This window comes from Streptomyces sp. NPDC001393 (assembly GCF_053597455.1).
This window is the reverse complement of the sequence record NZ_JBSFIH010000003.1, coordinates 56,588-280,094: the sequence shown is the minus strand read 5'-3', so window position 1 is coordinate 280,094 and position 223,507 is coordinate 56,588. Positions and strand designations below refer to the sequence as shown.

Sequence of the window (223,507 nt, the reverse complement as noted above, 5' to 3'; positions counted from 1 at the left end):
AAGGGCCCAGGTCCTCGCTGATGTAGGGGGTCGCCAGTCCGAGGACGGTGGCGTCGACGGCCACCAGCAGCACGGCCAGGACGAGAACGGAGAGCGCGAGCCAGCGGCCCGGGCGCGTCACCGCCTGCGTCGTCGCGGCCGGCTGCAGGGTGCTGGTCATGATTCCTCTCTTCGTAGCGCGCCGCCGAGCAGCAGTTCGGCGACCATCGTCGGAAAGTCCCGGGCGGCCACGCGGCCGTCCAGGGCGGCCCAGGCACAGGAGGCGGTCAGGCCGTACAGCGCCTCGGTGAGCCAGACCGGGGTGAGGTCGATACGGAACTCCCCCGCCTGCTGTCCGCGCTGGAACACCGCTCCGATGCGGGCGTCCAGGCGGAGCCAGCCCTCGTTCTGCCGGTCGCCCTCCCACAGCTGGCTCTCGCCGTACAGGAAGGCGAGCAGTCCGGCGGCGGGCTGGATCTCGCGCACCAGCCTGCGTACGGCCTCGCTCGCGGGTCCCTCGTCCAGCCGGGCCCGGTCCACCGCCGCCTCGCACTCCTCGATGCCGAGCGCCTCCAGCGCCCGGACGAGGGCGTCGCGCCCGGCGAAGTGACGGTGCAGGGTCGCCCGGCTGATCCCGGCGGCCTTGGCGACCTCGTCCATGGTCGCGGTGGATTTGCGGGTCAGCAGCGCGGCCGCACTGCGCAGCACCTGGTCACGATCAAGAGCCATGAGACAAGGGTAAACCATATGAGACAGATTTGTCTCACACTGGGCACATGTGACTCATAGTCGCTGGTCGGAAAGGGTGACCGTCAGTGCCAGGGCAGCTGGCCGCGCCGCTCCCAGTAGGCGGGCGGGTCCTCGGCGAGCGTGGCGAGGCGGGTCAACTGGTCCGCGTCGAGGTCGACGGCGGGCGCGTGGAGGTTGGAGACGAGCTGGGTGACCGTCGCGGCGCCGGAGAGCACGACGCCCGCCCAGGGCCGGCGCAGGATCCAGGCGAGCGCCACCGCGTCGCAGCCGAGGCCGGTCTCCCCGGCGACGGCCCTGAGCAGCTCAGGGGCGTTCGGCGCGGCCAGCCGGCCGTTGGCCATGCCCTCCTTGACGATCACGGTGAGGCCGGCGTCGTGCGCCTCGGCGAGCGCGGGCGCCGCCGAGGTCTCGAGCACGTTGTACGTCGACTGGACGGTACGGAAGAGGGGTTCGCCGTCGGTGGTCACCTGGAGGGCGGCGCGGATCGCGTCCGCCTGGGCGGGGCCGCTGGTGGAGAAGCCGATGGTCAGGCCCTGGGCGGCGGCCTCGGCGAGCCGGGCGTGCAGGTCCTTGTCGGTGAGGGCCGGGCTGTCCGGGGTCACCGAGTGGATCTGGTAGAGGTCGAGCCGGTCGCCGAGCACGGCGTCGGTCTCGGCGCGCTGCCGCTCGTACGCCGCGAGGCTGTGGTCCTTGACCTCGTGCGTCTCGGCGTCCGCCGACCAGCCGGCGGTGTAGGTGTAGCCCCACTTGCTGCCGATGACCACGTCGTCGATGTCGGGGCGGGTGTTCAGCCAGTCGGCCAGGAACTCCTCGGAGCGGCCGTAGGAGCGGGCCACGTCGAAGTAGCGGACGCCCTGGGCGTAGGCGGCGTCGAGGAGTTCGTGGGTGCGGGTGCGCAGCGCGTCAGCGCTGCGGTTCTCCCCGAGGTCTTCTTCGCGGCCGAGGTTGATGTAGCCGGGGCGACCTACTGCGGCCAGGCCGAGGCCGATGTGACAGGTGGGGGTGGTGGCGGTGGCGAGGCGGGAGAAGGGCATCGCGGGTTCCGTTCGGTCGGCTCCGGTACGGCTTCCGACCAACGTAACCCGCGATGACGCTCCGCTTGGGGAGCCGGGGCGCCTGAGAGCTCGGGACTTGCGGTGCGTCGGCGAGTGCGGGTGCTCTGTGGTTGCTCGCGCAGTTCCCCGCGCCCCTCAGGGGCGCGGGGATGAGGGGCGCTGGATCAGCTCCGCTTCTCCACGTCCGCCCAAACGTGCTGGGCCGCCACGTCCGCCTTCACCTCGGACAGCTGGATCGCGACCGCGCTCGGTGCCGTGCCGCCGCGGCCGTTGCGGGAGGCGAGGGCGCCCGGCACGTTGAGGACCGTACGCACCTCCGGGGTGAGATGCGCGGAGATCTTCGCGAACTGCTCGTCCGTGAGGTCGTCCAGCTCCTTGCCCTCGGCCTCGGCGACCTTGACGCACTCGCCCGCGACCTCGTGGGCCACGCGGAACGGCACACCCTGCCTGACCAGCCACTCGGCGATGTCGGTGGCGAGCGAGAAGCCGGCCGGGGCCAGCTCCTCCATGCGCTCGCGGTTGACCGTGAGGGTGGCGATCATGCCGGTGAAGGCGGGGAGCAGGACCTCCAGCTGGTCGCAGGAGTCGAAGACCGGCTCCTTGTCCTCCTGCAGGTCGCGGTTGTAGGCCAGCGGGAGGGCCTTGAGGGTCGCCAGCAGGCCGGTCAGGTTGCCGATCAGGCGGCCGGACTTGCCGCGCGCCAGCTCGGCGATGTCCGGGTTCTTCTTCTGCGGCATGATCGACGAGCCCGTGGAGAACGCGTCGTGCAGGGTCACGAAGGAGAACTCCTTCGTGTTCCAGATGATGATCTCCTCCGCGATCCGGGACAGGTTGACCCCGATCATCGCCGTGATGAAGGCGAACTCCGCCACGAAGTCACGGGACGCCGTGCCGTCGATGGAGTTGCCGACGCTGCCGTGCTCGAAGCCGAGGTCCTGCGCGACCGCCTCCGGGTCCAGGCCCAGGGAGGAGCCGGCGAGGGCGCCGGAGCCGTACGGGGAGACCGCCGTACGGTCGTCCCACTGGCGCAGCCGCTCGGCGTCCCGGGACAGGGCCTGGACATGGGCGAGGACGTGGTGGGCGAAGAGCACCGGCTGGGCGTGCTGGAGGTGGGTGCGGCCGGGCATCGCGACGTCCGGGTGGGCCTCGGCCAGGCCGATCAGGGCGTCCTGGAGGTCGGCGATCAGGCCGCCGATCGTCCGGGCGTGATCCCGCAGGTACATCCGGAAGAGGGTCGCGACCTGGTCGTTGCGGGAGCGGCCGGCGCGGAGTTTGCCGCCGAGGTCCGGGCCGAGGCGCTCCAGGAGGCCGCGCTCCAGGGCCGTGTGGACGTCCTCGTCGGCGATGGTGCCCACGAACGCGCCGGAGGCGACGTCGGCCTCCAGCTGGTCCAGCCCGGCGATCATGCGCTGCAGCTCGTCCTCGGTGAGGAGGCCGGCCTTGTGCAGCACGCGCGCGTGGGCACGTGAACCGGCGATGTCGTACGGCGCGAGCCGCCAGTCGAAGTGGACGGACGCGGACAGCTTCGCCAGGGCCTCGGCGGGACCGTCGGCGAAACGGCCGCCCCAGAGCCGTACGTCACCGCTGTTGCTGCTCACTTGCGCTGCTCCTAGAGAGAGGGTGGATGGACGAACCGTACTCAGGCCAGGTCCCGCCGGGCGGCGATCTTCGACGACAGGCCGTAGATGTCGATGAAGCCCCTGGCCGCGGACTGGTCGAACGTGTCGCCCGTGTCGTAGGTCGCGAGGTTGAAGTCGTACAGCGACTCCTGGGACCGGCGCCCGGTGACGACCGCCCGGCCGCCGTGCAGGGTCATGCGGATGTCGCCGGTCACGTGCCGGCTGGCCTCGTCGACGAAGCCGTCCAGGGCGCGCTTGAGCGGGGAGAACCACTGGCCGTCGTAGACGAGTTCGCCCCAGCGCTGCTCGACCTGCCGCTTGTAGCGGGCGAGTTCGCGCTCGACGGTGACGTTCTCCAGCTCCTGGTGGGCGGTGATCAGGGCGATCGCGCCCGGAGCCTCGTACACCTCGCGGGACTTGATGCCGACGAGGCGGTCCTCGACCATGTCGATCCGGCCGACGCCCTGGGCGCCGGCGCGCTCGTTGAGCTGCTGGATGGCCTGCAGGACGGTGACCGGCTTGCCGTCGATCGCGACCGGGACGCCCTCCTCGAAGGTGATGATCACCTCGTCGGCCTCGCGGGGCTGCGCCGGGTCGGCGGTGTACTCGTAGATGTCCTCGATCGGGGCGTTCCAGATGTCCTCCAGGAAGCCCGTCTCGACCGCGCGCCCGAAGACGTTCTGGTCGATGGAGTACGGGGACTTCCTGGTGGTGGCGATCGGGAGCTGCTTGGCCTCGCAGAAGGCGATCGCCTTGTCCCGGGTCATCGCGTAGTCGCGGACCGGGGCGATGCACTTCAGGTCGGGGGCGAGGGCGACGATGCCGGCCTCGAAGCGGACCTGGTCGTTGCCCTTGCCGGTGCAGCCGTGGGCGACCGTGGTGGCGCCGTGCTTCTGGGCGGCGGCGACGAGGTGCTTGACGATCGCCGGCCGGGAGAGGGCGGAGACCAGCGGGTAGCGGTCCATGTAGAGGGCGTTGGCCTTGATCGCGGGGAGGCAGTACTCCTCGGCGAACTCGTCCCTGGCATCGGCCACTTCGGCCTCGACGGCGCCGCAGGCGAGGGCGCGCTTGCGGATGACGTCCAGGTCCTCGCCGCCCTGGCCGACGTCCACCGCGACGGCGATGACCTCGGCGCCTGTCTCCTCGGCGATCCAGCCGATGGCGACGGAGGTGTCCAGACCGCCCGAATAGGCGAGTACGACGCGCTCGGTCACGGGTTTCTCCTCACACTGCGCACGCTGTCATGCATGAGTATGCAGAGCTCTGCATGATTCGTCAATCGCGGGGACCTTTGAACAGGGGAAACCGCTTTCCCGTATTCCTCGGTGAACGCAGGCGCCGCGTTGCAACCCACGACTTCCCGACCGAGTGAGGCATCCGTATGTCCAGGGCTCTTCCGAAGTACAACAAGCGTCGCGTGGCGGTCATCGGCGGCGCCGCCGCCGTGGCACTGTCCGGCGCGTTGATCGCGGGCTCGGCCCTCGCCGGAACCCCTGCCAGGAGCGGCGGCGCGGCACAGGCCCGCACCCTTTCCGGCCCCGGCACCATCACCTGCCCGGACGTCGCCTCCAGGCTCCCCGCCGTCCCCGCCTCCGCCAAGGCCGAGGTCGACCGCAACCTCACCCTCCTGCAGACCCAGATCCAGGAAGCCAACAAGCGCCTGCAGACCACCGTCGGCCAAGGCGGACCCAACTTCGTCAACAACGCCATCCTCGGACCCCTCAAGGACAAACGCGTCTCCACCATCGACCGCATCGCCATCGCCATCGGCCGCACCACCACCAAGCCCACCGGACTCGACACCCTGGCCGCCTGCACCCTGAACGCCGGCGGCACCGGCGCAGCGGGCGGCGGGGCGGCGGGCGGCGGGGCGGCGGGCGGCGGGGCCGCCGCACCGAGCACGGCCGCGACCCAGCAGTCCGGTGCCGGTACGACGGCCGCAGGCGCCGCCGGAGCCGGCACCATCACCTGCCCCGACGTCGCCTCCAGGCTCCCCGCCGTCCCCGCCACCGCCAAGGCCGAGGTCGACCGCAACCTCACCCTCCTGCAGACCCAGATCCAGGAAGCCAACAAGCGCCTCCAGACCACCGTCGGCCAAGGCGGACCCAACTTCGTCAACAACGCCATCCTCGGACCCCTCAAGGACAAACGCGTCTCCACCATCGACCGCATCGCCATCGCCATCGGCCGCACCACCACCAAGCCCACCGGACTCGACACCCTGGCCGCCTGCACGCTCACCAAGTGACGTAGCAGGCAGCCGTGGCCGCCCCGACGAGCGCCGGCCGGGGCGGCCACGGTGAGATCGGTGCGCGGGTCCGGATGGCGGACTCTTCCGCAATTTCCTTAGACAGCCGAAGGAATCGCGTCGATACTCGTCAGACATGGGAAAGACCTATGAGCGCATCGACGGCAGGCTCCGGACCTTCATCGAGGAGCAACCCCTCTTCTTCACCGCGACCGCCCCGCTGTCCGGCAACGGCACGGTCAACCTCTCACCCAAGGGCCTCAAGGGCTCGTTCGCGGTGCTCGACGAACTGACCGTGGCCTACCTGGACTTCGCCGGGTCCACCGCCGAGACCGTCGCGCACCTCAGGGAGAACGGCCGGATCACCCTGATGTGGTGCGCCTTCCAGGGCCCGCCGAACATCGTGCGCGTGCACGGCCGGGGCGAGCCGGTCTTCCGGGACGACCCGCGCTTCATGGAGCTGCTCGCTCACTTCCCGGACATCGACCCGAGCCGACACGGGCTGCGCGCGGTCATCGTCGTCCACGCGGAGCTGGTCCGGGACAGCTGCGGGTACGCCGTCCCCTACATGGCCTACGAGAGCGATCGCGAGCTGCACGGGAAGCGGTTCGCGCGCGAGGACGACGCCTCGCTGAGCGCCTACTTCGAGAAGAAGGAGCACATCGCGACGAGCCTGGACGGACTACCCGGGCTGCCGCTGCCGCTGCCCCCGTCTACCGTCTGAGCCATGCGCCCCGGTGTCGTACTCGCTCTCGTCTCCGCCTCCTCGCTCGCCGTGCTCGGTTTCGCACCGGGTCCCGGATCCGAGCCCCTGCCCACGCGGATGGCCGACACCGGCGGCGGCAGCCAGCTGATCACCGCCCAGGCACCGGACACCGGCTCGACCTCGGGGACCGTCGCCTGGTGGGACCTGCGGGACGGACAGTGGGTGCAGGCCGGTTCCGCGCCGGCCCGGTTCGGGGCGAAGGGACTCACCGAGGGCGGCTCGCGCCAGCAGGGCACGGACACCACGCCGACCGGGCTGTACGACCTTCCGTTCGCCTTCGGGATCAAGGCGGCGCCGGAGGGGACGAAGGTCGTGTACCGCCCCGTGCGGGAGAGCTCCTGGTGGTGCCAGGACAACGACTCCGCGGCCTACAACCGCTGGGTGGATCCGCTGCCCGCCGACTGCCGGGCCTCGGAGTCCGAGCACCTGATCACCTACAGCACCCAGTACGCGTACGGTCTCGTCATCGGCTTCAACTACGACCAGCCGGTGCGGGGGCGCGGGGCCGGGATCTTCCTCCATGTGAACGGGCAGGCGGCGACGGCCGGTTGTGTCTCGGTGCCGGAGGACGCGATGCGGCAGATCCTTCAGTGGGCGGAGCCGGACCGGAAGCCGCACATCGCCATCGGGACGGTGGACGGAGCCACGGCCCTGACCCGGTACTGAAGGGGTCAGCTCGCCGGAAGCCGCACCGTGAACGTCGTGGAACCCGGGCTGCTCTCCAGCTCCACACTTCCCCCGTGCGCCGCCGCCACCGCCGCCACGATCGACAGGCCGAGGCCCGCGCCGGAGCCCGAGGCGCCGGTGGGTCGGCGGTGTTCGGCTCGGGTGAAGCGTTCGAAGACGCCGGGCTGGACCTCCTCGGGGACACCGGGGCCGTCGTCGTGGACGGAGAGGAGGGCCGCGTCGGCGTCGGCCTCCAGGGTGACAGTCACCTTGGTGCCGACGGGCGTGTGCAAACGCGCGTTGGCCAACAGGTTGGCCAACACCTGTTGGAGACGGTGGGCGTCGCCCGGGACCGTGACCGGGTCCTCGGGCAGGTCCAGGGTCCAGCGGTGGCCGGGACCCGCGGCGCGGGCGTCGGTGACCGCGTCCAGGACCAGGTGGGTCAGGTCGACGGGCCGGCGTTCCAGAGGGCGGCCCGCGTCGAGGCGGGCGAGCAGGAGAAGGTCGTCGACCATCAGGCCCATCCGGGCGGACTCGGCCGTGATGCGCTGCAGGGCGCGGGTGACCTCCGGCGGTACCGGGCCGGGATGCAGCAGGGCCAGCTCGGCGTGGCCGCGCACCGAGGCGACCGGGGTGCGCAGCTCGTGGCTGGCGTCGGCGGCGAAGCGGCGCAGCCGCTCCTCGCTCGCGTGCCGCTTGGTCAGCGCGTCCTCGACGTGGCCGAGCATGCGGTTGAAGGCCGCGGCGACCCGGCCGACCTCGGTGCCCTGGTCGGCGTCCGGGGCGCGTGGCGGCAGCGCGACCTCGCCGCTGGCCAGCGGGAGCTCGCTGACCCGGGCGGCGGTGGCGGCGACCCGGCTGAGGGGCCGCAGCGACCAGCGGACCCAGAGGGCGCCGGCCACGCCGGTGGCGGTCAGGGCCAGGCCGAAGACGATCACGGAGACCAGTTCGAGGCGCTGCACGGCGGACCGTACCGGCTCGGTCGGCAGCCCGGTGATCAGCACGTCTCCGTCGCGGCCCGGCCAGGCCATCAGCCGGTAGTGGTGCAGATGGGACAGGCACACGGTGTGGCCAGTGCCGTCCACCGGGACCGCGGCCAGGGCCGCGCGATCGGAGGCGGTCAGGTCGACCCCGAGGTCGGAGTTCTCCCCCGAGGGCACGACCGCGGCGCTGGTGACCTGGCCCTTCACCAGGCGGGCGCCAAACGTCTCGGCGGCCTGCCGGCGGGTGTCACCGTGCTCGTCGCCGTCACCGTCGGAGGGCTTGTAGGTGCCGTGCTCCAGGCTCTGCGGGAAGGCCGGCCCGGTCTGTGCCAGTTGCTGGTCGAGCCGGCGGGTGAGGAAGCCGTTCAGTTCCACGACGGCGGCCACGCCGACCGCGGCGCAGCTGACGGCGAGCAGGACGACCAGGCCCGCGCTGAGCCGGGCGCGCAGGGTGCGGGGGCGGGGCAGCCGGCGCAGGCGGCTCGAGAGGGACCGGCGGCTCACCTGGTCACCGGTTTCAGGACGTAGCCCGCCCCGCGCACGGTGTGGATCATGGGCTCGCGCCCCGCGTCGACCTTCTTGCGCAGGTAGGAGATGTACAGCTCGACCACATGGGCCCGGCCGCCGAAGTCGTAGGACCAGACCCGGTCGAGGATCTGCGCCTTGCTGAGCACGCGGCGCGGGTTGCGCATGAGGAAGCGCAGGAGCTCGAACTCGGTGGGCGAGAGTTCGATCAGTTCGCCGCCCCGGGTGACCTCGCGGGCCTCCTCGTCCATCACCAGGTCGCCCACGACCAGCCGCGGCCCGTCCTCCTGCTGCCGGGCCATGCCCGCCCGGCGCAGCAGGCCGCGCAGCCGGGCCACGACCTCCTCCAGGCTGAAGGGCTTGGTGACGTAGTCGTCGCCGCCCGCCGTGATGCCCGCGATCCGGTCCTCGACCGCGTCCCGTGCCGTGAGGAAGAGCACACAGACGTCCGGCTTCACCTCGTGCAGCCGGCGCAGCACGGCGAAGCCGTCGGTGTCCGGGAGCATCACGTCCAGGACGACGGCGTCGGGCAGCAGCTCGCGTGCCGTGCTGAGCGCCGCGGCGCCGTCGCCGGCGGCCCGCACCTCCCAGCCCTCGTAGCGCAGGGCGCCGGTGAGGACCTCGGCGAGGTCGGGGTCGTCGTCGACGACGAGGACGCGCAGCGGGGTGCCGTCGGGGCGGGTGAGGGCCGGGCGGCCGGAACGGGTGGTGTTCATCGCGCCTCCCAGCATCACCCATCTGGCGGGATGCGCGGCACCGCCTCCGCTCTGAGTTTTCTCTGAGGGCTCTCAGGTCCGCTGAACCCAGTCTGAGAACCAGCTCTGAGTCTGCTCTCAAAAGGCCTGGTCAGGGTCTCGCTCAGAGGTCCCTCAGAGCTTTGCGCCGCACAGTGGCCCGGTACGACGGACGAAGGGACAGCGACTGATGACCACCGTGGATGTGCGGCGGGCGGCCCCGCCCCTGACCGCACGGCGCTCCCCCGCGGGACCTGTGCTGGCCGCGCTGTGGGCCGGGGCGGCGGCCGTGGTCGCGCTCTGGTGGGCGGACACCGGGTCCGTGGTCGGCACGGCCGGGTGGCTGACCGGCGCCGGGCGGATCGCCGGACTGCTGTGCGGGTACGCCTGCGCGGTGCTGGTCGGCCTGATGGCGCGGGTGCCGCTGCTGGAGCGGCGGATCGGCTCGGACCGGGTGGCGCGCTGGCACGCGATGGCCGGCCGGTACACGGTGTGCCTGCTCGTGGCGCACATCGCGCTGATCCTCACCGGGTACGCCGCCCAGGACCGGGCCTCGCTCTGGCACGAGGCGGTGACCGTCGTGCTGGACTACCCGGACATGCTCAAGGCCACCGCCGGCACGCTGATCCTCTTCGCGGTCGGCATCACCTCGGCCCGCGCGGTGCGCCGCCGGACCAGCCACGAGTTCTGGTACTACGTCCACCTGCTGACGTACGCGGCCGTCTTCCTGGCCTTCTTCCACCAGCTGACCCTCGGGAACGAGTTCAACGGCAAGCCGGTGGCGACCGCCGCCTGGTACGTGCTGTACGGCGGGGTGGCGGCCCTGGTGCTGTGGTACCGGATCCTCGCTCCGGTCCGGCTCAACCGCCGTCACCGGCTGCGGGTGGACTCGGTCAGCAAGGAGGCGCCGGGCGTGTACTCGGTCGTCGTGCGCGGGCGGCACCTGGACGAGCTGGGGGCGCGGCCGGGGCAGTTCTTCCGCTGGCGGTTCCTCGGCGAGGGCCTGGGCTGGACGTCGACGCCGTACTCGCTGTCGGCGCCACCGCGCCCGGATCTGATGCGCATCACGGTCAAGGCGCTCGGCGACCACAGCGCCGCCGTCGCCCTGCTGCGGCCCGGCACCCGGGTGTGGGCGGAGGGCCCGTACGGCGCCATGACCGCCGACCGCGCCACCAGCCACCACTCCCTGCTGATCGCGGCCGGTGTCGGCATCACCCCGCTGCGCGCCCTGTTCGAGACGCTGCCCGGCGAGGTCACCCTGCTGTACCGGGCGCGCAGTGCCGAGGACCTGGCGCTCGGCGGCGAGCTGGAGGCGATCGCCCGGTGGCGCGGCGCCCAGGTGCTGTACGCGCTGAACGGTCCCCGGGGCGAGCGTCCGGCCATCACCGCGGACTCCCTGCGCGCGACCTTCCCGGGCCTCGCCGGCCACGACGTCTACATCTGCGGGCCGCACGGCTTCGCGCAGGACGTGTACCAGGCGCTGCGGGCGGCCGGGGTGCCGGACCGCCGTATCCACCACGAGTCGTTCGAGCTGTGAGGTTGTCCACGTGCACGCGTTGAAGAAGAGCCGTCCCCTGCGCCGTATCGTGCTCGCGAGCGCCGCCACCGTCTCCGGCATGGTGCTGCTGCTCTCGCTGAAGCCGCACACGAGCCCCGCGCTGGCCACGGCCGGCACCAAGTCGCCCACGGTGGCGAGCAGTTCGGCCCCCTCAAGTGGATCGAGCGGATCAAGTGGATCCAGCGGGTCGTCGGGCGGATCGGGCGGCTCCGCCTCGGGCACGAAGGGCGGCGTCTCCAGGACCGCCACCGGCGACACCGTGCAGACCCGCTGGGGTCCGGTCCAGGTGCGGGTGACGATCAAGAGCGGCAGGCTGACGGACGTGACGGCCGTGCAGTACCCGTCGGACAACCCGCGTGACCAGGAGATCAACAGCTACGCACTGCCCCAGCTGCGGCGTGAGGCGCTGGCCGCGCAGAGCGCGAACATCGACATGGTGTCCGGCGCCACGTACACCAGCACCGGCTACAAGCAGTCCCTGCAGTCCGCGCTGGACTCGGCCGGACTGTGACGCCCGGACTCTGAACACGCGGCGCATGCGGCACGTATCTGTGGGCCAAGGGTCAAGTCCCCACGGAGGAACCGTGTCCACCACGCTCGCAGGCGGACGTGCCGCCCGCCGACAGACGATGCGCCGCATCCGCCCGCGCCGCTCCCCGGCCGTACCGCTGCTGCTCGCCGTCTGGGCGGGCGCGGCGGCCGTGCTGTGGCTCTGGTGGCACAACACGCCGTCCATCGCCGACGACACCGGCAGGATCCTCAACGCGGGCCGGATCACGGGCCTGTTGGCCGGCTATCTGATGGCGCTGGTCGTGCTCCAGATGGCGCGTGTGCCGGCGCTGGAGCGGCGGGTCGGCTCCGACCGGGTCGCCCGCTGGCACGCGATGAGCGGCCGCTACACGCTCTGCCTGATCGTGGCGCACGTCTTCCTCACCATGTGGGGGTACGCGCGCCAGGCGGGCAAGTCGCTCGGCGACATCGTCCAGCAGACCATCGACTCCATCAACCAGCTGCCCGACGTGGGCAAGGCCGCCATCGGCACGGGCCTGTTCGTGCTGATCGGCCTGACGTCGATCGGCCCGGTCCGCCGCCGGTTGCCGTACGACACCTGGTACCACGTGCACCTGATGACGTACGCGGCGGTGTTCCTGACGTTCTGGCACCAGATCACCACCGGCAACGACTTCGCGGTCGAGCCGGCCGCCAAGACCTTCTGGTACGCCCTGTACGGCACCGTCACCGCGCTGGTGATCTGGTACCGGATCCTCACCCCGATCCGGCTGAACCTCCGGCACCGGATGCGGGTGGAGGCGGTCATCGAGGAGACGCCGGGCATCGTGTCGGTGCTGATCGGCGGGCGCAGGCTGCACCGGATGGGCGCGGAGGCGGGCCAGTTCTTCCGCTGGCGGTTCCTCGCGCCGGGCATGCGCTTCAGCTCGCACCCGTACTCGCTGTCGGCGGCGCCCCGCCCGGACATGCTGCGGATCACGGTGAAGGCGATCGGCGACCACAGCGCGCGGCTGCGCGAGCTGACGCCCGGCACCCGGGTGTGGGCCGAGGGCCCGTACGGCGCGCTCACCGCGCAGCGCCGCAGCCGGGGCAAGGTGCTGCTGGTCGCGGGCGGGGTCGGCATCACGCCGATGCGGGCGCTGTTCGAGACGCTGCCCGGCGCGGCCGGTGACATCACGCTGCTGTACCGGGCCAACAGCACTCAGGACCTGGCGCTGTGGGACGAGCTGGCGAAGATCGCCGACGAGCGGGGCGCCCGGCTGATGTACGCGGTGAACAGCCCCGACGGGGAGCGGCCGGACATCTCCGCGGAGAACCTCGAGCGGAAGATCCCGGACATCGACCGGCACGACGTCTTCCTGTGCGGCCCGCCCGGGTTCGCGCAGTCGGTGTACGAGGCACTGCGCGGCGCGGGGGTCCCCGCCCGCCGCATCCATCACGAGTCGTTCGAGATGTGAGCGGGAGCTAGGAAAGCGATGAGGAAGAGCCACCCCCTTCGACGGGTCGTCCTGGCCACCGCCGCGACCGTGTCCGGTGTCGTGCTGCTGCTGTCGCTGAAGCCGGCGTCCGACCCGGCCGCGGCGTCGGCGGCGGGCGCGGCCCCGCAGGCGACGGCAGGGCAGCAGTCACCGCAGGGCGGCACGCAGCCGGTCGGCGCGGCCGGTTCGAGCGCCGGCACGGTGACCGGTGACGCGACGCAGACGCAGTACGGGACGGTGCAGGTACGGCTGACCGTCGCGGGCGGCAGGATCACCAGGGCGGAGGCCGTCCAGGCGCCCAAGGGCGGACTCAGCGACCAGAAGACGGCCATGGCCGTCCCCAAGCTCAACCAGGAGGCCGTCGCGGCGCAGAGCGCGCAGATCGACGCGGTCTCCGGGGCGACGTACACGAGCAACGGCTACAAGAAGTCGCTGCAGTCGGCGCTGGACAGGATGAAGACGTCCGCCGGATCCTCGAAGGGGACCTCGGCCGGGTCCGCTTCGTCCGGTACGGCACAGGCCCGCACGGTCACCGGCAAGGTCGCGCAGACGCAGTACGGCCCGGTCCAGGTGCGGATCACGGTCAGCGGTGGCAAGATCACGAAGGCGGACGCCGTCCAGGCACCCAAGGGCGGACTCAGCGACCAGAAGACGGCCATGGCCGTCCCCAGGCTCAACCAGGAGGCCGTCACGGCCGGCAACGCGAACATCGACGCCGTCTCCGGCGCGACCTACACCAGCACCGGCTACAAGCAGTCGCTGCAGTCGGCGCTGGACCAGGCCGGTGGCTGACACGGTGGCCGAGTCGGCCGATGCTCCCGCCGCGGTGCGTCATGCGGAGGAGGTCATGGGGACCGTCTTCTCCTTCGACGTCCGCGGCGGGGAACCCGCCGCGGTGCGTGCCGTGCTGGCCGAGGCCGTCGCCGGTCTGCACCGCGCGGACGCGGTGTTCAGCACCTACCGCGAGGACAGCGAGGTCTCCCGGCTGGCCCGGGGTGAGCTGACCGTGGCTCAGTGCGCGCCGGAGGTGGCCGAGGTGCTGGACCTCGCGGCCGAGGCGGAGCGGGTGAGCGAGGGCTGGTTCAGCACGCGCTACCAGGGCTCCCTCGACCCCACCGGCATCGTCAAGGGCTGGGCCGCCGAGCGGGCCGCGCGGCTGCTGGCGGGGGTGGCCGGGGTGCGCGGCGTGAGCGTCAACGGCGGCGGTGACGTCCAGCTCCTCGGCACACCGGAGCCGCACCGGCCGTGGCGGGTGGGGGTGGCGGATCCGCTCCGGCCGGGTGGTCTGGCGGCGGTCGTCTCGTCGGCCGGCGTGGCCGAACTGTCGGTGGCGACCTCGGGTACGGCCGAGCGGGGCGCGCACATCGTGGATCCGCGCACGGGGAAGTCCGCGGTGTCGGACCTGGTGGCCGTGACGGTGGTCGGTCCTCGGCTGACCTGGGTCGACTGCTGGGCCACGGCGGCCTTCGCGATGGGCTCCCGGGCGGGCCTGGCGTGGCTGGAGTCGCTGCCCGGCGTGGAGGCCCTGCTGATCACGGCCGGGGACGAGGTGCGCTGCACCGGGGGGCTGGCCGAGCGATTGGGCTGACGCTCGGATTCCTCCGGAAATTTCCGCGGGAACGCCATCCAACTCCGGTCCTGGGACGTATCTCAGGTACCGGATGTTTAAGGAGAAACCAGATGGCCATCTTCAGCAGTCTCATGCCCGCCCAGCGCCGTGACCACGGCCGCGACGAGACGTCACGCCACTTCACCTCGCGGCATGGGCACCGGCACGACCACGGCGACCGCCACGGCGACTTCGGCCGTCACGACCACGGCGACCGCCACGACCACGGCGACCACGGCGACCACGGATACTGATCGCCCGAGAAGGCCGAGCGGATCGGAGACCTCAGCACCCGGTCCGCTCCGCCGATCCGCGAGGGACCCCTCCCATGGCGCATGTCCTGCGGCGTCTGCTGTCGGTTGCCGAGGCGTCCGACGCCGTGGTGGCGGCCGCGCCCCCGGTGTCGCCGCGCGCGGTGTTCCGGCGGTTCTGGCCCTACACCCGCGGCGGTCGGCGCTGGCTGCTCCCCGTCCTCCTCTTCAGCCTGGTCGGCCCGGCCGTCGACGCCGCCGAACTGTGGCTCTTCAAGATCGTGGTGGACGAGGTTCTCGTTCCCCGGGACCTGCGGCCCTTCGCGTGGATCGCACCGGCCTATCTGGGCCTCATCCTGTGCTCCGGCATCCTGCGCTTCGCGGACGACATGACCTCGACCTGGGTCGGCGAGCGCTTCCTGCTCTCTCTTCGCTGCGATGTCTTCCGGCACGTCCAGGGGCTGTCGCTCGGCTTCTTCGAACGCCGGCGGCTCGGTGATGTGCTCTCCCGCGTCACGGGCGACGTCGACGCGGTCGAGACCTTCCTGCTCTCCGGCGTGGCGGACGCCCTGTACTACGTCGTCCGCCTGGCCCTCTTCCTCGGCCTGCTCCTCTACCTGCGCTGGGACCTGACCCTGCTCGCGCTGGCCATCGTGCCGCTGTTCTGGGGCGCCGCCCGGCACTTCGCGCGGCTGACCAAGGCGGCGTCCCGGGAGCGCAGGCGCCGCAGCGGCTCGCTCAGCGCGATCGCCGAGGAGGTGCTGGGCAACGTCGCCCTGGTGCAGGCGTACAACCGGCAGGGGTGGGAGGAGCGGCGGTTCGAGCGGGAGAGCGTCGGCAGGTTCCGGGCCGTGATGGCCTCCGCGCGGATCCGGGCCGTCTACTCTCCCGTCGTCGAGATCATCGAGGTGACCGGTGGCCTCGCCGTGATGGGCCTCGGCACCTGGAAGCTGGCCCAGGGACAGCTCACGCTGGGCGGACTGCTGGTCTTCCTGGCCCTGATCGGCAAGCTCTACGGTCCGGTCCACGGCCTGTTCCGGCTCGGCACCACCTTCTACGCGGCCTCCGCCTCGGCCGAGCGGATCATCGAGCTGCTCGACCAGCGGCCGCAGGTCACCGAGCGGGCCGACGCCCGGCGGACCGGCCGCGCGCGGGGTGCGGTGGAGTTCGACGGCGTCTGGTTCCGTTACCCCGGCACCGCCTGCTGGGCACTGTCGGACGTGTCCTTCCAGGTGGCTCCGGGCGAGACCGTCGCACTGGTCGGTGCCAGCGGGGCCGGCAAGTCGACCGTCGCCAAGCTCCAGTTGCGGTTCTACGACCCCGAGCGGGGAGCGGTCCGGCTCGACGGGACCGATCTGCGGGAGCTGCGGCTGGCCGACGTACGGGAGAGCGTCGCGGTGGTGCTCCAGGAGACGCTCGTCTTCCACGGCACCGTACGGGAGAACATCGCCTACGGGCGGCCCGGGGCGAGCGAGGCGGACATCGTCGCGGCGGCGCGCGCGGCCGACGCCCACGAGTTCGTCGAGCGGCTCCCCGAGGGCTACGACACCCTGGTCGGACAGCGCGGCCGGACCCTGTCCGGCGGGCAGTGCCAGCGTCTGGCGATCGCCCGCGCGATGCTCAGGGACGCGCCCGTGCTCCTGCTGGACGAGCCGACCACCGGGCTCGATGTGCGGTCGGCCCGGCGGATCATGGATCCGCTGCGCCGGCTCATGGCCGGGCGGACGACCGTGGTCATCTCCCACAACCTGCTGACCGTCCGCGACGCCTCGCGGATCGTGGTGCTCGACCACGGCCGGGTCGTGGAACACGGCGCCCACGAGGACCTGCTGCGCGGCCGGGGACCGTACGCCCGGCTGCACCGGCTGAGCGCGGGCCCGGTGCTGTCATGAACGGCCCTGTGGCGCACGGCCGTTGCCCCGCGCCCATGGTACCGGGGACGAAACCGGCGCCGGGCTACGAGATCCTGGCGCATCTGACCCGCACCGGCTGGCTCGACGTGTACGACGCGTGGAGCGAGGACCGGGCCTGCCGGTGTGTGGTCAAGGTGGTACGACCGGACCGGCGGGGCGAAGAGGGGCTGGGCGAGCGGCTGCTGCGGGAGGGCCGGTGGCTGCGGGAGTTCAGCCATCCGCATCTGGTCCGGGGCTACGAGACCGTCGAGTCGCCCCAGCCGCTCGTCGTCCTGGAGACGCTGACCGGCGAGACCCTGTCCCACCTCGTGCACCGGTTGCGGCGCCGGCCGGCCGCCGCCGATGTGGCGCTGCTCGGCGTGCAGTTGTGCTCCGCCGTCCACTACCTGAACGGCCGGGGTCTGCTGCACCTGGACCTCAAGCCGTCCAACGTGGTGGTGGACCGCGGCCATGCCAAGGTGCTGGACCTGAGCGTCGCCCGGCCGCCCGGACCGGCGCCCGCCGGTGTGGGCACGTTCTGCTACCTCGCTCCGGAGCAGGCCCGGGGCGGTCCGCTCACGGCCGCGGCCGACGTGTGGGGCATCGGTGTCACGTTGTACGAGGTCGCGTCCGGCGGCCTCCCCTTCGACCACAGGGCGCGCGAGGTCGAGCCCGAGGACGGCAGCGAGGGCACGGAGGACCGGTACCCGCAGCTCGAGGAGGCGGCCGCGCCGATCGCGTTCCGGAGGCGGCTGCCGCCCGCGCTCGCCGCCGCCGTCGACGCCTGTCTGCGGGCCGACCCGGCGCGGCGGCCCACGGTCGACGAGCTGGCCGCGGCCCTGGAGGCGACACTGCGCCCGCACCCCTGATTCAGCCGGGCCCCGGTTCACACCTGCGGTTGCACGACGTGCCCCATCTCCAGGCGAGCCGTGGCGAGGACGGTCCCCCCGGGGGTCGTCAGCCGGGCGCCGGAGAGGGTCGACAGGTCACCGGGAGCGGCCACGCCCCACTCGCCGCGTCCGGCGGTCAGGGGGAAGTCGCCGACCCGGACGGTCGTGCCGTCGGAGTGCTCCAGGAGACAGGTGACCTTGCCGGTGTACGAGCCGCGCGGGCCGGCGGCGTCGACGGACACGAAGATCCAGCCGGGGACCCCGGGATGGGCGTAGACCTCGCCGATCTTCCCGCCGCCGAGGGCCGAGTTCATGTCGCCGACCAGCATGGGCTCGGACTCGGTGGCGGGCGCGGTCGAGGCGACGACCTCCTCGACGGCGGTGCCGATCCCCCAGCCGGCGAACCCGACAGCGACGGTGAGTGCGGTGGCGACGGCCGCGAGCCGCAGCCGGGCCCGGCGGGCCCGCACGCGCAGGTCCCGCGACGCACGGCCGGAGGCGTGCGCGGCGGCCTCGGGCGCCGCGGCCTGCTCCGCCAGCCTGCGCGCCACCCGGGTCTCGAACCCCGCCGGGGGCTCGCTGTCCGGCAGCAGGCCGATCAGCCGGTCGCCGACCAGGGTGAGTTGTCGGACGTACTCCCGGCAGTCGGCGCACCGGTCCAGATGGGCGACCGCCTCGGCGCGCTCCCGGCCGGGCAGCACGCCCAGCGCCAGCTCGGCGCCGATCTCCCGCAGCTTGTCGCAGGTCGCGTCACTGGACATGGTCGCCTCGCTTCGAAGGCGCGAGTGTGGTGCGCAGTTTCGCCATGGCGGCCCTGATCCGCGTCTTGGCGGTGCCCAGCGGGATGCGCTCCGCGTCGGCGATCTGCTGGGCCGTCATTCCGTAGATGCCGGCCATCACCAGGGCCCTGGCCTGTTCCCGGGGCAGCCGGGCCACGGCGGCCCGCAGCTGGGCGGAGGCCTCGTCGGCCAGCGCCCACTGCTCGGGGGTCTCGGTGACGACGCCGATGACACCGTCCAGGTCCTCCGGTGCCATCGGCTCGGTCCGCCGGGCCCGGACGGCGTCCACGGCGAGGTTGTGCGCGATGGTGGTCAGCCAGGTGGTGACCGAGCCGCGGCGCGAGTCGTAGATCTGGGCATGCCGCCACGCGCGCTCGAACGTCAACTGAGCGACGTCCTCGGCGAGTTGCTCATCCCCGGTGACGGCCATGGCGACCCCGAAGACCCGGTGCTGGAATCTGCGTACGAAGACCACCGCGAGTTCCGGATCACCGGTGGCCAGCCCGGACAGCAGGGCCTCGTCCGGGAGCCGGCCCACGGGGAACCGGAAACCCGACACACCCCTGTATACGGCCGACGGCCGCCAGGGGATTGCCCGCCCACCTGCCCGCCCGCCGCGGAAGATCACACTGTCATTCTCCGCCGGCGGACGGGGCCCCGCATGCGGGCTCAGTGGCCGTTCTGGGCCAGCCGCAGAAGATGATCCGCCAGGGCCTGCCCGCCGCTCGGGTCCCGGCTGATCAGCAGCAACGTGTCGTCACCGGCGATCGTGCCCAGGATGTCGTGCAGCTCCGCCTGGTCGATGGCCGAGGCGAGGAACTGGGCGGCCCCCGGCGGGGTGCGCAGGACGACCAGGTTGGCGGAGGCTTCCGCGGAGATCAGCAGCTCCTGGGAGAGCCGCCGCATCCGCTCCTCCTTGGCCGACTCCCCCAGCGGCGCACGCGGGGTACGGAAACCGCCCTCGCTCGGCACCGCGTAGATCAGCTCGCCGTCGGTGTTGCGGATCTTCACCGCGTTCAGCTCGTCGAGGTCCCGGGAGAGCGTCGCCTGGGTGACGTTCAGCCCGTCGTCGGCGAGCAGCTTGGCCAGCTGGCTCTGCGACCGCACCGGCTGCCGGTTGAGGATGTCCACGATCCGGCGGTGCCGCGCGGTCCGGGTCTGCGGCACGGCCGGTCCGGCACCCGCCGCCTGCTCGTGGTCCTGCGCCTGGCTCATCGTCGTCCTATTCTCCGGATCGTCCGTCCCCGTCCACCGGGTTGTCCCCTGGGCAAGCTGCGTCGAGGATGCCGGGCAGCGCCTGGAGGAAGGCACCCGCCTCGGCGTCGGAGATGTTCAGCGGCGGCATGAGCCGTACGACGTCGGGGGCGGGCGCGTTCACCAGGAACCCGGCCTCCTGGGCCGCCTGCTGCACCTGTGGCGCGTGCGGCCCGGTGAGCACGATACCCAGGAGCAGGCCGGCACCCCGCACATAATCGATCAACGGGTGGCCCAGGCCCTCGATTCCCTCGCGCAGCTTCTCGCTCTGCCGCTTGACGTTCTCCAGCAGCCCGTCGTTCGCGATGGTGTCCAGTACGGCGAGTCCGGCGGCGCAGGCGACCGGGTTGCCACCGAAGGTGGTGCCGTGCTGGCCGGGCCGGAGCAGTTCGGCGGCCCGGCCGAAGGCCACGGTGGCGCCGAGCGGCAGCCCGCCGCCGAGCTGCTTGGCGAGGGTGACGACATCGGGCAGGACGCCCTCGTGGGCCTGGTACTCGAACCAGGTCCCGGTGCGGCCGATGCCGGTCTGCACCTCGTCCAGCACCAGCAGGGCGCCGGTGGCGGCGGTGATCGCGCGGGCGGCCTTCAGATAGCCGGCCGGGGGCACGACGACACCGTTCTCGCCCTGGACCGGCTCGATGATCACCAGAGCCGTCTCCTCGGTGACCGCCGCCGCGAGGGCCTGCGCGTCGCCGTAGGGCACGTGCGTGACCTCGCCGGGCAGCGGCAGGAAGGGGTCCTGCTTGGCGGGCTGGCCGGTGAGCGCGAGGGCGCCCATCGTCCGGCCGTGGAAGCCGCCGGTGGTGGCGACCATGTGGGTGCGCCCGGTCAGCCGGCCGATCTTGAAGGCGGCCTCGTTGGCCTCGGCGCCGGAGTTGCAGAAGAAGACGCGGCCCTCCCGGCCGAAGAGCTGCAGCAGCCGTTCGGCGAGGGCGACGGTGGGCTCGGCCATGAAGAAGTTGGAGATGTGGCCGAGCTGCCCGATCTGCCTGCTGACGGCCTCGACGATCGCCGGGTGGGCGTGACCGAGGGCGTTGGTGGCGATGCCGCCGACGAAGTCGTGGTACTCCCGGCCCTCGGCGTCCCACACCTTGACGCCCTCGCCGCGTACGAGGGGCAGGCGGGGGGTGCCGTAGTTGTTCATGAGCGCGCCCTGCCACCGCTCGGTCAGTTCCTGGTTGCTCATGACTCCCCCTGTTCGCCCGGAATCCCATCGGGCACGACCATCGTGCCGATGCCTTCGTCCGTGAAGATCTCCAGCAGGATCGAGTGCTGGACCCGGCCGTCGATGACGCGGGCGGTGTGCACCCCGTTGCGCACGGCGTGCAGACAGCCCTCCATCTTCGGCACCATGCCGGAGCTCAACTCCGGCAGCAGCTTCTCCAGTTGGGAAGCGGTGAGGCGGCTGATCACCTCGTCGGAGTTCGGCCAGTCCTCGTAGAGGCCCTCGACGTCGGTGAGCACCATGAGGGTCTCGGCGCCAAGAGCAGCAGCGAGTGCCGCAGCCGCCGTATCAGCATTGACGTTGTAGACATGTCCGTCGTCCTGGCTCCGGGCGATTGACGAGACCACCGGGATACGGCCGTCCGCCAGCAGCGCCTCGATCGCGCCCGTGTCGATCGCGGTGATCTCGCCGACCCGCCCGATGTCGACCAGTTCCCCGTCGATCTCGGGCTGGTGCCGGGTGGCGGTGATGGTGTGCGCGTCCTCGCCGGTCAGGCCGACGGCGAGCGGGCCGTGCTGGTTGAGCAGACCGACCAGCTCCCGCTGCACCTGTCCGGCCAGCACCATCCGTACGACGTCCATGGCGTCCTCGGTGGTGACGCGCAGGCCCGCCTTGAACTCGCTGACGATGCCGTGCCGGTCGAGGGCGGCGCTGATCTGCGGGCCGCCGCCGTGGACGACGACCGGCTTGAGGCCGGCGTGGTGCAGGAACACGACGTCCTGCGCGAAGGCGGCCTTCAGCTCCTCGTCGATCATGGCGTTGCCGCCGAACTTGATGACGACGGTCTTGCCGTTGTGCTTGACCAGCCAGGGCAGCGCCTCGATGAGGATCTGGGCCTTGGGCAGTGCGGTGTGTTTACGCGTGGTGCTCATGACGAGTAGGCGCTGTTCTCGTGGACGTAGTCGGCGGTGAGGTCGTTGGTCCAGATGGTCGCGGTCTCGGTGCCCGCGGCCAGGTCGGCGACGATGTGCACCTCGCGGTAGCGCATGTCGACCTTCTCGCGGTCCTCGCCGACGGAGCCGTTCTTGCACACCCACACGCCGTTGATGGCGACGCCCAGCCGGTCCGGCTCGAAGGCGGCCCTGGTCGTGCCGATCGCGGAGAGCACGCGGCCCCAGTTGGGGTCCTCGCCGTGGATCGCGCACTTGAGCAGGTTGTTGCGGGCGATGGAGCGGCCCACCTCCACGGCGTCCTCCTCGCTCGCCGCGTTGACCACCTCGACCTTGATGTCCTTGCTCGCGCCCTCGGCGTCGCCGATGAGCTGCCGGCCGAGGTCGTCGCACACCTGCCGTACGGCGTCGGCGAACTCCGCGTACTCCGGGGTGATGCCGGAGGCGCCGGAGGCGAGCAGCAGCACGGTGTCGTTGGTGGACATGCAGCCGTCGGAGTCGACCCGGTCGAAGGTGACCCTGGTGGCGGCGCGCAGGGCCCGGTCCAGGGTCTCGTTGTCGAGGTCGGCGTCGGTGGTGAGGACGACCAGCATGGTGGCGAGGCCGGGCGCGAGCATGCCCGCGCCCTTGGCCATGCCGCCGACGGTCCAGCCGTCCTTCGACACGACGGAGGTCTTGTGGACGGTGTCGGTGGTCTTGATGGCGATGGCGGCCTTCTCACCGCCGTGCTCGGACAGCTGCGCGGCGGCCGTCTCCACACCGGGGAGCAGCTTGTCCATGGGCAGCAGGACGCCGATGAGGCCGGTGGAGCAGACGGCGACCTCGATGGCGCCGCGGCCGAGGACCTCGGCGACCTTCTCGGCGGTGGCGTGCGTGTCCTGGAAGCCCTTGGGGCCGGTGCAGGCGTTGGCGCCGCCGGAGTTGAGGACGACCGCGGAGACCTGGCCGCTCTTGAGGACCTGCTCGGACCACAGCACCGGCGCGGCCTTCACCCGGTTGGCGGTGAAGACGCCCGCGGCGGCACGGCGGGGCCCGTTGTTGACCACGAGGGCCAGGTCGGGATTGCCGTTCTCCTTGATCCCGGCGGCGATCCCCGCCGCCGTGAATCCCTTGGCTGCCGTGACACTCACGGTGCGACTCCGATCATGGAAAGCCCGGTGGTCTCGTCGAACCCCAGGGCGATGTTCATGCTCTGCACGGCACCGCCCGCGGTGCCCTTGGTCAGGTTGTCGATGGCGCTGATCGCGATGATGCGGCCCACGGACTCGTCGTACGCGACCTGCACCTGAACAGCGTTGGAACCGTAGACGGACGCCGTCGCGGGCCACTGGCCCTCGGGGAGCAGATGGACGAAGGGCTCGTCGGCGTAGGCCTTCTCGTAGGCGGCGCGGACGGAGTCCGCCGTCACGCCCGCGACGGCGGAGGCGCTGCACGTGGCGAGGATTCCGCGCGGCATCGGTGCCAGGGTCGGCGTGAACGAGACCCGCACGGACTCCCCGGCGGCCCCGCTGAGGTTCTGGATCATCTCGGGGGTGTGCCGGTGGCCGCCGCCGACGCCGTACGGCGACATGGAGCCCATGACCTCGCTGCCGAGCAGGTGCGGCTTGGATGCCTTGCCGGCGCCGGAGGTGCCGGACGCGGCGACGATCACCGCCTCGGGCTCGGCGATCCCGGCCGCGTAGGCCGGGAACAGGGCGAGGGTGACGGCGGTGGGGTAGCAGCCGGGCACCGCGATGCGCTTGGACCCCGTAAGCGCGGCGCGGGCGCCCGGAAGTTCGGGGAGGCCGTACGGCCAGGTGCCGGCGTGTGCGGAGCCGTAGAACCTCTCCCAGTCGGCCGGGTCCTTCAGCCGGAAGTCGGCGCCCATGTCGACCACGAGGACATCGGGCCCGAGCTGCTCTGCGACGGCGGCGGACTGGCCGTGCGGCAGCGCGAGGAAGACCACGTCGTGCCCGGCGAGGGCCTCGGCCGTGGTCTCGGTGAGCACGCGGTCGGCCAGCGGCAGCAGATGCGGCTGCAGCGCGCCGAGCCGCTGCCCGGCGTTGGAGTTCCCGGTCAGGGCACCGATCTCGACCTCGGGGTGCGCGAGGAGCAGGCGCAGGACCTCGCCGCCCGCGTATCCGCTCGCTCCGGCCACCGCCGCACGTACCGCCATGTCCATCCTCCTCTTGATGGCATGACTATACGTATCGCTGCACGTTTATGCAATCGCCTTTCACGGCGAGCCGGACTTCCGGGCGGCGTAGGCGCGGGCGGCCCGGACCCGGTTGCCGCACTTGGTGGTGCACCAGCGGCGGGCACCGTGGGAGCGCAGGAACCAGCGGGCGCAGCCCTGGGCGGCGCACTCCGTGAGCTGGCCGGCGTCGGCACCGGTGAGCAGGTCGGTGGCGTCCTCGGCGAGCAGGGAGAGCGCGGCGGCAGCCGGGTTTCCGGCGTCGGGGAGGTCGGCGCGGTGGGGGCCGTCCGCGGTCCAGGCGAGCCGGGGGGTGGCGGGCGCGGCGGCGAGCGCACTGTTGAGGGTCTCAAGGGCGTCGGCGGGCGGGTGTGCCGCGGTCACGCGGGCCGCGAAGAGCGCGCGCAGCGCCTCGCGCAGGGTGCGCAGCCGGCCGGACAGCCTGCCGTTGATCACCACCCGGTCGGGCAGCAGCTCGTGCCGGACGAGCCAGAGCCGTGCGGCCTCGGTGTCGTCGAGCAGGTCGACCAGGCCATGGCTGACGGTGAAGCGCATGTTGACCAGCGCCAGCGAGACATACCGGTCCTCGCCCGGGACCGGGAGCTGGTGCAGGTGGACGCGGGACTCGTGATCCACGGCTCTCATGGTAATCCTTGCGGTTCTCCGTGAGGAGGGCTTAGCGTTCCTCACGGAGAACCACCGCCAAACCCGTGAGACGAAACCTTGAGAGGTGAGCCGCCGTGACCTTCGACGTGGACCTGCTGCGCAAGGACTTCCCGATCCTGGAGCGGACCCTGGAGAGCGGCGCCCCGCTCGTCTACCTGGACTCCGGCGCCACCACCCAGAAACCGCTCCAGGTCCTCGACGCCGAACGGGACTTCTACCTGCACCGCAACGCGGCCGTGCACCGCGGCGCGCACCAGCTGGCGGGCGAGGCGACGGAGGCGTACGAGCAGGCCCGGCACACGGTCGCCCGGTTTATCGGCGCCGCCGACGACGAGGTGGTCTTCACCCGGAACACCACCGAGGGCATCAACCTCGTCGCCTACGCGCTGGGCAACGCCGGCCGGCTCGGCCCGGGCGACCGGATCGTGGTGACGGAGATGGAGCACCACGCGAACCTGGTCCCCTGGCAGCAGCTCGCCGAGCGGACCGGGGCCCGGCTCGACTGGTTCGGGCTCACCGACGACGGCCGGCTCGACCTGTCCCGGACGGAGGAGCTGCTGGACGAGCGCACGAAGGTGCTCGCCCTCTGCCACCAGTCCAACGTGCTCGGCACGCTCAACCCGGTGCGCGAACTCGCCGACCGCGCGCACGCGTTCGGCACCCTGGTGGTCGTGGACGGCGCCCAGTCCGTGCCGCACCGTCCGGTCGACGTGACGGAGCTGGGTGCGGACTTCGTCGCCTTCTCCGGGCACAAGATGCTCGGCCCGAACGGCGTCGGCGTGCTGTGGGGCCGCGCGGACCTGCTCGCCGGGCTGCCGCCGTTCCTCACCGGGGGCTCGATGATCGAGATCGTGGAGATGGACCGCACCACCTTCCTGCCGCCGCCGCAGCGCTTCGAGGCGGGCGTGCCGATGACCTCGCAGGCGGTGGGGCTCGCCGCGGCGGTGGAGTACCTGGAGCGGCTCGGGATGGCGGAGGTGGCGGCGTACGAGGAGGAGCTCACCGGCCGTGCGCTGGGTCTGCTCGCCGAGGTCCCGGGCGTCCGGATCGTCGGGCCCACCGAGCTCACCGACCGGGGCTCGGCGGTCTCCTTCACGGTCGACGGCCTCCATCCGCACGACGTGGGCCAGGTGCTGGACGAGCGGGGCGTGGCCGTCCGCGTGGGCCACCACTGCGCCCGGCCGATCGTGAAGCGGTACGGCATCCCGGCGACGACCCGGGCGAGCTTCTACGTCTACAACACACCGGCCGAGGTGGACGCGCTGGTGGAGGGGGTCCGGGCGGCGCAGCGGTACTTCGGGGTCTGAAGCGAACGATGAGAACAACGCCGAAAATGGGGAAGAGGTCCGCGCTCGTCGGCGGGGCGGGCGGTTCCGGGAAGGGGTGATCGATGGGCGGGTTCTGGCCGGTCGCCGATGTGCTGGCCCATCTCGCCGGCCACTGGCGCGTCGAGCGCGGTGTGCGGGACCTGGCGAGCGGGGACGAGGGGCGGTTCTCCGGGACGACGGCCTTCACCGCGCTGGAGACCGGAGGCCTGCTGCACGAGGAGTCCGGCACCTTCACCTGGCAGGGCGTGGCGCGACCCGCCACCCGCACGCTGCGCTTCCTGCCGGGGCCCACGCCGGGTACGGCGGACGTGCGGTTCGCGGACGGGCGGCCGTTCCATGAGCTGGACCTGAGCTCGGGGCGGTGGGTCGCCGAGCACCCGTGCGCGGCCGATCTCTACCGTGGCGAGTTCACCGTCCAGGACGCCGACCGCTGGCGCTCGGTGTGGCGGGTCGGCGGCCCGGCGAAGGCTCTGGTGCTGACCACGGACTATGTGCGCGAGGGCTGAACCGAAACGGCGTCGAGGCGGAGGTTCCAGCGGCCCGCGCGGCCGGTGACGCTGGACGTGGACAGCGGGCGCACGTCGATGTTCCAGTAGGTCGACGGCGGCGCCTTCAGGGCGTAGACCAGGGCCGCGCGGATCACGGCGGGCTCGGCGACGGCGACGATCCGGCCGCCGTCCTCCACCGGCCGGGTGTCCAGCCAGCCGCCCACCCGGGAGATGAACGCCAGCAGGGACTCGCCGCCGTGCGGGGTGGCGCGCGGGTCGGCGAGCCAGGCGTCCACCGCGTCCGGCTCGCGGGCCATCGCCTCGCCCAGGGTCATGCCACGCCAGCGGCCCATGTCGCAGTCCCGCAGCGCCAGTTGGACCAGCGGGGCGTACCCCAGGGCGTCACCGGTGGCCCGGCTGCGCGCGGTCGGCGAGCAGTACCGCAGTTCGGCGGCCGCCAGCGGCAGCAGATCCCCGGCGGCGCGCTGCACCTCGTCCCAGCCGGCCCGGTCCAGCGGCCGGTCGTCCTCGAAGCGCTCCGCGAGCAGCGGGGCGCTGCGCGCGGCGGCGACGAACGTCACCCTCAGTGGCATGCGGTGATGGTGGGCCGCCGGTGAGTGCAGGTCAAGGGGTGTCGCCTGTGAGCTACGAGGTGTGTGCGGTCGGTCACTCGTCACAGGCCGCCCGCAGCCGCCGTACGCCCTCGGTGATCTCCCCGGTGCCGGCGACCGCGGCGAAGCTCAGGCGGAGGTGGGCCGCGGGGGGTTCGGCGCTGAAGTAGGGGCGGCCGGGGGTGAGGGCGACACCCGCGCGGAGGCCGGCCGCGGTGACGGCCGTCTCGTCGGCACCTTCGGGCAGCCGGAGCCAGAGGTGGTAGCCGCCGGAGGGGATGTGCGGCAGGGCGAGTTCGGGCAGGTGCAGGGCGAGCGCGGCCGTCATGGCGTCGCGGCGGGTCTTCAACTCGGCCGACAGCGCCCGCAGATGGCGGGGCCAGGCCGGGGAGCCGACCAGTTCCAGGGCCGCCTCCTGCAGCGGCCGGGGGACGAAGAAGCTGTCCACGACCTGGATGGCGCGCAGGCGTTCCAGCACCGGGCCGCGCGCGGCCAGGGCGCTCACCCGGAAGCTGGGCGAGGTGGCCTTGGTCAGCGAGCCGACGTGCACCACCACGCCGTCCGGGTCGTCTGCGGCCAGCGGCCGGGGCAGCGGGCCCGCGTCGGCGTGCGCCAGGCGCCGTACGAAATCGTCCTCGATGACGAAGGCGCCGGACTCGCGGGCGATGCGCAGCACCTCGGCGCGCCGGCCGGGGGCCAGCACGGCGCCGGTGGGGTTCTGGAACAGCGGCTGGCAGACGAACACCCGGGCGCCGCTGGCCCGGAAGGCGTCGGCGAGCAGCTCGGGGCGTACGCCGTCGGAGTCCACAGGCACCGGGACGGGCCGGAGGCCGGCCGCGCGGGCGATCGCCAGCATGCCCGGGTAGGTGGGCGACTCCACGAGGACCGGGGCGCCCGGCGGGGCGAGGGCGCGCAGGGCGGTGGCCAGGGCGGACTGGCCGCCGGCCGCGATCAGCACCTCGGCCGCGGTGACGGCCCCGCCGATCTCGCGCGCGAACCACTCCCGCAGCTCCGGCAGGCCCTCCAGCGGCGGCCTCCCCCAGGCGCCCGGTCGCCGCCCGGCCCGGGCGAGCGCCGCCGCCATGGCTCGCTCGGGCTGGAGGGAGGGATGGAGATAGCCGCCGTTGAACTCCAGCACTCCGGGCGGCGGCGCGGCCAGGGAGACCGTGACCCCGGAGGCGTCCACCGTGCGCGGTACGAGCTCGGCGGCGCCGTCGGCGCTCAGCGCGACCTCCTGCCAGGAGGTGTCCCCGGCCGGGGTTTGTGCGTGGTGCGACCGGGCCCGGAAGGCGCCGGCGCCGGGCCGGGTGACGACCAGTCCCTCGGCAGCCAGCTGGGCGAGCGCGCGCGAGACGGTCACCGGGCTCACGCGGAACCGTTCGACCAGCGCCCGGCTCGACGGGAGCTTTCCACCGGGAGAGTAGCGGTCCAGTTCCCGTCGGAGCTGTTCCGCCAGTCCGCCCACACTGCTACTCTGCTGCATGAGAGCACAGAGTAGCGCTACTACGGCGACACCGATAGCAGTCACCGCTCCGCACGAGCGCCGCGGCCTCGGCACCGGTCTCGCCGCCCTCGGCGTCGCCTCCTTCTCCCTGACCTTCCCGGCCACCGCCTGGGGCCTGCAGGGCTTCGGCCCCTGGTCGCTGGTGGCCGTGCGCAGCGCGCTCGCCGCGCTCGTCGCGGGCGGCTGCCTCCTCGTGCTGCGGGTGCCGCTGCCCGAGCGCCGGCATCTGCCCTCTCTCGCCGTCGTCGCGGCCGGTGTCGTGCTGGGCTTCCCGCTGCTGACCACGCTCGCCCTGCAGACCTCCACCACCGCGCACGCCGCCGTCGTGGTGGGGCTGCTGCCGCTGACCACCGCCGTGTTCTCGGCGCTGCGCACCGGCAGCCGCCCCTCGCGCCGGTTCTGGCTGGCCGCGCTGGCGGGCGCCGCGGCCGTGGCCGCCTTCACCGCCGGGCAGAGCGGCGGCGCGCTCACGGCCGCCGACGGCTTCCTGTTCGCGGCCCTGCTGGTGTGTGCGGCCGGCTACACCGAGGGCGGCCGGCTGGCCCGGATCATGCCGGGCTGGCAGGTGATCGGCTGGGCGCTGGTGCTGTGCCTGCCGCTGAGCGCGCCGGCCGCCGTGGTGGCGCTGACGTACGAACCCGTCCACCTCGGCTGGCACGGCATCGCGGGTCTGCTGTGGGTGGCGCTGGGCTCGCAGTTCCTCGGCCTGGTCGTCTGGTACCGGGGGATGGCGGTCATCGGCATCCCCCGGGCCAGCCAGTTGCAGTTGGCCCAGCCCCTGCTCACACTGGTGTGGTCGGCGCTGCTGCTGGGCGAGCACTTCACGGCGGCCGCTCCGGTGACCGCCGTCGCCGTGCTCGTGTGCATCGCCGTCACCCAGCGGTCGTGATCATGAGGAGGGCCTGCGAGATGCGTGCATCCAAGGGCGACCATCTTGTCCAGCACGGCAGGGTGGTCGGCCAACACGACCAGGAATCGGAAGTAGTCGAAGTACTGGGTGCCGAGGGCAGCCCGCCCTACCGCGTGAAGTTCAAGGACGGACACGAGGCGATCATGTCCCCCGGACCCGACTGCCAGGTCAAGCATCCGGACGACAGGAATCAGCGGGGTGGCTTCGCCGACCGCCCGTAGTGGTCGGTGATCACGCGTGACATCGCCCCGATGGGATCGGCCGCCACGTCCGCGGCGGCGAAGAACACATGCCCGCGCACCTGCGGGTGGCCGGCGGCGAGGGTGAGGTGCCGGGACAGCTCGACCGGGTCCTGCCAGGCCGAGGGCTGCCCGGCGGCCCCTGCCTTGTAGAGGGCCTCGCCGATGTACAGGTGTGTCTTCGTACCTTTCGCGACCCCCGCCCACCAGTCGACCAGCTTCGCGTAGTCGGCGGCGGCGAAGCCGATGTTCCAGTACAGCTGCGGGACGATGTAGTCGATCCAGTGGCTGCGCACCCAGGTGCGGGTGTCCGCGTACAGGTCGTCGTACGTCTGCACGCCCGCGCGTGTGTCCGAGCCGCGCGGGTCGGTCGAGGCGTTGCGCCAGATGCCGAAGGGGCTGATCCCGAACCGGGTGCCGGGACGGACCTTCCGGATGCCGGCGGCCATCTCCTTCACCAGCCGGTTGATGTTGTCCCGCCGCCAGGCGGCCCGGCTGGAGAAGCCGCCGCCGTAGCGGTCGTAGGCGTCATCGTCGTCGAAGGTCTGCCCGGCGACCGGATACGGGTAGAAGTAGTCGTCGAAGTGGACGGCGTCGACCGGGTACCGGGCGACCGCGTCGAGCATCGCCCGCTGGACGAAGGCGCGGACCTCGGGCAGGCCGGGGTTGTAGTAGAGCTTCCCGCCGTAGGACACCGTCCAGTCGGGGTGCCTGCGGGCCGGGTGCGAGGCGGCGAGCCTGCTGAGGTCGGTGTGGTTGGCGATCCGGTACGGATTGAACCAGGCGTGCAGCTCCAGACCCCGGCGGTGGGCCTCCCGCACCGCGGTGCCCAGCGGGTCCCAGCCGGGGCTGCGGCCCTGGGTGCCGGTCAGGTACTCGGACCAGGGCTCGTACGGTGACGGCCACAGGGCGTCGGCGGTGGGCCGCACCTGGAAGATCACCGTGTTGAGCCGGTCCCGGGCCGCCCGGTCGAGGTGGGCGATCAGCTCCGCCCGCTGTACGTCGGCCGTCAGACCGGGGCGGGACGGCCAGTCCCGGTTGGACACGGTCGCGAGCCACACGCCCCGCATCTCGGCGGCCGCACGCGGCCGATGCCCCGTGGCCGCGGCCGCACCCTGCGCCGTGGCCAGCGTCGACAGCGCCGCCAGCGTGAAGGCCCGCCGTGACAGATGCCCCATGTGCACAACCCCCATACGCTCCGGATCCGCTCCCTCACGGATCGTTCCGCGCCACAGGATGCACCCACCCGGCCGATCGATCATCGATACTTGGCGGTAACGTGCTCGATCGGAGCAGGCGCCGAAACCCGGAGGTCCTGCCAGCGAGCCGGAGAACCAGCGAAGGGGACGATGTGACGGGCATCCCAGCGGGAGACATTGCGCGCGTCGGAGTCGTGGGCTGCGGCCAGATGGGCGCGGGCATCGCCGAGGTGTGCGCCCGCGCAGGCCTGGACGTGAAGGTCGCCGAGACCACCGGCGAGGCCCTGGAGATCGGCCGTACCCGGCTGTTCAACTCCCTGGCCAAGGCCGCCGAGCGCGGCAAGATCACCGAGGAGGAGCTGGACGCCACGCAGGCGCGGCTCACCTTCACCACCGACCTCGGCGAGTTCGCGGACCGCGACCTCGTGATCGAGGCCGTCGTGGAGAGCGAGCCGGTGAAGACGGAGATCTTCCAGGTCCTTGACCAGGTGGTGACCCGCCCGGACGCGATCCTCGCCTCCAACACCTCCTCGATCCCGCTGGTGAAGCTGGCGGTCGCCACCTCCCGCCCGGACCACGTGGTCGGCATCCACTTCTTCAACCCGGCCCCGGTGCAGAAGCTGGTCGAGCTGATCCCGGCGCTCACCACCTCCGAGGGCACCCTCAGCCGCGCCCAGGTCTTCGCCGAGAAGGTGCTCGGCAAGCACGCCATCCGTGCCCAGGACCGCTCCGGCTTCGTGGTGAACGCGCTGCTCGTGCCCTATCTGCTCTCCGCGATCCGGATGTTCGAGTCGGGCATCGCGAGCCGCGAGGACATCGACAACGGCATGGAGATGGGCTGCGCCCACCCGATGGGTCCGCTGAAGCTGTCCGACCTGATCGGCCTGGACACCATCGTCTCCATCGCCAACAGCATGTACGCCGAGTACAAGGAGCCCCTGTACGCCGCTCCCCCGCTGCTGCAGCGCATGGTCGAGGCGGGCCGGCTGGGCCGGAAGACCGGCTCGGGCTTCTACACCTACGGCTGATCGCAGAAAACCAGTTCACACTCCGTGTGTGCGACGGGCACGCATATGCCCGTCGCACACGCTCCCCTCCTGTCCGCCGGGCGAGTTGACTCCTCATGCGTTGCAAGGGATGCAACAACGTCCGACGACGGAAAGGAGTGGACACGTGACCGCCCATCCGGAGCATCCCGTGGTCCAGGGAGAACTCGCAGAGTTACGGCGCCGCCTCGACGTGGCCTACGCACGCGTCGAGGGAGGACTGGCGCTGCTGCGGCACCGGACCGAGGAGACCGCCAAGGAACTGGACGAGCTGGACACCCGCCTGAACTCGCTGGAACACGCTCGCTGGCCACTGCCCTCGCTCGCCGCGCTCACCTCCCTGGCCGCGCTCTGCGTGACGGTCTGGCAGGCGCTGGCCGGCCGCTAGGCGCCGGGGCCCTCGGCGAGCCTGAGGTGGTGCAGCAGGAGTAACGCGGCCGCCATGTTGGCGGCCGGGACCTCCCCACGGGCGATCAGGTCGGGAACGAGTTTGAGGGGGACCCATTCCCGGCGGTCCGACTCGAAGTCGTCCACGGGATGCCCGATGTACTCGCCCCGGTCGGACCAGTAGATGTGGTGCCGGGCGTCGGTGAGGCCGTTGGACGGCTCCACGCTCATCAGGTGGTGCAGGGGCCCCGGCCGCCAGCCGGTCTCCTCCTCCAGTTCCCGGGCGGCCGCGCTCGCCATGTCCTCGCCGTCCTCGACGACGCCCGCGGCCAGTTCCCAGCCCCAGCTGTCGGTGATGAAGCGGTGCCGCCACAGCAGCAGCACCTCGTTCGCCTCGTTGACCACGGTGGCCACGGCCACCGGCCGCAGCCGGATCAGGAAGTGGTCCAGGTGCCGGCCGTCCGGCAGCTCGACATCTGCGAGATTGACGCTGAACCAGCGGTTTGCATACACAGTTTGTTCGTTCTGTTTCGTCCACTGCACGGTTCTGCCACCTTCCGCCGAGTAAGTGGCAATATCGCAGCAGGGACTGTGCACCTACAGGGGGCCTACAGCGGTACGCGCAGTGCCCCGTCGATGAGTTCGGCGGCCTCGGCGGTGCCGGCCGAGCCACAGCGCACCAGGTGTTCGCGTACCGCGCGGAGTCTGTCGCGCAGCCGCTGGGACTCCATTCCGCGTGCCTGCTCGGCCATCTGCACGGCGGTGGCCACCGCCTTGTCGGCGTTGCCCTGGCGCAGCTCGATGGTGCTGAGCATGGCCAGCCGGTGCACCCGCCCCCGGTCGTGGGCCGGGTTGTCGACCGCCGCCGCCGCGTGCTCCCGGGCGGCGGCCAGCTCGCCGAGGCTCAGCAGCGCCTCGGCCACCTGCACATTGACCAGGCCCGGCTGGACATAGCCGGTCTCGTCGGGCTCGTGACCGCGCCGGATCCGCTCGGCCGCCGCCTCCGCACGCCGGATGCAGGACAGGGCTCCCGCGGAGTCGCCGAGATGGGCGTAGGCCTTGGCCTGCATCGCGTACAGGTCGGAGGCGAGCGCCGGGGTGATGTGCTTTCCGGCGGCCCGCAGCGCGGCCTCGGCGAACGCCACGGCCTGCCGGTACTCCCGCATGAACAGGGACTGGTTGACCAGCAGCGCTATGACATACGCGCCGAGTCCCCGGTCGCCGCTGGCCTTCGCGAGCCGCAGCGCCTGGTGGAAGTAGCGCTGGGCGAGACCGTGGGCGTCGGAGTCGTAGGCACAGATACCCGCGATGGCCACCAACCCGCCGGTGGCGCGGTGCAGTTGACGTCCGGTGGCGTCCGTGTAGCTGCCGCGCAGCAGCGGCGCCGCCTCGGCGTTGAGGAAGCCGACGATGCGGCTGCGGGTCGCGATGCCGCCGGCCTTGCGGTACATCTGCTCGTAGTGGGTGCGCGCGGCGCGCAGCATCTCGATGTCGGCCGCGGTGACCCGGTGCCGGCCACCGCGGGAGACATCGACGTCCTCGGGCGGGTTCTCCCACTCCCAGACCGGCATGACGGCCGGGGTCCCGGTGACGGCCGGGGCGCCCAGCACATGCGGCCGCTGCTGTTCGTCGGAGCGCCACAGGGCGGTCGCCCGCTCCACGAAGCCGTTCAGCGAGCCGGCGTGCGGGGTGCTCGGCTCGCCGGGCACGCCCAGGCCGATGTCGTCCAGGGTGACCGGCCGGTGCAGGCGTGCGGCCAGCACCTCGCAGATCAGGTCGGGGACCTGCCCGCGCGGTCGCTGGCCCTTCAACCACCGTGCCACGGCGGTGTGTTCGTACCGGAGCGCGAGGCCCCGTCGCCGGCCCGCCTGGTTGACGTGGGCGGCGAGACCGGCGTGCGAGATCCCCGCCTCGTCCAGGATCGCGTCGAGCAGAGTGTTGGGCTGCATGGGATGCCCCCCGAATGGCCTGGTGCGGTTCAGCGTAGTGCGCTCGCCTTCACACGGGGTGTGAACGGAACACGTGCATCCGCGCTGTGCACGCGGTGTCGCTCAGCGTGCTGTACCGATTGACTTAGGTGCCGGCCAAGCCGCCGGCTCCCCCTCGAAAAGCGGTGGCTTGGCCGGGCCGACCACTGGGGTGCCGCCAGAGGTCTTCCCGGTCGTTCCGCAGGACCAGGAGCGCTATGTCGTCCGTGGGACGGCCGGTGGTGTGCTGCAGGAGCGCCGTGACGACCGTGCGCAGGATCCGCTGGGGCGACACCGGCTGGTCGCGTACGGCCTTGCGCAGGGCATCCGGCAGCGAGAAGAAGCGGCCGCGGGCATCCCGGGCGTCCTCCACACCGTCGGTGAAGAGAACCAGACAGTCGCCGGGCGACAGCTGTCCGCAGGCGTGGGCTTCCAGGGCCGTCGGCAGGGGGAACGGGCCCAGTGGCGGCAGCGGGTCGACGCGCGTCAACGGTTCGACTGTCGTGCCGCTGAGCAGATACGGCCATGGGTGACCGCAGTTGAGGGCGCGCAGCCGGCCGTCCCGGTCGATCTCCAGCAGCAGGACGGTGACGAACTCCTCGGCGACCGGATGGTCGGGGTCCTGGCCGCCGTTCGCGGGGTGCTCGGCGCGGGCGCGCTCGCGCAGGTGCCGGGCGAGGGCGCGGTCCAACCGGCCCAGCACGCCGTCGAGTCCGGGTTCGTCGTGGGCGGCCTCGCGGAAGCTGCCGAGGACGGCGGCGACCGTGCCGAGGGCGGCGAGACCGTGCCCGCGCACGTCGCCCATCACCACCCGCACCCCGTGCTCGGTGGCGATCGCCTCGTACAGGTCGCCGCCCACGCTCGCGCCCCGGTCCGCGGACAGCTGGGCGGCGGCGACGTTCAGCCCGTCGAGGCGTGGCGGCAGGGGACGCAGTACGACGCTCTGCGCGGCCCGCGCCACCCGGCGGACCTGACGCAGCTCGCGCAGCAGCGCGCGGCGGACATGGGCTATCACCCCCGTGCCGACGGCGAGGAAGACGGCGCTGGTGACGATGCGCGCGCCGAGGCCGTTCTGCTGGGCGAGCGGGCAGCCGAACTTGTAGGCGACCGCCACGGCTCCCCAGACCGTGGGCAGTACGGCTCCCCGCGCGGTGGGCGCCCGTGCCTTGATGCGGATCATGCCTCTGGTCCCCCATGTGGGCCCTGAAAGAGCAGACGGACCGACCCCGAAAGGCCGGTCCGATTCTGTCGAGGGCATGGCCCGGGAGGACCGGATCACCTGAAGTTCCCACCCGAACGAGTGAGCCCGCGCCGGTCAACCCGCATTTATGCAGCTCGCCGTGGGGGTGACCGGCTTCCTGGGCCCTCAGCCGACGGCCTTCCGCACGAGCTCGCCGATCCTCGCCTCGCCGGCGGCGGTCAGCTCCCTCAGGGCGTAGGAAGCCGGCCACATGGTGCCCTCGTCGAGGTTCGCCCGGTCGCTGAAGCCGAGGGTCGCATAGCGTGTCTTGAACTTCTGCGCGCTCTGGAAGAAGCAGACGACCTTGCCGTCCAGGGCGTAGGCCGGCATCCCGTACCAGAGCTTCGGGGCGAGCTCGGGCGCCGCGGCCCTGACGACGGCGTGGATCCGTTCGGCCATGGCCCGGTCCGCCTCCTGCATCTCGGCGATCCTGGCGAGCACGGCGGCCTCGTCCTTGGCCGCCTTGGCGGCGCGCGACGCACCGCGCGCGGACGCCTTGAGCTCCTTGGCCCGTTCCTTCATCGCCGCTCGTTCCTCGTCCGTGAATCCCTCGGACGTGGCGGCGGTGCTCCTGGCGGTCTTCTGCGTGGCTGTCACAGCGGGTCTCCTCCGGTTGCAGGGGTGGGGCGGGGGCGGTGGGCGTCAGCCCCACGCGCCGGCGATCTGGCGGGTGGTGGCGTTGAGCCGGTTGAACAGGTTGGTGACGCCGATCATCAGGATGATCGCGGCCAACTGCTTCTCGTCGTAGTAGGTGGCGGCGGTGTCCCAGACCTCGTCGCTCACCGCGTCGGGCCGGTCGGCGAGCCGCGTGGCGGCCTCGGCCAGCGTGAGGGCCGCCCGCTCCTCGTCGGTGAAGTACGGGGCCTCCCGCCAGGCGGCGACTGTGGCCAGCCGCTCGTCGCTCACTCCCGCCTTGCGGGCCGTCTTGGCGCCGGCGTCCACGCAGGCGCTGCACCCGTTGATCTGACTGACCCGCAGATGCACCAGCTCCAGCGTCTGCGGGTTCACTCCGCCGGAGTGAACCGCCTTGAACAGCTGCTGGATGGGCTGCATCGCCTCGGGCAGGACGACGGCGGGGTTCTGCACACGGGACTGCATCGCGGTCCGCTCCTTCCGTGGTCGGTGCCCCGCTGTCGTCGGGGCGTGACTCCATGACAGCGCCGAACGGGTCGCCCGGACCACGGCGATGGGACACCGTGGGACACCTCAAACGGCCTTGACCAGCGGCGACTTGGCCCGGAAGACTTCCGTCGGCGCGGGACATGACAACGGGGGACAGTGCAGGCGCACGAACGGACGGCGAAGAACGACCCTCAGGAGGAACTGGCGGCCCGGCTGCGCCTGCTGCAGGAGCTGTCCGGGCTCGGTGTACGGGCCCTCGCGCGGGACGCCGGTCTCAGCTCCTCCTCGCTCTCGCGCTACCTCACCGGGCAGACGGTGCCGCCCTGGCCCGCGGTGGTGGCCCTGTGCCGGCTCGTCAAGCGCGACCCCCGCCCGCTGCGCCCGGTGTGGGAACGGGCCTCGAACCCGCTGCCGGCGCCCCCGAAGAGCACCCGCCAGGGCCGCCCGCCGGCCCGCAACGACCTGCCGCGCGACGTGCCCGACTTCACCGGGCGCGAGCAGCAGCTCGCCGCCGTGCTGGCCGCCGTCGAGAGCCACCGGGCGGTCTCCGTCGACGGCATGGCGGGCGTCGGCAAGAGAGGCCGAACTCGCCGTCCGCCGCGGCTACTTGAGCTGGGACGCGGGACAGGTCGAGGAGCCGCTGGAGCTCTTCCGGCTGGCGGGGAAGCTGTACGAACAGGCCGGCTGCCCGACGGGAGCGGCCCACGCGGCCGCGTCGGAGGCCTGGACGATGCTCCAGCTCGGGCACCGTGCGGAGGCGGCCCAGCGGGCCCGGGAGGTGCTGGATCTGCAGTCCACCGACCCCGCCTGGCCGCCCGGCCTGACGGCCCGGATCACGCTCGGCCTGGCCGTCGCGCAGGACGACCCGGAGGAGTCGGCGGAGCACCTGCGCCGGGCCCTGGCACTGGCCCGCGAGGACGGCCACCTCAACAACCAGGCCTGGTGCCTCAACTGCATGGGCGTGGCGCTGCGGCAGATGGGCCGCTACGAGGAGGCGCTGGCCAGCCACCGGGAGGCGTTCGCGCTGCTGTACGAGCTGTTCGAGGAACACTGGAAGATCCACTTCCTCAACGGCTACGCCGAGACGTACCGCCTCGCGGGCCACCCGGACGAGGCGCTACGACTGCACCGCGAGGCCCTTGAACTGGCCCGGAGGCTCGGCAACCGGCCCGCGGAGGCACTGGCGCTCGAGGGTATCCGGGAGCTCACGGCCGGCTGACTGCCCCGGGGGGCGTTTGCCCGCGCGTGCGGGGTGCCTCCCCCACTCTCGGCTTCTCCCCCACTCTCGGCTTCGCTCGAGCGGGGGGACCCCCACCGCCCACCCGTGCCTCCCGTGCCGCCCCAGCGGCACGACTGCCCACAGCGGCGGCGGCACTATGAAGTCCACGGCACTGCAGCTCCCTAAGGGGCGCGGGGCTCTGTCTGATATGCGGCTCCGCCGCGTGGGCGCGACCGGCCACGACGAAACCCGCAGCCGGCCGACAACAGAAACCCCAACGGCGACTAGCCCCGAAGCACCGCCGCGGTCCGCTCGCCCGCGAGGGCAACCGCCGCATCCCGAGCCGCCGACGCCTCGTCCACGGTCAGCGTGCGATCCGCCGCGCGGAACCGCAGAGCGTACGCCAGCGACTTCTTCCCCTCGCCCAGCTGCTCCGCGTTCTCGTACACGTCGAACAGCCGGATGGACTCGAGGAGTTCGCCCGCACCCTCACGCAGCGCCGCCTCGACCTCCTCGGAGGGGACGGGCTTGTCGACCACGAGGGCGACATCCTGCGTGGCGACCGGGAACGTGGAGATGCTCGGTGCCTGCGGGGCGCCGTCGCCCACCGCCTCCAGGGCGTCCAGGTTCAGCTCCATCGCACAGGTGCGCTCGGGCAGCCCCAGGGCCTTCAGCACGCGCGGGTGCAGCTCGCCCGCGTGGCCGACGACCTGCTCGGCGCCGTCGGCGACGATCACCAGCTCGGCACAGCGGCCGGGGTGCCAGGGGCCGTACTGGCCCTTGCGGACGATCAGCTCGGCACCGGCCTCCCGCGCCACGGCGCGCCCGGCCTCCACCGCGTCGGCCCAGTCCGCCGGACGGCCCTTGCCCCACCAGCCGGCCTGCTCACGGGCGCCGGTGAGGACGACGGCCACGTGCCGCGGCTGCTCGGGCAGCGCCGCGTTCAGCGCGGCGATCTCCTCGTCGGTGGGACGCCGGTCGACGGGCAGGTGCGTGGCGACACGCTGTTCCTCGCGGGGGTGGAACACCAGCCCGGTCTCGAACAGCGCCAGGTCGTGCGAGCCCCGGCCGTCGTTGCGCCGCAGGGCGCCGAGGAGGCCCGGCAGCAGCGTCGTACGCAGCGCGGGCTCCTCGTCGCTGAGCGGGTTGGCCAGCTTGACGACACGGCGGGCCGGGTCGTCGGCCGCCAGACCGAGCTGGTCGAAGACCTGCTCGCCGACGAAGGGGTAGTTCGGCGCCTCGACGTAGCCCGCGCCGGCCAGCGCGCGGCCGACCCGGCGGTGCAGCCGCTGGCGGTGGGTCAGGCCACGGCCCGAGGGCAGCTTGGGCAGCGTGGAGGGCAGGTTCTCGTAGCCCTCGAGGCGGATGACCTCCTCGGCCAGGTCGTTCGGGTCGACCAGGTCGGGCCGCCAGGACGGGACGGTGACGATCAGCTCGTCCTGCCCGTAGACGTCGCAGCCGACCTGCTGGAGGCGGCGGACGGCCGTCTCACGGCCGTAGACGACACCCGCGACCTTGTCGGGGTGGTCGGCCGGGATGGTGATGGTGTGCGGGGCCGAGGGCGCGACGATCTCGGTGACGCCCGCCTCGGCCGTGCCGCCCGCGAGCAGTACCAGCAGATCCACCGTGCGCTGCGCGGCGGCAGCGGCGGCCTGCGGGTCGACGCCGCGCTCGAAGCGGCGGGAGGCCTCGGACAGCAGCTTCTGGCGGCGGGACGTACGGGCGATCGCGACGGCGTCGAAGTGGGCCGCCTCGATGACCACGTCGGTGGTCCCGTTGACGCCGTCCTCGGTGACCTCGTGGTCGGCGATCTCGGTGTTGGCGCCGCCCATCACACCGGCGAGGCCGATCGGGCCGCGGTCGTCGGTGATGACCAGGTCCTCGGCGTGCAGCTTGCGCTCGACGCCGTCGAGGGTGACGAGCTTCTCGCCCTCCTGGGCCCGGCGCACGCCGATGGTGCCCTGGATCTGGGACCGGTCGTAGGCGTGCAGGGGCTGGCCGAGTTCCATCATCACGTAGTTCGTGACGTCGACGGCGAGCGAGATCGGGCGCATGCCGACCTTCTGCAGCCGGCGCTGCAGCCAGATCGGGGAGCGAGCCTCGGGGCGCAGACCGGTGACCGTGCGGGCGACGAACCGGTCGCAGCCGAAGGGGTCGGCGACCTGGACGGGGTAGCCGTAGGCGTTCGGGGCCGGTACGTCGATCAGGGCCGGGTCGCGCAGCGGCAGACCGTAGGCGATGGCGGTCTCGCGGGCGACACCGCGGATGGACAGGCAGTCGCCGCGGTTGGCGGTGACGGCGATGTCCAGGACCTCGTCGACCAGCTCCAGCAGCTCGATGGCGTCCTTGCCGACCTCGGTCTCCGGCGGCAGCACGATGATGCCGTGGGTGCCATCGTCGCCCATGCCCAGCTCGTCGGTGGAGCAGATCATGCCGTGCGACGTCTTGCCGTAGGTCTTGCGCGCGGAGATCGAGAAGCCGCCCGGCAGCGTGGCGCCGGGAAGGACGACCACGACCTTGTCGCCGACGGCGAAGTTGCGGGCGCCGCAGACGATCTCCTGCGGCTCACCGGTGCCGTTGGCCTGGCCGACGTCGACGGTGCAGAACCGGATCGGCTTCTTGAAGCCCTCCAGCTCCTCGATGGTCAGGACCTGGCCGACGACCAGCGGGCCCTTGAGGTCGGCGCCGAGCTGTTCGACGGTCTCGACCTCCAAGCCGGCCGAAATGAGCTTGGCCTGGACGTCGCGGCCGGTCTCGGTGGCCGGCAGGTCGACGTACTCCCGCAGCCAAGAAAGCGGGACCCGCATCAGATCTCCATCCCGAACGGCCGGGTGAACCGGACGTCACCCTCGACCATGTCTCGCATGTCTTCGACGTTGTGGCGGAACATCAGCATCCGCTCGATGCCGAACCCGAAGGCGAAGCCGCTGTACTTCTCCGGGTCGACGCCGCAGGCGGTGAGCACCCGCGGGTTGACCATGCCGCAGCCGCCGAGCTCGATCCAGCCCTCGGACGAGCAGGTGCGGCAGGGCCGGTCGGGGTTGCCGACGGACTCGCCCTTGCAGACGTAGCAGAGCATGTCCATCTCGGCGCTCGGCTCGGTGAAGGGGAAGAAGTTCGGCCGCAGCCGGGTCTTCATGCCCTCGCCGAACAGGGACTGGACCATGTGGTCCAGGGTGCCCTTGAGGTCGGCCATGGTCAGGCCCTCGTCCACGGCGAGCAGCTCGACCTGGTGGAAGACGGGCGTGTGCGTGGCGTCCAGCTCGTCGGTGCGGTACACGCGGCCGGGGCAGATCACGTAGACCGGCAGCTCGCGGTCGAGCAGCGAGCGGATCTGCACGGGCGAGGTGTGGGTGCGCAGCACCACGCCGGACTCGGTGCCGCCGGACCCCGCGGCGGAGCCGCTGCCGGATGCGGTCTGCACGAAGAAGGTGTCGGCCTCGCCGCGCGCGGGGTGGTCCGGACCGATGTTCAGGGCGTCGAAGTTGAACCACTCCGCCTCGACCTGCGGGCCCTCGGCCACCTCGTAGCCCATGGCCACGAAGATGTCCTCGATGCGCTCCGACAGCGTGGTCAGCGGGTGGCGGGCGCCGGCCGGGACGCGGTCGTACGGCAGCGTGACGTCGACGTCCTCCTCGACCAGCACGCGGGCGTCCCGCTCGGCCTCCAGTTCGGCCTGGCGGGCGGCGAGGGCCTTGTTGACGGCGCCGCGGGCCATGCCGACGCGCTTGCCGGCCTCGGCCTTGGCGTGCGGGGGCAGGGCGCCGATCTCGCGGTTGGCGAGGGCCAGCGGGGAGGCGGGGCCGGTGTGGGCGACCTTGGCCTCGTGGAGCGCGTCGAGGGAGTCCGCGGCGGCGAAGGCGGCGAGCGCCCCGTCCCGCATGCGCTCGATCTCTTCCGGTTTCAACGCCTCGACCTCTACAGGGTCGTACGACTTATTCGGTGCCGACATCTCTTCCCGTGCTTCCGATTGGCTGGCGGATGGTCCCCGTCACCGACTCGCGAGGGCCGCGTGAAGGACACAAAGGTGCCAAAGGCCGAGTCTAACGGGGTGGAGGTATGCGAATGCGCCCGTGGGCCACTACGCGAGATACGCGGGTGCCGCCACGGGCAGCGTAAATCGGAACTCGGCGCCGCCACCGGGGGCGCGGCCGACCGTGATGGTGCCGCCGTGGGCCTCGACGATGCCCTTGACGATGTACAGCCCGAGGCCCGTGCCACCGCGCTTGCTGCCCCGCCAGAAGCGGGTGAAGACGCGGTTCATGGACTCCTCCGGGATGCCGGGCCCTTCGTCGCTCACCGTGACCGACGTGCCGTTCTCCTCGCCCTCCCTCGGGGACGCGGTGGGCGTGACGTCAATGGTGACGGTTCCCTCGCCGTGCCGCACGGCATTTTCGATGAGGTTGCTGAGCACCTGGTCGATCTTGTCGGGGTCGGCCCACAGGCCCGGCAGCGGCTGTTCGATGCGCAGCAGGAAGCGGTCGGCTCGCTGGCCGGCGGCGACGTAGGCCTGGATGTGCCGGGAGACGGCGGCCCCGATGTCGACGGGCTGCCGGTGCACCTCCAGGCGTCCGGAGTCGATCCGCGAGATGTCCAGCAGCTCGGCGATGAGCCGGGTGACCCGGTCGGCGTCGGCGTCGACGGTCTCCAGCATCAGCCGCTTCTGGTCGTCGGTGAACCGTTCCCACTTGGCGAGGAGCGTGGCCGTGAAGCCCTTGACGGAGGTGAGGGGCGAGCGCAGCTCATGGGCGACCGTCGCTATCAGCTCGGCGTGGCTGCGCTCGGTACGGCGGCGGGCCTCGGTGTCCCGCAGGGAGACGACGACCCGCCGTACGGCTCCCAGGGGCCGCTCCCGTACATACCGGGCGGAGACCAGCACCTCCCGCCCGCCGGGCAGCAGCAGATTGCGCTCCGGCTGGCGCACCCGGATCGCAAGGCCCCCGTAGGGGTCGGTGAGCTGCCACCAGCGGCGGCCCTCCAGGTCCTCCAACGGCAGGGCCTTCTCCAGGGGCTGCCCGAGGGCGTCGGCTGGCCGGACGGCGGTGATCCGTGCGGCGGCGGCGTTGAAGCAGGCGACGCGGCCGTGCTCGTCGGCGATGACGAGCCCGTCGGGCAGCTGGTCGGGGTCGAGCCCACAGCCGTGGTCACCCTGCCGGGGCGCGGGTGCGCGCCGCGGGTCCCGCCCCTCCGGCGCGGTGCTCGTGCCGGCCACACTCATCCCCGTACCCCACCTCTCAGACCGCGCAGGGCCCCGAGCTGGTCACCCTACTAGCTCTGGGTGACGGAGCGGCACCCTCCGGAGGCGCGCTGTGCACGAGCCGACGCGTAGAGACATACGGCGGCGGCGGTGGCGAGGTTCAGGCTCTCGGCCTTCCCGTGGATGGGCACGCGCACGACGGCGTCGGCGAGGGCGCGGGTCTCCTCCGGCAGCCCCCAGGCCTCGTTGCCGAACACCCACGCGGTCGGGCCGCCCATGGTGCCCTTGTCGAGCTCCTCGTCGAGGTCGCGGTCCCCCGCCCCGTCGGCGGCGAGAATGCGCACCCCGGCGTCCCCCAGCCCCTCGACGGCGCGCTCGACGGGCACGCCGACGGCGACGGGCAGATGGAAGTGGGAGCCCACGGAGGCCCGTACAGCCTTGGGGTTGTACAGGTCCACGGAGGCGTCGGTGAGGATCACCGCCTCGGCACCGGCGGCGTCGGCGCAGCGCAGCACGGTCCCGGCATTTCCGGGATCGCGCACATGGGCGAGCACGGCGACCAGTTTCGGCCGGGCGGCGAGGATCTCCTCGAAGGGCGTGTCGAGGAACCGGCACACCCCGACGAGCCCCTGCGGGGTCACGGTCGTGGAAATGTCGGCGATGACGTCCTCGGAGGCGAGATGCACCCGGGCGCCCGCGTCCCGCGCGGCCCCGATGATGTCGGCGTACCGCTCCGCGGCCTCGACGGTGGCGAACAGCTCGACGAGGGTGGGGCTGCCGTCCGCACCCCGGTGCCCGGCGGCCTCCCTCACGGCCTGCGGCCCCTCCGCGAGAAACAGCCGGTCCTTGCCCCGGAAGTTCCGCTTGGCAAGCCGCCGGGCGGCGGCGACGCGTGCGGACCGGGGGGAGATCGGCTCGGGGCTGGGCATCCTGTTCTTCACCTTCAAGAAAGTCTTCACTTTGTGGCGCCGGTGGGGTGCAGCGCCCCGTCAGGGGCGCGGGGCTGCATGGATATGCGGCTCCGCCGCGTGGGCGCGATCAGCCCCCACCGGCCCGCGGCCGCACGAATCGCACCACAACCCCCCAACAACAGGACCCGCAAGCCATAAAGCCTGCGGGTCCAGTGAACGTCGGCCTAAAGCCAGCGCAGCGTCACGCGGCCTTGGGCGCGTTGACGTCCGACGGCAGCGCCTTCTGCGCGACCTCGACGAGCGCGGCGAACGCGTTCGCGTCGTTGACGGCCAGCTCGGCCAGGATCTTGCGGTCGACCTCGATGTTCGCGGCCTTCAGCCCCTGGATGAAGCGGTTGTAGGTGATGCCGTTGGCGCGGGCAGCGGCGTTGATGCGCTGGATCCACAGCTGACGGAAGTCGCCCTTGCGCTTCTTGCGGTCGTTGTAGTTGTAGACCAGCGAGTGGGTGACCTGCTCCTTGGCCTTGCGGTACAGGCGCGAACGCTGACCGCGGTAGCCGGAGGCCTGCTCGAGGATCGCCCGGCGCTTCTTGTGGGCGTTGACTGCCCGCTTGACGCGTGCCACTTGTTAACTCCTTGTAGCGGGGTCGTGGGGGTCCTCACACGACCCGGAAACGATTCGGTCCCGGTCCAGACGCACGGCGCTCAGACGGCGCCGCCGCATCACTTGCCGAGAAGCTTCTTGATCTTCGCGGCGTCGCCCGGGGCCATCTCGGCGTTGCCGGTGAGGCGACGCGTGACGCGGGACGACTTGTGCTCGAGCAGGTGGCGCTTGCCGGCGCGCTCGCGGAGCACCTTGCCGGAGCCGGTGATCTTGAAGCGCTTGCTGGCACCGCTGTGCGACTTGTTCTTCGGCATAGCGCCGTTATCTCCTCGTCGGGTGGCGCTCCGGTGCCCGGTCGCGAAAACCGGGCACGGTAGAGCGTCGCTCTCTTCTATCGGTTACATCCTCGGGGAGGTGCTGCGACGCACATCCCCCGGGATCACGCCTCGGCGGGCTCCTCGGCGGAAGCCTCAGCCTCGGCAGGGTTCTGCGACCGACCGGGGTTCGCCTTCGCGGACGCCTTGCGGGCCTCCTGCGCCTGACGGGCCTCGGCCATGGCCTCGGTCTTCTTCTTGTGCGGACCGAGGACCATGATCATGTTGCGGCCGTCCTGCTTCGGGTTCGACTCGACGAAACCGAGGTCCTGGACGTCCTCCGCGAGGCGCTGCAGCAGTCGGTAGCCCAGCTCGGGACGGGACTGCTCGCGACCACGGAACATGATCGTGATCTTGACCTTGTCGCCCTGCTTGAGGAACCGGACGACGTGACCCTTCTTGGTGTCATAGTCGTGCGGGTCGATCTTCGGCCGGAGCTTCATCTCCTTGATGACCGTGTGCGCCTGGTTCTTGCGCGCCTCACGGGCCTTCATGGCCGACTCGTACTTGAACTTCCCGTAGTCCATGAGCTTGCACACGGGCGGACGGGCGTTCGCCGCGACCTCGACCAGGTCCAGGTCGTACTCCTGCGCAAGCTCCAGTGCCTTCGCGAGCGGCACGATGCCGACCTGCTCGCCACTGGGACCGACAAGTCGCACCTCGGGAACGCGAATCCGGTCGTTGATGCGGGGCTCGGCGCTGATGGATCCTCCTCGGTAGCACCACACGGCGGTCTGGCGGACAGCCGCGTATGTCTCTTTTCGTAAGACCTAACCGCGCCGAAGCACAAAAAATGCCCCGGACGATCACAGGCGGGGCTCCACAACACTACCGGAGCACCGCCGCGATGCCGCGGGGCGCACTTTCGGGCGACTCCATCGTCCGTACGGAACGATGGTGGCCGCCTGACCGGGTGACCCGCCGTCCCGGAGGACGGTCAGGTGGGAGTTCGGAGCCTCCACTTGTGGGCTGGCACTCTGTTGTTCGCAGGGTTGTCCAGCCGGTCGTCACACAAGGCTAGCAGCACCGACGGGGAAGGGCTAATCGAAGGGCTCCCCGGGCTCTCCCGGGGCTCTCCCGGCGCTCTTTCTCGCACCGCTTATGGTGTGGGGCATGAGTGAGACCCCTCCTGAGAACCCCGACTTCGACGCGATGACCCGGGACATCGCCGAGGTCCCCGCCGTCGAGGTGATCGTGACGGTCGCCGTCAACCTGATGAGCGCCGCCGCCGTGAAGCTCGGGCTGAGCGAGGAGGGCGAGAAGTACAAGGACCTGGACGAGGCCCGCAAGCTGATCACCGCGCTCGCCGGCCTGCTGGACGCGAGCGCGACCGAGATCAGCTCCTTCCACGCGGCGCCGCTGCGCGACGGTCTGAAGTCGCTGCAGCTGGCGTTCCGCGAGGCGTCGGTCGTCCCGGACGAGCCGGGCCAGGGGCCGGGCGAGAAGTACACCGGTCCCGTCTACAGCTGACCTACTCCTTCACGTACAGGGGCTCGCCCGGAGGCGTGGTCCCGGCCGGCAGCAGTGCCAGGTCGAGGCCGCGCACCAGGCGGGCCCTCAGTGTTTCGTCGGCGGCGAGCCGCTCGGCGACCGCGCGGGCGGCCTCGGCGGGCGCCGCGGCCGGGTCGAGGACCAGGGCGAGGGTGCCGTCGGACCGCCCGGGCCCGAGGTGGGCGCGCAGCACGGCGGGCTCCGCCGCCACGGCCGTACGCACCGCCTCGGTCACGGCCGGGTCGGCGAGCGGATCGGCGCTGGTGCGACCCTCGGCGAGCGCGAGCAGCGCCGGGCCGGTCAGTTCGAAGGGCACCGGTCCGGCGAGATCCAGCACGACCGTGTCGGCCTTCTCGTGCGCGGCGGCCTGCAGCGCCTGGTGCAGGGGTACGGCGACCGGGCGGGCCGCGGGGTCCCAGCGGGCGAGCGAGTCGGTGGAGGTGAAGGCGGGCAGGGCGGTGCGGTGGCCGGCCTTCAGGGTGGGTACGGCCATGTCGCTGGTCTTCTCGCGGCGCAGCCCCCTGTCGTCCTCCTCGATCTCGCCGAGCACGGCGACGACCGGGACCAGCAGGCGGGCCCCCTTGAGCGCCTCGAGGACGGGCTCGAGGGCGCTCCTGTCCTCGGCCCAGGCGGCGAGCGCGGCGCTCAGCCGGGGGTCGGCGGAGCCGTCGTCGTCGGAGAAGCCGGGGTCGGGAATGTTCATGTTCGCCACGGTCACCGACCCTAATCCAGGGTGTGAGCAGCTCCTACCGGGCCCCCACAAGGAGCCTGCGGGCGGCCGGGGCACGGTGTAGGGGAGGGCGCGGGCGCACTCGGGGACCGCGGCCGTATCGTCGGCGGCGACGCCCTCGGCCTCTTCCTCGGCCGGGGCGGGCGAGGAGGCCTCGGTGGAACCCGTGACGGAGCCGGCGGTGGACCGGACGGCGCTGCTGGGCAGGGCGATGACGGCGGTGGAGGTGCCGTCGGGCGCGCAGGTGTCGGCGGCGGTGCTGGCGGTGGACTCCGGGGAGAGCGCCGTGTACGGGGACGCGGCGTTCGACACGGCGAGCATCGTGAAGGTCGACATCCTGGCCACGCTGCTGCTCCAGGCACAGGACGCGGGCCGGCACCTGACGGCGGCCGAGAAGGCGTACGCCACGAAGATGATCGAGAACAGCGACAACGCGTCGGCGACGGCGCTGTGGCACACCATCGGGCGGGCCGAGGGTCTGGACGCGGCGAACAAGCGCTTCGGACTGACCTCGACCTCCGGCGGCGAGGGCGAGCTGTGGGGGCTGACGCAGACCACGGCCGCCGACCAACTCGTCCTGCTCCAGCAGGTGTTCGGGGAGGATTCCCGGCTGAGCGCGGCCTCCCGGACCTATGTGCAGGGGCTGATGAGATCGGTCGAGGCGGACCAGCAGTGGGGGGTGTCGGCCGCCGCGGAGGGCAACTCCTGGGCGCTGAAGAACGGTTGGCTGCCGCGCAGTACGACGGGACTGTGGGACGTGAACAGCATCGGGCGGGTGACGGTGCACGGCACCCACTGTCTGGTGGCGGTGCTGTCGAAGGGCACTCAGACACAGGCGAAGGGCATCGAGCTGGTCGAGGCGGCGGCGAGGGCGGCGGTGTCGGCGTTCGCCGGTGGGTGATCCGGCTCCAGGCGCCCCCTCAGGCCCGCTGCCTGCGGCCTCGCCACAGCACCACGCCGGCCACCAGCAGGACCCCTCCGGTGCTGCCGGCCAGGGGGCCCGCCCAGTCGGCGGTCGAGGACGTGTCCGTGGGGGCGTCCGGACCGCCACCGAAGTACTTCTTCCCGTACGACGCCGCGCGCAGGCGCTGCGGGCTGAGCCGCTCCGCCGCCCGCAGCGCCGCCGCCGGGTCGATCATGCCGAAGCCGCGGGAGTCGTCCCGGCCGCCGACCGGGGCGTCCCGCGCGGTGTCCTCCAGGAGTTTCTTGATCTGGGCCGGGCGCAGCTCGGGGTGGGCCGCCTTGACCAGGGCCGCGGCGCCGGAGACGAAGGCGGAGGCGGCCGAGGTGCCCCAGCCCTCGTAGTACTTGTGGTCGGGGTCGGCGATGACCACGTCGACGCCGGGCGCGCTGACCGCCGCGTACCAGCGGCGGGTGGAGAAGGAGGCGCGGGTGCCGTAGCGGTCGACGGCGGTCGCGGCGATGACGCCGGGGTAGGCGGCCGGGTAGGAGACATGGTCGCCCTTGTCCCCGCCGTTGCCCGCGGAGGCGACGACCACCACGCCCTTGTTCAGGGCGTACTGCACGGCCTCGTCCTCGCTGGGCTCGGGGTGCGCGGAGTTCGAGTCGTCGCCGAGGGAGAGGTTGATGACGTCGGCGCCGTGGTCGGCGGCCCAGCGGATGCCCTCGGCGAGGGCGTCGCCACGGCTGGTGCGGGCCTGGGTGCGGGCGGGGTCGTCGTCCTCCAGGATCACCCGCACGGGCAGGATCTTCGCCTCCGGAGCGACGCCCATGACACCGGCGCTGTCGCCCGGGCCGTGGCCGTGCCCGGCGATGATGCCCGCCATGGCGGTGCCGTGCCGGGCCCAGTCGCGGTCTCCCTGGTGGGCGCCGAAGCCGATCATGTCCTTGGCGGGCAGGACGTTTCCGGCGAGGTCCGGGTGGTCGGCCTCGACGCCGGTGTCCAGGACGGCGACGGTGACGCCGCGGCCCTTGGTGGTCCGCCAGGCCTCGTCCAGGTGCAGCGCGGCCAGGCCCCACTGCTGGGCACGGATGCCGTCGGCGTGGGCCGTGGCGGCCGGTGCCAGGGTGAGAGCACCGGCGAGCAGCAGACTCAGCGCCGCGCCGGCGGGTTCTACTCGGTGGCGGCCGCGTATCGGCTGCCTCGATCGCCTCATGAAGGTTTCTCCGTGGCCGTGCCGATGCTCTGGCGCAGGCGCCGTTCGATGCCGTCGGCCAGGCCCTGGGCCTCGTTGCCGAGTCCGGCCTGGGCCGGTGCGGTGGTGGCACCGGCGCTGACGGCGTCGGCGGCGGGCTGCGGCACATCGACACTGCGGCCGTCGGCCCAGCCGGAGACGGCGTAGGCGACGACGGGGGCGTCGGTGAGGACGGAGACGGTCCAGGACGCGCGCTGCTGGTCACCGAAGCCGGCCGCCGCGGTGCCCTTGGCCGCGTAGGGCCGGGGCATGAGGTCGGCACGCCGGTCCAGGCGCTCGGTGCGGAAGAGGTGGGCGAGCGCGGACATGGCGGCGGGGTCGGCGTTGGTGAACAGCAGGCCGACGGTGGTGACGTAGCTCTGGGTGGCGTCGGTGTAGGTGGCGCGCAGGAGCCGCTGGCAGCCGACCGGGGCGAGCACCTTGGACAGCAGCGGGTCGAAGGCGTGCGCACAGCCGGTGTCCGGGGCCACGGCGATCCTGGTCCAGGTGCGGTCGGCGCCGCCGGGACCGGCGCCCGGTCCCTGGACGGTGGGCGGGAACAGCTGGTCGACGGGCGCGTTGTGCCAGAGCGCTCCGGCGGTGGCGAAGTGGTCGCCGGAGACGCCGTCCCCGCCGTCGTCGGTGAGCCAACTCCCGGTCACGGCACCGCCGATGAGACCGAGACCGAGCACGAGACAGGCGGCAGCGGCGGCGGTGCGGGGGCCCACCCGGTACCGGATCCGCCCACCGAGCGCCCACGGCTCCCCGCCACCCGTCACGGGCCGCGCGGCCGCCATGGCGCCCCAGGACAGCGCGGGGTCCGGCACGGCGGCGCCGCCCTGCGGCGGGCCGACGGGGTACGCCGGGGCCATGGGACTCCAGGCACCCGTAACCGGGCGCGGGGCGGACACCGCGGACGGGGCCGCAGAGACGGTACGCCACTCACCGCCCGGCCGACCGGACGCGCCAGGTTCGCCGGCAACCGGGTGCAGCCGGGCAGTGGTCTCCGGCGCGCTGACCGGACGAGCCGGGGCGGTCGCCTCCGGCGCGGTGACCGGACGGGGCGGAGCCGTCGTCTCCGACGTGCTGACCGGGCGCAGCCGAGCCGTCGTCTCCGAGGGGGTTTCCACCGGGGCTCCCGGCCGCCGGGACTCGCGTGTCGGGCGGTGCGTCTCACGCCCCGTGCTCGGCGGCGCGTCGGGGAACCGGGCCGAGGCCGGCGGCGGAGGCAGGCTCACGGGTGCGCCGGCGGCGGGTACCTCAGGGCGCGGCGCGCCGGGCCGAGCCCCCTGCCCGGCACGGGAAGCCTGACCATCACGCCCGCCGGCCTCACCGAAACCCGAGCCACCGCCCGCCGACCGACCGATCGAGTTCGAGGCGTCGCCCCCGGACGCCGTGGCAGAAGGCGAGCCCTTCTCCGGGAAGGCTCCGCTCACGACAGCACCGGCCGAAGGCGCGCCCCCACGGCCGATGCCCTCGACCGTGGCCGGGCCGCTCGAAGACCCGCCGCCGGCGGCGCAATCCCGAGCCGGCGTACGTCCCCCGGGCGCGATCGGCGCACCGGAAGGCTCGCCTCCACCGGCGGGCCCTCCGGTCGGCGCACGTCCCTCGCTCGCGGCTGTCTCGGGGGAGGCTCCCGCCTCGCCCGCCGTACCCCGGTTGGACACGCGGCCGGCGGGCGGTGTGAAGACCGACGGCTCGTCGTCGGGGTCGTGGGGCGGGGTGGACGGGCGGGGCGGGATGGGAGCGTGGCGCGCTTCCGTGGTCATGCACCCCCCGTTTCCTCGTGCCCGGGCCGTCCTCACGTACGCGGGCCGCTGCGCTGCTCGGCCGCGCCCGGTGCGGAAGCTCCGTCCGGGCACGCATACCCGTACGGCCGGACCGGCATCCCGGTTCAGGTGAAGCGGCCGGGCAGGTTCCGCCGTACGTGCGCGTCACTCTACGGGTTGTCCGGGGCAGGGACAGAACCAGTCCGCAGCGCCGGGGCATCTGCCCGGAACGTCCCCCTACCCTGCGGTAATCCTGTCTGGCAGGCTTCCGTCATGACTGCGCGCGCCGCCGACCGGGCCCGTTACGACCGGGCCACCGCCCATCTCGACGCCCCTCTCGCGATCGTGGACCTGGATGCCTTCGACGCCAACGCGGCCGATCTCGTCCGCCGTGCCGCCGGCAAGCCGGTCCGGGTCGCCAGCAAGTCCGTGCGCTGCCGGTCCCTGCTGGAGCGCGTCCTGGCAAAGGACGGTTTCCAGGGGATCATGTCGTTCACCCTGGCCGAGTCGCTGTGGCTCGCCCGCTCCGGGTTCGACGACGTCCTGCTGGCCTATCCGTCCGCCGACCGGGCCGCCTTCGCGGAGCTGGCCGCCGATCCCAAGCTCGCCGGTGCGGTGACCGTGATGGTGGACGATCCGGCGCACCTCGACCTCATCGACGCCGCCCGCGACGGCGGGCGCGAAGTCGTGCGTGTCTGCCTGGAGTTGGACACCTCGCTGAAGCTGCTCGGCGGCCGGGTCCGGGTCGGGGCGCGGCGCAGCCCCCTGCACTCCCCCGCCCAACTCGCCGAGCTGGCCCGGTCGGTGGCCCGGCGGCCCGGCTTCCGGCTGGTGGGGATCATGGCGTACGAGGGGCACATCGCGGGTGTCGGGGACGCGGTGGCCGGGCGGCCGCTGCGCTCCCGGGCGATCCGGCTGATGCAGGCGGCCGCGCGCCGGGAACTGGCCGAGCGGCGGGCCGCGGTGGTGCGCGCGGTACGGGCCGTCGTACCCGATCTGGAGTTCGTCAACGGCGGCGGCACGGGCAGTGTGCAGCACACCGCCGCCGAGGACGCAGTGACCGAGATAGCGGCCGGTTCGGGCCTGTACGTGCCCCGGCTCTTCGACAACTACACGTCGTTCACCGGCCGTCCGGCGGCTCTGTTCGCCCAGCCCGTGGTACGGCGGCCGGGGGTCGGGGTCGTCACCGTGCTCGGCGGCGGCTATCCGGCCTCCGGCGCCGCCGGCCCCGACCGGCTGCCGGTGCCGTACCTGCCTCAGGGCCTGGCGTACGACCCCCAGGAGGGCCCCGGCGAGGTGCAGACCCCGCTGCTCGGCTCGCCCGCCGACGACCTCCTCATCGGCGACAAGGTGTGGTTCCGGCACGCCAAGGCGGGCGAGCTGTGCGAGCGGTTCGACGCCCTCCACCTGATCGAGGGGGACACGGTCACCGCGACCGTGCCCACCTACCGGGGCGAGGGACACACGTTCCTCTGAGACTCCCTACAGCGGTGTGACGTACGCGCCCGCGATTCCGCCGTCCACCAGGAAGTCGGTGGCGTTGACGAAGGAGGAGTCGTCGCTGGCCAGGAAGGCGACGGCGGCGGCGATCTCCTCGGCCTCGGCGAACCGCCCGACCGGGATGTGGACGAGCCGGCGGGCGGCCCGCTCGGGGTCCTTGGCGAACAGCTCCTGCAGCAGCGGGGTGTTGACCGGCCCCGGGCAGAGCGCGTTGACGCGGATGCCCTCCCGGGCGAACTGCACGCCCAGTTCCCGGGACATGGCGAGGACGCCGCCCTTGGAGGCCGTGTACGAGATCTGGCTCGTCGCCGCGCCCATCCGAGCCACGAAGGACGCGGTGTTGATGATGGAGCCCTTGCCCTGGCGCCGCATGTAGGGAATCGCGGCCTTGCAGCACAGGTAGACGGAGGTGAGGTTGACCTCCTGGACGCGCTTCCAGGCCTCCAGTCCGGTCTCCAGGATGGAGTCGTCGTCGGGCGGGGAGATGCCGGCGTTGTTGAAGGCGACGTCGACGCTGCCGTAGGTGTCGTACGCCGTCCTGAACAGCGCCTCGACCTGCTCGGGGTCGGTGACGTCGACCTTCACGAAGAGCCCGCCGACCTCGTCGGCGACGGCCTTGCCGCGGGCCTCGTCGACGTCCGCGCAGACTACGTGGGCGCCTTCGGAGGCGAGCCGGCGGGCGGTGGCGAGTCCGATGCCGCTGCCGGCTCCGGTCACGACGGCGGTACGGCCGACCAGGCGGCGGCAAACACTGTTGTCGGTCACTGTGCGGGGCCCTCCGTGCTGGGGGAGACGTTGCTGATGAAGACGTTCTTGGTTTCGGTGAAGGCGGTCAGGGCGTCGGGGCCCAGCTCGCGGCCGAGGCCGGACTGCTTGTAGCCGCCGAACGGGGTCCAGTAGCGGACGCTGGAGTGGGAGTTGACGGACAGGTTGCCCGCGCGGACGGCCTGGGAGACGCGCAGGGCGCGGCCGAGGTCCCGGGTCCACAGGGAGCCGGAGAGGCCGTAGGGGGTGTCACCCGCGAGGCGGATCGCATCCTCCTCGTCGGTGAAGGGGAGCAGGACGGCGACCGGTCCGAAGATCTCCTCGCGGGCCGCCCGGCTGTCCGGCCGCTCCCCCGTCAGGACCGTCGGCGGGAACCAGAAGCCGGGGCCGTCGGGGGCGCTGCCACGCAGGGCGGGGGCGTCCTCGGGGACGTACGACCGTACGCGGTCGAGCTGCTGACGGGAGATCAGCGGCCCCATCTGGGTCTTCTCGTCGGCCGGATCGCCCACGACCACGGAGGCCAGGGCGTCGGCGAGGAACGCGCGGGCCTCCTCCAGTACCGGCTCCTGCACCAGGATGCGGGTGCGGGCGCAGCAGTCCTGGCCGGAGTTGTCCAGGAAGGAGAAGGGGTCGAGGGCGGCGGTGAGGTCGGCGTCGGCGAAGACGATGTTGGGGCTCTTGCCGCCGAGTTCGAGGGTGACCGGCTTGACGAGCCGCGCGCAGCGCTCCATGACCTCGCGGCCGGTGCGGGTGGAGCCGGTGAACACGATCTTGGCGACGTCCGGGTGGTCCACCAGGGCGCGTCCGGCGGTGCGGCCGTGGCCGGGCAGCACCTGGAAGACGTGCTCGGGCAGGCCCGCCTCCAGGGCGAGTTCGGCGAGGCGGAGTGCGGTGAGCGGGGTGGTCTCGGCGGGCTTGAGGACGACCGCGTTGCCTGCCGCGAGCGCCGGGAAGGAGCCCCAGGCGGCGATCGGCATCGGGAAGTTCCAGGGAGCGATCACGCCGACGACCCCGAGGGGTTCGAGGAAGGTGACGTTCCAGCCGCCAGGTACCGGGATCTGCTGGCCGAGGAGGCGTTCGGCGCCGCCGGCCGAGTACAGCAGCAGGTCACGGGCGTTGCCGGCCTCCCAGCGGGCATTGCCGACGGTGTGCCCGGCCTCGCGGACCTCCAGCTGGGCGAGTTCCTCGAGGTGCGCGTCGACCACGTCCGCGAAGCGGCGCAGCAGCCGGGCCCGGTCGGCGGGGGCGAGGGCGGCCCACTTCTGCTGGGCGCGTACGGCCCGTACGACGGCGGCGGCCACGTCCTCCTCGCTCGCGGCGGGGACGGTGGCGAGGACCTCTTCCGTGGCGGGGTTGAGGACCTTCAACTCGTCTGATTCGGACACGAATTGACCTTTCACAGGCGTTCGAAGGAGCGGCGCAGCTCCCAGTCGGTGACCGCGGCGTCGAAGGCCTCCAGTTCGACGCGCGCCATGTTGCGGTAGTGGGCCACGACCTCGTCGCCGAAGGCGGCCTTGGCGATCGGGCTGTTCTCCCAGAGTTCGGCGGCTTCACGGAGGGTGGTCGGGACGTGCGCGAAGTCGGCGGTGTAGGCGTTTCCCGGGCAGGGCTCGGGGAGTTCGAGCTTCTGCTCGATGCCGTACAGGCCGGCGGCGACCAGCCCCGCCACGGCGAGGTAGGGGTTGACGTCGCCGCCGGGGAGGCGGTTCTCGAAGCGCAGGGAGCGGCCGTGGCCGACCACGCGCAGGGCGCAGGTGCGGTTGTCGTGGCCCCAGGCGACAGCGGTCGGCGCGAAGGAACCGGGCTGGAACCGCTTGTAGGAGTTGATGTTCGGGGCGTACAGGAGCGAGAAGTCGCGCAGGGCGGCGAGCTGACCGGCGAGGAAGTGCCGCATGACGTCGGACATTCCGTCGCCGTCGGCCATCGCGTTGCTTCCGTCGGCGTCGGCGAGCGAGAGGTGGATGTGGCAGGAGTTGCCCTCGCGCTCGTTGTACTTGGCCATGAAGGTGATCGAGACGCCTTCCTGGGCGGCGATCTCCTTGGCGCCGGTCTTGTACAGCGCGTGCTGGTCGCAGGTGACCAGGGCCTCGTCGTAGCGGAAGGCGATCTCGTGCTGGCCGGGGTTGCACTCGCCCTTGGCGGACTCGACGGTCAGGCCCGCGCCGGCCATGTCGTTGCGCAGCCGGCGCAGCAGGGGCTCGATGCGGCCGGTGCCGAGGATGGAGTAGTCGATGTTGTACTGGTTGGCGGGCGTGAGCGCCCGGTAGCCCGCGTCCCACGCCTCCTCGTAGCTGTCCTTGAAGACGATGAACTCCAGCTCGGTGCCGACCTGGGCGGTGTAGCCGAGCTCGGCGAGCCGCTCCAGTTGCTTGCGCAGGATCTGGCGGGGCGCGGCGACGACCGGGGAGCCGTCGTTCCAGGCGAGGTCGGCGACGAGCAGGGCGGTGCCGGGGTGCCAGGGGATGCGGCGCAGGGTGGCGAGGTCGGGGCGCATGGCGAAGTCGCCGTAGCCCCGCTCCCAGGAGGACATCGCGTAGCCGTCGACGGTGTTCATCTCGGTGTCGACGGCGAGGAGGTAGTTGCACCCCTCGGTGCCGTGGTGCAGGACCTCGTCGAGGAAGAACCGGGCGGCGAACCGCTTGCCCTGCAGCCGCCCTTGCATATCGGGGAACGCCAGGACGACAGTGTCGATCTCACCGCTCGCGACGAGGGCGTGCAGTTCCTCGACGCTGAGCGGGGGTGTGCGGTCTGCCACGGGAGAGCCTCCTTCGGCGCCTTCGCGCTTTTTCGGCCGGGCCGGGAGCCATAAGGTATTGCTCAGAACCATTGCTTGGGAAGGGGGTACGGCCGGATGTCCTGGGAGAGTGACGCTCAGGGGGTGGGTGACCGGCTCGCTCCGGTGCTGCGGCCGGTGCGGGCGGGCAACGGCTTCGAGGAGGCGCTGGAGCAGATCCTCCAGGTCGTGCGGCTCGGCCTGGTGCCGGGCGGCGAGCGGCTGCCGGCCGAGCGGGAGCTGGCGGAGCGGCTCGGGATCAGCCGGGTGACGCTGCGCGAGGTACTGAAGGTGCTGCAGGACCAGGGTCTGGTGGAGGCGCGGCGCGGGCGCTACGGCGGAACGTTCGTGCTGCCGCGCACGGACGCGGGCGGCGAGGACGAGCTGCGGCGGCGGATCGCCGAGGTCGACATCGAGGACGTGCTGCGGTTCCGCGAGGTGCTGGAGGTGGGCGCGGCCGGGCTGTGCGCGGCGCACGGGCTGACCGACGAGCAGGCGGACCGGCTGCGCGAGGCGCTGGCCCGCACGCAGGACGCCCCGCTGACGGACTACCGGCGCCTGGACACCCTGCTCCACCTGACCCTCGCCGAGCTGTGCGGATCCCCGTCCCTGACCGCGCAGTACGCGGCGGTGCGGGCCACGGTGAACGACCTGCTCGACTGCATCCCGCTGCTGGTGCGCAACCTGGAGCACTCCCAGCGCCAGCACACCGCGCTGGTGGAGGCGGTGCTGGACGGGGACGCGGACGGCGCGCGGGAGATGATGCGCGAGCACTGCGGGGGCACGGCGGCGCTGCTGCGGGGCTTCCTGGCGTGAGGCGACTCTGGAAAGGTATAGGAGTGAACCTTTGGCTTCCGTGGAGGGCGGCATGACCGTACGACCGCTGATCGGGATCAGCACCTATCTGGAGTCCGGCGCGCGCTGGGGCGTGTGGGAGCTGGACGCCGCGCTGCTGCCGGCCGGCTATCCACGGCTGGTGCAGCGGGCCGGCGGGCTGGCCGCGATGCTGCCGCCGGACGCGCCGGAGCGCGCCGCGGAGACGGTGGCCCGGCTGGACGGGCTGGTGATCGCCGGCGGCCCGGACGTGGACCCGGCCCGGTACGGCGCCGAGCGCGAGCCCCGTACCGGTCCGCCCGCCCTGGCCCGCGACGCCTGGGAACTGGCCCTCATCGAGGCCGCGTTGGACGCCGGAACGCCGGTGCTGGGCATCTGCCGGGGCATGCAGCTGCTGAACGTGGCGCTCGGCGGGACGCTGGTCCAGCACCTGGAAGGGCACGCTGAGGTCGTCGGCGTGTTCGGCGGCCACCCGGTCAAGCCGGTTCCGGGGAGCCTGTACGCCGGGATCGTCCCGGAGGAGACCACCGTGCCCACCTACCACCACCAGGCGGTGGACCGGCTCGGCGCGGGACTGGTGCCGTCGGCCCACGCGGCGGACGGCACGGTGGAGGCGGTCGAACTGCCCGCGGACCGGGGCTGGGTGCTGGGCGTGCAGTGGCACCCCGAGATGGGCGAGGACCTGCGGGTGATGCGGGCGCTGGTCACAGCCGCTTCCTGAGCCATTCCAGAGCCGCGTCGCCCTGGGCGCGCTGGAAGGGGCGCAGGGTGGGCAGGCCCGGGGGTGCCGGGTTCAGGGAGCTGCGCAGGAAGTAGCCGGTGAGACCGGCCAGCGCGGCGGTCACGGCGTCCGGGTCGGCGTCCCGGCCGTGGGGGTGCACGGTGAAGACCTCCTCCGGATCGGGCCCGCCCTGCGCCCGCACGCACGGCAGCATGACGAGCAGGTCGAACCAGGGCGCGGCACACATCGCGTGCGGCCAGTCCACGAAGGTGACGCCTCCGTCGGCCGTGAGCAGCACATTGTCCGCGCGCAGGTCGGCATGGGTCAGGGTGTCGCCCGAGGCGCCCTCGGCCCAGCCGGCTTCCAGCGCGGCGAGGTCGGCCAGATGGCCGGCGGTCCAGGCGCCGAGCCGGTCGCGCACGTCCCCGGCCTCGCCGGCGAGCAGCCGGTGCCAGCCGTCGAAGGTGTCGGCCAGCTCCTCGGCGACGGGCGGGACGTCGATGGGGCACGGCGTGCCGGTGCGGCCGAGCACGGTCACGGCGTCGAGCACCCGGCGCAGCTCGGCCGGCCGCCAGGGCACGTGCGGCTGGCGCCCGGCCACCTCCTCGAAGACCAGCGCCACCCAGGTGCCGTCGTCGTACGTCCCGAGCAGCCGGGGCGCGGGTACGGCGGCCGGTAGCGCGGCGGCGATCCGGGCCTCCCGGCGGTGCAGGCCGGGGCTGTGCGGATTGGCCTCGCCGCTCACCGCCTTGACGAACCCGGTGCCGCCCGCCGCGGTGCGCACCCGCGCCGCCACGCCGGGCGAGAAGCCGCCGCGCTGTGTCTCGGACCGTACGACCGGCGCCCCGAGCACCTCGCCGACGGCGTCACGAACGGCGGCCGGGAGGTCTTCCCAGGGGGCGCGGACGCCTGCGGCGGGCGGGGCGGTGAGAGTCATGCGCAGCATGGTGCCGGGTCGCTGCGCGGCTGGGCCAAGGGTTTTTGCGGGGGTTGCCGGGGGCGGGTGCGGGTGTTGGCGGTGCAGCGCCGCCCGGCTGCGAGCCGGTTGCCGAGTGCGGGTGCGTGGTGGGCTGGTCGCGCAGTTCCCCGCGCCCCTTCGGGGCGCTCGCAGCCACAGCCGAGCCGCGGCCCCGTCACCCCCGCGTCAGCGACAGCAGTTCCCGCGCCGGCCCCGTCGGGCGGTGGCCCGTCGGCCAGACCGCGCGCAGGTCCCGGCGGAGCGACACGCCCTCCACCGGGATGCTGACCAGGCGCCGCATCGCCAGCTCCTCCCCCACCGCCAGTTCGCTGAGGACCGAGGGGCCCGCGCCGCTGACGGCGGATGCCTTGACCGCCGTGGTGGAGGACAGCTCGATCAGGGGTCGGGCGAGCCCGCCGAGCGCCGCGTCCAGGACCTGCCGGGTGCCGGAGCCGCGCTCGCGCAGGATCAGCGGGGTGCTCGCCAGCTCCTGCGCCGTCACGGGGCGCCGGCGGCGGGCCCAGGGGTGGCCGGGCGCGGTGACGACGATCAGGCGGTCGTGGGCGATGACTGCGGAGTCCAGACCCGTCGGGACCGACAGACCCTCCACGAACCCGAGGTCCGCCTCCCCGGCCAGCAACAGTTCCGCGACCTTCGCCGAGTTGCCGGCGAGCAGGGACACCGCCGTGTCGGGCCGCTCGGCGTGCAGCGCGAGGAGCCAGCCCGGGAGCAGGTACTCGGCGATGGTCATGCTCGCCGCGACCCTGAGGCGCGAGTCCCGCCGGTCCCGCAGCGCCCGCGCACCCGCGTCGAAGGCCGCCGCCGCCTCGACCACCCGGCGGGCCCAGTCCGTCACCAGGGCGCCCGCGTCCGTGAGCCGGGAGCCGCGGGGCGAGCGGTCGACGAGGGCCACCCCCAGTTGCCGCTCCATGGAACGGATCCGGCTGCTGGCGGCGGGCTGGGTGATGCCGACCTCGCGCGCCGCCGCGCCGAGACTGCCCAGCCGCGCCACCGCCAGCAGCAGCTCCAGCGCCGCCAGGTCGGGCACCCGGTGCGCCAGCGACGCCGGGCGCTCTGGTTCCATGCGGTCCGGTCCCGTGCGCTCTCGCTGCCCCTCCACCTCACTCATAAGGACAGCTTATGCCCTGATAGAAGGGAACTCCCTGGTCAGGCCCGGCCAGTGGCAGGACCGTGGGGACATGGTCACCGCAGCCCAGCCCTTGCCCACCGCTTCCGCCGCCCGCGCCGCCCGGGTCCGCCACCTGGGCCCCAACTGGTACGCCGCCGTCATGGGCACCGCCGTCCTCGGCTCGGCCGGCGTCGCGCTGCCCGCACACGCGGCGGCTCTGCGCGATGTCTTCGCCGGCGCCTGGGCGGTGTCCCTGCTCCTGCTGGTGACCCTGCTCGCGGCCCGGGTCCTGCACTGGGCCCATCACCGCGACCGGGCCCGCGCGGATCTGCTGGACCCGGCCATGGCTCCCTTCTACGGCTGCCTGTCGATGGCCCTGCTGGCGGTCGGCGGCGGTGCGATGACGGCGGGGAAGGACATGGTCGGCGCACAAACGGCCGTCGCCCTGGACGCCGTACTGTTCACCGCGGGCACGGCGGTCGGGCTCGCGGCCGCCGTGACCGTGCCGTACCTGATGGCCGTACGGCATCGCGTCGAGCCCGCGCAGGCGATCCCCGCCTGGCTGCTGCCGCTGGTCGCGCCGATGGTCTCGGCCGCGCTCGGCCCGCTGCTGGTGCCGCATCTGCCGGCCGGGCAGCCTCGCGAGACCCTGCTGCTGGCCTGCCTCGCCCTGTTCGGCCTGAGCCTGCTGGCGACGCTGCTGATGCTGCCGCTGGTCTTCGCCCGGCTCGTCTCGGGCCCGCTGCCGCTCGCGCTCACCCCGACCCTGTTCCTGGTCCTGGGCCCGCTCGGGCAGTCCACCACGGCGGTCGGCAAGATCGCGGACGCGGCCCCGGGGGTGGTACCGGCGCCGTACGGCCGTGGCCTCGATGTGTTCTCCGTCCTGTACGGGGTGCCGGTCATGGGGTTCGCGCTGCTGTGGCTGGCGCTGGCCCTCGCGCACGTGGTGCGGGCCCGCCGGCAGGGGATGGGATTCGCGCTGAGCTGGTGGGCGTTCACCTTCCCGGTGGGCACGTGTGTCACCGGCGCCATGGCGCTGGCCCGGCACACCGGTCTGGCGGCCTACGACGCGCTGGCCGTCGCGCTGTACGCCCTGCTCGCCGCCGCCTGGGCGGCGGCCGCCACCGGCACCGTACGCGGTCTGCTCAGCGGTGAGCTGCTCGCAGCGCCTCGGACAGCACCCGGGGCGCCTCGGCCAGCGACGGGCCGTACCAGGTCAGGTGCCGCCCGCTGACCAGGGCGCAGGGCAGGCCGGGGAAGGCCTCCGGGCCGTCGTCGGCGGCGAAGCGGTAGGGCTCGTCGGGCAGCACCACCAGGTCCGGGGCCGCCGCCCGCAGTTCGTCCAGGGGGACGCGGGGGTAGCGGTCGGGGTGCGCGGCGTACACGTGGTCGACGCCGAGCCGGGCCAGGACGTCACCGGCGAACGTGTCCCGGCCGAGGACCATCCAGGGCCGCCGCCAGACCGGTACGACCGCCATCCTGCGCTCGGCCGGCTCCGGCAGCGCGTCCCAGGCCGCCCGCGCCTCCTGAAGCCAGCGGGGCCGCCCCGGCGCACCGCACGCGCCGAGCACCCGCGCCAGCTCGGCGAAGGCCTGCGGCACGCTGCGCACCTCGGTGACCAGCACCTCCAGGCCCGCCGCGCGCAGGGTGTCCAGGTCCGGGGCGCGGTTCTCCTCCTCGTTGGCGATCACAAGATCGGGGGCGAGGGCGAGGATGCGGTCGAGCTTGGGGTTCTTCGTCCCACCGACCCGGATGGCGTCGAGGCCGGCCGGGTGGGTGCACCAGTCGGTGACGCCGACGAGGACTCCGGGCAGGGTGACGGCCACGGCCTCGGTGAGGGAGGGGACCAGGGAGACGACCCGCACTAACGGGACCGGTCCTGAACGGCCTCGATGTGCTCCGCCACGGCCACCACGATCACCCGCGTGTCCGGCACCGTTGCCCGCCACCGGTGCCGCACCCCGCCCGTCAGATACAGGGTGTCGCCGCGCCCGAGGCGGTACGCACGCCCCTCCGCCTCGATCTCCACCGCGCCGTCGGCGACGTACATCAGCTCGTCGTTGCGGTGCTGGAACTCCCGGCCGGCGTCGTGGTCGCCGGTGAACTCGGAGGCGTGCAGCTGGTGGTGGCCGCGCACCAGGGAGCGGGTCCGGGGCGCGAGGTCGCCCTCGGTGGCCGGGTCGGCGCGGACGACGTCCACGCTGGCCGCCGGGTCGGCGGCGGCGAGGAGTTCGACGGCCGTGGTGCGCAGGGCGTCGGCCAGCTTCTCCAGTGAGGTGCGGCTGGGGCGGGCCCGGTCGTTCTCGACCTGGCTGAGGAAGGGCACCGACAGACCGCTGCGCTCGGCCACGACGGCGAGGGTCAGCTCCAGGGCACGGCGGCGCCGCCGGACGGCCGCGCCGACCCGCACGGGCTGTTCTTTGTGGTCGCCCATCGCTCCGGCTCCCTCCCTGGCTCGTCGTGCCCCTGTACGGGTGCCCGGCTCGGGGCACACCTCTTCTGATGACTTCTCTGCACCCTACGCATGTTCGGCAAACCGTTTCACGCCGCAGTCACATACCCGACATGCTGCCGAGACCCCACCCTCATGGTTCGCGCCAGCGTGACGGGCCTCCGGCTGGTCGTGGGCGGGTTCGGGCCAGGGTGCATATGCCGACCAGCAGGGGCGGGAAACCAGGCCGGGGCCAAGGTTCGTCACCCGACGTGATTGGCCGGATCCTTGCCGTACCGGTGAAGTGCGCCTGGAGAACTCGAAGATACCGCGAGGGGCGGGCCGCGCCGGACGCTTTGTCGCATCCGGCGCCGCCCGCCCCTCGGGTGGCGGTCCGGGCCAGTCGTCAGGTCACCCGGCCGCCAGGCTCCCGGCGCACTCGGCCGCCATGCTCCGGCTCATCCGGTGGCCTGGCTCCTCGCGTCCTTCCTGGCGACCGGGGCCCACTTGTCGACCAGGCCGGGGTGCTCGCGCAGCCAGCCGCGGACGGCGTCCTGCTCCTTGCCCTTGCCGGCCTGCTGGATCCGCGCCTCCAGTCCGGTGAGCTGCTGCTCGGTCATGGAGAAGTCCTTCAGCCAGCGGCCCACCTGCGGGTTGTCCTGGGCGAAGCCCTTGCGGGCCAGGGTGTGCACGCCGTCTCCGCCGCCCCAGGCACCCTGGGGGTCCTTGAGCTTCTTCAGGTCGTAGTCGCTGTAGGCCCAGTGCGGGGACCACAGGGTGACGACGACCGGCTGCTTCCTGGCGTAGGCGCGCTTGAGCTCGGCGAGCATGGCCGGGGTGGAGCCGTCGATCACCTGGTACGTGCCGTCGAGGCCGTACTCCCTGAGGACCTTGCTCTTGAGCAGGCCCATCTCGCCGGCGCTGGGCTCGATGCCGACGATCTTCCCGCCGAACTCGGCGGCGTGGGCCTTCAGGTCCGCCAGGGAGTTCACGTCCTTCACATAGGACGGGACGGTCAGCTCCAGGGAGGTCGGGCCGTACCACTTGCCGAGGTCGTCGAGCTGCCTGCCGTACTTCTTCCAGTACTCGGCGTGGGTGGTGGGCAGCCAGGAGTCGGTCTCGAAGTCGAGCTGGCCGGTGGCGAGGCCGGTGTAGAGGGGGCCGGCGGCGTACTGGGTGGTGGTGACCTTGAAGCCGCGCTCCTCCAGCAGTTCCTTCCAGAGGAAGGTCGAGGCGATGCCCTCGTCCCAGGGGATGTAGCCGATCCTGATCTCCTTGCCCTTGCCGACGTCGGTGCCGGAGGCCTCGGAGGAGCTGCCGGCGGGCGAGCCGAAGACGCCCATGCCGCCCGCGACGAGTGCGAGGACGACCACGCCGACGACCGCGACCGCCGGGCGCGGCCGGTACGACCACGCGCGCGTGCGGGTCTTCGCGGCGGCCCTGCGGCCCAGCGGGGAGAGCTCGGTGCCGAGGGCGCCGGTGATGCGGTCCAGGTAGATGGCGAGGACGACGATGCCGACGCCCGCCTCGAAGCCGTAGCCGATGTCGAGCTGGCCGATGGCCTCGTTGACGGCGCCGCCGAGGCCGCCGGTGCCGACCATGCCGGCGATGACGACCATGGACAGGCCCAGCATGATCACCTGGTTGACGCCGGCCATGATGGTCGGCAGGGCGAGCGGCAGCTGGACGCGCCACAGGATGTCGCGCGGGGCGGTGCCGAACGCCTCGGCGGCCTCGACCAGTTCGGCGTCGACCTGGCGGATGCCGAGCTCGGTCATGCGGACGCCCGGGGCGAGCGCGAAGATCAGGGTGGCGACGACGCCCGCGGCGGTGCCCAGGCCGAAGAACAGCATGGCCGGGATCAGCAGGACCATCGACGGCATGGTCTGGAGCAGGTCCAGGACGGGCCGTACGGCCGCGCTGACCGCCTTGGAGCGGGCCGCCCAGATGCCCAGCGGGAGGGAGATCACCAGCGCGATCACGGTCGCCACCAGGACCAGGGCGAGCGTGGACATGGCCTGGTCCCACAGGGCGAGCGAGTCGACCAGGGCGAATCCGGCGAAGGCGAGGACGCCGGCGGTGAGGCCGCGCAGCCACCAGGCGATGACGGCGAGGATGCCGGCCATGAGCAGCGGCTGGGGCGCGCCGAGCACGGCGTCGATGCCGTTGTACATGCCCTCCATGACGGCCTTGACGGCGTCGAAGAGCCAGGAGAGGTGGTCGACCAGCCAGTTGACGCCGGAGTCGACCCAGTCGCCGAGGTGGATCCTAGGCACGGCCGATCACCTTCCCCTCCGGGCGGTCGCAGGGCGCGGGACCGGCCGTCTCGTCACCGAGAAAGCCGACCAGCCGCTGCCTCGGGACGACCCCGATGACCTTGTTCGCCTCGTCCACCACGCTGACGCGGTGCGACAACCGGGCGCTGATCGCGCACAGTTCGGCGAACGGCGTCTCGCGCCTCGCGGTCTCGCAGCCGCACAGGGGTGCGTCGGCCGTGACCGAGGTGTCCATGAGGGCGCCCGCCGTCAGCACGCGGGAGCGGTCGACGTCCTGGATGAAGGAGGCGACGTAGTCGTTGGCGGGGCGCAGCAGGATGTCCTCGGCGGTGCCGGTCTGCACGATGCGGCCGTCGCGCATCACGGCGATGCGGTCGCCGAGCCGCATGGCCTCGTTGAGGTCGTGGGTGATGAAGACGATGGTCTTCTTCAGGGTCTGCTGCAGTTCGAGCAGCTGGTCCTGCATGTCGCGGCGGATCAGCGGGTCCAGGGCGCTGAAGGACTCGTCCATCAGCAGCAGGTCGGCGTCGGTGGCGAGGGCGCGGGCGAGGCCGACGCGCTGCTGCATGCCGCCGGAGAGTTCGTCGGGCCAGGACTTCTCCCAGCCGGCCAGTCCGCACAGGGCGAGCGCCTCGTCGGCGCGGCGCTCGCGCTCGGCGCGGGGCACGCCCTGCACTTCCAGGCCGTAGGCGGCGTTGTCGCGGACGCTGCGGTGCGGGAACAGCGCGAAGTGCTGGAAGACCATGCTGATCTTCTTCGAGCGCAGCTCGCGCAGTGCGCGGGCGCTGAGCGCGGTCAGGTCCTGGCCGTCGAAGCGGACGCTGCCCGCGGTCGGCTCCAGCAGGCCGTTGAGCATGCGCAGCAGGGTGGACTTGCCGGAGCCCGACAGGCCCATGACGACGAAGATCTCGCCCGCCCCGACGCGGAAGGAGGCGTCGATCACGGCGGCGGTGGTGCCGTCGGCGCGCAGCTCCTTCCGGTCCGCGCCCTGCCGCAGGCGTTCCACCGCTCGGTCCGGTCGTCTGCCGAACACCTTGAACAGGTGCTCGGCCTCAAGCCTGGGTTGCACGCGTACCTCTCGTCTCGGGGACATGCCAGAGGCCGCGCCTCCCCGGGATCGACATGGTCAAACTTTTAAGTGGCTCACCTCACAGGCGGGGTCTACGATGCGCGCCTACCGCAGTTGAGGGGGGCAACCTGTGGAACGACCCGACGACCGAGTCCCGTCCGCGTTCCGTTTCGCCACGGAGCTCGTCGCGTGGGTGGCCACGCCCTGGGCCCTGGCCGGGTACTCCTGGCCGCTGGCCGTGCTGGCTCCGGTGGTGCTCATCGGCCTGCCGGCACTCTTCTCCACTCCGGGCGACAAGAACAAGGTGGTCCTGCCCGTCCCGGGCTGGGTCACCATCGCGTTCGTGCTCCTGCAGCTCGCGGCCGCGGTGGCCTCAGCGTGGTGGCTGTGGCCGGCCTGGGCCGCCGTGCCGGTGACCCTGCTGGCCGGCGCGGCGCTCGTCACGGAGCGACCCCGCTGGAGGTGGCTGCTGTCGCTGACCGGGTGACTGTCGGTGCGGTGCGGCATGATGCGAGCGTGACCGGACGACTCATGCTCCTCGACACCGCATCGCTGTACTTCCGCGCCTACTTCGGCGTCCCGGACTCCGTGAAGGCACCGGACGGCACGCCCGTGAACGCCGTGCGCGGGCTGCTGGACTTCATCGACCGGCTGGTCCGGGACCACCGGCCGCAGCAGCTGGTGGCCTGTATGGACGCCGACTGGCGGCCGCAGTGGCGGGTGGACCTCATCCCCACCTACAAGGCGCACCGGGTCGCCGAGGAACACGAGGGCGCGCCGGACGAGGAGGAGGTGCCGGAGACCCTCTCCCCGCAGGTGCCGGTCATCGAGGACGTGCTGGACGCGCTCGGCATCGCCCGGGTCGGCGTCGCGGGGTACGAGGCGGACGACGTGATCGGCACGTTCACCGCGCGCGCCGAGGGCCCGGTGGACATCGTCACCGGCGACCGAGATCTGTACCAGCTGGTGGACGACGCACGCGGCATCCGGGTGCTCTATCCGCTGAAGGGCGTCGGCACGCTGCAGCTGACCGACGAGGCGGTGCTGCGCGAGAAGTACGGGGTCGACGGGCGGGGGTACGCGGATCTGGCGCTGCTGCGCGGCGACCCGAGCGACGGCCTGCCGGGCGTGGCCGGGATCGGCGAGAAGACGGCCGCCAAGCTGCTCGCCGAGTTCGGCGACCTGGCCGGGATCCTGGCGGCGGTCGACGACCCGCGGGCCAGGCTCACGCCGTCGCAGCGCAAGCGGCTCACCGAGGCCGCCCCGTACCTCGCGGTGGCGCCGAAGGTGGTGCGGGTGGCGGACGACGTTCCGCTGCCGGACGTCAACACGGCGCTGCCGCGCGCCCCGCGGGACCCGGCGGCCCTGGAGCAACTGGCCGTGCGATGGGGGCTCGGCGGCTCCCTGCAGCGGCTGCTGACCACGCTCGCCGAGGGACCGGCGTGACCCCTTGACCGGAATATTCCGGCAAAGGGCCCTCCGCCGGTGTTCGAGAAAGGATCGACCGCAGAGCGGGATGCTAAGTTAGGTAAACCTAACCATCTTGCTGGAGGTCGTGATGGCAGAGCGTCCGGTGCGAAAGCCGCGCAAGACCCGCACCGCCCATGTGGTCCGCACCGAGCGGCTGACCCCGCACATGCAGCGCGTGGTGCTCTGCGGCGAGGGCCTGGCCGACTTCGCGGCGGACACCTGCACGGACCACTATGTGAAGCTGCTCTTCGGCCCCGAGGGCGTGACCTACCCGGAACCCTTCGACCTGGAGCGGATCCGCGCGCAGTTCCCGCGGGAGCAGTGGCCGGTGACCCGGACCTACACCGTGCGCGCCTGGCACGCCGAACAGCGCGAGCTGACCCTGGACTTCGTCGTGCACGGCGACGAGGGCCTGGCGGGCCCGTGGGCCACCCGGGTGCAGCCCGGTGAGACCGTGCGCTTCATGGGCCCGGGTGGCGCCTACGCCCCCGACCCCGCGGCCGACTGGCATCTGCTCGCCGGTGACGAGAGCGCGCTGCCCGCGATCGCCCGGTCCCTGGAGGCACTGCCCGCCGGCGCCCGCGCCCATGCCTTCGTGGAGGTGTCCGGCCCCGGCGAGGAGCAGAAGATCGACTCCGAGGTGGAGGTCGTCTGGCTGCACCGCGGGGACCGGCCGGTCGGCGAGGCACTGCTGGAGGCCGTACGCGCGTTTCAGTTCCCCGAGGGCCGGGTGCAGGCGTTCGTGCACGGCGAGGCGGGCTTCGTGAAGGAGCTGCGCCGGCTGCTGCGGGTCGAGCGGGACATCCCGCGCGAGGACCTGTCGATCTCCGGCTACTGGCGGCTGGGCCACAACGAGGACGGCTGGCAGGCCTCCAAGCGGGAGTGGAACGCCCGTATCGAGGCCGAGCAGGAGAGCGGCGCGGCGGCCGCCTGAGAGCGCCTCCCGCTCAGGTCTCGTTGATCCTGCCGAACGGGATGTGCACGCTCGGCGTGGTCCGGGACGTGCTCTGCAGGTGTGTCACCTGGTCGTCGAAGAAGATGTGGGGCCTGAGCACCTTCATGACGGCGCCCTTCTCGATGCCTCCGAGGAAGAAGGCGCCGTTGACCGTCACGCCCCACTGCTTCAGGCTCCGTACGGCCCGCTCGTGGGCCGGTGCGGCGCGCGCGGTCACGATGGAGACGTGCACCCGGCTCGGATGGTCCGGGTCGGTCCTGCGCCGCTCCTCCTCCCGGCGCTGTATCCGGTTCACCCCGGCGAGGAAGTCCCGCAGCGGTCCCGGGTCGTGCGGGGTCGCGGCGTTCCGGGTCTCGTGCGCGCGGAACTCCTCCAGACCGCCGGACTGGTAGACCTGCTCGGCGGCGTCACTGGCGAGCACCCCGTCGAAGTCGAACGCGATCCGCAGTTCCCGGTCGTCCGGGTCGTCCGCGTACGACGATCCGAGCACATGCCCGGCCGGCAGGCCGGCCGCGACCGCCTCGCGCACGTCGTCGCCGTTCGCGGACAGGAACAGCGACATGTTCAGCGCGGTCATGAACGCGTACGGCGCCCTGCCCTGCATGAACACCGCCCGGGTGACCGGCAGTTCATGGGCCGCGATCGACCGCATGACCCTCAGGCCCGTGTCCGGGTCGTTGCGGGAGAGGATGATGACCTCGACGAGCGGGTCTCCCGGCTCGCCGAGGTCGTTCAGCGACAGCAGCCTGCGGATGAACGCGAACGCGACCCCGGGCCGGAGCGTGTTGTCCACGTTCTCCTCCTGGTAGGCCCGGTAGGCCTCCTCGCCCTGCTCGCGGAAGACCGCGTCCGACTCCCGCAGGTCGAACAGGGCGCTGGAGGCGACACCGACGACGAGCCGGTTCGCGAGGTCGTAGGGCGGCATGTCCTACATCATCACACCGGCTGCCGCGTGCGCGTTCACACCGACCGCTGGTAGGAGCGGAAGGTGCGGATCGACAGCCACACCGCGGCGACCGCCAGCGCGAGCAGCGCGCCGCCGCGCGTGAGGACGCCACCCCAGTCGGGATGCTCGGACATCGCCGAACGGCCCGCCACCATGGCCCAGTTGAGCGGGTTGAAGTCGGCGATGTGCCGCATCCAGCCGGGCATCTGGGAGGGTGCCATGAAGGCGCTGGAGAGGAAGGTCAGCGGCAGCAGCAGGAAGGTGTTGATGCCGATGATCGACTCCCGTTCACGCACGAGCATGCCGAGCGCGTTGGACAGGGCCCCGAAGACCGTGCCGAGCAGGACGGAGGCGAGGACCAGGATCGCGATGCCGCCGGCGCCGCCGGGGTAGTCCGCGCCGCCCAGCAGGCCGAGTAGCACGATGACCACCGACTGGAACGCCGTGACCAGACCGTTGTTGACGACGTTGCCGTTCATCAGCGCGGCCCGGCTGACCGGGGTGGTCAGGAACCGGTCCAGGGTGCCGCGCTGGATCTCCTCCAGGGTGCCCATGCCGGCCCACATGTTGGAGCCGAGGGCGCTCATCACCACCACGCCCGGCACCAGGTAGTCCAGGTACGAGGTGGTGCCGAAGCCGCCCAGTTCGACGACCTTCTTGAACAGGCTGCCGAACAGGAACAGCCAGATCACCGGCTGGATCAGGGTGATGACCGCATAGGCGGGCTGCCGTGCGAACACCCGCAGCTGACGCTGGGTCATGTACCAGGTCTGGGTGAGGGCCGCGCTCATCGCACACCTCCGGCGGGCACGGCCGCCATCTCCGCCTCCGCCTCCGCGTACCGGCGGCCGGCGTGGCGCAGATAGACGTCGTCCAGCGAGGGCCGGGCGACGGTGGCCGAGGAGACGGTGACCCCGGCCCGGTCCAGCGCGGCGAGCAGGGCGGGCACCGCGGCCGCCCCGTCGTCGGCGCGGACGCTGATCCGGCGCCCCTCGCACAGCGCCTCGTGCACCCCGGGCAGCGCGGTCAGGGCGCCGGTGAGCAGGGTGCGGCCGGTCTCGCCGACCGGCTCGCCCAGCTCCAGGTGGACGGCGTCGCCGCGCAGTTCGCCCTTGAGGGCGTCCGGGGTGCCCTCGACCACGATCCGGCCGCGGTCGACGATCGCGATGCGCTCGGCGAGCCGGTCGGCCTCCTCCAGGTAGTGCGTCGTGAGCAGGATGGTCAGACCCTCCTCGCCGGCCAGCCGGCCGATCTCCTCCCACATCGCGGTGCGCGCCTCCGGGTCGAGGCCGGTGGTCGGCTCGTCCAGGAAGAGCACCTCGGGCCGGTGGACCAGCCCGAGGGCGACGTCCAGGCGGCGCCGCATGCCGCCCGAGTAGCCCTTGACCGGGCGGCGGGCGGCGTCGGCGAGGCTGAACCGCTCCAGCAGTTCCGCCACCCGGTGGTTCAGTGCGCTGCCGGTCAATCCGTAGAGGCGGCCCTGGAGTTGGAGGTTCTCCCGGCCGGTCGCGACCGGGTCGGCGCCGGACTGCTGGGCGACCACGCCGATCGCGCGGCGTACCCGGTCGGGGTGGCGCAGCACGTCGTGACCGGCGACGGTCGCGGTGCCGGAGTCGGGGCGGGCCAGGGTGGTGAGGATCTTGACGGTGGTGGACTTGCCTGCGCCGTTGGGGCCGAGGAGTCCGAAGACGGTGCCCGGTGCCACGGTGACGTCCATGCCGCTCAGGGCGGTGACGTCACCGGGGTAGGTCTTGACGAGCCGGCGCGCCTCCACTGCGGGCGCACGGGTGTTCATGACGACTGCTCTCCTGTGTGGGTGAGGGACGGAAGATCCACGTGAAGAGCGCCGGGCTATCCTGGGTGTGCCGCACCTCGATGGCCCGGAGCCGCCGCACGGCGGATCCGCTTCGGGGTTCGAGACCCCGGCGGAGCTGCTGCAACAGCCTGCCGGGGTCGTTCTTCTCAGCTGAAGTCGGCGGGCAGCTCCCCCGTTTCGTGGAAGTGCCGCCATGCCTCGACGCCCGGCAGGGAGCCCTTCCTGATCTCTTCCAGGAAGCCGCGGACCCACTCCGCCTGCGCGAGGATCATGTGCAGCTGGTACTCGGTCTCGACGAGGAAGAGCCGCGGCAGCGTCTCGTACAGCTTCTCCAGCCCTCCCCGCGCACTGGCGGCCTGGACTTCCAGGGCCCTGAGCCGCTCCTGAAGCAGCCGCACCACCTCGTCGGGGTGCAGCGCGCCCACGAGGGACAGGGCGGTCTCGAAGATCGGGTACTCCTTCGCGGGGGCGGCGATGAGGTCCGACAACCACTCGGTCATCTCCTCGCGGCCGGCCGCGGTGAGCCCGTACACCGTGCGCTCGGGGCGGTTGCCCTGCCGTTCCACGTCGGTCACCTCGACGAAGCCGTGCTTTTCGAGGTTCTGCACCACGGTGTAGAGGGAGCCGTAGTTGATCTTGGTGCTGGTGTCCTTGCCCTGACGGCGCAGGGTCTGGGCGATCTCGTACGGATGCATCGGCTTCTGCCACAGGGTCACCAGGACGGCAAGCGCCAGCGGATTGCTGAGCCTGCGGCGCTTTCCCGGCATGGCCACCACCTCGTTCTCGAATATCCGCAGCCGAACATATCGCGTGTGCTCGCGACGGTCAATATTCACGATGTATCGCGTTCAGATCGCTCAGTCGCCGCTCACACCAGTGGCACATCAAGGCCGCCGGCTCCGAGGAGGAGGTCGTCGGCTGGGTCACCCAGTGGCGCAGCGGTTTCCGGCTCGTACCCTTGACCCCGATGAGACGCCGTACGCCACCCCCGCCCGCCCCGCTCCCCCAGCGCGACGGGGTCGACCCCGTGCGGGTGCGGCTGCCGTACGGCGGGACGTGGGCCACCGTGCGGGACCATCTGGTGGAGCGGCTGACGGGTGCCCCGCCCGGCATGGTCGAGGCGATGTTCGACGCCGGGCTGATCGTCGGCTCCGACGGGCGCGCGGTGGCGGCGGACGCGCCGTACGAACCGGGGATGTTCGTGTGGTTCCATCGCGAGCTGCCCGTCGAGGTGCCCGTGCCGTTCCCGGTGGAGGTCGTGTACCGCGATGCGCACATCGTCGTCGCCGACAAGCCGCACTTCCTCGCCACGACCCCGCGCGGCAGCCATGTGGCCGAGACCGCGCTGGCCCGGCTGCGGCGCGAGCTGGACGTCCCGGCGCTGACCGCCGCCCACCGCCTGGACCGGCTCACGGCGGGGCTGGTGCTGTTCACCGTGCGGCCCGAGGAGCGCGGGGCGTACCAGACGCTGTTCCGGGACCGCCGGGTGCGCAAGGAGTACGAGGCGATCGCGCCGTACGACCCCTCGCTCGCCCTGCCACGGACCGTGCGCAGCCGGATCGTGAAGGAGCGCGGGGTGCAGGCGGCCCGGGAGGTCGAGGGCGAGCCGAACGCCGAGACATACGTCGAGCTCGCCGGGCACCGGGGCGGCCTGGCCCGCTACCGGCTCCTGCCGGCGACCGGGCAGACCCATCAGCTGCGGGTGCATCTGAACGCGCTCGGCGTGCCCATCCTCGGCGACCCGCTGTATCCGGAGGTGACCGCCCCGGTGCCGGCCGGTGACTTCCGGCGTCCGCTGCAACTGCTCGCGCGGAGGCTGGAGTTCACCGATCCGGTCACCGGAGCGGAGCACACGTTCGTCAGCGGACGCGTGCTGCGGGCCTGGGAGTCGTACGACGGCTGGGACACCGCCCCGCGCCCCGTGGGGCGGTGTCCCGACGGTTCGGCTACTCGCCCCGCCACCAGTTGAGCAGCCGCCGCCAGATGCCGCGCGGGCGCGCCGCCGGTACCGGAGCCGTGGGGGGTGCGGGGACGACGGGACGCGGGGCGGCGGGGCGGGGCGGGGCGGCCGCGGGCTGCCCGGCCGGCGGCGGGAGGGGCTGCCCGGTGCGCTGCGGCGGGACGGGCACGGGCCCCGGCATGACGTTGACGTCCTGCTGCGGCTTCGGTTCGAAGCGCACGGGCAGGGACACCAGGTGCCGGGAGGCGATGGACGAACGCCAGCGCAGGTTCTCTTCGGGGCAGTCGAGCTGGATGTCGGACAGGCGGATCAGCAGGGCGTCGACGCCGACGTCGGCGATGGCGCGGCCGATGTCCTGGCCGGGGCACTCGTGCGGGCCGCCGCCGAAGGCGAGATGGGAGCGGTTGCCCTGCATGCTCGCCGACAGGTCGGGGCGGATGCGCGGGTCGAGGTTGCCCGGCGCGGGCGCGAAGAGCAGGCCGTCGCCCTTGCGGATGCGCTGCCCGCCCAGCTCGGTGTCCTGCTTGGCGTAGTAGCCGAGGACGGTGCTGAACGGCGGCTCGTCCCACAGGGACTGCTCGATCGCCTCCGGCACGGTCATCTGGCCGCCGCTGAGCTGGGCGCGGAAGCCCGGCTCGGTGAGGACCATGCGCAGCGCGTTGGCGAGGAGGTTCGCGGTGGCCTCGTAGGCCGCGAAGAGGACGAGCCGCAGGTGTTCGCGGACCTCGTCGTCGCTGAGCCCGGCCGGGTGGGTGATGAGGTGACTGGTGAAGTCCTCCTCGGGCCGGGAGCGGCGCCGGGTGGTGAGCCGGCTGAGCGCGTCCATGACGTAGGCGTGGCTCTGGATGGCGGTCTCGGTGCCCTTCAGGGCGTCCCGGGCGGCCTGCACCATCCGGTCGTTGTACTCCTCGGGCATGCCGAGGATCTCGCACATGACGGCCATCGGCAGATGCTCGGCGAACTGGGAGACCAGGTCGGCGCGGCCGCGTTCGCAGAAGCTGTTGACCAGGCCCTGGGTGTGGCGCCCGATGTGGCGGCGCAGGGTGCGGTGGTCGATGGTGACCATGGCCGCGGTGACCGCCGCGCGCAGCCGCTCGTGCTCGTCGCCCTCGGCGTGCGAGCAGATCGGCTGCCAGGCGATGTGCGGCATGAGCGGGTGGTCGGGCTTGACCATGCCCTCCACGAGCGGGGTCCAGATCCGGCTGTCGCGGGTGAACAGGGAGGGGCTGCGCACCAGGTGCTGGTTCTCGGCGTGCCCGAGGACCACCCACATCGGTACGTCGTCGTGCAGCAGCACGGGTGCCACGGCGCCGTGCTGCTCCCGCAGGCGCTCGTAGAGGTCGTCCAGGTCCTCGGCGTCGGGGCCGTAGAGCCGGTGCAGTCCGCCGGGGCCCAGGCGGTGCGCGGGGCAGCCCGGCGGCGGTGCGGGGGTGGGGTCTGTGTCGGTCAGGGACGGGGATTCAGACGTCACGGTCTCGCTCCGGAACGAAAGGATGTGGGGGACGAAAGGGTGTGGGAGACGAATGGGTGTGCGGGGTCGGTCGGCGGGGGGTCAGACGAGGGCGCGGGACAGGGCGATCGAGTGCAGGAAGCGCATCAGGGTCATCAGCACGTCCTTGCTGGAGGCGCGGCGGCGTACGTCGCACTCGATGATCGGGATCTCCGGGGTCAGGTCGAGCGCGGTGCGCAGTTCCTCCAGCGGGTAACGGGGCGCGTCCGGGAAGGAGTTGACGGCGACGACGAAGGGCACGCCGCGCTCCTCCAGGCGGCCCATGACGTCGAAGCTGACCTCCAGGCGCCGGGTGTCGACGAGGACGACCGCGCCGAGCGCGCCCTCGAACAGCCCGTTCCACAGGAACCAGAAGCGCTCCTGGCCGGGGGTGCCGAAGAGGTAGAGCACCAGCTTGTCGGTGATGCTGATGCGGCCGAAGTCCATGGCCACGGTGGTGGCGGTCTTGGACTCGGAGCCGTAGTTGTCGTCCACGCCGATGCCGGCCTGGGTCATGGTCTCCTCGGTGGTCAGCGGTCTGATGTCGCTGACGGAACCGACCATGGTGGTCTTGCCGACGCCGAAGCCGCCCACGATCACGATCTTCACCGCGGTCTCGGCCGTGTGCGGCAGATGGTCCTCGGCGCGTGGTCCGGGGATGGTGTCAGAGCCGTTGAAGTCCATGCATCACCGCTTCGAGGAGTGACCGGTCGGGCACCGCCCGGCGGACGACCGGGGCGCGCACCTGGACCAGTTCGGCCGTGATCAGCTCGGTGAGCAGGACGGTCATCGCGCTGAACGGCAGGTTCAGATAGGCCGAGAGCTCGGCCACGGACAGGGGGTTGGCACACAGCCGCAGGACGGCGGCCTGCTCCGGGGAGGCGGCCATCTGGGGCGCGTCGCGCGCCACGATCAGCGTCACGAGGTCGAGTTCGGCGCGGGCGCCGTCCTCGGAACCGGCGACGGTGTAGAGCCGTTCGGGGTTCTTGGGCTCGGCCTCGCCGTCCGCTGCTTCGGGATCCGGCGTCCGTGGCGGCGGAGGCGGGGGTTCGGGCTTCGGCTCGCGCCGTTTGCGTCGTGGAGGAGTCATACGCCCTGCCCGTTCCGCCGGGGCGGACTGGTGAGATGGGCGCCGATCCGGACGACGAGGTCGCGCATCATGCCGCTCATCCGGCCCGGCTCGCAGGTCACGTCGGCGAGCACGGCGAGGTAGGCGTTGTCGCCGGCGTTCATGAGGTAGAAGTAGCCGCCGTCGATCTCGAAGACGACGACCTGCATGTCGCCGGCGCCGGGGAGTTCCTTGATGATGGCGCCGGCCAGGCTCTGCACGCCCGCGCAGGCGGCGGCCACCCGGTCGGCGGCGTCGGGGTCGCCGCCGTAGCGGGCGATGCGCAGTCCGTCCGCGGAGAGGACCACGATCATCTCGATGCCCGGCACGCCGTCGTTCAGCTGCTTGAGCATCCAGTCGATGTTGCCTCGCTGCTGGATCACTTGAGGTCCCCCTCGTCGTCGGCCGCGGTGGCGCCCTCGACGGGCTCGTCCGCATAGTCGTTGAGCAGGTGCACGTACTTTTCCGGGTGCCTGGTGAAGTCGGTCAGTTCGGGACCGGTGGCGCCCTCGGGCATGCCCTTGCGCAGGCCGTTCCAGAAGTCCTCGATCCCCTGGCCGATCGGCCGCTCCATGAGCTTCTTGCGCTCGGGGTCGATCTCGGGCTCCGGTTCGGGCCTGGGCTGCGACCAGATGCTGGGCCTGCCCTCGCGCTCGGCCTGCTCGACCTCGGCCGCCTCGGCGAAGCGCTGGCTGATCGGCGTCTTCATCCGGCTGCGGCGCTGCGGCAGGCCGCCCGCGGTCCACTCGGTGACCACGGGGACGTCGTCCTCCATGGAGATCCCGGCGGGGATCTTGGGGCTGGTGGGGCGGCGCCTCTTCGGCGGGCGCTTGGGGCCCTCGACCGCGCCGAGCGCGGGGATCGGGGTGCCGGTGGCGCCGATGCCGTGGGCGGCGCCGACACCGGGCTCGGTGGTCGTCATCACGCGCGGCACGACGAGGATCGCGCGGCAGCCGCCGTAGGCGGAGGCCCGCAGCGAGATCTCCATGTCGAACATCTTGCAGAGGCGGCCGACGACGGCGAGGCCGAGGCGCGGGTTCTCGCCGAGGTTGTGGGCGTCGTCGAGGTTCTTGGCGTCCTCGATCATCTTCTCGATGCGGGCCCGGGACTCCTCGGTGAGGCTGACGCCGGCGTCCTCGATCTCGATGGCGATGCCGGCCTGCACCTCGGTGGCGGTGACGTGCACCTTGGCCGTGGGCGGCGAGTAGCGGGTGGCGTTGTCGAAGAGCTCGGCGGCGGCGTGGATGACCGGCTCGACGGAGGTGCCCTTGATGTTGATGTTGACGATGGAGTTCAGCTGGATGCGGCGGTACTCCAGGATGCGCGACATGGCTCCGCGCAGCGTGCTGTAGAGGGAGACCGGCAGCGGCCACTGGCGGCCGGGGCGGCCGCCGCCGAGGACGGAGATGGTGTCGGCGAGACGGCCGATCAGCGAGGTGCCGTGGTCGATGCGCAGCAGGTCGTCGAAGACCTCGGGGTTGCGGCCGTGGTCCTCCTCCATCTCCCGCAGTTCGTTGGACTGCTGGTGGACGATGGCCTGGACGCGGCGGGCGATGCTCACGAAGGAGCGCTCGGTGGCGTCGCGCATGGTGATCTCGCGGTCGGCTCCGCGCATCGCGGCGCGGAACATCTCCCGGTAGTTGTCGGGCAGGCTGCGCAGTTCGGGGTCGACGTCGTAGCCGTTGACCATCACGTCCCGCAGCGGTTCTCCGGCCCGCAGCCGCAGATGGCCGTGGGGGATGATCTGGGTCGCGAAGCGCCCCATCAGATCGTCGTGGGCGGCGAGCCGGTGTTCCAGATACGCGGTGTGACGGGCGTGCTCGGCCCGTTCCTCGCGGAGAGCGCGGCCGCGGCGGACGGCCTCCGAACCGGTGGCGAGGATCAGCAGCAGGGCCACCGCCCCGACCACGCCGACGGCGATCCGGGCCGACGCCGGCCCCATTGCTTCGGCCGCACCGGTCGCGGCCGCCATCAATATGGCCGGCGGCAACAGGACGCGGGCATAAGGACGTTCACGGCCACCGGGAGGCTTCTGAACACTCACCATGGATGCCTTCTGAGATGAATCGGCTGGGTGTCGGGGGAGCTTTCGGGGGGAAGGTTCATGGAACTGTCGGGATCTATCGCATGTTTGGGAACAGGCGCACGAATTCACCTCAACTCGGTGCGCCGCGGGCGAGCTTAGTCCGACCGGATCATCGCCGTGTCATATTCGGCAAGCACCTGAAATGGCCCGTGCGACAGGAGTACGCTCGGCTCCATTTACACGCTCGGCTTCGATTCGAACACGTTCGGTCACGGTGTACAGGCATGCGAAAGTGACTCACCGTGATAAGTGAAAGGGGGGCCGGAACGGCCCCCCTGCCGGCACCAGGCAGGTGCAGGTCAGCCCACCGACGAGTAGGCGACAACCCCCCGCAGCAACTGATCGACCGCCTTGCGTGCAGCCTTCGCCACGGTCGAGTCCTGCGCGGGAGCCGCCGCGGAGATCTGGCCCAGCACGTCGATGACCTGCTTGCACCAGCGCACGAAGTCACCCGCGGGCATCTCCGCCTCGCGCAGCACCTCGTCGAGCCCCTTGCCCGAGGCCCACATGTACGCGGCCCAGGCGAAGCCGAGGTCCGGCTCGCGCTGCCCCACGCCCTCGGTCTGGTTGATCCGGAACTCCTCCTCCAGACCGTCCAGCCGGCCCCAGATCCGGACCATCTCGCCGAGCGCTGCCTTCGCCCTGCCCGAGGGCAGCTTGGGCGCCATCGCGTCGTCGCCGACCCGCGCCTCGTACACCAACGCCGAGGCGCAGGCGGCGAGTTCGGCGGGGCCGAGCCCCTCCCAGACCCGCTCGCGCAGGCATTCGCTGGCCAGCAGGTCGAGTTCGCCGTACAGCCGGGCCAGGCGCTTGCCGTGCTCGGTGACCTCGTTGCCACGCAGGTAGTCCAGCTCGGTCAGCAGGGCCACGATCCGGTCGAAGGTCCGCGCGATGGTGTTCGTACGGCCCTCGATGCGGCGCTCCAGCTGTGAGGTGTCGCGCAGCAGCCGGTGGTAGCGCTCGGCCCAACGGGCGTGGTCCTCACGGTCGTTGCAGCCGTGGCAGGGATGCGCGCGGATCGCGGTGCGCAGGCGGGCGATCTCGCGGTCGTCGGCGGCCTGCGAGCGCTTCTTGCGGGCCCGCTCCGGCGGGATGTGCCCGGCCTTGGTGCGCAGCGCGGAGGCGAGGTCCCTGCGGGACTGCGGCGAGCGCGGGTTGAAGGACTTCGGGATCCGCATCCGGTCCAGCGGCTCGACCGGTACCGGGAAGTCCATCGACGCCAGCCGCTTGACCTGGCGTTCGGCGGTCAGCACCAGCGGGCGGGGTCCGTCGTAGTGGTCGTAGCCGCGGTGGCCGTTGGAGCGGCCGGCCGGGAGACCCGGGTCCAGCACCAGCGCCAGACCGGCGTACTTGCCCGTGGGCACGTGGATGACGTCGCCCGGCTTGAGCTTCTCCAGGGCCACGGCCGCCTCGGCCCGGCGCTGGTTGGCGCCCTGCCGGGCCAGCTCGGTCTCGCGGTCCTTCAGCTCGCGGCGCAGCCGCGCGTACTCCTCGAAGTCGCCGAGGTGGCAGGTCATGGAGGCCTTGTAGCCGGCCAGGCCCTCCTCGTTGCGCTGCACCTGGCGGGAGATCCCGACGACCGACTTGTCGGCCTGGAACTGCGCGAAGGAGGTCTCCAGCAGCTCGCGGCTGCGATGCCGGCCGAACTGCTCGACCAGGTTGACCGCCATGTTGTACGACGGCTTGAAGCTGGAACGCAGCGGGTACGTGCGCGTGCCCGCGAGGCCGGCCAGGTGCTCGGGACTCATACCGCGCTGCCACAGCACGACCGCATGGCCCTCGATGTCGATGCCCCGGCGGCCGGCGCGGCCGGTGAGCTGGGTGTACTCGCCCGGTGTGATGTCGGCGTGCTGCTCGCCGTTCCACTTGACGAGCTTCTCCAGCACCACCGAGCGGGCGGGCATGTTGATGCCGAGCGCGAGGGTCTCGGTCGCGAACACCGCCTTGACCAGGCCGCGTACGAACAGCTCCTCGACGACCTCCTTGAAGGTCGGCAGCATGCCCGCGTGGTGGGCGGCGATACCGCGCTCCAGGCCCTCCAGCCACTCGTAGTACCCGAGGACGTGCAGGTCCTCCGGCGCGATGTGGGCGGTGCGCTCCTCGACCAGGGCACGGACCTGTTCCCGCGCCTCCTCGTCGTTCAGTCTCAGGCCCGCGTACAGGCACTGCTGGACGGCGGCCTCGCAGGCGGCGCGGCTGAAGATGAAGGTGATGGCCGGGAGCAGTCCCTCGGAGTCGAGGCGCTCGATGACCTCGGGCCGGCCAGGCGTCCACACGCGCGAGCGCTGTCTGCGCTCGCGCTCCCGGTCGGCCTCGCGCATCGCGCGGCCGCGTCTGCGGTCCTGGTACGACGGCCGGGTCGCCTCCATGCGGGCGAGGCGGGCCAGGTCGGGGTTGACGGCCTTCTTGTGGCCCTCGCCCTCCTCGAACAGGTCGTACATCCTGCGCCCGGCGAGGACGTGCTGGAACAGCGGCACGGGCCGGTGCTCGGAGACGATCACCTCGGTGTCGCCACGGACGGTGTCCAGCCAGTCACCGAACTCCTCGGCGTTGGAGACGGTCGCCGACAGTGACACCAGCGTCACCGACTCGGGGAGGTGGATGATCACCTCTTCCCAGACGGCGCCGCGGAAGCGGTCGGAGAGGTAGTGCACCTCGTCCATGACCACGTAGCCGAGGCCGAGGAGGGTCTGGGAGCCGGCGTAGAGCATGTTCCGCAGGACCTCGGTGGTCATCACGACCACCGGGGCATCGGAGTTCACGCTGTTGTCGCCGGTGAGCAGGCCGACCTTCTGGGTGCCGTAGCGGCGGCACAGGTCGGAGTACTTCTGGTTCGACAGCGCCTTGATGGGTGTCGTGTAGAAGCACTTCTTGCCCTGCTGAAGGGCGAGGTGGACGGCGAACTCGCCCACGATCGTCTTGCCCGAGCCGGTGGGGGCGGCCACCAGTACGCCCTTCCCCGCCTCGAGTGCCTCGCAGGCCTCGATCTGGAAGGGGTCGAGGCCGAAGTCGTACATCTCGCGGAAGGACGCGAGCGCGGTGGCCTGCTCGGCTGCCCGCCTGCGGGCTGCCGCGTACCGCTCGGCCGGTGAGAGGTCCTCTGTCATCGTGCTTTCGAGCGTACCGGGCCCCACTGACAACAGGACGATCATTATCCGGAACGTGGGTTGATCGGCAACGACCGATGCCCCCGTCCCTGGGGCGGGGGCATCCTGTGCGGTTCGTCGGGGTGCCGGGCTCAGGTCACGTCGTCGTAGCCGTTGATCCGGTCCGTGCCCGTCTGCTCGGGCAGGGCGGGGGCGGCCCCGACGGGCTCCACCTCGCCGATGTCCTCGGGGGTGAGGTCCAGCTCGGAGGCCTCGTCGTCGGCGGGGCCCGCGGCCTCGCGGCGGGCCCGGCGCCGGTCGTTGAGGAGCGAGACGGCCACGGCGATGAAGAACAGGGCCCAGATCGGCGCCGCCAGCGCCAGCATCGTGCCCGGGTCGGGGCTGGGTGTGGCCGCGGCCGCGAAGGCCGCGATGCCGACCACCATGCCGCGCCACCAGCCGAGCATCCGTCGGCCCGAGAGGACGCCGGTGAGGTTGAGCATGACCAGCAGCAGCGGCATCTCGAAGGCGAGGCCGAAGACGACGATCATGCGGGTGACCAGGTTGATCAGGTCGTCCGCCGGCAGCAGGTTCTCCGCACCGCTCGGCGTGAGGTCGATCATCACCTTCGCCGTCATGGGCAGCACGTGGTAGGCGAGATAGCCGCCGCCGAGGAAGAGAGGGAAGCCGCATCCGACGAACGCGTAGGCGTACTTCTTCTCGTGCCGGTGCAGGCCGGGCGCGACGAATGCCCACAGCTGGTAGAGCCAGACCGGCGACGCCAGCACGATGCCCGCCGTCAGCGCGACTTTCAGCGCCAGTGTGAACGGCGCCAGCAGGCCGCTGACCGTGATGTGCGCACAGTGGGCGTTCTTGGTCCTGGCCAGCTGCCCGAGGGTCTGTGAGCAGCCGACCGAGTCGAGCACCGGCTTGGTGACGAAGTTGATGATGTCCTGGTAGAAGAAGGCCGACACGATGGTGACGACCAGGATCGCCAGAACACCCTTGGCGAGCCGGTTACGCAGCTCACGCAGGTGATCCGCGAGCGGCATCCGCCCCTCGGGATCCCTCTCCTTCTTGCGGGCAGGCTTGAGCAACCCACATCCTCATCTCGTGCAACGGACCGGATGTCCCGGTCCTCGCGTCAGCGCTGGGTCGTGTCCGTCGGCTCGTTGACCGGCCGAGAGCTGGTCACGTCGCCGGGCGCGGCCTGAATGGTGCGCTGGGCCGGAGACTGCTCCTCGGCGGGCTCTGCGGAGGAGTAGGCCTGCTTGCCCTCCTCCTTCATCGCCTTGGCCTCGCTCTTGAGGATGCGCGCGGACTTGCCGAGCGAGCGCGCCATGTCCGGAAGCTTCTTGGAGCCGAACACGAGGACGATCACGAGAATCAGCAGCACCAGGTGCCACGGCTCAAGTGCGCCACGAAACATAAGTCTTCACCTTCTCACTGAGGCGGGGCGGCGGGGCTGTCCGACCGGTCGGACAAGTGTCCGAGCATCGTGCTGGCAGCGATCGTATCGCCCGGGGGTGAACGTAGGACAATCCCCGTGCGTACTCCCGCTCCCTCTGCGGACCGCGCCTCAACTCTCCGGGCCGCGATCAGCAGCGTACCTGGACGGGCCGGTCGGGTGACAGGGCGAAGCGGCCCAAAGCGCACGCTTCTGCGGGTGTCACAGCGCATCCACTGCCCGGGCCGCACCGGCCGCGGCCCGCTCCAGGTCCTCGGCCGCCCGGTTGATACGGCGCGCGGAGTCCGCGACCTGCAGCCCGAGACGCCGCGCCTCCAGGAAGACCCGGACGGCGAGCACCCCCAGCACCGCGAGACCGAGGAAACCCAAAGCTACCGCGCACATCGGCCAGAACATGATGTCGAGACTAGACGGTCGTGTGCAGGCGCAGCGTGCGGACCCCGCCGCCGGTGAGCAGCTCGACGATGCGCTCCCCGGCGGGCTTGCGGACGGCGGCACCGCACTCGGGGCAGGTGAACGAGTAGAACGTCGTCCGGCTGGTGGCGCCGATGGCCAGGCGCAGCGCGCTCGCGGCCAGCTCGAAGCGGCCCCGGCAGTCCGGGCAGCCCGCCTTGAACACCACGGGGACCGCTCTCCTCATCCCGGCGAAGGCGGCCGCCACCGTCATCTCACCCACACCGGACACCGGAGACTCGCTCACAGGCCTCGCTCCCTCTCGTGGTCGTTCACCGGCCGTCGATGCGCCGTTGTCAGCTGCGGCGCCGTCGTGGCTGGTCGCTCCCCCAAGTTCTCGGCTTCGCTCGAACCCGGGGGGACCCCCATCGCGGCGGAGCCGCATGTTCATCACCGCCCCGCGCCCCGTGGGGCGCTCGGCGCCCCGGCGGCTCAATCCGGCGGCGCCGTGTCGTACGCCGCCAGCGCCTCCGCCGCCGCCCTGCGGGCGCTGTCGGCCAGCTCCGGCGGGGAGACGATCCGGCCGTCGCGGCCGAGTCGCAGCGCCAGCCGGCGCAGGGAGGCCGGATCGGGGGTGCGCAGAGTGATACGCAGCCCGCCGTCGGGAAGCTCATCGGCGGCGTCGTGCGGGTAGTACTCGGCCACCCAGCGACCGCCCGGGCCGACCTCGACCACGACCTGAGGATCCTCGGCGGCCGGCTGCACCAGGGCCTCGGAGAGGTCGCGCAGCTCCATCTCGGGCGGCGCGGACGGCTCGTCCAGGATCCGGATCTCCGCGACCCGGTCGAGCCGGAAGGTGCGTCGCGCCTCGGAGCGCCGGCACCAGGCCTCCACATAGGTGTGGCCGACGCTGACCAGCCGGATCGGGTCGATCTCCCGCTCGGTGACCTCGTCGCGGGCCGGGGAGTAGTAGCGGATCCACAGCCGGCGGCGCTCGGAGATCGCCCGGTCGACGTCGGCGAAGACCCCGCCCTCGGACTCGAAGGTCACCGACAGCCGCGCGCTGGCGCCGGCGGCCTCACCGGCGGCGGCCTCCACCTTCGCCGTCGCCCGCAGCAGGGCCTGCCGGTCGCCCTCGCGCAGGCCCGGCAGCGTCGAGACCGCCCGGGCGGCCACCAGCAGCGCGGTGGCCTCGTCGGCGGCCAGCCGCAGCGGCTCGGCCGCCTCCTCGCCCAGCGCGGCCGGGTTGTGCCACCAGATCCGCTCGCCGTCGGTGTCGATGTCCAGCAGATCGCCGCCCCGGAAGCTGGTGCCGCACATCGGCAGCAGATCGAGGTCGGCGACCAGCTCGTCCTCGGTGATGCCGAAGGCACGCGCGACGTCCGCGATCCGGGCGCCGGGCCGCTCCCTGAGATAGGTCACCAGGGAGAGCATCCGCCGGGTCTGGTCGATGGCGTTCACGGGCCTGACCGGTTTACCTGCCACAGTCCTGCTCCCCCTGTCAGCCCTTGGCCACGGCACGCAGCCGGTCCACCACGTCCGCGCGCAGCTCGGCCGGCTCCAGCACCACCACGTCCGGCCCGAACTCCACCAGCCAGGCGTCCAGGCCGTGGCCGTACGGAATCTCCAACTCGTCCCAGCCGTCGCCGAGTTCCCGCACCCCGGTGGCCTTCGCCCGAAGGGGGTAACCGGCACCGGAACGCAGCCGGATCAGGGCCGTGCCCTCGGCGATCTCGCCCGCCCAGCTCGCCACGGTCTCGCGCACGGTGACGACGTCGGGCACGGCAGCGGTGAAGCCCGTACCGCGCGAACGGACCCGGCCGGTGATCCTGGAGAGCCGGAAGACGCGCTCGGCACCCCGGTCCCGGTCGAAACCCGCCAGATACCAGTGGCCGCGCCAGCACTCCAGCGCCCACGGCTCCACATGCCGGGGCTCGGGGCGGGCGGCGGAGGCCTTGCGATAGTCGAAGACGACCGGACGGCGGTCCCGGCAGGCCAGCATCAGCGGCTCGAAGGCGGCCTCGTGCACCGGGATACGGGGCTCCAGCGCGCCGTGCGCCTCGTACGGGTCGACGTCCTCGGGAAGCCCCGCGGCGCGCAGCTTCTGCAGGGCACCGCTGGCCGCGCCGGCGAGACGGGCCTGCTGCCACACCTTCGCGGCGAGACCGAGCGCCGCGGCCTCCTCCGCGTCCAGCGTGATGGGCGGCAGGCGGTTGCTGTCCCGGCGGGCCAGATAACCGACCTCGCCGTCCAGGTTCTCCACCGTCTCGATGACCAGGCCCAGCTCGCGCAGGTCGTCCTTGTCCCGCTCGAACATCCGGTTGAAGGAGTCGTCGGAGCCCGCCTCCAGGTAGGCCTCGATGCTCTCCCGCAGCTCGCGCTTGCTGAGCGGCCGCCGTGTGCCGAGCAGACACAGCGCCAGGTTCATCAGCCGCTCGGCCTTGGCAATGGCCATCGACGCCCTTCGCCTTCCCTATGGTGCTTCCGACCGATGACCGTACCGCTCCCGGGTGCGGTGGCAAAAGCCGAGGGCCCATGCCCGGACAGGCATGGGCCCCAGCTGATCGGAACCGGTCGGATACGACCGGTCAATCAGGTTGCATCAGGTTGGATCACGTGCGGATCAGAAGGGACCGGGCCGGGATCACACGCCCAGCAGGTCCACCACGAAGATCAGGGTCTCGCCCGGCTTGATCGCCGGGGTCGGGCTCTGGTTGCCGTAGGCGAGGTGGGCCGGAATGGTCAGCTGGCGGCGGCCACCGACCTTCATGCCCTGCACACCCCGGTCCCAGCCCGCGATGACACGGCCCGCACCCAGCGGGAAACGGAACGGAGTGCCACGGTTCCAGCTGGCGTCGAACTCCTCGCCGGTGCTGAAGGCGACACCCACGTAGTGGACGGTGACGGTCTGACCCGCCTGCGCCACCGGCCCGTCACCCTCCCAGATGTCCTTGATCTCGAGGTCCGCCGGGGGCTCGCCACCCGGGAAGTCGATCTCGGGCTTATCCATGCTCACGTCAAAAGCTCCTGCTTGTGTACGACACGAAACGCGGACAGTCTTTCATCTCCGCACCCCCGACACCGCCCCGGACACCAGCTCCCCCACCCGCCACGGACATCACCCGCTCACATCGCCGCGAGGATGTCCACCGTGTAGACGAGCGTGGAGTCCTTCTTGATGACCCCACCGGGCGGAACGGTGGCGTAGCCCAGCGCCGGCGGCACGACGACCAGCACGCGGCTGCCCACCTTCTTGCCGGTCAGACCCTGCGCCAGACCCTTGACCAGCTGCTCGATCTGCCCCACCGGGAACTGGCTCAGCCGCCCCGAGCCGTACGTCCGCTCGAAGGTCTTGCCGCTCTCCCAGACCAGCCCCTGGAACTGGCAAAGGACCGTCTGGTCCGCCCTGAGCTCGGGGCCGTCGCCCTCCAGGACGTAGGTGGACACGAGCTTCTTCGGCGGGGCGGCCTTCGGCACGGTGACCTTGGGCACCGTGCCGTCGGTGTTCGTGGCGACCTGCGGCAGCGCCGTGTCGGTCTGCGGGACCGGCTTGCCGTGGGAGGAGCTCTTGGAGTTGAAGACATCGATCAGGTCGACCACGAAGACCATCGTGTCGGTGCCCTTGATGCCCGCCTGCGGCTGCCCCGAGGTGCCGTAACCCCAGGTGGGCGGCACCGCCATCAGGACGCGGCTGCCGGTCTTCCTACCCGCGAGCCCATACCGCCAGCCGTCGATGCTGCTGCCCTGGGCGAGCTGAATGACCAGCGGGGTCTTGCGGTCGTAGGAGTTGTCGAAGACCTTGGCCGTGTCCCAGATCTGACCCAGGTAGTTCGCCTGGACGAAGTCGTTCTCCGCGACCGTCTGACCACCGCCCGCGATCACCGTCCGCACCGCCAGGTTCTTCGACGGCTCGCCCGGCCCCTTGGCCACGGTCGGCTTCTCACCGAACTTGGTGCCCGCCGTGATCGCCGGCAACGGCCCCTCCACGATCTTCGGCGGAGGCACCGTCGAGACCGTGGGCGACGGCGAGACACCGGCCTTGCTGGAACCGGACTTGCCGCACCCGGCGAGCGTGACCAGTCCTGCGGGAACGGCAGCGAGAAGAAGCGAACGTCGGCGCACGGAAGAGCCTCGTAATCGGTCGATCTTGCGGATGGCGTGCGCGCAACTCTACGACGCGACACGGGCGCCGTACCGGAAACGTACGACGCCCGTGTGGCGTTGCGGCATTTCACCCCCGAAACGCTTGACCCACCCGCTTTCGCCTACATTCCGGCGATCAGCTTCTCCACCCGGTCGTCCACCGAACGGAACGGATCCTTGCACAACACGGTCCGCTGCGCCTGGTCATTGAGCTTCAGATGCACCCAGTCGACCGTGAAGTCCCTGCGCTGCTCCTGCGCCCGCCGGATGAAGTCACCGCGCAGCCGCGCCCGAGTGGTCTGCGGCGGAACCGACTTGCCCTCGAAGATCTTCAAGTCGTTGCAGACCCGGGCCGCCTGACCCTTCTTCTCCAGCAGGTAGTACAGACCCCGGCGACGATGGATGTCGTGGTAGGCGAGGTCTATCTGCGCGACCCGCGGATGCGACATCGTCATGTTGTTCCTGGCCCGGTACCGCTCGATGAGCTTGTACTTCATCACCCAGTCGATCTCGGTGGCGATCCGGTCCAGTTCCTCGGTCTCGATCGCGTCCAGGGTGCGGCCCCACAGCTCCAGGACCTGCGCGACCGTACCCGTGCGGATCCCCCGGCGGTCACAGAAGTCCACCGCCTTGTCGAAGTACTCCCGCTGCACCTCCAGCGCCGACGCCTCCCGGCCGCTGGCCAGCCGCACCTTGCGCCGGCCCGTGATGTCATGACTGACCTCACGGATCGCCCGGATCGGGTTCTCCAGCGTCAGGTCACGCATCACCGTGCCCGCCTCGATCATGCGCAGCACCAGGTCCGTCGCACCGACCTTCAGCAGCATCGTCGTCTCGGACATGTTCGAGTCACCCACGATGACATGCAGCCGGCGATACCGCTCGGCGTCCGCATGCGGCTCGTCACGGGTGTTGATGATCGGCCTCGAACGGGTCGTCGCCGACGACACACCCTCCCAGATGTGCTCCGCACGCTGACTCACGCAGTACACGGCACCGCGCGGCGTCTGCAGCACCTTCCCCGCACCGCACAGCAGCTGCCGGGTCACCAGGAACGGGATCAGGATGTCCGCGAGCCGCGAGAACTCCCCGTGCCGGGCCACCAGATAGTTCTCATGGCAGCCGTAGGAGTTGCCCGCCGAGTCGGTGTTGTTCTTGAACAGGTAGACGTCGCCCGCGATCCCCTCCTCGTGCAGGCGTCGCTCCGCGTCCACCAGGAGTCCCTCGAGAATGCGCTCGCCGGCCTTGTCGTGGGTGACCAGTTCGATCACATTGTCACACTCGGGTGTCGCGTATTCCGGATGTGAGCCCACGTCGAGATAGAGCCGGGCGCCGTTCCGCAGAAAGACATTGCTGCTGCGGCCCCATGACACGACACGGCGGAAGAGGTACCGCGCCACCTCGTCAGGAGACAGGCGCCGCTGTCCCCTGAACGTGCACGTGACACCGTACTCGTTCTCCAGCCCGAAAATGCGGCGGTCCATGACTGAACATTACGCCCGATCCCCCGAGCTGAAACGGGGTTCGACAGCACGATTTGGATCATTTTCCGGTGAACACGCAACAACCCCGCCCCGTGCGGGAGCTGCGAGGACCCGCCCCGTCACAAGCAGCACCAGCAACGACACCGCCCCCGCCGCACCCGGAACCGCGAACCCCCACACCGTGCCACCGGCCTGGACCACCGGCCCCGCCACCCCCGTCCCCACCGACGCACCCACCGTGAACGTCGTCACAAGCCAGGAGAACGCCTCGGTCACCGTCCCACCCGGCGCATGCCGGTCCACGATGATGAACGCACAGGCGATACACGGCGCGAGGAACACCCCGGACAGCACCGAGAGCAGCACCATCGCCACCGCCCCCGGAGTCAGCAGCAACGGCAGATAACACACCGCCAGAAGAGCCACCAGCACCCGAAGTCGCCGCTCCGGCGAACCCGCCCACCGCCGGGCCCCGTACACCGTGCCACCGACCAACGCACCCAGACCCAGCCCCGCCATCATCCAGCCGTACACCGCGTCACCGCCATGACCATCGGCGTACGACACCGACGCCACCGTGATCGAACCCAGCGCGATCCCCACGAACAGGAAGGCACCCAGCAGGACCAGCAGACCCGGCGAGCGCAGCGCACCGAGCCAGTGCGCCTCGCGCGGAGCCGACCGCCACGCACGCGAAGGCGGCGAGACCACCACGGACAGCGCACCCAGCACGCCCAGCGCGTTCAGCACCAGCAGAGCCGCGCGCGCATCCCACAACGACACGCACAGCGTCACCAGCAGCGGCCCGACCGTGAACATGACCTCCTGCGCGATCGCATCCATGGCGTACGCCGTGTGCACCTGCTCCTCCCGGCCCAGCACCGACGGCCACAGCGCACGCAGGCCCCCCTCCAGCGGCGGCGTGAACAGACCGGCCGCCGCCACGGCCACATACGCCAGCGGCAGCGGATCGGTGCCCGAGAACGCGAAGACCGCCATGGACAGGGCCGCAAGAACCGCCGCCGGCAACTGGATGCGCGGCTGGCCGTGCAGATCCACCAGCCGACCCAGCACCGGCTGACCCACCGCGTTGGCGACGCCGTAGACCGCGGCGAGAGCTCCCGCGAGGCTGTAGGTACCGCCCTCGGCGCGGACGAACAGCACCAGGGCGATCGCGGCCGTCGCGTTCGGCAGCCGGCCCACCAGCGTGCCGGTCAGCAGCCGCAGCGCATGCCGCGCCCGGAGTATCTCCAGATAACCCGTGGCCATGAGCCGCCCTCCAGCCTCACGTTTTACGTATAACCTCGCTCCCCATACGTACCATGTGCGCTGTTCACACGTCCACACGAAGAGGCAGGCCCACGGTGGCACCCAGCAGCACGCGCCCGACCAGCCGGGACGTCGCCCAGGCAGCCGGCGTCTCCCAAGCCGCCGTCTCCCTCGTCCTCGGCGACAAATGGCGCGGCCGCGTCTCCGCCACCACCGCCGAACGGGTCCGCGACGCCGCACGCCAACTCGGCTACCGCCCCAACCTCGCCGCCCGCAACCTACGCCTCGGCCACACCCGCACCGTCCTGCTCGTCGTCCCCGCACTCACCACCGAGTTCTTCGCCGGCGTATACACAGGAGCAGCACGCATCGCAGCCGAGAACGGCTTCGGAGTCGTCCTCTATCCCTCCCCCGAAGGCATCGGCCCCGCCCGCGACCCCTTCGCCTCCGCACAAACCGCCCTCGACGGCGTCATCGCCTCCTCCATGGCCGCCGACGCACTCACCGCCATCCGCGGCGACCAACTCCCCCTCGTCATGCTCGACAGCGACCCCCAAGGCAGCCTCGGCGCCGCCACCGTCAACCTCGACATCACCGACGGCATCCGCCAGATCACCGAACACCTCCTGGCCCTCGGCCACCGCCGCATCCTGCACCTCGCCGCCGACGTACCCTCCTGGACCTTCGAGATCCGGGCACGCGAACTCGCAGCACGCATGGCCGCCGTACCGGGAACCGACGTGCGAACCGCCCGAGCCCCCATCTCCATCGAAGGAGCCCTCACCGCAACCCACACCGCACTCACCACACCCGGCCCCCGCCCCACCGCCGTCGTCTGCGACGACGACAAACTCGCCGTCGGCGCCTACAAAGCCCTCCGCCGCCTTGGCCTGCGCATCCCCGACGACATCTCCGTCACCGGCGTCGACGACCTCGGCCTCGCCACCGCCATCGACCCCGAACTCACCACCGTACGACTCGACGCCGAACTCTTCGGCGAACACGGCATGCGAGCCCTGCTCGCCGTCCTGGAAGGCCGGGAGCCCGAAAGCGGGGACATCCCCGTCCACCTCGTCGTCCGGGGCTCCACGGCCCCGCCACCGGCCGCACAGACGCCCCGCTGACCCACGGAAACGCCGTGTGCCCCGGCCACAACAACGGCCGGGGCACACGACAGCAGGCAAACAGGGCGCCAGGTCACTCCTCCTCGAAGCCCTCCTCGGAAGTCTCCGCCTCCGAAGCCGCACCGTCCGCCGCCAGCAGACGCGACAGCTGACGACCCACGATCCGCTTGAACTTGCGCTTCTGCGGCCGCGTACGATCCAGCACCGCCACCTCCAGACGCTCCGCCGGAATCTCCCGCTCACTGCCGTTGGTGTCACGCGACAACGCCTGCACGGCCAGCTTCAGCGCCTCCGCCAACGACATACCGTCACGGTGACGCTGATCCAGGAAACTGCTGATCTGCTCGGCATTGCCACCCACCGCCACCGAACCGTGCTCGTCCACGATCGACCCGTCATGCGGCAACCGATAGATCTGGTCACCCTCCGGGGTCTCCCCCACCTCCGCCACGACCAGCTCCACCTCGTACGGCTTCTCAGCCGCCGACGAGAAGATCGTGCCGAGCGTCTGGGCATAGACGTTGGCCAGACCACGAGCGGTCACATCATCACGGTCATAGGTGTAACCCCGCAGATCCGCGTACCGCACACCACCGATCCGCAGGTTCTCGTACTCGTTGTACTTACCGGCGGCCGCGAAACCGATCCGGTCATAGATCTCGCTGAACTTGTGCAGAGCACGGGACGGGTTCTCACCGACGAACACAATGCCGTCGGCAAACTGCATGACCACCAGGCTGCGGCCACGGGCGATGCCCTTCCGGGCGTACTCCGCCCGGTCGGCCATGGCCTGCTGGGGTGAGACATAGAACGGCGTCGACACCGGTTATCCGTCCCTTTCTGTCATGGTCACTGGATCACCTTGATAAAAACCGGGGCCCGCGCCTCAGAGCAGGGCGGCCTTCGGGCCGTCCGGCTCCTCCAGGCGCTTCTGCAGCACCGCACGAGCGAGCTCGGAGGACTCCTCCTCCGTCAGCCGACGGAAACCGTCCTCGGTGATCACGGTGATGATCGGGTAGATCCGGCGGGCGACATCAGGACCACCGGTCGCCGAGTCGTCGTCAGCCGCGTCATACAGAGCCTGCACCACCAACGTGGTCGCCTGCTCCTCGGACAGGTCCTCACGGAACAACTTCTTCATCGCACCACGCGCGAAGATCGAGCCCGAGCCCGTGGCCGCGAAGTTGTGCTCCTCGCTACGGCCACCCGTGACGTCGTACGAGAAGATCCGCCCCTTCTCACGGTCCAGGTCGTATCCGGCGAAGAGCGGGACGACCGCCAGCCCCTGCATGGCCATGCCGAGATTGGAGCGAATCATGGTGGACAGCCGGTTCGCCTTGCCCTCCAGCGACAGCTGCGCACCCTCGACCTTCTCGAAGTGCTCCAGCTCCAGCTGGAAGAGCTTGACCATCTCCACGGCCAGACCGGCGGTGCCGGCGATACCGACGGCCGAGTACTCGTCCGCCGGGAACACCTTCTCGATGTCCCGCTGAGCGATGATGTTGCCCATGGTGGCCCGACGGTCACCGGCGAGTACGACACCGCCGGGGAAGGTCGCCGCCACGATGGTCGTGCCGTGCGGCGCCTCGATCACCCCCTGCGTGGGCGGCAGCTGCCGGTTGCCGGGCAACAGCTCCGGCTGGTGCTCGGAGAGAAAGTCCATGAACGAGGAGGACCCTGGCGTCAGGAAGGCAGCTGGTAGACGCCCGGTGCTACGAGTGTTGGCTTCCACGCGTTTCCTTCCAGGTAATCGGCAGCTCGGTACATGGCGTCGGGGTCATCCCTCAACAGCCCGAGGCCGGAATTGCAGTTGAAGCACAGTACGCCACGGACCCTACCCGTCTTGTGGCAGTGATCCACATGCACAGCGGGGGCAACCAGCACATGCACAGCGGGGGCAACCAGGCAGATCACGCACAGGCCCCGCTGGGAGGCGATCAACGCGTCACGCTCGGCTTCCGTGAGGTCGTAGTTGCGCTTGAGGTGACGCGCTCGCCCTTCCGCTGCGCGGCACGCCTTGCAGCGCGAGGCCTTCCCTCGATGCCAGGCAGAACGCGGCTTGACCTCTCCGCAGCCCTGACAGTGCTTGTGACCGTCTGGGACAACTCCGCGCGGCGGAACCGTTCTGCCCATAGCCTGCTGGCGCTTCCGGTCGGCCTCAGCCGCACACTCGCGGCACCGGTGCTGCAAGCCGTCAAGATTGCTTCGTTTGGCCGCGAAGGCTGCGCGCGGCTTGACCTCTCCGCACCGCGCGCAGCGCTTCACTTCCGGCTCCCCCACCATTCCAGAACTCCGTCCGCCTTCGTTTCGAAGGGAAAATGGGCTTACTGCCCACCCTTCTGAACGAAGGACCGCACGAAGTCCTCAGCATTCTCCTCGAGGACATCATCAATTTCGTCCAGCACGGAGTCCACGTCGTCCGACAACTTCTCGTGCCGCTCCTTGAGGTCCTCCGAAGCCTGCGCGTCCTGCGCCTGCTCCTCGACCTCTTCGGTCGCGCGCGTGGCCTTCTGCTGGCCGCCGCCGGTGTCCTTGGTTGCCATAACCCTCACCCCGCTCAGTTCGCCTGCCGATCGGTGATGATCAGACCCTACAAGCCGGGTCCGACATCGGCCCCGCAGTTTCTCCAACGTACGGGGGCCACCCCGATGATTCCCGGCGGGCCGGGTTTCCACCCTGCCCGCCGGGGCCGCACCGAGTGCCCCCCTGGCCCGCTCAGCCGCCTGACAGGACCCTGACCAGGTCTTCTGCGGTGCGGCAGCGGTCCAGCAGTTCCTTGACGTGATTTCGCGTTCCGCGTAGTGGTTCCAGGGTTGGGACGCGCTGGAGGGAGTCCCGGCCGGGGAGGTCGAAGATGACCGAGTCCCAGCTGGCCGCGGCGACGTCGTCGGCGTACTGCTCCAGGCAGCGTCCGCGGAAGTAGGCGCGGGTGTCCTCCGGCGGCGCGGTGCGGGCCTTGTCGACCTCGGACTCGTCCAGGAGGCGCTTCATGCGGCCGCGGGCCGCGAGGCGGTTGTAGAGGCCTTTCTCGGCGCGTACGTCGGCGTACTGGAGGTCGACGAGGTGGAGGCGGGCGGAGTCCCAGTCGAGGTTGTCGCGGCGGCGGTAGCCCTCCATCAGTTCGCGCTTGGCGACCCAGTCCAGCTCACCGGCCAGACTCATGGGGTCGTTCTCGAGGCGTGTGAGGGTGTCTTCCCAGCGGGTCAGGATGTCCTTGGTCTGTTCGTCGGCGTCGGCGCCGTAGCGTTCCTCGACGTATTTGCGGGAGAGCTCGTAGTACTCCATCTGGAGTTGTACGGCGGTGAGGGTGCGGCCGCTGCGGAGGGTGATCAGTCGCTTCAGTTTGGGGTCGTGGGAGACCTGGTGCAGGGTCCGCACGGGCTGGTCGACGGCCAGGTCCACGGCAATGAAGCCGTCTTCGATCATGGACAGGACCAGGGAGGTGGTGCCGAGTTTGAGGTAGGTGGAGATCTCGGAGAGGTTGGCGTCGCCGATGATCACGTGCAGGCGGCGGTACTTCTCCGCGTCCGCGTGGGGTTCGTCCCTGGTGTTGATGATGGGGCGTTTCAGGGTCGTCTCGAGGCCGACTTCGACTTCGAAGTAGTCGGCGCGCTGGCTGATCTGGAAGCCGTGTTCGTGGCCGTCCTGGCCGATGCCGACGCGGCCGGCGCCGGCGAAGACCTGGCGGGAGACGAAGAAGGGGGTGAGGTGGCGGACGATGTCTGAGAAGGGGGTTTCCCGCTTCATCAGGTAGTTCTCGTGTGTGCCGTAGCTGGCGCCCTTGTTGTCGGTGTTGTTCTTGTAGAGGTGGATGGGCTGGGCGCCGGGGAGCTGGGCGGCTCGTTCGGCGGCCTCGGCCATGATGCGTTCGCCGGCCTTGTCCCAGAGGACGGCGTCGCGGGGGTTGGTGACTTCTGGGGCGCTGTATTCGGGGTGGGCGTGGTCGACGTAGAGTCGCGCACCGTTAGTGAGGATGACGTTGGCGAGGCCGATGTCCTCGTCGGTGAGCTGGCTGGCGTCGGCGGCCTCCCGGGCGAGGTCGAAGCCTCGCGCGTCGCGTAGCGGGTTCTCTTCCTCGAAGTCCCAGCGGGCCCGGCGGGCCCGGTGCATCGCGGCCGCGTAGGCGTTGACGATCTGGGATGAGGTGAGCATGGCATTGGCGTTGGGGTGGCCGGGGACGGAGATCCCGTACTCCGTCTCGATGCCCATTACTCGCCGTACGGTCATGCGGCCCTCCTTGCCCGGCGGCACCCTCGGTCGTGGGCGCCGCTCACGTACCGCTGGCGCTCCGGTGCGTGTGCGGTGCCCGTCCCCGCACTGCGCTTTTCGGCGGCAGGAACGAGCCTAGAACGCCTTTGCGCTGGTGGGGAGATCATTTGCGTCATTGGCTGCTCCGGTCGTGGCCTGAAAACGCGAGGGCTGCGGGTACCCGGTGAGGGCACCCGCAGCCGCCCTGGTGTTACAGGTACTGACCGGTGTTGGCCACCGTGTCGATGGAGCGTCCGGTGTCTGCGCCCTGCTTTCCGGTGATGAGGGTGCGGATGTAGACGATCCGTTCGCCCTTCTTTCCGGAGATGCGGGCCCAGTCGTCGGGGTTGGTGGTGTTGGGGAGGTCTTCGTTCTCCTTGAACTCGTCCACGCAGGCCTGGAGGAGGTGGGAGACGCGGAGGCCCTTCTGGTTCTTTTCGAGGAAGTCCTTGATCGCCATTTTCTTGGCGCGTCCGACGATGTTTTCGATCATGGCGCCGGAGTTGAAGTCCTTGAAGTAGAGGACTTCCTTGTCGCCGTTGGCGTAGGTGACTTCCAGGAAGCGGTTCTCCTCGGATTCGGCGTACATCTGCTCGACCGCCGTCTGGATCATGCTCTGGACGGTGGTGGCCTTGTCGCCGCCGTGTTCGCCGAGGTCGTCGGCGTGCAGCGGGAGGCGTTCGGTGAGGTACTTGCCGAAGATGTCCTTGGCGGCCTCGGCGTCGGGGCGCTCGATCTTGATCTTCACGTCGAGTCGGCCGGGGCGCAGGATGGCGGGGTCGATCATGTCCTCGCGGTTGGAGGCGCCGATGACGACCACGTTCTGCAGGCCTTCCACGCCGTCGATCTCGGCGAGCAGCTGGGGGACGATGGTGTTTTCCACGTCGGAGCTGACGCCGGAGCCTCGGGTGCGGAAGAGGGATTCCATCTCGTCGAAGAAGACGATCACGGGGGTGCCCTCGCTGGCCTTCTCACGGGCACGCTGGAAGACGAGGCGGATCTGCCGCTCGGTCTCGCCGACGTACTTGTTGAGGAGCTCGGGGCCCTTGATGTTGAGGAAGAAGCTCTTGCCGGCGGCTTGGCCGGTGACTTCGGCGACCTTCTTGGCGAGTGAGTTGGCGACGGCTTTGGCGATGAGTGTCTTGCCGCAGCCGGGGGGGCCGTAGAGCAGGACGCCCTTGGGTGGGCGCAGCTCGTGTTCCTTGAAGAGGTCGGGGTAGAGGTAGGGCAGCTCGACCGCGTCGCGGATGGCTTCGATCTGGTTGCCGAGTCCGCCGATCTGGTCGTAGCCGATGTCGGGGACTTCTTCGAGGACGAGTTCTTCGACCTCGCTCTTGGGGACGACCTCGTAGACGTAGCCGGAGCGGGGTTCGAGCAGGAGGGCGTCGCCGGCGCGGATGGTGACGTCCAGCAGCGGCTCGGCGAGCCGTACCACCCGTTCCTCGTCGGTGTGGCCCAGTACGAGGGCGCGCTCGCCGTCCTCGAGGATTTCCTTGAGGGTGACGATGTCGCCGACGCGCTCGAATTCCATGGCTTCGACCACGTTGAGCGCTTCGTTGAGCATGACTTCCTGGCCGCGCCTGAGGTCGTCGAGGTCGACGCTGGGGCTGACGTTCACGCGGAGTTTGCGGCCTCCGGTGAAGATGTCGGCGGTGCCGTCCTCGTTGGCCTGCAGGAAGACGCCGAAGCCGGCGGGCGGCTGGGCGAGCCGGTCGACCTCTTCTTTGAGGGCCACGATCTGGTCGCGGGCCTCGCGGAGGGTGTTGGCCAGCCGTTCGTTCTGGGCGGACACGCCGGCCAGGTTGGTCTGCAGCTCGACGATCCGCTCTTCGAGAATCCTCGTGTGTCGCGGAGAGTCGGCGAGCTTGCGTCGCAGGACGGCGATCTCCTGCTCAAGGTAGGCGATCTGCCCGGCCGGGTCGTCGGACCCTCGTCCCGGGCGGATGCCGCGGTTCATGTCGTCGTCGTGGGCTGCCACGGTCCTCACCTCCTCCAAGGGGAGCTGGACGCTTCCAGACCCTACCTGGGTGGGTGTCGATTGAAACCCCTAGATCACAGAGACTGTCAAGGTGTGTCGTCGGTCACCCGTTGCGCTCTCCCTCGCACGGAGGGGATACCCACTCAACGTGATGCGGAAGCAGCTTGTTCCGGGCATCGGGTGGTCAAAACCCTTCAGGAGTGGCCGGAGTTGTCTGTTGCGGGTGGGTGGGCCGGGGGGTGGGCAGCCCGCAGGGCGCTCGCGCGGTCATCACGCAGAGCGACGGTCCGGGCGGTGGGTGTCACGGCCGGAGTGGCTTGAAGTGGTGGGTGTCACCTCTGTGCTGGTCGGGCGCTGCTACCCGGGGTGGTGGGGGTGGAAACCCGGTGCCGGTGGAGGGTGGCTGGAATGCGGGCGGGGGTAGGGTCGGGGGTGTTCAACAGCCGCTGGTGCGGACCCGGCTGGCCCTGGGGGTGGCCGGTGCCGCTCGGCGTATTCGACGGCGGGAGAGGTGACCGTGCAGCAGGAGGCCCCGGGCGGGGAGGCGCTGGAGGTCTGGATCGACCAGGATCTGTGTACCGGTGACGGGATCTGCGCCCAGTACGCACCTGAGGTGTTCGAGCTGGACATCGACGGGCTGGCCTATGTGAAGGGCGCGGACGAGGAGCTGCTGCAGGCGGTGGGTGCGACGGCGCCGGTGCCGTTGCCGTTGCTGGCGGATGTGGTGGACTCGGCGCGGGAGTGTCCTGGGGAGTGCATTCATGTGCGCCGGGTTTCGGACAGGGTCGAGATGTACGGGCCCGACGCGGAGTGAGTCCGGGCCGGGCTCGGTGTCAGACGCTGTGGGTGTCGGTGTTGGTGGTGCGGATGAACGCGTTGCCGTTCCAGTGCCACTTGGTCGGGGTTTTCAGGTCGGGGCAGCAGTCGGGGACGGCGTCGGAGGAGTAGCCGAGCAGGGTGGCGTCGACGGTGCCGGCGTGCAGGGAGAAGTCGGTGACGGTGAGCCGGTCCTTGGGGTCGACGAGGGTGGCGACGACGCGTGGTGTGCTGCTGTCGGTGGAGCGGGTGAGGACGTAGACGCCGTCGGGGGGTGTGCCCATGGCGGAGTCGCAGTGCACGACGGCGACGGTTTCGGGCCGGCCGTCGCCGTCGAGGTCTCCGCTGGCTTTTTTGGCGACCACGGCTTTGACGGGTCCGCAGTGCAGGGGGAAGTCCACGCCGGTGGTGCTGGGCGGTGCGATGGCCGCGGGGGCGGATTTGCTACGGGTGTCGGTGTGGGTCTGGGCGGCCGTGGCCGATCCGGGCTGGACGACGGAGGAGAGGGCCACGACGCCGGCGACGGCTGTGGCGGTGGCGACCCAGTGGATGGGGCGGGTGTGGGTGTGGGCGAGCTCCGGAACGGCGGATTGCTGCACTAGGAGTGTCTCCTGTGAGGGCTGTGCCGGTGGGGGTGGCCAGCATGGTGCCACACGTCACAGTGCGGGGGAACGGCGGGGTCGGGATTCCTGCGGGCGGGGCTCGCGTGGGTGGCGGGCGTACGCGCCGTTACGGGGTGAGGGGTCCCGGTGCCGTGTCAACGCGCGGGCGCCGTGCCGGAGTTCCCGTGGGTGTGCGGGAACTGGGGCACGGCGCCGTTGCGTTGTGCTGTGTGGGGACCGGTCAGCGGGCGGTGCCGCCGTCGGCGTTGGGTCCGGCGTAGTCCTCGCCGTAGGCGCCCTTGGCGGGGCGGCGGCGGCGCATGGGCGGCTCGACGCCGTCGGCGAGGCGGCGGGCGGTGAGCAGGAAGCCGGTGTGGCCGATCATGCGGTGGTCGGGGCGGACGGCCAGGCCTTCGATGTGCCAGTTGCGGATCATGGTCTCCCAGGCGGTCGGCTCGTTGAAGCAGCCGATCTCCCGGATGGACTCCACGGTCCGGGCGAGCTGGGTGGTGGTGGCCACGTAGCAGCAGAGGATGCCGCCGGGGACGAGTGCCTTGGAGACGGCCTCGAGGCATTCCCAGGGGGCGAGCATGTCGAGGATGACGCGGTCGACGTCGGTGTCGGACAGGCTGTCCTGGAGGTCGCCGACGGTGAGCTGCCAGGCGGGGTGGGGGCCGCCGAAGTAGCGTTCCACGTTCTGCTTGGCGATGTCGGCGAAGTCCTCGCGGCGCTCGTAGGAGTGCAGCATGCCCTGGTCGCCGATGGCGCGCAGCAGGAAGCTGCTGAGCGAGCCGGAGCCGACGCCGGCCTCGACGACGCGGGCGCCGGGGAAGATGTCGGCGAAGGCGAGGATCTGCCCCGCGTCCTTGGGGTAGACGACGGCTGCCCCGCGGGGCATGGACAGGACGTAGTCGGGGAGCAGGGGGCGCAGCGCGAGGTAGGCGACGTTGCCGGTGGTGCGGACAACGCTGCCCTCGGGAGCGCCGATCAGTTCGTCGTGCGGGAAGGAGCCCTTGTGGGTGTGGAAGTTCTTCCCGGCTTCGAGCGTGAACGTGTAGTGGCGGCCCTTGGGGTCGGTCAGCTGTACCTGGTCCCCGACCTTGAAGGGCCCGCGCCTGCGGGCGGCACCGGTCGGTTCGGACATGTGACCAGGGTACCGGCAGCGGAGCGGGCCACCGACCACTAGCTGGGGCGGGCCATGGCTTTCACGAAGGCGCGTTCGACGTCTGCTGCGGACAGGACGCCGTAGATCTCGCCGGTTTCCTCGACCACCAGGTATTCGGTGGCGGGGGTGGCGCGCAGGACGTCGAGGAGTTGTTCTCCGGCTAGCTCGGCGGAGACGCGCATGCCGTCGGTGAGCTCCTGGGCGAGGCCGCTGACGGCGACCCAGGGGCGGCGGTGTTCGGGTACGCCGACGATGGCGGACTCGCGGACCAGGGAGAGGGGGGTGCCGTGGGCGTCGACGACGACGAGGGCGCGGGCGCCGGCGGCGTTGGCGCGGCGCAGTGCCTCCGACAGCGGGGTGTCGGTCTCGACGGGTACGGCGCGCCGGGTGAGGGTGCGGGCGCGCAGTTCGGGGAGGTGTTCGCGCAGGCGGGCCATGCGCAGGCTGTTGCCGGCGCCGGTCCAGATGATGGCGGCGAGGATGGCGGCGAGCAGGGCGTCGGTGACGGTGTCCATGCCGCCGGTGTCCTGGTTGCTGCCGCCGAGGGCGCCGGACTGGTTGAGCAGGGGCAGGCCGATCAGGACGGCGACGGCGAGGGCGCGGCCGACCCAGGCGGCGGCGATGGTGCCGCTCATGGGTTTGCCGGTGATGGCCCAGACGACGGCGCGGAGCATGCGGCCGCCGTCGAGGGGCAGGCCGGGGAGGAGGTTGAAGACGGCCACGATGAGGTTGGAGATCATCAGGCCGGCCAGCAGGACGCCGGGGACGGTGCCGGGTTCGACGGGTTTCATGGCGAGGTAGAACAGGCCGGCCAGGACGAGGGAGAGCAGGGGTCCGACGAAGGCGAGGACGAACTCGCGGCCGGGGGTCTCGGCCTCCTTCTCGATCTCGGAGACGCCGCCGAAGAACTGCAGCTGGATGCGGCGGACGGGGAGCTTGAAGCGGATCGCGGCGACGGTGTGGGCCAGTTCGTGGACCAGTACGGAGGCGTAGAAGGCGACGGCGAAGAACAGGGAGACGAGGTAGCGGGCGGCGCCCAGTTCGGGCAGTACGCGGTCGAGCTGGCCGCCGAAGACCCAGGTGATGAGGGCGGCGACGAGGAACCAGCTCGGTGCGACGTACACCGGTACGCCGAAGGGGCGGCCCATGAGGATGCCGCCGCCGGGCTCTTTGGGCCTCGGCTGGGGCGGCTCGCCCTTGGCGATTCCGGAGTGGGCGAGGGACCGGTGCTCGGGGCGGGTGTCGCGCGCGTGCCCGGTGCCGGGGGCGGGGGCGTTTTCGGGTCGGGCGGGGGCGTCGGGGGTGGGGGGCGGGACGGTCGTGTCGCGGTACGGGGCCTCCGGGTCACCGGTGTGGCCGGTCGTGGCGCTGGTCGGGCTGGTCTGCGAGCCGTCGGCGCGCCCCTCGGTGTCCGCGTCACTCGTGCCCGTGGCTTCGGGGTGGCCGTCGGTTGCGCCGGCGTCCGGGGCGCTGGTGCAGGTCTCGCCGGTGCCGGCCGGGCCGGCGCCGGTCCGCTCGGCGTTCGTGCTGTCGGCGCCGGTGCCGGTCGGATGCCCCGCAGGCTCGGGGGCATCCGGGCCGTCGCCGGGGGCGGTGGTGTCCGCTGCGGGCTGGGCAGGTCCTTGTGCGCTCGGGCGGTCGGGGGCGTGCACCTTGTCGTCGGGGGCATGCCCCTGGTCGTCGGTCTCGGTCCCGCGGTGGTCCGCGGCGGGCTGGGGCTGCGGGCCCGCAGGGTCGGTGGGGCCGGTCGTCGGGGCCGTTGGACCCGCGGGGTGCTCGGCCGGCTTGTCGTTGCCGGACCGCGGCTGCCCGTTCCCGCCGCTCACGTCCACGGTGTCCCCTCGTTCGAAGCGTCTTCCGCACCTGCCGGACGGAAGGGTCTGTGGTCGATGGTATGCGGCCGTGGTGGCGCGTTTCGCCCCGGCACCCCTTGAGTTTGCCGTGCGGTCGCGGGGCCGGACGCGGGCGGCGGCCGGGTCACTGTCAGTGGTGGGCCGTAAGGTCTGTGGACATGGACAGCAGCATCGAGGACGCGGGAGCCCTGTCGGGGGGCGCCGAGCAGACGGATCCGGCCGAGGCACCGCAGCCGGCGCCCATGACGGCTGCGCCGATCCCGGTGCAGGCACCGGTGCCGGGTGCCTCGGAGGCTGGGCCGGCGACCGGGACGTCCCCCGTGGCCGGGGCGCCTTCCGTCTCCGGCGCACCCACCGGGCCGGAAGCGACCGTGGCCGGCGCGCCGGAGGCCGGTGCCGAGCGTGTGGCCGTCCCTCCCACCTCGCTGTCACCGTCCCGGGCCGGTGATTTCATGCAGTGCCCGCTGCTGTACCGGTTCCGGGTGATCGACCGGCTGCCGGAGAAGCCGAGCCCGGCGGCGACCCGGGGCACGCTGGTGCACGCGGTGCTGGAGCGGCTGTTCGACGCGCCCGCGGCGGAGCGGACGGCACCCCGGGCGAAGGCGCTGATCCCGGGCCAGTGGGACCGGCTGCGGGAGAGCAGGCCGGAGCTGGGCGAGCTGTTCGCCGACGATCCGGAGGGGGAGCGGCTGGCCGGGTGGCTTCAGGAGGCCGAGCACCTGGTCGAGCGCTGGTTCACGCTGGAGGATCCGACGCGGCTGGAGCCGGCCGAGCGGGAGCTGTTCGTGGAGGCCGAGCTGGAGTCGGGGCTGCGGCTGCGCGGGATCATCGACCGGGTGGATGTGGCGCCGACCGGTGAGGTGCGGATCGTCGACTACAAGACGGGCAAGGCACCACGGCCGGAGTACTCCGAGGGCGCCCTGTTCCAGATGAAGTTCTACGCCCTGGTGGTGTGGCGGTTGAAGGGGGTCGTGCCGCGGCGGCTGCAGCTGGTCTATCTCGGCAGCGGCGATGTGCTGACCTACGACCCCGTCCTCGCCGATCTGGAGCGGGTGGAGCGCAAGCTGCATGCGCTGTGGGACGCCATCAGTCAGGCGACGGAGACCGGGGAGTGGCGGCCGCGTCCGACCAAGCTGTGCGGCTGGTGCGACCACCAGGCGCACTGCCCGGAGTTCGGGGGCACTCCCCCGCCGTATCCGTTGCCGGTGAGGGCACGCGAGTCCGGGAGTGTGTCGCAGGGCAGAATGGGCCCGGACTAGCGAAGGAGTGTCACGTGGCCATCCGTGTCCTACTGGTCGACGACCAGCCCCTGCTGCGTACGGGTTTCCGGATGATCCTGGAGGCCGAGCAGGACATCGCGGTCGTGGGCGAGGCCGGTGACGGTCTGCAGGCCCTCGATCAGGTGCGGGCCCTGCAGCCGGACGTGGTTCTGATGGACATCCGTATGCCGCGGATGGACGGGGTGGAGGCAACCCGGCAGATCACCGGTCCCGACCGGTCCGGTCCGGCGAAGGTGCTGGTGCTGACCACGTTCGACCTGGACGAGTATGTGGTGGAGGCGCTGCGGGCCGGGGCGAGCGGCTTTCTGCTGAAGGACGCGCCGGCGAACGAACTGGTGCAGGCGATCCGTGTGGTGGCGGCGGGTGAGGCGATGCTGGCGCCGAGCATCACGCGCCGGCTGCTGGACAAGTACGCCACGCATCTGCCGTCCGGTGAGGAGCCGGTGCCGGACACGCTGAACACCCTCACCGACCGTGAGGTGGAGGTGCTGAAGCTGGTGGCGCGCGGTCTGTCGAACGCGGAGATCGCGGCTGATCTGTTCGTCAGCGAGACGACGGTGAAGACGCATGTGGGTCATGTGCTGACCAAGCTGGGCCTGAGGGACCGGGTGCAGGCGGCGGTGTACGCGTACGAGAGCGGGCTGGTGCGCCCCGGCGCCCAGTAGGCCGTAGAGGCCGACGGGTCCGGCTCGTGCGGCGGTGCGTGTCCTACGACGGCGAAGGGCGCCCCTCCCGTGCGGAGATGGGCGCCCTCGGTGTCAACGGCCGTCAGCTCTTGCTGAGTTCCCAGAACCGGAAGACGGTGGAGGCGTCCAGGCAGTACTCCAGGCCGTAGACGCCGTCGCGGACGACCGCGTACTGCTTGGCCTGCCAGACGGGCAGGACGGGCAGGTCGGTGGCGACGATGTTCTGCAGCCGGCCGAAGTCCTTGTCGGTGGCAGCGCGGTCGCTCTGGGCGGCGGTGTCGGGGATGAGGGTGCCGGTGATGGTGCGGTTGGTGTAGTTGTTGTCCAGCACGTTGCCCTTGCCGAAGAAGGGTGCGGTGAAGTTGTCGGCGTCCGGGTAGTCCGGGATCCAGCCCTTGACGTAGACGCCGTACTTGCCGGCCGCGATGTCCTTCTCGTACTGGTCGAAGGCGACGGACTTCACATCGGCGTCGAACAGTCCGCTGGCGTTGAGCTGGCCGGCGATGGCCTTGAGCTCCTCGTCGGTGGCGGGGCCGTAGCGGGACGGCGTGGACCACAGGGTGAGCTTGACCTTGCCGGTGATGCCGTCGGCGCGCAGTGCGGCGGCGGCCTTGGCCTGGGAGGGGCGGGCGCCGTAGGTGTCGAAGAAGGCCGTGTTGTGGCCGACGATGCCCGCCGGGATGATCGAGTACAGCGGGGTGGCGGTGCCCTGGTAGACGTTCTTGATGAGGGCGTCGCGGTCGATGAGGTAGGCCATGGCCTTGCGGACGCCGGGCTTTCCGGCGACCGGGTCCTTCATGTTGAAGACCAGGTGCTGGACTTCGGCGCTGGTGCCGTCGATGACGTCGACGCCCTTGCCTTGCTGCTGGTCGAGGCCGGCGATGTCGGAGGCCGGCAGGCCTCGGTAGGCGATGTCGACGTTGCCGTCGAGAAGGGCCTTCTTCAGGGCGGTGCGGTCGCCGTGGAAGAACTTCAGGGTGACGCCGGAGTTCTTGACCTTGGCGGTGCCCTTGTAGTTGTCGTTGACGGAGAAGACGGCCTTGTCCTGGTCGAAGGAGTCCAGTTTGTAGGGGCCGGAGCCGACCGCCTTGTGGTCGGTGCGCAGGCCGTTCGCGTCGTACTGGAGGTGGTCGACGATGGAGCCGGCGCCGGAGGCGATCTTGCTGGGGAAGGTCGCGTCGGAGGACTTCAGACGGAAGACGACCGTCTTGGCGTCCGGGGTGTCGATGCTGCCGAGCATCGGGAACATGACCGCGGGCCCGGCGGGGTCGTTGATCTTCAGCATGCGGTCGAAGGAGAACTTGACGTCCTTCGAGGTGAGCGGGTCACCGTTGCTGAACTTCAGGCCGTCCTTGAGGGTGCACTGGTAGACGGTGGCCCGGGAGTCGGTGAAGGTGCATTGCTTCGCGAGTTCCGGCTGGGGTTCGGTCTGTCCCTTGGGGAAGCTGAGCAGTGACTGGAAGACGTTGTCGAACAACAGCCAGGAGCCGGGGTCGTAGCCGGAGGCCGGGTCCGTGGCGAGGACGTCGTCGGACATCCCCATCACCACGGAGGAGCCGGTACCCCCGGAATCACCGCTCCCCGAGCCGCAGCCGGTCAACAGGCCGGAGGCCAGCCCCGCCACGACGGGCAGGACTGGCCACTGGTTGCGCATGTTCACTTGATAGTGCCTTGTCGTCGGTTCGTCACCCCGGGGCCACGGTGCCCGGCCCCGGGTACCGGGGCGTCCGTCCATGTCCCGGTGAGAGAGCCGTCAGCCGCTCACTCCGCGGCCGAGCTCCCACAACTGGAGCGTAGACGAGGAGTTGAGGGCGTAGGCGACGCCGGTGATGTCGTCCCGTGCGGCGACGTACTGCTTGCCCTGCCACAGCGGCAGGACCGGGACGTCCTCGGCGACGATGTCCTGGATCGCCGTCAGGCTCTTGGCGGCGTTGAGCCGGTCGGCCTCGCGGCGGGACTCCGGGATCAGGGTGCGCTGGATGGTGCCGTTGGAGTACGGCGAGCCGAGGAAGTTGTCCTTGTCGAGGAAGGGCGCGAGGAAGTTGTCGGCGTCCGGGAAGTCGGGGAACCAGCCCATGCCGTAGACGTCGTACTGGCCCTTCTGCTCCGCCGGGCGGAAGGTGTCCCAGGTGTGGCCCTGAGTGGAGACGTCGAACAGGCCGCTGCCGTTGAGCTGCTGCTGCAGGACCTCGAACTCCTTCTGGGTGGCGGAGCCGTAGTGGTCGGTGGTGTAGTGCAGGGTCAGCTTGACCGGGGTGGTGATGCCGGCCTGGGTGAGCAGGGTCTTGGCCTTGGCGACGCTGGGGTTGCCGTACTTGTTGAAGAACGAGTTGGAGTGGCCGGTGACGGTGGCGGGGACGAGCGAGTACAGCGGCTCGGCCTGGGTGCCGTAGACCTTGGAGACCAGGGCCGCGCGGTCGATGATCTGGGCCATCGCCTGGCGTACGGCCTTGGACTTCACGCTGCTGGCGTTGGTGTTGAAGGCGAGGTAGCGGATCTCCAGGCCCGGCATGTCGACCAGGGTGACCTTGTTGCCGCTGCCGGCGTCCAGCTTCTGGATCTGGGCGGGCGACATGGTGCGGGTCATGACGTCGATGTCGCCCTTGTCGATGGCGGCGCCCATGGCGTCGGCGTCGCTGAAGGAGCGCAGGACGACCTTGTCGTTGTTCACCTTCACGGCACCCTTGTAGTTGGGGTTCTTGGTGAAGGTGGCGGCGCTCATGGTGTTGCCGCTGACGTCGGCCTGGAGGGTGTAGGGGCCCGAACCGTCGACCTCGAAGCCGTCGCGCAGCTTGCCGTTCTGGTAGTCCTTCGGGTTGATGATGCCCGCGACCGGGGTGGACAGCTTGTACGGGAAGGTGGCGTCGGCGGTCTTGAGGTGGAAGATGACCTCGCGGTCGCCCTGGGTCTCGACGGTGTCGATGGTGTTCAGCAGGGAGGAGACACCGCTGCTGGACTTGATGCGCAGGGCGCGCTCGATGGAGTACTTGACGTCCTGGGCGGTGACCGGGTCGCCGCTGGCGAACTTCAGGCCGTCGCGGAGCTTGCAGGCGTAGCGTTCGCTGCCGCTGTCGGTGAAGGAGCAGCTCTCGGCGGCGTCCGGGACGGGGTCGCCCTCGCCCTTGGGCTGGGCCATCAGGGTCTGCACGGTCTGGCGCAGGATGTTCCAGGTGCCGACGTCGTAGGCGTAGGCGGGGTCGAGGGGCGCCGGGGCGTCGCTGGTGGTGGTGAACCGGTCCGTGGTGCCGACGACGATGGCGTCACCGCTCTTGCTCCCGCTGCCGGATCCGCCACACGCGGCGAGAACCGGGGTGAGCAGGCCGGCCACCGCCGGCAGCACCAAAGTCTTGCGGTTCATGCGGGAGTTTCTCCAGAGCTGTTCGGGTCCGTGTATCCGACATGCATGGGTGGTGCGGCGGATCACGGGGGGTTGCGGCGATGTTCTCGCGATGAGATTAGTCCGCGCCCGCAGGAGGGTTCACGGCCCCGTGAGTTGATCCCCCATCACGCAGTGGAACCACATGCGGACACACCGAAAACCCGACAGCGGCAGGATTAGTGCAGCTTCCCATCAATCGGGACACAAAGACCCGTCACTGCGGGCCGAACGGGGTTGTTCAGCACAGTTGGCCCGGGTTGTCGAGGGCCGCAGAGGTGAGGAACGTCACACTTCCAACTGTGCGGCGAGTCAGTGGAATTCGGTCGGGCGGCCGGCCGTGAATTCCACTCCGGTGTACTTACCCGGAAATTTGTCCAGCCGGGCCAATGGACTTTGCACGCTGGGTGAACAGTTAGAGCATTTCCGTCATCAGGCCGCGCAGAAATGCCAGGTCGACCTCTTCCAGGGAGGTCACCACGGTGCGTCCGGCGGCCGGGCCGATGGGGGCGACGGAGGGTACGGCGACGACGCGGCAGCCCGCGGCCTCGGCAGCGGCGACACCGGTCGCGGTGTCCTCGACCACCGCGCATCTGTCCGGCCGGGCGCCGAGCCCCGCCGCGGCGAGCAGGTAGGGGTCGGGGAAGGGCTTGGTGCGCGAGACCTCGTCGCCGGCGACGGACAGGGCGAAGTGGTGGGGGCCGAGGATGCCCAGCACGCGATCGATGATGCGCCGGTGGGAGGCGGAGACCAGGGCCGTCGGGATGGCGTGCTCGTGGAGTTCGGCGAGCAGGCGGGCGGCGCCCGGCATCAGCGGCAGGGCACGGTCGATGCGGTCCTCGAAGCCCTCGTTGAGCAGCACGGTGAGTTCGGCGAGGGTGATGTCGGCTCCGGTGGCCTCGATGAGGAAGCCGGCGCTGCGGGTCATGGGCCCGCCGACCACGACATGCCGCCAGGACTCGTCCAGGGTGTGCCCGAGGCCGGCGAAGACCTCCACCTCGACGTCCCACCAGAAACCCTCGGTGTCCACCAGGGTGCCGTCCATGTCGAGGAGCACCGCCTGCAGGGCGGAGCCTTCGGCCGTAAGGGTTCCGAGCGCGGGGACCGTGCTGGTCATCCGGGCGCACCTCCTTGAGGGACGATCAGGCCGGTTCCCGGACAGGGAACCGGCCTGCAGTGGACCGACCAGTGTACGTCTCCGGCGCCGCAAGCGCCTCGTTTGACCGGCGTGTGACAGGGCACACCTCTACTACCGCCGGGGCTGGCTGTGACGTGCGCTTTCCACAGCTCGGCGCGCCGGGTTCACCGCGCGTTGAAGTACTTGGCCTCCGGGTGGTGGATCACGATCGCGTCCGTGGACTGCTCGGGGTGCAGCTGGAACTCCTCGGACAGGTGGACCCCGATGCGCTCCGGGCGGAGCAGGTCCGCGATCTTGGCGCGGTCCTCCAGGTCGGGGCAGGCGCCGTAGCCGAGGGAGAAGCGGGCACCCCGGTACTTCAGGGCGAACATGTCCTCCATGGCGGCCGGGTCCTCGCCGCCGAAGCCGAGTTCGGCGCGGACGCGTGCGTGCCAGTACTCGGCGAGCGCCTCGGCCAACTGGACGGACAGGCCGTGCAGTTCGAGGTAGTCGCGGTAGGAGTTGGCCTCGAAGAGCTTCGCGGTCTCCTCACCGATCCTCGAGCCGACGGTGACGACCTGGAGGCCGACGACGTCCGTCTCCCCCGACTCCTCCGGGCGGAAGAAGTCGGCCAGGCACAGCCGGCGGCCGCGGCGCTGGCGCGGGAAGGTGAAGCGGGTGCGCTCGTTGCCCTGCTCGTCCAGGATGATCAGGTCGTCGTCCTTGGACACGCAGGGGAAGTAGCCGTAGACGACGGCCGCTTCCAGCAGGTTCTCCGTCTGGAGCCGGTCCAGCAGGCCGCGCAGCCGGGGCCGGCCCTCGCTCTCCACGAGTTCCTCGTACGACGGCCCCTCGCCGGTGCGGGCCTGCTTCAGACCCCACTGGCCCTTGAACAGCGCGCCCTCGTCCAGCCAGGACGCGTACTCCTTCAGCTGGATGCCCTTGACGATCCGGGTGTCCCAGAACGGCGGGGTGGGCACCGGGTTGTCGGTGGCCACGTCGGAGCGGACGTGCCCCTCCTCGGGTCGCTCCTCGACCTCGACGGAGGCCGTGGCGCGAACCCGGCGCTGGCGCAGTTCGGGCAGCTTCGCCCCCGGCACCCCCCGCTTGACCCCAATGAGGGCGTCCATCAGGCGCAGGCCCTCGAAGGCGTCGCGGGCGTAGCGGACCTCGCCCTCGTAGATCTCGTGCAGGTCCTGCTCGACGTAGGCGCGGGTGAGGGCGGCGCCGCCGAGGATGACCGGGAAGCGGGCGGCCAGGCCGCGCTGGTTGAGCTCCTCCAGGTTCTCCTTCATGATCACCGTGGACTTCACCAGCAGCCCGGACATGCCGATGACATCGGCCCGGTGTTCCTCGGCGGCCTCCAGGATCGCGGAGACCGGCTGCTTGATGCCCAGGTTGACCACGTTGTAGCCGTTGTTGGACAGGATGATGTCGACGAGGTTCTTGCCGATGTCGTGGACGTCGCCGCGCACGGTCGCCAGCACGATGGTGCCCTTGCCCTCGGCGTCGGACTTCTCCATGTGCGGTTCGAGGTAGGCCACGGCGGCCTTCATGACCTCGGCGGACTGCAGCACGAACGGCAGCTGCATCTGCCCGGAGCCGAACAGGTCACCGACGACCTTCATGCCGTCCAGCAGGGTCTCGTTGACGATGTCCAGCGCCGGACGGTCCTTCAGCGCCTCGTCGAGGTCGGCCTCCAGGCCGTTGCGCTCGCCGTCGATGATGCGGCGCTTGAGGCGCTCTTCCAGCGGCAGCGCGGCCAGCTCCTCGGCCTTGCCCGCCTTCAGCGACTTCGCCGTGGCGCCCTCGAAGAGCTGCATGAGCTTCTGCAGCGGGTCGTAGCCCTCGCTGCGGCGGTCGTAGATCAGGTCGAGGGCGGTGGTGACCTCTTCCTCGCTGAAGCGGGCGATCGGCAGGATCTTGGAGGCGTGCACGATCGCCGAGTCCAGGCCCGCCTTCACGCACTCGTCCAGGAAGACGGAGTTCAGCAGGATCCGGGCCGCCGGATTCAGGCCGAAGGAGATGTTCGACAGGCCGAGGGTGGTCTGGACGGCCGGGTGGCGCTTCTTCAGTTCGCGGATCGCCTCGATGGTGGCGAGGCCGTCCCTGCGGGACTCCTCCTGACCGGTGCAGATGGTGAAGGTCAGGGTGTCGATGAGGATGTCGTCCTCGCGGATGCCCCAGTTCCCGGTGAGGTCGGCGATCAGCCGTTCGGCGATCTCGACCTTCTTCTCGGGGGTGCGGGCCTGGCCCTCCTCGTCGATGGTGAGCGCGATCAGGGCGGCGCCGTGCTCCTGGGCCAGCCGGGTGACCTTCGCGAACCGGGAGTCCGGGCCGGCGCCGTCCTCGTAGTTCACGGAGTTGATCACCGCACGGCCGCCCAGCTTCTCCAGGCCCGCCCGGAGGACGTCGACCTCGGTGGAGTCCAGCACGATCGGCAGGGTGGAGGCGGTGGCGAAGCGGCCGGCGAGTTCCTCCATGTCGGCGACGCCGTCGCGGCCGACGTAGTCCACGCACAGGTCCAGCATGTGCGCGCCCTCGCGGATCTGCTCCCGGGCCATCTCCACACAGTCGTCCCAGCGGCCCTGAAGCATGGCCTCACGGAACTTCTTCGACCCGTTGGCGTTGGTGCGCTCGCCGATGGCCAGGTAGGAGGTGTCCTGCCGGAACGGCACCGTCTGGTACAGCGAGGCCGCGCCCGGCTCGGGGCGCGGGTCGCGGGCGGGCGGGGTGAGGCCCTTCACGCGCTCGACGACCTGGCGCAGGTGCTCCGGCGTCGTACCGCAGCAGCCGCCGACCAGGGACAGGCCGTACTCGCGGACGAAGGTCTCCTGCGCGTCCGCGAGCTCCGGTGCCGTCAGCGGGTAGTGGGCGCCGTCCTTGCCGAGGACGGGCAGGCCCGCGTTCGGCATGCAGGACAGGGGGATGCGGGCGTTGCGGGCGAGGTAGCGCAGGTGCTCGCTCATCTCGGCCGGGCCGGTGGCGCAGTTCAGGCCGATCATGTCGATGCCGAGCGGCTCCAGCGCGGTGAGCGCGGCGCCGATCTCGGAGCCGAGGAGCATGGTGCCGGTGGTCTCGACGGTCACCGACACGATCACCGGCAGGTCCAGGCCGAGGGCGTCCAGGCCGCGGCGGGCGCCGAGGACGGCGGCCTTGGTCTGCAGCAGGTCCTGGGTGGTCTCCACGAGCAGGGCGTCGGCGCCGCCCGTGACCAGGCCTTCGGCGTTGCGCTGGTAGGCGTCGCGCAGGGTGGTGTAAGGGGCGTGGCCGAGGGTCGGCAGCTTGGTGCCGGGGCCGATGGAGCCGAGGACCCAGCGGGGGCGGCCGTCCCTGGCGGTGAAGACGTCGGCGGCCTCGCGGGCCACCCGGGCGCCGGCCTCGGACAGCTCGTACACGCGCTCGGAGATGTCGTACTCGCCGAGGGCGGAGTGGTTGGCCCCGAAGGTGTTGGTCTCGACGCAGTCGACGCCCACGGCGAAGTAGGCCTCGTGGACGGAGCGCACGATGTCGGGGCGGGTGAGGTTGAGGATCTCGTTGCAGCCCTCGAGCTGCTGGAAGTCCTCGAGCGTGGGTTCCTGGGCCTGGAGCATGGTGCCCATGGCTCCGTCGGCGACCACCACACGGGTGGCGAGCGCCTGGCGGAGCGCGGACGCGCGGGTCCGGCTGTCGGCGGAAGGGGACGGTGGCAACGAGGCCATGAAGGGGCTCCCTAGATGCGACGGCTGTCGGCTTTGCGGCGTCCCGGGCAGGCGGGGAGGCCGCACGGCGCCAGGGTAACCGGGAGTCGGCCTGGATGGGCACCGGCGTCCACGGGGCGGACGCCGGTGGCGGGTGTGCCACACGCAGGTCACGTGTGATGTAACAAGTGCCGACCGACCGTTAGCGGTAGGTCGGCATGGACCGGTAGTGTTCGACATTGCCGAACGGCATTGAATACCGGTCGGCAGTCGAAGGGGACGGAGGCAGGACGGCGATGGCACGGAACATCCAGTCGCTCGAACGGGCGGCCGCGATGCTGCGGTTGCTGGCGGGCGGCGAGCGGCGGCTGGGCCTGTCGGACATCGCCTCGTCACTGGGCCTCGCCAAGGGCACCGCGCACGGCATTCTGCGCACCCTCCAGCAGGAGGGCTTCGTGGAGCAGGACGACGCCTCAGGGCGCTACCAGCTGGGTGCGGAGCTGCTGCGCCTGGGCACCACGTATCTGGATGTGCACGAGCTGCGGGCCAGGGCCCTGGTGTGGACCGACGACCTGGCCCGTTCCAGCGGGGAGAGCGTGTACCTGGGGGTCCTGCACCAGCAGGGCGTGCTGATCGTGCACCACGTCTTCCGGCCGGACGACAGCCGGCAGGTGCTGGAGATCGGTGCCATGCAGCCGCTGCACTCCACCGCGCTCGGCAAGGTGCTCTCGGCCTACGACCCGGTGGCGCACAGCGAGGCACTGGAGGCCGACCGCAAGCCCTTCACCGACCGCACCGTGTGCGACATCGAGGACTTCGAGCACCTTCTCGACATGACACGCGCGCGCGGGTACGCGGCCGACGTCGAGGAGACCTGGGAGGGTGTGGCGTCCGTCGCCGCGCCCATCCACGACCGGCGCCGCATGCCCGTGGGGGCGGTCGGCATCACCGGGGCCGTGGAACGGCTGCGCCGGGACGGCGAGCTGCGTCCCGAGCTGATCGCGGCGGTGCGCGACTGCGCCCGCGCGGTGTCGAGGGACCTGGGCGCGGGACGGTTCTGACCGGTCGGCGCCCTCCTGCGGGGTGAACCGGAACGCCGGGCGGCGTTCCGGTTCTCGCCATACCCTAAAACCGACATACGGGCCCAATGCCTACGTGAGTGCGGCGAAGAGTGATAACTCGCAGCGATCAATAACGATCCTGTTTTCGATAACAGAACCCTTGACGCATGCGTAAGGCCGAAGCAAGACTCCCGTCCATCGGTCGGCATTGTCGAACACCTACCGGCAATACGCGCTAGAGTGTGACAACGCCAAGGGCCGGCATCGCTCTCACCCCCGAGGGCGCCAGAACCCCGGCGGGACCCGGGGTTCGGCCCCTGGACGAAGGACAAAGGAGTCGCGGGTGTCCAGCTCCGACATCTTCATCGGCGAGACCATCGGTACCGCCATACTCATCCTGCTCGGCGGCGGCGTCTGCGCGGCCGTCACGCTGAAGGCCTCCAAGGCCCGTAACGCCGGTTGGCTCGCCATCACCTTCGGGTGGGGCTTCGCCGTGCTGACGGCCGTGTACATCTCCGGACCGCTGTCCGGTGCCCACCTCAACCCGGCCGTCACGGTGGCTCTCGCCATCAAGAACAGCGACTGGAGCAACGTCCCGGTCTACCTCGCCGGCCAGCTGCTCGGTGCCATGATCGGCGCGACCCTGGTGTGGGTCGCCTACTACGGCCAGTTCCACGCCCACCTGACCGACAAGGAGATCGTCGGCGGACCGGGCGCGCAGGCCACCGCGGCCAAGGCGGTCGAGGCCCAGGACAAGGGCGCCGGCCCGGTCCTCGGCATCTTCTCCACCGGTCCGGAGATCCGCAACGCGGCGCAGAACCTCGCCACGGAGATCATCGGCACGGTCGTGCTGATCCTCGCGGTCCTCACCCAGGGCCTGAACGACAAGGGCAACGGGCTCGGCGTCCTCGGCGGTCTGATCACCGCGCTCGTGGTGGTGTCGATCGGTCTGTCCCTCGGCGGACCGACGGGCTACGCGATCAACCCGGCCCGTGACCTCGGCCCGCGCATCGTGCACGCCCTGCTGCCGCTGCCCAACAAGGGCGGTTCCGACTGGGCGTACGCCTGGATCCCGATCGTCGGTCCGCTGATCGGCGGCGCCATCGCCGCAGGCATATACAACGTCGCCTTCGCTTAAGCCAACGCCTCGAAGCACGCGCCGTACGGACAGCCTCTTTACCCAGGATTTCAGGAGCACACAGTGACCGACGCCCACACCGCAGGCCCCTTCATCGCCGCGATCGACCAGGGCACGACCTCCAGCCGCTGCATCGTCTTCGACCGGGACGGCCGTATCGTCGCCGTCGACCAGAAGGAGCACGAGCAGATCTTCCCCAAGCCGGGCTGGGTCGAGCACAACGCCAACGAGATCTGGACCAACGTCCAGGAAGTCGTCGCGGGGGCCATCGCCAAGGCCGGCATCACCCGTGACGACATCAAGGCCATCGGCATCACCAACCAGCGCGAGACCACCGTGCTGTGGGACAAGAACACCGGTGAGCCCGTCCACAACGCCCTTGTCTGGCAGGACACCCGCACCGACGCCCTCTGCAAGGAGCTGGGCCGCAACGTCGGCCAGGACCGCTTCCGCCGCGAGACGGGCCTGCCGCTGGCCTCGTACTTCTCCGGGCCCAAGGCCCGCTGGCTGCTCGACAACGTCGACGGCCTGAAGGAGCGCGCCGAGGCCGGCGACATCCTCTTCGGCACCATGGACACCTGGGTCATCTGGAACCTGACCGGCGGTGTCAACGGCGGCAAGCACGTCACCGACGTCACCAACGCCTCCCGCACCATGCTGATGAACCTGCACACCACGCAGTGGGACGAGAAGATCGCCGAGTCCATCGGCGTGCCGCTGCAGATCCTGCCGGAGATCCGCTCCTCCGCCGAGGTCTACGGCGAGGTCACCGGCGGCAAGCTGGGCGAGCTGCTCGGCGGCATCCCGGTGGCCTCCGCGCTCGGCGACCAGCAGGCGGCCCTGTTCGGCCAGACCTGCTTCTCCGAGGGCGAGACCAAGTCCACCTACGGCACCGGCACCTTCATGGTGATGAACACCGGTGACAAGATCATCAACTCCTACGCCGGTCTGCTGACCACGGTCGGTTACAAGATCGGCGACCAGCCGACGGTCTACGCCCTGGAGGGCTCGATCGCCGTCACCGGCTCGCTGGTGCAGTGGATGCGCGACCAGATGGGCCTGATCTCCACCGCCGCCGAGATCGAGACGCTCGCGCTCTCGGTCGAGGACAACGGCGGCGCGTACTTCGTACCGGCCTTCTCCGGTCTGTTCGCCCCGCACTGGCGCAGCGACGCCCGCGGTGTGATCGCCGGTCTGACCCGGTACGTCACCAAGGCGCACCTCGCGCGCGCCGTCCTGGAGGCCACCGCCTGGCAGACCCGGGAGATCGCCGACGCCATGGTCAAGGACTCCGGCGACGAGCTGGTGGCCCTGAAGGTGGACGGCGGCATGACCTCCAACAACCTGCTGATGCAGACCCTCGCCGACGTCCTGGACGCACCGGTGGTGCGCCCGATGGTCGCCGAGACCACCTGCCTCGGCGCCGCCTACGCCGCCGGTCTCGCCGTCGGCTTCTGGTCCAGCACCGACGAACTGCGCGCCAACTGGCGCCGGGCCGCCGAATGGACCCCCCAGATGGACGCGGACACCCGCGACCGTGAGTACAAGAACTGGCTCAAGGCCGTCGACCGGACCATGGGCTGGATCGAGGACGAGAGCTGAGCCGCCCGACACAGCTCAGACATCTCTGACGAGGAGTAAGTACCCGACATGACCAGTCAGTCCACCCTGAGTTCCGTGCCTGCCCTCGGGACGCACCCGGCCTCCGGCTCCAACCCGAGCCGGGCCGAGACCAGGGAGCAACTCTCCAAGGCGTCGTACGACCTTCTGGTGATCGGCGGCGGCATCCTGGGCATCTCCACCGCCTGGCACGCCGCGCAGTCCGGCCTGAGGGTGGCACTGGTCGACGCCGGCGACTTCGCCGGCGCCACCTCCTCCGCCTCCTCCAAGCTGCTCCACGGCGGCCTGCGCTACCTGCAGACCGGCGCGGTGAAGCTGGTGGCGGAGAACCACTTCGAGCGCCGTGCGGTCTCCCGCCAGGTGGCCCCCCACCTGGCGAACCCGCTCACCTTCTACCTCCCCGTGTACAAGGGCGGGCCGCACGGCGCGGCGAAGCTCGGCGCGGGCGTCTTCGCCTACTCCGCGCTCTCCGCGTTCGGTGACGGCGTCGGGCACCTGCTCTCCCCCGCCAAGGCGGCGCAGGACGTGCCCGAGCTGCGCACCGAGAACCTCAAGGCCGTGGCCGTGTACGGCGACGACCAGATGAACGACGCGCGCATGGCGCTGATGACGGTCCGTGCGGCCGTCGAGGCGGGCGCGGTCGTCCTCAACCACGCCGAGGTCACGGGCCTGCGCTTCACCAAGGGCCGGGTCACCGGTGCCGACCTCAGGGACCGCCTCTCGGGCGAGGAGTTCGGTGTCAACGCCCGCCTGGTGCTGAACGCGACCGGCCCCTGGGTCGACCACCTGCGCCGGATGGAGGACCCGAACGCGGCGCCGTCCATCCGTCTGTCCAAGGGCGCACACCTGGTCCTGAAGCGGACGTCACCGTGGAAGGCCGCGCTGGCCACCCCGATCGACAAGTACCGCATCACCTTCGCCCTCCCCTGGGAGGACATGCTGCTGCTCGGCACCACCGACGAGGAGTTCGAGGGCGACCCGGCGGACGTGTCCGTCACCGAGAAGGACATAGCCCAGATCCTGGACGAGGCCGCGTTCTCGGTCCGGGACCAGCAGCTCCAGCGCGACCTCATCACCTACGCCTTCGCCGGCCTGCGGGTGCTGCCGGGCGGCCCCGGTGACACCGCCAAGGCCAAGCGCGAGACCGTGGTGACCGAGGGCAAGGGCGGCATGCTGTCCGTCGCGGGCGGCAAGTGGACCACCTTCCGGCACATCGGCCGTACGGTCATGCAGAAGCTGGAGGCGCTGCCGGGCCACCCGCTCGGCGACGACTTCGAGCCCATCTCCTCCCTGCCGAAGAAGCTGCCGCTGCCCGGCGTCGCCAACCCGCGCGCCGTCGCCCACCGCCTGCTGGTGGACCGACCGGCTCCGGGCCCGCGCATGGCCGCCGACACCGCCAAGCACCTGGCCACCCACTACGGCTCCCTGGCCTTCGACATCGCCCGCATCGCGAACGACAACCCGGAGCTCGCCGAGCGCGTCCACCCCGACGCGCCGGAGATCTGGGCGCAGGTCGTGTGGGCCCGTGACCACGAGTGGGCGGAGACCGCGGACGACGTCCTGCGCCGCCGCACGACGCTGACGATCCGCGGCCTGGCCACGGACGAGGTACGGGCGAAGGTGCAGGACCTGCTCGACAAGAAGTAGACCCCGGTGACGGCCGGTCCGCTCCCCTGACCGGGACCGGCCGCCGCCGCAGCGCCGGACCGCCGCACCGGGTCCGGACGACCGAGAGGGGCGACCCCACGCCGATGGGGCCGCCCCTCTCGCCTTGCCCGGGGCGATTGTCCGTACCCGGGGTTACGGCGGACGGCAGGGAGTGGTTCGACGCGCCGCCCGCATAATGGCCGCTGAGACATCCGATGTCTGGCGACAGGGAGGCCGGATCATGGCAGTCACCGATGAGGCGATCGAGAAGATCAAGGGCATGATCGTCTCCGGTGCGCTGCGGCCCGGGGACCGGTTGCCCAAGGAGAGCGAGCTGGCCGCCGAGCTGGGGCTGTCGCGCAACTCGCTGCGGGAGGCCGTACGGGCGCTGTCGCTGATCCGGATCCTGGACGTGCGGCAGGGCGACGGCACGTACGTCACCAGCCTCGATCCGCAACTGCTGCTGGAGGCTCTGAGCTTCGTCGTGGACTTCCACCGCGACGACACCGTCCTGGAGTTCCTCGCGGTGCGCCGGATCCTGGAGCCGGCCGCGACCGCGATGGCCGCGTTCCGGATCAGCGAGCAGCAACTGGACGCGCTGTCGGCCCAGTTGGACGCCCTCGGTGACGAACCCTCGGTGGAGGAGCTGGTCGCCGCGGACCTGGAGTTCCATCGCGGCATCGTGCGCGGCGCCGGCAACTCGGTGCTGTGCTCGCTGCTGGACGGCCTGTCGGGGCCGACGACGCGGGCCCGGATCTGGCGGGGCCTGACCCAGGAGGACGCGGTCGGCCGCACCCTGCGCGAGCACCGGGCGATCCTGGCCGCGCTGCGCGACCGGGACGCGGAGGCGGCCCGCTCCTGGGCGACCGTGCACATCGCGAGCGTGGAGCAGTGGCTGCGCAGCACCCTGTGAGAGGCGGCAAACGCCTGTGTGGATCCGGTCGGGCTCCGGGTTGACGGCGGGTGTTCGACGGGGGCGATCGGGGCAGTGATCCGGTCACTGGCCCACGCAAGGGGGCTGCGGGCGCCCCCGCCGGACGCCGTAAGGTTGGTGAGTCAAGCGAGGGCACGTCGGAAGGAGGCACTGGGTGATCGAGCTGGAGGGGGTTCCCGAGCTGATCGACCCAGTCATGGTGGCCGCGTTCGAGGGCTGGAACGATGCCGGCGACGCCGCCTCCACGGCGGTCGCGCATCTGGAACGCGAATGGAAGGGCGAGGTGTTCGCGGCGCTGGACGCCGAGGACTACTACGACTTCCAGGTGAACCGGCCCACGGTGTTCATGGACGCCGGTGTGCGCAAGATCACCTGGCCGACGACAAGGTTGTCGGTGGTGCGGGTCGGCGGCGAGAAGCCGCGTGACCTGGTGCTGGTCCGCGGCATCGAACCGTCCATGCGCTGGCGCTCGTTCTGCAACGAGCTGCTCGGCTTCGCGCACGAGCTGGGCGTGGAGCTGGTGGTCATCCTGGGCGCCCTGCTCGGCGACACCCCGCACACGCGGCCGGTGCCGGTCAGCGGGGTGACGTCCGACCCGGACCTGGCCCAGCGGATGGACCTGGAGGAGACCAAGTACGAGGGCCCCACGGGCATCGTCGGCGTCCTGCAGGAGGCGTGCACGCACGCCGGCGTCCCCGCGGTGTCGCTGTGGGCGGCCGTACCGCACTACGTCTCCCAGCCGCCGAACCCGAAGGCCACGCTGGCGCTGCTCAACCGGCTGGAGGACCTGCTGGACCTGCGCATCCCGCAGGGCGAGCTGCCGGAGGACGCGCGTGCCTGGCAGGTGGGCGTGGACCAGCTGGCCGCCGAGGACAGCGAGGTCGCCGAGTACGTCCAGACGCTGGAGGAGGCCCGGGACACCGCCGAGCTGCCGGAGGCGTCGGGTGAGGCGATCGCCCGGGAGTTCGAGCGGTATCTGCGGCGCCGGGACGGGGGCCCTCCGGGCGGCAAGCCGCGGCCTGGCTCCGCCGGTTCCAAGGATGACGAGGACGACGCGGAGGAGTGAGGTATGAAGAAGGGGCGCTTCCCGTGCTGGGAAGCGCCCCTTCTTTTTTGTTGCCGTCGCGCCATGAGGTGCCACTACAGGCCGTCGGGCGTCCGACAGTCCGTAGTGGCTTGTCGCGCAGTTCCCCGCGCCCCTTCAGGGCGCTCCACTTCAGGGTGCTTAGAGGGCCACCCCGAGCAGCGCGTCCACCGCACGCGTGACCACGCCCGGGGCGCCGGTGTCCGTGCCGCCCTGCTCCTCCTGGCGCGCCGCCCAGCGGTCCACCGCCGCGAGGGCGGTGGGGGCGTCCAGGTCGTTCGACAGGGCCTCGCGGATCTCCTCCACCAGCGCGTCCGCGGGCGGGCCGTCGGGGCGGGAGACGGCCGCGCGCCAGCGGCCGAGGCGGGCCACGGCGTCCTGCAGGACCTGGTCGGTCCACTCCCAGTCGGCGCGGTAGTGGTGGGAGAGGAGGGCCAGGCGGATGGCGGCGGGGTCGACGCCGTCCCGACGGAGCTGGGAGACGAAGACGAGGTTGCCCTTGGACTTGGACATCTTCTCGCCGTGCAGGGCGACCATGCCGGCGTGGACGTAGGCCTTGGCCATGGGGAACTCGCCGGTGAGCACCTGGGCGTGCGAGGCGCCCATCTCGTGGTGCGGGAAGGCGAGGTCGGAGCCGCCGCCCTGGACGTCGAAGCCCATGCCGAGGTGGTCGAGGGCGATGGCCACGCACTCGATGTGCCAGCCGGGCCGGCCCCGGCCGAGGGAACTGCCGTCCCAGCTGGGCTCGCCCTCGCGGGCCGCCATCCACAGCATCGGGTCGACGGGGTTCTTCTTGCCCGGACGGTCCGGGTCGCCGCCGCGCTCGGCGGACAGCAGCCGCATGGCGGCCGCGTCGAGGTTCGAGACCTGCCCGAAGTGCGGGTCTGACTCGACGGAGAAGTAGATGTCGCCGTCCAGCTCGTAGGCGGCGCCGAGTTCGCGCAGCCGCTCCACGAGGGGGACGATGCCGGGTATCGCCTCGACGGCGCCTATGTAGTGCCGCGGCGGCAGAAGCCTGAGGGCGGTCATGTCCTCGCGGAAGAGGGCCGTCTCCTTCTCGGCGAGGGCGACCCAGTCGACGCCGTCCCGCTCCGCGCGCTCCAGCAGCGGATCGTCGACGTCGGTGACGTTCTGGACGTAGTGGACCTGCCGCTTGGTGTCGAGCCACACGCGCTGGACGAGGTCGAACGCGTTGTAGGTCGCCGCGTGCCCCATGTGGGTGGCGTCGTACGGGGTGATGCCGCAGACGTAGAGACGGGCGACGGGACCGGGGTCGAGGGTGACCAGACCGCCGGTCGCGGTGTCGTGGATCCTCAGGTCGCGGCCCTGACCAGGCAGGGCGGGGACCTCGGAAGCGGGCCAGGCATGCATGTACATGAGCCTAACCGGCCACGAGCTGCGTATACGAACGGGATCTCGTCGGATGGCCGGTTGTGCGCTCTTGTGGATCGGCGCCCGATGTGCTGATCGCGCTCACACCGGCGGCCAGGGGATGGCGGGCCACTCGCCGCCGGGCTCCGGGTGCACTCCCGTGGTGAGCAGTTCCTCGACACGCGCGCGTGTGGCGTCGATCTCGGCCGGGGTGATCAGTGCGGTCAGCCGTTCGCCCAGCGGCCCGCCCAGGCCCTCCAGCAGCCCCTGGAGGACATCGACGGCCTCGGTCGTCAGCGGCTCCCCGGCCCAGCCCCACAGCAGCGTGCGCAGCTTGTTCTCGACGTTGAAGGTGACGCCGTGGTCGATGCCGTAGAGCCGGCCGTCGGTGGTGGGCAGCAGATGGCCGCCCTTGCGGTCGGCGTTGTTGATCACCGCGTCGAGGACGGCGAGCCGGCGCAGCCGCTCGTCGTCGGCGTGCACGAGGAGCGCGGTGCGGCCCTCGCCGACCTCGGCCAGGCCGATCGCCTTCCAGCCCGGCTCCGGTTCCTCGGCGTCGACGAGGGCGAGCAGCTCCGCCTCGGCCTGGACATCGATCCACAGCTGGCACATGCCCTCGCCGTACGGCCCGTCGCGCAGCACGGTCGGCGGGACGAGCCCCCAGCCGGTGGCTTCGGAGACCTCGTAGGCGGCCACCTCGCGGCCGGCCAGGGTGCCGTCGGGGAAGTCCCACAGCGGGCGCTCCCCGGCCACCGGCTTGTAGATGCAGGTGGCTTCCCGGCCGTCGAGGGCGATGGTGCAGAACAGTGCGGCGTTGGACGCCTCGCGGATGCGTCCGCGCACGGTCAGCTCACCCCGCGCGAGCAGCTCGGCGGCGGCCGAGCCGGTCCCGGCGTCGGTGGGCGTCACGCTCCGCGGCGGTATCCGTTCTGGCGCGGACATACGTGTCCTTCCGGATCGAGCGGGAGGCTGCACAGCGGGCACGGCGGCCGCCCGGCGTTGACGACGTCGAGGGCGCGCTTGGCGAAGGCCCGGGCCTGCGCGCCGGTCAGCCGGACCCGCAGCATCGGGGGCCCGTTCTCCTCGTCCTGGAGCAGCCGCTCCTCGGCCTCGGCGAGGTCCTCCTCGGTGTCGGCGTCCAGCTCCACCAGGGCCTGCGCCTCGACGATCATGCGCTGTTCCTCGCCGTCCCAGGCCAGCGCCATGGTGCCGACCCGGAACTCCTCCTCGATGGGTGTCTCCAGCGGGGCGGTGTCGGCGATCTCGGTGGGCGCCATGGCGGGGACGGCGGCGCTGCCGCCACTGCGCCGTACTACCTCGTCGAGCAGTTCGTCCATGCGCTCGGCGAGCGCGGCCACCTGGGTCTTCTCCAGAGCCACGCTGGTCACCCGGGAGCCTGCGGTGGCCTGGAGGAAGAACGTACGGCGTCCGGGCAGTCCGACCGTGCCGGCCACGAAGCGGTCCGGCGGGTCGTAGAGGAACACCTGACGGGACACGTCCTGTCTCCATTGAGAGTGGGTTGCGGTGAGAGCGGAGGGTGGGTTTCTCAGCGGTGCGGGTCGTTGCGGACACGCGACGGTGTGGATCGCTTCACCCTACTGCGGCCGACGATCACGGTGCGCCCGCACCGCCCCCGACCGGTGCGTCGCCCTCACCAGGTTCCTCACGCGGGGCGAGCGAAGCGAAATCCCCGGTGTCGCCGAGGCGAACGAGAAACGGCCGCAGCCGGGTGTAGCGGATCGCGGTGACGGAACACGGTTCCACGGAGATCCGCTGGAACAGGTCGAGGTGGAGTCCGAGGGCGTCGGCGACCAGGGATTTGATGATGTCACCGTGGGAGCACATGAGGTAGACGGCGTCTGCCCCGTGCTCGCGCTCCACGCGCGCGTTCCACTCGCGTACGGCCTCGGCGGCGCGGGTCTGCATGGCCCGCAGGGACTCGCCGCCGGGGAAGGCGGCGGCCGACGGGTGGGCCTGGACGATCTCCATCAGCGGCTCGTCCTTGAGCTCGGCGAGCTTGCGGCCGGACCAGTCGCCGTAGTGGCACTCCCCGATCCGCTCCTCGGTGTGGGCGCGCAGGCCGGGGCGGGCCTGAAGCAGCGGCCGCACGGTCTCCTGGCAGCGCTGGAGGGGGCTGGTGACCACCTCGGAGATCGGCAGTGCGGCGAGCCGGCCGGGCAGCGCGGCGGCCTGGGCGGCACCGCGCTCGTCCAGGGCGACGCCCGGCGTCCAGCCGGCGAGCACACCGGAGGTGTTGGCGGTGGAGCGTCCGTGCCTGACGAGGATCAGCGTGGGCATGCGCCCCAGGGTAGGCGTACCAGCACATGCACCGGGGACCGGGCGAAGGGAGAATGCGCTCAGTGATCGTCGACTGCGCCATCTACCGGCACGGGCACCGCACCGAGGGCCCGGAGGACCTGTCCGACGCGCTCGCCGAGGCGCGGGCCGAGGGCGGGTTCGTCTGGATCGGCCTGTACGAGCCGTCCGAGCGGGAGTTCGACCTGGTCACCCAGGAGTTCGCGCTGCATCCTCCCCCATAGCCCTGAACGGGCATGGGAGGTGCCCCCAGCGGTCGAGGACGCCCTCAACGCGCATCAGCGGCCCAAGCTGGAGGTGTACGCCGACTCGCTGTTCATGGTGCTGAAACCGGTGGTGTACGACGCGGCGAGCGACACCGTCTCGGCCGGCGAGATCATGGTCTTCATCGGCGACTGCTTCGTGGTCACCGTCCGCCATGGCGAGCACTCGCCGCTGGCCGCCGTACGGCGGCGGCTGGAGGAGGAGCCGGAGATGCTCGACAAGGGCCCGACCGCCGTGCTGTACGCGATCTCCGACGCTGTCGTCGACCACTATCTGGAGGCGGCGACGGAGCTGGGGAACGATCTGGAGGAGCTGGAGGCGGAGGTGTTCCGGCCGGAGGGCGGCGGCTCGCGGGGCACCGCGTCCCGGATCTACGGCTTCAAACGGCAGATCCTGGAGTTCCGCCGGGCCACCGGCCGCTGGCGCTGCCGCTTTCGCGGCTGGGCGGCACCGGAGCGTTCGGCGGCACGGTGCCCTTCGTGCACGACAAGGCCCGGCCGTTCTTCCGGGACGTGGGCGACCACCTGATGCGCGTGAACGAGTCCGTGGAGGCCCTGGACCGGCTGGTGTCGGACGTCCTGTCGGCGCATCTGGCGCAGATGAGCGTGCGGCAGAACGACATGCGCAAGATCTCCGCGTGGGCGGCGATGGCCGCGGTTCCCACGATGATCGCGGGGATCTACGGCATGAACTTCGACCACATGCCGGAGCTGCACTGGCTGTGGTCGTATCCGGCGGTGATCCTTGCGATGGCCGCCCTGGAGGTCCTGCTGTACCGCCTGTTCAGGCATCGCGGCTGGTTGTGAGGCCTTTGGGTGGCCGCTCAGGCGAACTCGTGGGCGGGGGTGGCGGGGTCGCCGAGGGGGTCGCGGCGCTCGGGCATGCGGAGGGTGACCATGCGGCGCCAGCCGACGAGGCGTTCGTAGCCGTACGCCGCGTGGATGCCGGCCGCGAGCAGGGCGTGCCTGGCCCTGGACCAGCCCAGGATGCGGCCCATGCGGGCCATCACGGCGAGGCTGACGTCCCGGTGGACGCGGATCTCGGCCAGGGCGTACTCGCGCAGGGTGCGCTGGATCAGCCGGCCGTGTCCGGCGGCGGCGAACCGCAGCAGTTCCTCGTGGGTGTAGGCGAGGTGCTTGTCCTCGTCGTCGGAGATCATGCGTACGGCCCTGCCCACCTCGGGGTGGTCGGCGAAGAGCCTGAGCAGCAGTTCCATCTGCTCGGCGGCGCGCTGTTCGGTGACGCGGCTGTGGGCGAGGTAGACGATGAGGTCGCGCTCGGTGAGCGGCTCGTCCCGCCGGAGCCTGTCGTGGGCGAGGCCGATGCCGTGCCGCTCCAGCAGCATGGTGTAGTCGGTCTCGGGCGGTACGGCGACGGGGGTGAGCCCGCGCTTGTGCAGCAGGGCGGTGAAGATGCGTCCGTGCTTGTCCTCGTCGGCGCCGTGCCGGGCGATCTTCGGGGCCAGGGCGCGTTCGCCGTGCGGGACCAGCGCGGCGATCCGTCCGTTCTCCCAGCCGCCCTGGGACTCCCCGCCGGCGGCGATGGAGCAGAAGAGCCGGAACGACTCGTCGTGGTCGAGGATCTCCTGGAACAGACTCTTGGCCGAAAGCATGAAACGAGTCAAATGCGGGCAAATGGGGGCCGCAACAGCTGTGTGCGCCCGCTCGGCCGAAAGGATGACACCGGGGTCGTAACCACGCGGGGCCGGGCGCGTTGTTCCTCACGACGGCCGTGGCGGGGAAGACCCCCGAGCCCCCACCACGGCCGCTGAAGATTACTGGGCCAGCCCGGCGCGCTCCAGGGCCTCGGCGCCGGCTCGCAGGGAGGCCATCCGCTCCTCCAGTGTGAATCCGGCCGGAGACAGGCTCAGCGTGGTGACGCCGGCGGCGGCGTAGGCCTTCATCCGGTCGGCGATGCGCTCGACGGAACCCAGCAGGGTCGTCTTGTCGATGAGGTCCTGCGGGACCGCGGCCGCGGCGCCCTGCTTGTCGCCGGACAGGTACTTCTGCTGGACCTCGGCGGCTTCCTTGTCGTATCCCATGCGCTGGGCGAGCTGGTTGTAGAAGTTCTGCTTGGCGCTGCCCATGCCGCCGACGTACAGCGCGGTGTAGGGGCGGAAGGTGTCGGCGAGGCGGGCCAGGTCCTTGTCGTCACCGACGGCGATGGGCAGGGTCGGGCAGACGTCGAACCCGTCGAGGGTCCTGCCCGCCTTCTCGCGCCCGGCGCGCAGGTACTTCAGGGTGGTCTCCTCCAGGTGTTCGGCGGCGGGGAAGATCAGCAGGGCGCCGTCGGCGATCTCACCGGTCTGCTCCAGGTTCTTCGGGCCGATCGCGGCGATGTACAGCGGGATGTGCTCGCGCTGCGGGTGCACGGTCAGCTTGATCGGCTTGCCCGGGCCGCCGGGCAGCGGCAGCGTCCAGTGCTCGCCCTCGTACGTCAGCCGCTCCCGGGTCATGGCCTTGCGGACGATCTCCACGTACTCGCGGGTGCGCGCGAGCGGCTTGTCGAACTTGACGCCGTACCAGCCCTCGGAGACCTGCGGGCCGGACACCCCGAGCCCGAGGCGGAAGCGGCCGCCGGACAGCGAGTCGAGCGTCGCGGCCGTCATCGCGGTCATCGCGGGCTGGCGGGCCGGGATCTGGAAGATGGCCGAGCCGACGTCGATGCGCTCGGTCTGGGCGGCCACCCAGGACAGCACCGTCGCCGCGTCGGAGCCGTAGGCCTCGGCGGCCCAGCACACGGAGAAGCCCAGCCGGTCGGCCTCCTGGGCCACGGCCAGATTGTCCCCGTCCATTCCGGCACCCCAGTAGCCGAGGTTGATCCCGAGCTGCATCGCCGATTCCCCTTACCCATGAGTAACGTCCCTGTGGGGGCGACCTTAGCGCGGGGATGGACGTCGGGGCAGGCGCCGGGCACCCGAAAAAGACGGGTCCGCAGCCCGGCCAGGTTATCCACAGGCAACCCACCGCACCGGTTCTGGCCAGTAATCTCGCCCGCATGGAGCAGAGGCATCTCGGCCGTACCGGCCTGCGCGTGTCCCGGATCGGACTCGGCACCCTCACCTGGGGCCGGGACACCGACGAGCACAACGCCGCGGACATGCTGAAGGCGTTCTGGGAGGCCGGCGGAACCCTCGTCGACACCGCCGACGTGTACGGGGGCGGCGAGGCGGAGTATCTGCTCGGACAGCTGATGGACGGCCTGGTGCCGCGCCGGGATCTGGTGATCTCCACCAAGGCGGGCAGCGTCCCCGACCCGGACCGCCGTTTCGACGGCTCCCGCGGCCATCTGCTCGCCGCCCTCGACGCCTCCCTGGCCCGCCTCGGCACGGACTACGTCGACGTGTGGCACATCCACGCCTTCGACCCCGACACCCCGCTGGAGGAGACCCTCCAGGCCCTCGACATAGCGGTCAGCAGCGGCCGCGCCCGGTACGCGGGCGTCGCCGACTTCTGCGGCTGGCAGCTCGCCAAGGCCGCCACCTGGCAGCTCGCGGCGCCGGGCATGCGCACGCGCCTGGCCAGCACGCAGATGGAGTACTCCCTGCTGCAGCGGGGCGTGGAGCGGGAAGTGCTGCCCGCCGCGCTGGATCTCGGCGTCGGCCTGCTGCCCTCCTCGCCGCTCGGCCGAGGGGTGCTGACCGGCAAGTACCGGCACACCACTCCCCCGGACTCGCGCGGCGCCTCCGAGCATCTGGCGCCGTTCGTCGAGCCGTACCTGGACGACACGGCGACCCGCATCGTGGACGCGGTGACGACGGCCGCCGACGGGCTCGCCGTCACCCCGCTCCAGGTGGCCCTCGCCTGGGTACGGGACCGGCCCGGCGTGGCCGCGCCGATCGTCGGAGCGCGTACGGCCCAGCAGCTCACGGCGGCATTGTCAGTGGAGGCCCTTAGTCTTCCTGACGAGATCTGCCGGGCGCTGGACGATGTGTCGGCGCCCGTGCACCGCTATCCCGATCACGACTGGAGCACGCTGTGAGCACGGAGCCGGAGACCACGGAGGAAGCCGGGCCGGGGACGCCGGACACGCCCGAGGGCCCGGGCGGGGAGGCCACGCCCGGGGGGAGCCGTGCGGATGACACCGAGGCCGCCGACGCAAGCACGGCCGACCACCAGGACACCGGCGGGCGCAAGGCCGAGGGTGGTTCGAGCGCGGGCGGCGCCGAGGGAGTAAGGGCGGACTCCGCTCAGCGGTCCCAGCCCGAGGGCGAACATGCCGACGCCGCGCGGCAGCCCGAGGGCGACGGCGCCGGTGCCGCGCAGCTGTCCGAGGGCGACGGTGTCGGCTCCGCCCAGCCGTCCGAGGGCGAGGGCGGAGGCTCTGGCTCTGCCCAACTCTCCGAGGCCGAGGCCGAGTTGGCTGCGCAGCGGGTCGAGCGGGAGCGGATCGAGCGGCGCAAGGCCGAGAAGAAGCGCCGGGTCGAGAGCGGCGCCAAGCTCAGCGGCAAGGCGGCCGACCTGCTCGCGGCGGTGCGGGCGGTCGAAAGCGGCGAGAAGCCGGTGACCGCCGTGTTCGCCGAGCCCGCGCCGGCGCCGCGCCGCCCGGCCCCCGAGCCCGCACGCCGGCCGCAGCCCGCGCCCGCCCCAGCCTCCGTCACGGCCGCCGCACCGGCACCGGAGGCGGTGGAGAGTGTCCGCCGGGTGCTGGCCGAGGGCGGCGCGCCCGAGGCCCTGGCCCCCCAGGTGGCCGCGGCGCTCGGCGAGGGCGCGGACGCGGTGCTGCGCGAGGACCCCTGGCAGTTGCTGCGGATCGGCGGCGTACGGCCCGACCAGGCCGACGGCTTCGCCCGGGCCCTGCTCGGCGCCGTCTGCGGCCCCGGCGACGAGCGGCGGGCCCGTGCGATCACCGTCTGGCTGCTGGAGCAGGCGGCCCTGGCCGGACACACCGCGCTGGAACTGCCCACGCTCACCGCGGCGCTGGGCCGGCAGGGCGTCCCGGACCCGGACGCGGCGGTGCAGAGCGCGCTCGCGGAGGGCGAGGCCCTGGCCTTCCAGGACGCCCTGGAGGAAACGGCAGCCGCCGCGCCGCAGGCGGCGAAGGAGGGCGAGGACGAACAGGAGCGGCCGGTCCGGGTCCTCGTCGGCCTGGAGCGGTACGCACTGGCCGAGGAGAGCCTCGCCGACGGCCTGGCCCGGCTGGTCAACTCGCTGTCCAAGGAGACCGAGCAGGCCTGGCGGGCGGCGGTCGACACCGTCTCCGCCGGTGCGGCCGAGCTGGTCCGCGCGGTCGCCGGGCACGGCCTGGTGCTGCACTCCGGCGGGGAGGCGGCTCGCGCCGAACCGGCAGCGCTGCTCGGCGCCGCCCGCCGCGCGGGCCTGCGGGCCTTCGCCGTCTGCCACACGCCCGACGGACGCCACCGCCTCGCCGCCGCCCTGTCGGGCACGGACGGGCCGAGGCAGGGTGCGGGTACGGACCCGGCGGAGCTCGGCGTGTGCACGGTCGGCGGTCTGCTGTCCGGCGCCGAGGGGCCGGGCCGGGACGCGGACGGCGCGCTGGAACTCGATCTGCTGATCGTGCTGGACGCGCCGCAGCTCGACGTGGAGTGCGCCGCGATGCTGGTGGAGTCGCTGCCCGACGGGGCCCGGCTGGTGCTCAGCGGCGACCCGGCTCTGCTGTGGCCCGCCGGACCGGGGCGGGTCTTCGCCGATCTGCTCGCCGCCCGCGTCTGCCCGCAGCTCGCCTCGCGCCTGCCCGACCCGGGCCCGATCGGCGAGTTGGTCTCCGGCATCGGCATCGGCGAGCTGAACCAGGTCGCCGCTCCGGGCAAGGAGATCGTCATCGTCCCGGTGCGGGACGCGGGCGAGGCCGTGCACCGGACGGTCCAGCTGGTCGCCGACTCGGTGCCCCGGGCGATCGGCGTACCGGCCGAGCAGACGGTGGTGATCACCCCCGGGCACGGCGGCGCCGCGGGCACCCGCGCCCTCAACTCCGCGCTGAAGGAGCGCCTCAACCCCGGCCCGGGCCGCTTCGGCGGCTTCGACCCCGGCGACCGGATCGCCTACTCCCCCGCTCCGGGTCGTACGGTGCCTGGCGTGGTGGTGAAGGCCGACGCGGACGGGCTGCACCTGTCGTGCGCGGGCACCCCGGTGGTCGTACCGCGCGAGCGGGTGGAGGAGGCCGTACGGCACGGCTGGGCGCTGACCGCACACCAGGCGGTGGGCGCGCGCTGGCCGGCGGCGGTCGTCGTGCTGCCCGGCGACGCCGCGCAGGCGCTCAGCAGACCCTGGGTGTACACGGCCTTCGGCCGGGCGGAGCGGCATCTGTCCGTGGTCCACGGCGTGGAACAGGCCCTGCCGAAGGCGGTGGCGGAGACGCCGGCCAAGCCCCGCACGACCCGCTTGCAGACGCTGCTGCGCACACAGGTGCCGACGGGCTGACGTCTGTGGAGTCCGGCGGTGCCGTACCGGCCCCGGGCCGCACGGCACCGCCGGCCACCCTCACCTCTCGGCGGCCTCGACCTCGACCTCGTCGTCGTTCTGGACCGCGTCTTCGTCCTCGTCCTCGTCCTCGTCTTCGTCCTCGACGAAGACGAGATCGTCCTCCTCGTCGGAGTCGTCCTCGTCGTCGAAGACGGCGCTGACATCGAACCGGCACACCACCCCTTGCGGATCGATGTGCTCGAACGGCGCCTCCAGCCACTCCCCCGCCTCGGGTGCCTCGTCCGCCGCCGTGACCCAGAGCGTGGAGTCGCCCTCCTCCAGGCCGAACTCCTTGTGCCGGGAAGCGATCTCGTCCGGTTCGAACTCGCCGAACAGGATGCCCAGCGCGCCTGGCACCGTACCGGCGGCATCCTCGGCCAGGCCGCCCGCGGCCTCGTACTCCGCCGCCTCGACCCGCTGGGCCTGCGCCAGCAGGCGCTGGGGTTCCGCCACGGCGTAGTCGCGGCGGATCAGCACGCTGATCGCGTTCGGTTCCTCGGGGCCCGCGTACGGCGGCAGCTCCTCCGCACCGGGGATCTCGAAGGGCGTGACCTCGTCGTAGCGGTCGTAGAGCAGCTCGTCGTACGCCTCGGCGGCCGCGGCCAGCTGGTTGAACGCCTCCAGCACGGCCGGGTCGTCCTCACCCGACCTGCGTTCGACCGCGGCCAGGTGACGGTCGAGCGCGGTCTTGACCGCCTCGGCGGCGGCGCGTACCTCGGCAGCGGTGGGCTGCGCAGCATCAGACATAGTGCAGACGCTATCCGTACCGGGCCCCAGCCCGCACAATAGATGCGATGCCGGAATACGAATTTGTCGACGTGTACGTGCCTCGCGGGGTGTCCCGCAAGGAGGCCACACGTCTGCTCACGGACCATGCCGAGTACGGACACTGGGAGTTGGACCGACTGAGCCTGCTGCGCGATGGCAGCCGCAGGGTGCGGTTGCGCCGGCGGATCATCCGCCAGGTGCGTGCCACATGGTGAGCGTGGACGGCTGAACGGAGCGGGCCCCGCCATGTCGGTGGGGCCCGCTCCGTTCGGTGCGGCCGGCTACGCCGCGGCCCGCGCCTTGCGGTAGAGCACCGCGCCCGCGAGCAGCGCGCCCGCGCCGACCGGCAGCGCGAGACCCATCGGCAGGTCACTGCCGGTGTGCGCGAGCTGGCCGCGACCGCCCTGCTGGTCGACCTGCGTGGCTCCGTGGGAGCCGGGCGGCGTGTGACCGCTCTTGCCGGGCGGGGTCGCCGGGCTGCCCGGCCGGCCCGGGTGCCCCGGCTGACCGGGGTGGCCGGGGTGACCTGGGTGCCCGGGATGTCCCGGGTGACCAGGGTGGCCCGGCTGTCCGGGGTGGCCCGGCTGTCCGGGCGGGTTGCCCTGGCCGCCGCCCGGCGGCTGGCTGGGGTGGCCGCCGCCTCCGTTGGTGCAGTCGTTGCCCGTGACGGCGTTGCCCGCACCGATCACGTTCACGCTGTTGCCGCAGACGTTCACCGGGGCGTCGATCGGCACCTGGACGGTGTTGCCGGAGCCGACACCGGGCGAGCCGGTGCTGTGCCCGCCCGCGTGCGAGCCGCCAGAGCCGCCGGAGCCGCCGTGGTTGGTACAGCTGTTGCCCGCCGCCGGGTTGTGCAGCCCGACCACGTTCACGCTGTTGCCGCACACGTTCACCGGGGCGTCGATCGGCGCCTGCACCGTGTTGCCGGAGCCGACGCCGGGCGAGCCGGCGCTGTGCCCCCTCGTGTGCGAGCCGCCGGAGCCGCCGTGTCCCCCCGAAGCGCCGCCGTGGTTGGCGCATGAGTTGCCCGCGGCCGGGTTGAGCAGCCCGACCACGTTCACGGTGTTGCCGCAGACGTTCACCGGGACGTGCACCGGCGCCTGCACCGTGTTGCCGGACAGTACGCCGGGCGAGCCGGTGGCGGCCCCGAACGCGCCGGCGTCGGCGTGGGCGTAGCCGCTCGCGGCGGCGATCACACCCGTGGCCGCCGCCATGGTCATCAGGCCCTTACGGGTGCCCTGTCGCATTTCCGTTTTCCCCTGCCTTCGATCCTGCTGTGCGTGCCTCGCGGTTGCGTGGCGTCGCGACCCGCGCCGGATCGTGCGCCGCGCAAGAGGCCGGTCGGCCTCGGAGCGCATGGCACGCGCTCCGAGGCCGACGGCTCGAAAATGACGCCCCCCTCAGGAGGTCGTCGTCACTTGTTGACGCAGATGTTGCCGAAGGCGGGGTTCAGGAGCCCGATCACGTTGACCGTGTTGCCGCAGACGTTCACCGGGACGTGCACGGGCACCTGAACGACGTTGCCGGAGACGACACCCGGGGAGTGCACGGCGGCACCCTGGGCTCCGGCGTCGGCGACAGCGAGGCCCGCGCCCGCGAGAACCAGCCCACCGGTGGCAGCCGCAGCAGCGACGACCTTCTTGATCATTATTCCTCCTTGTTGGCAAAGCGACCCCAAGGTGCGGAGTCACATCACCTGTAACGAGGAGGAACTAATGAAGCTACGAACCGATCGTCGCATTCACCCGTTCCAGTCGATCTCGTACGAGCGCCCGAATATCCCGGCCCTGAACCTCACGACGCGTCGATGAACCGGTCGAGCACGCGCACGCCGAACCGCAGCCCGTCCACGGGCACCCGCTCGTCCACGCCGTGGAACATGCCCGCGAAGTCCAGCTCCGGCGGCAGCTTCAGCGGGGCGAAGCCGAAGCCGCGGATGCCGAGGTCGTCGAAGGACTTGGCGTCGGTGCCGCCGGAGAGCATGTAGGGGATCGCCTTGGCGGCGGGGTCCTCGGCGAGCAGCGCGGACTGCATGGCCTCGACCAGGGCGCCGTCGAAGGTGGTCTCGACGGCCTTGTCGGCGTGCACGTCCTCCCGGCGCACGTGCGGCCCGAGCAGCCGGTCGAGGTCGCCGAGGAACTCCTCCTCGTAGCCCGGCAGGAAGCGGCCGTCGATGTGTGCGGTGGCCTCGCCCGGGATGACGTTGACCTTGTAACCGGCGTTCAGCTGGGTGGGGTTGGCGGTGTTGCTCAGGGTCGCGCCGATCAGCTTGGCGATGCCGCCCAGCCTGGCGAGGGTGGACTCCATGTCCTCCGGGTCCAGCTCGGTGCCGAGCGCGTCGCCCAGTTCGTCGAGGAAGGCCCGGGTGGTCTTGGTGACCCGCACCGGGAACGTGTGCCGGCCGACCCGGGCGACGGCTTCGGACAGCTCGGTGATGGCGTTGTCCCGGTGGATCATCGAGCCGTGCCCGGCCGTGCCGGCCACGGTCAGCTTCATCCAGTGCATGCCCTTCTCGGCCGTCTGGATGAGATAGAGCCGGCGCTGCTCGTTCACGGTGAACGAGAAGCCGCCGACCTCGCTGATCGCCTCGGTGACGCCCTCGAACAGGTCCGGGTGGTGGTCGACCAGGTGGCGGGCGCCGTACGTACCCCCCGCCTCCTCGTCGGCGAGGAAGGCGACCACGATGTCCCGCGGCGGGCGCCGCCCGCTCCTGAGCCGGTCGCGCACGACCGCGAGGGTCATGGCGTCCATGTCCTTCATGTCGACGGCCCCGCGCCCCCACACGCACCCGTCGGCGATCTCGCCGGAGAACGGGTCGTGGGTCCAGTCGGCGGCGTTGGCCGGTACGACGTCCAGGTGGCCGTGGATCAGCAGCGCGGGCCGGGACGGGTCCTCGCCCTCGATGCGGGCCACCGTGGAAGCGCGGCCCGGGTGCGACTCGAAGATCTTCGGCTCGAGACCGACCTCGGCGAGCTTCTCCGCGACCCACTCGGCCGCCTTGCGCTCACCGGGGCCCGAGTGGTCGCCGTAGTTGCTGGTGTCGAACCGGATCAGCTCGCGGCAGAGGTCCACGACCTCGTCCTCGCCGGTGACGCTCCTGGCCGTGTCCGTCTCGCTCACGTGCTTCCTCCCGCGCTGTCGCTGCTGGTGGTCCTCCTCATCCTCCCTCTGCCCCGGCCGCGGCCCAAGACCGGTCCCGGCCCGTCACACACCGTTCACGCGCGACCGGCCCAGGGGGCGGGGGTGATCAGCCACCCTCGAAAGCCTGGTAATGTTTCCTTCGTCGCCGCGAGGGAAAGCCCGCCGAAAGGCAGTCCCGAGCACGACAGACACCTTGTCCGGGTGGCGGAATGGCAGACGCGCTAGCTTGAGGTGCTAGTGCCCTTTATCGGGCGTGGGGGTTCAAGTCCCCCCTCGGACACCAGTCAGTGAGGGCCCCTGTTCGTCAGGGGCCCTCTGCTTGTGCCGCGACGTGTGCCGCGCCCCCGACACCCCAACCCCAACCGCCCCGGTATGTCCGCTCCTTGACGGTGTGTGAGGCATGTCTCGTCCGGCGCGAAGGTCAGCAGGTCAGCGGCTGCGAACCGGGCCACCACGTCACCCGGACGGCCCTGCCCGGGCGGCCGTGGGAAGGAGTCGGCGCCTAACGTCGTACTAATATATCCGGCTTGTTACTCATTGTTACCGAGCCGGACCCGACGTGAGGACCCGATGGCAGCCATAGACGAGAGCAGCGCTCTCGGCCTGCTCGACGAAGAGATCCGCACGCAGTTCGGCGACCGGGCCCGCTTCTCCGCGGGGCCCGCCGCGCCGCCGCGCACGCTGGTCGACGTCCTCGACGCGACCGTGCGGTCCCACCCGGACGAGCCCGCGCTGGACGACGGTACGACGTGCCTCACCTACCGTGCGCTGGCCGGCGAGGTGGAGCGGCTGCGGCGGCGGCTCGCCGGTGCGGGGATCGGGCTCGGGGACCGGGTCGGGGTGCGGGTCCCCTCGGGGACCAACGAGCTCTACGTCGCGATCCTCGCCGTACTCGCCGTCGGTGCCGCCTATGTGCCCGTCGACGCCGAGGACCCGGACGAGCGGGCGCGGTTGGTGTTCGGGGAGGCCGGGGTGCGAGCCGTGATCGGGGCCGGGCACACCATCGGCGTCCAGGGCGCCGGCCCCGGCGATGTCATGGGCACCTCCGGCTCTCCCGCCGCACGGCCCGGCATCGAGCACGACGCGTGGATCATCTTCACCTCCGGGTCCACCGGGAAGCCCAAGGGCGTCGCCGTCACACACCGCAGCGCCGCCGCGTTCGTGGACGCCGAGGCCGCCCTGTTCCTCGCGGAGGAGCCGATCGGGCCCGGCGACCGGGTCATGGCCGGGCTCTCCGTCGCCTTCGACGCGTCCTGTGAGGAGATGTGGCTGGCCTGGCGGCACGGCGCCTGTCTGGTGCCCGTGCCCCGGTCGCAGGTCAGAAGCGGTGCCGATCTGGGGCCCTGGCTGGTCGAGCAGGAGATCACCGTGGTCTCGACCGTGCCCACGCTCGCCGCGCTGTGGGAGCCGGAGACGCTGGGCGACGTACGACTGCTGATCTTCGGCGGTGAGGCCTGTCCGCCCGAGCTGGCGCAGCGGCTGGTCACCGAGGGGCGCGAGGTGTGGAACACCTACGGGCCGACCGAGGCGACCGTCGTGGCCTGTGCGGCGCTGCTCACCGGTGAGGAGCCCGTCAGGATCGGCCTGCCGCTCAGCGGCTGGGAGCTCGCCGTCGTCGACGAGGCGGGCGAGCCGGTGCCCATGGGCGGCAGCGGGCAGCTCGTGATCGGCGGAGTGGGGCTCGCGCGGTATCTCGATCCCGAGAAGGACGCCGAGAAGTACGCGCCCCTGCACTCGCTGGGCTGGGACCGGGCCTATCGCAGCGGTGACCTGGTCCGGGCCGACCCCGAGGGGCTGGTCTTCCTGGGCCGGGCCGACGAGCAGATCAAGCTCGGCGGGCGGCGGATCGAGCTCGGTGAGGTGGATGCCGCGCTGCAAGCGCTGCCCGGGGTCGCCGGGGCGGCGGCCGCCGTGCGCACGGCCCGCAGCGGCAATCAGCTCCTGGTCGGGTACGTGGTCACCCAGGACGGCTGGGACCAGACGGCCGCTGTCGAGAAGCTGCGCGCCGAGCTGCCCGCCGCGCTGGTGCCGCTGCTCGCACCGGTCGCCGAGCTGCCGACCCGGACGTCCGGGAAGGTGGACCGGAACGCGCTGCCCTGGCCCCTGGAGGGGCTCCAGACGCCCGTCAAGGAGCAGCTCCACGGCACCGAGGCCTGGCTCGCCGAGCAGTGGGCCGAGGTGCTGGGCATCCCGGTGACCAGCGCGTCGGACGACTTCTTCGCGATCGGCGGTGGCTCGCTGGCCGCCGCCCAGCTCACCACCCGGCTGCGCACCCGCTACCCGAGCGCCGCCGTCCTCGACATCTACCAGCAGCCCGTCCTGCGCAAGCTGGCCCGGCGGCTGGAGGCCTCGGCGCAGGACGACGGCAGGGTCCGCACGATCGCGCCGGTTCCGGTGCGTGCCCGGGCGGCCCAGCTCCTGCTGCTGCTTCCGCTGGTGACCCTGCTCGGACTGCGCTGGACGGTGGTCCTGGCCGCCGCGGGGAACCTGCTGCCCGGCTACTCCTGGCTGCCGACCGCTCCCTGGTGGGCGGTCGCGGCCGGGGCACTGCTGTTCTTCACCCCGCCCGGCCGGATCGCGCTCGCCGCGGGCGGGGCGCGGCTGCTGCTGCGGGGCGTGGCGCCCGGGCGGTATCCGCGCGGCGGGAGCGTGCACCTGCGGCTGTGGACGGCCGAGCGGCTGGCCGAGTTCAGCGGGGCCACCGCGCTGACCGGGTCCTGGCTGGAGCGGTACGCCCGTGCGCTGGGGGCGAAGGTCGGTCCCGAGGTGGACCTGCACTCGCTGCCGCCGGTCACCGGCATGCTCAAGCTGGGCCGGGGCGCTGCCGTGGAGTCCGAGGTGGACCTGTCCGGGCACTGGCTGGACGGGGACCGTCTCGAGATCGGCCCGGTCAAGGTCGGTGCGCATGCCACGGTCGGCACCCGCAGCATGCTGTTCCCCGGAGCGCGCGTCGGCAAGCGTGCCGAGGTGGCGCCCGGCTCGGCGGTCGGCGGGCAGATCCCGACCGGCCAGCGCTGGGCGGGCGCGCCCGCGGTCAAGCTCGGCAAGGCCAAGCGCAACTGGCCGAAGGAGCGGCCGCAGCGGGGCACGTACTGGCGGGTGATGTACGGCGTGGCGGGCATCGCACTCGGCGCCCTGCCGCTGCTCGCGGGCGTGGCGGCACTGCTGGTCGCCCGTGTCTTCGTGGCGCCGGGAAGCTCGCTGCCCCGGGCCCTGCGCGAGGCCGCGCTCGCGCTGGTCCCGGCCACGCTCGCCTACGGGCTGGCGTACGCGCTGCTGATCCTGGTCGCCGTACGGCTGCTCAGCCTGGGGCTGCGCGAGGGCACGCATCCGACGCACAGCCGGGTCGGCTGGCAGGCGTGGACCGTGACGCAGCTGATGGACCGCTCGCGCGAGACGCTGTTCCCGCTGTACGCGGGGTTGGTGACGCCGGTGTGGCTACGGCTGCTGGGGATGCGGATCGGGCGTCGTGCCGAGGTGTCGACGGTGCTGGCGCTGCCGAGCCTGACCACGGTCGGCGACGGGGCGTTCCTGGCGGACGACACGCTGACCGCGCCGTACGAGCTGGGCGGCGGTTGGGTGCGGATCGGGCGCGCGGAGATCGGGCGGCGGGCGTTCCTCGGGAACTCCGGGATGACCGCGCCGGGCCGGAGCGTGCCGGACGGCGGTCTGGTCGGCGTGCTGTCGGCGACGCCGAAGAAGGCGAAGAAGGGCACCTCCTATCTGGGGCTGCCGCCGGTGAAGCTGCCGCGCAGTGCGGCCGGCGGGGATCAGAGCCGTACGTTCGAGCCGCCCACGCGGCTGCTGTGGGCGCGCGGGCTGGTGGAGCTGTGCCGGATCGTGCCGGTGCTGTGCTCGGCGGCGCTGGCCGCGGCGACGGTGGCGGCGCTGTGCGCGCTGGGTCCGTGGGCCTGGGCCCTGTCGGGTGCGGTGCTGCTGGCGGCGGGTGTGGTCGCGGCGGTCGTCTCCGTCGTGGCGAAGTGGCTGCTGGTGGGACGGCACCGGGCCGGGGAGCATCCGCTGTGGAGTTCCTTCGTGTGGCGGAACGAGCTGGCGGACACCTTCGTCGAGGTGCTGGCGGTGCCGTGGCTGGCCGGGGCCGTGCCGGGGACGCCGGTGCTGACGGCGTGGCTGCGCGGGCTCGGGGCGCGCATCGGCCGGGGCGTGTGGGTGGAGAGCTACTGGCTGCCGGAGGCGGACCTGGTGACCCTTCAGGACGGGGCGACCGTCAATCGTGGCTGTGTGCTGCAGACCCACCTCTTCCACGACCGGATCTTGCGGACGGATACTGTGGTCCTCCGTGAGGGCGCCACGCTGGGCCCTGGCGGGATCGTGCTGCCCGGCAGCACGGTCGGGGCCCGTACGACCCTGGGTCCCGCGTCGCTCGTCATGGCCGCGGAGTCCGTCCCGGACGACACCCGCTGGCTCGGCAATCCGATCGAGGCATGGCGTTCCTGAGCGCGGGCCACCCGGGTGCGGCCCCGGCACCCAGTGGTGGCACAGCGCAGGGAGCGGACACAGCAGTGGCAGTTCAGCAGTCGGCCGGCCGGGACCCGTACTTCCCGGACAACGGTGATGCCCGCTACCGGGTGCACCGCTACGAACTCGCGCTGGACTACCGCCCCGGCCCGAACCGGCTGTCCGGCACGGCCCGGATCAACGCCATAGCGGGACCGGCGGCGCTCACCGAATTCCAGCTCAACCTGGCCGACTTCAGGATCGGCCGGGTGCGGGTGGACGGGCGGCAGCCGCACTTCACGCACCGCGGCGGCCGGCTGCGGATCCGCCCGGCCAAGCCGGTCCGGGCCGGTGCCGCGTTCACGGTGGAGGTCCACTGGTCCGGCAACCCCAGGCCGGTGGCCAGCCCGTGGGGCGGGCTGGGCTGGGAGGAGCTGGCCGACGGGGCGCTGGTGGCGAGCCAGCCGGTCGGGGCGCCGTCCTGGTACCCGTGCAACGACCGGCCCGCCGACAAGGCGTCCTACCAGATCTCGGTCACCACGCCGTCGGCGTACGCGGTGGTCACGGGCGGCCGCCTGCTGACCCGTACGACGAAGGCCTCGACGACGACCTGGGTGTTCGAGCAGTCCGCGCCCACGTCCAGCTATCTCGTCGGCCTGGCGATCGGCAGGTTCCAGACGGTGCTGCTGGGCGATCCCGGACCGGGCGGCGTGCCGCAGCACGCGCACATCCCGGCCCGTCTCCTGCCCGAGTTCTCCCGGGACTTCGCGCGGCAGCCGGCGATGATGGAGTTGTTCCAGGAGCTGTTCGGGCCGTACCCGTTCGAGGAGTACGCGGTCGCGGTGACCGAGGAGGAGCTCGATGTGCCGGTCGAGGCACAGGGGTTGTCGCTGTTCGGCGCCAACCACGTGGACGGCGCCCGGGGTTCGGAGCGGCTGGTGGCGCACGAGCTGGCGCACCAGTGGTTCGGCAACTGCGTGACCATCGCCGACTGGCGGCACATCTGGCTGAACGAGGGCTTCGCCAAGTACGCGGAATGGCTGTGGTCCGAGCGCTCCGGCGGCCGCAGTGCCCAGCAACTGGCCGCCGCCGCACACCGGTTGCTGGCCACGCTGCCGCAGGACCTCAGGCTGGCCGATCCCGGCCGCAGGGCGATGTTCGACGACCGGCTCTACGAGCGGGGCGGCCTGACCCTGCACGCGGTGCGCTGCGCCCTGGGCGACGACGCGTTCTTCCGCATGCTGTGCGGCTGGGTGCGGCTGCACCGGAACGGGTCGGTGACGACGGAGGCGTTCACCGAGCACGTGGCCCGGTTCGCCGAGGAGCCGCCGGCCGGGCTGTTCGAGGAGTGGGTGTACGGGGCGAAGCTGCCGCCGCTGCCGGTGCTCGGGGAGTCTTCCTAGACCCGGTTCCCTAGACTTGAAGGGTGGCCCGGCCCAATGACGAGGTCGAGGCGCTCCTGCGGGAGTACGCGGACCTCATCGCGATCACGGGAGGCGACGCCTTCAAGGCGCGCGCCTACGAGAAGGCGGCGCGTGCCATCGGCGGGTATCCGGCCGACATCTCCAAGCTCGACGCGGCGGGCCTGAAGGAGATCCCGAACGTGGGGAAGTCGATCGCCGACAAGGTGGCCGAGTACCTGCGCACGGGGAAGATGGCGGTGGTCGAGGAGCGCCGGGCGAAGATCCCCGCCGGGGTGCGGGAGCTGATCACGATCCCCACCCTGGGCCCGAAGAAGGCGCTGCGGCTCTACGAGGACCTGCACATCTCCTCGGTGAACGAGCTGGCCGCGGCGATCGAGGCGGACGCGCTGGCCGATCTGAAGGGCTTCGGCGAGAAGACGCAGGACAACATCCGGCACGGCATCGAACTGCTGCAGCAGGCGGGCGCCCGGGTGCCGCTGTCGCTGGCTCTGGACACCGCCGAGGAGATCGTCGCGGAGCTGTCGGAGGTGACCGGGTGCAAGCGCTGCGCGTACGCCGGCTCGCTGCGCCGGATGCGGGAGACCGTCGGGGATCTGGACGTCCTGGTCGCGGCGAAGCGGTCGGATGCGTTCATGGCGGCGCTGTGCGAGCTGCCGGCCACCGCGGAGGTGATCGCGCGGGGGGCGAAGAAGACGTCGGTCCGCACGGGCAAGGGGCTCCAGGTCGATCTGCGGGTGCTGCCGCCGGAGTCCTGGGGCGCGGGGATGCAGTACTTCACCGGTTCCAAGGCGCACAACATCCGTACCCGCACCATCGCCGTGCACCAGGGGCTGAAGCTGTCCGAGTACGGCCTGTTCGACGCCGAGAGCGGGGACTCGCTGGCCTCCCGCACCGAGGAGGAGGTGTACGCCCGGCTCGGGCTGCCGTGGATCACACCGACGCTGCGGGAGGACCGCGGGGAGATCGAGGCGGCACTGCAGGGCGAGCTGCCCGAGGTGGTGACCGAGAAGAACATCCGGGGCGACCTGCACACCCACACCGATCTCACCGACGGCCTGGCCCCACTGGAGGAGATGGTGGAGGTCGCCGCGCAACGCGGGTACGCGTACTACGCGGTCACCGACCACGCGCCCAACCTGTACATGCAGCGCATGACCGACGAGAAGATCCTCGCCCAGCGGGAGCGGGTGCGGGAGCTGGACGGCAGCCACCACCGGATGCGGCTGCTGCACGGCACGGAGCTCAACATCGACCCGGACGGCGGGGTGGACTGGCCGCAGGATTTCCTGGCGGGCTTCGACCTGTGCGTGGCCTCGCTGCACTCGCACTTCGACCTGGGCCGCGGGGCCATGACCCGGCGGCTGGTGCGGGCCTGCGAGAACCCGTACGTCAACATCATCGGGCACCCGACGACCCGGCTGATCGGCAAGCGGGCGGGGGTCGACGCCGACTGGGACGAGGTGTTCGCGGCCTGCGCGCGCACCGGCACCGCGCTGGAGGTCAACGCCCAGCCGGACCGGCTCGACCTGTGCGACGAGGACATCCTGCGCGCCCGGGAGCACGGGGTGAAATTCGCCGTGAACACCGACGCGCACTCCGTACCGCACCTCGCGCAGCTGCGCTACGGCGTCGGCACCGCGCAGCGTGGCTGGCTCACCCGGGACGACGTGATCAACACCTGGCCGCTGACGCGGCTGCGGCGGTTCCTGCGCAAGGGCAGGTGAAGGGCGTCATACCCGGCCAGGATCACTCCCGCCCGGCGTCATACCCGGCCAAGGTCATTCCCGGTCCAGCCACAGGGGTGACAGGTCCTCCTCCGTGTCGGCCGCTCCCACCGCCTTCATCTCCCCGTCGGCGGCGCGCAGCAGGATGCGGCCCATGGCGATCAGGGCACGGCCGGCCGCGAGTTCGTCGCCTATCTCCGGTACATCGGGGTCGTACGGGTTGCGGCGGGCCTCCGCGTGGCTCTCCAGGACGTTGTCGCCGGTGTCCAGGACGATCCGGGCGGTGGTGTCCGGGTCGTGCTCGGACAGGTACAGGTTCAGCCGCCACTCCTTGACGGCCGGAGGCCGGCTGGTCACGGGTCGGGTCATCGTCCGCCTCCCAGGACTGCGTCGCCCTTCCACTGTGCACCCGGCCCGGCTCGGACGCCTCCCCCGGTACAGGCAGAATGTCGCCCATGACCTCGCCTGCCTGCCCCTGTGGACTCCCCCAGCCCTACGACGCCTGCTGCGGCCGTTTCCACGCGGGATCCGCGAGCGCGCCGACCGCCGAGCTGCTGATGCGGTCCCGGTACAGCGCGTTCGTGAAGGGGGACGCGGGGTACCTGCTGCGCACCTGGCATCCGCGGACCCGGCCCGCGCGGCTGGAGCTCGACCCGGGGATGCGGTGGACGGGGCTGGAGATCCTGGACACCACCGACGGGTCCGCCTTCCACAGCACGGGCACGGTGACCTTCCGCGCCTCCTACCGGGGCGGCTCGCTGCACGAGCGGAGTCGGTTCGAGCGGGTCGACGGGGCCTGGGCGTACGTGGACGGAGACTTCCTGGAATAGCGAACAGCTCGGGCTAGGGCGCCAGGATGTCCAGTTCCTGCAGGGCGCCCACGGTGATCTGCCGGGTCAGTTCCTCGGCGCGGGTCGCGTCGCCCTCGCGGACCGCCTCCGCCACCTGCACGTGCAGGGTGACCGCCGCCGGGTCGGGGTCCTCGAACATGACCTCGTGGTGGGTGCGGCCGGCCAGGACCTCCGCGACGACGTCGCCGAGCCGGGCGAACATCTCGTTGCCGGAGGCGGTGAGGATGACGCGGTGGAAGGCCACGTCGTGGACCAGGTACGCCTCCAGCCGGTGGCCGCGTGAGTTGGCGACCATGCCGAGCGCGCACTCGGTGAGTTCGGCGCACTGCTGTGCCGTGGCGTGCCGGGCGGCGAGGCCGGCCGCGACCGGTTCGACCGCGGAGCGCAGCACGGTGAGCGAGCGCAGCTGGTGCGGGCGGTCGGCGCCGGCCAGGCGCCAGCGGATGACCTGTGGGTCGTAGACGTTCCACTCGGACTTGGGGCGGACCGTCACGCCCACTCTGCGGCGGGACTCGACCAGGTGCATGGATTCGAGCACCCGGACCGCTTCCCGCATCACGGAGCGTGACACCTCGAAGTGCTGGGCCAGCTCGTCGGTGCGCAGCACGCTGCCCGGCGGGTACTCGCCCGCGGTGATCGCGGGGCCGAGGGTGTCCAGTACATGGCCGTGCAGCCCCCGGCCCGGTGTGGTCATGCACTCAGCGTACGGCGTGGATCACCGACGGAAAAAGTCAGACTTATATGTCACAGACTCTTGAATTCGTCGTACCTAATGGGTTTCAGTGTGGCGACGCCGCCGTGGCGTCGGATGTCGAGGAAGACAGCGAGGCAGTGATGCGAACCCCCCAGGTCGTCGTCGTGATGGGCGTCGCGGGGACGGGCAAGACCACGATCGGTCCCCTGCTCGCCGCGCGGCTGGGCGTCCCGTACGCCGAGGGCGACGACTTCCACCCGCAGGCCAACATCGACAAGATGTCGGCCGGGATCCCGCTCGACGACACCGACCGGTGGCCCTGGCTGGACGCCATCGGTCACTGGGCGCACGGGCGGGCCGGACTGGGCGGGGTGGTCAGCAGCTCGGCGCTGAAGCGGGCCTACCGCGACCGGCTTCGGGCCGCCGCTCCCGGCGTGGTGTTCGTGCACCTCACCGGTGACCGGAAGCTGATCGAGGACCGGATGACGCAGCGCCAGGGGCACTTCATGCCGACCGCGCTGCTGGACTCCCAGTTCGCCACGCTGCAGCCCCTGGAGCCGGACGAGGCGGGAGTCGCCGTGGACGTCAGCGGCAGCCCCCAGGAGATCACCGAGCGTGCCGTGAAGGCACTCGAGGCGCTTCCCGACACCACCGCGTAACACTCACCCCCGTCCCCCGTATCGCAAGGGAACCCCCGTGACCAGACTCAGCGTCGAGATGCTGGCAGCGGACGCACCTCCGCCGATCACCTCCGCCGGACACGCCCAGCTGGGCATCGCCGTCCTGGTGGGCATCGCCGTGATCGTCCTGCTCATCACCAAGTTCAAGCTCCATGCCTTCCTGGCGCTGACCATCGGGTCACTGACGCTCGGGGCGGTCGCCGGAGCGCCGCTCGACAAGGCCATGACCAGCTTCACCACCGGGCTCGGCACCACGGTGGCCGGCGTGGGCGTCCTGATCGCGCTCGGGGCGATCCTGGGCAAGCTCCTCGCCGACTCCGGTGGCGCCGACCAGATCGTCGACACGATCCTCGCCAAGGCCGGCGGGCGTGCGATGCCCTGGGCGATGGTGCTCATCGCCTCCGTGATCGGTCTGCCGCTGTTCTTCGAGGTCGGCATCGTGCTGCTGATCCCGGTCGTGCTCATGGTCGCCAAGCGCGGCCACTACTCCCTGATGCGCATCGGCATCCCGGCGCTCGCCGGTCTGTCCGTGATGCACGGCCTGATCCCGCCGCACCCCGGCCCGCTGGTCGCGATCGACGCGCTCCACGCCAACCTGGGCGTGACCCTGGCGTTCGGCATCCTGGTCGCCATACCGTCAGTGATCGTCGCGGGCCCCCTGTTCTCGAAGGTCGCGGCCCGCTGGGTGGACGTCCAGGCCCCCGACCGGATGCTGCCGCAGCGCCCCTCGGAGGAGCTTGAGCGCCGCCCCGGATTCGGCGCGACGCTCTCCACCGTGCTGCTGCCGGTGGTGCTGATGCTGGCCAAGGCGCTGGTGGACATCGTCGTCGACGACCCGGCGAACACGACCCAGCGCGTCTTCGACATCATCGGCTCCCCGATGATCGCCCTGCTCGCCGCCGTGATCGTCGGCTTCTTCACGCTGGGCCGGCCCGCCGGGTTCAGCAAGGAGCGCCTGCAGCAGACCGTGGACAAGGGCCTGATGCCCATCGCCGGCATCCTGTTGATCGTCGGCGCCGGCGGTGGTTTCAAGCAGACACTGATCGACTCCGGCGTGGGTCAGATGATCCTGGACATCTCCAAGCACTGGTCGATCCCGGCGGTGCTGCTGGCCTGGCTGATCGCGGTGGTGATCCGGCTGGCGACCGGCTCGGCGACGGTGGCTACGGTCTCCGCGGCCGGCCTGGTCGCGCCGCTCGCGGCCGGCACGTCGACCACCCACACCGCCCTGCTGGTCCTGGCCATCGGCGCCGGCTCGCTCTTCTTCAGCTTCGTCAACGACGCCGGCTTCTGGCTGGTGAAGGAGTACTTCGGGCTGAGCGTCGGGCAGACCGTGAAGACCTGGTCGATCATGGAGACGATCCTCTCGGTGGTCGCCGGCGGCCTGGTCCTGCTCCTTTCACTGGTCGTCTAGGGGTACGGCGATGAGTCACCCGCTCTTCGACATCGGCGGCCGCACCGCCCTGGTCACCGGGTCCAGCCGGGGCATCGGCCTCGCGCTGGCCCGGGGCCTGGCCGAGGCCGGCTGCACGGTGGTCCTCAACGGGCGCGACCCGGACCGCCTGGCCAAAGCTTCTGCGCAGTTGCCCGGTGTCACGCACACGGCCGTGTTCGACGTGACCGACGGCGCCTCGGTGGCCGCCGGGATCGCCGGCGTCGAGGAGCGGGTGGGCCCGCTCGACATCCTCGTCAACAACGCGGGCGTCCAACTGCGCGCTCCCCTGCTGGAGTTCACCGACGCCGACTGGCACCGGATCCTGGACACCAACCTCACCAGCGCGTTCCTCGTCGGCCGCGAGGCCGCCCGGCGGATGACGGAACGCGGCCACGGCAAGATCGTCAACATCTGCTCGCTGCAGAGCGAGGTCGTACGGCCCGGCATCGCGCCGTACGCGGCGGCCAAGGGCGCGCTGAAGATGCTCACCAAGGGCATGTGCGCCGACTGGGGACCATGCGGCGTCCAGGTCAACGGCATCGGGCCCGGCTACATCGAGACCGAGCTGACCCGGCCGCTGGTGGAGGACGAGGAGTTCAGCGCCTGGGTCCGCCGGCGCACCCCGGCCGGCCGCTGGGGCCGTACCGAGGACCTGGTGGGCGCGTTGCTCTTCCTCGCCTCGCCGGCTTCCGACTTCATGGGCGGGCAGATCCTGTACGTCGACGGCGGCATGACGAGCGTCCTGTGAAAGGGGCTGCGGCGATGCTGGGTTGTGTGATCCACGGCGCGGGCGACCTGCGGGTGGCGGAGCTGCCGGTGCCCGAACCCGGGCCCGGCCAGGCCCTGGTGGCCGTCCGGTACGGCGGGGTGTGCGGCTCCGATCTGCACTACTGGCGGCACGGCGGGGTCGGGGACTTCCGGCTCCGGGAGCCGATGGTGCTCGGGCACGAGGTGGTGGGCACGGTGGTGTCGTACGGTCCCGGGGCCACGGGTCCCGCGCCGGGTACGGCCGTCGCCGTGCACCCCGCCACCCCGTGCGGGCGCTGCCCGGAGTGCGCCGACGGGCGGGCGAACGTGTGCCGGGACACCCGGTATCTGGGCAGCGCGGCCCGCTTTCCGCATGTCCAGGGCGCCTTCGCCGAGCGGATCGCGGTGCCGGCCGGGCAGGTGCGGGCGCTGCCGGACGGGCTCGGGCTGCGGCGGGCCGCCCTCGCCGAGCCGCTGTCGGTCGCGCTGCACGCGGTGCGGCGGGCCGGAGACGTGTCCGGCGCGCGGGTGCTGGTCACCGGGGCGGGGCCGATCGGCTGCCTGGTCGTCGCGGCGGCGAAGGCGGCCGGCGCGGCCCGGGTGACCGTGACCGACCTGCTTCCTCAGGCTCTGGCGTACGCGGCCGTGGCCGGCGCCGACACGCTGGTACGGGCCGACGATCCGGGGGATGCCGGGTGGCCCGAGGAGGTGGACGTGGCCGTCGAGGCGTCGGGGGTCGCGGCCGGGCTGGACGCGTGTCTGCGACGGGTACGGCGGGGTGGTGTGGTCGTCCAGCTCGGGATGCTGCCGCCGGGACCGTCACCGTTCGCCGGGAACCTGCTGGTGAGCCGGGAGATCGAGCTGCGGGGGGCGTTCCGGTTCGACGCCGGGTTCGACGACGCGCTGGAACTGCTCGCCGCGCGGGGCGAGTTCGACGGGCTGGTCAGTGCGGTGGTTCCGGTGCGGGAGGCTGCCGCCGGGTTCGAGCTGGCTGCCGACCGGAGCCGGTCCTGCAAGGTGCTGCTGGAGTTCTGAGGCCGGGGTGCGGTGGGTTCGGCACCGCCGGACTGCGCCGCTGTGGCTGAGCGCCGCTGCGGCGGGAAAAGAACAGCGGCGGATCTCAGGAGCGGCCGACTTGAGCCGACGGCAACAGAGTTACGGCCGCCACAAAGGGTGTTCCCGCTTCGCCCACTCGCTGCTCACCGTCCCCGTGCGCAGGCCCCGTCGCGCCTCCGGGTCGCCCAGGGCCATGCCGATGTGGCCGGCCAGGACCACGCCGATGGTCAGGGCGAGCCAGTCGTGGACGAAGGTGGCCGAGGTGCGCCACATCAGCGGGGCGAGGTGGGTGAACCACATCAGCAGGCCGGTGCCGAGCATGACCAGGGTGGCGCCGGCGATCCAGGCGGCGTAGATCTTCTGGCCCGCGTTGAACTTGCCCGCCGGGCGCGAGGAGTGGCGCTTGTCACGGACGAGCGCGGCGCGCAGCCAGAGCCGGTCGTGCGGGCCGAAGCGGTTGAGGAAGCGCAGGTCGGCGCGGAAGGCGCGGGAGGCGAGGCCCAGCAGGACCGGCACCGGGAGGGCCACGCCCGCGCACTCGTGGATCCGGACGACCAGTTCCCGGCGGCCGACCATGACCGCCAGCTGGGGGATGTAGAGGACGGCCGCCGTCAGCACGCAGACGCCCATCAGCGCGGCCGTGGCGCGGTGCACCCAGCGTTCGGCCCGGCTGAAGCGGCGGACACGGGCGCCGGGCGGGGCCGGGGTGTCAGCTCGTAGGCTCATCGGTGCGTCCGTTCGAGCGGCCGACCCAGGCGTCGACGTCGTAGCCGAGCTTCTCCCAGTAGCCGGGCTCGACCCGGTCGGTGACCGTGATCCCGGAGAGCCACTTGGCCGACTTGTAGAAGTACATCGGGGCGACATAGAGGCGGACCGGACCGCCGTGGTCGTGGGAGATGTCCTTGTCCTGCATGCGCAGGGCGACCAGGACGTCCGGGCGGCGGGCCTGGGCGAGGGTGAGGCTCTCGGTGTAGGTGCCGTCGAAGCAGGTGAAGCGGATCGCCTTCGCGCCGGGGCCGACTCCGGCCGCGTCCAGGAGGTGGGCGAGGGGTACGCCCTCGAAGGGCGTGCCGGGGACCCGCCAGCCGGTGACGCACTGGACGTCCTTGACCAGCCGGGTCTGCGGCAGGGCCCGCAGCTCGGCGAGCGTGTAGGTGCGCGGGCGGTCGACCAGTCCACCGATCTTCAGGTGGTAGTCGGTGGCGTTCAGGTGCGGCACGGACGCGGCGACCGAGTAGTAGCGGAAGCCGCCGCCGTTGGGCAGCAGGCCGGTCAGGCCCGTCGGGTCCTTGCCGGCGACGGTGCCGAGGAAGCCCTCCAGGCCGCGTTGCAGCGTGGGCGCGGCGACGACGCCGAGCGCGCCCAGGCCGAGGGTGCCGAGGAAGATGCGACGGCCTACGGGACGGCCTTCGGGCTCCTCGGATCGTTCAGGGTTCACGTTCTCATTCGAGCACTCGGGGCTGTGCGGAGCCAGGGAAGGGGGTCAGGGGTCAGACTTCCGTAATCACTTCTTACGTACGTGCCGCTCTTACGTACGTGCCGCAGAGCTGTGTCGTTCAGTGCCCGAGCGCGCGGGCGCGGGCCGACCGGAAGGCCGCGTGCGCGTCGCGGTGGGCGTAGGCCCAGGGCGCCCGGGTGGCGTACCGGCCGATGCGCTGGAACAGGGCCGCCGCCTCGGCCGGGCGGCCGGCGCAGGACAGGGCGAAGGCGAGGTGGTTGAGGTCGATGTGGCGCCGGGGGTGTTCGTCGTGCTCCCACTCCAGCCACCAGTCGAAGCAGGCGCGCAGGATGCGGCGGGCCCGGGGGCCGGACCAGTGCCCGCAGGCGGCGGGGTCGGCCGGGGCGAGACCGGTGGCGGCGAGGACCCGGTAACGCTCGGCGTAGGCGACGACCGGCAGGAGGGCGAGCGGGGAGTCCGCGGGGGCTTCGGCGGCGGCCAGCTCGGCGAGGTCGTACACCTCGTGGTCCTCGGCCGCCCGGCCGCCGGAGGGCCGTTCGGCCAGGCGGGCGAGGAGCAGATGGTGGGCGTGGTGGTGCTCGGGATGGCGGCGGCGCAGCTCGGCGAAGGCGCCGAACACCTCGCGCTCGGGGCCGAGGGTGCGGGCCAGCAGCAGTGAGCCGAGCCAGGGGGTGGGGTCGGCGGGGGCGAGCGCGGCGGCGGTGGCGCAGGCCTCGCGGGCCCGGTCCGGGTGCTCCTTGCCGCGCAGGGCGCGCCGGACCAGGGCGAGGGCGTACAGCGCGGCGGCGTCGGCGGAGCCGGGTTCGGCGTGCAGCCAGTCGCGGGCCCAGGCCACGGCGTACGGTTCGCGGGCGAGCACGGTGAGGCGGTGGCCGCGGCGGTCCCAGTCGTCGCCGGTGTGCCGCAGCAGGGAGCGGGCGGCCTGCCGCCGGCCCTGCGTCAACGCGGCGCGTGCGGAGCGCAGTTCGGCGTCGTCGAAGGCGTCGTCGAAGGCATCGTCGAAGCCCCCGCCCGGGCCGCCGTCGGAGCCGCCGTCCGCGCCGGAGCCGTCCGGCGTGGTGCCGCCGGACGGGTCCGTCAGGGCCCGGCGAGCGCCGAGCAGGGGTGGGAGAGGGGGCACCGCGGGACTTCCTGTTTCTCGGGCTGCCATCGACCGATCACGCACAGCAAACCCTCAGCCAAGGTTTGCGTCAAGCGGAACGGGGCTGATATTGACTTCAACTACCGTGACGCCCAGGGAACTTGGGGACCTCCGCGCAGGTGGTCCGGGGTCCCGGCGGGGTACCCGACGGCCGGCTGTGGCGTACGCCATGGCGCCGGGCCGGCCGGACCCGCAGCATGGCGGGTCCACTGCCCTGTTCCGCGCACTTGCGGGTCAATGCCGTCCCGGGGGCGCTACAGTCGGCCACTACGCACCCGTGGTCCGGCCGGATGATCGAGGTACGCAGCGTGTCCGTTCTGGTTCTCCTTCTCGCCGTGAGTGCGGCCTGCTGTATCGGCTTCGGTTTCGTGCTCCAGCAGAACGCGGCGCAGAAGGCACCGCTGAGCGACTTCCTGTCCTTCCGGCTGCTGCTCGACCTGATGCGGGTGCCGCGCTGGCTGGGCGGGCTCGGGCTGATGGTGGCCGGCATGGTGCTCGGCGCGGTCGCCCTCGGCAAGGGCGAGATCTCCCTGGTCGAACCGCTGCTCGCGACCAATCTGCTGTTCGCGCTGGCCCTGTCCCGGTGCCAGACCGGGCAGCCCCTGGGCCGCCAGGGCTGGGCGGGGCTGCTGCTGCTCGCGGGCGGGGTGAGCGCGTTCATCCTGGCCGGCGAGCCCCGGGCCGGCCATGCCATCGCCGATCCGCTGCGGCACTGGCTGATCATCGGCGCGATGGTGGGCGGGGCCCTGGTGCTCACGACGTACGGCAAGCGCTCCCGGCTGAGCTGGGGCCCGGTGCTGCTGGCCACCGCCGCCGGGCTGCTGTACGGCGTGCAGGACGCGCTGACCCGGGTCAGCGGCACTCGCTTCTCCGAGGGCGGCCTCACCGAGCTGTTCACCGGCTGGCAGCCGTACGGCGTGCTGGCCTGCGGGGCCACCGGGCTGCTGCTGGTGCAGAGCGCCTTCGAGACGGCCCCGCTGCGCATGTCGCTGCCGGCGCTCACCGCGGCCGAACCGCTCGCCGGGATCCTGTGCGGCGTCGGCTTCCTCGGCGACCGGCTGCGCACCGACACCGGGGCGCTGGCCTGGGAGGCGTCCGGGCTCGCGGCGGTGGTCGCGGGCATCGTGCTGCTCGGGCTGCACCCGGCGATGCCGTGCGGCGCGGCGGAGGCCGAGCCCTCGGCCCGGGACCTGGAGCGGCGCTGAGCACACCCCTGCTTGGATGGGGCCATGAACCCCGCAGACGAGATCCTCGACATCGTCGACGAGAACGACCAGGTGATCGGCCAGTGCCCGCGCGGCGAGGCGTACGCGAACGGCCTGCGCCATCGCTGCGTGTTCATTCAGGCCCGGGACGCGGCCGGCCGGCTCTTCGTGCACCGGCGCACGGCCACCAAGCTGGTCTTCCCCGCGCTGTACGACATGTTCGTCGGCGGCGTGGTCGGAGCGGGCGAGTCCTACGACGAGGCCGCGCTGCGCGAGGCCGAGGAGGAGCTGGGCGTGACGGGGCTCCCCCGGCCGAGGTATCTCTTCAAGTTCCTGTACGACGACGGAGCCGGGAACAGCTGGTGGTCGGCGGTGTACGAGGTGCGCTGCGAGCTGCCCGTGCAGCCCCAGGCGGAGGAGGTCCAGTGGCATGACTTCCTGCCCGATCAGGAGGTCGAGCGGCGGCTCGGCGAGTGGGAGTGGGTGCCGGACGGGCTGGCGGCGTACGAGCGGCTGAGGGCGTTCCGGGCGGGCCGGTGACCGCCCGGTAGGGTCGGCCGCGTGAGCGAATTCGTACGGAACATCCGGCTGTGGTTCGCGCCGGAGCAGGTGCGGGACGAGGGCGGTACGCCCGACTACCGGTTCTCGCTGGCCAACGAGCGCACCTTTCTCGCCTGGCTGCGCACGGCGCTCGCACTGATCGGCGGCGGATTCGCGGTTGACCAGTTCCTGCCGGAGCTGCGCTGGGCGTGGCGGGTCGGCCTCGCGCTCGCCCTGCTGGGCGCCGGGGTGCTGTGCTCCCTGCGCGCGGTGAACCACTGGGTGCGCTGCGAGCGGGCGATCCGGCGCGGTGAGGACCTGCCCGCGTCCCGGTTCCCGGTGCTGCTGAGCCTGGTCGTGGCGGTGGTGGCGGTGGCGATGGTCGTGGTGGTGCTGGCCGGATGGGCGGGGTGAGCACGGCCGGGCGCGACCCGGGGCTGCAACCGGAGCGGACCCGGCTGGCCTGGCGGCGTACGACCCTCTCGGCCGCCGTGGCCGCCGTACTCGCCGTCAAGACCGCGCTGCACGGTGGTGCCTCGGTCACCTCAGTGACCGTCTGCAGTCTGTGCTGCGCGCTCTTCCTGGGCTTTCTGGCGGTGGCCCACCGCCGGATCCGGAAGCTCGCGACCGGTCACCGCCCGCCGGCGCTCGCTCCCCGGCACGCGACGACGGCGGCGCTGTGCGCGGTGGCCCTGGCGGTGTGCGCGGCCGCGCTGGTCGTCTAGGGAGTGCCCTCCTGGCTGGTCCGGAGACTGGCCTCCTGGCTGGTCTCTAGATAGTGCCCTCCTGGCTGGCGCTGTACAGGGTGCGTTCCTCGCCCCTGGTCCACACGGTGCCCTCTTCCTCCTGCCAGTCCACGGTGACCACGATCTTCCCGCGGGTGCGGCCCTGCTGGTTCAGCCGGTGCGCGTCCGCCGCCCGCTCCAGCGGGAACGTCTCCTGGACGTGCACGGAGACGACGCCCTGCTCGGCCAGCCGGGCGAGCGTGCCCAGGTCCTCGGCGTCCGGGCGGACGAAGCAGTAGCGGCCGCCGTGGCCGACCACCTCGGGGTCGGCGATCGACGCCAGCCGGCCTTCCGGCGCGAGCAGGTCGGCCGAGGTCCTCAGGGTGTCGCCGCCGACGGTGTCGAAGACCGCGTCCACGCCCTCCGGGACGAGCGCGCGCACCCGTCCGGCCAGGCCTTCGCCGTAGGTCACCGGCTCGCCGCCGAGGCCGCGCACAAAGTCGTGGTTGCGCTCGCTCGCCGTACCGATGACCCGGGCGCCGAGGTGGCGGGCGATCTGGACGGCGAGGGAGCCGACCCCGCCGGCCGCCGCGTGCACCAGGACGGTCTCGCCGCGCCCCACCTCCAGTGCCTTCACGAGCACCTGGTAGGCGGTGAGCCCGGCGAGCGGAAGGCCGGCGGCCTCCTCGAAGGACAGGTTGCGCGGCTTGCGGGCCAGGGTGCGCACGGGCGCGGCGATGTACTCGGCGAAGGTGCCGCGGGAGAGGAAGTCCTCGCGGCAGTAGCCGATGACCTCGTCGCCGACGGCGAACTCCGTGACCGAGGCCCCGGGCTGCACGACCACCCCGCTGACGTCCCAGCCGGGGATCACCGGGAAGACGGCGTCCAGGACCGCGTCGAGATACCCCTCGCGGCACTTCCAGTCGACCGGGTTGACGGCGGCGGCACGGACCTTGACCAGGACCTGGTCGGGGCCGAGCTTGGGGTCGCGCACGTCGCCGTACTCCAGCACCTCCGGTCCGCCGTAGTGGCGGTAGCTGATGCCCTTCATGTCCTCGACCCTCCGGGGTACTCGGACATCACGCAAGCGGTACGAAGGTGAGCACCATGACCGACCTTCACCACGAACACACCGAACGCGGCGCGCACCGCCACGGTCCGGGCTGCGGGCACAACGCCGTGCCGCACGGCGACCACCTGGACTACGCGCACGACGGGCATCTGGACCGCGAGCGCGAGGGCCACTGGGACCCGTGCGAGCCGGCCGGGCACACCGTCCACGAGGGCCACGAGCACGTGCACTACGACGAGTGCGGACACGCCCAGGTGCCACACGGCGACCACGTCGACTATCTGCACGGCGGCCACCGGCACGCCGAGCACGAGGGCCACTGGGACGACCACTGACCGCACGGGAAGCAGGGCCGACGACCCTCCGGGCAGCGCGCCGGGGTGCCGTCGGCCTATCGTGGCTCCGGTCACGTTTGGCCACCTGATCGCTCCGCGCACTGGACGGCATACCGACCGGTCGGCATCATGAGTCGAGTCCTGTTCATCCGTTCGTAGGAGTGATGCATGAGCGCCGACCACCCGCCCGGACTCGACCTGGACCGGCTGCGCGCCCACCTCGACCGCGAGCGCCCCGGTCTGGTGACCGGCCCCCTCACCGGCCGGCTGATCGAGGGCGGACGGTCGAACCTCACCTACGCGCTCTCCGACGGCACCTCGAAGTGGGTCGTACGCCGGCCCCCGCTCGGCCACGTCCTGGCCACCGCGCACGACATGAAGCGCGAGCACCGCGTGATCAGCGCCCTGCACCCGACCCAGGTGCCGGTCCCGCGCCCGGTGCTGCTGTGCGAGAGCCCCGAGGCCGACGCGGTGCTCGGGGCGCCGTTCTACGTCATGGAGTTCGTCGACGGCACCCCGTACCGCACGGCCCAGCAGCTCGCCCCGCTGGGCGCCGAGCGCACCCGGAACGCGGTGCTGTCCCTGGTGGACACGCTGGTCGACCTGCACGCGGTCGACCCCGCCGCGGTGGGCCTTCAGGACTTCGGCCGCCCCGAGGGCTTCCTGGACCGGCAGCTGCGCCGCTGGGGCAAACAGCTGGACGCCTCCCGCAACCGCGAACTGGCCGGCATCGACGAGCTGCACGCGGCCCTGGGCCGCTCCCTGCCCGTCTCCCCCGCCCCGGCCGTCGTCCACGGCGACTACCGGCTCGACAACGTCCTGATCGGTGACGACGACACGATCAAGGCGATCCTCGACTGGGAGATGTCCACGCTCGGCGACCCGCTCACCGACCTGGGCCTGCTGGTGATGTACAGCCAGCCGCTGGGCATGGCCGAATCCCCGGTCTCCACCACGGCCGAGGCCCCGGGACACCCGTCCCCGCGGGAGCTGATCGAGCGGTACGCCGAGCGCTCGGGACGCGACGTCTCCGGCGTCTCCTGGTACACGGCGTTCGCCTGGTTCAAGCTCGCCGTGATCCTGGAGGGCATCCACTACCGGTACACACTCGGCCAGACGGTCGGGCGCGGCTTCGACCGGATCGGCGACCTCGTACCCGTCTTCATCGACCACGGACTGACGACTCTTCAGGAAGGCTGATCCGGACATGGACTTCGCGTTCGACGCACGCACCGAGGAGCTGCGCGCCAAGCTGCTCGCCTTCATGGACGAGTACGTCCACCCGGCCGAAGCCATCGCCGAGGAGCAGCGGGCCGCGCTCGCCTCCCCGTGGGACACCCCGGCGGTGGTCGAGGAGCTGAAGGCCGAGGCCCGCAGGCAGGGCCTGTGGAACCTCTTCCTGCCCGACGCCGAGTACGGCGCGGGACTCACCAACCTGCAGTACGCGCCGCTCGCCGAGATCACCGGCCGCTCCCCGCACCTCGCGCCCACCGCGACCAACTGCGCCGCGCCCGACACCGGGAACATGGAGGTGCTGGCGCAGTTCGGCAACGAGCAGCAGAAGAAGCAGTGGCTTCAGCCGCTGCTGGCCGGTGAGATCCGCTCGGCGTTCGCGATGACCGAGCCGGAGGTGGCCTCGTCGGACGCCACCAACATCACCACTCGCATCGAACGGGACGGCGACGAGTACGTCATCACCGGCCGCAAGTGGTACATCTCCGGCGCGATGAACCCGGACTGCAAGATCTTCATCGTGATGGGCAAGACGGACCCGGACGGCGCCGACATCCGCCGCCAGCAGTCCATGGTCCTGGTCCCGCGCGACACCCCGGGCGTCACCGTCCAGCGCGCCATGCAGGTCTTCGGTTACGAGGACCACTCGCACGGCGGCCACGCAGAGGTGATCTTCGACCACGCGCGCGTGCCGGTGTCGAACCTCATCGGCGAGGAGGGCGGCGGCTTCGCCATCGCCCAGGCCCGGCTCGGCCCCGGCCGGATCCACCACTGCATGCGGCTGATCGGCATGGCCGAGCGCGCGATCGAGCTGATGTGCCGGCGGGCCGTGTCCCGTACCGCGTTCGGCAAGGCGCTGGCCCAGCAGGGCGTGGTCCAGAACTGGATCGCCGACGCCCGGGTGACGGTGGAGCAGCTGCGGCTGCTGGTGCTGAAGACGGCCTGGCTGATGGACACCGTCGGCAACAAGGGCGCGCACACCGAGATCCAGGCCATCAAGATCGCCACGCCGCGCGCGGTGGTCGGCATCCTGGACCGCGCGATCCAGCTGCACGGCGCGGGCGGGGTGAGCCAGGACTTCCCGCTGGCCGAGCTGTACGCGAGCGCCCGCACCCTGATGCTGGCCGACGGCCCGGACGAGGTGCACCAGCGGTCGCTGGCGCGGCGGGAGCTGAAGAAGTACCGGTAAGTGGGCATGTGCGAGGGGCGGTCGCCGTGGTCGACCGCCCCTTGCACGCGTCCCGCGCGGTTACGGCCGCAGCGCCCGCAGCAGCAGATCCGCGAGGTGGTCGGCGACCTGCTGCCCGGTGAGCGGGCCGTCCGGGCGGTACCAGGTGGACAGGTGGTGCACGGAGCCGAAGTGGTAGTCCACGACCAGGTCGGCCGGGGTCGCCGTGGAGAAGACGCCCGCCTTCTGGCCCTCCTCGATCAGCGCGCGGAAGCGTTCGTGGTAGCGCCGGCGCTCGGCGCGGACCTGCTTGTTCTTCTCCGGGCTGAGGTGGTGCATGGACCGGAAGAAGATCATCGCGTCGTCGAGGTTGTCGATCGTCGTGACGACCACGTCCGCCGCGGCGGCTCTGAGCCGTTCCTCGACCGGCGCGTCCATGCCGGCGAAGTGGTCCAGCCGCTCCTGCTGGATGCGCAGCACGCGCGCGTACACCTCGTGCAGGAGGTCGTCCTTGGAGCCGAAGTAGTGGTAGAGCGCCCCCTTGGTGACGCCTGCGGCCTCGACGATCTCCTGCACGGAGGTGCGGTCGTATCCCTGCTCGGCGAAGAGCCGGGTGGCGGCGGCCAGCAGCCGCTGCGGAACGGGCGTCCCGTCTCCGTCCGTCGTCCTGGGCACTGCCGCCACCTGCCTTTCCGTGATGCTTACCGAATGCCCTGCGTGCGGGAACGCAGTTCCCGCCGGAGGATCTTCCCACTCGCCGTCTTGGGCAGATCGGGCAGGATCTCCACCTGGCGCGGGTATTTGTAGGCGGCCAGTCTCTCCTTGCAGTACACCGCGAGTTCATCCGGGTCCGCCTCCGCGCCCGGACGCAGGGTGATGTACGCCTTCACGGTCTCGCCACGGTAGCCGTCGGGGACCCCGACGACGGCCGCCTCGCGTACGGCCGGGTGGGTGTACAGCACGTCCTCGACCTCGCGCGGCCACACCTTGAAGCCGGACGCGTTGATCATGTCCTTCTTGCGGTCGACGACGTAGAGCCAGCCCTGTTCGTCCATGAAGCCGATGTCGCCGGTGCGCAGCTCGCCGTCCGGGAAGGACTCGGCGGTGGCGTCGGGGCGCCGCCAGTAGCCGGGGATCACCTGGGGGCCTCGTACGACGATCTCGCCGTGCTCCCCGAAGGGCACCTCCGCACCCTGCTCGTCGAGGATCCGCACGACCGTGTCGGCGCCGGGCACCCCGACCGACAGCGTCCCGGAGACGGGGTCCACAGGTGCCTCCAGGCCGGGCGGGACGGCGGCACAGGGGCCCGAGCACTCGGTGAGCCCGTAGCCGACGCGGATGTACGGCCCGAAGCGCTCGCGGAACCCCTCCACCAGGGCCGGGGGCACGGGCGCGCCGCCGGAGGACAGGTTCACGAAGGAGGCGAAGTGCTCGCGGGTGACGTCCGGGTGGGCGGCGAGCGCCATGTAGGCGGTGGACGGGCCGACCGTGTAGTGCGGCTGGTGCTCGGCGAAGGCCTCCAGGACGAGGCCGGGCTCGAAGCGGTAGGCGAGCACCAGGGTGCCGGCGCTGTTCAGGCAGGCACCGAACTGGCAGACCATGCCGGTGATGTGGAACAGCGGCGCGAGCGCGTAGTAGACCGGCGCCTCGGGCAGCGCGAGCCCGGTCCGCTGCCGCTCGGCGTTGTGCATGATGTTGCCGTGCGTGTTGGTGGCGCCCTTGGGGGTGCCGCTGGTGCCGGAGGTGTAGCTGATCAGGGCGATGTCGTCCGGGCGCGGGTCGCGACCCTCGGGCGCCTTGCCGCCCTGCCGGGCGACGGCTACGAGGTCGTCGGCGTCCGCTGCCTGGGGCAGCCGCTCGAAACCGAGCACGCGCGCGTCGTTGCGGGTTTGGAAGTCCAACTCGCACCCGGTGAGCACGATCCGCACCGGCGACCCGGCCGCAGCCTCCCGCAGATACGACTCCCAGGCCCGGTCCGAGCAGACCAGCGCGGTCACCTCGCCGTCCCGCAGGATGTGCGCCATCTCGGCCGACTTGTACATCGGGTTGACCGGGACGACGGTCGCACCGGCCTTCCAGGCGCCGAGCACGGCGAGCACGAAGTGCGGGGAGTTCTGCAGCAGCACGGCCACCCGGTCGCCCCGCTCCAGCCCGCGCGCGGCGAGGTGGGCGGCGACCGAGTCGGTCAGCTCGTCCACCTCGCGGTAGCTCAGCCGGGCGTCGAAGTAGGCGAGGAAGGTGCGCTCGGGTGCCTCGGCGACGGCGGCCCGCAGGGCGTGCACCAGCGAGTCGGCGGGGTCGACCGGGCCGCGCTGGGCGTCGTCGAGCAGGGCCAGCCAGGGGCGTGCCGCGTACCGGGAGGTGCTCACCGGGCCTCCTCCCACTTGCGCTGGAGGTGGTTCATACCGCTCAGCCAGCGGTCCGGATCGGCGGCCCGCGCCTGGTAGTACCCGGCCACCTCGGGGTGCGGCAGGATCAGGAAGCGGTCCTCCTCGATGCCCCGGAAGAGGGCGTCGGCGACGGCATCCGGCTCGATCGCGGTCGGCTGCAGCACCAGGTCCCCGGCGCTGCCGGTCGCGGCCAGCATGTCCGTGCGCACGCCCTGGGGACAGATCGCGTGGACCTTCACGCCCCGGTGGCGGTACGTCAGCGACAGCCACTCGGCGAAGGCGTGGGCACCGTGCTTGGTGACGCTGTAGGAGGGCGCGCCGATCATGGTGAGCAGCCCGGCGGCCGACACGGTGGACACGAACCGGCCGGCGCCGCGCTCCAGCCAGCCCGGCAGCAGTTCGTGCGCCGCCCGGACGTGCGCCATGACGTTCACGTCCCAGGCGAGGGCCCAGGACCTCTCGTCGAGCGGCCCGTCCGTGCCGCCGTCCTCGAAGGCGACACCGGCGTTCGCGCAGTACACGTCGACGGTGCCGCCCAGCGCGTCGCGGGCGTCGCCGACGATCGCGGAGGCGTCACCGGGCACCGCGATCCCGCCGATCTCCTCGGCCACCGCCTTGGCCTTCTCACCGTCCAGGTCGTTCACGACGACCCGGGCGCCCTCGGCGGCGAACCGCCGGGCCAGTGCGGCACCGATCCCCCCGCCGGCCCCGGTGACGACCACTCCCGCATCCTGCACGGCTTCCACCATCGGTCTCCCTCGACACGACTTCGCGCGGCGCGCGTCGGCTCTGACCGCCCCAGACTAACCAGTCGGTATGTAGGAAGGAAGGGCCACCGCCCGAACGCCGTGCGGAACAGGTGAGGCGCCGTGTATGGCCAACCTCGCCCCGGCGCAGGACGATGCGTCCGCAGCACAGTGTTACGCATCGGTTGCGGCGGGACGAGGGAGCCTGGCATGGCGGATCCCGGGATGAGCGTGACTCCCTACTGGGAGCTGACCTTCGACGCGGACGGGGACGTGGACGGCCCCGAACGCGACCGTCTGACGGCCCAGGTCACGGAACACGGCGTCCGTGACCTGATCGTCTTCGCACACGGCTGGAACAACGACCGCTCGGGCGCGACCGCGCTGTACCGGCAGTTCTTCGCGCCGGTCCCGGCGCTCGCGCCAGCGGCCCGGCTCGGGTACGTCGGCGTGATCTGGCCGTCGATGCGGTTCAGCGACGAGCCGATCCCGGACTTCCCGAAGTCGGCGGCGGCCGTGGCGGCTGAGACGGCACCGGGTCCGGCGCTGGACAAGGACACCCGGCGTGCCCTGCTGGAGACCTTTCCCGGGCGGGCTCCGGTGATCGACCAACTGGCCCGGATGCTGGACGAACGGCCGGACGGCGAGGGCCGGTTGACCGAGTTCGGGCGGCTGGTGCGGCTGCTGGTGGACGGGGAGCGGCCCGGTGCGGCCGACACCGGCCAGGAGGGCGAGCCGCTGGTGTTCAGCGAGGACCCGGCGACCGCCTGCGACGAGTTCGCCGAGGCGCTGTCGGCCGTCCGGTCGCCCGGCGCACCGGCCGGGTTCAGCATCCCGAACCCCTGGGAGGGCGCCAAGGAACTGCTGCGGCAGGCGGCCTACTGGTCGATGAAGCGGCGGGCCGGGACCGTCGGCGAGCACGGGCTCGGGCCGGTGCTCGGGCAGTTGGCGCATGCGGCGCCCGGGGTGCGGGTGCATCTGGTGGGGCACAGCTTCGGCGGGCGGCTGGCGTCCTTCGCGCTGCGCGGGCTGCCGGACGGGGTCGGCACGGTGAAGTCCGTGACCCTACTCCAAGGTGCCTTCTCGCACTACGCGTTCGCGGACCGGCTGCCGCAGGACCCGGACAAGGCCGGGGCGCTCAAGGACCAACAGCGGCGGATCGACGGCCCGCTGGTGTGCTGCTACTCGCACTTCGACTCGGCGCTCGGCACGTTCTATCCGCTGGCCTCCCGGCTGTCGGGGGACGACCGCTCGTGTGTGGGCAGCGAGATCGCGGCCGTGCTGGGGCCGGAGTGGGGCGCCATGGGGCACGACGGGGTACAGGCGGTGCCGGGCACCGTCCGGCTGGACCTCTCGGCGGCCCTCGCCGGACCGCTGCCCACATCGGGGTGCGTGAACGTCGACGCGGCCGCGGTCGTCCGCCGGGGTGGCCCGCCGGCCGGGGCGCACAGCGACATCGTGCACCCCGAACTGGCCCGGCTGGTGCTGGCGGCGGGCCGCATCACGTGACCCGCCGCCCACCTCACGCCGATCGGTTCACCGGTGCGAGGTGTACTCCACCACCTGCTGGAAGGTCGGCCGGTTCTGCCAGCTGATCTTGCCGTGCTTGATGCCGCCCAGGGTGCGCTGGACGATCGAGTCGGCGCACCACTGGTCGCCGGCCGAGCACTGGTCGTCGCCCGGGTAGACCTGGGCGGCGGTCATGCCGGCCGCCTGGTCGAGGGTGCTGATCAAAGCGTCCCGGCAGGCGCTGAGACTGCCGCCGCCGCAGTACTTCTCGGCGAGCCCGCCCTGCACGTTCTCCCCCAGCACCGCCCGGATGTCCTTGTCGACATAGCTCCACCAACCGAACTGGAAGGAGCTTCCGGCGTGCGAACCGGTCGGACCGTGACCGGCGGACGGGGCCTCGTCCACCGGCAGGTTGCCGGTGAACGCCGTGTACAGGTCGCTGCCGAGGCCCGGTTCGAACTCCGCCTTGACCAGCAGCGGCCACCAGGCGTCCAGGATGCGGATCGCGTCGGCGTCGGCATAGGTCTTGGAACCGGCGGACGTCTCCGTGCGCCCCGCGCCCGCAGCCACCCACGCCTGCAGCTTGCTCACCGCCGCGGCGGCCGTGGGGTCGGTCACCGTCGAGGAGTCGATCACCTTGAGCAGCTTCGGCAGCACGTCCTCGGCGCGCAGGTCGGCGACGGCCGCGTCCGCCATGGCCTGCACCAGCTTGGTGCGGGTCACCCCGCCGGCCGCGACCAGCTTCTTCACCCGGTCGTCGAGCAGGTTGCCGCGGTGCACGGAGCCGTCGCCCCAGCCGGCGGCCGAGTAGTCCTGGGCCTGCTTGTTGTTCCAGGAGACGTAGTAGTCCTGGTCGATGGAGTTGGGGTGGGCCGAGGCCGGGGTGTAGTCGGCGGTGTTGGTGGCCGGGTCCCAGTTCTGCCACTCGTACGCCGGCTGGGCCCACACCGGGAACTCGGCGTCGACGCCGGACGCACGGACCGGGTTGTCACCGCTGTTGTAGTACGCGGTGTGCTGGGAGTCGGCGTAGAACCAGTTGAAGGTGTAGTTGATGTGCTGGGCCGCGCTCTGGAAGTCCTTCGGGCCCTTGACGAAGCCCGGGTCGTTCAGCATCTGGAAGCCGATGATCGAGTCGGCCTCGTGCAGATACGAGGAGCGCAGGGTGGTGTAGGCGACCTTCTTGCCGCCGACGGTCCCCCGGTACTCCACCGGGCCGTACTTCGTCCGCCACACCCGCATGGTGTACGACCCCGCCGGCGTGCTGTCGGCCGTGGTCGGCGACCAGGAGTCCTTCTGCTCGACCTTGTCCATCGCCGTACAGGTGCCGTGGTAGAGGTAGTGGTAGTCGTCCTGGCACAGCTCGACGGCGTAGGTGTCGATGATGTCCTGGCCGGAGGTGGTCGCGCTCCAGGAGTAGTCCTGGCCGCGGCCGAGTTCGACGTACATGCTCAGGCCCGCGAAGGAGGCGCCGCGCGCGCTGATGCCCGGGCCCTGGATCTCCTGGAGCATGAGCAGCTGCGGGGCGAAGTAGCCGGTCTGCGGTCCGAAGACGGCGATCGGGTGGCCGCTCGCGGTGTACTTGCCGCTGACCACGAGCGCGTTGGACATGCCGCGCCTGGCCGAGCTGAGCGTGGTCTTCGCCGCGGTGGCGGAGGTGTTCTTCGCGGCCGTGGTGGCCGCGCTGCCCGTACGGTCGTAGACCAGCGGTTCCTGGGTGACCGAGCCGGCGTCCGGCAGGGCCTCGCCCTTGGCGTCGGCGGGCTTGCCGCCGTACGGGAAGCTCTGGCCGTCGTGGACGGTCAGGACGGCCTCGGGGTCGTTGCGCTCGCGGAAGGACTCCCAGACCTTGGTGCCCTCCGCGACGCCGTACTTGGACTGGGCGGCGAGCAGGGAGAGGGCGTTGTTGACCTCGCCGCCCCCGCCGGAGCCGAACAGCGAGCCGATGACGGAGGCCAGCGCCACGAGGTCGGTGATCTTGAAGTGGTCGATGGTGCCGGCGTTGGTGATCGGGTCCTTGTGACCGGTCAGGTCGTACTCGCCGGGGAAGTAACGGCCGCTGTCCGAGGCGTCGATGTAGGCGTTGACGCCGTCGAGGTAGGCGTCTGCGTCGGCGAGGGCCTGCTGGCCGCGGGCGCCGTTCTTCGCGACGGCGTTGTCGATCTGCGCCTGCAGATCGGCCTCGGTGTAGGGCGCGTTGCGGTAGAACTCCTGCTCCAGGCCCTGGTTGGCGGCCGCGCCGCCGGCGAAGGAGGTCAGCTGGCCGCGGCCGACGTGCCGGAAGACGTCCATCAGCCACAGCCGGTCCTCGGCCGCCGCGTAGCCGGCTCCGTACTCGGTGCCGTACCGGGTGGTGCCTGTGATGTGCGGCACACCGGTCTTCTTGTCCCGGACGATCGTCACGTCGCCGCGCCCGCCCGGCTGCTCGCTGGAGGCAACCTGGTCGGACGGGACGCCGAAGGCGGCGTCGTTGAAGAAGTTGTTGATCGTGGCGTCCGTGAGGCCCTTGGAACCGGTCGCCAGATTCGCGTACGGGCCGAGCTGGTCCTCGGCGTGCGAGGGCTGGGTGCCGAAGGCCTGGTTGAGCAGGATCTGGGCGAGTGTGGCGTTGCCGTTCTCGCCGGGCGGCAGGATGTCCGAGCACTGTCCGCCGCAGTAGTCGTTCGAGGCGGTGGCGCCGGCGGCGGCCGCGGTCTGGCCGAGGGGGGAGAGAAGTCCGGCTACGAGGACGCATATGGACGCCGTCTTCAGGAACCCGGCGAAGCGGCGGGACGTTCTCAGTCTGTCAAGCGTGGTACGTGGGGTTCGCCGTGGCATGGCAGCTCCTAGCGACAGGGGTGGCCGAAGGTTACCGCCGGTATCCCCAGCTTTAAAGATGAACATGCGTCACTTTCCGGAGTCCGCAAGCAGAAAGCAGAAGACAGCACACGAAGAGATGGAGCCGAATCGCCTGTCGATACGTCTATTCGGCGACGTCCGTGCGACGACGCCGAAGTGACCGAAGTACAGGTGCAGGTGTGACGGAGGTGCAGGGCGATGGCAGGTTTCCGGAGTCTGGCGAGACAGGTACGCGATCCGGGCTGCGATCTGGCACTGCGCCGCTACTCACTGCGCAAGTGCCTTGAGAAATTCGCCCCTTACGGGCATCGGGCGACCTGGGACCATCTGTGCTCCCGGGCGGGCTTCGGCCCCGAGGACCGCTCCCCCGACCCGGTGCGGCTCGTGGCCGCACTGGAGGAGCTGGAGGAGGCCCGGTCCGTCTGGCTCGCCTACGAGACCGACTTCACCGAGCGGCGCAGGAAGGAGAAGCACGACGGGCTGCGCCGGCCGGGCAGCGTGGACGACTGGCACCGGCTGACCTGGGGAGGCTTCGGGGTCGCCTGGTGCGACGACCCACGGCTCCACCCCGAGGCGCCGCTGGCCGAGGTGCTGCGCCGGCTGATCGCCGCGCTGAACCGGGAACCGGGCTCGTCCTGCCCGGTGTGCGGCGGTGACCGCCTGGTCTGGCGCTACGGCCTGGACCACGAGCCGTCGTCCGGCCCGGTCTGCACGGACTGCGGCATCCTCGTACCGCGCCCGGTGCTCACGCCGCGGGCGCTGGAGTACGCCAGGCGGGGGCGGCTGCTGATGTCGGCCTGAACAGTGCCGTTGTGCTGTTCAGTTGGGGGGCCGTTGTTTTTCTGGTTCTGGGGGGTGCGAAGGGGATGCCGCGCCCCCTGCCGTGCGGTGACCGGGGCCGTTGTCGGTGGTGACTGGCACCATCGGAGCATGCTGCAGGTGTGTCTCAACGGAAGCCGTTCCGCCGCCGACGGCGCGGGGATTCCGATGTCGCCCGAGGAGATGGCCCGTTCCGCGGCACAGGCCGTTGCGGCCGGGGCCGACTCGGTCCATGTGCACCCCAAGACGCCGTGCGGACACGACAGCCTCTCCCCGCGCGTCCTCGCTCCGGCCCTGGAGGCGATACGCGCGCGGGTGCGGGTGCCGGTCGGGGTGACGACCGGCGCCTGGGCGGAGCCCGATCCGGAAGTCCGGCTCGCCCGGGTCCGCAGCTGGTCCGCGCTGCCCGACTTCGCCTCGGTCAACTGGCATGAGCCGGGCGCCGAAGCGGTCGCCGCACAGCTCGTCGCCATGGGCGTGGGTGTCGAGGCGGGCATCTGGTCCGGTACCGACGGCGCGGCCCGGTTCGCGGCCTCGCCCCTCGGACCGAGGGTGCTGCGTGTGCTGGCGGAGGTGACGGACCCGGACCCGGCGACCGCCGAGGAATCGGCGCGTGCCCTGCTGGCCGAGCTGGATGGCGCCCACGACCGGCCGGTGCTCCTGCACGGCGAGGAGGGCGGCGCCTGGCCGGTGCTGCGGCTGGCCGGACGGCTGGGCCTGGCCACCCGGATCGGACTGGAGGACACCCTGTTCCTGCCGGACGGTCAACGGGCGTCCGGCAACGCCCAGTTGGTCGCGGAAGGGCTGCTCCGGTACGGGTCGTTCCAGGGCTCTTCGTAAGGCAGGCCGACGAGCCGGGCGCGGGTCGCCAGATCCGGCTCGCCCTCGGCGCGCAGCCGCTCGGGGGCGCTGTACGGAGGCTCGGGCGATGCGCAGGTACGCGTCGCCGCCGGCCGAAGGGGACGACGGTACCAGCGCCAAATCCGCTCGCTCCAGCGGATTGACGTCCGGAGAGTGGGAGCCGATGAAACCGAACCGATGAACACGGGGAGTCCCATGTCCACGCTGCGGGTCACCGCCGAAGTGCTGACCGTCCACGAGCATCCGAACGCCGACGCTCTCGAGCTGGCCCAGGTGGGTCTGTACCGGGCCGTCGTCGCCAAGGGTGCGTACCGCACCGGTGAGGCCGCCGTCTACATTCCCGAGCAGTCCGTGCTCCCGACCGGCCTGATCGAGGAGTTGGGGCTGACCGGACGGCTGGCGGGCGGCGAGGCCAACCGGGTCAAGGCGGTGCGGCTGCGCGGCGAGCTGTCGCAGGGCATCGTGTGCCGGCCGAAGGCGCTGGCGGACGTCGACCTCGCGCGGGCGGCGGCCGAGGGCACGGACTTCGCGGAGCGGCTGGGCATCACCAAGTGGATGCCGCCGATCCCGCCGACCATGAACGGCGAGGTGGAGTCCGCTCCCGAGCTGTTGCCATGGGTCGACATCGAGAACATCCAGCGTTACCCGGACATCTTCACCCCGGGCGAGCCGGTCGTCCTGACGGAGAAGCTCCACGGCTCGGCCTGCCTGCTCACGTACATAGCCGACGAGGGCCGGGTGCATGTGTCGTCCAAGGGCTTCGGCGCCAAGTCGCTGGCCCTGAAGGAGGATCCACGCAACCTGTACTGGCGGGCGATCCGGGGACACGGCGTCGCCGAGGCGGCGGCCCGGCTGGCCGAGCGGCTCGGGGCACGCCGGATCGGCATCTTCGGGGAGGTGTACGGCGCCGGGGTGCAGGACCTGTCGTACGGCGCCGACGGGCGGCGGGACACGCTGGGGTACGCGGCGTTCGACGTCTCGGCGGACGTGGACGGCACGGTGCGCTGGCTGGACGCGGCGGAACTGTTGGAGGGGGAGCTGCCGGTGGTGCCCCGGCTGTACGCGGGGCCGTACGACATCGCGCGGGTGCTGGAGTTCGCGAGCGGACGGGAGACGGTGTCCGGGCGGGGACTGCATCTGCGGGAGGGCGTGGTGATACGGCCGGCGGTGGAGCGGTACAGCCCGGTGACGGGGGGTCGGGCCATCGCCAAGGCGGTCAGTCCGGCGTACCTGACGCGGAAGGGTGGCACCGAGTACGAGTGAGGCACCGTCCATCGGGGCGGGTCGGGGCGGGGCCCTCAACGCCTCTCGCCGAACAGGGACGAGCCCGTGAGCCGTTCGCCGTACACGTCGTCCGGGTTGGACAGCACACAGTTCTCCAGGGACAGGCACCCGCAGCCGATGCAGTCGGTGAGGTGATCGCGCAACCGGTTCAGCTGCTTGATGCGTTCGTCGAGTTCCGAGCGCCACTTCTCCGACAGCCGCGCCCAGTCCTCCCGGGTCGGTGTGCGTTCCTCGGGCAGCTCGGCCAGGGCGACCCGGATCGTGGCCAGCGGAATGCCGACCCGCTGCGCGGCCCGTACGAAGGCGACCCGGCGCAGGGTGTCGCGGCTGTACCGGCGCTGGTTACCGGGGGTGCGGCGGCTGCTGATCAGGCCCTTGGACTCGTAGAAGTGCAGCGCGGAGACGGCGGCGCCGCTGCGCGCGGACAACTGGCCGACGGTCAGCTCGTGGATCTTCTCGGGGATCTGGGGCACCCCTCAGAGCCTAGTGCCCCGGCGCCGGTGGCGATCCGTTGACAGGCGGCCCTCACCCGACCATGCTAAGCAGTTGCTTAGAGATATGAGCAAGAGGCGAGCGAGAGGCCGGGAACATGGCAGAACCGAGGACCTTCACCTCCCCCGACGAGCTGAAGGCGGCCGTCGGCGAGCAGCTGGGGCACACCGACTGGGTGGAGGTCGACCAGAAGCGCATCGACCTGTTCGCCGAGGCCACCGGCGACCACCAGTGGATCCACGTGGACCCGGAGAAGGCCGCCGCGGGCCCCTTCGGGACGACCATCGCCCACGGCTACCTCACCCTCTCCCTGCTGCCGCTCTTCGGCCCGCAGCTGATCCGGGTCGAGGGCGTGAAGATGGGCGTGAACTACGGCACCAACAAGGTCCGCTTCCCCTCCCCCGTCCCCGTCGGTTCCCGGCTGCGCGCCACCGCGAAGATCACCGGCGTCGAGGACGTCGCCGGCGGCGTCCAGGTGACCGTCGCCTTCACCGTGGAGCGCGAGGGCGGCGACAAGCCGGTGTGCGTCGCGGAGTCGGTGTCCCGGTACTACCTGTGAGCCCAGGGGCCCGCTACTTCGCCCCGACCATCCGGAGCACGAGGTCGGCGTAGAGCGCGCCGACCTCGTCGGGAGTGAAGGGGCCGTCCACGGTGAACCAGCGGGCCACGTCGATGCACAGGGACAGCACGGCGAGCGTGGTGCCCTTGACGTCCAGCACGTCGAACTCGCCCGAGGCCACGCCGTCCTCGATGATCCCGCGCACCTCGGCGTCGACCTGGCGGCGCAGTGCGACGATCTCGGCGCGGGCCTCGGGGCCGAGCGCGTCGAGTTCGTACTGCACGACCCGAGCGGTGGTGCGCCGCCCCGCGTGCCAGCGGACGAAGGAGCTGACCGCGTCGGCCAGCCGCTCGGTCGCGGTGCCCTCCCGCAGCGCGGCCGTGCGCAGGATGTCCAGGGCCTTGTCGTGGCCGATCCGGCTGATCCGGTGGAGCAGCTCCTCCTTGGTCTTGTAGTGGATGTAGAGCGCGGCCGGGCTCATGCCGGCGCGGCCCGCGATGTCACGGGTGGTCGTCGCGTGGTAGCCGCGCTCGGCGAAGGCCTCCACGGCGGCGACGAGCAGCCGCCGGGCCGCGTCCGGGGTGACCTCTTCCCACGGCTCCGCTTCGCCGCCGGTCGTCTCCTCCGCCGTACTCATCGCTCGCTCGCCCCTCTCGATGACAGGAGCACCACCATACCGCCGAAGGTGAGCGGGCGCTTAGTGCAGCCGGTCAGAGCTTCTCGAAGGGGTCGTGTTCGGCCAGCAGCTTCTCCAGGCGCGCCTGGTCGACGCGGCTGACGATCTGCCCGGCCTCCTGCCGGTCCCGGATCACCTTGGCGAGCGTGAAGGCGGAGGTGACGAGATAGAGGACGGCGATGGCCAGGAAGGCGCGCACCCATGCGTCGGCACTGAGCTGGTAGATGCCGACGGCGGTGGCCACCATGGCGACTGCGAAGGACGCGACGGCCTGACCGTAGAAGGCGGCCGTGCTCTGCTGTTTGACCGGTGTGTCACTCATGGGAAGAGCATCGGCGGATGTGGCCCGCGCCACATCCGCTCGCGTACTCAGATCGGTACTCAGAACGCCGAAACCCCGGTCAGGGAACGCCCGATGAGCAGCTTCTGGATCTGGCTGGTGCCCTCGTACAGGGTCATCACGCGGGCGTCGCGCAGGAGTTTGCCGGCCGGGTACTCGTCGATGTAGCCGTAGCCGCCGAAGACCTGGAGGGCGTTGTTCGCGGCGCGGACGGCGGCCTCGGAGGCGAACAGCTTGGCCTTGGAGGACTCGACGGCGAACGGCTGCCCGCGGTCGATCAGATCGGCGACGCGCCAGGTGAGCAGCCGGGCGGCGTCCACGTCGACAGCGATGTCGCTGATCAGCTCCTGCACCAGCTGGTGGTGGGCGATGGGCCTGCCGAACTGCTCGCGCTCACCGGCGTACCGCACGGCGGCGTCCAGCGCGGCCTGGGCGATGCCGACACAGCCCGCGGCCACCGACATCCGCCCCTTGGCCAGGGCCGACATGGCGACGGAGAAGCCCTTGCCCTCCTCTCCCAGCATCGCCGTGGCGGGCACCCGCACATCCTCCAGGACCAGCTCGGCGGTGGCCTGGCCGCGCAGGCCGAGCTTGCCGTGGATGGTGCGCCGGGTCAGGCCGGGGGCGCTGGTGGGCACGAGGAAGGCGGACACGCCCTTGTGGCCGGGGGCGTCGGTGGAGCGGGCGAAGAGCAGGACGACGTCCGCCCACGTCCCGTTGGTGATGAACATCTTGGCGCCGTTGATGACGTAGTCGTCGCCGTCGCGTACGGCACGGGTGGTGAGGTTGCCCGCGTCGGAGCCGGTGCCGGGCTCGGTGAGGCCGAAACAGCCGACGTACTCGCCCGCGGTCAGCCCCGGCAGCCAGCGCCGCTTCTGCTCCTCGTCGCCCCAGGCGGCGATCGTCTTGGCCACCAGGCCCAGCGAGACGGAGACGATGCCGCGCACCGAGGAGTCGCCGCGTCCCAGCTCCTCCGTGACCAGGCAGTACGCGAGGTGGTCGCCGCCCGAGCCGCCGAACTCCTCGTCGATGGTCAGACCAAGGAAACCCACCTCGCCGAGCTTCTTCACGATGCCCCGGTCGACCTCCTCGGCGCGGTCCCAGGTGACGACGTGCGGAGCGATCTCACCTGCCACGAACTCCCGGGCCAGCCGCCGGACCGCGGTCTGCTCCGCACTGAGCTCCAGGTTCACCACGAGATCACCCCATTTGAAATCCGTACATTTAAATTAGCACTGCTAGTTTCTGTTCGCAGCCCTACTATGTGCGCCATGGCCCGACCGCGCAAGCCCCTCCTCAGCACCGACCGGATCGTCGAGACGGCCCGGGAACTCGTGGACCGGGAGGGCCTGGCGGCCGCCTCCACCCGCCGGCTCGCCGCCGAGCTCGGGGTGAGCGGGCCCTCGCTCTACAACCACTTCCGCACCAAGGACGAGATTTTGGAGGCGGTCGCCGACTCGGTGAGCGCTCTGGTGGACCTGTCGATGTTCGAGGACGGCCGGGACTGGCGCACCGCGCTGCACGACTGGGCCGTCTCCTACCGGGCCGCCCTGCGCGACCACCCGAACATCGTCCCGGTCCTGGCGCGTGGGCCCGGGCGCCGCCCGGCGGCCCTGCGGCTGGCCGACGCCGTGTACGGCGCGATGGTCGACGCCGGCTGGCCGCCGGCCCAGGCCACCTCCATCGGCGCGCTGATGCGGTACTTCATCATGGGCTCCGCGCTCGGTTCGTTCGCCGGGGGGTTCGTGGACGACGCGAGCGCGTACGACCCCGCCGACTATCCCCACCTCGGCCAGGCCCATCTGCTCGCCGAGCAGCAGGAGAAGATCGACGAGCGGGCCTTCGAGGCGGGACTGAGCGCGCTGCTGGACGGGCTGGCGCAGCAGTACGAGCAGGTACGGCAGGGCGTGCAGCGATAGTTCGGTGGGCGCCGAAGTGTCCGTACCGCATGCTGGGTGGCATGACCACGAAGGATCCGCAGGCCGCCGGACTCGCGTCGCTCGCCGCGCTGATCGCCGACGAGACCCGGGCCGCGTGTCTGCTGGCGCTGCTGGACGGGCGGGCCTGGACCGCCGGTGAACTGGCCCGGCACGCCGGGGTCGCCGCGTCCACGCTCAGCGAGCACCTCGGCAAACTGGTGGCCGGGGGTCTCCTGGCGGAGGAACGGCAGGGGCGCCATCGGTATGTGCGGCTGGCCGACGCGCGTGCGGCGGGGCTGGTCGAGGAACTCGCGGCGCATGTGCCTGCGCCGGGTGAACGGCCACGTTCGCTGAGGGAGTCGAGCGCGAAGTCAGCGATGGCTCGGGGGCGTACCTGTTACGACCATCTCGCGGGGCGGCTCGGGATCGCGGTCACCGATGCGCTGACCGTCCGGGGGTTGCTGCGGCAGGACACGGGGTTCGCGCTCACGGATGCGGGAGTGGAGTGGTTCGGCGCGGCGGGTATTCCGCTGAACGTTTCGAGCCGGCGTCCGCTCGCCCGTGCGTGCCTCGACTGGACCGAGCGGCGGCCCCATCTCGCGGGGGCGGCGGGGGCCGCGTTGTGCCGGCATGCGCTGGACGCGGGGTGGTGTGTGCGGATCGGGTCGGAGCGGGCGGTGAAGGTGACTCCCTCGGGGGAGCGGGTGCTGTCGGACCTGTTGGGAATCACTTCGGAGGCGTTGCGCTGAATCCGGCCACCGGGGCGGGACGTTGTGTGGCCGTCCGATATCCGCCAGCCCAGTCAACGATCCGTACCTAACCTCAGGAGCATGATGAACGTCAACCGAAGCCGGGCCCGACTGCTCGCCACCGGCGCCGCCTGCGTGACCGTCGTCCTCTGGGCCTCCGCCTTCGTGGCGATCCGGAGTGCGGGCGAGGCCTACTCCCCCGGTGCGCTGGCCCTTGGGCGGTTGGCAGCCGGGGCCCTCGGACTCGGGGTCATCTGGGCGATACGGAGGGAAGGGCTGCCTCCCAGGGCCGCCTGGCGGGGGATCCTGCTGTCCGGGGTGCTGTGGTTCGGGCTCTACATGGTCGTGCTGAACTGGGGCGAACAGCAGGTGGACGCGGGGACGGCGGCGCTCGTCGTGAATGTCGGGCCGCTGCTGATCGCCCTGCTCGGGGCCCGGCTGCTGGGCGATCCGATGCCGCCGCGGCTGCTGGCGGGCATGGTCGTGTCGTTCGCCGGTGCGGTGACCGTCGGGCTGTCGATGTCCGGCGGCGGGGGCAACTCCGTGCTCGGGGTGGCGCTGTGTCTGCTCGCCGCGGTGGCGTACGCCGGCGGGGTCGTGGCGCAGAAGCCCGCGCTGGGGCACGGGAGCGCGTTGCAGGTGACGACGTTCGGGTGTCTGGTCGGTGCGGTGGGCTGTCTGCCGTTCGCCGGGCAGTTGGTGCACCAGGCGGCCCACGCGCCCCTGTCGGCCACCCTCAACATGCTCTACCTGGGCGTCTTTCCGACCGCGCTCGCGTTCACGACCTGGGCCTACGCCCTCGCCCGCAGCACGGCCAGCCGGATGGGCGCGACGACGTACGCCGTGCCCGCACTGGTGGTGCTGATGTCCTGGCTGGTGCTCGGTGAGGTGCCGGGCGTGCTCACGATGGCCGGTGGGGTGCTGTGTCTCGCGGGTGTGGCCGTGTCGCGGTCCCGGGCCCGCGGGGGCCGGGTGGTCCGGGTCGCGGCCGATGCGCGGCCGCGACCCGAGAACGTGCGCTGATCCGCCTCAGAACACCACCAGCGCCCGGCCGCCCTTGCCCGCGAGCATGTTCTCGAAGGCGGCCGGGATGCCCTCCAGGGCGATCCGCTCCGTCACCAGCGCGGAGAGGTCCAGGCGGCCCTCCCGCACGTGCTCGGCGAGCACCGGGATGTCGCGGGCGGGGTCGGTGTTGCCGTAGACGCAGCCGGACAGGGTGCGGCCCCAGTGGAAGATCTCCAGGGCGTTGAAGGTGACCTCCTGGTCCTTGCCGCCGATGCCGACGACCGTCGTACGGCCGCCGCGGCGGGTGGAGTCCCAGGCGGCGCGGATCGACACCGCGCGCCCCACGCACTCGACCGAGACGTCGACGCCCTGCTTGCCGGTGAGGGCGCGGATCTCCCGCGGGGTGTTCTCCGAGGCGAGGACGTAGTCCGTGGCGCCGGCCGCGCGGGCCAGTTCCTCCTTCTCCGGGGAGACGTCGACCGCGATGATCCTGGACGCGCCCGCGAGGCGGGCCGACTGGAGGGTGGCGAGGCCGACGCCGCCCGCGCCGAAGACGGCGACCGTCTCGCCGGGGCGGACCTTCGCCGAGTGGTGGACGGCGCCGTAGCCGGTGAGGACGGCGCAGCCGAGGAGGGCCGCGTCCACCAGCGGCACCCCCGCCGGGAGGGGCAGCACGCAGGACGCGGAGACGACGGTCTCCTCGGCGAACGCGGCCACGTTCAGGCCGGGGTGCAGCTCGGTGCCGTCGGTGGTGCGGGCGTAGACGTCGGCGGCGCCGTTCAGGGCGTTGGCGCACAGCCAGACTTCGCCGAGCGTGCAGGCATGGCAACTCCCGCAGGACGGGGCCCAGTTGAGGACGACGGGGTCACCCTCGGCGACATGAGTGACGCCCTCGCCGACGGCCACGACGGTGCCGGCGCCCTCATGGCCGAGGACGGCCGGGACGGGGACGCGCATGGTGCCGTTGGACAGGGACAGGTCGGAGTGGCAGACACCGGCGGCGGCGAGGCGGACCCGGACCTGTCCGGGACCCGGGTCGGGCAGGTCGATGCCGGTGATCTCCAGTGGTGCGCCGATGGCGGGCAGGACGGCGGCTCGTACGGCCATGGGTTCGCTTGCTTCCTTAGAACTGGAGGGACTTGGTCTGGAGGTACTCGGCGAGTCCGTGCGCGCCGAGTTCCCGGCCGACGCCGGACTGCTTGTAGCCGCCGAAGGGGGCGAGGGGGTTGAACCGGCCGCCGTTGATGTCCACCTGGCCGGTGTCCATGCGCCGGGCGAAGGCGACGGCCTCGGCCTCGTCACCGGCCCAGACGGCACCCGCGAGGCCGTAGACCGTGCCGTTGGCGATGCGCAGGGCGTCCTCCTCGTCGTCGTACGGCAGAATCGACAGGACCGGGCCGAAGATCTCCTCCTGGGCGATGGTCATCTCCGGGGTGACGTCCGCGAAGACCGTGGGGCTGACGAAGTAGCCCTTCTCGTGCGGGGATTCGGGGCCGCCGGCGACCAGGCGGGCGCCCTCGGCGAGGCCCTTCTCGATGTAGCCGCGCACCCGCGCCTGCTGCTTGGCGCTCACGACCGGGCCGATCCGGTCGCCGTACCTGGCGGCGGCCGCGGCTGCCAGTTCCACGGCCTCGCCGTACCGGTCGCGGTGGACCAGCATGCGGGTCCAGGCGCTGCAGGTCTGGCCGGAGTTGGACATCACGTTGGCCACGCCGACGTTCACCGCCTTGGCGAGGTCGGCGCTCGGCAGGATGACGTTGGCGGACTTGCCGCCGAGTTCGAGGGCGACCTTCTTGACGGCCGCGCCCGCCACCGCGCCGATCTGCCGGCCGACCGCCGTGGAGCCGGTGAAGGAGACCAGGTCCACGCCCGGGTGCTCGGCGAGCGCCTGACCGGCCACCGGGCCCAGGCCGGTGACCAGGTTGAACACGCCCGCCGGTACGCCCGCCTCGTGGACGGCCTCGGCGAACAGCTGGGCGGTCAGCGGGGTGTCCTCGGCGGGCTTGAGGACGATCGTGCAGCCGGCGGCGAGCGCGGGGGCGACCTTGGCGACGATCTGGTGGAGGGGGTAGTTCCAGGGGGTGATCGCGCCGACCACACCGACCGGCTCGTGCAGGACGGTGGAGTTGCCGACCTTCTCCTCGAAGGGGTGGCTCGCCGCCAGCTCGGCGTAGGAGCCGGCGACGGCGATCGGCACGGCCGTGTGCACCGCCTGGGAGAACGGCAGCGGGGCGCCCAGTTCGGCCGTGACCGTCTCGGCGATCTCGTCCTTGCGGGCCACGAGGATGTCGCGGAGGGCGGTCAGGCGCGCGGCGCGCTCGGCCGGCGGCGTGGCGGCCCAGGCGGGCAGGGCGGCGCGGGCCGCGCGTACGGCGGTGTCGACGTCCAGGGCGCCGCCCGCCGGGACCCGGGCGATGACCTGCTCGTCGGCCGGGTTCACGACCTCGATGACATCGGTGCTCTCGGCGGGGCGCCAGGCGCCGTCGATGTACAGGCCGTCGTGTGCCTTCATGGTGCGTTCCTCCCGGCGGGTCTGCGTCGTCCGGCACACAAACTAGCGACGTTAGTTTTTTGGCGCCAGACGCACTCCGGCGCCGGACGCGGTGCGACGCCGGACGTACCAGGACATCATCGCCGGGGCGGCCCGTGCTCACTCTCGCGGGTGTCGGAGCTCACTCGTCCAGGTCGGGCAGCCGGTCGGGGGACGGGCAGATGCGGTCGCCCTGCTGGTCGAAGACGAAGAGATGGGCGAGGTCGACGAGGAGCGGGACCTGCATGCCGTGGTGCAGCCGCAGGTCCGGGGTGGTACGCACCACCAGGTCGCCGGGGAGCCGGCCCTCCGGCGGCGCGGGCTCGGGTGCGCCGTCCTCGGGGTGTTCGAGCACCACCACCGGTCCGGCGCGCCGTGACCCCGCCCGTTCGCGCAGCCGGTCCAGCACGGTCGGGCCCTGACTGCGGCGCCGCCGCGTCGGCCGGGCGGCCGGGCGCGGGGCCTCCAGATCGGGTACGACGGCGGGGCGGGAGCCGGTGTTGAAGTGGACGAGGATCTCGTGTCCCTGGAACTCCACGTGCTCCACCAGCCCGGTGATCGCCACCTCCCCCGGCCGGGCGGAACTGTGCCTGGCGATGCGCACCGCCTCCGAGCGCAGTCCCACGATCACCTCGCGGCCCTGCTGCACGCGCAGCAACTGGTGGTCCAGACAGAGCGGTTCGGGCAGCCGCAGGGCCTGCTTGCCGAGGCTGATGGTCATGGCGCCGTCCAGCGGGGCGCGGACCAGGCCGCGCAGCAGGTTGATGCGCGGGGTGCCGATGAAGGCGGCGGTGAAGACGTTGCGGGGCAGTGCGTAGACCTGGCGCGGGGTGCCGACCTGCTGCAGCACCCCGCCGCGCAGCACGGCGACCCGGTCGCCGAGGGACATCGCCTCGGCCTGGTCATGGGTGACGTACACGGTGGTGACGCCCAACTCGCGGGTCAGCTGGGATATTTCGGCCCGCAGCCGGTTGCGCAGCTTGGCGTCGAGGTTGGACAGCGGCTCGTCCATCAGGAAGGCGGAGGGGTGGCGGGCGATGGCTCGGCCCATGGCGACGCGCTGCCGCTCGCCGCCGGAGAGCTGGCTCGGGAAGCGGTCGAGCAGGTCCTCGATGCCGAGCATGCGGGCGGTGGCCGCCACGCGCGGGGCAGGGTCGGCGCCGGGGTCCTCGATGCGCAGCGGGAAGCCGATGTTGTCGGCGCTGGTCATGTTGGGATAGAGGGCGAAGTTCTGGAAGACCATGGCCATGCCACGCTCGGAGGGCTGCCAGTGGTTGGCGCGCTCGCCGTCGAGCAGCAGCTCGCCGGCGTCGATGTCCTCCAGGCCGGCGATCATCCGCAGCACGGTGGACTTGCCGCAGCCGGAGGGGCCGAGCAGGACCAGGAACTCGCCGGGCGCGATGTGCAGGGAGAGCCCGTCGACCACGCGCGTGCCGCGGGTGTAGGACTTGCTCACGTCGTGCAGTTCGATGGCGCGTGTCATGCCTGCCGCCCCCGGGGGCTGTCCGGAGCGCCGCTGCTCCGTGGTCCGAAGGCCCCGCGGGTCGAACGGGGCCTGTGCGTCACGGAAGTTAACGGAATGTGGCGGGCCGGGGGAAGGCTGCGCGCGGCCCGTCCCACTACTTGGTCCTACTTGGTCGCGGTCAGGTGCGCGAAGACCACGACGTTGCTGGTGTAGCCCGTCCGGCGGTTGTAGAAGCCGCCGCAGGTCAGCACGCGCAGTTCCGGTCGCCCGGCCGGGGCGTAGACCTCCTTGTCCGGGAAGCCGGCCTTGTCGAAGACCTTCATCCGGTCCACGGTGTAGACGGCGGTACGGCCGTCGGCGCGCCCCACCTCGATGAGCTTGCAGGGTTTGATCTGGGCGAGCGCGGCGAAGACGGCCGGCCCGGTCATGGTGTCCCGGTGGCCGACGGCGATCGCGGTGCCGTACTCGCCCGGCGTGGGGCCGCCCTCGTACCAGCCGACCAGCTTGGGCTTGTCCACGGGCGGGGTCTGAAGCTGCCGGTCCTTGTCGAGCCGGAGGGCCGTGATCGGCGCGTCGACGCCCAGGAAGGGGATGCGCAAGGACGTGGGCCGGGAACGGGGCAGCGGGTCCGGCGGGGGCTCGGCAGGGGGCGGACAGGACTCCTCCCCGCTCGCGCCCGCTCCGCCCGCGGCCACCGCGTCCGGGTCACCCGCCCGGCCGGGCCCGGGGTGCCCGCCCCCGCACCGGCTCCCGACCGTCACCAGGACGGTCACCAGCAGGGCCGTCCTGGCGAGGCGGTAGGCGCGGGTCCGGTACCAGGGCCTGCGCCTACGCGGCGCCATCGAGCCGCCGGCGGTTCCGCCGGAAGTACACGGCACCGCCGACCGCCGTCAGGCCCACGGCACCCGCCGCGGCCACCGGCGAGTACGCCGCGGCGGTGTCGATGAGGCCGCCGCCGCCCGCGTGCACACCGCCCCGCGGCGGATCGTCCTCCTTCCCGCCCCAGCCCGGGCCGTCGTGCTCCCTGTGGTCGTGGTCGCCGCGGTGGTCCTCGATCTGCCCGTTCGGACCGTGTTCGTCGTGATGGTCGTGGCAGTTGACGCGGAAGAGTTTCTCCTTGACGGCACCCGCCGCAACCCAGGTGAGCTTGTACTGCCCGTCGGTCAGGCCGATCACATCGGTGTGCCCGGCGCCGCCGGCGAGCGTGATGACGCCGGTGACGGTGGCCGCACTGGGCAGCGGGGGCTGCGCCTGGATGATGTAGGGGATGTTGGGCAGGATGTCGAAGTTGACGGCGTCCAGGTAGAACTTGCAGACCACTGGCTCATCCTTCGTGACACCGTAGGGCACGCCCACGCTGTGCACTCTGATGTCGCCGTTCTCCCCTTGGGCAACCGCGTTCGGTGCCGCCACCCACGACGAACCCACCGCGGCGAGGGCGGCGAGGACGACAGTGGCGCCCGCACGGGGACCGAAGGCACGTGGTGAGGTCTGAGTGGGCATGCACATTCCTCCGAGTCAGACGATTTTCATACAAATCGCTCTTTCGCCTGAACTCTGCGCGATGAACGTCTCGACCCGCGGCACCGACGCACGACGCGCCGTCAGAGATCGCTCGTGCGGCGCAATCCCGAGCGCCTCGCCCGCTCCCCCGCCACCACGAGGGCGAGCGCGCTGCTGCGGGCCATGTCGGGGCCGATCAGGGCGCCCGCGGCGACGGGGCCGATGAGCTGGCCGAGCGAGGCGCCGATGGTGAAGTGCCCGAAGTTGCGGTCCTGTTCGTGCGGCGCGGACCGGCGGGCGACGAGCGACTGGGCGCCGATGACGAAGCAGAGGTGGCCGAGGCCCATCACCCCGCTCCACAGGGCCATCGCCCGCAGGGAGCCGGCCAGTCCGCTCAGCGCACAGCCGCCGGAGATCAGGACCACGCCCGCCGGGAGCAGGGGCGCGCAGCGGCCGTGGTCGGTGCGCCGGCCGAGCGGTACGGCGGCGAAGAGCGGGAGCAGCGCGTAGACGCCTGCGATGACGCCGACGGCGCGTTCGTCGGCGCCCAGCGCGAGGGCCCGGTAGGAGACGGCGGGCCGGGCCATCGACACCGCCCCCTGCGCGAAGCCGAAGGCGAGGACGAGGCGGAGCAGCCAGCCGCGGTTCCCACCGGACGCCATGGGTCGATCCCTCCCTGGAGATGTCAGACGATGCCGAAGAGGATCCCCGCCCCGAGCACCACCAGGGATGTCAGGGCGGCCCACTTGACCACGAACCGGGTGTGGTCGCCGAACTCCACCTTGGCCATGCCGACCAGGACGTAGACCGCGGGGACGAGCGGGCTGGACATGTGCAGGGGCTGGCCGACGATCGAGGCGCGGGCGATCTCGAGGGAGGAGACGCCGTGCGCGTGACCCGCCTCGGCGAGCACCGGCAGGATGCCGAAGTAGAAGCCGTCGTTGGACATGAAGTACGTCAGCGGGATGCTCAGCACACCGGTGACCAGGGCCATGTGCGGGCCCATGCCGTCGGGGACGTGGTGCACCAGCCACTTCGCCATGTGGTCGACCATGCCGGTGCCCTGCAGGACGCCGGTGAAGACGGCGGCGGCGAAGACCATGCCGGAGACGTTCAGGACGTTCTCGGCGTGGGCGGCGATCCGGGCCCTCTGGTCCGGCATGTGCGGGAAGTTGACGGTCAGCGCGAGCGCCGCGCCGAGCAGGAACAGCACCGGGATCGGCAACCACTCCATGACCATGGCGGTGAGCAGGGCGAGGGTGAGCAGCGCGTTGAACCAGTAGAGCTTGGGGCGCAGGGTGGCGCGGTGCGGGTCGAGGCCCTGGAAGCCCTCGCCGTCGTCCGGCTCCTCGGGCAGGCCGTGCCCCGAACCGCCGGTACGTGCAGGGAAGTTGCCGGAGCCCGCACCGACGAGGGCGGTCTCCTTCTCCTCCACCAGCACCTCGTCCAGCGTGAGCACGCCGAGCCGCCTGCGCTCGCGTCGGCCGAGGATGCAGGCGAGGGCGAACACGAACAGCAGGCCGACGGCCAGCGCCGGGATCATCGGTACGAAGACATCGCTCGCGTCGACCTTCAGCGCGGTGGCGGCGCGGGCGGTCGGGCCGCCCCACGGCAGCGTGTTCATCACGCCGTTGGCCATGGCGGCCACGCCGGTCATCACGACCAGGGACATCTTCAGGCGCTTGTACAGCGGGTACATCGCCGAGACGGTGATCATGAAGGTGGTGGAGCCGTCGCCGTCGAGGGAGACGATCGCGGCGAGGACCGCCGTACCGAGGACGATGCGCAGCGGGTCGGCCTTGCAGAACCTGAGGATGCCCCGCACGATCGGGTCGAAGAGGCCGACGTCGATCATCACACCGAAGTAGACGATCGCGAACATGAGCATCGCCGCGGTGGGCGCGAGGCCGGTGACGCCGTCGATGACATAGTCGCCGAGCTCGGCGCCCTTGCCCACGAACACGCAGAACAGCGCGGGTATGAGCACGAGCGCCGCGATCGGCGACATCTTCTTCAGCATGATCAGGACCAGGAAGGTCGCGATCATGGCGAAGCCGAGGATGGTCAGCATGAGTGGATACCTAACGTTCGCCCTTGAACATCCCACCTGGGGGTCGGCGGTGCGATGACGTTAGGTCCCGTCGAATGGCCTCAACAAGATGTTGACGCGTGAGCAATAAGCGCGAAAGTCCAGGTCACAGACTTGCGGTGAGCTGGATGGGGACTCCGTTCAAGACAGCGTTGCCGGAGAGCGGGTCGAGCAGGCTGCCGTCGAGGAGCTGGTTGACATTGACACCGGGGCTCTTCACGGCGTGGCTCATCCGGATTCCGGCGCGGTCGTGGCCCCAGCCGTGCGGCAGGCTCACCACCCCGGGGCGTACGGCGTCGGTGACCTCGGCCGGGGCCACCACCTCTCCCCCGGCGCCCTGCACCCGTACGTCCGCCCCGTCCCGGACGCCGAGCCGGGCCGCGTCCTCGGGGTGGATGTGCAGGGTGCAGCGGTTGGAGCCGCCGGTGAGGGCGGGCACGTTGTGCATCCAGCTGTTGTTGGAGCGAAGGTGGCGGCGGCCGACGAGGACGAGGCCTTCGGGCCGCTCGCGCAGCGCGTGGCGGAGCCTGGGCAGATCGGCGGCGATCGGCTCGGGCAGCAACTCCACCTTGCCGCTCACGGTCTTCAGCGGCTGCGGCAGGCGCGGGCGCAGCGGGCCGAGGTCGATGCCGTGCGGGTGGGCAAGCAGCTCGGCGAGGGTCAGCCCGTCGGGCCGTACGCCGAAGCCGTCGCCGTACGGGCCGAGGCGGAGCATCATGTCCAGCCGCCGTTCGGGGCCGCTCTCGCCGGTGAGCTGCGCGGCGAGTTCCTTGGGATCACGGCCGTACACCGGCGAGTGCTCCTCCTGTACGGCCTTGCCGAGGGCCTGGTCGACGACCATCGCGTCGACGGCGGCCGGGTCGGCACCGTGCATGCCGGTGGCCGCGAGGATCAGCCGGGCGAGGATCTCGCTCTCGGCCATGCGGCCGGGCTCCAGCGGGACGGCGGGGCGGCTGTAGCGGACCTGGTTGCGCACGGCGAGGGTGTTGAAGGCGAAGTCGTGGTGCGGGCTCTGGGAGGGCGGGGGCGGGGGCAGTACGACGTCGGCGTGGCGGGAGGTCTCGTTCAGGTACGGGTCGACGCTGACCATGAAGTCCAGGGAGTCCAGGGCCTTGTCGAGGCGGTCGCCGTCGGGTGCGGAGAGCACCGGGTTGGCGGCGACGACGATCAGCGCGCGGACCGGCTCCCCCTCGTCCGTCGCGGTGTCGATCTCCTCGGCCAGCGCAGAGAGCGGCAACTCGCCCTTGGCCTCGGGCAGTTGGCGTACCCGGGAGTGCCAGCGGCCGAGCGCGAAACCGCGGCCGGGGCCCGCCGGGCGGGGCGCCTTGTCGGTGGCGGCCTGCGGGAAGAGGGCGCCGCCGGGCCGGTCCAGGTTGCCGGTGAGGATGTTGAGGACGTCCACCAGCCAGCTGGCCAGGGTGCCGTGCGGGACGGTGCAGCTGCCGATGCGGGCGTAGACGGCGGCGGTGGGGGCGGCGGCGAGTTCGCGGGCGAGGGCACGGATGGTCTGCGCGTCGACGTCACAGGCCTCGGCCACGGCGTCCGGCGTGAAGTCCCTTATGGCTTCCCGGAGTTCGGTGAGTCCCTGGACGTGGGGGGCGAGGTGGGCGAGGTCGACCAGGTCCTCGGCGAAGAGGGTCTGGGCCATCGCGGCGAGCAGCAGGGCGTCGGTGCCGGGGCGGATCGCCAGGTGCCGGTCGGCGAGCTTCGCGGTGCGGGTGCGGCGCGGGTCCACCACGGTCAGGTGTCCGCCGCGGGCCTTGAGCGCCTTGAGCTTGCCGGGGAAGTCGGGGGCGGTGCACAGACTGCCGTTGGACTCCAGCGGGTTGGCGCCGATGAGCAGCAGGTGGTCGGTGTGGTCCAGATCCGGTACGGGGATGGCGTTCGCGTCGCCGAAGAGCAGCCCGCTGGAGACGTGCTTGGGCATCTGGTCGACCGTGGAGGCGGTGAACAGGCTGCGAGTGCGCAGGCCGGCGAGGAGAACCGGCGGATAGAGGGCGCCGGCCACGGTGTGCACGTTGGGGTTGCCGAGGACCACGCCGACGGAGTCCGGCCCGTGCCCCTCCACGACCGGGCGCAGTCCGGCCGCGACCGCGTCGAAGGCCTCCCCCCAGGTGGCCTCGCGCAACTCGCCGTCGCGGCGGACGAGCGGGGTGCGCAGCCGGTCGGGGTCGGAGTCGACGGCCCCGAAAGAGGCGCCCTTGGGGCAGATGAACCCCTTGCTGAAGACGTCCCCGCGGTCACCGCGGGCGCCGGTGACACGGGTGCCCTCGATGGTGAGGGTCAGCCCGCAGGTGGCCTCGCACAGGGGGCAGATTCGCAGGGCGGTGCGGGACACGGGTCCTCCCGGTGGGTCGGCGACGGTGCCGGACGAGCGCGGACGGCCACGCCAGGCTCGACGAGAGCATACCGACCGGTATGCACGGAGGGGAGCCCCGCCGGGTGTCCGTTCCGCATCGACTGGGCGAGCCGTTCGGCCGCGGGCGGCGGGTGGGGGCCGGGGGGTGCGTCTCGGGCGGGGCAGAGGGTACGGCCGGGCGGACGGCGCGTCTCGGGCGGCGCACGGCTCGCCTCGGGCGTGGGCAGAGGGCGCGGCGCGGGCGTAGGCGGATGCGCGTGACGGCGCGGGGGCAAGGCGGGAGGGGGTATCGCATGCGTCGGCGAGGGACGCACGGGGTTGGGCGCCGGGCGCAGTCTCGGGTGCAGGCGGAGAGCACAGCGCGAAGGTGTCACGGGGCCACGCACCCCCGGGGCCTCGACGGAGGGCGCGCCGCAGATGCGCCACGCAGGCACGCGCCCTGAAGGGGCGTCGGGCCGGCACGCACTCGCGACCAGGCCGGTCCGGCACGGACCGCACCAAGCGGTCGGGCGAGCGCACGCCCTGGGTACGTCACGCGGACACACCCCCAGTACGCGCCGACCGAGCACGCGCTCCGGCAGCCACGCACCACCCCAAGCGGCCGGGTCAGCGCACTCGCGGGAAGCACGTGGGCCCCGGTGGGTCAGTCGAGGACGCGGGCCAGGTATGCGCGCAGCAGTTCCCGGGTTTCGGTGATGATCGCCTCGTCGCCGGCCGGGTCGGTTCGGAAGGCCAGGTGGACGAGGGTGTCCGCGCTCTCCACGGCGACCAGGAAGACCCGGCGCAGGTCGTCGTCGGGGGTGCGGCCGAGGTAGCCGGAGAGGAGGTCGGTGAGGCGGTCGGCGACACGGGTGTTGGGCTCGGTGTGCCGGGCGCCGACGGGTATCTGGTTGCCGAAGTCGACCAGGGAGAAGCCGGGCGCGGTGCGCTTCATGGCCAGGTACTCGTCCAGGACGGCGTCCATCGCGGCCCGCCAGTCTCCCGTGCGCGCCTTCTGCAGCCGCTCGGTGACCCGCTCGGTGTACCGCTCCAGGTTGCGCTGGGCCAGGGCGTCGGCCATCTGCCGCTTGTTGCCGAAGAACCGGTAGACGGAGCCGATGGGCACACCGGCGCGCAGGGCGACCGCGCGGGTGCTCAGGGCGTCGTAGCCGACCTCGTCGAGGAGTTCGGCGCAGGCGTCGAGGATCCTGGTCAGCCGTTCGGCACTGCGCCGCTGGACGGGCGCACGGCGGAGCGATGTCGCGTGGGGCACGGACTTCATGATGCCTCTCCGCCGGGACCGGGTGAACCTCGCCCTCCTGTACGGAGAAGAGTGCCCGGTGCACTCACTTCCCGGTGGCCGGGCTCGCCGTGCCGGCCGGCGTCGCACCCGGCGTCGTCTCCGCGTCGGACACCGTTATGTCGGCGGTGCTCTGCACCGGCTTGCCGTGCACGGCCCACACGGTGCCGTCGTCGGCGTACAGACGGGCGGTGACGTGGTGGGTGCCGTGCGGGACGAGACCGTCGGGCAGGTGGTACTCGTGGGAGCGCAGCCGGGTGATCCGGCGGCCGTCGACGAAGAGGTACGCGAGCCCGCGCCCGGTGACCGCCGTGGACCCGGTCCCGGGTGCGGAGCAGCGGAAGTGGTGGAACGTCAGCCGGACGTGCCAGCCGCCGCCGGAGTCCGGGGTCACCTCGACACCGACCTCCGGCGCGTTCTTCCTGCCGACCTCGCGCAGATGCCGGCCGGTGGAGTCGGTGTCGTCCAGGACCTTGCCGACCGGCGAGGAGGCGACCGTGCCGCCGTGGGCGTGCCCGGTCGAGCAGGCCGCCGCGCCGAGCGGCAGCAGGACGCCCGCCGCGAGCACGGCGAGCGTTCTGCGGGTCCACGACGTCCTCGGCATGCCCCGGAGACTAGAACAACCCTCCAGTCCGCCGAATCCGCCTGAAGTCTGGTTCTGCCCATCCTGAGGGGTCCCCCTGGCGAAGTACGAGCGACCCGCTCTCCGGCGGAGTACCGCTGCCCTCTTGCGCCCACCCTCAGCGATTCCTACGGTGATACATAGGAATAGGGGAGCGCGATCAACAGCGCGATCAGGAGCGCAAGGGAGCGATCATGAGCGGGGACGCGCGGAAGACTGCCGCGGGACTGTCGTATCTGTCCGGGTTCGGCAACGAACACGCCTCCGAGGCGGTGCCGGGCGCGCTGCCCGAGGGCCGCAACTCGCCGCAGCGGGCGCCGCTCGGGCTGTACGCGGAGCAGCTGAGCGGTACGGCGTTCACCGAGCCGCGGGCGCACAACCGCCGCTCCTGGCTCTACCGCATCCGGCCCTCGGCCGCGCACCCGGCGTTCACCCGCACCGGCAACGGCGCGCTCCGCACGGCCCCCTTCACCGAGACCGTGCCCGACCCCAACCGGCTGCGCTGGAACCCGCTGCCCGAGCCGCCGGCCGGCACCGACTTCCTCGCCGGCCTGTGGACGCTCGGTGGCAACGGCGACGCCGGCCAGCGCACCGGCATGGCCGTGCACCTGTACCACGCGAACGCCTCGATGGAGCGCGTCTTCTCCGACGCCGACGGCGAGCTGCTGATCGTTCCGGAGCGCGGCGGGCTGCTGCTGCACACGGAGTTCGGCCGGCTCGCTGTGGAGCCGGCACATGTGGCGCTGATTCCTCGTGGGGTGCGCTTCCGTGTGGAGCTGCTGGATGACTCAGCGCGGGGTTATGTGTGCGAGAACTATGGGGCGCCCTTCCAGCTGCCCGACCTCGGTCCGATCGGCGCCAACGGCCTCGCCAACGCCCGGGACTTCCGGGCGCCGGTCGCCGCGTACGAGGAAGTGGAGGGGCCGGTGGAGGTGGTGAACAAGTTCTGCGGCAACCTCTGGACCGCCACCTACGACCACTCCCCGCTCGATGTGGTCGCCTGGCACGGCAACCATGTGCCGTACATCTATGACCTGCGCCGTTTCAATGTGATCGGCACCATCTCCTACGACCACCCGGACCCGTCCATCTTCACGGTCCTGACCTCCCCCTCGGACACCCCGGGCCTGGCCGGCGTCGACTTCGTCGTCTTCGCCCCGCGCTGGCTGGTGGGCGAGGACACCTTCCGGCCGCCGTACTTCCACCGGAACGTGATGAGCGAGTACATGGGCCTGATCGAGGGCGCGTACGACGCCAAGGCGGAGGGCTTCGTGCCGGGCGGCGGCTCGCTGCACAACATGATGTCGGCGCACGGCCCGGACCGGGAGACCTTCGACCGGGCCAGCGCGGCCGAGCTGAAGCCGCATAAGATCGACGACGGTCTGGCCTTCATGTTCGAGACCCGCTGGCCGGTGGCCCTCACCCCGCACGCGGCCGGCGCCGACCACCTCCAGCGGCGCTACGACGACGTGTGGCAGGGGCTCCAGCGCCATTTCCGCGCATGACGCCTGTGTTGCGCCTGACGTTCACCGACAGGTACGGATAGCCGTGTGACCTCCTTCGCTCCGGATTCGATCGTCCTGAACCGCAAGCTGCCGCTGTGGTACCAGGTGTCGCAGTCGCTGCGCGCCTCGATACTCGGCCGCTCCCCCGAGGACCCGCTGCGGCTGCCCACGGAGGAGCAGCTGGCGGAGCACTACGGCGTGAGCGTGCTGACCATGCGGCAGGCGCTGAAGGAACTGGAGGACGAGGGGCTGATCAGCCGCCACCGGCGGCGCGGCACGTTCATCGAGCCCGGCGTCCGGCGGGGCTCGCCCGTCCGGCTGCTGGGCTCGGTGGACGCGATCGTGGCCCAGCAGTCCGGGATGACGACGGAGCTGCTGGACCACGGCATGACACCGGTGCCGGCCGGAGTGACCGAGTACTTCCCGGGCCTCGCGGAGGTGATGACGTACCACCGCCTGCGCAGCGACGAGAAGACCGGCGAGCCGACCAACCACGCGGTCAACCACATCCGCCCCGAACTCGCCGCGCGCATCGACCTGGACGACCTCGTCCGCTGGCCCATGACCAAGGTGCTGCGCGACGTCGTCAAGGCGGACATCAGCCGTATCACGGACACCGTGGAGGCCAGGCTCGCCGACCCGGAGACCGCCCGGCTGCTCCACGTCCCGCTGCTCAGCCCGATCCTGCACTACACGGGGGTGACGTATGACAGCGCGGGGCGGGTGCTGGACGTGGCGGTGATCCAGTACCGGGGGGACCGGTTCTCCTTCACGGTCACCCTGGAGGCGACCTGATACCGGGTCGCGGACAGGCCGTACCATGCCCTGCGTGACGTACGACGACGCTCCGCTGCTGGCGGACCTCATGCCGTGGTCCGTCGCACCGCTGCGGCCGGGCCGTGCCTGGCCGGCGGCACCCGACCCCGGCGTCCTGAAGGCCCGCTGGGAGGCCCTGCTGACGGCCGAAGGGGCGGACCGGGAGGCCCTGTTCGAGCCGACCCGCGCCCGCACCCTGAGCTCCGCGGTAAACCAACTCCCCGGCCAGTCCACCGGTACCGAGCGCCTGGCCCGCGCCGAGGGCCCCTGCGCCGAGCCGGTCCGCGTCCTGGCGGCGCCCTTCGACGAGCAGTGGCTGATCCCGGACCACCGGCTGATCGACACCGCGCGCCCGGAGCTGTGGCGGGTGGCGGATGCGCACCAGGTCTTCACGGTGGAGACGGGAGACGGGGACGACCCGCTCCTGGCGACCTCGCTGCTGCCCACCCTCCGCACCGGCCGCGTCCGCCCCCTGTACCGCCGCCCCGGCGGCAGCGAACCGAACCTCGCGCCGGGTCTGACGGCCCACCTCGCCGACCGCCTGGGCGCGTCCCCCACCGCGGTCGACGTCCTCTCCTGGATCCTCGCGGCCACCGGCCCCGACCTGACCGTCCCGCTCACGGACGACCCCGGTCTCTGGTCGGCCGGCGTCGGACTGGGCCGCCGCATGCTGTGGTTGATGCGCCGCGACGGCGAACGGCCCAAGCTGCCGGGCGGCCGCCGCCCCTACGTCCGCGCGCCCCTGCCGGCCCGGCCCGTCACGCTTCACTACGACCCGGAGGAGGAGACGCTCCACGTCGACGAGGGCCGCGTCTCCCCCGTGCCACCTCAGGCCTGGGACTACGAGGTGGCCGGGGTCCGGGTCCTGGAGTCCTGGTTCACCCTCCGCACGACCCCGGCCGAGCCGGGCACCCTGGCGGCGATCCGCCCGGCCGCCTGGCCGCAGGCCTGGACCTCGGAACTGCTGGAAACGATCACGGTGCTGGCCCTGCTGGCGGAACTGCGGCCGCAGCGGGCCGAGTTGAAGGTGACCTCCCCGATCACGGCGGCCGACCTGCGCGCGGCCGGCGTCCTCCCGGCACCGGAGGCCTCCCGCCGCCCCGCCTCCGTCCTGGACCATCACGAGGAGGGCCCGGAGGGGCAGTTCGCGCTGATCTAGGCGTATTGACCCGCAGGGTTGTTCACGCGGGTGATGGGTGGCTGCCCTCCGAGTGCGGTGTGGCATCGGTGATGGTTGTGCTCGATGAGCGTGAACCGACGCTCGGCGCACTGCCGGTTCAACGGTTGCCGCGGCGCGGGTCGAAACCGTCGAGCACCCGCACCAACGCCCGCTCCAGCACCGCCTCCAGGTCGATCGGCCCCGCGTCCTCGGCGAACGCCGCCGCCATCCTCGGATACGCGCCGGAGGCGACCTGCCCCCCGAGATATGCGATCCGGGCCGCGTTCTCCTCGTCCTCCGACCACGGCAGCGCCCGCACCCGCTCCGCCGTGTCGATCTCGTTGCGCACGTACGTCGTCACGACGCCGTTCAGCATCGCGATCAGCTCCAGCTTCGTGCCGTAGGAGGCCTCCAGCGGGTCCAGGCAGGCCAGGCAGTGCTCCAGATACCGCAGGGCGTGAGGGCTGAAGCCGTACGCCGGTGACATCAGCCGCGGCATCCACGGATGCCGGCGCAGCAGCTCACGCGTCTGGCGGGCGACGCGGAGCAGGTCGGCCCGCCAGTCCCCGCTCGGCTCCCACGGCACGTGTTCCCCGCTGACCGCGTCCACCATCAGCTCGTACAGGTCCTCCTTGCGGGGGACGTAGTTGTACAGCGACATCGTGCCGCAGCCCAGCTCGCCAGCGACATGCCGCATCGACACCGCGTCGAGCCCCCGCTCGTCGGCGATCCGTACGGCGGCCGCCGCGATGTCCTCGCGGGTGTACGCCGGCCGCGGACCCCGGCCGGCCCGCTCGGGCCGCGTCCAGATCACTTCGGGGACGGCACCTCGGACTGCCATCGGTCATCACCTCGACCACCATCCTAGTTACGTACGGCGTACGTAGTGCGATATGGTCGCGCCATGACTACTACTACGTACGCTGTACTTAGTGAGGGCCTGGAGAAGCGCTTCGGTGCCGTGCATGCCCTGCGGGGCCTCGATCTGGCCGTCGCCCAGGGGGCCGTCTGCGGGCTGCTCGGACCGAACGGAGCCGGCAAGACGACGGCCGTACGGCTGCTGACCACGCTGCTGCGGCCGGACGCCGGATCGGCGCGGGTCGCCGGGCACGATCTCGTCCGGGAGGCGGAGGCCGTACGCCGCCGCATCGCCGTGACCGGCCAGTTCGCCTCGGTCGACGGCGACCTCACCGGCCGGGAGAACCTCCGGCTGTTCGCCCGGCTGCACCGGGTGCGCGGGCCGGCCGCACGGGCGGACGAGCTGCTGGAGCGCTTCGGGCTGACCGAGGCCGCCGGCCGCAGGGCCTCGGCCTACTCCGGTGGCATGCGGCGCCGGCTGGACCTCGCGGCGAGCCTGATCGGCCGCCCCGACGTGCTGTTCCTCGACGAGCCGACCACCGGACTCGACCCTGCCGGCCGTGCCCGCGTCTGGCAGGCGGTGCGCGATCTGCGGGCGGACGGCACGACCGTGCTGCTGACCACCCAGTACCTTCAGGAGGCGGACCAACTCGCGGACGACATCGCGGTGGTGGACCGGGGCCGGGTGGCGCACACCGGTTCGCCCGCCGAGCTGAAGGCGCTCATCGGGTCGTACGCGGAGGCCGTGGTCGCGGACGACAGCGCGCTGACGCAGGCGGCGGCCGTGCTCGATCAACTGGCCGGCAGCGCGCCCGTGTTCGACGCCGCGCGCAGGGCCGTCGGTGCCGTCACCACCGATCCGACCCTGACCCTCCCGCGCCTGGTGCGCGCACTCGACGCGGCGGGCGTGCCGCTGCTGGACGTGAGTCTGCGCCCGCCCACCCTCGACGACGTCTTCCTGCGGCTCACCGGAGAGTCCGCCGACAGCAAGGAGCTCGCGGCATGAGCACGTTGGCGTACGACGGCCTGGCGATGACCGGCCGACAGCTGCGCCGGGTCCGCAACAGTCCGGGCCTGGCGGTCCTGACCCAGATGATGCCCGTCAACATGCTGCTGTTCTTCGGTTATGTGTTCGGCAGCGCACTCGCGATGCCCGGTCGCGAGTACCGGTCCTTCCTGGTGCCGGGGCTGCTGGTCGCGACCGCGGCGGGCGGGCTGATGACCGGCATGTTCCAGGCCGCTGCGGACACCCACCGGGGTGTGATGGACCGGTTCCGCACGATGCCGGTGAGCCGGGCCGCCGTCCCCCTCGGGCAGGCGGCCGCCGATCTCGTCGTCACGGCCATCGGGACCGTGCCGCTGCTGCTGGCCGGGCTCGCGGTGGGCTGGCGGATCGAGGGCTCCGCGCTCGACGCGGCCGGTGCGGTGGGACTGCTGCTGCTCTTCCGGTTCGCCTGCACCTGTGCCGGGATCTTCCTCGGGCTGCTCACCCGCAGCGAGGACGCGGCCGGGCAGCTCGGGGCCTCCTCCTTCGTGCTGCCACTGCTGTCCAACGCCTACATCCCGACCGGCAACCTGCCGGGGTGGCTGCGCGCCCTCGCCGAGTGGAACCCGATCAGCGCGGTGACGAGCGCCCTGCGGTACCTGTTCGGCAACGCGCCGGTCGCGCGCGACTCCGCCTGGCCGGTGGCCCACCCGGTCGCCGGGGCGCTCGCCTGGAGCCTGGTCCTGACCGCGGTGTTCCTGCCGCTGGCCGTGCGCCGGTACGCCCACGGGGGCCGATGACGGGTTACTGACAAACCCGCCGGTCACGGGCCATGATCCGGTCATGGAACAGCGCTCGGATCAGCAGCCCCTGCCCCTCGCGGGCATCACCGTCGTCGCCGTCGAACAGGCCGTGTCCGCGCCCTTCGCGACCCGGCAGCTCGCCGACCTGGGCGCCCGGGTCATCAAGGTGGAGCGGGTCGACGGCGGCGACTTCGCGCGCGGCTACGACACGGCGGCCCGCGGTCTCGCCTCGCACTTCGTGTGGTGCAACCGCGGCAAGGAGTCCCTCGCGCTGGACCTGAAGGACCCGCGCGGCCTGGAAGCCGTACGGCGGCTGGTCGCGGACGCGGACGTGTTCGTGCAGAACCTCGCCCAGGGGGCGGCGGCCCGCCTCGGCCTCGACGCGGCCACGCTGTGCGCGGCGCACCCACGGCTGATCGCCGTGGACATCTCCGGCTACGGCTCCTCGGGGCCGTACGCGGACAAGCGGGCGTACGACATGCTCGTGCAGTGCGAGGCGGGGCTCGTGTCGGTGACCGGGACGCCGGAGCAGCCGGTGAAGGCGGGCGTCCCGGCGGCGGACATCGCGGCGGCCATGTACGCGTTCTCGGGCGTCCTGGCGGCCCTCGTCCGGCGCGGGACGACCGGGCGGGGCGGGCCGGTGGAGGTGTCGATGCTGGAGGCGCTCGCCGAGTGGCTGGGGCATCCGCTGCACCATGCGATGCACGGGGGTGAGCCCCCGGCGCGGACCGGCCTCGCGCACGCCGTCATCGCGCCGTACGACGCCTATCCCACGGCGGACGGCGGACGGGTGCTGCTGTCCGTGCAGAACGACCGGGAGTGGCGGCGGCTGGCCGAACAGGTCATGGGCCGCCCGGAACTGGCAACGGATCCGGCGTATGCGACGAACGCGTCACGGGTCGCGAACCGGGAGAAGACGGACGAGCTGGTGGCGCGGGCGCTCGGCGTACTGGACGCCGAGGAGGCCCTGGCCCGGCTGGAGAAGGCCGACATCGCCTGTGCGCGGCTGCGTGACCTGCACGAACTGGCCGCACATCCGCAACTGGCGGCCCGGGAGCGGTGGCGTGAGGTGGGGTCGCCGGTCGGGCCGCTGAAGGCGCTGCTGCCTCCCATCACTCTGCCGGGCGGGGACGAGGCGCGGATGGGTGATGTGCCCGCGCTCGGGCAGCACACCGGGGCGCTGCTGCGTGCCGTGGGGATGACGGACGACGAGATCGCAGCGATGCGCCGGGACGGTGTGGCGGCCTGAGCGCCGACGGCCCGGAGGGGCTCCGGGGGCCGCCCGGCCGGGTCGGCGGCGGCTCGATGGTGGCTCGACGGTCGCTCAGCGGCTGTTCGACGGCGGCTCAGCGACCCCTCAGTGGCCGCGCGGCCAGGCCGCTCAACGGCTGCTCAGTGGCCGCCGAACAGCGAGCGACGCAGCCGGCGCAGTGGTGCGAAGAGGGAGACGCGGCTGACCCGCCTGCCCCGGTCGCTGCGCTGGTGTGCGGTGTCACGCGCCGTCAGCTCGCGCATCAGCGACGTCGCCTCGACCGTCTCCCGCTGCGGTATGGCGGGACCCGCCAGCACCGACAGATGGCGGTCGAGGCGCGAACTGGTCGCGCTGCTCCCGCAGGTGATCGCAGGGACCCTGGCCCTGCTGCGCACTGTTATCTGCTCCATGTCACTCCCCACCCGTACGAGTCCACCCGGCCCGGGCAGAGTAACCCTATCGCCCCAGGGGGGCACGCGTGTATCGCGTCCACAGGATTCACCTTCCCTGCAAGGCGGTTGACGATTCTTCTCTGACTACTCTCCGAATCCGACCGGTTTCAGGGTGAGTTGGACAATGGGCTGGCCGGTGGGCTGCGCTGAGCCGCCGTCGGGCTCGACGGTTACGGCGAGTGACGTCGAGGAGGTGTCGAGACCCCTGGCGACCAAGGGCGTGTCGCCCGCGAAGAGCCCGAGGGAGCGCGGCTCGGCGCGGGGGCGCATGAGCCAGAGCTGACGGACGCGGCCGGCGGGCGGGGTGCCGTATCCGCTCAGGGTGACGACGGCCTCCCGCTCCGAGGCGGAAGCGATCACTCCGATCGCGCGGCCCTGTGCGTCCTTGCTGGTGGTGGCGCGTGCGTCGGGAGCGGCCAGAACGTGGGCGATCTCACGTCCCCGGGCCTGCTCCGCGGTGAGCCGGTGCTGGGTGCGCTGCGCCTGCACCGCGAAGAGCGAGGCGACGACGAGCGCCGCCGCCGCGGTGGCCGTGGCGAACGGCACGAACAGGGGTCGCGTACTGGGCGTACGGGTGCGTCCCGGCGGGGGCTGGGTGCCCCAGACGTGCGGCGGCAGCTGGGGTGCGCGCTCCCGGGCCGGGGCCTGGGCCTGCTCCTGCGGGATGGTGCGCACGGCGGCCAGCACCCGCGCGCGCAGGGCGGGCGGCGCGTGGGCCGCCGTGGACCAGGCGAGGCGCACCGCGTCCTCGGCCAGCTCCCGCACCTCGGCGGCGCAGCGGTCGCAGCCCTGCAGATGTTTCTGGAACCGGCGCCGCTCGCCCGGTTCGAGGGCGTCGAGGGCGTAGGGCGCGGCGAGGGAGTGCAGGTCCTCGCGGCGCAGCAGCTTGCCGAGGATGCTCATGCGGCACCTCCCAGGCACTCGCGGAGCCGGGTGAGCCCGTCGCGCATCCGCGTCTTGACCGTGCCGAGCGGCAGTGAGAGCCGCTCGGCCACCTCACGGTAGGTGTAGCCGTCGTAGTAGGCGAGGGTCACGGACTGGCGCTGCAGGTCCGTGAGCCGGCGCAGGCAGCGGCGTACCCACTCGCGCTCCATGCCGGCCTCGACCTCCTCGGCGACCTGGTCGAAGGCGGGCTCCCCGGCCCGTACGGCCTCCCGCTGCTCACGTTCGCCGGCCGCGCGGGCGCTGCGCACCCGGTCGACGGCGCGGCGGTGGGCGAGGGTGAGGATCCAGGACAGCGCGCTGCCCCGGCCGGGGTCGTACCGGGTGGCCGAGCGCCAGGTCTCCAGCAGCACCTCCTGGGCCACCTCCTCGGACTGTGCGGGATCGCGCACCACGCGTCGTACCAGCCCGTAGACCGGACCGGACACCAGTGCGTACAGATCCTCGAACGCCCGCTGGTCGCCGTCCGCGACGAGCACCAGCAGCTCGTCGGCCCGCACGCGGGCCGCCTCTCCGTGGCCGCAGCCGGCTCTTCCGCGCACTCCACGCATCCGCACCACCGCACACCTCCCGCGGGAGATACGGATCAGCGGGCCGAAAACGCGGGTCGGGGCCTGCCCAAAGTTTTCCGGTGGATTTTCTCCGTCCGACCAATCCGCTCGGCGGGCCCGCTCCGAAGACCCGTGCGTCAACGGCAAGTCGGCACTGAGGACGGACGCATGACACCTCTCTTCTCCAGAGGCCCCTTCTCCAGGAGCGGCACGGTACGCAGGGGCCTGGTCCCGCTCCTGTGCAGTGCGCTGGCGGCCGGGGGGCTCGCGGCCGCCGGCGTCGCCACGCTGGCACCCGGGCCGGCCTCCGCCTCCTCCCACCGGGAGGCCCCGCTGATCTCGGGGACCCCGCAGTACGACAACACCGACCTGTACGCGTTCGTCAGCCCGGACAAGCCCGACACGACGACGATCGTGGCGAACTGGATCCCGTTCGAGGAGCCCGCAGGCGGACCGAACTTCTACACGTTCGCCGACGACGCCCAGTACGACATCCACGTCGACAGCAACGGTGACGCGCAGGACGACATGGTGTTCCGCTACACGTTCAAGACGCACACCAGGAACGGCAACACGTTCCTGTACAACACGGGTGCCGTGAAGAGCCTCGACGACCCCAACCTCAACGTCACGCAGACGTACAACCTCGATCTGATCCGGCTGAAGCACGGCCGCGAGGTGTACCGGACCAGGATCGCGGACAAGGTGCCGGTCGCACCCTCGGACGTCGGCAAGGCGTCCATGCCGGACTACGGCAAGCTGCGCGCCCAGGCCATATACAAGACGGCGGGCGGCGCCGCGACCTTCGCCGGGCAGGCGGACGACCCGTTCTTCGCCGACCTGCGCGTCTTCGACCTGCTGTACGGCGGCAACCTCAGCGAGGTCGGCCGGGACACCCTGCAGGGCTACAACGTCAACACCATCGCCCTGCAGGTGCCGAACGACCTGATCCGCGAGTCGGCCGGGCAGCCGGTCGTCGGCATCTGGTCCACCACCCAGCGCCGCAACGCGCAGGGCTATTACACCCAGGTCTCCCGCCTGGGCAACCCGCTGGTCAACGAGGTCGTCAACCCGCAGAAGGACAAGGACAGGTTCAACGCCTCGCAGCCCGCTTACGACGCCCAGTTCCTGAAGAACGTCACCAATCCCGAGCTGCCCAAGCTCATCGAGTCGATCTACAAGATCAAGGCGCCGTCCGAACCGCGCAACGACCTGGTCGACGTCTTCCTGAAGGGCGTCAAGGGCCTCAACCAGCCCCCGAACGTGCGTCCTTCGGAGGAGCTGCGCCTGAACACCTCCATCAAGCCGGCCATGCACCCCAAGCGTCTCGGCGTTCTCGACGGCGACAACGCGGGCTTCCCGAACGGGCGCCGGCTCACCGACGACGTGGTCGACGAGGCGTTGCAGGTCATGGAGGGCGAACTGGTCGGCTCGAAGAACGACTTGGGCGACGGCGTGGACAAGAACGACAAGGGCTTCGAGAAGTCCTTCCCGTACGTCGCCGAGCCCAACTCCGGTTCGCGCGGCCCGCTCGCCAAGGGCACGACGGCGGGCACGGACGTCCGCAGCCAGCTGGGCGACGCCCTGCAACCGGCCGGGTCCTCCGGCGGCTCCGGTTCCGGCAACACGGTGCTGATCGCCGCGTCGGCAGCCTCGGGCGCGGCCGGGATCCTGCTCCTCGGCACCGCGATCGGCTGGTGGCGCCGACGCATCCGCCGCCCGTACTGACCCCCGCCCCCACCCAGACCGGCGCGGCCCGTACCTTCCCCCTCCCCCACGGCGGGCCGCGCCTTCCACACGACCGACGGACGCAGGAGAGGGCATGGGCCCGCGCAGACAGAACGACGACGACATGGACGGGCAGACGGACAGCGGCGGAGGACCGACGGACAGCGGCGGCGAGCCGACAGACACCGGCGGCGAGCCGACAGACACCGGCGGCGAGCCGACAGACAACGGCGGCGGGCCGACAGACAACGGCGGCGGGCCGACAGACAACCGCAGGCCAACGGACATCGGCGGGCCAACCGACAACAGCGGCGGGCCAACCGACAACAGCGGCGAGCCGACGGACAGCGGCGACGAGCCAACGGTGGGCATGGGGCCGACTGCGGCGGAAGCGCCCTCGGCCGTCGGATCCGACCAGCGCGTGGCCGCCGTTCGGCGGTTCGCCGCTGCCGGGCGGCGTTGGCGGGCTGCGCAACTCGCGGGCTGTGCCGCGCTGTTGGCGGTCGCGCTGACCGGTGGGGCCATCGCCGTCGGGGCCGACCGGGCGCCCGTCACCGTGCCGGCCGCCTCCACCTCCGTGGACCCCGGCGCGCTCGGCGGCGGTGACCTGGACGCGGGCATCGCCGCGCTCCAGGCGCATCTGCGCACCCAGCCCAAGGACTCCGGCAGCTGGGCCACGCTGGGCCTGGCCTACGTCGAGCAGGCGCGGACCAAGGGCGATCCCGCCCGGTACCCGCAGGCGGACAAGGCACTGCGGCGGTCCCTCGCGCTGGCCCCTGAAAACGACCAGGCGCTGGCCGGCCGCGCCGCCCTCGCCGCCGCCCGGCACGACTTCAAGGACGCCCTGACCTACGCGGACCAGGCACTGCGGCAGAACCCCTACAGCGAGCGCGCGCTGTCCTCCCGTATCGACGGTCTGGTCGAACTCGGCCGGTATGCCGAGGCCTCGAAGGCCGCCGAGACCGCCGACGCACGCAAGCCGGGGGTACCGGTGTTCACGCGGTACGCGTATGTCCATGAGCTGCAGGGTGACGTGACGACCGCGCGCCGGGTACTGGAGCAGGCACTGGCAGGTGCCACTTCGCGGGGCGACATCGCGTACGTGGCCGCCCAGCTCGGCCAACTCGCCTGGAACCAGGGCGACTACAGGACGGCCCTCGCCGACTACGCCCGTGCTCTCGCCGCCGACGACACCTATCTGCCGGCGCTGGAGGGCCGGGCCCGGGCGCAGGCGGCGAGTGGGGACCGCGCGGCGGCGATCAGGGGGATGGAGACGGTGGTGTCGAGGTACCCGCTGCCGGGCCCGCTGGTCGAACTGGGCGAGCTGTACGAGGCGCGGGGCGCGGCCGGCGACCGGGCGAGGGCTGGGCGGCAGTACGCCCTGGTGAACGCGTGGATCGCGCTGGCCCGGGCCAACGGGGTCAACGCCGACCTCGACACCGCCCTGGCCGCCGCCGACCACGGCGACAAGGCGGCCGCCCTGCGCGCGGCCCGCGCCGAATGGGCCCGCCGGCACACCGTGCACACCGCGGACGCGCTCGCCTGGGCGCTGCACGTGAACGGCCGGGACACCGAGGCCCTGTCGTACGCCCGCCGGGCCACCGCCACCGGTTACCGCAATGCCGCCTTCCTGTACCACCGCGGCATGATCGAGCTGGCCACGGGCCGCCGCACGGCCGGCCGCGCCTCCCTCACCTCGGCCCTGCGTCTGAACCCCGGCTTCTCCCCGCTCGGCGCGGCCGAGGCCCGCAAGGCCCTGGAGGCGACGAAGTGAAGCCACGCCTCGCGTTCCTGCTGCTCGCCACCGGCGCCCTGGCCCTCCTGCCCGGCGGCACGGCGAGCGCCCATCCGCTGGGGAACTTCACCGTCAACCGCTACGACGGCCTGGTCGCCGCTCCCGGACAGCTGCGCGTCGACCACGTGGAGGACCTCGCCGAGATCCCGGCGACCCAGGCCGGGCCCGACCTCGAGCGGCTGGGCATGGCCGAGTGGGCCCGGCAGCGGTGTGCGCTGGCCGCCGAGGGCAGCAGGCTCACGGTGGACGGCCGTACGGCCACGCTGACCGCCGTCGGCTCCACGGCGCGGCTGCGTCCCGGTCAGGCCGGGCTGCACACCCTCCGGGTGGAGTGCCGGCTGACCGCGCCGCTCCCGCGCGGCGCCACCGTGACGCTCGGCTTCCACAGCGCGGGGGCCACCGGCGGGCCCGGGTGGCGGGAGATCACCGCGCGCGGCGACCGTATGACACTCACCGCGACGGACGTGCCGCAGACGTCGGTCTCGCACGAACTGACCGTGTATCCGAAGGACTTGCTGTCCTCCCCGGCCGACACCACCGCTGCCTCCGTGCGTCTGCGGCCCGGCGGTCCGGCCCTCGCCGAGGAGCGGCAGGCGGAACCGGGGGCCGCGATCCTGCCGCGGGGCGCCGACCGCTGGACCCGCGCGCTGGACGACCTCGTGGCCCGTCACGACCTCACCGTCGGCTTCGCCGCGCTCGCGCTGCTCGTCTCGATCGTCCTGGGCGCGCTGCACGCGCTCGCGCCGGGCCACGGCAAGACCCTGATGGCCGCCGCGGCGGCGGCACGCGGGGGCCGGGCGAGGCTGCGGGACGTGCTGCCGCTGGCCGCCTCGGTCACCGTGACCCACACCCTCGGCGTGATCGCCCTGGGGCTGCTCGTCACGGCCGGTTCCGCCGCCACGCCCTCGGTGATCGCCTGGCTGGGCATCGCGGGCGGTGCGCTGGTCCTGGCGGCGGGCGCCAACCTCGTACGGAGGGTGTGGCCGGCCCGCCACCATCACCCCCCGAACGATATGGAGCACACCCATGGGGAGCACACACATGGGGAGCACACCCATGAGGGACACGCCCACAGCCACAGCCACACCAGTGGCACCCACACTCATGGCGGCCACACCCACACCCACGGAGGCCACACCCACACCCATCCCACCGCCCCCACCCTCCGCGGCACCATCCTGCTCGGCTTCGCCGGGGGGCTCGTGCCCAGTCCCTCCGCCGTGGTGGTGCTCGTCGGTGCCGCGGCGCTCGGGAAGGCCTGGTTCGGGCTGCTGCTCGTCGTGGCCTACGGCGCCGGGCTCGCGCTGACGCTCAGCGCGGCCGGGTTCGCCGTGGTACGGCTGGGTTCGGGGCTGAGCCGGGTGCTGGAGCGGCGGCCGCGCTGGACCGCCCACCCGGTGGCCGCGCTGGTGCGCCGCTGCGTGCCGCTCGCCTCCGCGCTGGTCGTCATGGCCCTGGGGGCCGGATTGGTGCTCAAAGGGGCCGCATCGGCGCTTGGCTGAGCTAACTTGGGGTGACATCTCGCTACGGGGAGACATCACGCGACTGCCTTGGGGGCGCCCGTGTCCGAAGAGCCGGGCCGCGAACGTGTGATCGCGGGCCGCTACCGTCTGCTGTCCCCGCTGGGCGAGGGCGGCATGGGCACCGTGTGGCGCGCCCGGGACGAGGTGCTGCACCGCGAGGTGGCCGTCAAGGAGGTGCGGGCCCCGGCCGGGCTGCCGGCCTCCGACGTGGAGCGGATGTACGCACGCCTGGAGCGGGAGGCGTGGGCGGCGGCGCGGGTGGCCAACCGCAACGTGGTCACGGTGTACGACGTGGCCCTGGAGGGCGGCCGGCCGTGGATCGTGATGGAGCTGGTGCGCGGGCTCTCGCTCGCCGACCAGTTGGAGGCGGAGGGTCCGCTGTCGCCGCAGCGGGCGGCGCACATCGGTGCCGAGGTGCTGTCCGCGCTGCGCGCCGCGCACGCCGCCGGGGTGCTGCACCGGGACGTGAAGCCGGCCAATGTGCTGCTCGCGAACGACGGCCGGGTGGTGCTGACCGACTTCGGGATCGCCTCGGTCGAGGGCAGCTCCGCGCTGACCATGACCGGCGAGGTGGTCGGCTCGCCAGAATTCCTGGCTCCGGAGCGGGCGTTGGGCCGGACGCCGGGGCCCGAGTCGGACCTGTGGTCGCTGGGGGTGCTGCTGTACGCGGCGGTGGAGGGCGTCTCGCCGTTCCGGTACGACACCCCGATCAGCACCCTGCGTGCCGTGGTGGACGAGGAGTTGCCGCCGCCGCACCGGGCCGGTCCGCTCGCCCCGGTCATCGAGGGACTGCTGCGCAAGGACCCCGCCGAACGGCTGGACGCCGAGCGGGCGGAACACGAGCTGCGGATCGTCGCGGCCGGCGGAACGCCCCGGGCGGCCACGCTCCCGGTGCCGCCGTACACCGCCCCGACGGTCGCGGCCCCGCGCCCACAGCCGTCCCCCACCCCGCCGCCGCCCCTGTCCGGCACTCCGGCGCCCGCAGCGTCCACGACGTCCACGGCGCCCGACGGGCCGCAGCGCAACCGGCGGGCGGGCGCGGTGCTGGTGGCGGGCCTGCTCGTGCTGGCGCTCGCGCTGGCGGGGCTGACGTACACGCTGCTGAACCGTCACCACAGCGGCGGTCAGCAGAACGCGGGCGGCGGCAGCCGGGTGACCGGCGGTGCGCGGACGCCGAGCGGGCACGGCGGCACGGACTCGGGCACGACGGCGCCGCCGTCGCCGAGCGGCAGCACGTCGTCGGGCACACAGCCGGCGCAGTCCGTGGAGGTCACCGTGGCGGGCGCGCACACGACGTACTCCGGGAGCTGTCCGCCGCCGGCCGCGCAGACGCCCTCTTTCACGGCGACGTTCACGGTGGGACGGCTGCCCGCGCAGGTGGAGTACCGGTGGGTGACGACACGCGGATCGGTGTCCGACCCGGGGTGGCACACTCTGTCGTTCCCGGACGGCGGCGTAAGGACCCGGCAGGTGCAGGTGACGCTGACGGTCTACCGCGGCGGCGGGACGACCGAGGACCAGATCGGCGTGAAGGTGCGCGCACCCGTGCAGACCACGTCGAACGCGGTCCCCTTCTCGGTGAGTTGTACGACGGCCACGGCGACGGAGACCCCGTCGGGCGGGGCCTCCGCATCGGCATCGGGCTCGCCGTCGAGTTCACCCTGAGGGGCGAGCCCGTACGGGTCACGCGTTGTTCGTGAACACCGGCAGATAGCCGCCGGAGTGGCCGGCCGCGGTGGGATGGTACGACTCGCTGATGTCCAGCCAGTTGACGCTGTGCAGCCACGAGTCGCCGGAGCAGATCTCGTGGGTGGAGAAGGCGGTGCGGACGTCGCCGAAGACGAAGCCGTGGGCCTGGGCGCGCTTCTGGATGGCGGCGTCGATGTAGTCGGCCGCGTCGTTGATCGCGGACCGCTTGGTGTCGGAGAGCCCGAGGCAGGTCTGGCCGAGCAGGTAGAAGCGGGGGTAGCTGAGCACGACCACCCGGGCGCCGGGGGCCTTGGCGCTGATGGCGTTGTAGACGGTGTCCAGCTTGCCGGGGAGCGTGGAGTCGACGTACGCCTTGGCTGTGTTGATCCGGTCGATGCAGGCGCTGTCGGACTGGATCACACAGGTCGTCATGACGTCGGAGAAGCCGGCGTCGTTGCCGCCGATGGTGATGGACACCAGTGAGGTCGAGGAGTTCAGCGAGCCGAGCTGGTTCGCCATGACGTCGTCGGTCGTGGCGCCCGAACAGGCGTTGAAGGCGAACGAGGACGGGCTGTGGGCGGCGTTCCACAGGTACGGGTACGCCTTGGTGCTGCGGTCGCAGGAACCGCTGGAGCTGATGTAGCTGCCCGCGCCGACTCCGGAGGAGTAGGAGTCACCGAGTGCCACATAGCCCCCGGTCGCGGCTGTCGCGTGGCCGGCTCCCGTGAGACCGAGGCCGGCGGCGAGGAGGAGCGAGGCAACGAATCCGGTAAGTCGGGAACGTCTCATGGAACCTCCTTTAGCAGGATCTCTGCCACAACTGTCGTAGCAACTACGCGTGTTGACGGGAAGTGTCCATGCCAAGACTTTTGGGCTCTCAACAGGATCAACGCGAAATATTCACCGCTCAGGTATTGCGCGGACATGTCAGACCTGTTGACGGTTCGACAACCGGCGTCTTGACGACCCCACATGGACTGCGCCACATTGAAGCCCGGCATCTGGCGCGTCGGGGGGCAAAGTCGGCCATGCAGACCATAGGCATCAAGACATCTTCATTGCCGCTACTCGCGGGTGCCGCGACCGCCGTGGCGCTGACCGGCGGGCTGCTCGCTCTCGTCGATTCCACCTCGCCGCTGCGCGGCCCGTGCGCCCTGCTCTTCCTGCTCGCGGCGCCGGCCATGGCGCTCGCCGCGGCACTGCGCGGGCTGGATCCCTTCGGCCGGGCGCTCTGCGCGCTTGCGGGCTCGGTCGTCGTCAACATGCTGGTTGCCCAAGGCATGCTCGCGGTTCACCGCTGGTCGGTCCGCGGCGGGGTGGTCGCGGTGACCGCACTGAGCCTGCTGCTTCTGCTCCTGGTGCTGATCCGGGAACGAACGTCCGGAAAACGCACACAAGAGCGAGCAACACGGGCCAAAGTTGTGTAACGGCCAAACCAACAAAACTGTGAGGCAGTCCCCCAGGGGTTGCCTTTCGGGTTCAATCGTCAATACCGTCGTACATCTCACCCGCACCGGCACGTCGGCACACGGCTCCAGGGGAGGGCTCAGGGCCGCGGCGTCCACCGGTGCGGGGCGCGGTAGGGGGGTGCCGTGCTCGGTGACCGCAACTGTGACCGAGTCGTGCCGCGCGACCGGCTGCCGTTCTTCTCCGGCGGACCGGCCACTTTGCCAGCTCATCGGCGTGCACAGAGACCGATTGGGAGATCGGTTTCCCGTGCCGAAGATGAGAACCCCCCTTTCGAACCGGACACAGAGCCGGGCCGCCCGGGGGTGGGCGGTCCACCGGACGAGAGGGAAAAGACTCATGAGTTCCGTCCTGCGCCCGCCGAGTTCAGGGCAAGATCCTTTAATCGCCGCGCACTACCGGCCGATCTCCTCTCACCTCGCGATCACTCCGCCGGTGAGCGTGGTGATTCCCGCCATGAATGAGGCGGAGAATCTGCCCTACGTCTTCAAGACACTCCCGGACTGGATACACGAAGTCGTCCTGGTGGACGGCAATTCCACGGACGACACCGTCGAAGTGGCCCGTTCCCTGTGGCCGGACGTCAAGGTCGTCGAACAGCACGGCAAGGGCAAGGGGGATGCCCTGATCACCGGGTTCGAGGCCTGCAGCGGCGACATCATCGTGATGGTGGACGCGGACGGCTCGGCCGACGGCAACGAGATCGTGTCGTACGTCTCCGCCCTGGTCTCCGGCGCCGACTTCGCCAAGGGCTCGCGGTTCGCCAACGGCGGCGGCACCGACGACATGACCTTCATCCGCAAGCTCGGCAACCGGGCCCTGTGCGCAGTGGTCAACCGCAAGTTCGGAGCGCGCTACACCGACCTGTGCTACGGCTACAACGCGTTCTGGCGGCACTGCCTCGACAAGATCGACCTCGACTGCACCGGCTTCGAGGTCGAGACGCTGATGAACATCAGAGTGGTCAAGGCCGGTCTGAAGGTCCAGGAGATCCCGAGCCACGAGTACCTGCGCATCCACGGCACGAGCAATCTGCGGGCCGTGCGCGACGGGTTCCGGGTACTCAAGGTCATCCTGGGGGAACGCTCCAACCGGCGGGAACTGCGCCGCCAGGAACACCACTCGCCGATGCTCGACACGGTCCGGGGAGAGGTGTCTTGAGAGATCCCGGCATCTCCGTCGTGATCTGCGTGTACACCGAGGACCGCTGGGAGGACATCCTCGCGGCGGTCTCCTCGGTGCGCGCGCAGTCGTACCCCGCGCTGGAGACGCTCCTGGTCGTGGACCACAACCCGGCTCTGAAGGACCGGCTGGCCCGCGAGTACAAGGAGACCGAGGGCGTCCGGGTGCTGGCCAACGCGGGTCCGCGCGGCCTGTCCGCCGGCCGCAACACCGGCATCGCCGCCTCCCACGGCGAGGTCATCGCCTTCCTGGACGACGACGCCGTGGCCGAACGCGACTGGCTGCGCCGCTTCGCCGAGGGCTACGCCGACCCGCGCGTCATGGCGGTCGGCGGCCGTACGGTGCCCGTCTGGGCGTCGGGCCGGCGGCCGGCCTGGTTCCCGGAGGAGTTCGACTGGGTGGTCGGCTGCACCTACAAGGGCCTGCCGCCGGGCCGGGTCCGGGTGCGCAACGTGCTGGGAGGAAACGCTTCCTTCCGGCGTACGGCGTTCCAGGCGGCGGGCGGCTTCGCGACCGGGATCGGCCGCGACGGGGACCGCCGCCCGCTGGGCTGCGAGGAGACGGAACTGTGCATCCGCCTCACCCGGGCCCGCCCCGACGCCGTCCTGCTCATCGACGACCGCGCGGTGATCCACCACCGGGTGCCCGAACCGCGCGAGCACTTCGCCTACTTCCGCACCCGCACCTACGCCGAGGGCCTGTCCAAGGCCCTGGTCGCCCGGAGCGTCGGCGCGGACAAGGGGCTGGAGTCCGAACGCCGGTACACCACCAGGGTGCTGCCCGCGGGGGTCGCTCGTGGCCTGCGGGACGCCCTGCTGGCCCGGCCGGGCGGCGCGGGACGCGCGGGCGCGATCGTCGCCGGGGTACTGAGCGCCGCCGGCGGTTACGCGGTGGGGACCCTGCGTGCGCGCCGGAACGGCACGGCTTTCTCATCGGCACCGATCCAGGAGAGCGAGGAACGGCCCACAGGCAATACCGAGCCAACCCCGGACGACGGCGAACCGACCCGCGGCCGGGGTGCAGCGGTCGGCGCCGGTGGCGTGGAGGGCGCTGGGCACGGCGGGCGGCGGGGCCAAGGGGGGACCGATGACTGACACTTCCGTACCGATCCTCATGTACCACTCCGTCGCCACCTCGCCGAACGACGCCACCCGTGCCCTGTCGGTCGCGCCGGAGGCGTTCGCAGAGCAGATGGCGCTCATCGGTGACCTGGGCCTGACCCCGGTCACCACCGCCGACCTCGCGGCACGCTGGCGCACCGGCCGCCCGCTGCCCGCCCGGCCGGTGCTGATCACCTTCGACGACGGCTACGAGGGCGTGCACCGGCACGCGCTGCCCGTCCTCGCCAAGCACGGCTTCCCGGCCACCCTGTTCGTCTCCACCGGCTGGATCAGGGGCGCGTACGACACCGGGGGCGGCCTGGACGCCATGCTCGACTGGCGGCAGGTGCGCGAACTGGCCGCCGCCGGCGTCGAGATCGGCGGGCACAGCCACACCCACCCGCAACTCGACCAGCTCGGCGACGAAGCCCTGCGCACGGAACTGAGCCGCTGCACGGAGATCGTCGGGGAGGAACTCGGCGCCCGGCCGGTGTCGTTCGCCTACCCCTACGGCCACTCCGACCGCAGGGTCCGCCGGGCCGTGCGCGAGGACGGGTACGTCCAGGCCCTCGCCGTCGGCAACGCCCTCGCGCGCCGCCGTCAGGGGCCGTACGCACTCCGGCGGGTCACGGTCCGGCGCTCCACCGGCGTGGAGGAGTTCGAGCGGCTTCTCCACGGCCGGGCCGTGGCCCGCACCTTCGCCAGGGACCGCGCCCTCACCAAGGGCTACGCGCTCGTCCGCAGAGCACGCCAGGTTCGCCGGAAGGCCATCCGTTCCCGTGTCTGACACGACGACCACGACCGAGTCCACGACGACCGACGCCCAGGCGCCCGAGAGGTCCGGGCGCCGCCTCCGGCTGCCCGGCACCGGCCGGTCCTCCGGCGGCAGCCCGCTGTTCCGCAACGCCTACGCGCTGATGCTCAACACCGGCATCTCCGCGGTCCTCGGGCTCGGCTTCTGGCTGGCCGCGGCACGCTACTACTCCGAGTCGGCGGTCGGGCAGGGCTCGGCCGCCATCGCGGCGATGAAGTTCCTGGCCGGGCTGACCGCGGTGACCCTGACCGGCGCCCTGGCCCGGTTCATCCCGGTCGCCGGGAAACGCACCGGCCGGCTCATCTTCCGTACCTACGCGGGCAGTTCCCTGCTGGTGGCGTTCGCGGCGGGCGTCTTCCTGCTGACCCTGGACGCCTGGGGGCCGTCGTACCGCTTCCTGCACGGGACCGTCAACGGGCTCGGCTTCCTCGCGGCCGTCGCCGCCTGGAACCTGCTCACGCTGCAGGACGGGGTGCTGACCGGGCTGCGCAGCGCGACCTGGGTGCCGGTCGGCAACACCGTGTTCTCGGCCGTGAAGCTGGCCCTGCTCGTCGCGTTCGCCGCCGCCATCCCGACCACCGGCGTCTTCGTCTCCTGGGTGGCCGCGATCGCCACCTCGGTGGTGCCGCTGGGCTGGCTGGTCTTCCGCCGTCTCGTGCCCCGGCACATCAAGGCGACCGAGGGCCGCGCGGAGCCGCCGACGCTGCACCAGGTCGGCCGGTTCCTGGCCGGGGACTACACGGGTTCGCTGTTCTCGCTCGCGGTGATCTACCTGGTGCCGGTGCTCGTCGCCTCGCAGGTCAGCTCCGCGGAGAACGCGTACTTCTACATCGCCTCCACCATCGGCGGCACGACCGACCTGCTCGCCATCAACATGGGCGCGTCCCTGACGGTCGAGGGCTCCCACGACCCAGGAAGGCTGGCCGCCAACACCCGTGCCGCGCTGCGGCGGATGGCCCGGATCATGCTGCCGATCGCGGGCCTGCTGCTCATCGGCGCACCCTGGATCCTCGGCGTGTTCGGGGCGGGCTACGCGCACGCGGCGACCCCGCTGCTGCGCTGGCTCGCGATCGGCTCGGTGCTGCGGGTCGTGATCGAGACCTACTTCGCGGTGCTGCGCGCACGGAGTCGCACCGCCGGACTCGCCTGGCTGCAGGGCCTGTTGTGCGTGCTGACACTCGGCCTGACGCTGCTGCTCCTGCCCCGGATGGGGCTGACCGGCGCGGGCCTCGCCGAGGCCGGCAGCCTCGCGGTGATCGCCGCGATCGCCGCGCCGAAGCTCTGGAAGACCATCCGGACCGCGGCCGACGCCGTGCCCGACACGGCACCACCCGACGGGGACCTCGCCGACCTGGGGGCACCGGAGGTCCCGGTCCCCTCCCCGGCGCGCCGGCACAGCCCGGCCTGGGCGCTGGACTCCGACACCCTCGCCCTCGGCATCCACGTCGACTTCGACCACGTGGAACGCCGGCCGGACGTCCGCCCGGGCCCCGGCACCCCGCCCGCCGGTACGCCGCTGCCACCGCCGGCGCTTCCGGTCGGGCTCCCGGTGGAGGAGAGGGAGCCCGGCAGCGAGGCCTCGCTGGGTCCGGCCGAGGCGGAACTGCTGCGGGAGGCGGAGGCGGCGGAGGTGGACGCGCCGTTCACCGTGGAGGAGCTGGACGCGTCCGTGGGGAGGGCCGGCTCGGTGGTGGAGAGCGACGCGCCCCTCGCGCAGGAGCCGGCCGACCCGGCCGTACCGGAGGAGGCCGTGCCCGACGAGCCACCGGCCCCCGCCTCGCTCCGGCAGCGGCTGCTGCCCACCCGCACCGGTGTCCTCCTCGGCTGTCTGCTGACCGCCGCGCTGCTGCTGTACTGGGTGCCCGCGCTCCGGCTCGGCGAGGCCGACCTGGACCGGACGGGCGGGCTCGGGCTGATCTCGGTGCTGCCGCTGCCCACGCTGGTCGGAGCGGCCCTGCTGGTCGTCGTCTTCGCCGCGCTTCTCTGGCTGCGCCGCGAGCACCGGGCGCTGCTGCTGCTCACCCTGGTGGCGACGGTCGTCTCGCTGCACGCGCTGCCCGCCGTGATCGAGAGCGAGCCGCGGTTCCCGACGGCCTGGCAGCACCTCGGGTTCATCGACTACATCGACCGCACCGGGTCCGCCGTACCGGACCTGGACGCCCGCTGGAGCTGGCCGGGGTTCTTCGCGGTGGCCGCGTTCGTCGGCCGGGCCTGCGGGGTCACGGACTTCACCGAGGTCATCCGCTGGTGGCCGACGGCGATCCAACTCGCCTATCTGGTACCGATGTTCCTGCTCACCAGGTCCCTGCGGGCGAGCTGGCGGGCGAAGTGGACCGGCGTCTGGCTGTTCGTGCTGTGCGGCTGGGTCGGCCAGGACTACTTCTCACCGCAGGGCTTCACCTATCTGCTGTACCTGGTGTTCGTGGCGATCCTGCTGGTCTGGTTCCGCCCGCCGCGCGTGATCTGGACGAGGTTCCGTCCGGGCGAGGCCGAGGTGGAGCCGGCCGACCGCCGCCAGCGGGCCGTGCTGCTCCTCGTGCTGATCGGCCTGTACGCGGCGAGTGTGCCCGCGCACCAGCTCACCCCGTTCGTCATGCTCGGCGTGCTCGCCGCCCTCGTCCTGCTCGGCCGCTCGGAACTGCGCGGGCTGCCGCTGCTCTTCGCGGTGCTGGTGGCGGTCTGGGTGGGCTTCATGGCCGAGCCGTACTGGTCGGGGCACTTCAACGACCTGTTCGGCGGGGTCGGCGGGGTCGGCAGCAATGTCTCGACCTCCGTCTCCGGCCGGATCCAGGGCGGCAGTTCGACCCACAAGCTGGTGCTCTACACCCGGGTGCTGCTGGCCGGCTCGGTCATGGCGTTCGCCTGCTGGGGCTGGTGGCGCCGGCGCTTCCACCGCTACCGCGAACGCTCCCTGCTGGTGCTGACCTTCGTGCCGTTCCTGGGCTTCGGCATGCAGTCGTACGGCGGTGAGATGGCACTGCGTGTCTTCATGTTCGCGGTGCCGGGTGCGGCCCTGCTGGGCGCGCTCGCCCTCTTCCCGCGCACCGGTGTCACCGCGCAGGAGCGCGAGAAGGACCGGGTGAGCCTCGCCCCGCTGGCCGCGCTGCTGGCCGGGCTGCTGCTGATGGGCGGCTTCCTGGTGGCCCGCTGGGGCAACGAGCCGTTCGAGCGCACGCGGCCCGGCGAGGTCGCGGCCATGAACTGGGTGTACGCCCACGACAAGCCGACCCTGCGGCTGCTGTGGCTGACCCAGGACACGGTCAACGACGTGACTCCGGCGATGCCGTGGGGGTCGAAGGACATGGAGCGGGTGAACTATGTGCCCACTCTTGCCCCGACCGACCCGGTGCTGGTGTCGGGCCTGGTCAAGGCGCTCAAGGACGCCGGCCCGAACTCGTACCTGATGATCAACAAGAGTCAGGTGACCTATCTGCAGCTGGACGCGGGCTATTCCGCGACCTGGGCGCCCCGGCTGGTCGAGAACCTGGACAACCGGCAGGAGCTGACGAAGGTCCTGGTCAACGACGACGTCACCGTGTTCGCGCTGCGCAGGCAGCCGGCGGGGCCGGTGCCGCAGCCGAAGCCCGGGCCCATCGGGCCCCTGGTGACCTGGACCCCCTGGTCGGTGGTCGGCGCGCTGTCCGCCGTCGTCCTGATCCTGCTGCTGGCCGCGCGGGAGGTTCTGCGGGTCGCGCTCCGGCCGGGCGTGCGTCAGCTGCGGCTGCTCCAGGGCACCTTCTGGTTCGCGCTGCCGCTGCTGGCGGTGGTGCTGGCCTCGCTGGTGCAGCGGTTCCTGACCATGAAGTGAGGCAGGCTCGGCCGGGTCACCGGTCGAGCCACTTCACCTCGTAGGGCCGCATGTCGAACCGCTTGCCGTCGGCCTGGGCGGCGATCTGCCGGTTCTGCGTGTTGACCACGAGGACGGTCCGGGCCGTGGCCAGGACCCGGACGTCGGGTGCCTCATCGGCCGCCACGGACACGTTCTCGTACCGCGTCCCCGGCGGGAACGCCCTGGCGAACCGGAACACGAGGTCGTACATGGGAAGCGCCTGTCCCCCGCCGGCGCTGTCGGTGGGTGTCCACAGACAGCCGGCGCAGCCGGTGCCTGTCCTGTCCTCCGGGTTCCAGTAGAAGCCGGACTCCGCGCCGCCCTTGACCATGGCGATCATCCCGGTGGCCTGGACGGCGACCCGGTGCGGCTCGGTCCAGCCCTTGCGGTCGTCGTTGCCGTCGCCGGGCTCCACGTAGTACTCGGCCCACCACAGCGGCAGGTCGTGGGTCTGCTGCCGTACCCACTCACTGACCGCCGTCAGCTTGTCGGTGGCCGCGAACTCGTTCGGCAGCAGGTCGTCGTCGCGGGTGTAGCTGGAGCCGTCGACCACGGCGAAGTCGGCGCCGGCCTTGTGGGTGTTCCAGTAGGAGAAGGCGTCGAGCACCCGCTGGTCCATGGCGCCCCAGGGCCCCTTCACCGTGCGGGAGGCGTTCTGGTCGCGCGGGTCGACACTGTCCATGACCAGGTACGGCCCACCGACCATGATGTCCTTGTCGACCTTTTTCAGTGCCTGGTACACGAGGTTGTACATCTTCGTGTAGCCCTCGTAGTCCCAGCGGGACGCGGCGTCGTTCCAGAAGCCCTTGAACTCGTTCCAGACGATGAAGTGCTTCACGTCCGGGTAGCGCCGAGCGACGGTGGCGGCGAGGTCGGCGAAGTCCTGGTAGTGGTCGGGGGTGGGGGCGGTCTCCAGGGCGGCCTGGCTCCAGTTCGTGTTGCCGACGCCGGGCTTGCCGCCCTTCATCCAGTCCGGCGAGCAGCACAGGGTGATCACCGGGGTGCCGCCGGAGGCGCGCATGAAGTCGACACGGCGGTCGAGGGCGCCGAAGTCGTAATGCCCCCGGACCGGTTCGGGATTGTCCGCGCCCCACCCCATGATGTGCTGGTTCTGCGCCAGCCCGGCGTCCTGTCCGAGCAGCTTCTCCACGCGGGTGGTCGCCGCGCCGGCGCCCTCGTCGGCGCTGTACTGGGTGTGGGTGAAGCCCCAGCCGACGTACGGCTCCGGTTTCGCGCCGGGCCGGCCGGGGGTGCCGTGCACCGTGGCGCCGTCGCGTGTGGTGCCGGCCGTGCTGGGCCCGCCGGACAGCGTACTGACCAGGGTCACCACCAGGGCCAGCGCGACGGCGCCCACACCGAGCAGGGCGGTGAGCCGCCACCGCCGAGTATCCGAATCCCACCCATGACGTCCCATCGGGGACAACAGTAACGGCGGAGGCAGGGCCTCCGGAGGTCTTTGCAACACCGGGAACATGAGCGCCCCAAAGGGGCGCGGGGAACTGCGCGACCAGCCACGATGCGCCCGCAGACTCTGAACCGGCAATGGGCCACCCCGGCGAAATGCCGTGCGCACAGCACCTTCGTGCCGGATCATGGCCCCATGTCTGCGAACCCACACGACGCTCTGCCGATCCGGCTCCACGTCGACGACTCCGACTCGCCGTCCGACGTCGTCGACGCGCTGTTCCTCGGCCGCTTCGCGACGGGCGAGCAGCCGTACTCGCACGCGGCGAACATCGACCGCGTCCGCTCCGGCGCGACCCTGCTGCCCGACGGCGCCCGGGTGCTCCGGGTCGCCCGGGACGACGACCGCAGCGCCACCCTCGCCGAGGGCGACGGCTGGACCCTGCTGGTCTCCCGCTGGAACCGCGGCGCGGACGTCACGGTGACCGCGACCAGCGCCGAACTGGCCAAGAAGGTCCTCGACCAGGCCACGGACGGCGCCGCCGACGAGCCGGAGCCCCAGCCCGAGAACGTGACGATGGGCTTCTGGTACGTCTCCCCCAGGCGCGGCCCGCACCGCACCACCCGGCAGATCTCCGCGGGCACCTGGGACGAGGTCCGGCCCAACTACACGGCACCGGTGGCGGAGGCGATGGACCGCCTGATGCGGACGACCCCGGAGGACATCGCGGGCCGCCTGCTCCTCCTGCACGGCCCGCCGGGCACCGGCAAGACCTCCGCGCTGCGCACCCTGGCCCGCTCCTGGCGCGACTGGTGCCAGGTGGACTGCGTGCTGGACCCCGAGCGCCTGTTCTCCGACGTCGGCTATCTGATGGACATCGCGATCGGCGAGGAGGACTCGGCGGGCAAGGGCCGCTGGCGGCTGCTGCTGCTGGAGGACTGCGACGAACTGATCCGCGGCGAGGCCAAGCACACCGCCGGCCAGGCCCTGTCCCGGCTGCTGAACCTCACCGACGGCCTGCTGGGCCAGGGCCGCAACGTCCTGGTCGGCGTCACCACCAACGAGGACCTGGAGCGCCTGCACCCGGCCGTGGTCCGCCCCGGCCGCTGTCTGGCCCGCATCGAGGTGGGCAGGCTGACCCACCGGGAGGCGGTGGACTGGCTCGGCAGCGAGGCCCAGGGCCGGGAGGACGCCGTCGGCCGGGACGGGGCGACGCTGGCCGAGCTGTACGCCCTGCGCCGGGGCACGGCACCGACCTCGGTGCCGGGGGCGCGGGACGGCGCGGACGCGGGCCTGTACCTGTAGTGCTTTGATGGTGCTGTGACCTTGTTCGTCGGCACCTCCGGGTGGCAGTACAAGGACTGGCGGGACCTCGTCTATCCGGCCGGGGTCCCGGCGCGGCTGTGGCTGGAGGAGTACACGCGCCTGTTCGCGACGGTGGAGATCAACAACGCGTTCTACCGTCTTCCCTCCCGTGAGAACTTCGCAGCGTGGCGGGACCGGGTTCCGGCGGACTTCACGGTCGCGGTCAAGGCCAGCCGCTATCTGACCCACATCAAGCGTCTGAAGGAGCCCGAGGAGCCGGTCCACCGCCTGATGAGCCATGCGGCGGGCCTCGGCGACCGCCTGGGCCCGGTCCTGCTCCAGCTCCCCCCGACGCTCCGCGCCGACCCCGCGCTGCTGGACGCCTGCCTGGCCTGCTTCCCGTCCGGTACGCGGGTCGCGGTCGAGCCGCGCCACGACTCCTGGTGGACACCCGAGGTGCGGGCGGTGCTGTCGGCCCGGGGCGCGGCCCTGTGCTGGGCGGACGTCCTGGCCCGCCCGGTCACCCCGCTGTGGCGCACCACCGGCTGGGGCTACGTCCGCTTCCACCAGGGCCGCGCCCACCCCTGGCCCCGCTACGGCAAGCGGTCCCTGGAGACGTGGGTCGACCGCATCGCGACGACGTGGGAGCAGGGAGAGGACGTGTACGCGTACTTCAACAACGATCCGGGCGGGGCGGCGGTGCGGGACGCGGTGACGTTCGGCAGAGCGGCGGGACGGGCGGGGCTGCCGGTGACCCGGATCCCGGAGCTCGCAACACGCCAGTAGTCACCGAGCCTCCATGACCGAACCTCCCTGACCGCTCACTCCCCATAGACCGCCCGCACGGCATCGCGTACCGCGGCCAGCGCCTCCGACTCCCCCAGCCCCAGCCGCCGCACCCGCTCCGCGTACGCCTGCGCGGCCAGGGAGGCCTCACGTTCCGCGGCCGAGCCGGCGGCAGCCACGAACGTTCCGTTGCGCCCCCGCGTCTCGATCACCCCGTCGCTCTCCAGCGCCCGGTAGGCCTTGGCGACCGTGTTCACCGCGAGGCCCAGGGACTCGGCCAGCCCCCGCACGGTCGGCAGCCGGTATCCCACCGGCACTGCTCCGGACCGCGCCTGCTCGGAAATCTGCGCCCGCACCTGCTCGTACGGGGGCGCGCTGTCATCGATGCGGATCTTCAGGCTCACGGGCCGATTGTCCCGTACCCGGCGGAAAATGAGAGGCATCCGCGGCCCGCAGCCCCGTACGGTGCCTCACCATGACAGTGATCGTGCGGGATCTCCGCCCCGACGTCCCGGCCGACACCGAGGGTTTCGCCCGGGTCCGCCATCTCGCCCTGCCGTACATCCTGTTCACCTCGGACTCGGTCCGCCACAACGCCGTCCACATGCCGCCCGAGGCCCGCTACCGCCCGCTGGTCGCGGAGGAGGACGGCGAGGTGATCGGCACGGCCCAGGTCCACCTGGCCCACGACAGCACCGAGCCGGGCCAGGGCCTGGTGAACATCCATGTCCGGCCGGACCGGACCGGTCGCGGCGCCGGTGGGCTGCTGCTGCGGGCGGCCGAGGAGCACCTCGCCGCGCAGGGCGCGACCAGGCTGCTCAGCTGGGTCCTCGACGAGCCGGCCAGCCACGCCTTCGCGCAGCGGCACGGCTACCGCGGGAGCCGGCCGGCCCTTTTCCTCCGCCTCGATCTGGCGGGCGCCGCTCTCCCGCCGCTGCCCCGGACCCCGCCGGACGTCGAACTGCGCACGGCCGCGGACTTCGCGGACGACCCACGCCCGCTGTTCGAGCTGGACGCGGAGACGATGCTGGACGAACCGGGCGACGTCGATTTCGCGTACACGGACTACGACGCCTGGGTCGAGGAGTACTGGAAGCATCCGCTGCTGGACCGTGGCCTGACGGTGGCCGCGTGTGTCGACGGCCGTCCCGTCGCCTTCAGCGTGGCCTACACCGACCGCGCGACCGGCGGCTACTCCACCGCGATGACCGGTACCGCCCGTGCCCACCGCGGCCGTGGCCTGGCCAAGCTCGCCAAGATCCACTCCCTGTACCGGGCCCGCGCCGCCGGTCTCACCGAGGCCTTCACGGGCAACGACGCCGGCAACGAGCCCATGATCGCGATCAACAAGTGGCTCGGATACGAGGTCTGCGCCAGGGAGGTGCGCTATGTCCGCGAACTCGGCTGAACCGACGGCCCGGTTGGAGGTCGTGCTGGTCAAGGCGGGCCGGACGAAGATCCGTTACCCGGCCGAGCTGCTCGCCGACGACGGCACCCGCATCGCCGTACGCGCGCCCTGGGCGGGCTCCGGCCTGCGCGACTTCGGCTTCGTCCGCTTCGAGGCGGGCGACGTCTTCACCGAGTACTACTGGCGGAACCGCTGGTACTCGGTGAAGGAGGTGCGGGCCGCCGACGGCACGGTGAAGGGCTGGTACTGCGACATCACCCGGCCGGCCGTCCGCACCGCCGGTGAACTGGTCGTGGAGGACCTCGACCTGGACCTGTGGCGCTCCGCCGACGGCAGCGACGTACGGCGTCTGGACGAGGACGAGTTCGCGGAGAGCGGCCTGACGGAGACGGACCCCGAGGCCGCGTCCGCCGCCGTGGCCGCCCTCGACGAACTCGAGTCGCTGGCCCGCACCGAAGACTTCGAGAAGCTGCTGGCCTGATGCCCTCGCTCTCACACCACGGCCACCACCGCGTACCGCTCGTCCTCCACCGGCCTGCCCCACAGCACGCAGTCGCCGGACAGCCGCTCGACGCGCACGTCCGAGGTCAGCGGTGCCAGCAGCGCGGCGAGTCGGTCGGCGGGGATGCCCACGGGGTGCAGCGTGCCCCAGACACCCTCGACGAGCACGAAACGGCCCCCGGGGCGCAGCAGGTCCCGCCAGTGCCGCAGGATTCTGGCGGGCTCGGGGAGGGTCCACAGGACATGCCGTACGAGGACGACGTCGAAGCGCTGCTCCCCCACCGGCGGCGTCGCGGCCTGACCGCGCAGGATCACGGCGTCGCGCCCGGCGAGCTTGGCGCGGGCCCGCTCGACCATGGCCGGGGACGAGTCGACGCCCGTCACCCGGTGTCCCTGTTCGGCGGCGAGGAGCGACAGGCTGCCGGTGCCGCAGCCGAGGTCGAGGACGTCGGCGGGGCGCTCGGGCAGCCAGGAGCGGAGCCGGTCGGCCCAGGCCGCGCGGGTGCCGGGGTCGCGCAGGCCGTGGTCGGGCTCGTCGTCGAAGGCGTCGGCCTCGGCGTCCCAGTCGACTCCGAGGACACCCGCCGCAACCGTGTCGTCACTCTTGTTCGTCATACCCGAAGAGTGACAGCCGCCACTGACAACCCGGCTCCGATGAGGAACTCTCGCCCAAAGCGTCTACCACCGTGACACCACGGAAACCCGGTAGGCACTGAAGGAGGCAGCCATGCGCCGCGTCACCGTGCAGAAGCCCCTGAAGAAGACGGACAGCCGCCGGACCCGCGACGAGGCGGAGGACCGCCCCGCGGGACGATCCGAGGTGCGCAAGGACATCGCGCGCACCTGGTGGCCCGACGGTTGACCCGCCGCGGCCGTCAGTCCAGCCGCTTGCGGTAGTGGATCCGGTCGTAGGGCCCGTCGACGCGGCGTTCCACGACCTCGTATCCGTACTTCGGATAGATCTGCTGGTTCTCCCACATCAACGCGTTGGTGTAGAGCCTGATCTCGCCGAGACCCAGCGCACGCGCGCGGGCGTCGACGAAGTGCAGCAGCCGTCGTCCGATGCCCGTGCCGTGGGCGCCGGGGCGGACGGCGATGCTGTCCAGGAAGAGGTGGTCGGCGAACGGCTCGACCACGACCAGCCCGTCGACGGGTTCTCCGGTGACGAACACCTTGCCGGCGGCCACGTCCGCGGTGTGATCCGCCTCCATGGGCTGCGGCACCACACCGATGCGCGCGATGTAGTGGTGGTAGGCCGCATCCGTCACCGCCTTGACGGCCGGCACGTCCTCGGCGACGGCCGGCCGCACCCGCTCGGGGTTCTCCTCGATCATGGACGTACGCTATCCGCCCGGGCCAACTCGGCGGCCAGGCGCCGCATGACCGTGCGGTTGGCGCGTTCCATCACGCTCCGCACGACGGGGGCGAGCAACCGGTCGGCCAGCGGGGCGCGCACCCAGGCGTACGTGAACGAGACACGGCTGCCGCCGGCGGGCAGCGGGTCGATGCCGTAGGTGCCGTGGGCCAGGCGCCGGCCGGCCGCGCTGACGTTGCGTTCGACGATCCGCCGCGGCGCCTCGGCCTCGACGACCTCGATGGTGACGTCGGTCCGCACCCCGCCCAGTGCCGCGGTGACCCCGGCGCACGCTCCGACGCCCCGGCGGGGGCCGCTGTAGTGCCAGTCGGTCAGGTAGTGGTCGGTGAACCGCTCGTGGTGAGCCATGACATCGAGGAAGTCGTAGACCTGCTCGGGCGTCTGTGCCACGTCGATCGACACGGTGACAGGCTTCATGTACCACACGGTACATGCATCATGTACCGATTGGTACACTCGCGGCGTGGTGAAGACGGGCGACTCGCATCCCGGCGGCGAGGCCGGGCACGGCGCGGACCGGGACCGGCGCGCACACCTGGTGGACGCGGCTGTCGACCACGTCGCGGCGCACGGCATCGCGGACCTGAGCCTGCGCCGCCTCGGCGCCGCGATCGGCGTCAGCCACCGCATGCTCATCCACTACTTCGGCTCCAAGGAGCAGTTGCTCGTCGAGATCGTCCGGACCTCGGAGCGACGCCAGCGCGAGCTGCTGTCGCGGCTCCGTCTGGAGCCCGGCCGCTCGCCGGCCGACGTCGCGCGGCTGCTCTGGCGGCAGCTGACGGACCCTCGGCTGGCCGGTCAGGAGCGGCTCTTCTTCGAGATCTGCGGGCACGCGCTGCGTGGCCGCCCCGAGGCCGTCCCGGTCCTCGAAGGGCTCGTGACGGACTGGCTGGAGCCGCTGGTGGCCGCCGAGACCGGCGCCGGGGCGGACCCCGTGACGGCCCGGAACCGCGCCCGGCTGGGACTCGCCACGGTCCGCGGTCTGCTGCTCGACCTCCTCGCCACCGGTGACCGCGCCGGCGTCGACGCGGCGATGGAGGAGTTCCTGCGGCTGTACTACGGACCGGACCTTTCCTGAGCCCTCGGTTAGTCCTGCCTTAACGGCGCCATAAGGATGTCCTCCGCCCGCCCCCAGCAGGCCCTTTCACGGTTTCTTGGGGCTAGCTTCGGATCCACCCCCACGGGATCCGCCCCGCCGAAGGTCCGTCTGTCGAGGAGTTCCGCATGCCCGCTCGTGCCCGCCGCGCGCCCGCCGTCGCCGCCGCGCTCGGCCTGCCGACCGTCGCCCTGGCCGTGCTCGCCGCCGCTCCGGCGTCCGCGCACGGTTCGATGGGCGACCCGGTCAGCCGGGTCTCGCAGTGCTACGCGGAGGGCCCGGAGAGCCCGAAGTCGGCCGCGTGCAGGGCGGCCGTGGCGGCCGGCGGCACCCAGGCGCTGTACGACTGGAACGGCATCCGGATCGGCGACGCCGCGGGACAGCACCGGAAGCTGATCCCCGACGGCAAGCTGTGCAGCGCGGGCAACGAGGAGTTCAAGGGCCGACCTGGCCCGCGCCGACTGGCCGGCGACGCGCGTACGCGGCGGGTCGTACACCTTCAGGTACCGGGTGACGGCGCCGCACAAGGGCACCTTCAAGGTGTATCTCACCAAGCCCGGTCACGACCCCGCGGGGCCGCCGGCCTGGTCCGAGCTGGATCTGGAGCACCCGGTGGCGACGGCTACCGACCCGGTCGCCTCGGGCGGCTTCTACACGTTCTCCGGCACGCTTCCGAAGCGGTCCGGCCGGCAGCTGCTGTATACGATCTGGCAGCGCTCGGACAGCCCGGAGGCGTTCTACTCCTGCTCGGACGTGGACTTCGGCGGCGCCGGCGCGGGGAGCACGGGCTCCACCCCCGCCCCGACCGCCTCCGCGCCCTCCGAGCGGCAGATCGCGGCCGGCGCCGGCAAGTCGACGATGCGGCATCACGGTCACGGCTACGGGGGAACGAACACCCCCGCACCACAGCCCTCCGCCGCGCCCAACACGCCTGCGGCTACCGGTACTTCGCGCGACCTCGCGGAGACCGGCGCCTCCTCCGGCACCTCCTACGTCGCGATCGGCGGCGCGGCGGCGCTGGCGCTCGGTTCGGCTGCGCTGTTCCTGTCGGTGCGGCGGCGCGCGGTGGGTGGCGCGCACCGCCGCTGAGGTTCCGGGGCCTGTCCGGCGGCTCAGGCCGGACAGGCCCCGGCGGCACGTCAGCTGAAGGCCGAGGCGCAGGTGGTGGCCGTGGCGTGGGCCGGGTCGAGCGCGTCGGCCACCTCGTGGAAGGCGATGCGGTCGAACAGGCCGATGGCGACGTGCTCGGAGAGGTCGAGCGGGCAGAGGTCCTGGAGCAGGACGTTGTGGACGTCGGAGCCGCTCAGGTAGTCGCTCTGCCAGGGGGTGGCCACCTCGTCGTACTTGGTGGCGATGACCGTGTAGTGCACTCCGGGGACGGTGTCGCCGCCCGCGTTGAGCTTGGTGAGGAAGTCGGAGCCGGGGACCTGGTCGGCGAGGCCGGGGGTGGTGGCCTTGATGAGGTCCGAGGCGCCGGGGAAGTACGGCAGCAGGTTGGTGAATCCGCTCAGCGAGGCGCCGTGGTTGTCGGGGGCGAGGCCCACGAGGGCGTTCACCTTGGCGGCACCGCCGAGGAACTTCAGGTAGTAGCGGGGCATCATGCCGCCCTGGGAGTGACCGACCAGGTCGGCCTTGGCGGCTCCGGTCGCGGCCAGCACCTTGTCCACGAAGGCCGACAGCTGCTCGGCCGACTTGTCGATGGGGCCGAGGCCGTAGAAGAGGGGGACGCCGGTCAGCTGGCCGTAGTCCAGGGAGTAGACGCAGTATCCGCGGTCCTCCAGGTAGGGGGCGAGGGAGAGCCAGTTGTCGACCGAGTTGCCCAGGGTGCCGTGCACCAGGACGACCGGGCGGGGATGTTCGGCGGAGGGCTTGCAGGACCAGTCGTTCCAGCCGCTGCTGGGCGCCGTGTCGGCGGCGGCCGTCGCGGCGGGGACGGTGGCGACGGCGGCGGTGAGGAGGAGCGCGGCGAGGGGTCTGAGCGCACGTTTCCAAGGCAGCATCGGGTGATCTCCTTGCGGCTCAAGGGAGGTGGGGGCCTTACCCTGTGATCCGGATCACGAGGATGCTGTTCACCCGTCAAGTTACGGGCGAGTAGCCCAGCTGTGAAGTTACGCGTCAGTAAAAACTTCCAGTGATAACCGGAGCGCCGCTCGACCCCTGACGGACCATCACCGGGCAGGCCGGATCGGACCACAGGGCGCCATCCGCGCCAAACACTCCCCCAGCACCCGCACTTCACGTCCTAGACGACCGACGGCAGCCGTATCACGCCGCCCTGGGCCAACTGACCCCCGTGGAGCCGCCGCCGCGCCCCAGCGCCCCCGGCATCACGGCGCGGGGCCCGAACCTCGCCCGCGCGCGGTCCGCGACCTCCTCGATGCGGCGGACCTTCTCGTCCACGGGGTCGAAGGTGAGCTGGTGGGAGGCCTGGTCGGCGGGGGCCAGGCCCTCGGCGCGCAGAGTGAGCGCGCGGACCCGGGCGCGCTGCAGGCCGAGCGCGTCGTACATGCCGTAGGCCGCCTTCGTCAGCGCCGCCGAGTGTGCGGTCGGCTCCTTCAGGGTGCGGCTGCGGGTGGTCGAGGACCGGTCGGCGTAGCGCACGGTGAGGGTCAGGGTGCGGCAGACCTTCTGCACCGCCCGCAGCCGGGCGCCGAGCTCCTCGGCGGCGGACAGCAGCGCCCTGCGGTGCAGGTCGGGGTTCAACTCGTCGAGGTCGAAGGCGCGTTCCGTGGCCAGCGACCGCGAGACGGCGTTCGGCACGACCCGCCCCCGGTCGATGCCGCTCGCCTGCTCGCGCAGTTCGCGGCCGGCCTTCGCGCCGATCAGCCGCTGGAGCGTGGACAGCGGCGCGGCGGCGACCAGGCCCAGGGTGTCCAGGCCGTACTCGCTCAGGGTGCGGGCGGTCGCCGCGCCGACCCCGGGCAGCGCGGCGACGGGCTTGTCGGCGAGGAACTCGGCGACGGCGTCCTCCGGCACGACACACGTCACCCCGGGCCGGGCGCCCTGCAGCGCCACCCGGGCCAGCATCGGCCCCGGACCGGCGCCGATCGCACAGTCGACGCCGTACAGCGCGAGGGCCCGCACCCGGATCACCGAGGCCAGCTCCACCGCGCTGCGCCCGAAGTACCGCTCGGCGCCCCGCAGATCGGCCAGCACCCCGTCCGGCGGTAGTGCCTGAACGACCGGGGTGAAGTCCTCCAGCAGCCCGAGCAGTCCGGGCAGGGCCGCCTCGTACATCGGCGGCAGCTGGAAACGTACGCAGAGGATGGTCATCCCGCACTCCCCGGACTCTGGTGCCACAACTTCCTCAGGGCAGCAGGCCCTTGTGAGGCCTCCTGCCCCGCGGGCCGCAGATCGGCCCACGGATGCATCTCGTATCCGGTCGGCAGCTGGATCCGCCGCCCACCGGTCGGGTCGCCGCCCGCGTCCCCGGCCACCGGCTCCGCGAGCCGTGCCGCCACCTCGTCGAGCCCGCCCTCGGCACGCAGTTCCACCAGCTCGGCGAGGTTCCAGGCGGCGGAGCCCACCACACTCAGACTGCGCGGGCCACGCCGCTGCACCACTCCCCGCACCAGCAGCAGCCACGAGTGGAAGACGGTGTGGGCGCAGGCGTCGTGCGAATCGTCGAAGAACGCGAGGTCGACCAGCCCCGTGCCGTCGTCCAGCGTGGAGAAGATGACCCGCTTGCCGGAGCGGATCGGCGGGGTCTGGGTGGCCGCCTTGGCGCCCGCGACCAGCACGGTCTCGCCGTGCCGCGCCTCGCGCAGCCGGCGCGCGGAGACCACGCCCAGCTCGTCCAGGAACGTGCGGTAGTCGTCCATCAGGTTGCGCGAGGCGTCCATGGACAGCACACCCAGCTCTGCGCTGAGCTTCTCCGCCGAGGTCAGGTCGGGCAGCCCGGCCGAGGCGGTCTTCCGCCCGCCGGCCAACGGCAGTTGGCCGCCGCCACCGCCCCGGACGCCCCGGTGGAGCTCGGTCAGGTGCAGTTGCAGATCGCGCCGGTTGGCGCCGAAGGCGTCCAACGCCCCCACCTGGGCGAGCCTTTGCGCCAGCGGCCGGCTCGGTCGCGCCCGCTCCCAGAAGTCCACCAGGGAGGAGTACGGCTGCCCGTCCGCGATCCTCTTCGCCTCGGCCTCGCTGATGCCGTGCACATCACAGAGGGCGAGCCGCAGCCCCCACACCCCGGACTCGGACACCAGTTCGATCCGATGGGCGACCCCGGACACGTTCACGTCCAACGGCAGGATCGGCACCCCACGCCGCCGCGCGTCGGCCAGCAGCAGCCGCTTGGGATACATCCCCGGGTCATGCGTGAGCAGCCCGGCGTAGAAGGCGGCCGGGTGATGGGCCTTCAGCCAGGCCGACTGATACGTCGGCACGGCGAAGGCGACCGCATGCGCCTTGCAGAACCCGTACGACCCGAAGGCCGCCATGATCTCCCAGGTGCGCCGAATCGTTTCCGCGTCGTACCCGTTCCCTGCCGCCTGCTGTGCGAACCACACCTTGATCCGCTCCTGCGACTCCGGGTCGGACAGCCCCCGCCGCACCCGGTCGGCCTCGCCCCGCCCGCACCCGGTCATGATGGCGACGATGTCGATGACCTGCTCGTGGAAGACGACGACCCCGTACGTCCCCGCCAGCGGCCGCTCCAGATCGGGATGCGGGTATCGCACCGGCGCCCGCCCGTGCCGCGCCTCGATGAAGGGCCGCACCATGTCGGCGGCGACGGGACCGGGCCGGAACAGCGAGATGTCGACGACCAGATCATGGAAGGTGCTCGGCTGCAGCCGCCCCACCAGGTCCCGCTGCCCCGGCGACTCGATCTGGAAGCAGCCCAGCGTCTCGGTGGACCGGATCAGCCGGTACGTCTCCGGGTCCCCGGCCGGCACCGCGTCCAGGTCGACCCGCTCGCCCGTCACCCGCTCCACCTCGGCGACCGCGTGCGCCATGGCCGACTGCATCCGCACGCCCAGCACATCGAGCTTGAGCAGCCCGAGGTCCTCCACGTCCTCCTTGTCGAACTGCGACATGGGCAGCCCCTCACCGCTGGTGGGCACCACCGGCGTACGGGCGAGGAGCGAGGCGTCGGACAGCAGCACCCCGCACGGATGCATGGCGACCCCGCGCGGCAGGGCGTCGAGCGCCTCGACGAGCTCCCACAGCCTGCCGTACCGCTGCTTCTCCCCCGCGAGCCGCCTCAGCTCGGGCAGCTCCTCCAGCGCGGCGCGCGCGTCCCGGGCCCGGATGTGCGGGAAGGACTTGGCCACCCGATCGATCTCGGCCGGGTCCATGGACAGCGCGGCGCCCACGTCCCGGATGGCGTGCCGCACCCGGTAGGTCTCCGGCATGGACACGGTCGCGACCCGCTCGGCGCCGAACCGGCCGATGATCGCCCGGTAGACCTCCAGCCGCCGGGCGGACTCCACGTCGATGTCGATATCGGGCAGCACCACCCGCTCCTTGGAGAGGAAGCGCTCCATCAGCAACCCGTGCTCGACCGGATCGGCGTGCGCGATCCCCAGAAGGTGATTGACGAGCGACCCGGCCCCGGACCCCCGGGCGGCCACCCGGATCCCCATCCTCCGCACGTCATCGACGACCTGAGCAACAGTCAGAAAGTAAGAGGCGAAGCCGTGATGGGCGATGATGTCCAGCTCGTGGCGCATCCGCTCCCAGTACTCGCGCCGCCCGCCGTACCCGAGCCGCACCATCCCGGCCACCGCCCGCGAGGCGAGGGCCCGCTGGGCGGTGCGCCGCCCGGCACCCACCAGATGCGCCTCGGGAAAGTGCACGGTCCCGATGCCGAGGTCCCCCTCGGGGTCGACCCGGCACCCGGCGGCCGTGGCCAGGGTCTGCTCCAGCAGCCGGTGGGCGGTGTCCCGCCGGTATCCCGCGGCCTCCACGACCCGCTCGCCGACCTGCAGCATGCCCTGCGCGTCCTTCAGCCAGGCCTCGCCGGAGTCCAGCTCCCCGCGCGGGTCGATCGGGACCAGCCGTCGCGCGGCATCCAGCACATCGGCGACGGGCCCCGCCCCGGGATCGGCGTACCGGACGGCGTTGCTGAGCACCGGCCGGACCCCCTGCTCGGCGGCGAAGCCGACGGTACGGGCGGCCAGCCGCAGCGAGCCGGGCCCCGTACCGCCACGACCGTGCCAGACGACCTCCAGGCGCAGCGCGTCGCCGTAGACCTCGCGCCAGGGGCCGAGCAGCTTCGCGGCCCGGTCGGGACGCCCCGCGGCAAGGGCCCGGCCCACGTCCGACCCCGGGCCGAGCAGCACGGTCAGGCCGTCGCCGTGATTGTCCGGCCAGGGCAGCAGGGGCACGCCTTCTCCCGTGTGCGCCGCCGTGACGATCCGGCACAGGTCGGCCCACCCCCGGGCCCCGTCCCGGGCGAGAAAGATCACACGGGGGGCCGACTCGTCCACGAAGGCCCCGCCCCGCACCGGCACCTTTCTCCTCTCGCGGCGTACGGCCTCGGCCGCACCCACCGCCAGATCCACCCCGAAGACCGGCCGCACCCCCACCCCGGCGCAGGCCCTGGCGAACCGCACCGCCCCCGCGACGGTGTCCCGGTCGGTGAGGGCGAGCGCGTCCATCCCCCGCTCCGAGGCACGCTCCGCCAGCCGCTCCGGATGGGATGCCCCGTACCTCAGGGAGAACCCGGAGACGGTGTGCAGATGCGCGAAGCCCGGCACGCGCACCTCCCGCACTCGTGAGCCCCGAACAGCTCTCGAACATCAGTTCCCTACTTCCACCCCCACCATACCCCCATTCTCGAACGTGTGTACGACATCCGTTCGACCGCTTCCCACCTGCACAAACACGACACGGAGCCCCGCCCCCCACCGCACCCGGGGGACGGGACTCCGCGGAACGCACACCCGACGGCGTCAGCCGATCTGCGCCCCCGTGGCGGACAGCGCGGCGGTGACCGGCTGGAAGAACGTCTCCCCACCGGAGGTGCAGTCGCCGCTGCCGCCGGACGTCAGCCCGATGGCGCTGCTCCCCGAGAACAGCGACCCGCCGCTGTCACCGGGCTCGGCGCACACATCGGTCTGGATGAGACCGCTGACGGAGCCCTCCTGGTAGTTCACCGTGGCGTTCAGCCCGGTGACCGTCCCGTCGTGCACATGGGTCGTCGACCCGCTGCGCGTCACCTTCATCCCCACCGTCGCCTCGGCGGCCCCGGTGATCTTCTGGGTGGACCCGTTGTACAGGTCGACCTCGCTCGGGTGGTCGACCTGCGCCGTGTACTTCACGAGCCCGAAGTCGGTCCCCGGGAAGTGGGACTCCGCGTTCTGCCCGATCTCCTTGCCGCTGGAGTCCGACCAGGTGGTGATGGCAGAGGTGCAGTGCCCGGCGGTCAGGAAGTACGGCTGCCCGTCCTTGACCACGTTGAAGCCGAGCGAGCAGCGCCCGCCGGACCCGCTGATCGCGTCACCCCCGGCGATGAAGGGCTTGAACTCCCCCTTCGACCGCTTCAGTTCCGCCTTGCCGCCGAGCCCGTCGACCACCTTGCTCAGCTTGGCCCACTGGGCGCCGGAGACCGTCCTGTCGGCGGTGACGACGACCTTGTTGCTCACCGGGTCGGCCGCCCAGGACGTCCCCGGTATGGTCGCGTCCTTCTTCAGCGTCGTCCGCGCGCCGTCGAGCGCGGCCAGCGAGTTGGCGACGAGTCTCGCCTTGGCCCCGGCCGCCTCGACGGCGCTCACCGCGTCCTGGTCGACCACGTTGACGACGAGCCTCCTGGCCGAGGCGTCGTAGTAGCTGCCCGCGGCCTCGGATCCGAGGCGGTTCAGCAGCGTCGAGGCGAGGTTTCCGGCCGCCGGGGCGGACAGGACCTTCGGCTGCGAAGCCGGCTTCGCGGGCTCGCTGGCGTTCGCATTCTGCAAGGTGACACCCGCGGCGACCAGTGCGGCGATTCCCGCGCCGGCCACGGCGATCCGCCGCCGGGGTATGCGTCGGTGCTTCAACTCACGTCCTCCTGTGGGGGGATGGCCCGCGAGGTGTGGGGACCCGTCGGACCGGAAGGCTGGTTGACGAGCGACCACTCTTCCGAACGACACAGGGAGCGCACAAGGTTGACTTCAGGACGCGCGTAGAGAGGGCGCGCACACCCGCCCCCGTCTTGACTGACCACGGTCACGCAGGGAATTCGCACAGCAAACACGACACGCAAGTAACTCGCGCCGGACGGTCACGACACCGGCTGGCCGAAACCATATGCATCGCAGCCACCAGGAAGCCCCCGCACACCCCAGGGCATGCGGGGGCTTTCGAGGAAGCCGGAGTCGGACTCGCTACGGCAGCGTGACCCCGTAGTAGCTCAACGCCTCGGTCACCGGCTGGAAGAACGTCGTACCGCCGGAGGTGCAGTCACCGCTGCCGCCGGAGGTCAGCCCGTAGGCCACG

Annotated in this window: 208 protein-coding genes, 1 tRNA gene and 4 pseudogenes (2 of these 213 cut by a window edge); 89 read left to right on the top strand and 124 right to left on the bottom strand. The window is 71.8% G+C overall.

The genetic code is table 11. The features are described 5' to 3' along the window. The 5 genes from ACWC2T_RS06380 to ACWC2T_RS06360 all read right to left on the bottom strand — a co-directional run. Positions 1-160, bottom strand: partial view of an MFS transporter gene (locus ACWC2T_RS06380; RefSeq protein ID WP_450669305.1) — the 5' portion only. Its footprint begins 1,364 nt before the window's first position; 160 of the gene's 1,524 nt are visible here — the first part of the coding sequence; its start codon is at positions 158-160; its stop codon lies off the left edge, out of view. Next, a complete protein-coding gene (locus tag ACWC2T_RS06375; RefSeq protein ID WP_450669304.1) occupies positions 157-708 on the bottom strand; it encodes a TetR/AcrR family transcriptional regulator in 552 nt (183 codons plus the stop codon). The genes ACWC2T_RS06380 and ACWC2T_RS06375 overlap by 4 nt, the downstream gene beginning before the upstream one ends. Before the next feature lie 83 nt (positions 709-791). Next, the gene (locus ACWC2T_RS06370; RefSeq protein ID WP_450669303.1) at positions 792-1,763 is read right to left on the bottom strand and encodes an aldo/keto reductase; all 972 of its coding nucleotides are present in this window, start codon (positions 1,761-1,763) and stop codon (positions 792-794) included. Between the two features lie 185 nt (positions 1,764-1,948). Then, positions 1,949-3,382, bottom strand: a complete 1,434-nt coding sequence (gene argH / locus ACWC2T_RS06365; protein ID WP_450669302.1) for an argininosuccinate lyase — start codon at positions 3,380-3,382, stop codon at positions 1,949-1,951. A 41-nt stretch (positions 3,383-3,423) separates the two neighbouring features. Continuing rightward, positions 3,424-4,617 (bottom strand): argininosuccinate synthase, encoded by a 1,194-nt coding sequence (locus tag ACWC2T_RS06360; protein ID WP_450669301.1) that lies wholly within the window; start codon positions 4,615-4,617, stop codon positions 3,424-3,426. Positions 4,618-4,784: 167 nt separating this feature from the next. On the opposite strand from ACWC2T_RS06360, the gene ACWC2T_RS06355 reads away from it, so the two are divergent. From ACWC2T_RS06355 to ACWC2T_RS06345, 3 genes are all read left to right on the top strand, one after another. Beyond that, entirely contained in the window at positions 4,785-5,651 is an 867-nt protein-coding gene (locus ACWC2T_RS06355; protein WP_450669300.1) for a hypothetical protein, read from the top strand. Between the two features lie 136 nt (positions 5,652-5,787). Then, complete coding sequence (locus ACWC2T_RS06350; RefSeq protein ID WP_450669299.1) at positions 5,788-6,375, top strand: pyridoxamine 5'-phosphate oxidase family protein; 588 nt, start codon at positions 5,788-5,790, stop codon at positions 6,373-6,375. Positions 6,376-6,378: 3 nt separating this feature from the next. Beyond that, positions 6,379-7,083 (top strand): L,D-transpeptidase family protein, encoded by a 705-nt coding sequence (locus ACWC2T_RS06345; protein ID WP_450669298.1) that lies wholly within the window; start codon positions 6,379-6,381, stop codon positions 7,081-7,083. Positions 7,084-7,088: 5 nt separating this feature from the next. Here the strand turns inward: ACWC2T_RS06345 and ACWC2T_RS06340 are convergent, their stop codons facing one another. Together ACWC2T_RS06340 and ACWC2T_RS06335 are read right to left on the bottom strand one after the other, a co-directional pair. After that, complete coding sequence (locus ACWC2T_RS06340; protein WP_450669297.1) at positions 7,089-8,570, bottom strand: sensor histidine kinase; 1,482 nt, start codon at positions 8,568-8,570, stop codon at positions 7,089-7,091. Next, the gene (locus tag ACWC2T_RS06335; RefSeq protein ID WP_450669296.1) at positions 8,567-9,307 is read right to left on the bottom strand and encodes a response regulator transcription factor; all 741 of its coding nucleotides are present in this window, start codon (positions 9,305-9,307) and stop codon (positions 8,567-8,569) included. Before ACWC2T_RS06335 ends, ACWC2T_RS06340 begins: the two co-directional genes overlap by 4 nt. Positions 9,308-9,515: 208 nt before the next feature. On the opposite strand from ACWC2T_RS06335, the gene ACWC2T_RS06330 reads away from it, so the two are divergent. The 8 genes from ACWC2T_RS06330 to ACWC2T_RS06295 all read left to right on the top strand — a co-directional run bounded on the left by ACWC2T_RS06330 (position 9,516) and on the right by ACWC2T_RS06295 (position 17,492). Then, positions 9,516-10,862, top strand: coding sequence for a ferredoxin reductase family protein (locus ACWC2T_RS06330; RefSeq protein ID WP_450669295.1), 1,347 nt, complete (start codon positions 9,516-9,518; stop codon positions 10,860-10,862). A 10-nt stretch (positions 10,863-10,872) separates the two neighbouring features. Further along, positions 10,873-11,394, top strand: coding sequence for an FMN-binding protein (locus ACWC2T_RS06325; protein WP_450669294.1), 522 nt, complete (start codon positions 10,873-10,875; stop codon positions 11,392-11,394). A gap of 73 nt (positions 11,395-11,467) precedes the next feature. Beyond that, entirely contained in the window at positions 11,468-12,850 is a 1,383-nt protein-coding gene (locus tag ACWC2T_RS06320; protein WP_450669293.1) for a ferredoxin reductase family protein, read from the top strand. An 18-nt stretch (positions 12,851-12,868) separates the two neighbouring features. Beyond that, positions 12,869-13,663 (top strand): FMN-binding protein, encoded by a 795-nt coding sequence (locus ACWC2T_RS06315; protein ID WP_450669292.1) that lies wholly within the window; start codon positions 12,869-12,871, stop codon positions 13,661-13,663. After that, entirely contained in the window at positions 13,656-14,459 is an 804-nt protein-coding gene (locus tag ACWC2T_RS06310) for an FAD:protein FMN transferase (RefSeq protein ID WP_450669291.1), read from the top strand. Before ACWC2T_RS06315 ends, ACWC2T_RS06310 begins: the two co-directional genes overlap by 8 nt. A 92-nt stretch (positions 14,460-14,551) precedes the next feature. Next, positions 14,552-14,734 (top strand): hypothetical protein, encoded by a 183-nt coding sequence (locus ACWC2T_RS06305; RefSeq protein ID WP_450669290.1) that lies wholly within the window; start codon positions 14,552-14,554, stop codon positions 14,732-14,734. Between the two features lie 74 nt (positions 14,735-14,808). Continuing rightward, positions 14,809-16,623, top strand: coding sequence for an ABC transporter ATP-binding protein (locus ACWC2T_RS06300; RefSeq protein WP_450669289.1), 1,815 nt, complete (start codon positions 14,809-14,811; stop codon positions 16,621-16,623). A gap of 35 nt (positions 16,624-16,658) precedes the next feature. Then, positions 16,659-17,492, top strand: coding sequence for a serine/threonine-protein kinase (locus tag ACWC2T_RS06295; protein ID WP_450669288.1), 834 nt, complete (start codon positions 16,659-16,661; stop codon positions 17,490-17,492). Positions 17,493-17,509: 17 nt separating this feature from the next. On the opposite strand, the gene ACWC2T_RS06290 is transcribed toward ACWC2T_RS06295, so the two are convergent. The 8 genes from ACWC2T_RS06290 to ACWC2T_RS06255 all read right to left on the bottom strand — a co-directional run bounded on the left by ACWC2T_RS06290 (position 17,510) and on the right by ACWC2T_RS06255 (position 24,479). Then, a complete protein-coding gene (locus ACWC2T_RS06290; RefSeq protein WP_450669287.1) occupies positions 17,510-18,274 on the bottom strand; it encodes a hypothetical protein in 765 nt (254 codons plus the stop codon). Continuing rightward, positions 18,264-18,851, bottom strand: a complete 588-nt coding sequence (locus ACWC2T_RS06285) for an RNA polymerase sigma factor (protein ID WP_450669286.1) — start codon at positions 18,849-18,851, stop codon at positions 18,264-18,266. The genes ACWC2T_RS06290 and ACWC2T_RS06285 overlap by 11 nt, the downstream gene beginning before the upstream one ends. Positions 18,852-18,961: 110 nt before the next feature. After that, on the bottom strand, positions 18,962-19,507 hold the full coding sequence (locus ACWC2T_RS06280; protein ID WP_450669285.1) for an arginine repressor: 546 nt from the start codon (positions 19,505-19,507) through the stop codon (positions 18,962-18,964). A 7-nt stretch (positions 19,508-19,514) separates the two neighbouring features. Continuing rightward, complete coding sequence (locus ACWC2T_RS06275) at positions 19,515-20,732, bottom strand: acetylornithine transaminase (RefSeq protein ID WP_450669284.1); 1,218 nt, start codon at positions 20,730-20,732, stop codon at positions 19,515-19,517. Then, positions 20,729-21,643, bottom strand: coding sequence for an acetylglutamate kinase (gene argB, locus ACWC2T_RS06270; RefSeq protein WP_450669283.1), 915 nt, complete (start codon positions 21,641-21,643; stop codon positions 20,729-20,731). Before argB ends, ACWC2T_RS06275 begins: the two co-directional genes overlap by 4 nt. Then, positions 21,640-22,791 carry a bifunctional glutamate N-acetyltransferase/amino-acid acetyltransferase ArgJ gene (gene argJ / locus ACWC2T_RS06265; RefSeq protein WP_450669282.1) on the bottom strand — a complete coding sequence of 384 codons (1,152 nt, stop codon included), beginning with the start codon at positions 22,789-22,791 and terminating at the stop codon, positions 21,640-21,642. The genes argB and argJ overlap by 4 nt, the downstream gene beginning before the upstream one ends. Continuing rightward, positions 22,788-23,816 (bottom strand): N-acetyl-gamma-glutamyl-phosphate reductase, encoded by a 1,029-nt coding sequence (gene argC / locus ACWC2T_RS06260; protein ID WP_450669281.1) that lies wholly within the window; start codon positions 23,814-23,816, stop codon positions 22,788-22,790. Before argC ends, argJ begins: the two co-directional genes overlap by 4 nt. Positions 23,817-23,876: 60 nt before the next feature. Beyond that, positions 23,877-24,479, bottom strand: a complete 603-nt coding sequence (locus tag ACWC2T_RS06255) for an ABATE domain-containing protein (protein WP_450669280.1) — start codon at positions 24,477-24,479, stop codon at positions 23,877-23,879. Positions 24,480-24,574: 95 nt separating this feature from the next. Between ACWC2T_RS06255 and ACWC2T_RS06250 the strand changes: the two genes are divergently transcribed. Continuing rightward, positions 24,575-25,807: a cysteine desulfurase gene (locus ACWC2T_RS06250; protein WP_450669279.1), complete on the top strand. Its 1,233-nt coding sequence runs from the start codon at positions 24,575-24,577 to the stop codon at positions 25,805-25,807. A gap of 83 nt (positions 25,808-25,890) precedes the next feature. Beyond that, entirely contained in the window at positions 25,891-26,334 is a 444-nt protein-coding gene (locus ACWC2T_RS06245) for a DUF6314 family protein (protein WP_450669278.1), read from the top strand. Here the strand turns inward: ACWC2T_RS06245 and ACWC2T_RS06240 are convergent. Together ACWC2T_RS06240 and ACWC2T_RS06235 are read right to left on the bottom strand one after the other, a co-directional pair. Continuing rightward, positions 26,316-26,909 (bottom strand): histidine phosphatase family protein, encoded by a 594-nt coding sequence (locus ACWC2T_RS06240; RefSeq protein ID WP_450669277.1) that lies wholly within the window; start codon positions 26,907-26,909, stop codon positions 26,316-26,318. The two genes, ACWC2T_RS06245 and ACWC2T_RS06240, sit on opposite strands and share 19 nt — an antisense overlap. Positions 26,910-26,982: 73 nt before the next feature. Next, positions 26,983-28,410, bottom strand: a complete 1,428-nt coding sequence (locus ACWC2T_RS06235) for an aminotransferase-like domain-containing protein (RefSeq protein ID WP_450669276.1) — start codon at positions 28,408-28,410, stop codon at positions 26,983-26,985. Between ACWC2T_RS06235 and ACWC2T_RS06230 the strand changes: the two genes are divergently transcribed. Together ACWC2T_RS06230 and ACWC2T_RS06225 are read left to right on the top strand one after the other, a co-directional pair. Beyond that, the gene (locus ACWC2T_RS06230) at positions 28,409-29,320 is read left to right on the top strand and encodes a DMT family transporter (protein ID WP_450669275.1); all 912 of its coding nucleotides are present in this window, start codon (positions 28,409-28,411) and stop codon (positions 29,318-29,320) included. The two genes, ACWC2T_RS06235 and ACWC2T_RS06230, sit on opposite strands and share 2 nt — an antisense overlap. A gap of 20 nt (positions 29,321-29,340) precedes the next feature. After that, positions 29,341-29,562 carry a DUF1918 domain-containing protein gene (locus tag ACWC2T_RS06225; RefSeq protein ID WP_450669274.1) on the top strand — a complete coding sequence of 74 codons (222 nt, stop codon included), beginning with the start codon at positions 29,341-29,343 and terminating at the stop codon, positions 29,560-29,562. Here the strand turns inward: ACWC2T_RS06225 and ACWC2T_RS06220 are convergent. Further along, positions 29,532-30,758, bottom strand: a complete 1,227-nt coding sequence (locus tag ACWC2T_RS06220; protein ID WP_450669273.1) for a glycoside hydrolase family 10 protein — start codon at positions 30,756-30,758, stop codon at positions 29,532-29,534. The two genes, ACWC2T_RS06225 and ACWC2T_RS06220, sit on opposite strands and share 31 nt — an antisense overlap. 173 nt (positions 30,759-30,931) lie before the next feature. Between ACWC2T_RS06220 and ACWC2T_RS06215 the strand changes: the two genes are divergently transcribed. Together ACWC2T_RS06215 and ACWC2T_RS06210 are read left to right on the top strand one after the other, a co-directional pair. Then, positions 30,932-31,807 (top strand): 3-hydroxybutyryl-CoA dehydrogenase, encoded by an 876-nt coding sequence (locus ACWC2T_RS06215; protein ID WP_450669272.1) that lies wholly within the window; start codon positions 30,932-30,934, stop codon positions 31,805-31,807. Between the two features lie 145 nt (positions 31,808-31,952). Continuing rightward, positions 31,953-32,213 carry a hypothetical protein gene (locus ACWC2T_RS06210; protein ID WP_450669271.1) on the top strand — a complete coding sequence of 87 codons (261 nt, stop codon included), beginning with the start codon at positions 31,953-31,955 and terminating at the stop codon, positions 32,211-32,213. On the opposite strand, the gene ACWC2T_RS06205 is transcribed toward ACWC2T_RS06210, so the two are convergent. From ACWC2T_RS06205 to ACWC2T_RS06185, 5 genes are all read right to left on the bottom strand, one after another. Beyond that, a complete protein-coding gene (locus ACWC2T_RS06205; RefSeq protein WP_450669270.1) occupies positions 32,210-32,755 on the bottom strand; it encodes an NUDIX hydrolase in 546 nt (181 codons plus the stop codon). The genes ACWC2T_RS06210 and ACWC2T_RS06205 overlap by 4 nt on opposite strands. A gap of 65 nt (positions 32,756-32,820) precedes the next feature. Continuing rightward, entirely contained in the window at positions 32,821-34,161 is a 1,341-nt protein-coding gene (locus ACWC2T_RS06200) for a transcriptional regulator (RefSeq protein ID WP_450669269.1), read from the bottom strand. A gap of 124 nt (positions 34,162-34,285) precedes the next feature. Next, complete coding sequence (locus tag ACWC2T_RS06195; RefSeq protein ID WP_450669268.1) at positions 34,286-35,359, bottom strand: PP2C family protein-serine/threonine phosphatase; 1,074 nt, start codon at positions 35,357-35,359, stop codon at positions 34,286-34,288. Positions 35,360-35,545: 186 nt separating this feature from the next. Then, positions 35,546-35,941 carry an iron chaperone gene (locus tag ACWC2T_RS06190; protein ID WP_450669353.1) on the bottom strand — a complete coding sequence of 132 codons (396 nt, stop codon included), beginning with the start codon at positions 35,939-35,941 and terminating at the stop codon, positions 35,546-35,548. A gap of 120 nt (positions 35,942-36,061) precedes the next feature. Then, positions 36,062-36,517 carry a carboxymuconolactone decarboxylase family protein gene (locus tag ACWC2T_RS06185; RefSeq protein ID WP_450669267.1) on the bottom strand — a complete coding sequence of 152 codons (456 nt, stop codon included), beginning with the start codon at positions 36,515-36,517 and terminating at the stop codon, positions 36,062-36,064. A 180-nt stretch (positions 36,518-36,697) separates the two neighbouring features. Here ACWC2T_RS06185 and ACWC2T_RS06180 point away from each other — a divergent pair. Further along, positions 36,698-36,901 (top strand): annotated as a pseudogene (locus ACWC2T_RS06180) (helix-turn-helix domain-containing protein); the annotation flags it as partial. Positions 36,902-37,148: 247 nt separating this feature from the next. Further along, entirely contained in the window at positions 37,149-37,760 is a 612-nt protein-coding gene (locus ACWC2T_RS06175; RefSeq protein WP_450669266.1) for a tetratricopeptide repeat protein, read from the top strand. Positions 37,761-38,044: 284 nt separating this feature from the next. Here ACWC2T_RS06175 and pheT read toward each other — a convergent pair whose 3' ends face one another. The 7 genes from pheT to infC all read right to left on the bottom strand — a co-directional run bounded on the left by pheT (position 38,045) and on the right by infC (position 45,574). Then, on the bottom strand, positions 38,045-40,567 hold the full coding sequence (gene pheT, locus ACWC2T_RS06170; protein ID WP_450669265.1) for a phenylalanine--tRNA ligase subunit beta: 2,523 nt from the start codon (positions 40,565-40,567) through the stop codon (positions 38,045-38,047). Continuing rightward, on the bottom strand, positions 40,567-41,712 hold the full coding sequence (gene pheS / locus ACWC2T_RS06165; RefSeq protein WP_450669264.1) for a phenylalanine--tRNA ligase subunit alpha: 1,146 nt from the start codon (positions 41,710-41,712) through the stop codon (positions 40,567-40,569). The genes pheT and pheS overlap by 1 nt, the downstream gene beginning before the upstream one ends. Before the next feature lie 129 nt (positions 41,713-41,841). Beyond that, complete coding sequence (locus ACWC2T_RS06160) at positions 41,842-42,978, bottom strand: ATP-binding protein (protein ID WP_450669263.1); 1,137 nt, start codon at positions 42,976-42,978, stop codon at positions 41,842-41,844. 50 nt (positions 42,979-43,028) lie between these two features. Beyond that, positions 43,029-43,886: a TrmH family RNA methyltransferase gene (locus tag ACWC2T_RS06155; protein WP_450669262.1), complete on the bottom strand. Its 858-nt coding sequence runs from the start codon at positions 43,884-43,886 to the stop codon at positions 43,029-43,031. Between the two features lie 223 nt (positions 43,887-44,109). After that, entirely contained in the window at positions 44,110-44,493 is a 384-nt protein-coding gene (gene rplT, locus ACWC2T_RS06150; RefSeq protein WP_016642495.1) for a 50S ribosomal protein L20, read from the bottom strand. Between the two features lie 98 nt (positions 44,494-44,591). Next, on the bottom strand, positions 44,592-44,786 hold the full coding sequence (gene rpmI, locus ACWC2T_RS06145; RefSeq protein WP_003977225.1) for a 50S ribosomal protein L35: 195 nt from the start codon (positions 44,784-44,786) through the stop codon (positions 44,592-44,594). A gap of 125 nt (positions 44,787-44,911) precedes the next feature. Continuing rightward, entirely contained in the window at positions 44,912-45,574 is a 663-nt protein-coding gene (gene infC, locus ACWC2T_RS06140; RefSeq protein WP_205383649.1) for a translation initiation factor IF-3, read from the bottom strand. A 385-nt stretch (positions 45,575-45,959) separates the two neighbouring features. Between infC and ACWC2T_RS06135 the strand changes: the two genes are divergently transcribed. Further along, the gene (locus tag ACWC2T_RS06135) at positions 45,960-46,316 is read left to right on the top strand and encodes a DUF1844 domain-containing protein (RefSeq protein WP_450669261.1); all 357 of its coding nucleotides are present in this window, start codon (positions 45,960-45,962) and stop codon (positions 46,314-46,316) included. A gap of 1 nt (position 46,317) precedes the next feature. Here ACWC2T_RS06135 and ACWC2T_RS06130 read toward each other — a convergent pair whose 3' ends face one another. After that, the gene (locus tag ACWC2T_RS06130; protein ID WP_450669260.1) at positions 46,318-47,049 is read right to left on the bottom strand and encodes an SseB family protein; all 732 of its coding nucleotides are present in this window, start codon (positions 47,047-47,049) and stop codon (positions 46,318-46,320) included. A gap of 229 nt (positions 47,050-47,278) precedes the next feature. Between ACWC2T_RS06130 and ACWC2T_RS06125 the strand changes: the two genes are divergently transcribed. Beyond that, positions 47,279-47,968, top strand: coding sequence for a serine hydrolase (locus tag ACWC2T_RS06125; RefSeq protein WP_450669352.1), 690 nt, complete (start codon positions 47,279-47,281; stop codon positions 47,966-47,968). A gap of 19 nt (positions 47,969-47,987) precedes the next feature. Here ACWC2T_RS06125 and mycP read toward each other — a convergent pair whose 3' ends face one another. Together mycP and ACWC2T_RS06115 are read right to left on the bottom strand one after the other, a co-directional pair. Further along, the gene (gene mycP, locus ACWC2T_RS06120) at positions 47,988-49,184 is read right to left on the bottom strand and encodes a type VII secretion-associated serine protease mycosin (protein ID WP_450669259.1); all 1,197 of its coding nucleotides are present in this window, start codon (positions 49,182-49,184) and stop codon (positions 47,988-47,990) included. Next, the gene (locus ACWC2T_RS06115; RefSeq protein WP_450669258.1) at positions 49,181-50,074 is read right to left on the bottom strand and encodes a hypothetical protein; all 894 of its coding nucleotides are present in this window, start codon (positions 50,072-50,074) and stop codon (positions 49,181-49,183) included. The genes mycP and ACWC2T_RS06115 overlap by 4 nt, the downstream gene beginning before the upstream one ends. Before the next feature lie 1,170 nt (positions 50,075-51,244). Here ACWC2T_RS06115 and ACWC2T_RS06110 point away from each other — a divergent pair. After that, complete coding sequence (locus ACWC2T_RS06110) at positions 51,245-52,447, top strand: amino acid deaminase/aldolase (protein ID WP_450669257.1); 1,203 nt, start codon at positions 51,245-51,247, stop codon at positions 52,445-52,447. 6 nt (positions 52,448-52,453) lie between these two features. On the opposite strand, the gene ACWC2T_RS06105 is transcribed toward ACWC2T_RS06110, so the two are convergent. The 3 genes from ACWC2T_RS06105 to ACWC2T_RS06095 are packed head-to-tail and all read right to left on the bottom strand — an operon-like array spanning position 52,454 to position 55,991. Further along, positions 52,454-53,236, bottom strand: coding sequence for a 3-oxoacyl-ACP reductase (locus ACWC2T_RS06105; RefSeq protein WP_351206556.1), 783 nt, complete (start codon positions 53,234-53,236; stop codon positions 52,454-52,456). Beyond that, positions 53,233-54,621, bottom strand: a complete 1,389-nt coding sequence (locus ACWC2T_RS06100; RefSeq protein WP_450669256.1) for an aldehyde dehydrogenase family protein — start codon at positions 54,619-54,621, stop codon at positions 53,233-53,235. The genes ACWC2T_RS06105 and ACWC2T_RS06100 overlap by 4 nt, the downstream gene beginning before the upstream one ends. A gap of 11 nt (positions 54,622-54,632) precedes the next feature. After that, positions 54,633-55,991 (bottom strand): glutamine synthetase family protein, encoded by a 1,359-nt coding sequence (locus ACWC2T_RS06095; RefSeq protein WP_450669255.1) that lies wholly within the window; start codon positions 55,989-55,991, stop codon positions 54,633-54,635. 96 nt (positions 55,992-56,087) lie between these two features. On the opposite strand from ACWC2T_RS06095, the gene ACWC2T_RS06090 reads away from it, so the two are divergent. Further along, complete coding sequence (locus ACWC2T_RS06090; protein WP_450669254.1) at positions 56,088-56,825, top strand: FadR/GntR family transcriptional regulator; 738 nt, start codon at positions 56,088-56,090, stop codon at positions 56,823-56,825. A 52-nt stretch (positions 56,826-56,877) separates the two neighbouring features. Next, positions 56,878-57,564 carry a gamma-glutamyl-gamma-aminobutyrate hydrolase family protein gene (locus tag ACWC2T_RS06085; RefSeq protein ID WP_450669253.1) on the top strand — a complete coding sequence of 229 codons (687 nt, stop codon included), beginning with the start codon at positions 56,878-56,880 and terminating at the stop codon, positions 57,562-57,564. On the opposite strand, the gene ACWC2T_RS06080 is transcribed toward ACWC2T_RS06085, so the two are convergent. Both ACWC2T_RS06080 and ACWC2T_RS06075 read right to left on the bottom strand, forming a co-directional pair. After that, positions 57,548-58,501: a phosphotransferase family protein gene (locus ACWC2T_RS06080; RefSeq protein WP_450669252.1), complete on the bottom strand. Its 954-nt coding sequence runs from the start codon at positions 58,499-58,501 to the stop codon at positions 57,548-57,550. The genes ACWC2T_RS06085 and ACWC2T_RS06080 overlap by 17 nt on opposite strands. A 196-nt stretch (positions 58,502-58,697) precedes the next feature. Continuing rightward, the gene (locus ACWC2T_RS06075) at positions 58,698-59,606 is read right to left on the bottom strand and encodes a LysR family transcriptional regulator (RefSeq protein ID WP_450669351.1); all 909 of its coding nucleotides are present in this window, start codon (positions 59,604-59,606) and stop codon (positions 58,698-58,700) included. Between the two features lie 115 nt (positions 59,607-59,721). Here ACWC2T_RS06075 and ACWC2T_RS06070 point away from each other — a divergent pair, with 115 nt between their 5' ends. Then, entirely contained in the window at positions 59,722-60,885 is a 1,164-nt protein-coding gene (locus tag ACWC2T_RS06070) for a TDT family transporter (RefSeq protein ID WP_450669251.1), read from the top strand. Here ACWC2T_RS06070 and ACWC2T_RS06065 read toward each other — a convergent pair. The 4 genes from ACWC2T_RS06065 to ACWC2T_RS06050 all read right to left on the bottom strand — a co-directional run bounded on the left by ACWC2T_RS06065 (position 60,797) and on the right by ACWC2T_RS06050 (position 65,451). Further along, positions 60,797-61,516, bottom strand: a complete 720-nt coding sequence (locus ACWC2T_RS06065) for a helical backbone metal receptor (protein WP_450669250.1) — start codon at positions 61,514-61,516, stop codon at positions 60,797-60,799. The two genes, ACWC2T_RS06070 and ACWC2T_RS06065, sit on opposite strands and share 89 nt — an antisense overlap. Continuing rightward, positions 61,516-62,085, bottom strand: coding sequence for a helix-turn-helix domain-containing protein (locus tag ACWC2T_RS06060; protein WP_450669249.1), 570 nt, complete (start codon positions 62,083-62,085; stop codon positions 61,516-61,518). Before ACWC2T_RS06060 ends, ACWC2T_RS06065 begins: the two co-directional genes overlap by 1 nt. Before the next feature lie 455 nt (positions 62,086-62,540). Continuing rightward, positions 62,541-64,358: an ABC transporter permease/substrate binding protein gene (locus ACWC2T_RS06055; protein WP_450669248.1), complete on the bottom strand. Its 1,818-nt coding sequence runs from the start codon at positions 64,356-64,358 to the stop codon at positions 62,541-62,543. Continuing rightward, positions 64,351-65,451, bottom strand: a complete 1,101-nt coding sequence (locus tag ACWC2T_RS06050) for a quaternary amine ABC transporter ATP-binding protein (RefSeq protein WP_450669247.1) — start codon at positions 65,449-65,451, stop codon at positions 64,351-64,353. Before ACWC2T_RS06050 ends, ACWC2T_RS06055 begins: the two co-directional genes overlap by 8 nt. A 106-nt stretch (positions 65,452-65,557) precedes the next feature. Between ACWC2T_RS06050 and ACWC2T_RS06045 the strand changes: the two genes are divergently transcribed. The 3 genes from ACWC2T_RS06045 to ACWC2T_RS06035 all read left to right on the top strand — a co-directional run bounded on the left by ACWC2T_RS06045 (position 65,558) and on the right by ACWC2T_RS06035 (position 67,831). Further along, the gene (locus ACWC2T_RS06045; protein WP_450669246.1) at positions 65,558-65,914 is read left to right on the top strand and encodes a hypothetical protein; all 357 of its coding nucleotides are present in this window, start codon (positions 65,558-65,560) and stop codon (positions 65,912-65,914) included. A gap of 29 nt (positions 65,915-65,943) precedes the next feature. Further along, positions 65,944-66,873, top strand: a complete 930-nt coding sequence (locus tag ACWC2T_RS06040) for a 5'-3' exonuclease (RefSeq protein WP_450669245.1) — start codon at positions 65,944-65,946, stop codon at positions 66,871-66,873. A gap of 112 nt (positions 66,874-66,985) precedes the next feature. Beyond that, positions 66,986-67,831: a siderophore-interacting protein gene (locus tag ACWC2T_RS06035; protein ID WP_450669244.1), complete on the top strand. Its 846-nt coding sequence runs from the start codon at positions 66,986-66,988 to the stop codon at positions 67,829-67,831. Between the two features lie 13 nt (positions 67,832-67,844). On the opposite strand, the gene ACWC2T_RS06030 is transcribed toward ACWC2T_RS06035, so the two are convergent. The 4 genes from ACWC2T_RS06030 to ACWC2T_RS06015 form a co-directional block, all read right to left on the bottom strand. Continuing rightward, positions 67,845-68,777: a 5'-nucleotidase gene (locus ACWC2T_RS06030; protein WP_450669243.1), complete on the bottom strand. Its 933-nt coding sequence runs from the start codon at positions 68,775-68,777 to the stop codon at positions 67,845-67,847. 35 nt (positions 68,778-68,812) lie between these two features. Next, positions 68,813-69,589 (bottom strand): ABC transporter permease, encoded by a 777-nt coding sequence (locus tag ACWC2T_RS06025; protein ID WP_450669242.1) that lies wholly within the window; start codon positions 69,587-69,589, stop codon positions 68,813-68,815. Beyond that, on the bottom strand, positions 69,586-70,593 hold the full coding sequence (locus ACWC2T_RS06020; protein WP_450669241.1) for an ATP-binding cassette domain-containing protein: 1,008 nt from the start codon (positions 70,591-70,593) through the stop codon (positions 69,586-69,588). Before ACWC2T_RS06020 ends, ACWC2T_RS06025 begins: the two co-directional genes overlap by 4 nt. 167 nt (positions 70,594-70,760) lie before the next feature. Further along, positions 70,761-71,381, bottom strand: a complete 621-nt coding sequence (locus tag ACWC2T_RS06015) for a helix-turn-helix transcriptional regulator (protein WP_450669240.1) — start codon at positions 71,379-71,381, stop codon at positions 70,761-70,763. 200 nt (positions 71,382-71,581) lie between these two features. Here ACWC2T_RS06015 and ACWC2T_RS06010 point away from each other — a divergent pair, with 200 nt between their 5' ends. After that, entirely contained in the window at positions 71,582-72,583 is a 1,002-nt protein-coding gene (locus ACWC2T_RS06010; protein ID WP_450669239.1) for a pseudouridine synthase, read from the top strand. Here ACWC2T_RS06010 and ACWC2T_RS06005 read toward each other — a convergent pair. From ACWC2T_RS06005 to ACWC2T_RS05930, 16 genes are all read right to left on the bottom strand, one after another. After that, positions 72,561-74,045, bottom strand: coding sequence for a cytochrome P450 (locus ACWC2T_RS06005; protein WP_450669238.1), 1,485 nt, complete (start codon positions 74,043-74,045; stop codon positions 72,561-72,563). The genes ACWC2T_RS06010 and ACWC2T_RS06005 overlap by 23 nt on opposite strands. Before the next feature lie 81 nt (positions 74,046-74,126). After that, on the bottom strand, positions 74,127-74,747 hold the full coding sequence (locus ACWC2T_RS06000; protein ID WP_450669237.1) for a GTP-binding protein: 621 nt from the start codon (positions 74,745-74,747) through the stop codon (positions 74,127-74,129). Beyond that, positions 74,728-75,153 carry a DUF742 domain-containing protein gene (locus ACWC2T_RS05995; RefSeq protein WP_450669236.1) on the bottom strand — a complete coding sequence of 142 codons (426 nt, stop codon included), beginning with the start codon at positions 75,151-75,153 and terminating at the stop codon, positions 74,728-74,730. The genes ACWC2T_RS06000 and ACWC2T_RS05995 overlap by 20 nt, the downstream gene beginning before the upstream one ends. Then, positions 75,150-75,554 (bottom strand): roadblock/LC7 domain-containing protein, encoded by a 405-nt coding sequence (locus ACWC2T_RS05990; protein WP_351206596.1) that lies wholly within the window; start codon positions 75,552-75,554, stop codon positions 75,150-75,152. Before ACWC2T_RS05990 ends, ACWC2T_RS05995 begins: the two co-directional genes overlap by 4 nt. Continuing rightward, entirely contained in the window at positions 75,551-77,218 is a 1,668-nt protein-coding gene (locus ACWC2T_RS05985; RefSeq protein ID WP_450669235.1) for a sensor histidine kinase, read from the bottom strand. The genes ACWC2T_RS05990 and ACWC2T_RS05985 overlap by 4 nt, the downstream gene beginning before the upstream one ends. A gap of 338 nt (positions 77,219-77,556) precedes the next feature. Continuing rightward, on the bottom strand, positions 77,557-80,409 hold the full coding sequence (locus ACWC2T_RS05980) for a DEAD/DEAH box helicase (RefSeq protein WP_450669234.1): 2,853 nt from the start codon (positions 80,407-80,409) through the stop codon (positions 77,557-77,559). A gap of 86 nt (positions 80,410-80,495) precedes the next feature. Beyond that, the gene (gene tatC / locus ACWC2T_RS05975) at positions 80,496-81,440 is read right to left on the bottom strand and encodes a twin-arginine translocase subunit TatC (protein WP_450669233.1); all 945 of its coding nucleotides are present in this window, start codon (positions 81,438-81,440) and stop codon (positions 80,496-80,498) included. Positions 81,441-81,487: 47 nt separating this feature from the next. Next, positions 81,488-81,772 carry a Sec-independent protein translocase subunit TatA gene (gene tatA, locus ACWC2T_RS05970; RefSeq protein ID WP_450669232.1) on the bottom strand — a complete coding sequence of 95 codons (285 nt, stop codon included), beginning with the start codon at positions 81,770-81,772 and terminating at the stop codon, positions 81,488-81,490. 240 nt (positions 81,773-82,012) lie between these two features. Further along, positions 82,013-82,207 (bottom strand): hypothetical protein, encoded by a 195-nt coding sequence (locus ACWC2T_RS05965; RefSeq protein WP_450669231.1) that lies wholly within the window; start codon positions 82,205-82,207, stop codon positions 82,013-82,015. 10 nt (positions 82,208-82,217) lie between these two features. Continuing rightward, entirely contained in the window at positions 82,218-82,478 is a 261-nt protein-coding gene (locus ACWC2T_RS05960) for a hypothetical protein (protein ID WP_228619074.1), read from the bottom strand. Between the two features lie 218 nt (positions 82,479-82,696). Then, the gene (locus tag ACWC2T_RS05955; protein ID WP_450669230.1) at positions 82,697-83,689 is read right to left on the bottom strand and encodes a helix-turn-helix transcriptional regulator; all 993 of its coding nucleotides are present in this window, start codon (positions 83,687-83,689) and stop codon (positions 82,697-82,699) included. Between the two features lie 16 nt (positions 83,690-83,705). Further along, complete coding sequence (locus ACWC2T_RS05950; protein ID WP_450669229.1) at positions 83,706-84,659, bottom strand: helix-turn-helix transcriptional regulator; 954 nt, start codon at positions 84,657-84,659, stop codon at positions 83,706-83,708. 189 nt (positions 84,660-84,848) lie between these two features. Further along, positions 84,849-85,220, bottom strand: coding sequence for an FKBP-type peptidyl-prolyl cis-trans isomerase (locus ACWC2T_RS05945; protein WP_450669228.1), 372 nt, complete (start codon positions 85,218-85,220; stop codon positions 84,849-84,851). A gap of 110 nt (positions 85,221-85,330) precedes the next feature. Next, on the bottom strand, positions 85,331-86,326 hold the full coding sequence (locus ACWC2T_RS05940) for an FKBP-type peptidyl-prolyl cis-trans isomerase (protein ID WP_450669227.1): 996 nt from the start codon (positions 86,324-86,326) through the stop codon (positions 85,331-85,333). 143 nt (positions 86,327-86,469) lie between these two features. Next, positions 86,470-87,831 (bottom strand): Pup--protein ligase, encoded by a 1,362-nt coding sequence (gene pafA, locus ACWC2T_RS05935; RefSeq protein ID WP_450669226.1) that lies wholly within the window; start codon positions 87,829-87,831, stop codon positions 86,470-86,472. Between the two features lie 9 nt (positions 87,832-87,840). Continuing rightward, on the bottom strand, positions 87,841-89,100 hold the full coding sequence (locus ACWC2T_RS05930) for an MFS transporter (protein WP_450669350.1): 1,260 nt from the start codon (positions 89,098-89,100) through the stop codon (positions 87,841-87,843). Positions 89,101-89,195: 95 nt separating this feature from the next. Here ACWC2T_RS05930 and ACWC2T_RS05925 point away from each other — a divergent pair, with 95 nt between their 5' ends. Next, positions 89,196-90,224: a LacI family DNA-binding transcriptional regulator gene (locus ACWC2T_RS05925; RefSeq protein ID WP_450669225.1), complete on the top strand. Its 1,029-nt coding sequence runs from the start codon at positions 89,196-89,198 to the stop codon at positions 90,222-90,224. A gap of 73 nt (positions 90,225-90,297) precedes the next feature. On the opposite strand, the gene prcA is transcribed toward ACWC2T_RS05925, so the two are convergent. The 6 genes from prcA to arc all read right to left on the bottom strand — a co-directional run bounded on the left by prcA (position 90,298) and on the right by arc (position 96,450). Continuing rightward, on the bottom strand, positions 90,298-91,047 hold the full coding sequence (prcA, locus tag ACWC2T_RS05920; RefSeq protein ID WP_450669224.1) for a proteasome subunit alpha: 750 nt from the start codon (positions 91,045-91,047) through the stop codon (positions 90,298-90,300). Positions 91,048-91,110: 63 nt separating this feature from the next. Beyond that, positions 91,111-91,956, bottom strand: coding sequence for a proteasome subunit beta (gene prcB / locus ACWC2T_RS05915; protein ID WP_450669223.1), 846 nt, complete (start codon positions 91,954-91,956; stop codon positions 91,111-91,113). Continuing rightward, positions 91,908-92,357, bottom strand: a complete 450-nt coding sequence (locus tag ACWC2T_RS05910; protein WP_450669349.1) for an endonuclease VII domain-containing protein — start codon at positions 92,355-92,357, stop codon at positions 91,908-91,910. Before ACWC2T_RS05910 ends, prcB begins: the two co-directional genes overlap by 49 nt. Before the next feature lie 191 nt (positions 92,358-92,548). Further along, positions 92,549-92,767 carry a ubiquitin-like protein Pup gene (locus ACWC2T_RS05905; protein WP_023551933.1) on the bottom strand — a complete coding sequence of 73 codons (219 nt, stop codon included), beginning with the start codon at positions 92,765-92,767 and terminating at the stop codon, positions 92,549-92,551. A gap of 172 nt (positions 92,768-92,939) precedes the next feature. Next, entirely contained in the window at positions 92,940-94,451 is a 1,512-nt protein-coding gene (dop, locus tag ACWC2T_RS05900) for a depupylase/deamidase Dop (protein WP_450669222.1), read from the bottom strand. Between the two features lie 232 nt (positions 94,452-94,683). After that, complete coding sequence (gene arc / locus ACWC2T_RS05895) at positions 94,684-96,450, bottom strand: proteasome ATPase (RefSeq protein ID WP_450669221.1); 1,767 nt, start codon at positions 96,448-96,450, stop codon at positions 94,684-94,686. A 511-nt stretch (positions 96,451-96,961) separates the two neighbouring features. Here arc and ACWC2T_RS05890 point away from each other — a divergent pair. Then, the gene (locus tag ACWC2T_RS05890; RefSeq protein ID WP_450669220.1) at positions 96,962-97,264 is read left to right on the top strand and encodes a ferredoxin; all 303 of its coding nucleotides are present in this window, start codon (positions 96,962-96,964) and stop codon (positions 97,262-97,264) included. A gap of 19 nt (positions 97,265-97,283) precedes the next feature. Here ACWC2T_RS05890 and ACWC2T_RS05885 read toward each other — a convergent pair whose 3' ends face one another. The 3 genes from ACWC2T_RS05885 to ACWC2T_RS05875 all read right to left on the bottom strand — a co-directional run bounded on the left by ACWC2T_RS05885 (position 97,284) and on the right by ACWC2T_RS05875 (position 100,865). Next, the gene (locus ACWC2T_RS05885) at positions 97,284-97,865 is read right to left on the bottom strand and encodes a hypothetical protein (protein ID WP_450669219.1); all 582 of its coding nucleotides are present in this window, start codon (positions 97,863-97,865) and stop codon (positions 97,284-97,286) included. A gap of 244 nt (positions 97,866-98,109) precedes the next feature. Next, entirely contained in the window at positions 98,110-99,012 is a 903-nt protein-coding gene (locus ACWC2T_RS05880) for a tRNA (adenine-N1)-methyltransferase (RefSeq protein WP_450669218.1), read from the bottom strand. Positions 99,013-99,050: 38 nt separating this feature from the next. Next, the gene (locus tag ACWC2T_RS05875; RefSeq protein ID WP_450669217.1) at positions 99,051-100,865 is read right to left on the bottom strand and encodes a site-2 protease family protein; all 1,815 of its coding nucleotides are present in this window, start codon (positions 100,863-100,865) and stop codon (positions 99,051-99,053) included. A gap of 179 nt (positions 100,866-101,044) precedes the next feature. Here ACWC2T_RS05875 and ACWC2T_RS05870 point away from each other — a divergent pair, with 179 nt between their 5' ends. Both ACWC2T_RS05870 and ACWC2T_RS05865 read left to right on the top strand, forming a co-directional pair. Next, positions 101,045-102,145: a PD-(D/E)XK nuclease family protein gene (locus tag ACWC2T_RS05870; protein WP_450669216.1), complete on the top strand. Its 1,101-nt coding sequence runs from the start codon at positions 101,045-101,047 to the stop codon at positions 102,143-102,145. Between the two features lie 14 nt (positions 102,146-102,159). Continuing rightward, the gene (locus ACWC2T_RS05865; RefSeq protein ID WP_228618649.1) at positions 102,160-102,831 is read left to right on the top strand and encodes a response regulator; all 672 of its coding nucleotides are present in this window, start codon (positions 102,160-102,162) and stop codon (positions 102,829-102,831) included. 103 nt (positions 102,832-102,934) lie between these two features. Here the strand turns inward: ACWC2T_RS05865 and ACWC2T_RS05860 are convergent, their stop codons facing one another. From ACWC2T_RS05860 to metH, 4 genes are all read right to left on the bottom strand, one after another. Continuing rightward, positions 102,935-104,512: an ABC transporter substrate-binding protein gene (locus ACWC2T_RS05860; protein ID WP_450669215.1), complete on the bottom strand. Its 1,578-nt coding sequence runs from the start codon at positions 104,510-104,512 to the stop codon at positions 102,935-102,937. Between the two features lie 93 nt (positions 104,513-104,605). Further along, a complete protein-coding gene (locus ACWC2T_RS05855; RefSeq protein ID WP_450669214.1) occupies positions 104,606-106,210 on the bottom strand; it encodes an ABC transporter substrate-binding protein in 1,605 nt (534 codons plus the stop codon). 433 nt (positions 106,211-106,643) lie between these two features. Continuing rightward, positions 106,644-107,345, bottom strand: a complete 702-nt coding sequence (locus ACWC2T_RS05850) for an HAD family hydrolase (RefSeq protein WP_450669213.1) — start codon at positions 107,343-107,345, stop codon at positions 106,644-106,646. A gap of 185 nt (positions 107,346-107,530) precedes the next feature. Beyond that, a complete protein-coding gene (metH, locus tag ACWC2T_RS05845) occupies positions 107,531-111,046 on the bottom strand; it encodes a methionine synthase (RefSeq protein ID WP_450669212.1) in 3,516 nt (1,171 codons plus the stop codon). A 275-nt stretch (positions 111,047-111,321) separates the two neighbouring features. Between metH and ACWC2T_RS05840 the strand changes: the two genes are divergently transcribed. The 6 genes from ACWC2T_RS05840 (at position 111,322) to ACWC2T_RS05815 (ending at position 118,491) form a co-directional block, all read left to right on the top strand. Then, positions 111,322-112,086 (top strand): IclR family transcriptional regulator, encoded by a 765-nt coding sequence (locus ACWC2T_RS05840; protein ID WP_450669211.1) that lies wholly within the window; start codon positions 111,322-111,324, stop codon positions 112,084-112,086. A 343-nt stretch (positions 112,087-112,429) separates the two neighbouring features. Next, positions 112,430-113,224, top strand: a complete 795-nt coding sequence (locus ACWC2T_RS05835) for an MIP/aquaporin family protein (RefSeq protein WP_450669210.1) — start codon at positions 112,430-112,432, stop codon at positions 113,222-113,224. A gap of 63 nt (positions 113,225-113,287) precedes the next feature. Beyond that, positions 113,288-114,826, top strand: coding sequence for a glycerol kinase GlpK (gene glpK / locus ACWC2T_RS05830; protein WP_450669209.1), 1,539 nt, complete (start codon positions 113,288-113,290; stop codon positions 114,824-114,826). A 48-nt stretch (positions 114,827-114,874) separates the two neighbouring features. After that, positions 114,875-116,491, top strand: a complete 1,617-nt coding sequence (locus ACWC2T_RS05825) for an FAD-dependent oxidoreductase (RefSeq protein WP_450669208.1) — start codon at positions 114,875-114,877, stop codon at positions 116,489-116,491. Positions 116,492-116,732: 241 nt separating this feature from the next. Next, on the top strand, positions 116,733-117,404 hold the full coding sequence (locus ACWC2T_RS05820; protein ID WP_450669207.1) for a FadR/GntR family transcriptional regulator: 672 nt from the start codon (positions 116,733-116,735) through the stop codon (positions 117,402-117,404). A 175-nt stretch (positions 117,405-117,579) separates the two neighbouring features. Beyond that, complete coding sequence (locus ACWC2T_RS05815; RefSeq protein WP_450669206.1) at positions 117,580-118,491, top strand: PAC2 family protein; 912 nt, start codon at positions 117,580-117,582, stop codon at positions 118,489-118,491. A 159-nt stretch (positions 118,492-118,650) separates the two neighbouring features. On the opposite strand, the gene mshC is transcribed toward ACWC2T_RS05815, so the two are convergent. From mshC to ACWC2T_RS05795, 4 genes are all read right to left on the bottom strand, one after another. Then, positions 118,651-119,880 (bottom strand): cysteine--1-D-myo-inosityl 2-amino-2-deoxy-alpha-D-glucopyranoside ligase, encoded by a 1,230-nt coding sequence (mshC, locus tag ACWC2T_RS05810; RefSeq protein ID WP_450669205.1) that lies wholly within the window; start codon positions 119,878-119,880, stop codon positions 118,651-118,653. Between the two features lie 102 nt (positions 119,881-119,982). Continuing rightward, on the bottom strand, positions 119,983-120,822 hold the full coding sequence (locus ACWC2T_RS05805; RefSeq protein ID WP_450669204.1) for an SCO1664 family protein: 840 nt from the start codon (positions 120,820-120,822) through the stop codon (positions 119,983-119,985). Beyond that, positions 120,786-121,376 (bottom strand): DUF3090 domain-containing protein, encoded by a 591-nt coding sequence (locus ACWC2T_RS05800; protein ID WP_228618626.1) that lies wholly within the window; start codon positions 121,374-121,376, stop codon positions 120,786-120,788. The genes ACWC2T_RS05805 and ACWC2T_RS05800 overlap by 37 nt, the downstream gene beginning before the upstream one ends. A gap of 115 nt (positions 121,377-121,491) precedes the next feature. Further along, positions 121,492-122,178: a histidine phosphatase family protein gene (locus tag ACWC2T_RS05795; RefSeq protein ID WP_450669203.1), complete on the bottom strand. Its 687-nt coding sequence runs from the start codon at positions 122,176-122,178 to the stop codon at positions 121,492-121,494. Between the two features lie 62 nt (positions 122,179-122,240). On the opposite strand from ACWC2T_RS05795, the pseudogene ACWC2T_RS05790 reads away from it, so the two are divergent. Continuing rightward, a pseudogene (locus ACWC2T_RS05790) lies at positions 122,241-123,266 on the top strand (magnesium and cobalt transport protein CorA). A 17-nt stretch (positions 123,267-123,283) separates the two neighbouring features. Here ACWC2T_RS05790 and ACWC2T_RS05785 read toward each other — a convergent pair. Beyond that, positions 123,284-124,072: a ferritin-like domain-containing protein gene (locus ACWC2T_RS05785; RefSeq protein WP_450669202.1), complete on the bottom strand. Its 789-nt coding sequence runs from the start codon at positions 124,070-124,072 to the stop codon at positions 123,284-123,286. Between the two features lie 162 nt (positions 124,073-124,234). Then, a complete protein-coding gene (locus tag ACWC2T_RS05780; RefSeq protein WP_450669201.1) occupies positions 124,235-125,293 on the bottom strand; it encodes an LLM class F420-dependent oxidoreductase in 1,059 nt (352 codons plus the stop codon). A gap of 164 nt (positions 125,294-125,457) precedes the next feature. Here ACWC2T_RS05780 and ACWC2T_RS05775 point away from each other — a divergent pair, with 164 nt between their 5' ends. Together ACWC2T_RS05775 and ACWC2T_RS05770 are read left to right on the top strand one after the other, a co-directional pair. After that, positions 125,458-126,441, top strand: coding sequence for an aldo/keto reductase (locus ACWC2T_RS05775; protein WP_450669200.1), 984 nt, complete (start codon positions 125,458-125,460; stop codon positions 126,439-126,441). Beyond that, on the top strand, positions 126,438-128,840 hold the full coding sequence (locus tag ACWC2T_RS05770; protein ID WP_450669199.1) for a helix-hairpin-helix domain-containing protein: 2,403 nt from the start codon (positions 126,438-126,440) through the stop codon (positions 128,838-128,840). The genes ACWC2T_RS05775 and ACWC2T_RS05770 overlap by 4 nt, the downstream gene beginning before the upstream one ends. Positions 128,841-128,900: 60 nt before the next feature. Here the strand turns inward: ACWC2T_RS05770 and ACWC2T_RS05765 are convergent, their stop codons facing one another. Then, a complete protein-coding gene (locus tag ACWC2T_RS05765; protein ID WP_450669198.1) occupies positions 128,901-129,629 on the bottom strand; it encodes a hypothetical protein in 729 nt (242 codons plus the stop codon). 47 nt (positions 129,630-129,676) lie between these two features. On the opposite strand from ACWC2T_RS05765, the gene ACWC2T_RS05760 reads away from it, so the two are divergent. After that, positions 129,677-129,865, top strand: coding sequence for a DUF5703 family protein (locus ACWC2T_RS05760; protein ID WP_014671721.1), 189 nt, complete (start codon positions 129,677-129,679; stop codon positions 129,863-129,865). Between the two features lie 66 nt (positions 129,866-129,931). On the opposite strand, the gene ACWC2T_RS05755 is transcribed toward ACWC2T_RS05760, so the two are convergent. The 3 genes from ACWC2T_RS05755 to ACWC2T_RS05745 all read right to left on the bottom strand — a co-directional run bounded on the left by ACWC2T_RS05755 (position 129,932) and on the right by ACWC2T_RS05745 (position 132,770). Further along, positions 129,932-130,897 carry a chaplin gene (locus tag ACWC2T_RS05755; RefSeq protein ID WP_450669197.1) on the bottom strand — a complete coding sequence of 322 codons (966 nt, stop codon included), beginning with the start codon at positions 130,895-130,897 and terminating at the stop codon, positions 129,932-129,934. A 167-nt stretch (positions 130,898-131,064) separates the two neighbouring features. Further along, complete coding sequence (gene chpH / locus ACWC2T_RS05750; protein ID WP_450669196.1) at positions 131,065-131,298, bottom strand: chaplin ChpH; 234 nt, start codon at positions 131,296-131,298, stop codon at positions 131,065-131,067. 146 nt (positions 131,299-131,444) lie between these two features. After that, positions 131,445-132,770 (bottom strand): M20/M25/M40 family metallo-hydrolase, encoded by a 1,326-nt coding sequence (locus ACWC2T_RS05745; protein ID WP_450669195.1) that lies wholly within the window; start codon positions 132,768-132,770, stop codon positions 131,445-131,447. 216 nt (positions 132,771-132,986) lie between these two features. Between ACWC2T_RS05745 and ACWC2T_RS05740 the strand changes: the two genes are divergently transcribed. The 4 genes from ACWC2T_RS05740 (at position 132,987) to polX (ending at position 140,397) form a co-directional block, all read left to right on the top strand. Then, a tRNA-Leu gene (locus ACWC2T_RS05740) sits at positions 132,987-133,074 on the top strand. A gap of 287 nt (positions 133,075-133,361) precedes the next feature. Continuing rightward, positions 133,362-137,249: a Pls/PosA family non-ribosomal peptide synthetase gene (locus tag ACWC2T_RS05735; protein WP_450669194.1), complete on the top strand. Its 3,888-nt coding sequence runs from the start codon at positions 133,362-133,364 to the stop codon at positions 137,247-137,249. 65 nt (positions 137,250-137,314) lie between these two features. Continuing rightward, positions 137,315-138,652 (top strand): M1 family metallopeptidase, encoded by a 1,338-nt coding sequence (locus ACWC2T_RS05730; RefSeq protein WP_450669193.1) that lies wholly within the window; start codon positions 137,315-137,317, stop codon positions 138,650-138,652. A gap of 23 nt (positions 138,653-138,675) precedes the next feature. After that, complete coding sequence (gene polX, locus ACWC2T_RS05725) at positions 138,676-140,397, top strand: DNA polymerase/3'-5' exonuclease PolX (RefSeq protein WP_450669192.1); 1,722 nt, start codon at positions 138,676-138,678, stop codon at positions 140,395-140,397. Positions 140,398-140,451: 54 nt separating this feature from the next. Here the strand turns inward: polX and ACWC2T_RS05720 are convergent, their stop codons facing one another. Then, positions 140,452-140,766 (bottom strand): dsRBD fold-containing protein, encoded by a 315-nt coding sequence (locus tag ACWC2T_RS05720; RefSeq protein WP_351206691.1) that lies wholly within the window; start codon positions 140,764-140,766, stop codon positions 140,452-140,454. 86 nt (positions 140,767-140,852) lie between these two features. On the opposite strand from ACWC2T_RS05720, the gene ACWC2T_RS05715 reads away from it, so the two are divergent. Further along, the gene (locus ACWC2T_RS05715) at positions 140,853-141,227 is read left to right on the top strand and encodes a YchJ family protein (RefSeq protein ID WP_450669191.1); all 375 of its coding nucleotides are present in this window, start codon (positions 140,853-140,855) and stop codon (positions 141,225-141,227) included. A gap of 13 nt (positions 141,228-141,240) precedes the next feature. Here ACWC2T_RS05715 and ACWC2T_RS05710 read toward each other — a convergent pair whose 3' ends face one another. Beyond that, positions 141,241-141,942, bottom strand: a complete 702-nt coding sequence (locus tag ACWC2T_RS05710; protein ID WP_450669190.1) for a FadR/GntR family transcriptional regulator — start codon at positions 141,940-141,942, stop codon at positions 141,241-141,243. Positions 141,943-142,082: 140 nt separating this feature from the next. On the opposite strand from ACWC2T_RS05710, the gene ACWC2T_RS05705 reads away from it, so the two are divergent. From ACWC2T_RS05705 to ACWC2T_RS05690, 4 genes are read left to right on the top strand one after another with little or no spacing between them, the layout of a single operon-like run. Next, positions 142,083-142,601, top strand: a complete 519-nt coding sequence (locus tag ACWC2T_RS05705; protein WP_450669189.1) for a gluconokinase — start codon at positions 142,083-142,085, stop codon at positions 142,599-142,601. A 37-nt stretch (positions 142,602-142,638) separates the two neighbouring features. Further along, positions 142,639-144,036: a GntT/GntP/DsdX family permease gene (locus ACWC2T_RS05700; protein WP_450669188.1), complete on the top strand. Its 1,398-nt coding sequence runs from the start codon at positions 142,639-142,641 to the stop codon at positions 144,034-144,036. A 10-nt stretch (positions 144,037-144,046) separates the two neighbouring features. After that, a complete protein-coding gene (locus tag ACWC2T_RS05695) occupies positions 144,047-144,805 on the top strand; it encodes an SDR family oxidoreductase (protein WP_450669187.1) in 759 nt (252 codons plus the stop codon). Between the two features lie 14 nt (positions 144,806-144,819). Next, positions 144,820-145,839 (top strand): L-idonate 5-dehydrogenase, encoded by a 1,020-nt coding sequence (locus ACWC2T_RS05690; protein WP_450669186.1) that lies wholly within the window; start codon positions 144,820-144,822, stop codon positions 145,837-145,839. A 120-nt stretch (positions 145,840-145,959) separates the two neighbouring features. Here the strand turns inward: ACWC2T_RS05690 and ACWC2T_RS05685 are convergent, their stop codons facing one another. From ACWC2T_RS05685 to ACWC2T_RS05675, 3 genes are all read right to left on the bottom strand, one after another. After that, positions 145,960-146,586 carry a cytochrome b/b6 domain-containing protein gene (locus ACWC2T_RS05685; RefSeq protein ID WP_450669185.1) on the bottom strand — a complete coding sequence of 209 codons (627 nt, stop codon included), beginning with the start codon at positions 146,584-146,586 and terminating at the stop codon, positions 145,960-145,962. Further along, on the bottom strand, positions 146,570-147,298 hold the full coding sequence (locus ACWC2T_RS05680; protein WP_450669184.1) for a molybdopterin-dependent oxidoreductase: 729 nt from the start codon (positions 147,296-147,298) through the stop codon (positions 146,570-146,572). The genes ACWC2T_RS05685 and ACWC2T_RS05680 overlap by 17 nt, the downstream gene beginning before the upstream one ends. Positions 147,299-147,416: 118 nt before the next feature. After that, positions 147,417-148,439, bottom strand: a complete 1,023-nt coding sequence (locus ACWC2T_RS05675; RefSeq protein ID WP_450669183.1) for a hypothetical protein — start codon at positions 148,437-148,439, stop codon at positions 147,417-147,419. A 329-nt stretch (positions 148,440-148,768) separates the two neighbouring features. Between ACWC2T_RS05675 and ACWC2T_RS05670 the strand changes: the two genes are divergently transcribed. Genes ACWC2T_RS05670 through ACWC2T_RS05655 form a run of 4 tightly spaced genes read left to right on the top strand, consistent with a single transcriptional unit; the run spans position 148,769 to position 150,930 of the window. Continuing rightward, positions 148,769-149,665, top strand: a complete 897-nt coding sequence (locus tag ACWC2T_RS05670) for a DMT family transporter (protein WP_450669182.1) — start codon at positions 148,769-148,771, stop codon at positions 149,663-149,665. A gap of 24 nt (positions 149,666-149,689) precedes the next feature. Continuing rightward, positions 149,690-150,205, top strand: coding sequence for an NUDIX hydrolase (locus ACWC2T_RS05665; RefSeq protein WP_450669181.1), 516 nt, complete (start codon positions 149,690-149,692; stop codon positions 150,203-150,205). Between the two features lie 21 nt (positions 150,206-150,226). Further along, positions 150,227-150,619, top strand: a complete 393-nt coding sequence (locus ACWC2T_RS05660) for a YidH family protein (protein ID WP_351206711.1) — start codon at positions 150,227-150,229, stop codon at positions 150,617-150,619. Beyond that, positions 150,607-150,930, top strand: a complete 324-nt coding sequence (locus tag ACWC2T_RS05655; RefSeq protein WP_450669180.1) for a DUF202 domain-containing protein — start codon at positions 150,607-150,609, stop codon at positions 150,928-150,930. The genes ACWC2T_RS05660 and ACWC2T_RS05655 overlap by 13 nt, the downstream gene beginning before the upstream one ends. Positions 150,931-150,976: 46 nt before the next feature. Here the strand turns inward: ACWC2T_RS05655 and ACWC2T_RS05650 are convergent, their stop codons facing one another. Continuing rightward, positions 150,977-151,981 (bottom strand): NADP-dependent oxidoreductase, encoded by a 1,005-nt coding sequence (locus ACWC2T_RS05650; protein ID WP_450669179.1) that lies wholly within the window; start codon positions 151,979-151,981, stop codon positions 150,977-150,979. A gap of 56 nt (positions 151,982-152,037) precedes the next feature. Here ACWC2T_RS05650 and ACWC2T_RS05645 point away from each other — a divergent pair, with 56 nt between their 5' ends. The 3 genes from ACWC2T_RS05645 to ACWC2T_RS05635 all read left to right on the top strand — a co-directional run bounded on the left by ACWC2T_RS05645 (position 152,038) and on the right by ACWC2T_RS05635 (position 154,759). Next, entirely contained in the window at positions 152,038-152,337 is a 300-nt protein-coding gene (locus ACWC2T_RS05645) for a hypothetical protein (RefSeq protein WP_450669178.1), read from the top strand. 168 nt (positions 152,338-152,505) lie between these two features. Continuing rightward, on the top strand, positions 152,506-153,537 hold the full coding sequence (locus ACWC2T_RS05640; protein ID WP_450669177.1) for a phosphotransferase family protein: 1,032 nt from the start codon (positions 152,506-152,508) through the stop codon (positions 153,535-153,537). 7 nt (positions 153,538-153,544) lie between these two features. Then, positions 153,545-154,759: an acyl-CoA dehydrogenase family protein gene (locus tag ACWC2T_RS05635; protein WP_450669176.1), complete on the top strand. Its 1,215-nt coding sequence runs from the start codon at positions 153,545-153,547 to the stop codon at positions 154,757-154,759. A 60-nt stretch (positions 154,760-154,819) separates the two neighbouring features. Here ACWC2T_RS05635 and ACWC2T_RS05630 read toward each other — a convergent pair whose 3' ends face one another. The 3 genes from ACWC2T_RS05630 to ACWC2T_RS05620 are packed head-to-tail and all read right to left on the bottom strand — an operon-like array spanning position 154,820 to position 157,877. Beyond that, positions 154,820-155,413, bottom strand: a complete 594-nt coding sequence (locus ACWC2T_RS05630; RefSeq protein WP_351804102.1) for a TetR/AcrR family transcriptional regulator — start codon at positions 155,411-155,413, stop codon at positions 154,820-154,822. 26 nt (positions 155,414-155,439) lie between these two features. Next, entirely contained in the window at positions 155,440-157,107 is a 1,668-nt protein-coding gene (locus ACWC2T_RS05625) for a class I adenylate-forming enzyme family protein (protein ID WP_450669175.1), read from the bottom strand. Continuing rightward, positions 157,104-157,877, bottom strand: a complete 774-nt coding sequence (locus tag ACWC2T_RS05620) for an SDR family oxidoreductase (protein WP_450669174.1) — start codon at positions 157,875-157,877, stop codon at positions 157,104-157,106. The genes ACWC2T_RS05625 and ACWC2T_RS05620 overlap by 4 nt, the downstream gene beginning before the upstream one ends. 207 nt (positions 157,878-158,084) lie before the next feature. Here ACWC2T_RS05620 and ACWC2T_RS05615 point away from each other — a divergent pair, with 207 nt between their 5' ends. Continuing rightward, positions 158,085-159,383: a serine-threonine protein kinase gene (locus ACWC2T_RS05615; protein ID WP_450669173.1), complete on the top strand. Its 1,299-nt coding sequence runs from the start codon at positions 158,085-158,087 to the stop codon at positions 159,381-159,383. A 27-nt stretch (positions 159,384-159,410) separates the two neighbouring features. Here ACWC2T_RS05615 and ACWC2T_RS05610 read toward each other — a convergent pair whose 3' ends face one another. Then, positions 159,411-162,197, bottom strand: a complete 2,787-nt coding sequence (locus ACWC2T_RS05610; RefSeq protein WP_450669172.1) for a penicillin acylase family protein — start codon at positions 162,195-162,197, stop codon at positions 159,411-159,413. Between the two features lie 219 nt (positions 162,198-162,416). On the opposite strand from ACWC2T_RS05610, the gene ACWC2T_RS05605 reads away from it, so the two are divergent. From ACWC2T_RS05605 to ACWC2T_RS05595, 3 genes are all read left to right on the top strand, one after another. Further along, positions 162,417-163,019: a hypothetical protein gene (locus ACWC2T_RS05605; RefSeq protein ID WP_450669171.1), complete on the top strand. Its 603-nt coding sequence runs from the start codon at positions 162,417-162,419 to the stop codon at positions 163,017-163,019. Positions 163,020-163,148: 129 nt separating this feature from the next. Further along, a complete protein-coding gene (locus ACWC2T_RS05600; RefSeq protein ID WP_450669170.1) occupies positions 163,149-163,877 on the top strand; it encodes a 3-keto-5-aminohexanoate cleavage protein in 729 nt (242 codons plus the stop codon). Positions 163,878-164,093: 216 nt separating this feature from the next. Beyond that, complete coding sequence (locus tag ACWC2T_RS05595; RefSeq protein WP_450669169.1) at positions 164,094-165,161, top strand: RNA ligase (ATP); 1,068 nt, start codon at positions 164,094-164,096, stop codon at positions 165,159-165,161. Positions 165,162-165,196: 35 nt separating this feature from the next. Here ACWC2T_RS05595 and soxR read toward each other — a convergent pair whose 3' ends face one another. After that, on the bottom strand, positions 165,197-165,655 hold the full coding sequence (soxR, locus tag ACWC2T_RS05590; RefSeq protein WP_450669168.1) for a redox-sensitive transcriptional activator SoxR: 459 nt from the start codon (positions 165,653-165,655) through the stop codon (positions 165,197-165,199). Between the two features lie 116 nt (positions 165,656-165,771). Between soxR and ACWC2T_RS05585 the strand changes: the two genes are divergently transcribed. Further along, a complete protein-coding gene (locus tag ACWC2T_RS05585; protein WP_450669167.1) occupies positions 165,772-166,233 on the top strand; it encodes a MaoC family dehydratase in 462 nt (153 codons plus the stop codon). 13 nt (positions 166,234-166,246) lie between these two features. Here the strand turns inward: ACWC2T_RS05585 and ACWC2T_RS05580 are convergent, their stop codons facing one another. From ACWC2T_RS05580 to ACWC2T_RS05570, 3 genes are all read right to left on the bottom strand, one after another. Next, a complete protein-coding gene (locus ACWC2T_RS05580) occupies positions 166,247-166,870 on the bottom strand; it encodes a TetR/AcrR family transcriptional regulator (protein WP_450669166.1) in 624 nt (207 codons plus the stop codon). A 73-nt stretch (positions 166,871-166,943) separates the two neighbouring features. Continuing rightward, the gene (locus ACWC2T_RS05575; RefSeq protein ID WP_450669165.1) at positions 166,944-167,231 is read right to left on the bottom strand and encodes a YiaA/YiaB family inner membrane protein; all 288 of its coding nucleotides are present in this window, start codon (positions 167,229-167,231) and stop codon (positions 166,944-166,946) included. 59 nt (positions 167,232-167,290) lie between these two features. Next, positions 167,291-168,442, bottom strand: coding sequence for an acyl-CoA dehydrogenase family protein (locus tag ACWC2T_RS05570; protein ID WP_450669348.1), 1,152 nt, complete (start codon positions 168,440-168,442; stop codon positions 167,291-167,293). Positions 168,443-168,520: 78 nt separating this feature from the next. Here ACWC2T_RS05570 and ACWC2T_RS05565 point away from each other — a divergent pair, with 78 nt between their 5' ends. From ACWC2T_RS05565 to ACWC2T_RS05555, 3 genes are all read left to right on the top strand, one after another. Next, positions 168,521-169,168 (top strand): TetR/AcrR family transcriptional regulator, encoded by a 648-nt coding sequence (locus ACWC2T_RS05565; RefSeq protein ID WP_450669164.1) that lies wholly within the window; start codon positions 168,521-168,523, stop codon positions 169,166-169,168. Between the two features lie 41 nt (positions 169,169-169,209). After that, a complete protein-coding gene (locus ACWC2T_RS05560) occupies positions 169,210-169,917 on the top strand; it encodes an ArsR/SmtB family transcription factor (RefSeq protein ID WP_450669163.1) in 708 nt (235 codons plus the stop codon). Between the two features lie 81 nt (positions 169,918-169,998). Continuing rightward, on the top strand, positions 169,999-170,940 hold the full coding sequence (locus tag ACWC2T_RS05555; RefSeq protein WP_450669162.1) for a DMT family transporter: 942 nt from the start codon (positions 169,999-170,001) through the stop codon (positions 170,938-170,940). A gap of 6 nt (positions 170,941-170,946) precedes the next feature. Here the strand turns inward: ACWC2T_RS05555 and ACWC2T_RS05550 are convergent, their stop codons facing one another. The 10 genes and pseudogenes from ACWC2T_RS05550 to ACWC2T_RS05505 all read right to left on the bottom strand — a co-directional run bounded on the left by ACWC2T_RS05550 (position 170,947) and on the right by ACWC2T_RS05505 (position 182,751). Beyond that, positions 170,947-172,029 carry a Zn-dependent alcohol dehydrogenase gene (locus ACWC2T_RS05550; RefSeq protein WP_450669161.1) on the bottom strand — a complete coding sequence of 361 codons (1,083 nt, stop codon included), beginning with the start codon at positions 172,027-172,029 and terminating at the stop codon, positions 170,947-170,949. Between the two features lie 16 nt (positions 172,030-172,045). Then, positions 172,046-173,434: an aldehyde dehydrogenase family protein gene (locus ACWC2T_RS05545; RefSeq protein ID WP_450669160.1), complete on the bottom strand. Its 1,389-nt coding sequence runs from the start codon at positions 173,432-173,434 to the stop codon at positions 172,046-172,048. A gap of 160 nt (positions 173,435-173,594) precedes the next feature. Next, complete coding sequence (locus ACWC2T_RS05540; protein ID WP_450669159.1) at positions 173,595-174,935, bottom strand: ABC transporter ATP-binding protein; 1,341 nt, start codon at positions 174,933-174,935, stop codon at positions 173,595-173,597. 146 nt (positions 174,936-175,081) lie between these two features. Continuing rightward, a complete protein-coding gene (locus ACWC2T_RS05535) occupies positions 175,082-175,759 on the bottom strand; it encodes a class F sortase (RefSeq protein ID WP_450669158.1) in 678 nt (225 codons plus the stop codon). Then, entirely contained in the window at positions 175,746-176,420 is a 675-nt protein-coding gene (locus ACWC2T_RS05530) for a hypothetical protein (protein ID WP_450669157.1), read from the bottom strand. The genes ACWC2T_RS05535 and ACWC2T_RS05530 overlap by 14 nt, the downstream gene beginning before the upstream one ends. Before the next feature lie 137 nt (positions 176,421-176,557). Further along, positions 176,558-177,082, bottom strand: a pseudogene (locus ACWC2T_RS05525) (MFS transporter); the annotation flags it as partial. Positions 177,083-177,105: 23 nt separating this feature from the next. Beyond that, entirely contained in the window at positions 177,106-178,491 is a 1,386-nt protein-coding gene (locus tag ACWC2T_RS05520) for a CitMHS family transporter (protein ID WP_450669156.1), read from the bottom strand. A 124-nt stretch (positions 178,492-178,615) separates the two neighbouring features. Further along, the gene (locus ACWC2T_RS05515) at positions 178,616-180,847 is read right to left on the bottom strand and encodes a molybdopterin oxidoreductase family protein (protein WP_450669155.1); all 2,232 of its coding nucleotides are present in this window, start codon (positions 180,845-180,847) and stop codon (positions 178,616-178,618) included. A gap of 664 nt (positions 180,848-181,511) precedes the next feature. Continuing rightward, a complete protein-coding gene (locus tag ACWC2T_RS05510; RefSeq protein WP_450669154.1) occupies positions 181,512-182,129 on the bottom strand; it encodes a TetR family transcriptional regulator in 618 nt (205 codons plus the stop codon). Positions 182,130-182,193: 64 nt separating this feature from the next. Next, the gene (locus ACWC2T_RS05505; RefSeq protein ID WP_450669153.1) at positions 182,194-182,751 is read right to left on the bottom strand and encodes a hypothetical protein; all 558 of its coding nucleotides are present in this window, start codon (positions 182,749-182,751) and stop codon (positions 182,194-182,196) included. A gap of 212 nt (positions 182,752-182,963) precedes the next feature. Between ACWC2T_RS05505 and hmgA the strand changes: the two genes are divergently transcribed. The 3 genes from hmgA to ACWC2T_RS05490 are packed head-to-tail and all read left to right on the top strand — an operon-like array spanning position 182,964 to position 186,249. Continuing rightward, positions 182,964-184,274, top strand: coding sequence for a homogentisate 1,2-dioxygenase (hmgA, locus tag ACWC2T_RS05500; RefSeq protein ID WP_450669152.1), 1,311 nt, complete (start codon positions 182,964-182,966; stop codon positions 184,272-184,274). Between the two features lie 45 nt (positions 184,275-184,319). Further along, entirely contained in the window at positions 184,320-185,069 is a 750-nt protein-coding gene (locus ACWC2T_RS05495) for a GntR family transcriptional regulator (RefSeq protein ID WP_450669151.1), read from the top strand. A 25-nt stretch (positions 185,070-185,094) separates the two neighbouring features. Further along, on the top strand, positions 185,095-186,249 hold the full coding sequence (locus tag ACWC2T_RS05490; protein WP_450669150.1) for a type ISP restriction/modification enzyme: 1,155 nt from the start codon (positions 185,095-185,097) through the stop codon (positions 186,247-186,249). 118 nt (positions 186,250-186,367) lie between these two features. Here the strand turns inward: ACWC2T_RS05490 and ACWC2T_RS05485 are convergent, their stop codons facing one another. Then, complete coding sequence (locus tag ACWC2T_RS05485; RefSeq protein ID WP_450669149.1) at positions 186,368-187,090, bottom strand: TetR/AcrR family transcriptional regulator; 723 nt, start codon at positions 187,088-187,090, stop codon at positions 186,368-186,370. A 63-nt stretch (positions 187,091-187,153) separates the two neighbouring features. On the opposite strand from ACWC2T_RS05485, the gene ACWC2T_RS05480 reads away from it, so the two are divergent. From ACWC2T_RS05480 to ACWC2T_RS05470, 3 genes are read left to right on the top strand one after another with little or no spacing between them, the layout of a single operon-like run. Continuing rightward, positions 187,154-188,113 carry an ATP-binding cassette domain-containing protein gene (locus ACWC2T_RS05480; protein ID WP_450669148.1) on the top strand — a complete coding sequence of 320 codons (960 nt, stop codon included), beginning with the start codon at positions 187,154-187,156 and terminating at the stop codon, positions 188,111-188,113. After that, the gene (locus tag ACWC2T_RS05475; protein WP_450669147.1) at positions 188,110-188,892 is read left to right on the top strand and encodes an ABC transporter permease; all 783 of its coding nucleotides are present in this window, start codon (positions 188,110-188,112) and stop codon (positions 188,890-188,892) included. Before ACWC2T_RS05480 ends, ACWC2T_RS05475 begins: the two co-directional genes overlap by 4 nt. 43 nt (positions 188,893-188,935) lie before the next feature. After that, a complete protein-coding gene (locus tag ACWC2T_RS05470) occupies positions 188,936-190,144 on the top strand; it encodes a CaiB/BaiF CoA transferase family protein (protein WP_450669146.1) in 1,209 nt (402 codons plus the stop codon). Positions 190,145-190,287: 143 nt separating this feature from the next. Here ACWC2T_RS05470 and ACWC2T_RS05465 read toward each other — a convergent pair whose 3' ends face one another. From ACWC2T_RS05465 to ACWC2T_RS05455, 3 genes are all read right to left on the bottom strand, one after another. Continuing rightward, entirely contained in the window at positions 190,288-190,557 is a 270-nt protein-coding gene (locus tag ACWC2T_RS05465; protein WP_079161579.1) for a hypothetical protein, read from the bottom strand. Positions 190,558-190,683: 126 nt separating this feature from the next. Next, on the bottom strand, positions 190,684-191,502 hold the full coding sequence (locus ACWC2T_RS05460) for an anti-sigma factor (protein WP_450669145.1): 819 nt from the start codon (positions 191,500-191,502) through the stop codon (positions 190,684-190,686). Continuing rightward, positions 191,499-192,041 carry a sigma-70 family RNA polymerase sigma factor gene (locus ACWC2T_RS05455; RefSeq protein ID WP_351206788.1) on the bottom strand — a complete coding sequence of 181 codons (543 nt, stop codon included), beginning with the start codon at positions 192,039-192,041 and terminating at the stop codon, positions 191,499-191,501. The genes ACWC2T_RS05460 and ACWC2T_RS05455 overlap by 4 nt, the downstream gene beginning before the upstream one ends. A 219-nt stretch (positions 192,042-192,260) precedes the next feature. Here ACWC2T_RS05455 and ACWC2T_RS05450 point away from each other — a divergent pair, with 219 nt between their 5' ends. From ACWC2T_RS05450 to ACWC2T_RS05435, 4 genes are all read left to right on the top strand, one after another. After that, positions 192,261-193,820 (top strand): DUF4331 domain-containing protein, encoded by a 1,560-nt coding sequence (locus ACWC2T_RS05450; RefSeq protein ID WP_450669144.1) that lies wholly within the window; start codon positions 192,261-192,263, stop codon positions 193,818-193,820. Between the two features lie 94 nt (positions 193,821-193,914). After that, positions 193,915-195,594: a hypothetical protein gene (locus ACWC2T_RS05445; RefSeq protein ID WP_450669143.1), complete on the top strand. Its 1,680-nt coding sequence runs from the start codon at positions 193,915-193,917 to the stop codon at positions 195,592-195,594. Further along, positions 195,591-197,117: a HoxN/HupN/NixA family nickel/cobalt transporter gene (locus ACWC2T_RS05440; protein ID WP_450669142.1), complete on the top strand. Its 1,527-nt coding sequence runs from the start codon at positions 195,591-195,593 to the stop codon at positions 197,115-197,117. Before ACWC2T_RS05445 ends, ACWC2T_RS05440 begins: the two co-directional genes overlap by 4 nt. A gap of 60 nt (positions 197,118-197,177) precedes the next feature. Further along, positions 197,178-198,803 carry a serine/threonine-protein kinase gene (locus tag ACWC2T_RS05435; RefSeq protein WP_450669141.1) on the top strand — a complete coding sequence of 542 codons (1,626 nt, stop codon included), beginning with the start codon at positions 197,178-197,180 and terminating at the stop codon, positions 198,801-198,803. Between the two features lie 18 nt (positions 198,804-198,821). Here the strand turns inward: ACWC2T_RS05435 and ACWC2T_RS05430 are convergent, their stop codons facing one another. Continuing rightward, the gene (locus ACWC2T_RS05430; RefSeq protein ID WP_450669140.1) at positions 198,822-199,616 is read right to left on the bottom strand and encodes an SGNH/GDSL hydrolase family protein; all 795 of its coding nucleotides are present in this window, start codon (positions 199,614-199,616) and stop codon (positions 198,822-198,824) included. A 239-nt stretch (positions 199,617-199,855) separates the two neighbouring features. On the opposite strand from ACWC2T_RS05430, the gene ACWC2T_RS05425 reads away from it, so the two are divergent. The 5 genes from ACWC2T_RS05425 (at position 199,856) to ACWC2T_RS05405 (ending at position 207,198) form a co-directional block, all read left to right on the top strand. Then, positions 199,856-200,254 carry a hypothetical protein gene (locus ACWC2T_RS05425; RefSeq protein ID WP_450669139.1) on the top strand — a complete coding sequence of 133 codons (399 nt, stop codon included), beginning with the start codon at positions 199,856-199,858 and terminating at the stop codon, positions 200,252-200,254. Between the two features lie 379 nt (positions 200,255-200,633). Further along, positions 200,634-201,455: a glycosyltransferase family 2 protein gene (locus ACWC2T_RS05420; protein WP_450669138.1), complete on the top strand. Its 822-nt coding sequence runs from the start codon at positions 200,634-200,636 to the stop codon at positions 201,453-201,455. Then, complete coding sequence (locus ACWC2T_RS05415) at positions 201,452-202,570, top strand: glycosyltransferase (protein WP_450669137.1); 1,119 nt, start codon at positions 201,452-201,454, stop codon at positions 202,568-202,570. Before ACWC2T_RS05420 ends, ACWC2T_RS05415 begins: the two co-directional genes overlap by 4 nt. Next, on the top strand, positions 202,563-203,363 hold the full coding sequence (locus ACWC2T_RS05410; RefSeq protein WP_450669136.1) for a polysaccharide deacetylase family protein: 801 nt from the start codon (positions 202,563-202,565) through the stop codon (positions 203,361-203,363). The genes ACWC2T_RS05415 and ACWC2T_RS05410 overlap by 8 nt, the downstream gene beginning before the upstream one ends. Next, positions 203,356-207,198 carry a lipopolysaccharide biosynthesis protein gene (locus tag ACWC2T_RS05405; protein WP_450669135.1) on the top strand — a complete coding sequence of 1,281 codons (3,843 nt, stop codon included), beginning with the start codon at positions 203,356-203,358 and terminating at the stop codon, positions 207,196-207,198. Before ACWC2T_RS05410 ends, ACWC2T_RS05405 begins: the two co-directional genes overlap by 8 nt. A gap of 16 nt (positions 207,199-207,214) precedes the next feature. On the opposite strand, the gene ACWC2T_RS05400 is transcribed toward ACWC2T_RS05405, so the two are convergent. Continuing rightward, complete coding sequence (locus tag ACWC2T_RS05400; RefSeq protein WP_450669134.1) at positions 207,215-208,633, bottom strand: GH39 family glycosyl hydrolase; 1,419 nt, start codon at positions 208,631-208,633, stop codon at positions 207,215-207,217. Positions 208,634-208,819: 186 nt separating this feature from the next. On the opposite strand from ACWC2T_RS05400, the gene ACWC2T_RS05395 reads away from it, so the two are divergent. Together ACWC2T_RS05395 and ACWC2T_RS05390 are read left to right on the top strand one after the other, a co-directional pair. Continuing rightward, positions 208,820-209,929: a DUF5925 domain-containing protein gene (locus ACWC2T_RS05395; RefSeq protein WP_450669133.1), complete on the top strand. Its 1,110-nt coding sequence runs from the start codon at positions 208,820-208,822 to the stop codon at positions 209,927-209,929. Positions 209,930-209,944: 15 nt separating this feature from the next. After that, positions 209,945-210,715: a DUF72 domain-containing protein gene (locus ACWC2T_RS05390; RefSeq protein ID WP_450669132.1), complete on the top strand. Its 771-nt coding sequence runs from the start codon at positions 209,945-209,947 to the stop codon at positions 210,713-210,715. Between the two features lie 35 nt (positions 210,716-210,750). On the opposite strand, the gene ACWC2T_RS05385 is transcribed toward ACWC2T_RS05390, so the two are convergent. Beyond that, complete coding sequence (locus ACWC2T_RS05385; protein WP_450669131.1) at positions 210,751-211,119, bottom strand: GntR family transcriptional regulator; 369 nt, start codon at positions 211,117-211,119, stop codon at positions 210,751-210,753. Between the two features lie 71 nt (positions 211,120-211,190). On the opposite strand from ACWC2T_RS05385, the gene ACWC2T_RS05380 reads away from it, so the two are divergent. Both ACWC2T_RS05380 and ACWC2T_RS05375 read left to right on the top strand, forming a co-directional pair. After that, positions 211,191-212,123, top strand: a complete 933-nt coding sequence (locus ACWC2T_RS05380) for an N-acetyltransferase family protein (RefSeq protein ID WP_450669130.1) — start codon at positions 211,191-211,193, stop codon at positions 212,121-212,123. Beyond that, positions 212,104-212,604: a DUF402 domain-containing protein gene (locus ACWC2T_RS05375; protein WP_450669129.1), complete on the top strand. Its 501-nt coding sequence runs from the start codon at positions 212,104-212,106 to the stop codon at positions 212,602-212,604. The genes ACWC2T_RS05380 and ACWC2T_RS05375 overlap by 20 nt, the downstream gene beginning before the upstream one ends. Positions 212,605-212,615: 11 nt before the next feature. Here the strand turns inward: ACWC2T_RS05375 and ACWC2T_RS05370 are convergent, their stop codons facing one another. Next, positions 212,616-213,239, bottom strand: coding sequence for a class I SAM-dependent methyltransferase (locus tag ACWC2T_RS05370; protein WP_450669128.1), 624 nt, complete (start codon positions 213,237-213,239; stop codon positions 212,616-212,618). A 112-nt stretch (positions 213,240-213,351) separates the two neighbouring features. On the opposite strand from ACWC2T_RS05370, the gene ACWC2T_RS05365 reads away from it, so the two are divergent. Further along, a complete protein-coding gene (locus tag ACWC2T_RS05365) occupies positions 213,352-213,486 on the top strand; it encodes a hypothetical protein (RefSeq protein ID WP_351206817.1) in 135 nt (44 codons plus the stop codon). Between the two features lie 13 nt (positions 213,487-213,499). On the opposite strand, the gene ACWC2T_RS05360 is transcribed toward ACWC2T_RS05365, so the two are convergent. After that, positions 213,500-213,958, bottom strand: a complete 459-nt coding sequence (locus tag ACWC2T_RS05360; protein WP_450669127.1) for a GNAT family N-acetyltransferase — start codon at positions 213,956-213,958, stop codon at positions 213,500-213,502. Further along, positions 213,955-214,416 carry an SRPBCC family protein gene (locus ACWC2T_RS05355; protein ID WP_450669126.1) on the bottom strand — a complete coding sequence of 154 codons (462 nt, stop codon included), beginning with the start codon at positions 214,414-214,416 and terminating at the stop codon, positions 213,955-213,957. The genes ACWC2T_RS05360 and ACWC2T_RS05355 overlap by 4 nt, the downstream gene beginning before the upstream one ends. 46 nt (positions 214,417-214,462) lie before the next feature. Between ACWC2T_RS05355 and ACWC2T_RS05350 the strand changes: the two genes are divergently transcribed. Together ACWC2T_RS05350 and ACWC2T_RS05345 are read left to right on the top strand one after the other, a co-directional pair. Beyond that, positions 214,463-215,077 carry a TetR/AcrR family transcriptional regulator gene (locus ACWC2T_RS05350; RefSeq protein WP_450669125.1) on the top strand — a complete coding sequence of 205 codons (615 nt, stop codon included), beginning with the start codon at positions 214,463-214,465 and terminating at the stop codon, positions 215,075-215,077. 146 nt (positions 215,078-215,223) lie between these two features. Continuing rightward, a pseudogene (locus tag ACWC2T_RS05345) lies at positions 215,224-216,184 on the top strand (lytic polysaccharide monooxygenase auxiliary activity family 9 protein). A 50-nt stretch (positions 216,185-216,234) separates the two neighbouring features. Here the strand turns inward: ACWC2T_RS05345 and ACWC2T_RS05340 are convergent. From ACWC2T_RS05340 to ACWC2T_RS05320, 5 genes are all read right to left on the bottom strand, one after another. Next, positions 216,235-217,095: an esterase/lipase family protein gene (locus tag ACWC2T_RS05340; RefSeq protein ID WP_450669124.1), complete on the bottom strand. Its 861-nt coding sequence runs from the start codon at positions 217,093-217,095 to the stop codon at positions 216,235-216,237. Positions 217,096-217,360: 265 nt separating this feature from the next. Further along, complete coding sequence (locus ACWC2T_RS05335) at positions 217,361-218,368, bottom strand: DNA polymerase Y family protein (protein WP_450669123.1); 1,008 nt, start codon at positions 218,366-218,368, stop codon at positions 217,361-217,363. Beyond that, on the bottom strand, positions 218,365-221,790 hold the full coding sequence (locus ACWC2T_RS05330) for a DNA polymerase III subunit alpha (protein WP_450669122.1): 3,426 nt from the start codon (positions 221,788-221,790) through the stop codon (positions 218,365-218,367). The genes ACWC2T_RS05335 and ACWC2T_RS05330 overlap by 4 nt, the downstream gene beginning before the upstream one ends. Positions 221,791-221,985: 195 nt before the next feature. After that, positions 221,986-223,068, bottom strand: coding sequence for a S1 family peptidase (locus ACWC2T_RS05325; protein WP_450669121.1), 1,083 nt, complete (start codon positions 223,066-223,068; stop codon positions 221,986-221,988). Positions 223,069-223,395: 327 nt separating this feature from the next. After that, positions 223,396-223,507 carry the final stretch of a S1 family peptidase gene (locus tag ACWC2T_RS05320; protein ID WP_450669120.1) on the bottom strand. Its footprint extends 788 nt past the window's final position, so the window shows 112 of its 900 coding nt (coding positions 789-900); its start codon lies off the right edge, out of view; it ends in the stop codon at positions 223,396-223,398.

What these genes read in the sequence shown, in the direction of transcription:
- ACWC2T_RS06375 (WP_450669304.1), bottom strand. Translation starts at nt 708, where the DNA reads ATGGCTCTTGATCGTGACCAGGTGCTGCGCAGTGCGGCCGCGCTGCTG.
- ACWC2T_RS06370 (WP_450669303.1), bottom strand. Translation starts at nt 1,763, where the DNA reads ATGCCCTTCTCCCGCCTCGCCACCGCCACCACCCCCACCTGTCACATC.
- ACWC2T_RS06355 (WP_450669300.1), top strand. Translation starts at nt 4,785, where the DNA reads ATGTCCAGGGCTCTTCCGAAGTACAACAAGCGTCGCGTGGCGGTCATC.
- ACWC2T_RS06350 (WP_450669299.1), top strand. Translation starts at nt 5,788, where the DNA reads ATGGGAAAGACCTATGAGCGCATCGACGGCAGGCTCCGGACCTTCATC.
- ACWC2T_RS06345 (WP_450669298.1), top strand. Translation starts at nt 6,379, where the DNA reads ATGCGCCCCGGTGTCGTACTCGCTCTCGTCTCCGCCTCCTCGCTCGCC.
- ACWC2T_RS06335 (WP_450669296.1), bottom strand. Translation starts at nt 9,307, where the DNA reads ATGAACACCACCCGTTCCGGCCGCCCGGCCCTCACCCGCCCCGACGGC.
- ACWC2T_RS06330 (WP_450669295.1), top strand. Translation starts at nt 9,516, where the DNA reads ATGACCACCGTGGATGTGCGGCGGGCGGCCCCGCCCCTGACCGCACGG.
- ACWC2T_RS06315 (WP_450669292.1), top strand. Translation starts at nt 12,869, where the DNA reads ATGAGGAAGAGCCACCCCCTTCGACGGGTCGTCCTGGCCACCGCCGCG.
- ACWC2T_RS06305 (WP_450669290.1), top strand. Translation starts at nt 14,552, where the DNA reads ATGGCCATCTTCAGCAGTCTCATGCCCGCCCAGCGCCGTGACCACGGC.
- ACWC2T_RS06300 (WP_450669289.1), top strand. Translation starts at nt 14,809, where the DNA reads ATGGCGCATGTCCTGCGGCGTCTGCTGTCGGTTGCCGAGGCGTCCGAC.
- ACWC2T_RS06295 (WP_450669288.1), top strand. Translation starts at nt 16,659, where the DNA reads ATGGTACCGGGGACGAAACCGGCGCCGGGCTACGAGATCCTGGCGCAT.
- ACWC2T_RS06290 (WP_450669287.1), bottom strand. Translation starts at nt 18,274, where the DNA reads ATGTCCAGTGACGCGACCTGCGACAAGCTGCGGGAGATCGGCGCCGAG.
- ACWC2T_RS06280 (WP_450669285.1), bottom strand. Translation starts at nt 19,507, where the DNA reads ATGAGCCAGGCGCAGGACCACGAGCAGGCGGCGGGTGCCGGACCGGCC.
- ACWC2T_RS06275 (WP_450669284.1), bottom strand. Translation starts at nt 20,732, where the DNA reads ATGAGCAACCAGGAACTGACCGAGCGGTGGCAGGGCGCGCTCATGAAC.
- argB (WP_450669283.1), bottom strand. Translation starts at nt 21,643, where the DNA reads ATGAGCACCACGCGTAAACACACCGCACTGCCCAAGGCCCAGATCCTC.
- argC (WP_450669281.1), bottom strand. Translation starts at nt 23,816, where the DNA reads ATGGCGGTACGTGCGGCGGTGGCCGGAGCGAGCGGATACGCGGGCGGC.
- ACWC2T_RS06255 (WP_450669280.1), bottom strand. Translation starts at nt 24,479, where the DNA reads ATGAGAGCCGTGGATCACGAGTCCCGCGTCCACCTGCACCAGCTCCCG.
- ACWC2T_RS06245 (WP_450669278.1), top strand. Translation starts at nt 25,891, where the DNA reads ATGGGCGGGTTCTGGCCGGTCGCCGATGTGCTGGCCCATCTCGCCGGC.
- ACWC2T_RS06240 (WP_450669277.1), bottom strand. Translation starts at nt 26,909, where the DNA reads ATGCCACTGAGGGTGACGTTCGTCGCCGCCGCGCGCAGCGCCCCGCTG.
- ACWC2T_RS06230 (WP_450669275.1), top strand. Translation starts at nt 28,409, where the DNA reads ATGAGAGCACAGAGTAGCGCTACTACGGCGACACCGATAGCAGTCACC.
- ACWC2T_RS06235 (WP_450669276.1), bottom strand. Translation starts at nt 28,410, where the DNA reads ATGCAGCAGAGTAGCAGTGTGGGCGGACTGGCGGAACAGCTCCGACGG.
- ACWC2T_RS06225 (WP_450669274.1), top strand. Translation starts at nt 29,341, where the DNA reads ATGCGTGCATCCAAGGGCGACCATCTTGTCCAGCACGGCAGGGTGGTC.
- ACWC2T_RS06220 (WP_450669273.1), bottom strand. Translation starts at nt 30,758, where the DNA reads ATGGGGCATCTGTCACGGCGGGCCTTCACGCTGGCGGCGCTGTCGACG.
- ACWC2T_RS06200 (WP_450669269.1), bottom strand. Translation starts at nt 34,161, where the DNA reads ATGCAGCCCAACACTCTGCTCGACGCGATCCTGGACGAGGCGGGGATC.
- ACWC2T_RS06195 (WP_450669268.1), bottom strand. Translation starts at nt 35,359, where the DNA reads ATGATCCGCATCAAGGCACGGGCGCCCACCGCGCGGGGAGCCGTACTG.
- ACWC2T_RS06190 (WP_450669353.1), bottom strand. Translation starts at nt 35,941, where the DNA reads ATGAAGGAACGGGCCAAGGAGCTCAAGGCGTCCGCGCGCGGTGCGTCG.
- ACWC2T_RS06185 (WP_450669267.1), bottom strand. Translation starts at nt 36,517, where the DNA reads ATGCAGTCCCGTGTGCAGAACCCCGCCGTCGTCCTGCCCGAGGCGATG.
- pheT (WP_450669265.1), bottom strand. Translation starts at nt 40,567, where the DNA reads ATGCGGGTCCCGCTTTCTTGGCTGCGGGAGTACGTCGACCTGCCGGCC.
- pheS (WP_450669264.1), bottom strand. Translation starts at nt 41,712, where the DNA reads ATGTCGGCACCGAATAAGTCGTACGACCCTGTAGAGGTCGAGGCGTTG.
- ACWC2T_RS06160 (WP_450669263.1), bottom strand. Translation starts at nt 42,978, where the DNA reads ATGAGTGTGGCCGGCACGAGCACCGCGCCGGAGGGGCGGGACCCGCGG.
- ACWC2T_RS06155 (WP_450669262.1), bottom strand. Translation starts at nt 43,886, where the DNA reads ATGCCCAGCCCCGAGCCGATCTCCCCCCGGTCCGCACGCGTCGCCGCC.
- rpmI (WP_003977225.1), bottom strand. Translation starts at nt 44,786, where the DNA reads ATGCCGAAGAACAAGTCGCACAGCGGTGCCAGCAAGCGCTTCAAGATC.
- ACWC2T_RS06135 (WP_450669261.1), top strand. Translation starts at nt 45,960, where the DNA reads ATGAGTGAGACCCCTCCTGAGAACCCCGACTTCGACGCGATGACCCGG.
- ACWC2T_RS06125 (WP_450669352.1), top strand. Translation starts at nt 47,279, where the DNA reads ATGACGGCGGTGGAGGTGCCGTCGGGCGCGCAGGTGTCGGCGGCGGTG.
- mycP (WP_450669259.1), bottom strand. Translation starts at nt 49,184, where the DNA reads ATGAGGCGATCGAGGCAGCCGATACGCGGCCGCCACCGAGTAGAACCC.
- ACWC2T_RS06115 (WP_450669258.1), bottom strand. Translation starts at nt 50,074, where the DNA reads ATGGCCCCGGCGTACCCCGTCGGCCCGCCGCAGGGCGGCGCCGCCGTG.
- ACWC2T_RS06110 (WP_450669257.1), top strand. Translation starts at nt 51,245, where the DNA reads ATGACTGCGCGCGCCGCCGACCGGGCCCGTTACGACCGGGCCACCGCC.
- ACWC2T_RS06090 (WP_450669254.1), top strand. Translation starts at nt 56,088, where the DNA reads ATGTCCTGGGAGAGTGACGCTCAGGGGGTGGGTGACCGGCTCGCTCCG.
- ACWC2T_RS06085 (WP_450669253.1), top strand. Translation starts at nt 56,878, where the DNA reads ATGACCGTACGACCGCTGATCGGGATCAGCACCTATCTGGAGTCCGGC.
- ACWC2T_RS06080 (WP_450669252.1), bottom strand. Translation starts at nt 58,501, where the DNA reads ATGACTCTCACCGCCCCGCCCGCCGCAGGCGTCCGCGCCCCCTGGGAA.
- ACWC2T_RS06075 (WP_450669351.1), bottom strand. Translation starts at nt 59,606, where the DNA reads ATGGAACCAGAGCGCCCGGCGTCGCTGGCGCACCGGGTGCCCGACCTG.
- ACWC2T_RS06070 (WP_450669251.1), top strand. Translation starts at nt 59,722, where the DNA reads ATGGTCACCGCAGCCCAGCCCTTGCCCACCGCTTCCGCCGCCCGCGCC.
- ACWC2T_RS06060 (WP_450669249.1), bottom strand. Translation starts at nt 62,085, where the DNA reads ATGGGCGACCACAAAGAACAGCCCGTGCGGGTCGGCGCGGCCGTCCGG.
- ACWC2T_RS06050 (WP_450669247.1), bottom strand. Translation starts at nt 65,451, where the DNA reads ATGTCCCCGAGACGAGAGGTACGCGTGCAACCCAGGCTTGAGGCCGAG.
- ACWC2T_RS06035 (WP_450669244.1), top strand. Translation starts at nt 66,986, where the DNA reads ATGGCAGAGCGTCCGGTGCGAAAGCCGCGCAAGACCCGCACCGCCCAT.
- ACWC2T_RS06030 (WP_450669243.1), bottom strand. Translation starts at nt 68,777, where the DNA reads ATGCCGCCCTACGACCTCGCGAACCGGCTCGTCGTCGGTGTCGCCTCC.
- ACWC2T_RS06025 (WP_450669242.1), bottom strand. Translation starts at nt 69,589, where the DNA reads ATGAGCGCGGCCCTCACCCAGACCTGGTACATGACCCAGCGTCAGCTG.
- ACWC2T_RS06020 (WP_450669241.1), bottom strand. Translation starts at nt 70,593, where the DNA reads ATGAACACCCGTGCGCCCGCAGTGGAGGCGCGCCGGCTCGTCAAGACC.
- ACWC2T_RS06015 (WP_450669240.1), bottom strand. Translation starts at nt 71,381, where the DNA reads ATGCCGGGAAAGCGCCGCAGGCTCAGCAATCCGCTGGCGCTTGCCGTC.
- ACWC2T_RS06010 (WP_450669239.1), top strand. Translation starts at nt 71,582, where the DNA reads ATGAGACGCCGTACGCCACCCCCGCCCGCCCCGCTCCCCCAGCGCGAC.
- ACWC2T_RS06000 (WP_450669237.1), bottom strand. Translation starts at nt 74,747, where the DNA reads ATGGACTTCAACGGCTCTGACACCATCCCCGGACCACGCGCCGAGGAC.
- ACWC2T_RS05995 (WP_450669236.1), bottom strand. Translation starts at nt 75,153, where the DNA reads ATGACTCCTCCACGACGCAAACGGCGCGAGCCGAAGCCCGAACCCCCG.
- ACWC2T_RS05985 (WP_450669235.1), bottom strand. Translation starts at nt 77,218, where the DNA reads ATGGTGAGTGTTCAGAAGCCTCCCGGTGGCCGTGAACGTCCTTATGCC.
- ACWC2T_RS05980 (WP_450669234.1), bottom strand. Translation starts at nt 80,409, where the DNA reads ATGATCGTCCTGTTGTCAGTGGGGCCCGGTACGCTCGAAAGCACGATG.
- tatA (WP_450669232.1), bottom strand. Translation starts at nt 81,772, where the DNA reads ATGTTTCGTGGCGCACTTGAGCCGTGGCACCTGGTGCTGCTGATTCTC.
- ACWC2T_RS05965 (WP_450669231.1), bottom strand. Translation starts at nt 82,207, where the DNA reads ATGTTCTGGCCGATGTGCGCGGTAGCTTTGGGTTTCCTCGGTCTCGCG.
- ACWC2T_RS05960 (WP_228619074.1), bottom strand. Translation starts at nt 82,478, where the DNA reads ATGACGGTGGCGGCCGCCTTCGCCGGGATGAGGAGAGCGGTCCCCGTG.
- ACWC2T_RS05950 (WP_450669229.1), bottom strand. Translation starts at nt 84,659, where the DNA reads ATGGCCATTGCCAAGGCCGAGCGGCTGATGAACCTGGCGCTGTGTCTG.
- pafA (WP_450669226.1), bottom strand. Translation starts at nt 87,831, where the DNA reads ATGGACCGCCGCATTTTCGGGCTGGAGAACGAGTACGGTGTCACGTGC.
- ACWC2T_RS05930 (WP_450669350.1), bottom strand. Translation starts at nt 89,100, where the DNA reads ATGGCCACGGGTTATCTGGAGATACTCCGGGCGCGGCATGCGCTGCGG.
- ACWC2T_RS05910 (WP_450669349.1), bottom strand. Translation starts at nt 92,357, where the DNA reads ATGGGCAGAACGGTTCCGCCGCGCGGAGTTGTCCCAGACGGTCACAAG.
- ACWC2T_RS05905 (WP_023551933.1), bottom strand. Translation starts at nt 92,767, where the DNA reads ATGGCAACCAAGGACACCGGCGGCGGCCAGCAGAAGGCCACGCGCGCG.
- dop (WP_450669222.1), bottom strand. Translation starts at nt 94,451, where the DNA reads ATGACCGTACGGCGAGTAATGGGCATCGAGACGGAGTACGGGATCTCC.
- ACWC2T_RS05880 (WP_450669218.1), bottom strand. Translation starts at nt 99,012, where the DNA reads ATGTCCGAACCGACCGGTGCCGCCCGCAGGCGCGGGCCCTTCAAGGTC.
- ACWC2T_RS05870 (WP_450669216.1), top strand. Translation starts at nt 101,045, where the DNA reads ATGGACAGCAGCATCGAGGACGCGGGAGCCCTGTCGGGGGGCGCCGAG.
- ACWC2T_RS05855 (WP_450669214.1), bottom strand. Translation starts at nt 106,210, where the DNA reads ATGAACCGCAAGACTTTGGTGCTGCCGGCGGTGGCCGGCCTGCTCACC.
- ACWC2T_RS05850 (WP_450669213.1), bottom strand. Translation starts at nt 107,345, where the DNA reads ATGACCAGCACGGTCCCCGCGCTCGGAACCCTTACGGCCGAAGGCTCC.
- metH (WP_450669212.1), bottom strand. Translation starts at nt 111,046, where the DNA reads ATGGCCTCGTTGCCACCGTCCCCTTCCGCCGACAGCCGGACCCGCGCG.
- ACWC2T_RS05840 (WP_450669211.1), top strand. Translation starts at nt 111,322, where the DNA reads ATGGCACGGAACATCCAGTCGCTCGAACGGGCGGCCGCGATGCTGCGG.
- ACWC2T_RS05825 (WP_450669208.1), top strand. Translation starts at nt 114,875, where the DNA reads ATGACCAGTCAGTCCACCCTGAGTTCCGTGCCTGCCCTCGGGACGCAC.
- ACWC2T_RS05820 (WP_450669207.1), top strand. Translation starts at nt 116,733, where the DNA reads ATGGCAGTCACCGATGAGGCGATCGAGAAGATCAAGGGCATGATCGTC.
- mshC (WP_450669205.1), bottom strand. Translation starts at nt 119,880, where the DNA reads ATGCATGCCTGGCCCGCTTCCGAGGTCCCCGCCCTGCCTGGTCAGGGC.
- ACWC2T_RS05805 (WP_450669204.1), bottom strand. Translation starts at nt 120,822, where the DNA reads ATGTCCGCGCCAGAACGGATACCGCCGCGGAGCGTGACGCCCACCGAC.
- ACWC2T_RS05795 (WP_450669203.1), bottom strand. Translation starts at nt 122,178, where the DNA reads ATGCCCACGCTGATCCTCGTCAGGCACGGACGCTCCACCGCCAACACC.
- ACWC2T_RS05785 (WP_450669202.1), bottom strand. Translation starts at nt 124,072, where the DNA reads ATGCTTTCGGCCAAGAGTCTGTTCCAGGAGATCCTCGACCACGACGAG.
- ACWC2T_RS05780 (WP_450669201.1), bottom strand. Translation starts at nt 125,293, where the DNA reads ATGCAGCTCGGGATCAACCTCGGCTACTGGGGTGCCGGAATGGACGGG.
- ACWC2T_RS05775 (WP_450669200.1), top strand. Translation starts at nt 125,458, where the DNA reads ATGGAGCAGAGGCATCTCGGCCGTACCGGCCTGCGCGTGTCCCGGATC.
- ACWC2T_RS05765 (WP_450669198.1), bottom strand. Translation starts at nt 129,629, where the DNA reads ATGTCTGATGCTGCGCAGCCCACCGCTGCCGAGGTACGCGCCGCCGCC.
- ACWC2T_RS05760 (WP_014671721.1), top strand. Translation starts at nt 129,677, where the DNA reads ATGCCGGAATACGAATTTGTCGACGTGTACGTGCCTCGCGGGGTGTCC.
- ACWC2T_RS05755 (WP_450669197.1), bottom strand. Translation starts at nt 130,897, where the DNA reads ATGCGACAGGGCACCCGTAAGGGCCTGATGACCATGGCGGCGGCCACG.
- chpH (WP_450669196.1), bottom strand. Translation starts at nt 131,298, where the DNA reads ATGATCAAGAAGGTCGTCGCTGCTGCGGCTGCCACCGGTGGGCTGGTT.
- ACWC2T_RS05735 (WP_450669194.1), top strand. Translation starts at nt 133,362, where the DNA reads ATGGCAGCCATAGACGAGAGCAGCGCTCTCGGCCTGCTCGACGAAGAG.
- ACWC2T_RS05720 (WP_351206691.1), bottom strand. Translation starts at nt 140,766, where the DNA reads ATGACCCGACCCGTGACCAGCCGGCCTCCGGCCGTCAAGGAGTGGCGG.
- ACWC2T_RS05715 (WP_450669191.1), top strand. Translation starts at nt 140,853, where the DNA reads ATGACCTCGCCTGCCTGCCCCTGTGGACTCCCCCAGCCCTACGACGCC.
- ACWC2T_RS05710 (WP_450669190.1), bottom strand. Translation starts at nt 141,942, where the DNA reads ATGACCACACCGGGCCGGGGGCTGCACGGCCATGTACTGGACACCCTC.
- ACWC2T_RS05705 (WP_450669189.1), top strand. Translation starts at nt 142,083, where the DNA reads ATGCGAACCCCCCAGGTCGTCGTCGTGATGGGCGTCGCGGGGACGGGC.
- ACWC2T_RS05695 (WP_450669187.1), top strand. Translation starts at nt 144,047, where the DNA reads ATGAGTCACCCGCTCTTCGACATCGGCGGCCGCACCGCCCTGGTCACC.
- ACWC2T_RS05690 (WP_450669186.1), top strand. Translation starts at nt 144,820, where the DNA reads ATGCTGGGTTGTGTGATCCACGGCGCGGGCGACCTGCGGGTGGCGGAG.
- ACWC2T_RS05685 (WP_450669185.1), bottom strand. Translation starts at nt 146,586, where the DNA reads ATGAGCCTACGAGCTGACACCCCGGCCCCGCCCGGCGCCCGTGTCCGC.
- ACWC2T_RS05665 (WP_450669181.1), top strand. Translation starts at nt 149,690, where the DNA reads ATGAACCCCGCAGACGAGATCCTCGACATCGTCGACGAGAACGACCAG.
- ACWC2T_RS05655 (WP_450669180.1), top strand. Translation starts at nt 150,607, where the DNA reads ATGGGCGGGGTGAGCACGGCCGGGCGCGACCCGGGGCTGCAACCGGAG.
- ACWC2T_RS05650 (WP_450669179.1), bottom strand. Translation starts at nt 151,981, where the DNA reads ATGAAGGGCATCAGCTACCGCCACTACGGCGGACCGGAGGTGCTGGAG.
- ACWC2T_RS05645 (WP_450669178.1), top strand. Translation starts at nt 152,038, where the DNA reads ATGACCGACCTTCACCACGAACACACCGAACGCGGCGCGCACCGCCAC.
- ACWC2T_RS05640 (WP_450669177.1), top strand. Translation starts at nt 152,506, where the DNA reads ATGAGCGCCGACCACCCGCCCGGACTCGACCTGGACCGGCTGCGCGCC.
- ACWC2T_RS05635 (WP_450669176.1), top strand. Translation starts at nt 153,545, where the DNA reads ATGGACTTCGCGTTCGACGCACGCACCGAGGAGCTGCGCGCCAAGCTG.
- ACWC2T_RS05620 (WP_450669174.1), bottom strand. Translation starts at nt 157,877, where the DNA reads ATGGTGGAAGCCGTGCAGGATGCGGGAGTGGTCGTCACCGGGGCCGGC.
- ACWC2T_RS05615 (WP_450669173.1), top strand. Translation starts at nt 158,085, where the DNA reads ATGGCGGATCCCGGGATGAGCGTGACTCCCTACTGGGAGCTGACCTTC.
- ACWC2T_RS05610 (WP_450669172.1), bottom strand. Translation starts at nt 162,197, where the DNA reads ATGCCACGGCGAACCCCACGTACCACGCTTGACAGACTGAGAACGTCC.
- ACWC2T_RS05605 (WP_450669171.1), top strand. Translation starts at nt 162,417, where the DNA reads ATGGCAGGTTTCCGGAGTCTGGCGAGACAGGTACGCGATCCGGGCTGC.
- ACWC2T_RS05600 (WP_450669170.1), top strand. Translation starts at nt 163,149, where the DNA reads ATGCTGCAGGTGTGTCTCAACGGAAGCCGTTCCGCCGCCGACGGCGCG.
- ACWC2T_RS05595 (WP_450669169.1), top strand. Translation starts at nt 164,094, where the DNA reads ATGTCCACGCTGCGGGTCACCGCCGAAGTGCTGACCGTCCACGAGCAT.
- ACWC2T_RS05585 (WP_450669167.1), top strand. Translation starts at nt 165,772, where the DNA reads ATGGCAGAACCGAGGACCTTCACCTCCCCCGACGAGCTGAAGGCGGCC.
- ACWC2T_RS05580 (WP_450669166.1), bottom strand. Translation starts at nt 166,870, where the DNA reads ATGAGTACGGCGGAGGAGACGACCGGCGGCGAAGCGGAGCCGTGGGAA.
- ACWC2T_RS05575 (WP_450669165.1), bottom strand. Translation starts at nt 167,231, where the DNA reads ATGAGTGACACACCGGTCAAACAGCAGAGCACGGCCGCCTTCTACGGT.
- ACWC2T_RS05565 (WP_450669164.1), top strand. Translation starts at nt 168,521, where the DNA reads ATGGCCCGACCGCGCAAGCCCCTCCTCAGCACCGACCGGATCGTCGAG.
- ACWC2T_RS05560 (WP_450669163.1), top strand. Translation starts at nt 169,210, where the DNA reads ATGACCACGAAGGATCCGCAGGCCGCCGGACTCGCGTCGCTCGCCGCG.
- ACWC2T_RS05555 (WP_450669162.1), top strand. Translation starts at nt 169,999, where the DNA reads ATGATGAACGTCAACCGAAGCCGGGCCCGACTGCTCGCCACCGGCGCC.
- ACWC2T_RS05550 (WP_450669161.1), bottom strand. Translation starts at nt 172,029, where the DNA reads ATGGCCGTACGAGCCGCCGTCCTGCCCGCCATCGGCGCACCACTGGAG.
- ACWC2T_RS05545 (WP_450669160.1), bottom strand. Translation starts at nt 173,434, where the DNA reads ATGAAGGCACACGACGGCCTGTACATCGACGGCGCCTGGCGCCCCGCC.
- ACWC2T_RS05540 (WP_450669159.1), bottom strand. Translation starts at nt 174,935, where the DNA reads ATGACACGCGCCATCGAACTGCACGACGTGAGCAAGTCCTACACCCGC.
- ACWC2T_RS05535 (WP_450669158.1), bottom strand. Translation starts at nt 175,759, where the DNA reads ATGGCGCCGCGTAGGCGCAGGCCCTGGTACCGGACCCGCGCCTACCGC.
- ACWC2T_RS05530 (WP_450669157.1), bottom strand. Translation starts at nt 176,420, where the DNA reads ATGCCCACTCAGACCTCACCACGTGCCTTCGGTCCCCGTGCGGGCGCC.
- ACWC2T_RS05520 (WP_450669156.1), bottom strand. Translation starts at nt 178,491, where the DNA reads ATGCTGACCATCCTCGGCTTCGCCATGATCGCGACCTTCCTGGTCCTG.
- ACWC2T_RS05510 (WP_450669154.1), bottom strand. Translation starts at nt 182,129, where the DNA reads ATGAAGTCCGTGCCCCACGCGACATCGCTCCGCCGTGCGCCCGTCCAG.
- ACWC2T_RS05505 (WP_450669153.1), bottom strand. Translation starts at nt 182,751, where the DNA reads ATGCCGAGGACGTCGTGGACCCGCAGAACGCTCGCCGTGCTCGCGGCG.
- hmgA (WP_450669152.1), top strand. Translation starts at nt 182,964, where the DNA reads ATGAGCGGGGACGCGCGGAAGACTGCCGCGGGACTGTCGTATCTGTCC.
- ACWC2T_RS05490 (WP_450669150.1), top strand. Translation starts at nt 185,095, where the DNA reads ATGCCCTGCGTGACGTACGACGACGCTCCGCTGCTGGCGGACCTCATG.
- ACWC2T_RS05485 (WP_450669149.1), bottom strand. Translation starts at nt 187,090, where the DNA reads ATGGCAGTCCGAGGTGCCGTCCCCGAAGTGATCTGGACGCGGCCCGAG.
- ACWC2T_RS05480 (WP_450669148.1), top strand. Translation starts at nt 187,154, where the DNA reads ATGACTACTACTACGTACGCTGTACTTAGTGAGGGCCTGGAGAAGCGC.
- ACWC2T_RS05475 (WP_450669147.1), top strand. Translation starts at nt 188,110, where the DNA reads ATGAGCACGTTGGCGTACGACGGCCTGGCGATGACCGGCCGACAGCTG.
- ACWC2T_RS05470 (WP_450669146.1), top strand. Translation starts at nt 188,936, where the DNA reads ATGGAACAGCGCTCGGATCAGCAGCCCCTGCCCCTCGCGGGCATCACC.
- ACWC2T_RS05465 (WP_079161579.1), bottom strand. Translation starts at nt 190,557, where the DNA reads ATGGAGCAGATAACAGTGCGCAGCAGGGCCAGGGTCCCTGCGATCACC.
- ACWC2T_RS05460 (WP_450669145.1), bottom strand. Translation starts at nt 191,502, where the DNA reads ATGAGCATCCTCGGCAAGCTGCTGCGCCGCGAGGACCTGCACTCCCTC.
- ACWC2T_RS05450 (WP_450669144.1), top strand. Translation starts at nt 192,261, where the DNA reads ATGACACCTCTCTTCTCCAGAGGCCCCTTCTCCAGGAGCGGCACGGTA.
- ACWC2T_RS05445 (WP_450669143.1), top strand. Translation starts at nt 193,915, where the DNA reads ATGGGCCCGCGCAGACAGAACGACGACGACATGGACGGGCAGACGGAC.
- ACWC2T_RS05430 (WP_450669140.1), bottom strand. Translation starts at nt 199,616, where the DNA reads ATGAGACGTTCCCGACTTACCGGATTCGTTGCCTCGCTCCTCCTCGCC.
- ACWC2T_RS05425 (WP_450669139.1), top strand. Translation starts at nt 199,856, where the DNA reads ATGCAGACCATAGGCATCAAGACATCTTCATTGCCGCTACTCGCGGGT.
- ACWC2T_RS05420 (WP_450669138.1), top strand. Translation starts at nt 200,634, where the DNA reads ATGAGTTCCGTCCTGCGCCCGCCGAGTTCAGGGCAAGATCCTTTAATC.
- ACWC2T_RS05410 (WP_450669136.1), top strand. Translation starts at nt 202,563, where the DNA reads ATGACTGACACTTCCGTACCGATCCTCATGTACCACTCCGTCGCCACC.
- ACWC2T_RS05400 (WP_450669134.1), bottom strand. Translation starts at nt 208,633, where the DNA reads ATGGGACGTCATGGGTGGGATTCGGATACTCGGCGGTGGCGGCTCACC.
- ACWC2T_RS05395 (WP_450669133.1), top strand. Translation starts at nt 208,820, where the DNA reads ATGTCTGCGAACCCACACGACGCTCTGCCGATCCGGCTCCACGTCGAC.
- ACWC2T_RS05380 (WP_450669130.1), top strand. Translation starts at nt 211,191, where the DNA reads ATGACAGTGATCGTGCGGGATCTCCGCCCCGACGTCCCGGCCGACACC.
- ACWC2T_RS05375 (WP_450669129.1), top strand. Translation starts at nt 212,104, where the DNA reads ATGTCCGCGAACTCGGCTGAACCGACGGCCCGGTTGGAGGTCGTGCTG.
- ACWC2T_RS05370 (WP_450669128.1), bottom strand. Translation starts at nt 213,239, where the DNA reads ATGACGAACAAGAGTGACGACACGGTTGCGGCGGGTGTCCTCGGAGTC.
- ACWC2T_RS05365 (WP_351206817.1), top strand. Translation starts at nt 213,352, where the DNA reads ATGCGCCGCGTCACCGTGCAGAAGCCCCTGAAGAAGACGGACAGCCGC.
- ACWC2T_RS05360 (WP_450669127.1), bottom strand. Translation starts at nt 213,958, where the DNA reads ATGATCGAGGAGAACCCCGAGCGGGTGCGGCCGGCCGTCGCCGAGGAC.
- ACWC2T_RS05355 (WP_450669126.1), bottom strand. Translation starts at nt 214,416, where the DNA reads ATGAAGCCTGTCACCGTGTCGATCGACGTGGCACAGACGCCCGAGCAG.
- ACWC2T_RS05340 (WP_450669124.1), bottom strand. Translation starts at nt 217,095, where the DNA reads ATGCTGCCTTGGAAACGTGCGCTCAGACCCCTCGCCGCGCTCCTCCTC.
- ACWC2T_RS05335 (WP_450669123.1), bottom strand. Translation starts at nt 218,368, where the DNA reads ATGACCATCCTCTGCGTACGTTTCCAGCTGCCGCCGATGTACGAGGCG.